Origin of the sequence: Klebsiella sp. B345 (assembly GCF_051131735.1) — a bacterium.
Classification (GTDB): Bacteria; Pseudomonadota; Gammaproteobacteria; order Enterobacterales; family Enterobacteriaceae; genus Klebsiella.
Genome location: NZ_CP180443.1, coordinates 2064575 through 2295260, shown reverse-complemented (window position 1 = coordinate 2295260; position 230686 = coordinate 2064575). Strand labels below are relative to the sequence as shown.

Sequence of the window (230686 nt, the reverse complement as noted above, 5' to 3'; positions counted from 1 at the left end):
TGGAAAGCAGCGTCATCCCGGTATTCTTGAGAATAAAACCAATGTCTTTATCGGCAATGGACGGCAGCTTCTCCACCACTTTGCTGAAGCCACGATGCATGTTCAGACCATGGTCGGCATCGCCAATCTCTTTATCGAGGCCGGTCAGAAAATCTTTCTCGCGGGTGAAGGTATCGCCGCAGCGATAGAGCCAGTTAACGATTTGCGTTCTGTTCAGTGACATGTCGTGCTCCTTAGTGGCCCCAGTTCAGTGCAGGGGTGTGTACGGGGGCGTCCCATAACGCCAGCGTCGCGTCATCGACTTTCAGTAGCGTGATGGAAAAGCCCACCATATCCAGCGACGTACAGTAGCTGCCGACGAGGCTACGGGCGATCGTGATACCGTGCTCCTCGCAGCGCGTTGTCAGGCGGTTGAATACGCCATATAGCTCTGACAGCGGGGTCGCGCCGAGGTTATTGACCAGGGCGATGACGCGGTCGCCTTTCTGCAACGCCTGTTTGCTTTGCTGAACGTCCTGCCAGCTGCCTTTAACGTGGTCCCACTGACGCAGGGTACGGCTGTAGGTCCCGTTTTCCAGCAGGGTGTCGAACATCTCATCCACGGTGCGATCGAGAGAGCTAAAGGCACGACGGTCGATGCCCGGTTCGCCATGAATACCAACCCCGAACTCCATCTCATTATCCTGGAGCTCAAACGACGGCTGCCCGGCGGCCGGCACGGTACAGGCGCCCAGCGCAATGCCGATGGAGTGGCCGTGGTTGTTGAGGCGGCGGCCCAGTTCAGCGCAGGCTTCCAGCGAATCGCCGCGTTCGGCGGCGGCACCGACCAGCTTCTCGATCAGCACGGTGTTGGCGACGCCACGGCGTCCGGCGGTGTAGAGGCTGTCTTTGACCGCCACGTCGTCATCGATCACCACGGTGGTCACCTTGACGCCGCTTTCATGTAGCAGCTCGGTGGCGGTCTCGAAATTGAGGATATCCCCGGTGTAGTTTTTGATGATCAGCAGTACGCCTTCACCGCCGTCGATATTCATGGCGCACTCGAACATTTTGTCCGGCGTCGGCGAGGTGAAAATCTCGCCCGGGCAGGCTCCGGAGAGCATCCCTTTGCCGATATAGCCGCAGTGCATCGGCTCGTGTCCGCTCCCGCCGCCGGAGAGCAGCGCGACTTTTCCGGCCACCGGCGCATCGGCGCGGGTGACGTATACCGGGTCCAGATGCAGCGTTAATTCAGGGTGGGCCTTGGCGAGGCCTTGTAATTGTTCACTCAGGACATCTTCGACACGGTTAATCAGTTTTTTCATTATTCATGCTCCGTCGACGTGATGCGATGCGGCCTCTCTGCGCACGGAGGCGGTCATCGTGTAGGGGTATCGCCTGGCGGGAACAACAACCGGCGATGTGATGATTCTGGCTGAGTTAACGGAAAAAAAAATGCCGCGAAAACGGGTTTCATTACGGAACATGATTATTAATTTTCGTTTCGTAATGGAACGTTTCTGCTAAGGAAATGCGAAAAATGCGAGCCAGGGCGACTTTTTCGCCCCGTGTTCCACGGCGGTGGATGGCGGTCGGGGAGACTTTTTCGGCGTTTTTTGGTCGGCTGAGGGGATCGCTATTCGTCGCTTGTCCCTGGTTTTATGGCGGTTGGTGGCTGAAGGGGCCGATCGGGATCGCAATCCCGGCGTTTCTTCGTCAGTCATGTTCCAATATGAAACATTAAAAATCGATCGCCGTTTCAGATCAGAACAAAATCGGCAAAAATTTTTTTGTTCGTCGCTCGCCCTACAGTGTTTGCATCGCTCCGGTCATGCTCCCGTTTGCGCCTTTCAGCGAAGGCTGAACGGGATGACGCCAGGGCACATCATGTAAAACATGCACTTATTTGAGGGTGAAAGGAATGCTAAACGTTATTCAATCTCCGGCCAAATATCTTCAGGGACCTGATGCATCCACGCTGTTTGGCCAGTATGCCAAAAACCTGGCGGACAGTTTTTTCGTGATTGCCGATGACTTCGTCATGAAGCTGGCGGGGGAGAAGGTGCTCAATGGCCTGCATAACCACGGACTCAGCTGCCATGCGGCACGCTTTAACGGCGAGTGCAGCCATGCGGAAATCAACCGCCTGATTGCTATTCTGCAACAGCACGGCTGTCGCGGTGTGGTCGGGATTGGCGGCGGGAAGACGCTCGATACTGCCAAAGCCATCGGCTTCTACCAGAAGCTGCCGGTGGTGGTGATCCCGACCATTGCTTCGACCGATGCGCCAACCAGCGCGCTGTCGGTGATTTACACTGAAGCCGGTGAGTTTGAGGAGTATCTGATCTACCCGAAAAACCCGGATATGGTGGTGATGGACACGGCGATTATCGCCAAAGCGCCGGTGCGTCTGCTGGTGGCGGGGATGGGCGATGCGCTTTCCACGTGGTTTGAAGCGAAGGCCTGTTTTGATGCCAGAGCGACCAGCATGGCCGGCGGTCAGTCCACGGCGGCAGCCTTGAGCCTGGCCCGCCTGTGCTATGATACGCTGCTGGCGGAAGGCGAAAAAGCGCGTCTGGCGGCCCAGGCTGGCGTCGTGACCGATGCGCTGGAGCGCATTGTAGAAGCCAACACCTACCTCAGCGGCATTGGCTTTGAAAGCAGCGGCCTGGCGGCGGCGCATGCCATCCACAACGGCTTCACCATTCTGGAAGAGTGCCATCATCTGTACCACGGCGAAAAAGTGGCCTTTGGTACCCTGGCTCAACTGGTGTTGCAGAACAGCCCGATGGAAGAGATTGAGACGGTGCTGGGCTTCTGCCAGAAAGTGGGGCTGCCGGTGACGCTGGCGCAGATGGGCGTGAAAGAGGGCATTGAAGGGAAAATTCAGGCGGTGGCGAAAGCGACCTGTGCGGAAGGTGAAACCATCCACAACATGCCTTTTGCCGTGGCGCCTGATAACGTCTATGCCGCGATTATGACGGCTGACCTGCTCGGTCAGCAGTGGCTGGCGCGTTAAGGTTACGCTGACGCATCGTCTGAATGTGAAAGACGTTTCTCCCCTCCGACAGTCTCTGCCGGAGGGGTTGTCTATTGGTTAACAGTGGAAAGGGACATGACGGCGCAGACTCAGGATTCCTCACAAACAGCATCTTCCGTAATCGGCCAGTCGTGGCATCGTTGCAGCCGGTTTATGCAGCGGGACACCTGGCAGGCGCCTCATCAGGCGCAGGGGCTGACGTTTGAATCGATCTGTCGGCGTAAAACCGCGCTGCTGACCATCGGCCAGGCTGCGCTGGAAGATGCCTGGGAATTTATGGACGGCCGCTCCTGCGCACTGTTTATTCTGGATGAGTCTGCCTGCATTCTCAGCCGCTGCGGTGAACCTCAGACGCTGGCGCAGCTGGAAGCGCTAGGGTTCCTCGACGGCAGCTATTGTGCCGAAAGCATTATCGGCAGCTGCGCGCTGTCGCTGGCCTCGATGCTGGGACAGCCGGTGAGAACCTCCGGCGATCAACATTTTAAACAGGCGCTGCACGGGTGGTCATTTAGTTCGACGCCGGTGTTTGATAACCACGGGCGCCTGTTTGGTTCTATTTCGCTGTGTTGCCTGAGCGAACAGCAGGCGGCTTCTGATTTGTCCCTGACCCTCGCGATTGCCCGGGAGGTGGGGAATTCACTGCTGACCGACAGCCTGCTCGCCGAATCTAATCGCCACCTCAATCAGATGTACGGCCTGCTGGAAAGCATGGACGACGGGGTGATGGCGTGGAATGAGCAGGGGGTGTTGCAGTTTATTAACGTCCAGGCCGCGAGGCTCCTGCACCTGGATGCGCAGGCCAGCCAGGGGAAAAATATTCACGACCTGGTGATGCTGCCGGCGTTGCTGCGTCGGGCTATTAAGCACGCTCGGGCGCTGAACCATGCGGAAGTGACGTTTGAGAGTCAGCATCAGTTTATCGACGCCGTCATTACCCTCAAGCCGATTGTCGAAGCGCAGGGCAACAGCTTTATTCTGCTGCTGCATCCGGTGGAGCAGCTGCGTCAGCTGATGACCAGCCAGTTGGGCAAAGTGAGCCATACGTTTGAGCAGATGTCTGCGGACGATCCGCAAACGCGGCGGCTGATACATTTTGGCCGGCAGGCCGCACGCGGCGCTTTCCCGGTTCTGCTGTGCGGCGAAGAGGGCGTCGGGAAAGAGCTGATCGCTCAGGCGATTCATAATGAAAGTGAACGGGCGGGCGGCCCGTATATTGCGGTTAACTGCCAGCTGTATGCCGACAACGTGCTGGGGCAGGATTTTATGGGCAGTGCGCCGACCGATGATCAAAACGGTCGTCTGAGCCGCCTGGAGCTGGCCAGCGGCGGGTCCTTATTCCTGGAAAAAATCGAGTACCTGGCGCCGGAACTGCAGTCTGTGCTGTTGCAGGTGATTAAGCAGGGGGTGTTAACCCGGCTTGATGCCCGTCGGCTGATCCCGGTGGATGTGAAAGTGATCGCCACCACCACCGTCGATCTCGCTAACCTGGTGGAACAGAACCGCTTTAGCCGCCAGCTCTACTATGCGTTGCACTCGTTTGAGATTGCCATTCCGCCGCTGCGGTCGCGACGCAGCAGTATTTCTGCGTTGGTGCATAATCGTCTGCGCAGCCTCGAGCGGCGCTTTTCGTCGCGCCTCAAAGTGGACGACGACGCTCTGGCGCAGCTGGTGAACTACTCCTGGCCGGGCAATGATTTTGAGCTCAACAGCATTATTGAAAATATCGCCATCAGCAGCGATAACGGCCATATCCGCTTGAACAACCTGCCGGAATATCTCTTCTCCGAGCGCCTGGGCAGCAGCGACAGCGCATCGCCGCTCTTACCCGCCAGCCTGACCTTCAGCGCCATCGAAAAAGAGGCGATTATTCATGCCGCCCGCGTTACCAGTGGCCGGGTGCAGGAGATGTCCAGCCTGCTCAATATTGGGCGCACAACATTGTGGCGCAAGATGAAGCAGTACGAGATCGACGCCAGCCAGTTTAAGCGCAAAAACCAGGACTCATCTGTGGGCTGAAGCCCGCGCGGCGCGCCAGTTAGTGCGCAAACGAGTGTCTTAAGTGCGCAGAAAACCACCATGCAAACGTTTGAATGAGGGCTGAATCAAATAAAGGCAACGTTCTCTTTGATATCCCGGCGAACTTGGGTCCATAGTATAAACATGTTCATCACATGGTTAATTTTAAGGATAAGAGCATGCCAACAGCGATAGATAAAGCATTAGATTTTATTGGTGGTATGAACACATCAGAACCGGCTCCGCCTTCAATGGATGAAAGCACAGCTAAAGGCATTTTAAAGTATTTGAATGAGTTAGGTGTTCCGGCAAGTGCCGACGACGTGATGGCGCGAGGTCAGCAGGAGGGATGGAACGCCGGGTTCACGGAAAAAGTGGCCGGATGGGCAGATAAGATCGCATCTGGTGACCGTCTCATTATTAAAAACCCTGAGTTCTTCTCTTCCTACATGCGGGAGCAGCTGCGGGAACTGGTGTGAGTTGAGCGTTTCAACCGCCCATTCATGACCGTGCTGTTCAGCGTATAAGGTATAAAAAAGGAGCGAACCGTTATTAACGGCGCTCCTTTTATTTTTACCTGTCTTCACTGCCAGCATGGTATTCCGTGGACAGCAACAGTCCTTTAATGGCCTGTTGGCGTGCGTTAACTGGTGTGGTGTAAGTGCGAAACGCTAAAAAGCACAAGGGCCGGCGATTTCTCGCCAGCCCTTGCGGTGTCTGGTGGCCCCTGCTGGACTTGAACCAGCGACCAAGCGATTATGAGTCGCCTGCTCTAACCACTGAGCTAAGGGGCCGTGGCGAGGGATTATAAAGTAACTGGCAAGCGCAATCCAGCGTAAAACGCACGGCTGCTGATTTTATAAACAATGCATTTTCAATCCTTTATAATCACCTTTTCGGTATTGAATGGGTGAAAAGATGATCAACGATATTCTGGCTCCGGACCTGCGGGTGGTCTTCTGCGGCATCAATCCCGGGAAGTCCTCTGCGCATACCGGTTTTCATTTTGCCCATCCGGGTAATCGCTTCTGGAAGGTGATTCACCAGGCCGGGTTTACCGACCGCCTGCTGGCACCGGAAGAGGAACAGCATCTGCTCGATACCGGCTGCGGTATCACGATGCTGGTGGAGCGTCCGACGGTGCAGGCCAGCGAAGTGGCGTTACAGGAGCTGCGCAGCGGCGGGCGGGAGCTGATCCTGAAAATGGAACAGTATCAGCCGCGTGCGCTGGCGATCCTCGGCAAACAGGCTTTTGAGAAAGCCTTTCAGGTGCGCGGCGCGCGCTGGGGAAAGCAGTCGGTGACTATCGGCGCGACGGAGGTGTGGGTATTGCCTAACCCCAGCGGATTGAACCGGGCGACGCTGGAGGCTCTGGTGGCGGCCTATCGTGAGCTGGAACAGGCGCTGACTGCGCGAGGTCGATAATCCACAGGTTGCGGGCGCGAACAACTGCGGCTCTTGCGGTAAATTGAAGGCAAAAAAAAGCTCCCCGCAGGGAGCTTTTTATGTCCAGCAACGATTAATCGTCGAGGAAGCTACGCAGTACTTCAGAACGGCTCGGGTGACGCAGCTTACGTAGCGCTTTCGCTTCGATCTGACGGATACGTTCGCGGGTAACGTCAAACTGTTTGCCGACTTCTTCCAGCGTGTGGTCGGTGTTCATATCGATACCGAAACGCATACGCAGAACTTTCGCTTCACGGGCGGTCAGGCCAGCCAGAACGTCGTGAGTGGCGGCGCGCAGGCTTTCCGTGGTCGCGGAATCCAGCGGCAGCTCGAGGGTGGTATCCTCGATGAAATCACCCAGATGCGAATCTTCATCGTCGCCGATCGGCGTTTCCATGGAGATAGGCTCTTTGGCAATTTTCAGCACTTTGCGAATTTTATCTTCCGGCATCAGCATGCGTTCAGCCAGCTCTTCCGGCGTCGGTTCACGACCCATTTCCTGCAGCATCTGGCGGGAGATACGGTTGAGCTTGTTGATGGTCTCAATCATATGCACCGGAATACGGATGGTGCGCGCCTGATCCGCGATAGAGCGGGTGATTGCCTGACGGATCCACCAGGTAGCATAAGTGGAAAACTTGTAGCCGCGACGATATTCGAACTTATCAACCGCCTTCATCAGACCGATGTTACCTTCCTGAATCAGATCCAGGAACTGCAGACCACGGTTGGTGTATTTCTTGGCGATAGAAATAACCAGACGTAAGTTTGCTTCAACCATCTCTTTCTTCGCACGGCGGGCTTTCGCTTCACCGATGGACATGCGACGGTTGATATCTTTAACCTGCTCGATGGTCAGGCCGGTTTCTTCTTCAATCTGCTGCAGTTTCATCAGGCCGCGCTGAACGTCTTCTTTCACGTCCTGCAGCTTTTCAGACCACGGCTTGTTCATGGCGACAGCGGCGTTGAACCAGGTTTCGCTGGTTTCGTTGCCGGTGAACAGCGTGATGAAGTTTTTCTTCGGCATTTTGCACTGTTCAACGCACAGTTTCATGATGATGCGTTCCTGAGTACGGACGCGATCCATCATGCTACGCATGCTGCCAACCAGGTAATCGAACTGTTTCGGTACCAGACGGAACTGTTTGAACACTTCAGACAGCTTGAGAATTTCTTCCTGCGCGGCGGCGTGGCTACGACCTTTTGCTTTAATGGTGTCGCGGGTCAGTTCGTACTGCGTACGCAGTTCAGCGAATTTCGCGCGTGCCAGCTCAGGGTCGATGCTGTTGTCGTCATCGCTGCTGTCGTCATCGTCGTCTTCATCTTCGTCTTCGTCGTCATCCATCTCTTCCTGAGACAGTTCAGACCCGACGTGCGTTGCCGTCGGTGCCAGATCTTCTTCAGCGTTAGGATCGACAAAGCCGGTGATCAGGTCAGACAGACGGGCTTCTTCCGCTTCAACGCGATCGTACTGCTCGAGCAGATAGGTGATGGCTTCCGGATATTCAGCAACGGAGCACTGAACCTGGTTAATCCCATCTTCAATACGTTTGGCGATGTCAATTTCGCCTTCACGCGTCAGCAGTTCAACGGTACCCATTTCGCGCATGTACATGCGCACCGGATCGGTTGTCCGTCCGATTTCAGATTCAACACTGGACAACACCTGCGCAGCTGCTTCTTCTGCATCTTCGTCTGTGTTGTTGCTGTTTTCAGCCAGCAGTAGATCATCGGCATCCGGTGCTTCTTCCATCACCTGAATGCCCATGTCATTGATCATTTGGATGATGTCTTCGATCTGATCGGAGTCGACGATATCTTCCGGCAGATGGTCATTGACCTCGGCATAGGTCAGATAGCCTTGCTCCTTACCACGTTGGACAAGAAGCTTCAGCTGTGACTGCGGGTTTTGCTCCATAAGACGGTATCCACACTTATTTCGTTTGATTGGTGTCGACAACAAACTGCCAACATTTAAAGCGAGGGCGTACTTATATTATTGCCGCTGCGCCTCAGCGCGGCTGTCGGGGGCTTCCCGAACGATATTCGGCACTTAAGCCGTGCAATTCATTTCTTTGCCAGTTCCTGACTGATGGTCCAGAGTTCCCGGCGTTCTTCACTGCTTAAACCGTGTGTGCGGTCACGAGCTATCAACTCTTCTTGCCGCAGTTCCAGCAGTGAATCAAACATATGGTTGAGCGAGTCGGTGAAGGTTTTTTCTGCGATATCTTTATCTGCTATATCGTCCCACATCGACAGTTTTTCAAGGGTGGCGGCCTCATTTGTGCCGCGATACTGCTCTAAAAGCTGCCCGGTCGTCAGACCTGGCTGAGATAAACAGGTTTTCACCAGTTCGCTGAACAAGCCCAGTCCCGGCATTTTGCGCTGATCCAGACCTTCTAAAGGTGGAACCAGCGGGGCGAGATCCGGGTTTTGCACCAGCAACCCTATAAGTATACGCATGGTCGTGCGTTTTAGCTGCGGCGCGGGACGCGGGGCGCCATTTTCTGTCTGTTTTGGCATTAAACGTTCAAGCTGGGCGTCATCTAAAATCCCTAACTTGTTGCCTAATTCCTGACGTAAATAAATGCGAAGCGTTTCGCCCGGCACCTGGGTTATCAGCGGCAGCGCCAGCGTACTGAGCTGCGCGCGCCCATCCGGGGTGCTTAAGTCGACCTGCGGCATCAGGCTGTTAAACAAAAACGTGGAGAGCGGCTGAGCCTGCTCCATCCGCGCTTCGAACGCCTCTTTACCCTCTTTACGCACCAGCGTATCCGGGTCTTCACCGTCAGGTAGAAACATAAAGCGTAGCTGACGACCGTCGGTCATGTACGGTAGCGCCGTTTCCAGCGCTCGCCAGGCGGCATCGCGGCCAGCCCGGTCGCCGTCGTAACAGCAGATGACCTGATTGGTCGCCCGGAACAAAAGCTGAATATGGTCAGCTGTGGTCGAGGTACCTAACGACGCAACCGCATAATTGATGCCGTACTGCGCCAGCGCCACAACGTCCATATAGCCTTCGACAACCAGCAGACGGGGTGGTTCGGCGTTATCCTGCTGTGCCTCATAAAGGCCATACAGCTGGCGACCTTTATGGAAAATATCGGTTTCCGGGGAGTTCAGGTATTTCGGCAGGGCATCGCCCAGCACGCGTCCACCAAAACCAATGACCCGGCCTCGCTTATCGCGGATGGGGAACATCACCCGTTCGCGGAAGCGGTCGTAACTGCGTCCCTTATCGTTCGTAACCAGCATGCCGGCATCGATAAGCGACTGGCGGTTTTCTTGATTGCCGCCAAACCGTTTTAAGACGTTATCCCAACCGGGCGGCGCGTAGCCAATCGCGAAGCGCGCAATGACCTCGCTGCTTAAACCGCGTTTTGCCAGATACTGGCGCGCAGGGTCGGCGGCGGGGTGTATCAGAGACTGTTGGTAAAACGCATTCAGACCGTCCATTAACTGATAGAGGCTTTGCCGTTGATGGCGCTCTATCTGACTCGGTCCGTTGCCTGCTTCATATGGCACTTCGAGGTTGTGCATGGCGGCAAGTTCTTCGACCGTTTCCACGAACTCGAGCTTGTCGTAGTTCATCAGGAAGTCGACGGCGTTGCCGTGCGCACCGCAACCAAAGCAGTGGTAAAACTGTTTTTCACCGTTGACGGTAAAAGAGGGGGTTTTTTCGTTATGGAAAGGACAGCACGCGTGGTAGTTCTTGCCCTGCTTTTTGAGCTTTACCCGCGCGTCGATAAGATCGACGATGTCGGTTCGAGCCAGCAGGTCATTGATAAATACGCGTGGAATTCGTCCAGCCATAGGCCCCGTAAACTATACACACGATCCTGTAGACGGCCTCAGCGTTGGCGCTGTGAACGTTCTTACCGGGTGCTGTGTATATGCTAATGCATAAACGAAAATAAGCCGCGCATTCCTTCCGGAAGCACGGCCTTACAACTACAACTCGGTCTGAATTGAGGGCTGTGCCCTCAACAGATTAGTACAGACGAGTGCGGCGTGCGTTTTCGCGAGCCAGTTTCTTCGCGTGACGTTTCACTGCAGAAGCTTTAGCGCGCTTACGTTCGGTAGTCGGTTTTTCATAGAACTCACGACGACGAACTTCCGCCAGAACACCTGCTTTTTCACAGGAACGCTTGAAGCGACGCAGAGCTACGTCGAACGGCTCGTTTTCACGTACTTTAATTACCGGCATGTGCCTCTCACCTTTATTAATTCGGTTTGCTGCTGGCATCAACGCCAGCTTATTTCAAAATGGTGCGGAATTTTACTGCAACTACTGCTGCTTTGTAAAGCACCGGCGCCCTTTTTGAAAGGACTTTTATAAGGGTGAGGAGTATACACGAGGCTTCTTCCTGGGGCGAACAAAGTTTTACCGTGACACGCTGAGGGTATACATCACCCGGCATTGGTCCTAAACTGCGCGGTATTAGAGTGAGGTAAAAAAGACATGCGTGTACTGGGTATTGAAACATCCTGCGATGAAACCGGCATCGCCATTTATGACGACGAAAAAGGGCTGCTAGCCAACCAACTGTATAGTCAGGTGAAATTACATGCTGACTACGGCGGCGTTGTGCCTGAGCTGGCTTCACGCGATCACGTGCGCAAGACCGTACCGCTGATCCAGGCAGCATTAAAAGAAGCCGGACTGACGGCAAAAGAGATTGATGCGGTAGCCTATACCGCTGGACCGGGTCTGGTTGGTGCGCTGCTGGTCGGCGCCACGGTCGGGCGTTCGCTGGCGTTTGCCTGGAACGTACCGGCCATCCCGGTACACCATATGGAAGGCCACCTGCTGGCACCGATGCTGGAAGATAATCCGCCGGATTATCCTTTTGTAGCGCTCTTGGTCTCCGGTGGTCATACCCAGTTGATCAGCGTTACCGGCATTGGCCAGTACACCCTGCTGGGTGAGTCTATCGATGATGCCGCAGGCGAAGCCTTCGATAAAACAGCGAAGCTGCTGGGACTGGATTATCCTGGCGGGCCGATGCTATCTAAAATGGCGGCGCAGGGCACCGAGGGACGATTTGTCTTCCCGCGTCCGATGACCGACCGCCCGGGGCTGGATTTTAGCTTCTCTGGCCTGAAAACCTTCGCAGCTAACACCATTCGCAATAATACAGACGACGAGCAGACCCGTGCCGATATCGCCCGGGCGTTTGAAGATGCGGTGGTGGATACGCTGATGATTAAGTGCAAGCGAGCGCTGGAGCAGACCGGCTTTAAACGCCTGGTGATGGCCGGCGGCGTGAGCGCGAACCGCACGCTGCGAGCGAAGCTGGCGCAGATGATGACCAAACGCGGCGGTGAAGTTTTCTATGCGCGTCCGGAATTTTGCACCGATAACGGCGCAATGATCGCCTATGCCGGGATGGTGCGTCTGCGCACCGGCGCGAAGCCTGACCTCGGGGTGACCGTACGCCCGCGCTGGCCGCTTGCTGAACTGCCTGCGGCGTAAGCCACTCACAGGCCGACGCTGCGTCGGCCTGTTTTCCTTCCCGCTTTCCTGCATTACTCCATACTTTTACACAGCGAGCAAATCGCACCCTGATGCTTGTGCGAGTGCATCACATCTGGACGTTCATACTCTTCATCACAGCTGAGACACTGGTAAACGGTGGTGGAAGCATTGCCCTGCGCGTCGTAGCGCGGCTCGCTGATACCGTCGTCGTGCTGCTTGATGTAGTAGCGGCCACCGGTAAGGATCCCCATCAGCGGGGTCATCACCAGCGCTACAACCAGGGCAATCAGCGGGGAGAACGGCGCCAGCGTGGCGCCCAGCAGGCCGAAGAAGGCGCAAATCGACAGGCCAGCGGCCAGAGCGAAAGAGACTACGCCGACCGGGTTGACGTTGTGAATCATCCCGCGGCGATATTCCGGTTGCGCCGGGGCGAGCTTCAGCAGGCCCTTATTCACGGTGATATCGGTGGCAACCACCACAACCCAGGCAATCGCAAAGTTTGAGTAGAAGCCGAGGATCCACGACAGGGCGCTGAACATATCGCCTTCCATCAGCGCCAGCGCAATCGCCAGATTGACGATCACGAAGATAATCCGTCCCGGATAGCGTTTGGTGGTCCGCGTCCAGGCGCTGGTCCACGCCAGCGAGCCGGAATAGGCGTTAGTGACGTTGATCTTAATCTGCGAAATCACCACCAGCACCACGGCCAGGGTCAGCGCCAGCCAGCCGGGCACCAGGTTATCAAAGACGCTGACGAACTGCTGTACCGGTTCGGTGTTGTGTACCGCCGGGAAGCGGGTCAGCAGATAGAAGCCGAGGAAGGCGCCGATGATCTGTTTAATCGCCCCTAATACTACCCAACCAGGCCCGGCGGAAAAGACCGCCAGCCACCAGCTTTTGCTGTTCTCCGCGGTTTTTGGCGGCATAAAGCGCAGATAATCGATCTGTTCGCCAATCTGCATAATCAGCGACAGGCACACGCCGGCACCGAGCATAATGGCGGTTAAGTCGACGTGCGCTGCGTTGTTTTTGCCGCTGAAGTTCATGAAACCGTCCACCAGCGCCGGGTCTTTGGCAATCAGCCAGGCCACCGGCACCACCATCAGCACTAACCACAGCGGCGTCGTCCAGACCTGCAGGCGGGTCAGCGCTTTCATACCGTAAATAACCAGCGGCAGGACCATCAGGGTGGCGATGAGATAGCCCATCCACAGTGGGATCCCAAGGCCAACCAGCAACCCCTGGGCCATGATCGAGCCTTCAAGGGCGAAAAAGATAAAGGTAAAACCGGCAAAGATAATGCTGGTGATCACCGAGCCAAAATAACCGAAGCCGGCGCTACGGGTGATGAGGTCGAGGTCGATGTTGTAGCGGGCGGCGGTAATAGCCAGCGGGATCCCGGTCAGAAAGATGACCAATGCCGCCAGCAAGATAGCGTAAATGGCGTTGGTGGTACCCCATGCCATGCCGATGCTGGCGCCGATAGAAAAGTCCGCCAGATAGGCGATGCCGCCCAGCGCGGTTACCGCGACGACGCCAGGTCCCCAGCGGCGGAAACTTAGCGGGGCGTAGCGAAGGGTATAATCTTCCAGGGTTTCCCGGGAGCCTGATGTATCGGTCTGTGCAGGCAACTCAGTTTTAATATCCAGTGATGACATCGTCATTCCTTAATGGTTAGGCATGACTATGATTAGCAAACCTTATGCCACATCCCGATATTGCATCGTGGCGCAGCGGCGGTGGGACTGGAGAGGCGGGTTAGCGTAAAGAGAGGGCAGGGCGTGCACCATGCGGGCGCAGGCGCGTCCGCATGGTGCAGAGGAGGATTATCGCAGCATGCCTTTGTCTTCGAGGAAGGCGATGATGTTGTTCAGCCCATCGCCGCTTTTCAGGTTGGTGAAGGTCCACGGGCGCTCGCCGCGCATGCGCATGGTGTCGCGCTCCATCACTTCCAACGACGCGCCCACATACGGTGCAAGGTCGGTTTTGTTGATTACCAGGAAGTCAGATTTGGTGATCCCTGGCCCACCTTTACGTGGGATTTTTTCGCCTTCCGCGACGTCGATAACGTAGATGGTCAGATCCGCCAGTTCAGGGCTAAAAGTGGCGCTCAGGTTGTCGCCGCCGCTCTCAACGAAGATCAGGTCGAGGTTGCCAAACTTTTCGCTCAGTGCTTCAACCGCAGCCAGGTTCATCGACGCGTCTTCACGGATCGCGGTATGCGGACAGCCGCCTGTTTCAACGCCGACGATGCGCTCCGGCTCCAGTGCGCCGGCTTCAGTGAGAATGCGCTGATCTTCTTTGGTGTAGATATCGTTAGTGACGACCGCCAGTTGATAGCTGTCACGCATCGCTTTACACAGCGCTTCCAGCAGGGCCGTTTTCCCGGAACCGACCGGGCCGCCGACGCCAACGCGCAGCGGGTGTTTGTAGTTGTTCATGCTGTCTCCTAGGAACGGAATAATCGGGAATACTGGGTTTCATGCCGTGCGGAAGCAATCGCCGCCAGCGGCGTAGACGAACCGATGGCGCTGTCCGGTGCCGCAAGGGCGCTGGCCATATCCGCCGCGTAGCGATCGCACAGGCGTAAAATCAGCTGTTGTGCCGCCTGCTGGCCGAAGGGGACCAGCTTAACGCCTGCCATCACCGCGCTTTCGATCCAGCTATAGCCAAGGCTCAGGGCCAGATCGGGAATGGCGATTTGCCAGCGCACGCCCAGCCAGGCCATGCCGGCGAGCTGGCTTTGCTGGCACAACGTGCGCCAGGGCTGTGGGCAATCCGGCTGCCAGTCAGCCAGCAGCCGGGTAAATGCTGCGCCGCGATTGCGCTCTTCCTCGCGCAGTTCGCGGGTTTCACGGCAGGCCAGCAGCCAGGCGGTCCAGCGCTGCGCGGACGGTAAATCATCCTGTTCGCAGGCGCGATACAGGCGGGCGAACAGCGGCAAATCGACGGTGAAGAAGCTCTGTTCCATCTGCTGTAGCTGCCAGCGTTCAAAGGCCGGGGTATCCGGCACCCAGCCCGCTTCCACGGCCCATTCCAGCCCTTGTGACCAGCTGTAGCCGCCGACCGGCAGGCTGCTGCTGGCCAGTTGCATCAGCCGCAGACGTTTTTCCGGCGTCGGCATTTAGTGGTTGTGCTCGTGATGGTGATGTTCGTGGTCATGACCGTGGCTATGACCATGGCTATGGCCGTGGCTTTCGCTGGCGTAGGCGCCTGCTTCCGGCTCAAACGGCAGTTGGGCAAACGTCACCGCCAGGCCAAACTGACGCAGCATATCGTCCAGCACGTGGTCGTGATGAAAACGCAGCTCGCCGGGCATGATTTGCAGTGGGACGTGGCGGTTGCCGAGGTGATAGCAGGCCTTCGCCAGCATGAACGGATCGTCGCAGTGCACCACCGATACCCCTTCATCGGCGGCGATCACTTCGACGAACTCGCTACCCTCTTCATTACTGAGCACATCGCCACCACGCAACAACAGCCCGCGCGGCAGCAGCAGGCCTGCGTCACGGCCATCGTTGAGGGTCACTTTGATACGGCTTTTTACCCGCACATCAATTGTCAACGTGACGCTGGCGGTCAGCGCCGCCGTGGGGGAATCAACTCGTTGGGTCAGATAGAGCATCCGGACTCCTTAAAACAGAAAATAACGTTGCGCCATCGGCAGAACCTCTGCCGGTTCGCTGGTAATCAACTCGCCGTCGATACGGACCTCATAGGTCTGGGCGTCGACGGTGATATTCGGCTGCAGACTGTTGTGGATCATATCGGCCTTCTGCACCGTCCGGCAGCCTTTGACCACCGCCGTCGCGCTGTGCAGATTCAGGCGTTGCGCCACGCCGCCGTCTACCGCCGCCTGCGGCAGGAAGGTGAGGCGGCAATGATGGCGGGCGCTGCCCAGGGCGCCGAACATCGGGCGATAGTGCACCGGCTGTGGTGTCGGGATCGAGGCGTTGATGTCGCCCATCGGCGCGATGGCAATCATGCCGCCTTTGATCACTGTCGCCGGCTTGACGCCGAAAAAGGCCGGTGACCACAGCACCAGGTCCGCCAGCTTCCCGACTTCCACCGATCCCACTTCGTGGGCGATACCGTGGGTCAGCGCCGGGTTAATGGTGTACTTGGCGATATAACGCTTCACACGGAAGTTGTCGTTATCGCCACGCTCTTGTGCCAGCGGCCCGCGCTGAACTTTCATCCGGTGCGCCACTTGCCAGGTGCGTAGCACTACTTCGCCCACGCGCCCCATCGCCTGCGAATCAGACGAGGTCAGCGAAAAGGCACCGAGGTCGTGCAGGACATCCTCTGCGGCAATGGTTTCCCGGCGTATACGCGATTCGGCAAAGGCAACATCTTCGGCGATATCCGGGTCGAGATGGTGGCAGACCATCAGCATATCGAGATGTTCGTCGATGGTATTGACGGTGTAGGGCAGCGTCGGGTTGGTAGAAGAAGGCAGAATATTGGGGTGCGCGCAGGCGGTGATGATATCCGGCGCATGGCCGCCGCCTGCCCCTTCGGTATGGAAGGTGTGGATGGTCCGTCCGCCAATCGCCGCCAGGGTATCCTCGACAAAGCCAGATTCATTGAGGGTGTCGCTGTGTAACGCCACCTGGATATCCATTTCGTCAGCCACGGTCAGCGCGCAGTTGATGGTCGCTGGCGTCGCGCCCCAGTCCTCATGGATCTTCAGGCCAATCACCCCGGCGGCGACCTGCTCGCGCAGCGCCTCCGGGTTGGAGCCATTACCTTTCCCCAGCAGGCCGATATTCACCGGCAGGCTGTCTGCCGCCTGCAGCATCCGTGAGATGTACCACGGGCCGGGAGTGCAGGTGGTGGCGTGGGTCCCGGCCGCCGGGCCGGTACCGCCGCCAACCATGGTGGTGACTCCGGAGACCAGCGCCTCTTCCGCCTGCTGCGGGCAGATCCAGTGAATATGGGTGTCCACGCCGCCTGCGGTGACGATCTTCCCTTCGGCGGCAATCACTTCGGTTGCGGCGCCGATCGGGATCGTCACGTTGGGCTGGATATCCGGGTTACCGGCTTTACCGATGGCGAAGATCCGCCCCGCTTTGACCCCGATGTCCGCCTTGATGATCCCCCAGTGGTCGATAATCAGGGCATTGGTCAGCACCAGATCGACGCACTCATCGGCCAGCATTTGTCCCTGGCCCATCCCGTCGCGGATCACTTTGCCGCCGCCGAATTTGACCTCTTCGCCATAGGTGGTGAGATCGTCTTCGACCTCTACCCACAGTTCGGTGTCCGCCAGCCGCACTTTGTCGCCGGTGGTGGGGCCAAACATATCAGCATAGGCCTGGCGTGAAATATCACTCATCGTGTGCCTCCAGATTGCCCATCACATCGCCACGAAAACCGTACACCGCGCGGCTACCGGCAAGCGCCACCAGGTCCACTTCACGCTTTTGCCCTGGTTCAAAACGGACCGCGGTACCGGCGGCAATATTCAGGCGATAGCCGGTGGCCTGCGCCCGGTCAAACTTCAGTGCCGGGTTAACTTCGGCAAAATGGTAATGCGACCCGACCTGAATCGGCCGGTCGCCATGATTTTCAACGATAACGCTGCGGGTGGCGCGACCCACGTTCAGGGCGATATGCCCCGGTTGCACCTTGTATTCACCTGGGATCATCGTGATACCTCAGATTATCGGGTTATGGACGGTGACCAGCTTTGAGCCGTCCGGGAAGGTGGCTTCGACCTGGATGTCGGGGATCATTTCGGGCACGCCCTCCATGACCTGTTCACGGCTTAACACATGACGGCCGGTTTCCATCAGCGTTGCCACGCTGGTACCGTCGCGCGCCCCTTCCATAATAAAGGCGCTGATCAGGGCCACGGCTTCCGGGTAGTTCAGCTTCAGGCCACGGGCCAGACGACGCTCGGCGACTAAGGCGGCGGTAAACAGCAACAGCTTGTCTTTTTCTCTGGGGGTCAGTTCCATAGCGTTCTCTTAGGTCAACCAGATTCGGGGGAGAACCGGGGATTTTCCGGTCAAATGCGGGCGCATAAACTGCCAGATATCACGCATTGCCCGCTGGCAAAGTAAGTTATCGTCACTTAAAAAACGTACCGTCAGCAGGCCGTCGGTCAGGGTGGCGCCGGCATAGTTCGCCAGCGGCGTCAGCCGATCGCGTACGCCCTCGAGCAGGGTTTCACTGGCGGGATAGAACAACAGGGTGCCTACCCACGGCTGTCCGGCTACGCTGGCCAGCCGTCCATCGGCCAGACTCAGGCGCTCAATTAACAGCGGGGAGTCCTCCATCCATACTTCAAGGCGGTTGTTGAGGCTGCCGTGGCTAAAGGCTTCGCCGATGACCGGACGGCCGAGGCACAGCAGATCCCAGGCCAGCAGCGTGCTGGTGGCGCTCAAGTGAAAAGCGGTGTGCAGCGTGGCCTGCGCGCCGGGAAAGAAAATCGCGTCCTGCGGTAGCCACTCCAGCGTGGCGTTTTCCGCCAGCTTCAGCGTTTGTTGCAGTCGGGCCTGTGCGCCGCTGCTGCGATAAAACTTGCTGGCGCCGGGCATGGTAATCAACGTGTGGCAGCCATTATCGAGCGTGGCGGTAATCGTCAGCTCATCACCGCCGACGATGCCGCCGGGAGGATGGAGCAAATAGAGATGGCAGGTATCTTCTTCCGGGTAAAAGGGACGCTGGACGGTAAGTGGACCGACATGGCGGGCGGAGGTCAGCACCGTTTTGCCGCTGCGATGGTGAAACTGAAGATCCAGCGTGGCCTGCCAGCCTTTTTTATGTTCTGGTAACACGGTGCTGTGCAATGTAGCGCCCCTGCAAAAATCAAGATAAAACAGCAGCGATGAGTATTGATCGGAGAGAAAGTATCGCGATCATATGAAAAGCTTATGAATGAAAAGTGGGAAAACAGCCGCCTGTGCGACGGCTGTTCAGAGTCAGGTTATGGCGCCTGATAATCCTCGGCGTCAATGTCGTAGCCTGAAGGCTCCCAGCGGATGACAAGCAGCGACAACAGGCCAATCAACGGCGCGGCGGCGATAACCCAGAATACCCGGGTATCCAGCGCCGCAACTAACAGCGGGAACAGGAACAGCGACAGGGTGGAGCTGCTGCGCATCAGGGTCTGGTTGAGGCCAACGCCGACGCCGCGTAACGAGGTTGGATAGCTCAGTGATGCAAAGGTCATGGTGTGGGCGCCGGGGCCAAAGCCCTGGCCAAACAGGAACAAGGCCAGCATGGCGACCGCCGCGATCCCTTCACCAACACCTTCCGGGCGGCCAACCAGCGCCAGGCCGAGCAGTGCCGTCAGCTGGCAGCTGTAACCGGCCAGCGACATCTTCCACGCGCCTAAGCGCGGGACCAGCCGCACGGCCAGCAGGCCACCGACGAACGCAAACAGCAGATTTAGCGCCAGCGAGATCAGAATGGTGGTCAGCATAGACTGGACAAAGAAGCTGGAAATAATGACCGGCAAGCCGAAAGCTACGGCGTTATAGGCAAATGAAGAGACCACCGACAGCAGCGTTGCCAGGGTGGTGCGCCGCAGGTAGACGCCCTGGAACAGACGTAAATAGTTACTCCACTGCGCCTTTTTCACCACAGGAGCGGGGTTATCCAGCGCCTCCTGTGCCACGTGGGCGTTGATGTTATACGCCTGGCGCAAAATGGAGGCTGCTTCGCGCAGGTTGCCCTGATTGGCGGCCCATACCGGGGATTCGCTCATGTAGCGGCTACGAATCGCGATGATCACCAGCGCGGGGACGGCACCGAAGCCGAGAATGATGCGCCATAACCAGTCGCTGTGGCTGTCCGGCAGTACGGCGTAGAAAAAGAGCACCAGCAGATACGAGATGCTGATGGCGGCATACCAGGTCGGACACCACATGGCGACGCTGGAGGCTTTGTTGCCCGGCCCTTTGAGCTTCGCGAACTCGCTGAGGAAGGCCATCGCCACCGGCAGGTCAATCCCGACTCCAAGGCCCATCACAAAGCGGGCGGCGGTCAGGACATATTCATTGGGCGCCAGCGCACAGGCGATAGCGGCCACCACAAAGAACAGCATGTCGGCCATAAAGACCCGATAGCGGCCGATTTTATCGGTCAGGTAACCCCCGATCAACGCGCCAACGATAGCCCCGAAGGTGATGGCGGATGCCACCATCCCGGTACCCGCCGGGGTCAGGTTGAACTCGCGGGTAATATCTTTCAGACCGAAGGCGAGGGAGCCAAGATCGTAGGCATCAAGGAAAATCCCGCCGAGGGCGATACCGATGACAATACGCGCATTGTTGCGCCCGCTGCTACCTTCATTGATTAACCGTGATACATCGGCGGCGCCGCGTATCCATTGGACTTCCCCGCCAGGCGAGCCGGCTGCTGCGACCGGAGCGGCATTAATTACGTCTGTCATAATGGTGTTCTGTAATGTCTGTTCAGGAGGATCAGAGTAAACAGCGCTACAGGCGGGAATAAATCACATTTGGTTATAAGACATAACTAACTGATTGTTGTGAAAGGATTATCTTCGGCGAGGTGGCGAATCAGGATGATTGGCGGTAAAACAGGGCAATTCTGTGAGATTGTCGGGGCTAACGCCACCCGGCAACGGTCGCCGGGAGCGAGATTATTTCTGCTCTGGCTTTTTTTTGTTCTTCTTCAGACGGCCCCAGATTTTGCTTTCCTGGCGGCGCCATAAACGCTGAATGTTGTCATGGTGGCGCAGCAGAATCAGGCACGAGAGCATCGATACCGGGAAGGTATATTGCGGTTTGAACCACCAGACATAGAAGGGGGCAATCAGCGCGCTGACGATAGCCCCGAGCGACGAGTAGCCGCTCAGCAGGATGGTCAGCAGCCAGGTGCCGGCCATAACGCCAGTCAGATCCCAGCCGATTGGTGCGATGGCACCGAAAGCGGTGGCGACACCTTTACCGCCGCGGAAATTGAAGAATACCGGCCAGATATGGCCTACGCAGGCCGCAATTGCGACCAGGCCCAGCCAGAACGGCGTCAGGCCGAGCGCCCAGGCACCCCAGACGGGAAGCATGCCTTTGAGCACGTCAAAAATAAGAACCGTTACGGCTGCTCCCTTGCCGCCAATTCGTAGTACGTTAGTCGCCCCTGGATTGCCGGAGCCGCTATCACGAGGATCGGGCAGGCCGGCGAGACGACACACCAGAATGGCGCTGGAAATTGAGCCGCAGAGGTAGGCAAGGATAACCAGTCCAGGCGCGATTGCACTCATCAGCTGTTCCATTTTGAAAATGTCATTTTGTCCCCTTTAGCCTTCGCGTCGCTGGCGCACCAATGGTTCTCGTTCAGACGAAGGCCGCCTGAAACGTCGAGCCAGACCGCGTGTACCGCCGCGGTGTTCCTGCAATGCGAATTATTTTGGGGATGTCTTTGCATCTGTGGATAATACGCATAATTCGCCGGAAGTGGTATCCGGTTTAGCCAAAAAGCAGGCAGGTCGTGATGGATATTGTATTTATAGAGCAACTTTCGGTAATCACCACTATCGGGGTTTATGACTGGGAACAGACCATTGAACAGAAACTGGTGTTCGATATCGAAATGGCCTGGGACAACCGTAAAGCGGCGAGCAGCGACGATGTCAGCGATTGTCTCAGCTACGCAGACATCAGCGAGCTGGTGGTGGGGCACGTTGAGGGAGGGCGCTTTGCGCTGGTCGAACGTGTAGCGGAAGAGATTGCCGATCTGCTGCTGGAAAAATTCCCGTCGCCGTGGGTACGGATCAAAGTCAGCAAGCCAGGTGCTGTGGCCAGAGCGACCAATGTCGGCGTGATTATAGAGCGCAGCCGGGCATAATCGAACATGGCCTTAATCTGAAATAAAACTTTTCAGGTCATATTGATTAAACAAAGGGTGTTTATACAGGTCATAGCTGGCGGTTATCGGGATACATTATTGTTATGGACTACAGGAGAGGACTCGAAATTTGAGCGGACTCCGTGTACGCTCCGATTTCCCGCGCCGTCCGTGTCCAAACTGGCCGCATCAATATCACCTGATGGAAGGGTTCAGCGTATCTGGTTTTTTCATTTTACTGTTAAAGGGTTTATGGGATGAGCGATATACACTCGCTGCTGGTGGCGGCAATATTGGGTGTGGTTGAAGGGTTGACGGAGTTTTTACCGGTTTCCAGTACCGGGCATATGATTATCGTGGGACACCTTCTGGGCTTTGAAGGTGATACCGCGAATACTTTTGAGGTGGTCATTCAGTTAGGTTCTATCCTGGCAGTTGTCGTGATGTTCTGGCGTCGCCTGTTCGGCTTGATCGGTATTCATTTCGGCAAACCGCCTGTACATGAAGGGCAGGGGAGCGGGCGCTTATCGCTGATTCATATTCTGTTGGGGATGATTCCGGCGGTGGTGCTGGGACTGGTCTTCCACGATATGATCAAATCGCTGTTTAACCCGATCAACGTGATGTATGCGCTGGTGGTGGGGGGCGTACTGCTGATCGTAGCAGAAGTGTTTAAACCGAAGCAACCGCGCGCCGTGGGCATTGATGATATGACCTATCGTCAGGCGTTTGCGATTGGCTGTTTCCAGTGTCTGGCGTTGTGGCCGGGCTTCTCCCGTTCAGGAGCGACCATTTCCGGTGGCATGCTGATGGGCGTTAGTCGCTATGCGGCGTCAGAGTTTTCTTTCCTGCTGGCCGTGCCGATGATGATGGGCGCCACCGTTCTGGATCTGTATAAGAGCATCGGCTTCCTCAGCGTGAGCGACATTCCGATGTTTGCCGTTGGGTTCATCATGGCGTTCATCGTGGCGCTGATCGCGATTAAAACCTTCCTGCAGTTGATTAAACGTATCTCGTTTATCCCGTTTGCCATCTACCGCTTTATCGTCGCGGCAGTGGTTTACGTTGTATTCTTCTAAGCACTAAGTACAGGGTAAACCTGGCCCTCAGTCTTGCGGCTGAGGGCAGCGTTGTTCCTTCCACTGCGCGACGGCCAGAACCCGGCGTCGCGTCAGTTCTTCACGAATCTCCGGTCCTTTAAGCCCCAGCGCGACCACCTCTTTGGTCGACACCGACTGGGCGACATTCCAGGCTTCAAGCAGCAAACGCCCCTGCGGGTAATCGCAGGCTTCAAACCCGGTGCGTCCGCGAACATCGGCCTCGCTGGTTAGCGCGATTTGCCTGACGCGCTGCGGCTTACGCCAGGCGTCGATATTGTCGAACAGCTTAACCAACGTTTTGGGCTGCAGGATCGGCAGGGTGTGGATCAGGTCGTGGAACTCGGCAACCAGCTTCGCCAGATCGCGAATATCGTTTGGCACACGTAGACGAGCGCAGAGTTGTTCAACCAGCTTAACGCCCGCCGGGCCGTGGCCGTGGTGGCGTGGCCAGAGTGCTTTCGGCGTCAGCCCTTTACCAAGGTCGTGGCACAGGGTCGCAAAACGCACGTCAACGTCCGGTGACAGCATTGCCGCCATCGTCAGGGTCATCAGGGTATGCAGACCGGTGTCGATTTCCGGGTGCCATTTCGCCGGAGCGGGTACGCCGTACAGCGCGTCGATCTCCGGGAACAGCACGCCGAGCGCATGGCAATCGCGTAGCGTCTGGAAAAAGACCTGAGGATTGCGGGTACTGAGGGCGTTTTCCGTCTCTTTCCAGACGCGTTCTGGCGTCAGGTGCGCCAGTTCGCCAGCGTCGGCCATCTCGCGCATCAGCGCCAGCGTTTCATCAGCAATGCGAAAACCGAGGTGGGCATAACGCGCCGCAAAGCGCGCGACACGCAAAACGCGCAACGGATCTTCACTGAATGCCGGAGATACGTGGCGCAGCAGGCGCAGGCGCAGGTCGGACTGACCGCCGTAGGGGTCGATAATCTGGCCGTCGGTATCCTGGGCCAGCGCATTGACCGTCAGGTCACGGCGCAGCAGATCCTGTTCGAGAGTGACATCAGGGGCGGCATAGCAGGTGAAGCCGGTGTAGCCCGAGCCGGATTTACGCTCGGTACGCGCCAGCGCGTACTCTTCCCGGCTTTGCGGATGCAGAAACACGGGAAAATCGCGGCCTACCTGCTGGTAGCCCGCGTCAAGCAGTTGCTCAGGCGTAGCGCCAACCACAACCCAATCTTTGTCTTTGACCGGTAGCCCTAATAACGCATCCCGAACCGCACCGCCGACCAAATAAATCTTCACGCCCTACTCTCCCGTATCTGCTTTGTGCAAGATGATACGTAAGTCTGGCAGAGAAGACGAATTAGTTCATCCACCGGTCTTTACGTTTACGGCTCGGGACCAGATGAGGCAGCACGAGGCCGAGCAGCAGGCCGATACCCAGCACACCACCGCCGTACATAAACCACTGCATAATAATGGTGCGCTGTTTGTCATCCAGCTGGAGATTGGCGGCATTGACCTTCTTCTGGGCGACAACCAGCTCATTTTTCAGCTTTTGGTTCTCGTCTTTCAGCGCGTTGATGACGTTATCGCTGCCTGCGACTTTTTTCTGCATGTCGGCAGTACGCTGGTTCCAGGTGGTATCGATGTTATTCAGCTTGTCGGTCAGGGTTTTCACCTGATTTTCCAGATCCGGCACGCGGGTACGCAGGCTGGGCTCGGTGCTCAGCTCTTTCAGCGGAATCCAGGCGGTACGGCCATTGCCGTCGCGGATCTGTGCATAATTGGTGCTGTCATTAGTTTGCAGCAGAGAGACTTCTTCCCCAGCGTTGATGGTGCCCTGAAGACGATAATTATCGCCAGGACCCGTACGAACCCAGGTGTTCAGTTCATCAGAAACATAGCGTTTTTCTTCTGCATGAACCGCCGTCGCGGCGCTAAGCGCCAGCACAACAAAAGTAATAAGGCGTAATTTTGGCATCAGGTCATCGTTAAGTCATAAAAAGGTGAACGATAGTAGTGGCATCGCCATAGCGACGCAAAGTTTTCTGCCACAATCGGAAACATCCAAAGGGTGGCCCGGCAAAATGCGCAATGTGCATTGCATGGCGAATCGCCGCAAAATACTATCTACTGACAAAAAATATCGGCATTAGTTCGCCGTATTTTCCCGGCAGAGCACAGAAGCGGAAGAATTCAGTCATGACTCAAGAAATCGAATTAAAATTTATCGTCTCCGACAATGGCGTAGAAGCATTGCGTCAGCACCTTAACACGCTCAATGCCCAACATACGCCTGCGGGCCAATTGCTCAATATTTATTATGAAACCGCGGATAACTGGCTGCGTCGCCATGATATGGGGCTGCGGGTTCGTGGCGACGGTGGTCGATACGAAATGACCCTGAAAATTGCCGGGCGAGTGGTGGGGGGGTTGCATCAGCGTCCGGAATACAACATTCCGCTGTACGGTCCCGAGCTGGCGCTAGAGCGTCTTCCTGCCGAAGTCTGGCCGCAAGGGGAGCTGCCTGCTGAACTTGTACAAGGCGTGCAGCCGCTGTTCAGCACCGATTTTGAACGTGAGAAATGGGTGGTCAGCGAAGGCGAAAGCCAGATTGAAATCGCCCTCGATCGTGGGGAAGTGAAGACCGCTGACCATCAGGAAACGATCGGCGAACTGGAGCTGGAGCTGCTCTCCGGCAAGACGGAAGATGTGCTGACGTTGGCTCGTCGGCTGCTGGAAACCGGCGTACTGCGCCAGGGAAGCCTGAGCAAAGCCGCCCGCGGCTACCATCTGGCGCAGGGCAACGCTGAACGCCCGGTCACGGCGTTCGGGATTGTGCAGGTCGCGCCAAAAGCCAGCGTTGAGCAGGGGCTGGAGGCGGCGCTGGAAAACGCGCTGGCGCACTGGCTCTATCATGATGAGGTCTGGAGCCGCGGCAATCCGGCGGCCAAAGTGGAAATTCTGCGCGCCATCGCGCGGGTCCGTCACGCGCTGGTGCTGTTTGGCGGAATTGTGCCGCGTAAGGCCACTGCCTCGCTGCGCGAAGCGCTCAACGTGGCAGAAGCGGCGCTGGTCGAGGCCGGGAAAGACCCATCTGCGGTGTTTGATATCGCGACGGTCGGCGCCAAACTCATGCTGACCGAATGGCTGGTGAACCACGGCTGGCGTGAATCATTAAATGAGAGCGCGCAGAAGAAAATCACCGGCTCGTTTAAACGCTTTGCCGATATCCAGCTATCGCGGGCCGCTGCCGAATTAAAAAGTGCGTTCCAGCACACGCTGGGGGACGATTATGAGGGCCAGTTGCCGCGTCTCACCCGTGACATCGACAGTATTCAGTTGCTGGCTGGCGCCTATGCTGACGCTGCTAGCGCCTGGCTGGAAAACTGGCTGGAAGTGCGTCGTGCCATAGAACACCGGGATCGCAGCGTCATCGATTATTTCCGCCGCCAGGCGCTGGCCGCAGAGCCATTCTGGCTGCATAGTGGCAAACGATAATTTCAGGCCAGGGAGACCCCTATAATGCCGCTTTCTTCGCAGTTACAGCAGCACTGGCAGACGGTTGTGGACCGTCTGCCAGCGGATTTTCCATTATCGACATTAAGCCCACAGGCGCAGTCGGTGATGGCGTTCAGCGATTTCGTCGAGCAAAGCCTGGTGGCCCAGCCGCAGTGGCTGGCGGAGCTGGAAAGCTCCCCGCCGAGCGCGGATGAGTGGCAACACTATGCCGACTGGCTACAGGCGGCACTGGCTGAGGTCAACGACGAAGCGGCGCTGATGCGCGAGCTGCGTCTGTTCCGCCGCCGTATTATGGTGCGTATCGCCTGGGCCCAGGCGCTGCTGTTGGTCAGCGAAGAGAGCAGTTTGCAGCAGCTAAGCGCCCTGGCGGAGACGTTAATCGTCGCCGCCCGCGACTGGCTGTATCGTGCCTGCTGCAAAGAGTGGGGGACGCCGTCGAATGCCCAAGGGAAACCTCAGCCGCTGCTGATTCTCGGGATGGGGAAACTGGGCGGCGGCGAGCTGAACTTCTCGTCGGATATCGACCTGATTTTTGCCTGGCCGGAGCACGGTGCCACCCTCGGCGGGCGTCGGGAGCTCGATAATGCCCAGTTCTTTACCCGCCTGGGACAGCGCCTGATTAAAGTGCTCGACCAGCCGACGCAGGATGGCTTTGTCTACCGCGTCGATATGCGCCTGCGTCCCTTTGGCGACAGCGGGCCGCTGGTGCTGAGCTTTGCCGCGCTGGAAGATTATTATCAGGAGCAGGGGCGCGACTGGGAGCGCTATGCGATGGTCAAAGCGCGGATCATGGGCGATAACGAAGGGACTTACGCCAACGAGCTGCGCGCCATGCTGCGGCCGTTTGTCTTCCGTCGCTATATCGACTTCAGCGTGATCCAATCGCTGCGTAATATGAAAGGGATGATTGCCCGTGAAGTCCGCCGCCGTGGGCTGAAGGACAATATTAAGCTCGGCGCCGGCGGCATCCGTGAAATCGAATTTATCGTCCAGGTCTTCCAGTTGATCCGCGGCGGACGCGAACCGGCGCTGCAGCTCCGGGCCTTGCTTCCGACACTGGCCGCCATCGAAGAGCTGCATTTGCTGCCGGAAGGCGACGCCACCCGGCTGCGCGAGGCCTATCTGTTCCTGCGACGCCTGGAAAACCTGCTGCAAAGTATCAATGACGAGCAGACGCAAACGCTGCCACAGGACGATCTCAACCGCGCCCGTCTGGCATGGGGGATGCAGGCTGATGACTGGGAGGTGCTTACTACGCGGTTGGCGGAAAAAATGGCCAACGTGCGTCAGGTCTTTAACGAGCTGATTGGCGATGACGAAGCTCAGTCACCGGATGAACAACTGGAAGAGTACTGGCGCGAGCTGTGGCAGGATGCGCTGGATGAAGATGACACCAGCCCGGCGCTGGCCCATCTCGAAGATAGCGATCGCCGCAGCGTGCTGGCGCTAATTGCCGATTTCCGCAAAGAGCTGGATAAGCGTACCATCGGCCCGCGCGGGCGTCAGGTGCTGGATCAGCTGATGCCGCATCTGCTCAGCGAAGTGTGTTCCCGCGCCGATGCGCCGGTACCGCTAGCGCGTATTACCCCGCTGTTGACTGGCATTGTCACCCGTACGACTTACCTTGAGCTGCTGAGTGAATTCCCCGGTGCACTGAAACACCTGATTAGCCTCTGTGCCGCCTCACCGATGGTGGCCAGCCAGTTGGCACGCCACCCGTTGCTGCTGGATGAGCTGCTGGATCCTCACACCCTCTATCAACCGACGGCTACCGATGCCTACCGCGATGAGCTGCGCCAGTATCTGCTGCGCGTGCCGGAAGAAGATGAGGAGCAACAGCTGGAAGCACTGCGCCAGTTTAAGCAGGCGCAATTGCTGCATATTGCCGCTGCCGATATCGCCGGAACGCTGCCGGTGATGAAAGTGAGCGATCACTTAACCTGGCTGGCTGAAGCGATGATTGATGCGGTGGTACAGCAGGCCTGGATGCAGATGGTGGCGCGTTATGGTCAGCCAACCCATCTGCATGACCGCCAGGGGCGCGGTTTTGCGGTTGTCGGCTACGGCAAACTGGGAGGCTGGGAGCTGGGTTACAGTTCTGACCTCGATCTGGTGTTCCTGCATGACTGCCCGGTTGAAGTGATGACCGATGGCGAGCGTGAAATCGATGGCCGCCAGTTCTATCTGCGCCTGGCCCAGCGCATTATGCACTTGTTCAGCACCCGCACATCGTCGGGCATTCTCTATGAAGTGGACGCTCGCTTACGCCCTTCCGGCGCTGCCGGCATGCTGGTTACCACCACCGATTCTTTCGCCGACTATCAAAAAAATGAGGCCTGGACCTGGGAGCATCAGGCGCTGGTGCGCGCTCGCGTGGTCTATGGTGACCCGGCGTTGCAGGAGCGGTTTGATACCATCCGTCGCGATATTCTCAGCACGCTGCGCGACGGGGCGACGCTGCAGACTGAAGTGCGGGAAATGCGCGAGAAGATGCGCGCCCACCTCGGGAATAAGCAGCGCGACCGCTTTGATATTAAGGCCGATGCCGGAGGCATTACCGACATTGAATTTATCACCCAGTATCTGGTCCTACGCTATGCGCATGAAAAACCGAAGCTGACGCGCTGGTCGGATAACGTGCGCATTCTGGAACTGCTGGCACAAAACGACATTATGGATGAAGGCGAAGCGCGGGCGTTGACCCATGCCTACACCACGCTACGTGATGCGCTGCATCATCTGGCCCTGCAGGAACTGCCGGGCAATGTCGCCCCTGATGCTTTTACCCATGAGCGCGAGCTGGTGAGCGCCAGCTGGCAGAAGTGGTTGATGGATTAACTAAAAAACCGGGTGTGCTATTATCGCGCGCAAAGTTTGCATCTCGCAGGAGAGAGTCATGAAAGTAACGCTGCCGGAGTTTGAACGTGCAGGAGTGTTGGTGGTTGGCGATGTGATGCTGGACCGCTACTGGTATGGTCCCACCAGCCGTATTTCCCCTGAAGCCCCGGTACCGGTGGTGAAAGTGGAAAATATTGAGGAACGTCCTGGCGGCGCAGCAAACGTGGCAATGAATATCGCCTCCCTCGGCGCGACCTCCCGTCTGGTCGGGCTCACCGGTATTGATGATGCTGCGCGGGCGCTGAGCAAAGCGCTGGCTGACGTCAATGTGAAGTGTGATTTCGTCTCCGTGCCGACGCACCCGACCATCACCAAGCTGCGCGTGCTGTCGCGCAACCAACAGCTGATCCGTCTTGATTTCGAAGAGGGTTTCTCCGGCGTTGACCCACAGCCGATGCATGAGCGCATTCAACAGGCGTTGGGCACCATCGGGGCGCTGGTGCTGTCTGACTATGCCAAAGGCGCGCTGACCAGCGTTCAGACCATGATTAAACTGGCACGCGATGCTGGCGTGCCGGTGCTGATCGATCCGAAAGGCACCGATTTTGAACGTTATCGCGGCGCGACGCTGTTGACGCCGAACCTGTCTGAATTTGAAGAGGTGGCGGGCAAATGCAAAGACGAAGCGGAGATTGTTGAACGTGGCCTGAAAATTATTGCTGATTTCGAGCTGTCCGCCTTGCTGGTGACCCGTTCTGAGCAGGGGATGACGCTGCTGCAGCCGGGCCGTCCGCCGTTGCATATGCCGACTCAGGCGCAGGAAGTGTATGACGTTACCGGTGCCGGTGACACGGTGATCGGCGTGCTGGCGGCAACGCTTGCTTCCGGCAACACCCTGGAAGAGGCCTGCTACTTCGCCAATGCCGCGGCGGGTGTGGTGGTCGGCAAACTGGGGACCTCCACCGTATCGCCTATCGAGCTGGAAAATGCGGTCCGCGGGCGTGCAGAGACCGGATTCGGCGTGATGAACGAAGACGAGCTGAAGCAGGCGGTAGCGGCGGCGCGTAAGCGCGGCGAGAAGGTGGTGATGACCAACGGCGTGTTTGACATTCTGCATGCCGGTCACGTGTCGTATCTGGCCAATGCGCGCAAGCTGGGCGATCGTTTGATAGTGGCGGTTAACAGCGATGCATCGACTAAACGTCTGAAGGGCGAGACCCGACCGGTTAACCCGCTGGAGCAGCGGATGATCGTGCTGGGCGCGCTGGAAGCCGTCGACTGGGTGGTCTCGTTTGAAGAGGATACTCCGCAGCGCCTGATCGCCGGAATCCTGCCGGACCTGCTGGTGAAAGGCGGTGATTATAAGCCGGATGAGATTGCCGGCAGCGAGGAAGTCTGGGCCAACGGCGGCGAGGTGCTGGTGCTCAACTTTGAAGATGGCTGCTCAACCACCAATATCATCAAGAAGATTCAGAAAGATAGCGGCAAGTAATGACTGACGTCGAAGTGCCGGTGAAACGGCCGACGGCGTAAGGATTAAGCCCGTTAATAAGGCCTGCGATCGCGAGATCGTGGGCTTTTTTTTATTTAATCATGAGAGAAATGATTCAGCGCAATAAATAAGCTAATCGGGCGCATTTTTCGTACAGAAAGCGGTAGCGTAAGTATAAATACTGAAGTCAGTAAAAGCATATGACCTAACAGAACACTCACGGTTGAAGGAGTATGCGGATGAATCATCACGAACTGTATTCAATGAACAACTTTGATTTTCTGGCGCTGAGTTTTGCCAGAATGCGCGCACAAGGCCATAGCGTGGATCTCCAGGCCATTGTCGGCAATATGGATGAGGAACATCGTGAATGGTTTTGTCAACGGTATGAACTCTACTGCCGTCAGGTCGATGAAGAGGTAGCATCGGAACTCGAACATTAAAACAATAACGGGCCGCAGCGGGCCCGTTATTTTTTACGGCTTCTCTTCGACGTCCGGGGCCGCCGCGCGGCTTTCCAGATCGCTGATACGCTGTTCCAGTAAAGCCAGTTTCTCGCGGGTGCGCAGCAGTACCTGAGTCTGTACATCAAACTCTTCGCGACCAACCAAATCCAGGCGGGTCAGCTGCGACTGGAGGACCTGGCGGATTTTTTTCTCCACATCGTCCCCAAGATCGCGCAGGCCTTTCGGCATTGACTCATGGACCTGGCGGGCGATTTGTTCAATTTTTTTCGGGTCAATCATGGTGGTTTCCTGCTCTGGTCGATTTGTCGCTTATTGTAGTGCGAACGGCGTGCGCTATAAACCAGAAATGTTTGAAGCTTATACGTTGCCGATGATAATCAATAGCGTTATAGTTACTTCGCTTATTCTCAGGGCGGGGCGAAATTCCCCACCGGCGGTAAATCAACCATGCGTTGAAAGCCCGCGAGCGCTTTCTGCGAAAGCAGAAAGGTCAGCAGATCCGGTGTAATTCCGGGGCCGACGGTTAGAGTCCGGATGGGAGAGAGTAACGGCTCAGCCGGATTGCGATCCGCTTGCGTTGACTTTTGCCGCTTAACCGGCACTCCTAAGACTGCCCTGATTCTGGTAACCATAATTTTAATGAGGTTTATTTACCATGAATCAGACGCTCCTTTCCTCTTTTGGTACCGCTTTTGAACGTGTGGAACACGCTTTGAATGCACTGCGTGAAGGCCGCGGTGTGATGGTGCTTGATGATGAAGACCGTGAAAACGAAGGCGACATGATTTTCGCCGCCGAAACCATGACCGTTGAGCAGATGGCGCTGACCATTCGTCACGGCAGCGGCATTGTCTGCCTGTGCCTGACCGACGAACGCCGCAAGCAGCTTGACCTGCCGATGATGGTGGAAAACAACACTAGCGCCTATGGCACCGGCTTTACCGTGACCATTGAAGCCGCTGAAGGCGTCACCACCGGCGTGTCCGCCGCTGACCGTGTGACCACCGTACGTGCGGCCATTGCCGACGGCGCCAAACCTTCCGACCTGAATCGTCCGGGCCACGTTTTCCCGCTGCGCGCGCAGCCGGGTGGCGTATTGACCCGTGGCGGTCATACTGAAGCGACCATCGATCTGGTGACCCTGGCGGGCTTCAAGCCGGCTGGCGTCCTGTGTGAACTGACAAACGACGATGGCTCCATGGCGCGTGCGCCAGAGTGCATTACCTTTGCTCAGAAGCACAATATGGCTGTTGTCACCATCGAAGACCTGGTGGCCTACCGTCGTGAGCATGAGCGTAAAGCCAGCTGATAACGACCGACGTCATCTCAAAGCCCACGCCAGCGTGGGCTTTGTTGTTTTAAGGTCAGCCTATTCCCATTGCCTGCAGGGCAACCAGACTTAATCCCATCACCGACATCCCGCACAGCACGCCATAGCTGGGGTTGCTCTGGGGATCGATCTCTTTTGCCAGCGGCATCAGCTCATCGACCGAGAGCGCCACCATAATGCCGGCAACGGCGGCCATAATGGCTCCCATGATCACCGGCGACACCAGACTGCCAAGAACCAGCCATGCCAGCACGCCGCCGAGGATTTCCGCCAGTCCGGAAAGCCCAGCCCAGAGCACGGCTTTCGAGCGCGAGCCGGTTGCGGCATACACCGGGCCGGCAACCGCCAGCCCCTCAGGAATATTATGTAACGCGACGGCCAGTGCGATGCCCATCCCCAGCTCGAGGTTATTGCTGGCGGTCACAAAGGTGGCGATCCCTTCCGGGAAGTTATGCAGGCTGATACCGAGGGTCAACAAAATCGCCGTACGGCGTAGATTACGCGGGCGTGCAATTCCGGGAGACATCAGGTCCTGCGGATGGGCGTGCGGCAGCAGATGGTCGAGTGCAAAGTAGCCCAGCAGGCCGATGACAAACATACCGTAGCCGAGCAGCGGCGACATCCCTTCGGCGCTCAGCGCTGCAGGTAACATCTCCATCAGTGAGATCAGCAACATGATCCCGGCAGCAAATCCAAGGGAGAATCCCAGCAGACGATTGGACGGTTTCTGACCCAGGACGCCAAAAACAGCACCGATGAACGTTGCGCTCCCGGCGAGTAGCGTCAATATTAAGGGTGACGACATCATTCCCCTCCTTTGATAATGATTATCATTAATAATATCGAGATTGTTCGGTAACGGCGAGAGGGTGAAGTGCCCCTTTACAGCGAATTACATTCAAATTTTCTGACGATCATCATCATGCTTATCTGAGTTATTCCTGACGCAAAAACGCGTAATGTGAAGGCATCACAATTCCTCTCTAGTTATTAAGGATATCACCATGTCCCGTACCCGAATGCCAGCGTTGTTTTTAGGCCACGGCAGCCCGATGAACGTGCTGGAAGACAATATTTATACCCGTACCTGGCGCCAGTTGGGCGACACATTACCGCGTCCAAAAGCGATCGTAGTGGTTTCTGCGCACTGGTTTACGCGTGGCACCGGGGTGACGGCCATGGAAACGCCGAAGACGATCCACGATTTTGGCGGCTTCCCGCAGGCGCTGTACGATACGCATTATCCAGCTCCTGGTTCCCCGGCGCTGGCGCAGCGCCTGGTTGAGCTGCTGGCGCCGGTTCCCGTCACGCTGGATAAAGAAGCCTGGGGCTTCGATCACGGTTCATGGGGTGTCCTGATTAAAATGTACCCCGATGCGGATATCCCGATGGTGCAGCTGAGTATCGACAGCACCAAACCGGCGGCCTGGCATCTGGAGATGGGACGCAAGCTGACGGCGCTGCGTGATGAAGGCATCATGTTGGTGGCGAGTGGTAACGTGGTCCATAACCTGAGAACAGCACGCTGGCACGGCGAGAACACGCCATACCCGTGGGCGGAGTCCTTTAACGATTACGTGAAAACCAACCTCAGCTGGAAAGGACCGGTGGCCGAACATCCGCTGGTGAACTATCTGGCGCATGAAGGTGGCTCGCTCTCAAACCCGACGGCGGAACACTTCCTGCCGCTGCTGTATGTGCTGGGCACCTGGGACGGCGAAGAGCCGATTTCTATCCCGGTAGACGGTATTGAGATGGGATCGCTGAGTATGCTGTCAGTGTTGATTGGGGCGTAACGGTGGCGGCAATAAATCACCCCGACAGGCATCTGCGCTGCCGGGGTGAGGCTTATTCGACGAAAATGTGCGGGTAAAAGCGCGACAGATCCTGAGTGATCAGCGCGCGATCCTCGCGCACGCCAATCCCGGCGGGCTGGTCGTTGATCAGCCAGCTGCCGATCAGCGTGTAGCTGTCGCCAAACTTTGGCAGCGGATAGAACTCCTGCACGATCGTACCTTCTTCACCGTACGGGCCTTCAACGGCCTCCAGCACTTTGCCGTTCTCGACGATCGACACGTTGGCGCCTTCGCGGGAGAAGATCGGTTTGATGACGTACTTCTCCATCTCCGGGTGCGCATCTTCGCTGAAGTAGGCCGCCAGCAGATTCGGGTGGTTAGGGAACATCTCCCACAGCAGCGGGAGCAGGGCTTTGTTGGAAATGATGCTCTTCCAGGCCGGTTCCAGCCAGCGTACGCCAGCATCTTCCAGCTTGGTGGAAAACATTTCGCGCAGCATGTATTCCCACGGGTAGAGCTTGAACAGATTGCCAATCACCTGATCCTGCAGGTCGGTAAACTGCCCTTTTTCTCCCAGGCCGATATCTTCGATATACAGAAACTCGGTGGCAACGCCGGCTTCCGCTGCGCAGTCCTGCAGATACTGGACGGTGCCGCGATCTTCTTCGGTATCGCGGCAGCAGGCCATATGCAGCAGCTGGAAGCCAAACTGCTCGCGCAGCTGGCCGAAACGCTCAATCAGCTTTTCCTGCAGGCTGTTGAACTGATCGCTGCCTTCTGGCAACTGCCCGGCGTTGATCTGATCTTCCAGCCAGATCCACTGAAAGAACGCGGCTTCATACAGTGAAGTCGGCGTATCGGCATTGTTCTCCAGCAGCTTCGGCGCACCGATACCGTCCCACGCCAGATCGAGACGCGAGTACAGTGACGGCTGGTTGGTTTTCCACGACTGGCGCACGAATCCCCAGGTATGTTTCGGGATACGGAATTTCGCCATCAGCTCATCGCTGGCGATGACTTTTTCCACGGCCTGCAGGCACATTTGATGCAGCTCGGCGGTGACCTCTTCGAGCGTTTCAACCTGGGCCAGCGTCAGTTTGTAATAGGCTTCTTCGCTCCAGTAGGGCTCGCCGTACATGGTATGAAAGTTAAAGCCGTATTCCGTCGCCTTTTCACGCCAGTCCGGGCGCTCCGTGATGCTGATTCTTTCCATGGTATTTAGCCGCCCATTGAGCGTTTAGTCGAGGTAGTGCCCGCAGCGCTACGCTGCATGGTGGATTGTTTTGCCACCGACTCACCAAACCCACCGCGCGTTACGGTGCTGGTGGTCGCCGGTTTTGGCGCCATTGCGGTCTTCGGTACGTTCATTGTCCGGCCCGGTTGCGCGGCGCCGTAGCTCTTACCACCGGCATCGGTATATTGACCGTAGGCCGGGCTGGCCGGGTTTTTCGAGCTGAACAGCGGTTGCTGTGCGCCCATACCGCCGCCCATCATTCGGCCCATCATGTAGCCGGCCATCAACGGCATCCAGAAGCTGCCGCTGCTTTGCGCCTGAGCCTGGTTTTCCGGTGCTACGCCCGCCTGAGCTGGCGTCTGCTGGCACTGGCCTTCACCGAATTCCGCGACGCAATCTTCACGCGTGGCGTATTTCGGCGCGGTACGTACCGCTTCCTGCTGCGCGTTGTTGAACGCGGTGGTGCACTCTGCGCTCTTGCCCGGGTTGGCGGTAGAGCAGTCATCGGCGTTTTGATACAGAGAAACCGTCTCGTCGGTTTTTTCACAACCGGCAAGCATAAATACGGCCGTAACGGCAAGGGCGACCGGCGTCAAATGACGTGCGCTCCAGCTTTTACGGAACGAGGCATGATTGATATTTTTTGTCCGTTTCATATTTGTCTTCCAGGACCCAGTGGTATGGCATTTTGTTAACGCTCAGGATAGAGGATGAGTGGTGGAAAATGAAGCGAATAGGGACGGAAAGGAGGGGAAAGCAGGGGATCTTTACGTTGTCTTACGTTTAGCGCTTCGCTTAGCTGAATTCGTTAAGCGAAGCGCTATCATACCGCGGCGATTACTGACGGAAAGGATTGGTGCCGCTGGTTTTTGTCGTGCGAGTGGTTGATGCCGGGGTCGCCGTCGGTGCCGCATTGCTGCTGTAACCGTCTGCGTTGGCATCCTGCTGCGGAGTTTCCGGCGCCACGCTGTCTGGCGATGTTGCTACCGGTTTGCCCAGCGTGTTGTTCAGTGCCACCAGGTCTTGCTCGTTCAGCGTACCGAGAGCAGACTTAATGTTCAGCTGGTTAATCAGGTAGTTATAACGCGCACTGGAGAGCTGTTGCTTCGCGTTATACAGCGTGGTGGTTGCATCCAACACGTCGACGATGGTACGCGTACCGACCGAATAACCTGCTTCCATCGCATCAAGGGAGCTCTGAGCAGAGACTACCGCCTGTTTATAGGCGTTGATGCTGCTGATCGAGGCATTGATGTTGTTAAAGGAAGAGCGAACGGTCTGTACGACGCTACGATGCGAGCTTTCCAGCTGTTCGCTGGCGCCAACAAAGTTGTACTGCGCCTGTTTGACCTGCGAGTTCACCATTCCGCCCTGATACAGCGGCAGCGAGAAGCTCAGGCCGACTTTGTTCTGCCCGGCGTCGTTGTCGTCATACTGGCTGTTGTGGGTTTTGGAGCCGCTGTAGGAGGTGTTGGATACCCCGGTCGATGCGGTCAAATCCAGCGTCGGCAGATGGCCGTCTTGCGCCTGGCGAATTTGTTCGCGCGCAAGATCCTGGTTCAGACGTGCCTGCAGCAGCGACAGGTTGCGGTTTTCCGCTTCCTTCAGCAGCGCGTTCACGGTCTGCGGCTTGTTGGTCTTAAAGCCGTCAACGTTCAGCGATGCCAGTTCCGGATAGTAGTTGCCGGTAACCTGACGCAGCGCTTCTACTGCGTTATCGAGGTCGTTACGCGCGGTGACTTCGTTAGCCAGCACAGAGTCGTACTGTGAACGGGCGTTCTGTACGTCGGTGATCGCGACCAGGCCCACGTTAAAGCGCTGGGTGGTTTGATCCAACTGACGATAGATAGCCTGTTTCTGCGCTTCGGTGTAGGACAGCGTATCAATCGCGCTCAGGACGTTAAAATAGGCCGTAGCGGTGTTCAGAATCAGCGTTTGCTGATCGGTCTGATAGGTCACATCCTGAATACCGGCTGCTTTTTCCTGCAGCGTCAGGGCACGCCATTTCGACATATCAAACAACGTTTGTGTTAACTGCAGCGAACCACTGGTGACATTAGAGTTCACGCCGTTGCTGTCGCGGTAGCCATTGGTATAGGTATAATCAGCACCCAAACCGAGCTGAGGCAGTAACGGGCTACGTGCTTCGTTGATCTTTTCGAATGCAGCATCACGATCGGCTGCTGATTTACGCAGGTCAGGGTTGCTGACGCGCGCCTGCTGATAAACCTGCATCAGGTTCTCTGCCTGGCTCATGGCGCTGAAGCCAGTCAGGCCAAGGCCGATGAGGATGGGGAGAAGTTTCTTCATTTGCATTCCTTGTTGTGAAGCATAAAGTGCAGCCCAAATTTTAAAGTTATCTGCTGATTGTATCGACTCTGCCGCGGTAAAAAGTTGGCGTTACGTGCCATCGGGCGGTAATTTGCACCAATCTAACATACAGACTGTAAAACGGTAGCCAAACGGCTTATAAATCCTTCATTTCGGATTCGCAGGACAGAGACAATGAGCAAGCCCAATCAGCAAGGAAATACCTTCTCTAAAAACGATGTAGAAATTATTGCACGCGAAACGCTTTATCGTGGTTTTTTTTCGCTGGATTTGTACCGTTTTCGCCATCGTCTTTTTAACGGCGAGATGAGCGGAGAGGTGACGCGCGAAATTTTTGAGCGCGGGCATGCCGCAGTCTTGCTACCCTTTGACCCGATACGTGATGAGGTTGTGCTGGTCGAGCAGATTCGCATCGCAGCGTATGATACCAGCAAAAGCCCGTGGTTGCTTGAGATGGTCGCCGGTATGATTGAAGAGGGCGAATCACCAGAAGATGTTGCCCGGCGTGAAGCGGTAGAAGAAGCCGGGCTGGAAGTCGGGCGGACAAAACCGGTGCTGAGCTATCTGGCCAGCCCTGGCGGCACCAGCGAAAGACTGTCGATTCTGGTCGGCGAAGTCGATGCGACGACAGCAAAAGGGATCCACGGCCTGGCGGAAGAAAACGAAGATATTCGGGTGCATGTGGTAAGCCGGGAACAGGCTTATCAGTGGGTAGAAGAGGGGAAAATAGACAACGCGGCCTCTGTCATCGCCTTGCAATGGCTGCAATTGCATTATCACCATTTACGTAACGAGTGGACAAAATGAAGCGTTATACACCTGACTTCCCGGAAATGATGCGCCTGTGCGAAACCAATTTTGCTCAGCTGCGCCGCCTGTTGCCTCGAACCGATACGGCTGGCGATGTCGCGGGTTATCAGGTGGGAAACGCGCAGTATCGACTCACTATCATCGAATCGACTCGCTACACTACATTAGTCACGATTGAACAGACGGCGCCAGCGGTAAGCTACTGGAGTTTACCGTCGATGACGGTGCGTCTTTATCATGATGCGATGGTGGCTGAAGTGTGTTCGACTCAGCAGATCTTTCGCTTCAAAGCAAAGTATGATTATCCTAATAAAAAGTTGCATCAACGCGACGAAAAGCATCAAATTAATCAGTTCCTGGCGGACTGGCTGAGATACTGTTTAGCACATGGAGCGATGGCGATTCCGGTTTGTTAGCGTCGTGAAACCTAAGGACACCATTTGGAAAGCCTGTTAAATCTGCCTCTGGCTGGTGAGACCAGAGTCAGGATATTACAAATTACTGATACTCACCTGTTTGCTGAAAAACATGAAACGCTGTTAGGCATCAATACCTGGGAAAGCTACCAGGCCGTGCTGGATGCCATCCATGCTTCACAGCGTGAATGCGATCTGATTGTGGCAACAGGCGATTTGGCGCAGGATCATTCAGCCGCGGCCTATCAGCACTTTGCTGAAGGTATCGCGAGTTTTGCCGTGCCCTGCGTCTGGCTACCGGGCAATCATGACTTCCAGCCAGCGATGTACAGCACCCTGCAGGAGTCCGGTATCTCTCCGGCTAAACGGGTTCTATTGGGCGAACACTGGCAGATATTGTTGCTGGATAGCCAGGTCTTCGGCGTGCCACACGGCGAACTGAGCGACTTTCAGCTGGAATGGCTGGAGCAGCGCCTGTCAGAAGAACCTGAGCGATACACGCTACTGTTGTTGCATCACCACCCACTTCCTTCGGGCTGCAGCTGGCTGGATCAACACAGCCTGCGCAACGCCGGTGCGCTGGACCGCGCACTGACCGCTTTTCCACGGGTGAAACATCTGCTCTGCGGCCATATTCATCAGGAACTGGATCTCAACTGGAACGGACGGCGGATGATGGCGACTCCATCAACCTGCGTACAGTTCAAGCCCCACTGCGCCAATTTTACGCTGGACACGATTTCCCCCGGCTGGCGCTGGTTGGATCTCCATGTCGATGGGACGTTGACCACCGAAGTCTGCCGCCTTAAGGGCGTGAAGTTTCACCCGGATATTGCTTCAGAAGGATACTGATGGCTACGCTCCTTTATCTGCACGGTTTTAACAGTTCACCGCGGTCGGCAAAAGCGACGGCGCTGAAGGAGTGGCTGGCGCAGACCTTTCCTGAAATAAACATGGTGGTGCCAGAACTGCCCGCCTATCCGGCCGAAGCCGCAGAGTTACTCGAGGCGATAGTGCTGGAACACGGTGGGGAACCGCTGGGGGTTGTCGGCTCTTCCCTCGGGGGCTACTACGCCACCTGGCTATCGCAGTGTTTTATGCTGCCAACCGTGGTGGTTAACCCGGCGGTACGCCCATTTGAACTGCTGAACAATTTCCTTGGCCTCAATGAGAATCCGTACACCGGGCAGCAATATGTGCTAGAGTCTCGCCATATTTACGATCTCAAAGTCATGCAAATCGACCCACTGGAAGCGCCCGATTTACTCTGGCTGCTGCAGCAAACGGGCGATGAGGTGCTTGATTACCGCCAGGCCGTTGCTTATTACGCTTTATGCCGGCAGACGGTCGAAGAGGGCGGCAACCACGCATTTGTCGGCTTTGAAGATCATTTCACTCAGATTATCGATTTTCTGGGTCTGCGTTAAGCAGCCCTGGATCACCTACGAATACACACCATGACGCAATCTTCATATAACGCTGATGCCATTGAGGTCCTCACCGGGCTTGAGCCGGTTCGCCGCCGTCCGGGGATGTACACTGACACAACACGTCCTAACCATCTCGGTCAGGAAGTTATTGATAACAGTGTGGATGAAGCACTGGCTGGCCACGCGAAACGCGTGGAGGTCATTCTTCATGCCGATCAATCGCTGGAAGTGATCGACGACGGGCGCGGAATGCCGGTTGATATCCATCCGGAAGAAGGGGTTCCGGCCGTTGAACTGATCCTCTGTCGGCTGCATGCGGGCGGCAAATTCTCCAATAAGAGCTACCAGTTTTCCGGTGGTTTGCATGGGGTGGGGATTTCGGTGGTCAACGCCTTGTCGAAACGCGTTGAAGTGAACGTGCGTCGTGATGGTCAGGTCTACAGCATTGCCTTCGAGAACGGCGATAAAGTCGAAGATCTCCACGTCACCGGCACCTGCGGCAAACGCAACACCGGGACCAGCGTGCATTTCTGGCCTGATGAAAGCTTCTTTGATAGCCCGCGTTTCTCCGTAACGCGCTTGACGCATGTGCTGAAAGCCAAAGCGGTACTCTGCCCGGGCGTTGAGATTGTGTTCCGCGACCAGGTCAATAACAGCGAGCAGCGCTGGTGTTACCAGGATGGCCTGACGGACTATCTGTGCGAAGCGGTGAACGGCCTGCCGTTGCTGCCGGAAAAACCGTTCGTTGGCAACTTCTCCGGGGAAACCGAAGCGGTAGACTGGGCGCTGCTGTGGCTGCCGGAAGGCGGCGAGCTGTTGACGGAAAGCTACGTCAACCTGATCCCAACCATGCAGGGTGGAACCCATGTGAACGGCCTGCGTCAGGGGCTGCTCGAAGCCATGCGTGAGTTCTGCGAATACCGCAATATTCTGCCGCGTGGCGTGAAGCTGTCGGCGGAAGATATCTGGGACCGCTGCGCCTACGTGCTGTCGGTGAAAATGCAGGATCCCCAGTTCGCCGGCCAGACCAAAGAACGTCTCTCTTCGCGCCAGTGCGCGGCTTTTGTCTCCGGCGTGGTGAAAGATGCCTTCAGCCTGTGGCTCAACCAAAACGTCCAGGCGGCAGAGCTGCTGGCCGAAATGGCCATTTCCAGCGCCCAGCGCCGGATGCGCGCGGCGAAAAAAGTGGTGCGTAAAAAGCTGACCAGCGGCCCTGCGCTGCCGGGTAAGCTGGCGGACTGTACCGCTCAGGATCTGAATCGTACCGAACTGTTCCTCGTCGAAGGGGATTCGGCAGGCGGTTCAGCCAAGCAGGCACGCGATCGTGAATACCAGGCGATCATGCCGCTGAAAGGCAAAATTCTGAATACCTGGGAAGTCTCTTCCGATGAGGTTCTGGCATCGCAGGAAGTCCACGATATTTCGGTGGCGATCGGTATCGATCCGGATAGCGACGATTTAAGCCAGCTGCGTTACGGCAAAATCTGCATCCTGGCGGATGCCGACTCCGATGGTTTGCACATTGCCACGCTGCTGTGCGCCCTGTTTGTGAAGCACTTCCGCACGCTGGTGAAACACGGTCATGTGCATGTTGCCTTGCCGCCGTTATACCGTATCGACCTCGGCAAAGAGGTGTACTACGCCTTGACCGAGGAAGAAAAAGCCGGAGTGCTGGAGCAGCTGAAACGCAAGAAGGGCAAACCTAACGTCCAGCGCTTTAAAGGGCTGGGTGAAATGAACCCGATGCAGCTGCGCGAAACCACGCTTGATCCGAATACCCGCCGCCTGGTGCAGCTTATTATCAGCGATGAAGATGAGCAGCAGACCACGGCGATGATGGATATGCTGTTAGCCAAGAAGCGTTCGGAAGATCGCCGTAACTGGCTGCAGGAGAAAGGGGATATGGCGGATCTGGAAGCCTGACCTGTTGCTTAAGCAGAACTGGCGCTGCCGCCAGTTCTGATTCACTTCTTTTTTCTTTTCCTGCGCGCTGGCTTAAATGCCGGACTGCAGAATACGGATGCTGGTTTCCAGCACGTCGCCTTTTACCGCTTCACCGTACGCTTTCATATGCGGCGTTTGCAGATGTGCTTCGAGATGGGCAACGCTTTCCCACTGTTCAACCATGACGATGGAATCCGGAGAGGTGCTCTGGAAACTGACGCCTGCGGCGTGGTCAACCAGCGGCGCATAGCCGTGGCAGCCTTCTTCCTGTAAAACCACAGGAACAAGTTTAGCGAACTGATCAAGCACCGCCTGACGATGGTGCTGGCCAGGGCGGGTGCGAATTTCTGCGATCACTGTCAACATGATTAACTCAACTCCTTCTGTATGTAGGTCTTTAGTTAACCAAAAATTTGCGCCAGATGCTTGCGATATTCTGCGATGTAATGCGGAACATCAGGCAGTTTAATCACATCGTTGGCGATAAACGTCGGCAGGGCGGTCATGCCGAGGAACTGGTTGGCTTTATGGAACGGCAGATAAACGCCATCAACGCCCACGCCATGGAAGAACTGGTCTTTATCGGTGAAGGCCTCCATCGGCGCGTTCCACGTCAGGGATAGCATGTACTGTTTGCCCTGGATTAAACCGCCGGAACCATATTTCTTGCTGGCGTCGGAGCGGGTACGTCCATCGCTGGCATACAGCGAGCTGTGGCCTTCGGTGAAGACATCATCAATGTATTTCTTCACGGTCCACGGCGCGCCCATCCACCAGCCCGGCATCTGCCAGATAACCACGTCCGCCCACAGGAAATTCTGCACTTCTTGTTTGACGTCGTAATCGCTATCGGCACGTACAATTTTAACATCATGCCCGGCGTCGCGCAGATAGCCATCCGCGACCTCGGTCATGGTGTCATTCAACTGGCCGTTGGAGTGGCCGAATTTTTTCGCGCCGTTGATAATCAGGATGTTGCTCATTTTTTATCCTTCAATGTTCGATTTTGTCATCAATTTTACCCCGTAGGGCGAAGCGGTAAAATGAGCAAAATGTGCAAAGTCTTTTGCTGTATTCGCAATAATAACGGCTACCAGCGTACCCGCGCCTCGAAACCGCCTTCGCGGACGGCGTTGAAATCCACCGTCATCTGATGCAGCGCGGCGATGCGGCGGACGATGGAGAGCCCCAGCCCGCTGCCGGGAGCATCCTGGCCCGGAGGACGATAGAAGCGTTCGCCGATGCGCGCCAGCGCCTCAGGGCTAATGCCCGGGCCGTTATCACGGACGGTAAACTGGCGTGCATCGAGGGTGATATCCACCAGGCTGCCGCGCGGACTGTAGCGCACCGCATTATCCAGCAGGTTACGCACCAGCAGGCTCAGCAGCAGCGGCTGCCCCTGGCGGGTGACATGGCTGGCGTGCAGATGCAGGCGCAGCTCAGTCCCGGCCTGCTGCGCAATGTGGTACATCTCCATTACCGACGATTGCAGCAGCTCATCCATGGCAAGGGTCTGCACGTCATCAAGCTGGGCCAGTGAATCCAGACGCGACAGCGTCAGGAGCTGGTCTACCAACCGGGTTGCACGGTCAATCCCTTCATGTAACTGCGCCAGCGCCCGGTCGCGCCCTTGCGGGTCATCCGTTGACAGCTGTGCGACTTCGGTCTGGACCTTCAGGGCCGCCAGTGGGCTGCGCAGTTCGTGTGCGGCATCGGAGGTAAACCGCCGCTCGCGCATCATGGTGTCATGGGTGCGGGTAAACAGCTGATTCAGCGCCTCGACCAGCGGCCTGACTTCGCTGTGCACCTTGTCGACGTCCAGCGACTCGGCTGAGTCTGGCGCACGCAGGCGCAGGGTGTGGGCCAGCCGTTTCAGCGGCGCCAGTTCGCGGCTTAACAGCACAATCAACAGCAGGAACATCAGCGGCAGCGCCACCAGCCACGGCGTCAGCTGCGAGGTGACGATATCCAGCGCCATCTCCCGGCGGTAGTCCCACTCCTGCCCGACGACAATGCGGTAGCGGCCATCGTGGGTGGTCAACTGGAGAAAGCGCCATTCGTCGTCATCGTTATTCAGATGGCCATCGCTGAACCCTTCCCGGCGGTTATTCCACGGGATATCCTGGCCGTTTTCGCCATCGTGCATGATGTTCTTGCCATCGGCGGTAAAAATTGCGAACGCCAGCGCATCATCATCAAGATGACCGTGTTTGACCTTCTTTTTGGCCCTGATCTGCGCAGGCAAGGTATGCAGTACGTCAAAATTGATGGTGCTCAGGCGGCGGGCAAACAGTAGCTGCTGGGTATCAAACAGCTTATCCAGCTTTTCCGTGGTTTGTTGCCAGGCAATAAAGCTGGCGATGCCCCAGGCGACGCTGGTCAACAGGAAAAAAAGCAGCGTCAGGCGCAGACGTAGGCTCAGGCGTTTCATGCATCACCGAGGGTATAGCCGATACCGTGCACGGTACGGATAAATTCGCTGCCGAGCTTACGCCGCAGGTGATGTACGTGTACTTCGACCGCGTTGCTGGAAACTTCGTCGTCCCAGTTATAAAGCTTCTCTTCAATCAGCTTACGCGGCAGGACGCGTCCGGCATTGCGCATCAGCAGTTCCAACAAGGCGAACTCCTTGGGTTTTAGTGGCAGGTTTTCGCCGTTCACCGTCGCCGTCAGACCACAGGGATCGAGCGTAACGCCTCCATGGCACAGTTGATTACTGCTCTGGCCGTGAGCGCGGCGGACCAGGGCTTCCAGGCGGGCGGCAACTTCAATCAGCGCAAAGGGTTTACACAGATAATCATCGGCGCCGAGACGCAGCCCTTCCACCCGCTGATTGAGCGCATCGCGGGCGGTGAGGATCAGCACTGGCTCATGATGACCCTGATTGCGCCACTCGCGCAGGATATCTAATCCGTCGATACCGGGGAGCGTCAGGTCGAGGATCACCGCATCGTAAGGGGCGGTATAGAGCGCGGTTTGTCCCGCTTCGCCGCGGGTAAACCAGTCAACGCTAAAGCCCATTTTTGCCAGCCCGGCCTTAATGCCATCACCGATGAGCTTATCGTCTTCCACCAGTAAAATGCGCATTGGTCACTCCTGTGGATATCATCAATACGCGCAGTAAACCGCGTTGCAACCGCCGCTGTACAGCAATAAAATTTCTTTTTACCGCTTAAGAAGTTGTTAAGTTTTGCCTGATGTAATCGTGACGATATAAACATAAAGGGAGAACCTATCATGAAGAAAATTGCTGCAATGACCGCTATCGTGGCCTTAATTTCCATGCCGGTACTGGCGGCGGAGCAGGGTGGTTTCAACGGACCTGCTGCCACGCAATCCAGCCAGACGTCAACGCAAAATGGCGGCTTCATTGGCCCCAACGGCAGCGTCACGACGGTAGAGAATGCCAGGTCTTTGCGCGATGACACCTGGGTTACCCTGCGCGGTAAAATCGTTCAGCGTATCTCCGACGATTTGTATAAATTCCAGGATGCTTCCGGAACCGTGAATGTGGATATCGATCATAAACGCTGGAATGGCCTGACCGTGACGCCGCAGGACACCGTTGAAATACAGGGAGAGGTCGATAAAGACTGGAACTCGGTGGAGATAGACGTCAAGCAAATCACGAAAGTCGCCCCTTAATCGCGACATCGCGCACCTGCGCTCGGGAATGATTCCCTCGCTCTGCCAGGATATTTAACTGCGGCTGAACGGATTCTCGCCAAAGAGAATCCTCAGCCGATCTCACGGCCTGTGACTCAGGGCGTGAGATCGGGTATTATCGCCAGTAGTTTTGCCGCCCGCACGGTCGGTACGCAGATTGAGGATTCACGATTAATGAGCGATATGGCAGAGCGCCTTGCGCTGCATGAATTTACGGAAAATGCCTACCTGAACTATTCCATGTACGTCATCATGGACAGGGCATTACCGTTTATTGGCGATGGTCTGAAGCCGGTCCAGCGTCGCATCGTTTATGCGATGTCCGAGCTGGGACTGAACGCCAGTGCTAAGTTCAAAAAGTCCGCCCGCACCGTTGGTGACGTGCTGGGTAAATATCACCCGCACGGCGATAGCGCCTGCTATGAAGCCATGGTGCTGATGGCGCAGCCGTTCTCCTATCGTTATCCGCTGGTGGATGGACAGGGGAACTGGGGTGCCCCGGACGATCCTAAATCCTTCGCTGCGATGCGTTATACCGAATCCCGTTTATCGAAGTATGCAGAACTGCTGCTAAGCGAACTGGGCCAGGGAACCGTCGACTGGGTGCCGAACTTTGACGGGACGATGCAGGAGCCGAAAATGCTGCCTGCGCGCCTGCCGAATATTTTGCTCAACGGCACCACCGGCATCGCCGTGGGGATGGCAACCGATATTCCTCCGCACAACCTGCGTGAAGTGGCGCAGGCGGCGATCACCCTGATCGAAAAGCCGCAGACCTCGCTTGACGAGCTGCTGGATATCGTCCACGGGCCGGACTACCCGACCGAAGCGGAGATCATTACTCCGCGTGCTGAAATCCGCAAAATCTACCAGAATGGTCGCGGTTCGGTGCGCATGCGTGCGGTATGGAAGAAAGAAGACGGCGCGGTGGTGATCAGCGCGCTGCCGCATCAGGTATCCGGTGCGCGTGTGCTGGAGCAAATCGCCGCCCAGATGCGCAATAAAAAGCTGCCGATGGTTGACGATCTGCGCGACGAATCGGATCACGAGAATCCGACCCGTCTGGTGATTGTCCCGCGCTCCAACCGCGTGGATATGGAGCAGGTGATGAATCACCTGTTCGCCACCACCGACCTCGAAAAAAGCTATCGCATTAACCTGAACATGATCGGCCTCGACAATCGCCCGGCGGTGAAAAACCTGCTGGAGATCCTGTCGGAGTGGCTGACCTTCCGTCGCGATACCGTGCGTCGTCGTCTGAGCTACCGTCTGGAAAAAGTGCTCAAGCGTCTGCATATCCTCGAAGGTTTGCTGGTCGCCTTCCTGAACATCGATGAAGTCATTGAAATTATCCGCCACGAGGATGAACCGAAGCCGGCGCTGATGTCACGCTTTGGCATCAGCGAAACCCAGGCGGAAGCGATCCTCGAGTTAAAACTGCGCCATCTCGCCAAACTGGAAGAGATGAAGATCCGCGGCGAACAGAACGAGCTGGAAAAAGAGCGCGATCAGCTGCAGGCGATCCTCGCGTCAGAACGCAAAATGAATAACCTGCTGAAGAAAGAGCTGCAGGCCGACGCCGACACCTTTGGCGACGATCGTCGTTCACCGCTGCGCGAGCGTGAAGAAGCGAAAGCGATGAGCGAGCACGACATGCTGCCGTCCGAGCCGGTGACCATCGTGCTGTCGCAAATGGGCTGGGTGCGTAGCGCCAAGGGCCATGACATCGACGCGCAGGGCCTGAGCTATAAAGCGGGTGACAGCTGGAAAGCCTCGTCGAAAGGCAAGAGCAACCAGCCGGTGGTGTTCATTGATACCACTGGACGAAGCTACGCCATCGATCCGATTACGCTGCCTTCGGCGCGCGGCCAGGGTGAGCCGATTACCGGTAAGCTGACGCTGCCGCCGGGCGCCAGCGTGGAACACATGCTGATGGAAAACGACGACCGTAAGTTGCTGATGGCTTCTGATGCCGGCTACGGTTTCGTCTGCACCTTCAACGACCTGGTCGCACGTAACCGTGCGGGCAAGGCGCTGATTACGCTGCCGGATAATGCCCGGGTAATGGCGCCGCTGGTCATTGAGGATGAGTCCGATATGCTGCTGGCGATAACCATGGCCGGACGCATGCTGATGTTCCCGGTCAGCGACCTGCCGCAACTGTCCAAAGGTAAAGGGAATAAGATTATCAATATCCCTTCGGCGGAAGCCGCCTCCGGGCAGGATGGTCTGGCGCACCTGTTTGTGCTGCCGCCGCAGAGCACGCTGACGATTCATGTCGGTAAACGTAAGATCAAACTTCGTCCGGAAGAGCTGCAAAAAGTCACCGGTGAACGCGGCCGTCGTGGCTCATTGATGCGCGGATTGCAGAAAATCGATCGCGTGGAGATTGATTCCCCGCGTCGCGCATCGGCAGGCGATAGCGAAGAGTAAGATGAGCATCTCCTGGCGCAAAACAGGAGATGCTAAAATTTGCCGCAAAATCGTTGTTTATTCAGGTGTTGCGATTAACAATAGGCGCAAAATCATTCAAGATACGCCGGGGCGCCCAGCACATGACCACGGCGCCCGCAATCTGCTAAACAACGAGTCAGTACCCTATACATTTGAGTCGTGTACCAGAGCGACGATGAGCGTGCCGGGCGTGTTGCGCACGTGGCGGTCCTGCGGGGCCGGATGATGTTGCCGTTCGCACGCATATACGCTGAAGATTGACGGGTATCATTCCAGGCGGTTTGGGTTTTAGAGGTAGCTATGCTATTTATTTTTCGACTAATTGTTGTTGTTATTTATTGTATCTTTGTGTGCATATTTGGCTGTATTTACTGTTTGTTCAGCCCACGGAATCCAAAACATGTTGCCACCTTCGGGCATCTGTTTGGCCGACTGTCCCCGGTATTTGGCCTGAAAGTAGAAACGCGCAAACCTGCCGATGCTGAGCAGTATGGTAATGCGATCTACATCGCTAACCATCAGAACAACTATGATATGGTGACGGCATCCAATATCGTGCAGCCGCCGACCGTGACCGTAGGTAAAAAGAGCCTGGTGTGGATCCCGTTCTTTGGCCTGCTTTACTGGTTGACGGGGAACCTGCTGATTGACCGAAATAACCGGGCGAAAGCGCACGGAACGATTTCGCAGGTCGTCGATACGTTTAAAAAACGCAACATCTCTTTCTGGATGTTCCCGGAAGGTACCCGTAGCCGTGGCCGTGGCCTGCTGCCGTTTAAAACCGGCGCTTTCCATGCGGCTGTCGCTGCTGGCGTGCCGATTATTCCGGTATGTGTTTCTAACACTTCGAATAAAATTAACCTCAATCGCCTGAACAATGGTCTGGTGATTGTTGAAATGCTGCCGCCGGTCGATACCAGCCAGTATGGCAAAGAGAACGTTCGTGCTCTGGCAACGCACTGTCGCGAGCTGATGGCCGCAAAAATTGAAGAGTTAGATCGTGAAGTTGCCGAGCGTGAAGCGGCGGCAAAGAAATAAAACAGGAACTGCCGCGATAACGCGTGCACGTGGCTAGCGGGAAACGAATTCCCCTTTTGATTTGTTTGTATTTCATGGAGTTAATATGTCATTCAGTCGGCGTCAGTTTATTAAGGCTTCAGGCGTAGCGCTATGCGCGGGAGCCGTGCCGCTGAACGCACATGCCGCCGGCCAACAGCCTGCTCTGCCGGTGCCGCCGCTGCTGGAGTCGCGCCGCGGCCAGCCGCTGTTTTTAACCCTGCAGCGGGCGCACTGGTCATTTACTCCCGGCACGCGTGCATCGGTCTGGGGAGTGAACGGTCGCTATCTTGGGCCGACAATCCGCGTGTGGAATGGTGATGACGTTAAGCTGATCTACAGCAACCGTCTGACGGAAAACGTCGCCATGACCGTTCGCGGCCTGCAGGTTCCTGGCCCGCTGATTGGCGGTGCGGCACGCATGATGTCGCCAAACGCCGATTGGGCGCCGGTGCTGCCGATTCGCCAGAGTGCTTCCACACTTTGGTATCAGGCGAACACCCCCAACCATATGGCCAAACAGGTCTACAACGGTCTTGCCGGGATGTGGCTGATAGAAGATGAGGTCAGCAAAAATCTCCCCGTGCCGAACCACTACGGCGTCGATGACTTCCCGGTGATCATTCAGGACAAGCGGCTGGATAACTTCGGTACGCCGGAATATAGCGAGCCGGGCAGCGGTGGTTTTGTTGGCGATACGCTGCTGGTGAACGGCGCGCAGAGTCCGTATGTCGAAGTATCACGCGGTTGGGTGCGACTGCGTCTGCTGAATGCCTCTAACTCCCGTCGTTATCAGCTGCAGATGAGCGATGGCCGGCTGATACATGTTATCTCTGGTGACCAGGGCTTTTTACCGGCCCCGGTATCGTTGAAGCAGCTGTCGCTGGCTCCCGGCGAGCGGCGCGAAATTCTGGTCGATATGACCAACGGCGATGAAGTGTCGATCACCTGCGGTGAAGCGGCCAGCATCGTTGACCGTATTCGGGGCTTCTTCGAACCTTCAAGCATCCTGATTTCCACCCTGTTATTAACGCTGCGCCCGACGGGCCTGCTGCCGCTGGTGACCGATAGCCTGCCGGTGCGCCTGCTGCCGACGGAGATTCTCACCGGGACACCGACCCGCACCCGCGATATCACGCTGGGCGACGATCCGGGTATTAACGGCAATCTGTGGGATCCGCAGCGCATTGATATTACCGCGCAGCAGGGAACATGGGAGCGCTGGACGGTGCGTGCCGATCGGCCGCAGTCGTTCCATATTGAAGGCGTGATGTTCCAGGTGCGCAACGTTAACGGTTCGGTTCCGTTCCCGGAAGATCGCGGCTGGAAAGATACCGTATGGATTGACGGGCAGGTGGAACTGCTGGTGTACTACGCGCAGCCTTCCTGGCCACACTTCCCGTTCCAGTACTTAAGCCAGACGCTAGAACTTGCCGACCGTGGATCCATCGGTCAGATCCTGGTAAATCCGGCACCGTAATGCCTCATACCCCAACCGCATCATGGTTGGGGTAAAAGAAAATCTCCCTTCATTTCTATCATCGATCCGGCTTATAATCGCCGGCCTTTGATTATTTTTTTATCATTTTTCCGGAAGCAATATGAGCGCAATATCCCTGATCCAACCGGATCGTGACCTTTTTTCCTGGCCGCAGTACTGGGCCGCCTGCTTTGGCCCCGCGCCGTTTTTACCAATGTCACGCGAAGAGATGGATCAACTTGGCTGGGATAGCTGCGACATTATTCTGGTAACCGGCGATGCCTATGTTGACCATCCGAGCTTCGGTATGGCTATCTGCGGGCGCATGCTGGAAGCGCAGGGGTTCCGCGTCGGGATTATTTCCCAGCCGGACTGGAACAATAAAAATGACTTTATGCGTTTGGGTAAACCGAATCTGTTCTTCGGCGTCACCGCCGGCAACATGGATTCGATGATCAACCGCTACACCGCCGACCGTAAACTGCGTCATGACGATGCCTACACCGCGGGCAACGTTGCCGGAAAACGCCCGGATCGCGCCACCCTGGTTTACACTCAGCGCTGCAAAGAGGCGTGGAAAGATGTCCCGGTGATCCTCGGCGGCATCGAAGCCAGCCTGCGCCGCGCCGCGCATTACGATTACTGGTCTGATACCGTACGCCGCTCGGTGCTGGTGGACTCGAAGGCCGATATGTTGATGTTCGGCAACGGCGAACGTCCGCTGGTTGAAGTGGCGCATCGTCTGGCCGCCGGTGAGCCGATTGGCCACATTCGCGACGTGCGCAACACCGCCATTATGGTCAAAGAGGCGCTGCCTGGCTGGAGCGGCGTGGACTCCACGCGTCTGGATACGCCGGGCAGAATCGACCCGATTCCGCACCCTTACGGCGAAGATCTGCCGTGCGCGGACAACAAAACCGTGGCGCCGCCGAAACAAGAAGCCAAACAGGTGACGGTTCAGCCGCCGCGCCCGAAACCATGGGAAAAGACCTACGTTCTGCTGCCTTCCTTCGAGAAGGTCAAAGGGGACAAGGTACTTTACGCCCATGCATCACGTATTCTGCATCATGAGACCAACCCTGGCTGTGCCCGTGCGCTGATGCAAAAGCACGGTGAGCGTTATATCTGGGTAAACCCACCGGCGATCCCGCTGTCGACGGAAGAGATGGATAGCGTGTTTGCACTACCATATAAGCGCGTTCCGCATCCGGTATATGGCAATGAACGCATCCCGGCTTACGACATGATCCGCTTCTCGATCAACATCATGCGCGGCTGTTTCGGTGGCTGTTCGTTCTGTTCGATCACCGAGCATGAAGGGCGCATTATTCAGAGCCGTTCCGAAGATTCGATCATTAACGAAATCGAAGCTATTCGCGACACGGTGCCGGGCTTTACCGGTATTATCTCCGATCTTGGTGGCCCGACGGCCAACATGTATATGCTGCGCTGCAAGTCGCCGCGTGCCGAGCAAACCTGCCGCCGCTTGTCCTGCGTCTATCCTGATATCTGCCCGCACATGGACACCAACCATGAGCCAACGATCAATCTGTATCGCCGCGCCCGCGATCTGAAAGGGATCAAAAAAATCCTGATCGCGTCAGGTGTGCGCTATGACATCGCCGTTGAGGATCCGCGTTATATCAAAGAGCTGGCGACCCACCACGTGGGCGGCTATCTGAAGATCGCGCCGGAACATACCGAAGAAGGCCCGCTGTCGAAAATGATGAAGCCGGGAATGGGGAGCTACGACCGCTTTAAAGAGCTGTTCGATACCTATTCGAAACAGGCGGGTAAAGAGCAGTACTTGATCCCGTACTTTATCTCCGCGCACCCGGGTACCCGCGACGAAGATATGGTGAACCTGGCGCTGTGGCTGAAGAAAAATCGTTTCCGTCTCGACCAGGTGCAGAACTTCTATCCGTCGCCGCTGGCCAACTCGACCACCATGTATTACACCGGCAAGAACCCGCTGGGTAAAATTGGCTATAAGAGTGAAGAGGTTGTGGTGCCGAAAGGGGACAAACAGCGCCGCCTGCATAAAGCCCTGCTGCGCTACCACGATCCGGCAAACTGGCCGCTGATTCGCCAGGCGCTGGAGACCATGGGCAAAAAACACCTGATTGGCTCACGCCGCGAGTGCCTGGTGCCGGCACCGACCCTCGATGAAATGCGTGAAGCACGCCGTCAGAACCGCCACACGCGCCCGGCGTTAACCAAACATACGCCAATTGTGCATCAGCGTTCGAACGGTGAGGCGACGGCGAAGAAGCCGGTAAAACGCGCTAAGATCGCCAGTCGCTAAGACGACGATATTGCCCGGCGGCGTGTTGCTTGCCGGGCAGACGATACCCTGAAAAAATTGAAAAAAAAGCCGGACTGGTATTCACGCCAGTCCGGCTTTTTACTTTTTATTTAGTCGGCAGACTTTTATCCGCCAAACTGATCCGGATCCGGGCCAAGACGCTTGTTCTGGTCCAGTTTTGCCATTTCACTCAGCTCGTCTTTATCGAGACGGAAGTCCCAGACGTTAAAGTTCTCAGCGATACGCGCCGGGGTCACGGATTTAGGAATGACCACCAGACCGTTGTCCAGATGCCAGCGAATGACGATTTGCGCCGGCGTTTTTCCGTACTTATCTGCCAGATGGTGGATGATTTTCTGATCAAACACCCCTTCACCGCCCTGTGCCAGCGGGCTCCAGGATTCAGTCTGGATCTTGTGGGTAGCGTTCCAGGAATGGAGCTGACGCTGTTGTAACAAGGGATGGAGTTCTACCTGATTGATCACCGGCGCAACACCGGTTTCATCGAGCAGCCGCTGCAGATGGTGGACCTGGAAATTACAGACGCCGATGCTCTTGATTAGCCCCTCTTGTTGCAACTCGATCAGGTTTTTCCAGGCGTCAACGTAGTGGTCTACGGCCGGAACGGGCCAGTGAATAAGGTACAAATCGACGTAGTCGAGCCGCAGTTTACGCAGGCTCTCCTGCAGTGCTTCACGCGGATGTTTTTGATCGTCATTCCACAATTTGGTGGTAATGAACAGCTCATCGCGTGGGACGCCTGCACTGCTTAACGCCGTGCCGACGCCGCTTTCATTCTGGTAGGCTGCGGCGGTATCAATGGAGCGATAACCGACTTCCAGCGCCTTATGAATGGCGGAGACGACTTCCTCGTTGCCTGCTTTCCACACGCCGAGACCCAACTGTGGCATCAGATTGCCGTCGTGCAGTTTTATAACGGTGGGATGTGTCATGCCTTCCTCCTGTTAATGAAACCTGGCGGTATTCATTCCGCCAGGGGGTAGCATTAAGTCTGGACGAAATAGCTCAAAACGGTAGTTAAACTCTTCTCCATCGCCGCGGATCGGGCGATGGAGAGGTGACGAACGCGGACGAACTTAGCGTGCAGCCTCGTAAATCCGGCGGCTGACGTCGAGGGTGATATCCTGATTTTCACCCAACTGAGTCATACCATGTTCTTCCAGTTTAGCCAGTAACGCCGGAATGGAACTCCCGTCCAGGCCATAATCAGAAAGACGGGTTGGGACGCCCATCTGTTCGAAGAACTGACGCGTCGCCGCGATAGCTGCATCGATGCGCTGGTCTTCAGAACCCTCGGTGATATTCCAGACGCGCGCGCCATATTGCAGCAGTTTGGCGCGTTTGGTATCGCGTTTTTCATTCCACAGCACCGGCAGCACGATGGCCAGAGTCTGCGCGTGGTCAAGGCCATGCATTGCCGTCAGTTCGTGTCCCAGCATATGGGTTGCCCAGTCCTGCGGCACGCCAGCGCCAATCAGGCCGTTTAATGCCTGGGTAGCGGCCCACATGATATTGGCACGCACATCGTAGTTTTCCGGCTCCTGCAGCGCTTTCGGGCCATCTTCAATCAGGGTCAGCAGAATGCCTTCGGCAAAGCGATCCTGAATTTTGCCATCAACCGGATAGGTGACGTACTGTTCAACGGTATGGACAAAGGCATCAACTACCCCGTTAGCCACCTGGCGCGGCGGCAGGGTGTAGGTGTAAACCGGGTCGAGGATCGCAAACACCGGCTGCACGTGAGAAGACATAAAGGCGCGTTTGTCGCCGGTGGTTTTACGGGAAACCACGGCACCTTTGTTAGATTCGGAACCGGTGGCTGGCAGCGTCAGCACGGAACCCATTGGGATCGCGCTTTTCACGTTGCTGCCGTAGGTTTCGAGGATTTCCCACGGGTCGACATTTTCGTCATAGTGCGCCGCAGCGGCGATAAACTTCGTGCCATCCAGTACCGAACCACCGCCAACGGCCAGCAGGAAGGTGACTTTTTGTTCGCGGGCGATTTTGACGGCGTTCATCAGGGTTTCATAGGAAGGGTTAGGCTCAATACCGCCAAACTCCAGCACGTCAAAACCATTCAGGGCGCTGAGCACCTGATCGAGCACGCCGGTTTTCTTCACGCTACCGCCGCCGTAGGTCACCAGAATGCGGGCATCCGCCGGGAGCTGATCGCGCAGGTTGTCGATGGCGCCTTTGCCAAACAGGATGCGGGTCGGAGTATGTAGATCGAAATTGTTCATTATGCGTGTCCTCAAAAAATAAAAACTGCCGACAGAGATAATGCCTCGGCCAGATGACGGTCATTGTGGTCCTGTCGCCTGTTCCTCTCAATGCACATTCCTGCCGTTGTCTTGCCCATTTCTCCATGGTGCTGGAGAAAAGGCAGGAATGTGCGCACAATGCAGTGGTGAGAAAACCGCTGGAGAGTCACCAAAAATGAACCGTGCCGAGATATGTCAGCTGCTGACTGATAAAGTTAATATGCTGAAAAATAAAGAAGAAATTCTCAATGCGCTACTGCCAGATATCCGTCTGTTGTACGGCACGCAGCCGGGCACCCGCACTCCGGTGATGTACCAGCCCGGCATCGTTTTTCTCTTTTCCGGCCATAAAATAGGTTACATCAATGAACGAACTTTTCGTTATGACACCAATGAATACCTGCTGCTGACCGTACCGCTGCCGTTTGAGTGCGAGACCTTCGCCACCCCGGAGGTGCCGCTGGCGGGGTTACGCCTGAATGTCGACATTCTGCAGCTGCAGGAGCTGCTGATGGATATCGGCGAAGATGAGCAGTTTCAGCCAGCGATGGCCTCAAGCGGCATCAACTCGGCGGCATTATCAGAGGAGATCCTCTGCGCGGCGGAGCGGCTGTTGGACGTGATGGAGCGCCCGCTGGATGCACGTATCCTCGGGAAACAGATTATCCGCGAGATGCTCTATTACGTGCTCACCGGGCCGTGCGGCGGCGCGCTGCTGGCGCTGGTGAGCCGGCAAACCCATTTCAGTTTGATTAGCCGGGTTCTGAAGCGCATCGAAAGTCAGTACACCGAAAACCTGAGCGTCGACCAGCTGGCGGCGGAAGCGAATATGAGCGTCTCGGCGTTTCACCATAATTTCAAATCGGTGACCAGCACCTCGCCGCTGCAATACCTGAAAAGCTATCGACTGCATAAAGCGCGGATGCTGATGATCCATGACGGCATGAAAGCCAGCGCCGCGGCGATGCGCGTGGGGTACGAAAGCGCGTCGCAGTTCAGCCGGGAGTTTAAGCGCTATTTTGGCATGACGCCGGGGGAAGACGCAGCGCGGATCCGCACGATTCAGGGGATTTAATTGTCACAACCGGGAAGGCGCAGGCGCGCGTCCTCCCGGCAGGAAAGGGGATTCAGGCGTTACAGAATTTCTTCTTAATAACCACAGCCAGGGTGCCGACCAGACCCGCGACCAGCAGCGCAATCGGCAGGATCATCAGGCAGGTCATGACCTGGTCTTCATGGCGTTTGACGAACGGGATCATGCTCAGCGCATAACCCAGACCGGTGACCACGCTCACCCACAGCAGCGCGCTCAGCCAGTTAAAGAACTGGAAACGGCGGTTTGAGAGCCCGGAAATCCCGGCCATTGTCGGGAGCAGGGTGCGCACGAACGCCAGAAAACGCCCGGCCAGCAGCGCCAGCAGGCCATGCTTATCAAACATGCAGGTCGCACGTTGATGATACTTTTGCGGCAGATGCGCCAGCCAGCCTTTCACGGTGGCGGTATTGCCCAGCCAGCGCCCTTGCAGATAGCTCAACCAGCAGCCGAGGCTGGCCGCCGCGGTGAGAATGGCAAGTGTCGGCACAAAGTCCATGACGCCTTTAGCAATGAGCGCCCCGGCGAGCAGCAGCAAGCTGTCCCCGGGTAAAAATGAAGCGGGTAGCAGACCGTTTTCCAGAAACAATGTCGTGAACATGACCAGATAAACAACGCCCACAACCTGGGGGTTTGCCAACGCGGCAAAATCATGTTGCCACAGGGCGGCGACAATCTCTTGAATGACAACCATGGACTTTCCTAAGTGGTACCGTATTTACGAGTAGTGTACTCCTGAAGAGCCCCGAACACCTTGATCTCGGGCGCAACAAAAGCGGCCGCCGATACAGAGCGTCCGCCATTATTGCCACTCACCGTCACTTTACACGATACGAGAGAAGCCTGCCGCTAAATCCGCCCGCAGATCGTCAACATTTTCTAATCCAATATGAAGGCGAATCAGCGTGCCGCTGAAATCGACTTCCGCTTCCGGGCGGATGGCGGCAATCTGCTCCGGCTGGTTCGCCAGAATCAACGATTCAAAGCCGCCCCAGGAGTAAGCCATGCTGAACAGGCTAAAGTTGTCAAGATAGGTTGACAGCTCGCTGTCGGTCAGGCGCTTGTTGAGGACAAAAGAGAACAGCCCGCTGCTGCCGGTGAAATCGCGTTTCCAGAACTCATGGCCCTTACTTCCCGGCAGTGCAGGGTGATTGACGCATGAGACCTGCGGATGTTGCGCCAGCCATTCGGCAATCTGCAGGCTGCTTTCGTGGTGCTGACGCAGGCGAACGCCTAGGGTGCGCAGGCCGCGGCTGGTCATATAGGCGGTATCCGCATCCACCATTTGCCCCATCAGGTAGGCATTCTCCCGCAGTTGATCCCAACAGCGCGCGTTGGATACCGCGGTGCCGACCATCGCATCGGAGTGGCCGATCAGGTACTTCGTCCCGGCCTGAATGGAGATATCAACGCCAAAATCCAGTGCCTTAAACAGCACGCCCGCCGCCCAGGTGTTGTCGATCATGATGATCGCCTCTGGTGCCACGCGGCGCACGGCGGCAACGATAGCCGGAACGTCATGAACTTCCATGGTGATAGAGCCGGGTGATTCCAGGAACACTACGCGGGTATTTGGCTGCACCTGAAGGGCGATATCCGCACCGACTAACGGGTCAAACCAACTGGTGGTGACGCCGAGCTTCGCAAGAATTTTGGTGCAAAAGTCCTGGCTTGGTTCGTACGCGGTGTTGGTCATCAGCACATGGTCGCCCTGTTCGACGAACGCCAGAATGGTATTAGCAACCGCCGCCGCCCCGCAGGGGAACAGCGCGCAGCCGGCACCGCCTTCCAGTTCACACATCGCTTCTTGTAGGGAGAAGTGGGTGAGGGTGCCACGACGGCCGTAAAACAGTTCGCCTTTTGCCCGATTGCGGGTGGCCTGCTTTTTGGCTTCAACGGTATCGAAAACCAGCGACGAGGCACGCTGAATCACGCTGTTGACCGAGCCCTGAGTATATTTTTTGCTGCGCCCGGCATTCACCAGCGCGGTATCAAGATGTTTGTCCGCCATGTTTTTATTACCTGCTTTTATACGTCTGGACGTCTAAACTAGCATGAATGGACAATCGTGTACTGATGAATGGTCGATACGGGTAAAAATATCGCGAAATCCGCTGATGGCCGCTTTTTTACTGCGTAAGCGCAAAGAATCTAAACGTGATTTGCTGCACAGTGTAAATACTAATGAGAACCACTATCAATTCGATGCTTTTTTGATATTATTGTGCTCAGATTTTGTGATTTACGTCCTGGAGATTCAGCGTGGGTAATAATTTGATGCAGGCGGACCTGTCCGTTTGGGGTATGTATCATCATGCCGATATTGTCGTTAAGGTAGTGATGATCGGCCTGATTCTGGCGTCGGTAGTCACATGGGCTATCTTTTTTGGCAAAGGGGCTGAAATTCTCTCCAGCAAACGCCGCCTCAAGCGTGAACAGCAACTGCTTGCTGACGCTCGCTCCCTCGACCAGGCCAGCGATATCGCAAATAATTTTCATCCGAAGAGCCTGAGCACGCAGCTTATCAACGAAGCACAGAACGAGCTGACGCTGTCCGAAGGTGTCGAAGATAACGAAGGCATTAAAGAACGTACCGGTTTCCGTCTTGAGCGCCGGGTGGCGTTCGTCGGCCGTTACATGGGCCGTGGTAACGGCTACCTGGCGACCATCGGCGCAATCTCGCCGTTCGTCGGCCTGTTCGGTACCGTCTGGGGCATCATGAACAGCTTTATCGGGATTGCACAAACCCAGACCACCAACCTGGCGGTCGTGGCTCCGGGTATCGCAGAAGCGTTGCTGGCAACGGCTATCGGCCTGTTTGCGGCTATTCCTGCCGTTGTTATCTATAACATTTTCGCCCGTATGATCGGCAGCTACAAAGCCTCTCTCGGCGACGTTGCCGCGCAGGTGCTGCTGCTGCAAAGCCGTGACCTTGACCTGAGCGCCAGCGGCGTTAAGCCGGTCCGTTCCGCGCAGAAATTACGAGTAGGTTGATGCCCCATGGCGATGCATTTTAACGAAAATCTTGATGATAACGGCGAGATGCATGACATCAACGTCACGCCGTTTATCGACGTTATGCTGGTGCTGCTGATCATCTTTATGGTGGCGGCACCGCTGGCCACCGTTGACGTGAAGGTTAACCTTCCAGCCTCTTCCAGTCAGCCGCAGCCGCGTCCGGAAAAACCGATTTATCTGTCGGTGAAAGCGGACAAAACCATGTTCCTCGGTAACGATCCTATTACGGAAGAGAGCATGATTAACGCGCTGAATGCCCTGACGGAAGGCAAGAAAGACACCACCGTTTTCTTCCGCGCCGATAAGACCGTGGACTACGAAACGATGATGAAAGTGATGGATACCCTGCACCAGGCGGGTTATCTGAAGATTGGTCTGGTGGGCGAAGAAACCGTCAAAGCGCAGTAACCCTCCCGATAACGCTTCTCAGGCTGGCCTTGTGCCAGCCTTTTTTATGCCTGACGCACGGTGCTTGTATTGCCATGGCGCCGACAGGTTACGATATAATGCCCCTCGTTTTTATTAACTTACAGGATCCTATGGAACGCTTTCTGGAAAATGCTATGTATGCCTCACGCTGGCTGCTGGCACCGATTTATTTTGGCCTGTCGCTCGGGCTGGTTGCGCTGTCGATCAAATTTTTTCAGGAGATATTCCACATCCTGCCGCATATCTTCAGCGTCGGTGAGTCGGACCTGATTCTGACGCTGCTATCGCTGGTCGATATGACGCTGGTGGGCGGCCTGCTGGTGATGGTGATGTTCTCCGGCTACGAAAACTTTGTCTCTCAGCTGGATATCAACGAAGGCAAGGAAAAGCTCAGCTGGCTGGGCAAAATGGACGCCACGTCGCTGAAAAACAAAGTGGCGGCGTCGATCGTTGCTATCTCGTCGATCCATCTGCTGCGGGTCTTTATGGATGCCAAAAACGTACCGGACAACAAACTGATGTGGTACGTCATTATCCATCTGACCTTTGTACTGTCGGCGTTTGTGATGGGCTATCTTGATCGTCTGACCAAGGATAAGCACTGATTGTCAGGCCCGGCGGCGCTCGACCGCCGGGCCAGTTTCTTATTGATCCGACGACGTTTGCCATAAATTGAGCTGCCCGTCGGCCACGTGCTGGTCAATCCGCGCCAGCTCTTCTGCACTGAAGGTCAGGTTTTGCAGCGCCTGAACGTTCTCCTCTAGCTGCTGAGCACGACTGGCGCCAATCAGAACCGAGGTCACCCGCGAGTCCTTCAGCAGCCAGCTGAGGGCCATCTGGGCCATACTCTGGCCACGGCTATTCGCCATCTCCTGCAATAACCGCAGGCTGTTGAGGTTGGCGTCGCTAAGCATATTTTCCGTCAGCCCACGCGCGCGTTTCCCTTCGTAGTACATCCGCGAGCCCTCCGGGATCTGCTGGAGATATTTGCCGGTCAGCAGACCCTGCGCCAGCGGCGTAAAGGCGATGCAGCCAACGCCATTCTCCTCCAGCGTATCCAACAGCCCGCTGGTGTCGACCCAACGGTTAAGCAGGTTGTAGGAGGGCTGGTGAATCAGCAGCGGAATCTTCCATTCGCGCAGCAGCGCCGCCATCTCCCGGGTGCGCTCCGGTGAATAGGAAGAGATCCCGACATACAACGCTTTACCGCTCTGTACCGCCTGCGCCAGCGCGGCGGCGGTCTCTTCCATCGGGGTGTTTTCATCGACGCGATGCGAATAGAAAATATCGACGTAATCCAGTCCCATTCGCTTCAGGCTCTGGTCGAGGCTGGAAAGCAGATATTTGCGTGAGCTGCCGTTGCCGTAAGGGCCGGGCCACATGGAATAGCCGGCTTTCGTCGCGATAATCAACTCATCGCGGTAGGCGGCGAAATCTTCGCGCAGCAGGCGGCCAAAGTTTTCTTCAGCGCTGCCGGGCGGCGGCCCGTAGTTGTTGGCCAGATCGAAGTGGGTGATCCCCAGATCGAACGCTTTGCGTAACAGAGCACGCTGGTCGTCCAGCGCGTGACCGTGACTGAAGTTGTGCCACAGTCCTAGCGACAGCAGGGGCAGCTGCAGACCGCTTTTGCCGCAGTAGCGGTACTGCATCTGGTCGTAGCGGGTAGGGGCGGCTAACCAGGACATGTTCTCTCCTCATGAATTAAAACGGTGTTTCTATTTTATCTGGTATGGCACTCTGGTGACGTTTGCTGGATCACAATGCGTAAGATTGCTGGCGACATAGTGAGCTTATGCTTTGCTTAATAGGGCTTCATTTCCGGAGAAAAGACGATGACGCGACTGACGGCGAAAGATTTTCCGCAAGAGTTACTGGAGTATTACGACTATTACGCGCACGGCAAAATCACCAAGCGGGAGTTTTTGCAGCGGGCCGGTAAATATGCCGTCGGCGGCATGACCGCGCTGGCGCTGTTTAATCTGCTGAAACCCAACTATGCGCTGGCAGAGCAGGTGCTGTTTACCGACCCGGATATTCATGCGGAATATATTCGCTATCCCTCTCCCGACGGCCACGGCGAGGTGCGCGCTTATCTGGTGGTGCCGACCACCGTGCCCGTGAAACCAGCATCGGTGATTGTGGTACATGAGAATCGCGGCCTGAATCCCTATATTGAGGATGTTGCCCGACGGGTGGCAAAAGCAGGCTATATCGCTCTGGCGCCGGATGGCCTGAGCTCCGTGGGGGGCTACCCCGGCAACGATGACGAAGGGCGCGAGCTGCAGAAAAAAGTCGATCCGCTAAAGCTGATGAACGATTTTTTTGCCGCCATCGCCTTTATGGAGAAGCATCCGCAGGCAAACGGCAAGGTGGGGATCACCGGTTTTTGCTACGGCGGCGGCGTCTGCAATGCGGCTGCCGTGGCCATCCCGGAGCTGGCTTGTGCGGTACCGTTTTATGGCCGTCAACCGCCGGTCGCGGATGTCGCGAAAATCCATGCGCCGCTGCTGCTGCACTACGCTGAGCTGGATAAATCTATTACCGACGGCTGGCCCGCCTATGAGCAGGCGCTGAAGGCGCACAATAAAGTGTTTGAGGCCTACGTCTATCCGCAGGCCAATCACGGTTTTCACAATGACTCTACGCCGCGCTACGACCGGGCTGCTGCCGAACTTGCCTGGCAGCGCACGCTGGCGTGGTTTGCCAAATATCTGAGCTAACTTTGCCGGAAAATTTGCGGAAATAGCGCTAACGCTCGCTCAAAAAATCGCTATATAATTTTGTATATAACGACTAAGAGCCTATCCCAGTAGGCGTAGATTGTTGCAGCCAGTTTGGCCACGGACAGCGCGGAACCACCGGAGCGTACACGCAGTACGTGAGGATGGTGAGCACTGCCCAGGGCCAAAATGGCAAATAAAATAGCCTAATGGGAAGGAGACAGCGATGGATAACCATTTCGGCAAAGGTTTAATGGCGGGGCTAAAAGCCTCTCAGGCGGAAAGCGCCAGCAATGCAGCTGGTTTTTGCGCGGATTATAAACGCGGGTTTGTTCTTGGTTATTCGCAGCGCATGTTTGAAAAAACCGGCGATCGCCAGCTTAGCGCCTGGGAAGCCGGGATCCTGACGCGTCGCTATGGACTCGACCGCAATATGGTGATGGACTTCTTCAAAGAGGGGCAATCCTGTACGGCGGTGCGTTACTTTATGGCGGGATATCGGCTGGAGAGTTAACTACCGAAGGCCACAGCCTTCGGTAGGCGTTTGGTTATGCCTGGCGTTTGTCTTCGGTCAGGGTATCGAAGTCGCTGGCATCATGGCGTTCATGCAGCTGCTCGTTTAGTGGGCCGTTGGTACGGTTAACGATGCGTCCGCGCTTCACTGCCGGGCGATTGCCGATATCCTGCGCCCAGCGCAGAACGTTTTTATAGCTGCCGGCATCGAGGAATTCCGCGGCGTTATAGGCACCACCGAGCACCACATTGCCATACCACGGCCAGATCGCCATATCGGCGATGGTGTACTCTTCCCCGGATACATAGCGGGTACGGGCCAGCTGTTTATCCAGCACATCGAGCTGACGTTTGGCTTCCATCGTGAAGCGGTCGATCGCGTACTCGATTTTCACCGGCGCATAATGATAGAAGTGACCAAAACCGCCGCCGAGGAACGGGGCTGCACCCTGTAGCCAGAATAGCCAGTTCAGCGTTTCGGTTCGCCCGGCGGGATCTTTTGGCAGGAAGAAACCAAACTTCTCGGCGAGATAGAGCAGGATACTACCGGATTCGAACACGCGGGTTGGCGGGGTGGTGGAATGGTCGCTCAGCGCCGGGATTTTTGAGTTAGGGTTCACCTCAACAAAACCGCTGGAGAACTGATCCCCTTCGCCGATGCGAATCAGCCATGCATCATATTCCGCACCGCTCACGCCCAGCGCCAGCAGCTCTTCCAGCAAAATCGTCACTTTCTGGCCGTTTGGCGTGCCCAGCGAGTACAGCTGTAGCGGATGTGTGCCTACCGGTAGCGTTTTTTCGTGGGTGGCACCGGAAACGGGACGGTTGATATTGGCGAATGCTCCACCGTTACCTTGTTTCCATTCCCACACTTTGGGTGGTTGGTAGTTATTCTCTGACATGATGACCTGCCTTTTTAGTGAGAGATTGAGGGAGTGTAGCAGGAGTTAGATGCCAGGTTTAACCGTGCGAGGCTTAGAGCCTGTCTTATCCGGCTCTAATTGCCCCGGCAAGCGCCGCTCACCGGGGAAACGGACGTGAGACTCAGGCCATAATCCGCGCGGCCCACACGCTAATATCGTCCCCACTGCCGAGGTCCGGCTGTACCAGACCGTTAACCATAAAGGTCGGCGAAACATGGATACCATTCTGCCGGGCATATTTGCAGTGCCATTTGATTTCCGTCTGTAGCTCAGGGCGGGCAAAGGCGGTGGACAGCAGTACCTGGCTGTAGCGTTCGATGCGCTGGACAATCTGCTGCGGCGTGGTGTCCATATTCGGCCCGCTGCAGTGGTCGGTAAATTCAAACTCTTCGCGATGGTCGGCGACTGCTCTTAGCACTCTGAGCGCCTGCTCTCTGCCGTGCGGCAGCGTCGATGCAGCAAGAATGCAACGCACGACCACGCCCGAGAACAGATGCCAGGGCTGGGACTGCAGACGAATTTTGATCGTCACATTATCGGCGCCGACTTCGTCCAGCAGGTCGTCCAGTTTCCTGAATGCCTTGACGGAATAGGGGCAGGTTGGCTCCAGGAATACCTCAAATGTCCGTGGACCGTGGCCCCAGACCAGCGGCTGAGCCTGCAGATGCGGTTGTGTGCTCATACTCAACTCCTGATGTTGTTCTGTTGTTCGTTGTTTTTTCCCTGAAAAACCCGGATTGTTATCAACGGCGTGCAACCTGAAGTATGACGGGGAGAGGTTATCAATAACGATATCACTTTTACCCGAGGGCGCAGGGTTATTTTCCCGTAGGGCACGATCGGTGAATCCAATGAGTGGTATTATCATCCCACCTCTGTCTGGTAAGTGCCTGCGGCAGGATAAGAAGAGGGAGTTTTGTTCCGCCAACTGCCCAGGCTGCATTAATTTGAGGTCAGGCTAATGAGCAAAGGATCGACAAGCAGTGATGCCCCTTTTGGTACATTGTTAGGCTACGCGCCGGGCGGCGTAGCAATCTATTCATCGAATTACAGCAGCTTAAATCCGCGAGACTATCCGGATGATGCGACGTTCCGCAGTTATATCGGTAGCGAGTATATGGGGCACAAATGGCAGTGCGTTGAATTCGCGCGTCGCTTTTTGTTCCTCACCTACGGCTTTGTCTTTACCGATGTCGGCATGGCCTATGAAATCTTCTCCCTGCGTTTCCTGCGCGAAGTGGTGAATGACAATATTCTGCCGCTCCAGGCCTTCGCCAACGGCTCTCGCCGCGCGCCGATGGTCGGATCGTTGCTGATCTGGCAAAAAGGCGGTGAGTTTAAACATACCGGCCACGTCGCGGTGATCACGCAGCTGGTGGGGAATAAGGTCAGAATCGCCGAGCAAAACGTCATCCACACGCCGCTGCCGCAGGGCCAGCAATGGACCCGTGAACTGACGCTGGAGGTGAAAAATGGCCTCTACACCATTAAAGACACCTTTGCCGATACCGAAATATTAGGCTGGATGATCCAGACCGCCGACACCGAGCACAGCCTGCCGCAGCCGGTGCTGCCGGGTGAAGCGATGGCTATCCGCGGCGCAAGACTGCCGAACAAAGGCCAGTTCCGCGGCCGCTGGCTGAACGAGAAAGACTCGTTGCAGAAAGCCTACGTCGCCGCCAACGGCCACGTCATTAATAAAGATCCCTACCAGTATTTCACCATCACCGAAAGCGCCGAGCAGGAGCTGATCAAGGCCACCAACGAGCTGCATTTGATGTACCTGCACGCCACGGATAAAGTGATGAAAGATGACAACCTGCTGGCGTTGTTTGATATCCCCAAAATCCTCTGGCCGCGTTTGCGCCTCTCGTGGCAGCGCCGTCGTCATCATATGATTACCGGCCGCATGGATTTCTGTATGGATGAGCGCGGGCTGAAGGTCTATGAGTACAACGCCGACTCCGCCTCCTGTCATACCGAAGGCGGGCTGATCCTTGAGCAGTGGCTGAAGCAGGGTTACTACGGTACCGGCCATAATCCGGCGGAAAATCTGCTTGATGAGCTGGCGGGGGCGTGGAAGCACAGCCGTGCTCGTCCGTTCGTGCACATCATGCAGGACAAGGATCTGGAAGAGAACTATCACGCCCAGTTTATCCAGCGTTCGCTGACTCAGGCGGGCTTTGAAAGCAAGATCCTGTTCGGCCTCGATGAACTGCACTGGGACGCCGCCGGGCAGCTGATCGACGGCGACGGACGGCTGGTGAACTGCGTCTGGAAAACCTGGGCCTGGGAAACCGCCATCGAACAGGTGCGCGAAGTGAGCGCCGATGAGTATGCCGCCGTACCGATCCGCACCGGGCATCCGCAAAATGAGGTGCGGCTGATCGACGTCCTGCTGCGTCCTGAAGTGCTGGTGTTTGAACCGCTGTGGACGGTTATCCCTGGCAACAAGGCGATTTTGCCGGTGCTGTGGTCGCTGTTCCCGAACCATCGCTATCTGCTGGACACGGACTTTGTGGTCAACGACGAGCTGGCGAAAACCGGTTATGCGGTCAAACCGATCTCCGGTCGTTGCGGTAATAACATCGACCTGATTGGCCCGAAAGACGAGGTGCTGGATAAAACCAGCGGGCAGTTTGTCGATCGTAAAAATATTTACCAGCAACTCTGGTGCCTGCCGAAGGTGGATGGTAAATACATTCAGGTATGTACGTTTACCGTGGGCGGCAATTACGGCGGGACCTGCCTGCGTGGCGATGATTCTCTGGTGGTCAAAAAAGAGAGTGATATCGAGCCGTTAATTGTGCTGAGCGACCACGATAACCGTTAACCTCACCCGGACTGAACGATACGTACGGAAGCCCCGGCCAGCATCGCACGGCCGGGGAATATGCAGTAAGAAACAGATAACACATCACAACAACAAGACAGAAAAGGAAAATAGTATGCACGATAGGCGACTCGCCGTTCGCGCGGGTGAACTCAAGCCCTCCGCCGTCCGCGAACTTCTCAAGCACAGTAAGCTCCCCGGCGTTATCTCGCTGGGCGGCGGCATTCCGGCTCCGGAACTTTTTGATACCGAAGGTCTGAATCTGGCGGTGCAGCAGGTGATGAGCGGGCGCTTCAACGATGCATTCCAGTATGGGCTGACCGAAGGTTACCCACCGCTGCGTCAGGCCGTGAGCGAACTGTGTCAGGCGCGTGGTGTTGCCTGCCAGGCCAGCCACGTCTACATCACCTCCGGTTCGCAGCAATCGCTGGATATCGTGGCCCGCACGCTGCTCGATCCGGGCGATGCAATCGTGGTGGAACGCCCGACCTATCTGGCGGCGCTGCAGGTATTCCAGCTGGCGCAGGCCAATATTCTCAGCGTGGATACCGACGATAACGGGATGCTGGTTGAGCAACTGGCCGATCTGCTGGCCACCACGCAGGTGAAAGCGGTCTATCTGGTGCCGACCTTCGGTAACCCAGGGGGAAAAACCCTGAGCGACGATCGCCGCCGCCGTCTGGTTGAGCTGGCGAAGCAGCACGATTTTGTCATCATCGAAGATGACCCCTACGGTGAAATCAGCTTTACCGATGAAGTCCGCCGTCCGCTGTATCAGCACGCGGTGGAACTGGGCTGTGAAGATCAGGTGGTCTACACCTCGACGTTCTCCAAAATCCTCGCGCCGGGGATGCGTATCGGCTGGATCGTCATGCCGGACTGGCTGGCGCACCAGACGGTGATCGTCAAGCAGGCGGCGGATCTGCATACCAATATGCTGTCGCAGGTGATCACCGCGGAATACCTGGCAATGAACCGGCTGGATAGCCAGATCGCGCTGATCCGTGAAGATTATCGTAAGAAGTGTGTGGCGCTGGCGGATGCGCTGGAATCGCGCCTCGGAGAGCACATCGAGTTCAGCCGACCCCAAGGCGGTATGTTCCTGTGGGCCCGATTCCGTTACCCGTTTGATACCATGACATGGTTGCAGAAAACGCTGGAAAACGGCGTGGTGTACGTCCCGGGTGAAGCGTTCTATCACGACAATCCGGACACCCGCACGCTGCGTCTGTCCTACTCTACGGTGTCGGAAGAAGGGCTGATGACTGCCGTCGAACGTCTGGCGAAGTCGCTGTAGATCTGAATAATTAACTCCGCGCCGCCGGGCGGCGCAGAGTTTTAATACGGTTTAATCGCTTTCGGCAATACGATCATCAAGCCAAATCAGCATTAATGAAGAGAGAAAGGCCACGGCAAGCGTGCCAATGAAGAGCCACATAAAAGAATCCCTCAGAGGTGTTTTATTATTTTTCTGCTGTTACCGGTGAGTGGGGGTTGGTGTTGCGCATGGTCACTTTAGTCGTATTCTGGGACGTCGCGAGGGTGAAGAAATCATCAGCATCAATATCAAAGTTCAGAACAATTTCCCGGTAATTCCCGCAGTGAATTAATTCCTTTGCTTCTTGCATACTACTGGCTGTTATTGTCGGCATCGTCTTATCTCGTATGAAAACTGGTTAGCAAAGTAAGAGCTTGTGCATATCAGATCAACTCTTTTTTGATAGCGGTGGGAAATATACTATTTCCTTATTATTTCAAAGGAAAATAGCCGGCGAGAGAAATGAGCGGGGCAAAACGTCATTTAACGCTCTGCCCCGGCGCGTTAAAAGGCGTAAGCCACGCTGAGATTTCCGCTGTAGCCGTGGCTGTCTCCGCCGCTGGCGATTTCCGCCTGACCACCAAGATTCAGGCTCAGTGCCCCGCGGGTGAGGCCAATATTGGCCCCGGCGTTGACAATATCGCGGCTATCATAGGCAGAGTGCTGCCACACCTCATAACGATAAACTTGTCCACCGGTGCTGACCGACGGGCCGCTGAAGAAGTGCTGGTAGCCGATATTGACCGCCGGCGAGAGCGTCCAGCTGCCGAGACTGTGCGGGTTAAAGGCGAGATTCACCCCGGCCAGCCCGCTGCTGCTGTTTTCACTCACGCTATCGACGTCCAGCGCCAGCTCGCTGCTACTTTCGTGGAAGGCATCCATGTGCAGATGGGTAAGCCGGGTACCGATGGAGGATTCCACGCTGACCGCCTCAAACGCGCTGACATAACCCAGGCGTAGCGTACCGCCCACCACCTGACCGTGGGTATCGCCGGAGGCGGTGCCTAACCCGCCATTCAGTCGACGGGTGCTGCTGTAATCGACCCAGCCAGCGTTAAGGTCAGCGGCGGCAAAGGGACCATGGGCAAGATCTTCAAACGCGTAACGCGTACCAATTCCTACCAGCGTGGTATTGGCATCGGCTTCCGCGTTGGCGCTGCTCAGCGAGCCCCAGCTATAGCCTACGGTACCGTAAGCGCTGAGCTGTGCGTTTACGCGTTGGGTATAGCCCAGCAACGTCCCGGTGGAGTGTTCATTGCTGCTGGCGGCACGGGCAGAACCGTCGGTCCCCAGATAGCCGTTCAGCGCGGTCAACCAGAGCTTACCTTCGCCATCCCGCAGCTGACGGCTGTCAGTATTCGGTGCCAGCGCCTTGTCCAGTCGCGAACCGCTGCGCAGCAGATAGCTGGCGGTATCGGCATAAATCTGCCCGCCAACCTGTGATTCCACACCCCCGAGCGTCCCGGCATCGATCGCCGATTGCAGGTAGTTGTTGTAAGCGGTGTAGTGGCCTGACAGCTCGCTATTTTGCAGCGCATTCAGCAGCGCTGCGCCCTGGGCGGCGTTGCCGCGCAGATCGCTCTGACCCGGCAGCTGCGCGTAGTGGACCATTTTGCCGCGTAGCACGTAAATGGTCTCCTGTGACAGCCCCAGCCCTTCCTTGAGGTAATTATCTACCGTGCCGTATTGCAGCGCGATCTCATCGAGACCGGCCTGCAGGTAGCTGGCATCGACGCCAAGCAGCGGCTCGTAAATCGCCGCCATCGCCGGTGGCATCGCCGCGAGGGTCGCCGCAATACGCTGGCGGGTATAATCATTGGTCGCCAGGTAGTTTTCCATGATGGTGGCGTTATCGACGCCGGCAATGCTCAGCAGCATCGCCGCGGTCCAGCCGGTCCGGTCCTTGCCGGCGGTGCAGTGGAACAAAGCGGCGCCATCGGCGCTGGCTAAATCGTTGAACAGGGTAGTGAACTGCGCGCGCATTCCCGCATCGCTGACGAACGAGACGTTAGCCTGCTGCATCATGGCTTTCGCGGCGGCAGCGCTGGTGACGGACACGCTGGTGATGTTGCTGCCGGAAGTGCCATTCCCGATGATGTCGATATTGGTATAGGTGGCGCCGTCCGGCAGCACGTCCGGGGCGCTGGCGATTTCGCTGGGGGTACGTAAGTCATAAACATCACTGATCCCCAGCGAACTGAGCGTCGCCTGGTCCGCGGCAGAGAGTGTCAGCGCGTTGGCACGATAAAACACTCCGGTGCGCATGGTGCCATCGTGGCTGGTGGTATAAATCGAGGTGGTCCCCGCGATATCGCGGAAATTATCAATGCTGGAAAGTAGTGGGGTATTAATCGGCGTAGCGTAAAGCGCACCTGAAAGGGTGCTGGCGACCAGAGACAAAGAAAAAGGAATATAGCGATTCACAATGAGCCTCAGTTATATATGGGTGAAACTGATTTTTTGTTGAGGCCTGGAAATATAGGTGTGAATTGTTACGGAATTATTTCTGTTCGGGTTTTTATGATTCGCAACAACCCGTTATGTGAAGTGTTCGGAATATTAAAAAACAAGATAGTGAGCTATTTTTTAATTTTTCGCTATTTTAAACGGGGGTCCTGGCGGCGGGAAAGCAGAATGTTGTTTTATCCAATCGTTAGCCAGCTAATCCTTCGTTGTTGCGGTTATTGCGGGGGAATGGCAGAGGCCGTCGTGGCCTCCACCGCAGGATCATAGCTGATATTGCCAGCCGAGCAGGATGCGCTTATCCGCCTCATCCAGATAGGTATTGTTATCCTGAACATAGGTCATCACTTTGACCGAGTTATGTTCCGTCAGGTTATAGCCGAGGCCGATACCCGCAAAGTAGCCTTTGTAATTATCGCCGGCATCGTTCTTCGAACCGTACGATCCTGCAAGAAAACCCAGCAGGCGCAGATTTTCGCTGAGCGGTTTCAGCGCGAATACCCCCAGGTAGCCGCTACTGCCGGTCACATTGGTGGATTCAAAACCGTTATCCGGCGACGGCATGCCGCTAAAACCTGGCTGCGAACAGGCTTTGTGTTTATCGGTATTACACGCCATGTGGTCGCCATCGTTATAGGTATACCCCGCCATCGGGAAGATCTGGAAGCCGGCCGGCTCGATGCCAAAGAAACTCAGAGGAATAAAGGTGCCGACGGAATAGTTGGTTTGCGATGAATCATCGGGAAACTCGTTTTTACCAAAGTTGAAATTCAAAATCCCAATCGGAAACAGCCATGAGCCACCGACGCGCCACTCTGACGCATCGCTATTGATCCGAACGTTCAGTTTCTTAACCTGATCGAAGGCCAGCGAGCCTGAGAATGAGACGTTGCTGTCGTTCATCTCATAGTTATCGGACCAGGAGACGCCGACTTTGGTGGTGACTTTAGTCGGATCGTCCGCTGATTTTTCCGCGTTGGTTTTAACTTCTCCCGCTTTGGCGAAAGGAACACCGGAAAACAGCCCGATGCACAGGGTTAAAAGGGGGAGGTATTTCATTTGCATTACTAATATCCAGGGTGACAATTGTCATGTCTTAATTAAACAACAACCAATAACTGTACAGGTTGCAGGGTATTTAAAGGCATGCATTTACATTTAATTTTGAATTTTACCGGCGGTACTAAATATATTAGTTATTCTTAACCGATGGCTGAGAAAATAAAAATACCAGCGGCAATAACAGAAAACATAAGAACATCATCAGGCGGAAATCCTGATAGTAAGCCAGCACCGTCGCCTGGCGCGTGACTTCGCCGTTGATGGCCAGCAGCCCCGGCAGATGATGAATATTGTAGGCGCCGGACTGCATATCATGTTGCAACGCCTTATTGAACGGGTTAATAAAGCCGGAGAAGGTCATGTGGTTACGCTGGATCTGCTGCGCCAGGTAGGTGGTCACCACCGAAATCCCGATACTACTGCCGATATTACGAATCAGCGAATACAGCGAGGTCCCTTCAGTACGGTACTGTGCGGGCAGCGTCGAGAAGGTCAGCGTGGAAAGCGGCACGAAGGTTAGCCCCATCCCAATCCCCTGGACCACGCCAGAGCTGATAATATCCCACGGGCTCATCCACATGGCGTAACGCGTCATCATCCACAGGGAAAGCGCCATAATCATAATGCCGACGCTAATCACGTAACGCATGTCGACCTTGCCCGCGATACGTCCGACCAGCATCATGCTCAACATGGTGCCGAACCCGCGTGGCGTCATCAGCAACCCGACGTCAATCACCGGATAGCCCATCATGCCTTGCAACAGCGGCGGCATCAGTGCCATCGTTGCCAGCAGGATCGTCCCCACCACGAAGCTAAACAGCAGGCCGACGACAAAGTTCTTATCGTGGAAAATCCCCGGGTCGATAAACGGCTTTTTGATGGTAAAGATGTGCACCACGAACAGATAGAGCGCCAGCGCCGCCAGTACCGCCTCGATGATGATTTCACCGCTGGCAAACCACTCTTTCGATTCGCCACGGTCAAGAAACAGCTGCAGACTGCCGATGGCGACGCTGAGGAAAAAGAACCCCAGCAGGTCAAACTTCCGCGTACGGTCGACGGGGGTTTCGCTAACGAAGGTGGTAATGCCCAGCCAGGCCAGGACGCCAAAAGGAATGTTGATATAAAACACCCACCGCCAGCTGTAATACTCGGTTAACCAGCCGCCCAACGCCGGGCCAAGGATCGGGCCGACCATTACCCCCATGCCCCACATGGCCATGGCGGAACCATGTTTCTCAGGCGGCCAGCTGTCGAGCATCACCGATTGCGACAGCGGCACCAGGCTGGCGCCAAATATCCCCTGCAATAAACGGAACAGCACGATCTGATTGAGCGTCTGCGCGGCACCGCATAGCATCGAGGCGACCGTAAAGCCAATCACCGCAATGACAAACAGCCGCTTACGCCCGATACGCGCGGAGATAAATCCGGTCAACGGCATGGCGATGGCCGCCGCGACGATGTAGGAGGTCAGTACCCACGAGGTTTGGTCCTGGGTGGCCCCCATGGCGCCCTGCATATGGGGCAGGGCAACGTTGGCGATAGTGGTATCCAGCGCCTGCATGATCGTCGCCAGCATCACCGAAAAGGTGATGAGCAGGCGACGGTCGACGGCGCTGTTTTTCGGCGGCGATGCCGCTATTACATCGGACACAACTCCCCCTTACGATGCGCGGTTGACGTCAGATCGGGTATCGATTTTGATCGCCGCGCTCAGGCCAGCACGAAGCTGCGGCTGCCGGGCGTCGGTTTGCAGACGAATACGAACCGGGACACGCTGGGTGACTTTCACCCAATTGCCGGTGGCGTTTTCGGCCGGGATCACCGAGTATTCCGCGCCGGTCGCTGGGCTAATGCTGCTCACTTTGCCATGCCAGGTCACCCCAGGGGCGTAATCGACATTAATTTCCGCTTGCTGGTTATTGCGGATATGCGCCAGATCTTTTTCCGTGAAATTCGCTTCGATATATAAGTTCTTATCGGAGACTAATAACATGGCGGTGGTACCGTTCTGCACATATTCGCCTTTCTGCAGCACTTTGGTAATGGTGCCGGAGGCCGGGGCATATTCCTGCACGTGCGACAGATTATTTTTGGCCGTATTTAACTCGGCCAGCGCCTTTTTATAACGCGGGTGTTGTTCAACCGGCATCGAAATATCGCCGCCAAAACTATCCGCGACTTCCTGCAGCTGTTTTTTAAGCATGTTGACTTCCAGCGCCATCAGCAGCGTTTTTTGATGCGCGCCGTCGAGATCCGAGGCGGAAACATAGCCAGGCCCGTTCAGACGATGCAGGCGGTCTTCCTCACGTTGGGCATACTGGTGCTGACTTTGCGACACCGCGATATTCGCCAGCTTGCTTTGGTATTGCGATTTGATGGTATTCAAATCGATAACGGTAGTATTCAGGTCGGACTCTGCCTGGGCGACAGCCAGCTGATAGGGCTTCGGATCGACGCTAAACAGCAGGTCGCCTTTATTAACGTGCTGGTTCTCTTTCACCGCGACATTTTCAACCCGGCCAGCGACTTCCGCGCTAATGCCGGTTTTATCCGCTTTGACGTACGCATTATCGGTTTCGACGTAACGACCGTTGGCTAAATAATACCAGCCACCCGCTACCAGCCCCAGAGCAGGCACAACCAGTAACAGCATGACACGCAGTTTTTTAATATTCATATTGTCGATCTCTTCATTAAACAGGCTCTAAATATCCTGATAGTGAGCGACCCAGGATGCCCGGTATGTGAATGTTAATGGCACGCGATGACATGCGATGTGAACCATCGGTGCCTTGCAGGGATAATGGATGAATGGCGAACGGCTACCGCAAGGTGTCGTTGATAACGGGTAATATAGTTAGCACGCTTATTATAAACTAAGCACCTCGTGCTATTAGCTGTTTAAAAATAAACGTCGGGCGCGGGGGAAATGACGGTGGAAATAGCGAGGAGCCCGCGGTGAAGCGGGCTCAGAGAAAAGTAGAAGAGGGGTTACAGCAGGCCGATCTCTCGGGCGGTGCGGTCGACGGCTTTTTTGGTCTTCTCAACCAGCTCATCCAGCTCGCTGTGGCTGGCGATAAGCGCCGGTGCCATAATCATGCGCCCCAGGGTAGAGCGGATAATCACCCCTTCTTCGAAGCCGATGGTCCGGCAGCGCCAGGCCAGATCGTTTTCATTGGCAAAGCGTTTGCGGGTCTGCTTATCTTCGGCGAACTGCAGGGCCGCGACGAGGCCCGCTCCCTGGATTTCACCGATCAGCGGGTGGTTGCCAAACACTTCGCGCAACGTCTTTTGCAAATAGGGACCGCTATCGTTACGTACCGTCGTCACCCACTGCTCATCACGTAGCGCTTTGAGGTTGGCGATGGCGACGGCGGCGGCCACCGGATGGCCGGAGTAGGTCAGTCCATGGGCGAACACGCCGCCTTTCTCGACCAGCACATCGGCCATGCGTTTGCTCAACACCAGGCCCCCCATCGGCACATAGCCGGAAGTGAGCCCTTTGGCAATGGAAAGGGTATCCGGTTCGAAGCCAAAGTACTGATGGGCGAACCACTCACCGGTTCGGCCAAAGCCGCCGATGACTTCGTCGGCACACAGCAGCACGTCATATTGCCGGCAAATGCGTTGAATCTCAGGCCAGTAGCTTTCCGGCGGAAACACCATTCCCCCGGCGCCCTGGAACGGCTCGGCAATAAAGCCGGCGACGTTCTCCGCCCCCAGCTCCAGAATTTTCTCTTCCAGCTGGCGGGCGCAGCGCAGCCCGAACTCCTGCGGCGTCAGGTCGCCGCCGTGCATATACCAGTAGGGTTCATCGATGTGGGCGACGTCGGGGATCATCCCGCCCATGGTATGCATCGCTTTCATGCCGCCGAGGGCGGTAGCGGCAAGGGTTGAGCCGTGATAACCATTCCAGCGGCCAATCATCACCTTTTTCTGCGGCTTATCGAGGATCTGCCAGTAGCGACGTACGGTGCGGATCAGCACTTCATTCGACTCGGAACCGGAGTTGGTGTAGATGGCATGGCTGTAGTGCCCGGGCAGCAGGCTGAACAGCAGTTCGGACAGCTCGATGACCGTGGGATGGGTGGTGTGAAAGAACATATTGTAATAGGGCAGTTTGGCGAACTGTGCCGCTGCGGCCTCCGCCAGATCCTGACGGCTGTAGCCCAACTGGGTACACCACAGTCCGGACATGCCATCGAGGTATTTGTTACCGTCGTTGTCCCACAGGTTCAGACGTTCACCGCGCACCATCACGCGAGCCCCTTCGGCATTCAGCGCTTTCTGGTCAAGGAAGGCATGGATATGGTGTGCGGCATCTGCGCTTTGATACTCGGTCGTAGAGCGCGTCGGGCGAACAGAATCGATCATTTTTTTCTCCTTTAAGCGGAATCAGCGCGCGGCAACGGCCGCTGCCTGCTAGCGAAACTGGAACCAGGTGGTTTTAAGTTGGGTGAATTTGTCGAAGGCGTGCAGTGACAGATCCCGACCAAAGCCTGACTGTTTATTGCCGCCAAATGGCACCGTGACATCCAGCGCATCGACGGTATTGACCGACACCGTTCCGGCGTTAAGACGCGCGGCCACGCGGTGCGCGCGGTGCAGGTCATCCGTCCAGACTGAGGCGGCGAGGGCGTAAATATGGTTGTTGGCCAGATGGACCGCCTGCTGCTCATCATCAAAAGGCAGGACCGCCAGCACCGGGCCGAAGATTTCCTCTTTCCACAGCGCCATCTCTTCGCTGACCGTTTCCAGCAAGGTGGGCTGCACGTAGTTGGCAATCCCGTCAATCTCAACCTGCTGGCCACCGGTGAGCACGTGAGCGCCCGCCTGTTCGGCACAACGGATAGCGTCGATCACCTTCTGCGCATGGGCAGCGCTGACCATCGCGCCCATTTTGGCCTCGGGATCGAGCGGGTGAGATGGCTCCCAGGCCTGCATTTTCACCTGCAGTCGGGCGATGAACTCAGCGTAGATCGCGCGTTCAACCAGCAGGCGCGAGTTGGCGGAGCAAACCTCGCCCTGGTTAAAGCAGATGCCAAACGCGGCTTTTTCGGCGGCCAGATCGAGATCCTGGCAGTCGGCAAAGATGATATTGGCGCTTTTACCACCGCACTCCAGCCACACCTGCTTCAGATTGGATTGCGCGGAATAGGCCATAAAGGCCTTACCGACGGCGGTCGAACCGGTAAAGGTGATCACGTCGATGTCGTGATGCAGCCCAAGCGCGGTGCCGGCTTCGGTACCGAGGCCGGTGACCACGTTCAGCACCCCGGGCGGCAGGCCCGCTTCGAGGGCCAGTTCGCCGAGGCGCAGCGCCGAGAACGGCGAGTTTTCGGACGGTTTCAGAATCACGCTGTTGCCGGCGGCCAGCGCAGGCCCCAGTTTCCAGCAGGCCAGGTCGAGCGGAAAGTTCCACGGGACGATGGCCGCCACGACGCCTACCGGCTCGCGAGTGAGGGTGGCCAGCGAACCTTTGCGGGTAGGGGCGACCTCGTCGTACATTTTGTCGATGCTCTCGGCGTACCAGGCGATGACGTGCGCGGCACCGGGAATATCAATATTCAGCGCATCGTTGACTGGTTTACCCATGCTGGCGCTCTCCAGCAGCGCCAGCTCTTCACGGTGTTCGAGGATCAGCGCGGAGAGCCTGAGCAGCACGGTTTTACGTTCCTGTGGCGACAGCCCGGACCAGACTCCAGCGTTAAAGCTATCGCGGGACGATTTCACCGCGAGATCAATATCTTCCGCCTGCAACGCCGTGACGTCTGCCAGTACGGTATTGGTCGCCGGGTTGATCGCCGGGCACACTGCACGACTGTGGGCGAAGCAGGGGCGGCCATCGACGATCGCGTGGCTGATAAAGCGTTGCTCCCGCAGTTTATGCTGCCAAAAGTTTCTGTCAGACATCCGACTCTCCCTTAATGTGTTGCTTGTTTGTTATTTATTTGTTGCTGTTAATTCATGATGCAGGAGGGGAGGACGACGAGAAAGGACTAAAAATCTAGGTAACCTCCATAAAAAACTGTGTTAGTCCCGCAGGCGGGAAAAATGCCGCCGATTCACGGGACGACGGTGACGGGGATGGTTGTCGCCATAATCGCCGTAAAATGTATTTAATGCATTGTATTTAATGGTTTTATTTTATTTTCCTTCAGCAAGATAATTATTGTCATCGGTGTGCTTTGGCAATATTTAATGTTGTCTTTAAGGCGATCAGATTACAAAAAAAAGAGTGATGGGCTCAATGTAAGGCAGGCTGGGCACCGCTCGATGAGCGTCGGCGCGCCATGGTTTACTGGCTGCCTGTTAATTTTTTGTAAAAATCAGACCCGTGTCGGATTGTTGATCTTTTTCCGCTGGCGGGGTTGCGGGGGCAGGGGAGCATCGTTTAATGCTAACGAGCTTATCTCTCTGAGAATAAAAAATAAGGTACCCCCTCATGCCCCACTTCACCCTGAAACAGCTGAAATACTTCGTGGCCGTTGTCGAAGCCGAGAGTATTGCGGAAGCCTCCCGACAGCTGCACATCGCGCAACCGTCCGTCTCCATTGCGGTAAAAACGCTGGAGGATATGTTTGAGCAGCAGTTTTTTATTCGCCATCACGCCCAGGGCGTGTCGATGACCCCCAGCGGGCAGCGCTTTTATGAGAAGGCCAAAGAACTGCTGCGCCTGGCACATCAGTTTGAGCAAAATTCGAAAGCGGATAACGAACTGGTCTCTGGCATTATTTCGCTTGGCTGTTTTGAAACGGCGGCGCCGCTCTATTTGCCCGCGCTGATTGCCGGATTTAAAAAAATTTATCCGGATATCACCATTAAGATTTACGACGGCGAGCAGCATGAAATCGCCCATGGTCTGCATCGCGGTCGCTTCGACCTGGCGTTTCTGTATGACCTGGAGCTGGATACCTCCATCCAGACGGAGAGCCTCAACGCCCCGCAGAAACCCTATGCTCTGCTGCCAGCGAACCATCCGCTGGCGCAGCGGGCGACGGTGAAGCTCGCCGATCTACATACCCTGCCGATGGTGCTGCTGGATGTGGTGCCGAGCCGCAACTATTTTATCAGTATCTTCAAAGACAAAGGTTACAACCCGCAGGTTGCCTACAGCTCGCCGTCGATTGAAATGGTGCGCTGTATGGTCGGCCAGGACCTGGGCTTTTCGGTGCTGGTGACCCGCCCGATATCGGACATGACCTATGATGGCCAGCGGGTGCGCTGCGTTGAGATTCAGGATGAGATGGCCAACTCCACGCTGGTCATGGCGCACTTGCGCAGCAGCGAACCAACCAAACCGACGCAGCTGTTTATGGAGTATTGCCGTCACGCGGTGCTTAGCCCGCCGGACGTCGAGGCAAAGGTAGCCTGATTCCGCCAAATAACAGACAGCCGTCTGATTATTTTAGGCAGGCGGCTTAAATATAAAAAAGCGAGGCTCTTAATATATTTTTTATTGGCTGACCGTTGGCGCATTATTTTTATTTGACGACTTTTATTGCGCGATTTCAGGCTAGATAACCTCCGTTTTTTTATGTTTATCCTGTCTATTCAATGTGCTGCGTTCTGCATCACTATTTTATTCTCAGGTTCTAAATTTATAATAATTTACCTGCTTGTTACGGTTTATTAACCTCGGTCCTGCGCAGTGGTTTATTCCTGGCGATTGAACACCATTCGAAGGACACATTTTATGACCGTAGAAAAAACAAATATTGATACGCTGATTGTGGGCGGGGGCCAGGCCGGTATTGCCATGAGCGAGCATCTGACAAAGCTTGGCATTTCACATCTGGTGATCGAGAAAAACCGCATTGCGGAAGCCTGGCGTACCGGGCGTTGGGACTCGCTGGTGGCGAATGGTCCGGCGTGGCATGACCGCTTTCCCGGCATGGAGTTTAAGGGGGGGGATCCCGACAGCTTCATTCCCAAGGAGGGCGTCGCGGAATACTTTGAAGATTACGTCAGGGAATTCGCGCTGCCGGTGCGTACCGGGGTGGAGGTCAAGAGCGCGGTACGCAACAGCGGGCGCCCAGGATTTACCATCGAAACCACCGACGGCGTGATTGAAGCGCAGCGTATTGTGGCGGCGACCGGGCCCTTTCAGAAACCGGTGATCCCGGCGATTGCGCCGAAAGAGAGCGAGATCCATCAGATCCACTCTGCCCGCTACTACAACCCCGAACAGCTGCCTGCTGGTGGGGTGCTGGTCGTCGGGGCGGGTTCCTCCGGGGTACAGATTGCTGACGAACTGCAACGCGCGGGCCGCCAGGTCTATTTATCCGTTGGCGCCCACGATCGCCCACCACGCGCTTACCGCGATCGGGATTTCTGCTGGTGGCTGGGAGTGTTGGGCATGTGGGATGCGCCTGCCAGCGCGCCGGGAAAAGAGCATGTCACCATAGCGGTAAGCGGCGCCCACGGCGGCCACACCGTCGATTTCCGCCAGCTGGCGCAGCGCGGCATCACCCTGGTGGGGCTCACCAAAGCTTTTGAAAACGGTACGGCTACCTTCCAGCCGGATCTGTGTGACAACATCCGTCGCGGAGATGAGAACTACCTGGCGTTGCTGGATGCTGCGGATCGCTACGTTGAGGCAAATGGCCTTGATCTGCCACCGGAGCCGCAGGCGCGCGAGTTTTTACCTGACCCGTCGTGTATGACGACACCGATTCTGTCGCTGAATCTCGCCGATGCCGGGATAACCACCATTATCTGGGCCACCGGCTATGCGGTGGATTACAGCTGGCTGAACGTCAACGCCTTCAATGAGCAGCGCCGCCCGCAGCATCAACGCGGTGTCTCCAGTGAACCAGGGATCTATTTCCTTGGATTGCCGTGGCTGTCACGCCGTGGCTCGACCTTTATCTGGGGCGTCTGGCATGACGCAAAACACATTGCGGACCATATCGCCACCCAACGCAAATACAGCCAGTACCAGTCCGCCGGTCAGCGCTGAACCTTCGCCCATTGAACAGGATAAACAAGATGCCAACACATACCCGTATTCGCATGTTTAACACCAAAGAGACCTACCCGAATCAGAGCCTGGATAACGATTTATGCCAGGCGGTTCGCGCCGGCAATACCGTTTATGTTCGTGGTCAGGTGGGGACCGATTTCTCCGGGAATCTGGTTGGGCTTGGCGATCCGCAGGCCCAGGCCGAGCAGGCGATGAAAAACGTTAAACAGCTGCTGGAAGAGGCCGGGAGCGAGCTGTCGCATATCGTGAAGACCACCACCTATATTATTGATCCGCGCTACCGCGAGCCGGTGTATCAGGAAGTGGGCAAGTGGCTGAAGGGGGTTTTCCCGATCTCCACCGGACTGGTGATTTCCGCGCTGGCTCAGCCGCAATGGCTGATGGAGATCGATGTGATTGCCGTGATCCCCGATGACTACGTGAAATAAGGAGCCACCATGACCTTTTCTATTGCTGCTTATTGCCCGGAGAGCGGGCAGTTTGGTATTGCCATTAGTTCTTCCAGTATTGCCGTCGGCGCGCGTTGCCCGTGGCTCCAGGCCGGCGTAGGGGCGGTGTCCAGTCAGAATATTACCCTCCCGGCGCTGGGGCAGATCGCCCTGGCCCAGCTGGAGCAGGGCGTTGAACCTGAGAAGGCGCTGCGCCGTGCGCTGGCAGAGGATGATTTCAGTCGCTATCGGCAAATTATCGCCATCGATGCTAACGGTAAGACCGCCTCGTTCAGCGGGGATAAAACCCTCGGAATTTACCATGTTGCTGAAGGGCAGAGCTGCATCGCGGGGGGCAATATGCTGGCCAGCCCGTCGGTTGTTGAGGCGATGGTGAGCGGATTCGAGCGTAGCGAAGGCGAAATGGCGATGCGGCTGATTGCCGCCCTGCAGGCCGGACTGGCCTGCGGCGGTGAGGCTGGCCCGGTACATTCTGCGGCAGTAAAAGTGGTGGACGACTATTCATGGCCGCTGGTCGACCTGCGGGTGGACTGGAGCGATGACGACCCCATCGGGGAACTTTCCACGCTCTGGCAGGCGTATGAACCGCAGATGCAGGCCTATATCACGCGCGCGCTCGACCCGCGGGAGGCCCCCAGTTACGGAGTTCCAGGCGATGAATAATCAGGCCACAACGATACTGGCAACGCTACTGGCTTTTGATACCACCAGTCGCGAATCTAATCTGGCAATGATCGACTACATAAACCGCTTTCTGAGCGGTTTTGGCATTGAATCCCGGCTGTTTTTTGATGAGGAGGGCAAAAAGGCGAATCTCTATGCTCGCCTGGGGCCCTCGGGGCCGGGGGGGGTGATGCTCTCCGGCCATACCGATGTGGTCCCGGTTGACGGGCAGCACTGGACGGTCCCACCTTTTGAACTGACCCTCCGCGACGGCTTGTGCTACGGCCGTGGCAGCAGCGATATGAAGGGCTTTATCGCCTGCGTTCTGGCCTCCGTGCCCGCGTTTCTCGCCCAGCCATTGACCATGCCGCTGCATCTCGCCTTCTCATATGATGAGGAGGTGGGCTGCCTCGGCGTCCGGAGCCTGGTCAATCATCTGAAAGCATCAGCGGAGAAGCCCGCACTGTGTATTATCGGCGAGCCCACCGGAATGCGTCCGGTATACGGTCATAAAGGCAAGTTAGCGATGCGCTGCCATATTCACGGCAAGGCCTGTCATTCGGCCTATGCCCCGGAAGGGGTGAATGCCATCGAGTATGCGGCGAAGCTGATAACCCGTTTAGGCGTGCTGGGTGAAAAGCTGGCGCTGCGCCAGGATGCGCGTTTCGACCCGCCGTACAGCACGGTGCAGGTGGGGCTGATCGGCGGCGGCGCGGCGCTGAATATCGTGCCTGAACGTTGCCAGTTCGATTTTGAAATTCGCCATTTGCCGGATGTCTCCCTCGACGAAACCCTTGCCGGGCTGCAGGCCTATGCTGAAGAAGAACTGGTGCCGGCGATGCGTGCGGTGGCGGAAGACGCCACCATTCGCTTTCATCCCCTCAGCCAGTACCCAGGCCTGTTGAGCGACCCGCAGTCGGCGTTTGCCGGTTGGCTGGCGCAGTGGGCGGGTAATGATGACTTTGCTACCGTCGCATTTGGTACCGAAGGCGGTCTGTTTGACGAGGCGGGCGTGGCGACGATGATCTGTGGACCGGGAAGTATGGAGCAGGGGCATAAGCCCGATGAGTTTATTGCCCTGACTCAACTGGAACAATGCCTGACAATGCTGGATAACCTGCGCCACTGGATGGCCGTATCCTGACGATGACGATGACGATGACGATGACGATAAAGCGCCCATTATTGGGCGCTTTTTTTTCCCTCTTTTTATCGTTTAGCGCGGGATATTTCCTCGTGCCATATTTTGCTGGTTGTGGGAAACCGTGGGCAAAAAAAACTCCGGAGGGTATCCGGAGTCAGGAATAAACACTGAGGGAATGTATTGCTTAAGCTTTCTCTTTAGCAAAAGCCATCTTCTTGACGGTCTTCGCTTTCGAGAGCGTGTAATAGACAGGAGAAACCACCAGCAGGCCAATAATCCAGGATAAATCAGCCCCGCCGAATGACAGCGCAATCGGTCCAGTATAAATCGCCGTTGACATAAACGGCACTTCCACCGCAATACCTAATAAATAACAGAAGATAGCGGTTGCATTAAAATAACCATAAACCCCACCGTCGCGTTTGAAGAACGATTCAACATCATATTCACCATGGGCCACCAGATAATAATCCACAAGGTTAATGGCGGTCCACGGCACCAGCACATACAGCAGCACGGTAATAAAGTTGGTATAGATTAATAAGAAGTTTTCCTGACCATAAATTGCCAGCGCGATTTCGAGGAGCATCGTCAGAATGGCGGTAATGATTCTGGCCCGCGCCATCGGCGACCAGCCATCAATAAAGGTCTGGCCGAGGGTCAGCGTACAGAGCACGCCGCAGTAGAGCATCATCGAGTTGGTGGCGGCGATCCCTAAGGCCAGAACCACAATCACCACCGCACCCATGCCGCCGGTGAGGTCGATAATGCCTTGAATAATATCATCATTACCAATGCAGGTGGCGACCAGTACCCCGAGGATCATCGGCAGATAAGAGCCTAAAATACAGCCAAAATAGCTGGCGTAAAACACGCTCTTGTCGTTGGTGCTGTAGGGCATATAGCGTGAGTAGTCAGAGACATACGGGGCGTAGGCCAGCTGCCACAGCGCGGCAATGGAGACGGCCCCGAGGAAGCCGACGCCGTTAAAGCCTCCGCGATCGAGAAAATCGACCGGCAGGCCGTGTACAAAGACGATCCATAAAAAGGTCGCCGCCAGCACAATCCCTGAAATCCACGACATGATTCTGGCGTAAGAGTGGATGATTTTATAACCAAAAATGGTGGCGAATAAGCTGAGCGCACCCACCACAATAATACCGATATCTGAGTTCATCGGTTTATAAATAGCATGCATCGACTGCCCGCCTAATACCAGGCTGGAGGCGGTAAAACCGATATACATTAAGACGACTATCGATACCACCAGCACGGAACCATAGGAGCCGAACTGACCTTTGGTTTGCACCATTTGCGGCACGCCCAGCTTTGGCCCCTGAGCAGAATGCAGCGCCATAAACAGGCCGCCAACCAGACTGCCGATAAGTAATGCAATCACTGACCAGAAAAAAGAAAGATGGAAAATAGTGACGGACATGGCACCGGTAATAACGGTGAGCAGCATGATATTAGAACCAAACCAAATGGTAAAAAGATCGCTGGGTTTACCGTGTCGCATATTAAGGGGAATAGGTCTTATGGTATTACTTTCAAGATTTTCAACAGGCACTGATTGATGTTTAGTCATGGGCTCTCTCATCACTGCGAGGCTAAGTCAGCGTTATACCCGTCATACTTCAAGTTGTATGGGCGTTGGCGTTACTCGTTCACCCCAGTCACTTACTTCAGTAAGTTCCCGGGGATTCTTTGCGTCGCCGCCTGCCTGCAACTCGAATTATTTAGGGTATAGATGGATATTCCAATGAGGAGTACAGCTAATCTACTCATCATAACATTTCGTTTACTATTGTCACAATCTAGCAGCATTTAAGAAATTATTAAAAATGTCTAACGTCGATATAAAAAAAATGCTTTACCTCTGTCCTGGCGCCTGATTCAACGGGGCGAATAAACCGGCAAAACCATTTTTTAGCGATTTCTGCTATGTAAGCGGAGATTTAATAATTAACTCGCTGGAAGGTTATTTTCAGGCAGATAAAACTCCGGCAGAGTGAAAACTGTCTGGAATGATTGGTTGCTCGCCACTGTATAAAAGGCCTGGTTATTTTGTGGGGAATTTGTGGAGGGGTATTTGTACAATAATTATTAAACACGAAGATTGTTATTTTTAATTAAATCAATGGGTTAATTTGTTAATGGAAAAGGTGGGATTGAGCCAGAAAGCGGCAGCGGAAATTAAGAATGCGAAGGCGCTCACACTCCGCGCTATTTAGTGAGAGTGTGCAGCGGATCAATATTTAAACATGTTCTGTTTAGCCTGGGGGGGTAAAAGCGGCCTGGCAGCCGGGAGCGTCCGGCCGGCAGTCGCTCCCGGTGATGGTGTGAATCAGTAGCCGACGGTGTAGATCCGCCCGGTCTGCACCCCTTCCACGCTACGGCGATAGGCCTGGGCGACGGTTGTGGCGGGAACGCTGTCGAAGCCGGGGAAAAAACTGTCATAGGCCGAGAGCGATTCCGTCAGTACAGTGGGGCTTATCAGGTTAATGCGGATCCCGCGCGGTAGTTCGCAGGCGGCGGCGCGGACAAACCCTTCCAGCCCGGCGTTCACCGTGGTGGCGTTGACGCCCTGGGCAATCGGTTCTTGAGCCACAATCCCGCTGACCAGGGTAATCGAGCCGCCGTCATTCAGGTAGTGTTGTCCGGTCAGCGCGAGACGGATTTGCCCCAGCAGCTTATCCTGCAAACCTTGATTGAAATCCTGGTCGGTCATGGTCGCCAGTGGGCCAAAGAACAGATTGCCGGTGGCCGAGACGATGGCATCGACCTGGCCGACGTTTTCAAACAACGCCTCGACGCTTGACTGCGAGGTGATATCAACCTGGAAATCGCCGTGGGTACGACCCACGCGAATCACGTCATGTTGGTGACTCAGTGCTTCACTGACCGCCTGTCCGATGGAACCGCTGGCTCCGATAACGATGATTTTCATGGCTGGCTCCTTATCTGTGGTGAGCCTCTATTCTTTAATGAAACAGGAATCGGATAAACTGGCTAAAAGTTAGATGATTACTAACCAGGGGTTTGCAATATGGATAAGCTGCGCGGCATGGAGATCTTTATCTCCGTCGTGGAATGCGGCAGTTTCACCGATGCAGCATCGCGGCTGGAGATGTCGGCGGTGATGGTCGGGAAATACGTCGCCAACATCGAGCGCCAGCTCGGCACCCGACTGCTTGAGCGTAATACCCGCCGTCAGAGCCTGACCGATGCCGGACGGGTCTATTATGAGGAAGCCCGGCGGGTCGTGGAACAGGTCGCCATTGCCGAACGTTCGGTCGAACGGTTGCGGCTGGCGCCCGCCGGGACGCTGCGCATTAGCGCGCCAACCTCTTTTGGCGCCTGCGCAATTGCGCCGCTTACCGCCGCTTTTTTACAGGCGTGGCCAGATGTGCGCATTGAACTGGACCTGACTAACCGAATGGTTGATCTGATAGATGAAGGCATCGATCTGGCGATCCGGATTGGTGAGATTCACCACAGCGATCTGGTGGCGAAATATCTGTGTCCTTACCGGATGGTGATTTGTGCCGCGCCTGATTATCTGGCTCGCTACGGTACGCCGGTGACCCCGGCGGATTTGGCCAGCCATTGCTGTCTGTCCCACACGGTATGGACCGCGCGCAACGAGTGGATATTGCCGGGCGAACAGGATGCGGTGCACTGGAAGCGCGAGGCCATTCTGCGTTGTAACGACGGGCACGGCCTGCGAATGGCGGCGATAGCCGGTGCCGGGCTGTTGCTCCAACCGGAAGTGCTGCTGAGCGAGGCGCTGGCCAGTGGCAAATTGGTTCGGGTACTGGAAGCATACACGCCTCAATCACGACCGGTTCATCTGCTCTGGCGCCAGGATTTGCGCCCGTTACCGAAGCTGACTCGCTTTGTGGAACACGTTCTGAATGGGGGATCGCACTATTTGTGAACTACTACCATACAACATGGTCTTAATGCTCGGTCTTCATACGTAAGTTCTACTGAAAGGAGGTAGTATGAGTTTATTGAGTTTTGTGAAAGAAGCGGGTGAGAAAATCTGGGATGCCGTCTCGGGCGGGGATAAGGAAAACAGAGCGGATAAGCTGAAAAAGCATATTGATGCGCTTAATCTCCCCGGAGCGGATAAGGTTAGTATCACCGTAGCCGAAGATGGCACCGCGACGGTGGTTGGCGATGTCGACTCGCAGGAAGATAAGGAAAAAATCATGGTAGCGGTCGGAAATGTCACCGGTATTGCCCAGGTCAGCGACAACGTTAACGTGGCGCTGAACAGCACGGAAAGCCGCTACTACACCGTGAAATCCGGCGATACGCTAAGTGCTATTGCTAAGACTGTGTATGGCTCCGCGAATGACTATCAGCGGATTTTTGAAGCCAACAAACCCATGTTAAAGCACCCCGACAAGATTTATCCGGGACAGGTGCTGATTATCCCGAATAAGTAAGGCGGGACAACGGGTGTTAATACGCAATTTATTGTTACGGAGTCGGTAATGGGACTACTTGATCAAATTGGCGGCCTGCTTGGCGGGCAGGTCGGTAAAGCGGAGCAGTTGCAGGCAATAATGACCTGGATTCAGCAACAGGGAGGAATTGAGGGGATCATCGAAAAATTCCGCAGCGGCGGCTTGGGGGAGATCGTTGAATCATGGCTCGGCCAGCAGAGTAATATTCCCGTGTCCAGCGACCAGGTCGCATCGATTTTCGGATCGTCTACACTACAGGAGCTTGGGGCAAAACTTGGGATCGACCCGCAAACGGCATCATCGTTGATTTCTGACTATCTGCCTAAAATCGTTGATGGCTTATCACCTAACGGCAAGGATTCTGCCCAGCAGGATCTGTTGTCTGAAGGCATGAACCTGCTTAAAGGTAAGCTTTTCGGTTAAGTGTCATCACGCGCAACTGCAGCATCTCCAGGCCCATAGACAAATCCACCCTATAGTTTGAGCATAGAGGGAGTCTATGGGCATATCACGTTTTACCCCTGAATGTAAGAAAGAAGCTGTCCGGCCAGGTTACCTGGCGGGGCTATTTCATCGCTGAAATATCTGTACGGCTCGGTGTGGGATCAGAAATCTGTCTACCGGAGTGCGGTCACTTCAATATGACAGGTTTTTATATTCACCATGAATATGGCATCCTTTCCGATTGAACCATTATATCAATATATATGGATGTGTTCTGGGCGGTTATAAATATATCCATGAGGGCCAGGGCACGCTATCAGGCTCCAGGTCTTTATCTATAGCAGTGGTTAAATGATTACCAAACAGTAAATATACAGAGGGCTATTCTGTCTCCTCAGTGTGTATTGTTTGTATAAATGAAAATAATGGAAAAATAATTTCAATAACTATTGAAAATTCCTCGTTATATTTTATCCCGGGTGAAATATTCGTTAATCACTAAAAAACCACCCAAACCGCACTCCTGAAAAAAAAGTGTGACTTCACTCATTGTTCCAACAAAACAGGTTGTCTGGTGGGTGAAAAACACACACAATAATCACACATTCGAACATGATCCGCATATGCGGACAAAAAGGAAAAAAACATGGCTGATTTTATCTACAACAACCCGGTCAGGTTACATGTCGGTCCAGGCAAATTTGGTCAACTCGGTACTGTTGCACAGCAGTACGGGAAGAAGGTGCTGCTGGTGGTATCTGACAGCACTAAACCTACCGGGCAACTGGAACGTGCCCAGCAGGCGCTCACAGCGGTCGGTATAACCTTCGCGGTGTATGACGAATTTATGCAAAACCCGCTTTCAACCTTGGTTGAAGCGGGGGCAAGACTGGCGAGGCAGGAAAACTGCGATCTAGTGATTGGTATCGGTGGCGGTAGCGCAATGGACATGGCGAAAGGCATTGCGTTTTGCGCCCTCAACGAAGGCAGTATCTGGGATTATGTGTTTGGCAAAAAAGTCGCCGAGCATGCGCTCCCGATTATTCTGGTGCCGACGACGGCCGGGACTGGTAGCGAAGCTAACCGTACTGCTGTATTTACCAATCCGGAAACTCATGACAAAAAAGGATTGGTTAACCCGTTGATTTATCCCGTGGCCTCTATTGTTGACCCGGAACTAATGCTGACCTTGCCAAAGCGTGTGATCGCTGGACCGGGTGCAGATGTTTTGTTCCACGCTCTGGAATCGTATATCTCGCGCAATGCTCATCCATTTAGCGAAATGCTGTCGCTGCGTGCCATTACCCTACTGGCGAAAAACTTGCCGCGCGTCTATGCCGACGTCACCGATCTGGCGGCATGGGAGCAGGTCACATTCGCCAGTACCTTGGCCGGTATGGCTATCGACTGCGCAGGTACCACGTTACCGCATGCGCTACAGCACCCGATGGGTGGCCTGTTGGATGTGGTTCACGCCGAAGGCATTGCCGCCGTCTATCCGGCCTTTATGGCATACACCTGGTCGGCCGCGCCGGAGAAATTCGCCGCTATTGCGGCAGCAATGGGTGTTGACACGCGTGGAATGAATACCGAAGAAGCGGCTTATAGCAGCGTTCAAGCGGTCACCGATTTCCTTAAATCTGTCAACATGCTGCCTTCACTCACTGAGCTGGGAGTGAAAGAGGAGCATTTCGACTGGATTATTAATAACGTACAAACCACGATGAAAGTGGTAATGGAAAATAACCCGCGGGTGCCTGACTCTCAGACATTACGCGATATTTTGCAACGCAGCCTGTAACTAATCCGGCAAGCCGCGAACGGAAAATATACTCGTCATACTTCAAGCTGCTTATGTATCGACTGTCATCGCTCATGCAATTTGAAGTATGACGGGTATAAAAAGGAGTGAATATGTTTGTTGTTATTGATTCAGGATCGTCTGCAACGCGTATTTATTTGCTGAAATTTGCAGAGGCCGGCATTGTTGATAAAGAGATGGTTTCCCAGGGGGTAAATTCAACCATTACCCATGGTAACAATGATGTATTACGAGAAGCCATCGTGAAAGGTGTCCAAAAATTACTGGAGAGGAACCGTAAATTTCAACAAGATATTACATTTATTATTGCCTCGGGGATGATTACTTCAAACCTCGGTTTGTATGAAATTCCTCATCGTATCGCGCCAGTGAGTATTGACGAACTGGCCCGACACACGGTGCAGTTCGCGAAAAACGAACTGCTGGCGCTGGATATTCCAGTGATGCTGATCCCTGGTATTAAAAACCAGACGATATCATCCTGGGAAAATCTGCGTGGCATTGACTTAATGCGCGGCGAAGAAACTCAGGCTGCGGGCGTGTTGCTGGGATACCAACCGCGTTTACCTTGTACCCTGATTGAATTAGGTTCAACCACCAAACTGATATCAATTAATGCGCAAGGACAGATCGCGGGCAGCATTACCTCATTGAGCGGCCAGGTTTATGCGGCAATTTTAAAACAGACGTTTGTCTCTTCCAGCGTCGACACTTCCTCTGAAGATACCGCTGCGGCAGAAATCGACCCCGTCATTGTTGATGCCGCCTGCCGCTCCGTGGCGGAAAGTGGATTACTGCGCACAATACTTATGACACGTTTTTTACAATTTTCATTCCCGACGACTGCAGCCCACCGGAAACTATTTCTGGAAAGCGCCATTGCGGGGGACGACGTCAAATTGTTCGCAGACGCACAGGTTCAGGGATTTCATTTCGACGGCGATATTTTTCTCATCGGTCACGCCAGCCGCTGTGAAATTTATCAGCACGTGATCCAGCAACAATTAGGTATTGATCATGCGTTGCGCATTATTTCCGACGAAGAGCAAATAGATATGTTGGCCATCACCGGTGCCAGCGCTATTGCCAGCATTCTTCGCACCCTACAGTGATAAGAAGAGCGAGAAAAGATATGTACATCATTACGATTGATACCGGCACCACCAACACCCGCGTGTGTGCCTGGCAGGGTGTGAGTCTGCTCGCAGAAGCGACCCGTCCTGTCGGCGTACGTGATACTGCGATTTCCGGCACTACCGGGATATTAATGAAGGGCGTCAGCGATGCCGTTCATGAGGCGCGCAGCAAGGCTAATATTCCTGCAGGTGAAAAAATTGTTTATCTCTCTGCAGGGATGATCACCTCAAATGTGGGACTGTGTGAAATTCCACATTTACTGGCCCCTGTTGGAGTGAATGAACTGGCGGACGGCATGGTCTGCGCGAGCTTGCCGGCGATTACCGATGAACCGATCTGGTTCGTTCCGGGTATCCGTAACCACCGTTCGGCAGTGACGCTGGAAAACGCCGATCTGATGGACATGATGCGCGGGGAAGAAACTGAGGCCATCGGTGCGCTGGAGAGCCTGAAGATTGCCGGCCCGGCGCTGATTATCTTGCCGGGGTCGCACTCTAAATTTGTCAAAATCGATGCTGATAATCGCATTGAAGGCTGCGTCACTACTATCGGCGGCGAACTGCTTGATGTCATTACCCGCCACACCATCCTTGCCAGTTCGCTTAATCTGCAGTTTGCCCAGGAGATCGACGCTCCGGCACTGCTGCAGGGCGCAAATCAGTGTTTGCAAACCGGGCTGTCACGTACCTGTTTCTCGATTCGCGTTCTGGATATGTTCAGTGAACTCACCTTGAATCAGAAAGCGAACGTACTTCTCGGTGCCGTGCTACAGGATGATTTACAAGCAGTCAAAAACAGTAAGGCCTTCACCGTAACACCGGATACCCATGTGGTTGTCTGCGGTAAAGATACTCTGAAATTTGCCTTTACTACCTTAATTGATAATGACCCATGGTTTAACGGGAAAATCACCGTGGCTCCGGCCAATCGTTCACTCTCTAGTGCAGGATTATTTGCAATGGCGCATCGCCGACAGATTATTTAAGACCTTAGTACCCTACACAAAACTAAAAAGGACTGCCTTATGAATACCATTGTTAATGAAAGCGCAGTAACTAAAAAAAGAGGGAGTAAACGCTGGTTTGTTGTTTTCCTCCTGTTAATTGGCGGTATTATTAATTATCTCGATCGAGCCAGCTTTTCTATCGCTGCGCCGGACATGATGAAAGATCTTAATTTATCGAATACCGATATTGGTTTATTAGGTTCGGTATTTGCGTTGGTGTACGCGCTATGCCAGTTACCTGCGGGGTTTCTGGTTGACCGTTTCGGGCCGAAGAAAGTTTACGGCTGGGCGGTAGCCCTGTGGAGTGGCGCGACTATGCTGACCGGTGCGTGCAGTAGTATGGTCACCCTGATTTTTGCTCGCGGCATACTGGGCGTGACGGAGGCACCATGTTGGCCGGGCGCGGCGAAGATTACCGCTTCATGGTTCCCGAAAAGCGAGCGGGCGCTGGCGACCGGTTTCTGGGATGCAGCATCCAAGTGGGGGCCTGCTATCGCTCCACCGATCCTGGTGGCGATTATCGTTCCGTTCGGTTGGCGTGCTCTGTTTTATATTGCCGGGGCGATTGGTTTAGTCTTCGTGGTGTTCTTTATCTTTGCTTACCATCAACCAGAAAAACATCCGAAGATTACCAAAGACGAGCTTGATTATATTAAAGAGGGCGGTGGTGGTACTGCTGAAAAACTCACCGGCGAGACAGAAAAGATTAGCTGGGGTGGTTTATTTAAATATCGTTGTATCTGGGGAATGATTTTAGGTTGGTTCTGCTATGTATGGATGATGAATATCTTTACCACTTTTCTACCGCTTTATTTAATGAAGACTCAGAATATTCAGTTTAAAGAATTAGGTATCTACGCCAGTATTCCGTATATCGGGGGCATTGTCGGGGCTATTGCCGGCGGATATGTCTCGAAATGGCTGGTAGATAAAAAAATCATTACTGAATCACTAAAAGCCAAACGCGTCACCATCAGTATTTCGGCGTTGTTAGCGGGGGTTGCGGTTATTGCGGTGCCAATGGTGGACAGCTTGCCTGCAACCCTGACTCTGTTAGTTATTGCCATGGCGCTGCTTTCAGCGCTATCTGCTACCGGTTGGGCATTGCCGGGTGATATTGCTCCGGCATCGATGGTGGCATCGGTGGGCAGTATCCAGAACTTCGGCGGTTACTTTGCCGGTTCATTATCACCATTGGTGACGGGGTTTATCGCTGATGTCACGGGTTCTTACACCCTGGCGTTTACCAGCGGCGGGATTATCGCAGCCTGCGCGGCATTGTGTTACTGGTTCATCGTCAAAGAGCCAGTGACTGTGAAAAATTGATCTTATCAGGGAGGTAACTCCCTGATTTTTCCCAACGAGGTTATCCATGATTAAGCATCGAGTGATTCGCGCTATTGAAGAGACCGGGATGATTGCCATCGTCCGTGGCGTCGCGCCTGAAGGGATTTTACCACTGGCTCGCGCGTTGTATGACGGCGGGATCCGGGTGATAGAAGTGACATGTAATACCACCCGGCATCTGGAAAGCATCAGTACGTTGAAGCAGGAGATGGGCGATAAAATGTTTGTCGGCGCAGGGACGGTAATCAATCCGGTTATGGCGCAGTTGGTACTGGATGCCGGCGCGGATTTTGTCCTGTCCCCTGATTTCAATCCGGACGTTGTCACTATGGTGCATGAGAAACAACGTCTGATGATCCCAGCGGTTATGACACCATCGGAGATTCTACAGGCGTGCCGTCTGGGAGTGGATTTGCTAAAGCTGTTCCCAGCGAATAGCCTGGGTGTGGATTATATGAAAGAAGTGCAGGGGCCACTCGATAACCTGTCCCTGATCCCGGTGGGTGGCATAACGTTGGAAAATACCCACGCGTTTGCCAAAGCTGGCGCATTTGCGGTGGGCGTAGGCAGTGCGCTGACGAATAAAGCGTGGATCTCGGGCGGCGACTGGACCGCCATCACCCGGCAGGCCGAAGCCTTTATTCAGGCCTTCCATGAAGGAAAACGGTGCTAATCGTCTCACGGAAAGCCACAGGTATGTGGCTTTTTTCCCTTGTCTGGTGGCTGTTTTCACTGCCGTTACCTCGTTATACTGCCCGCTTAAACAATGACAGTGAGGTAAGCCCGTGTCGGAAAAGTTTAATCGTTCAGTAGCCCGATCGCTGGAGATGCTGGAATTAGTGGCGGCAAGCAGAGATGGACTGACGATCACTGAAATCAGCAAGCAGCTTGGCATTCCGAAGAGCACCACGTTTGATATCCTCTACACCCTCCTTGATAAAGGCTATCTGGAACACGCCAATGAAAAGCTGAAGTCCTTCAAGCTGGGGGTAAAGTTGTTTCAGACCGGCGCGTGCTATCTTGAACAAACGCCTTTCCAGAATGTGGCGCATTCGGTACTTGAGCGACTTGCTGATGTGGCGGGAGAGACGGCTTTCCTGGCGTTACTTAACAATGACGAGTTGGTTTATTTCGATAAGGTTGAAAGCCCGAACTCCGTCAGGACGTCCGCACGTATTGGATCCGGTAATCCGTTGTATTGCACCGGTCTTGGTAAGGCAATCTTAGCCACTTTGCCGGATGACGAAGTCAGAGCGATTCTGGCGCGTACCGGTGGGTTAAAGTCGATTACGCCTTATACCTGTACCGACGAAGCGCAGTTTTTCTCTATTCTCAATCAGGCACGCCGACAAGGCTATGCCATTGACGATCGCGAACATAATGCCGAGGTATTCTGCCTGGCGGCGCCGGTTTACAATCTGCAAGGCAAAGTATATGCGGCGATTAGCGTCGCAAGTCTATATACCAAAATCAAACATCAGCCGGAGAAAATTACCACCCTGGGAGAAACGATTGCCAATGCGGCGCTGGAACTTTCTCAGCGTATCGGTTATCGGGGGACGCGTTTATACGCTGATTTCTAACAATCCATCGGCAGTGGCTGAGTGCGGCTATAGACGCTGGTAACGGGCAAGGTCCGTGGCGATATAGATTAGCGACTTCGGGAGCCGGGATACCGCCATCAGTGACCGATATGAGGTCACGATGGCCACACATATCGGCGCAGGAAAATCCATACTGCCCCCCTTCGCGTTGAGCCTCTTTTAAACTTACATTTGATATGGTGCAACAACGATTTTTGAGATAATAAAAAATCGCATCACGCCTAATCTATTGATATAATTGGAATTTTTTCTAAAATTTGAGATGTTGTTATTCACCCGTTGAGATAACTAAACATCATGGCTCAATTTAATCACTTTGAGCTCTCGCTTCTGAATCCCAGCTTTGATTCCCCTTTAGTCGACGCACTGACGGAACTGGAGTTACTCCGACACCTGCGGCTGGAAACCGATGTTCACCCTATCAGATCAGGTACTGGAAGAATGGTGCTTATATGTTCTTTTGGGGATCACCTCTGAGCAGAAGACAGTTGATCAACTGACAAACCACGCTTTCCTGAGTGAAAAGATCCTGTATCCAGCTATCAATTTTTCATTGGAGAGAGGGCTGATAAACCCACTGGAATCAAAGGTTCTGAAACGTTCTGTTGAGCTGGGAACCATAAAAGCTGGCGATCTACGCGCCGTTTTGCCAGCCCTGAAGCCAGCACAGGTGACTTATCAGCTTGGAAAGTTGATTGATCGGGGATTGCTTCAGCCAGTAGAAGAGGGGGCTCGTACCTATACGGCGAAGTTTTCCAACTCGTATCTGATTCGTGGGGTGATTAAGGTACTGAGGGAAGAGGGATTCATTCCTGATCTGTAATCTTAATGATGAGATGGCTACCCAGATTGATGACGTTCGATGGAGAGTCCGCATCGCAGAAAGCAAAAAACCAGCCCTTAGGCTGGTTTCTTTAAATAAGTGGTGCCGGACTCGGAATCATATCCACGATTAACATGTTGTTTGCTATTGGTTTTGTTGATATTTGTCGTAAACAGCGCCCCCATAAAAAAACGCTTTGTTTTTGTGATGGTTATCACGAAAAATTGCATAGTAGTTAGATTCTATCCGCAGTCCAAGAAACCCTTTCATTTAAACACGGTTTTACATTTTGCCTGCTCAGGTAGTAAGTGATTGTAGTGAAATCCTCCGTGCGTGGGAATTTTCTCCGCAGGGAATGTTTAGCTACTCATCTATCTTTTTAGGATTTTTAAGGCGGTAAATACTGTTCAACATATCAGGCGATGATAAGAATAGGATGGAATGGCACAATTCATTGAACTTGGCAGAATTTAATTGCATTGGAAAACAATATCCCATAAGTTTCATGGTATTGATAATCATAGATTTATTGGCATTGATTTAGTTAAACGTTTTGTCGCACATGGAACATACAAGGAGTCGGGATGCCAGAGGACGTAAAAAACATGCTTAGTACTATGGGGAAAAGAGTTGCCAAGCTTATTCCCTATGTCGTTTTGTTATCAGGAATAGTTGTTTGGAGCTATTTGAACAGTATAGGGCGAGTAGATATTTTTCCTGATATACTTTCGTTTAATGCTGGACTTATGTCGATTTTGGTTTCAGTTATGATATTTGCACTGGCAATTTCAATGACATTGATTGTACCCAGTTCTGTATTGATAGTTATTAAGTCAACCTATGAAAAAAACAGTCGTGCTGTAAGTGTATTATCGAAGCTACCCGCTGCATGTTTGTGTTTGTCCATACTTTATTTGGCTATGGTTTTTATCCCATTTATACCTGAGGTGGCGAAAATAACTAAGGGATATAAACCAGGGATAATACTAATAGTCTCAATTATTCTGTTTTTATCATTTTGCTTTGTCTTCCTGACGTTAATGAGAAATTTTAAATGGAATAAAGATGATGGTGCAATAAGTAATGCAGGGGTTTTTATCTGGCATACAATCATAAACTTGTTTGCAACTTTTTCTGCGACATTGTCAATTTCGATCCCGATCTCGTTCCTGATGCAGTCAAGTAAAGGGGAGAGTACTACTGCTGTCATATTTGCACTGTTATTTATGATTGCATTCTCTTTTCTTACGTTCTTTCCTTCAATTATTTATTTTTCTAGCATAGAAAAAACAAAATTCAGTATTGTTTCAGTTATTCATCAAATATCATTGGCAATTGTGGGTGTGGTTTTGGTAACGTTTTTATTCTTTCCTAATATATCAACAATATTTATATATTCATCACTCAATGCGATTGGCCTTGTTAGTAAAACGCCACATTTTTATCTCATTAACGGAGAGAAGTATAAACCTGCTATGTTTCATAAAACGTCGTGGGATACTCAGGTACTATCAGATATGGGAGAGCATTTCTACATTAAAGGTGTGAATGTATTTTCTGTGGAAAGCAAAAACCTAATTTGCCCTATGGCAGTAGTAAAAATCAGGGATGAGACATATGAGAGAGATTACGTATCTTTTGTTCCGTTTGCCGATAGTAAGAAAATTGCGGAATTAAAAAAATGACCAAGGACTGTCTGGTATTAGATGATGGTGATATTCAACAATGGGATACATTGTTTGATGATAATGGGAAAGTGAGGGAATGATATTTTTGCGATAAAATAATAAAGATTAGCTGCCGAGAACGCTGTGTGGAGTCAGGTCCACATATAACGGCGTGAAAACGGTAGCTTGTGTTGCTCATATAATATTGCTTCGCGACTCCGGCATTGAGCTTTAAGTTCATATACCGGATTATGTGTTTTTGAGATAATGCCAGGCGAAATAGTTTATTACCATATTAATTATATGGTTATTTTTTTGTATTTTTGAGATGTGGCCATGAGGAAGTTGAGATAATCAAACATCATGGATCAATACAATCTCTCAGAACCAGAGCTAATAGTACTGCTCCAGAACCTCCTCCAGCTTGTTCACCGCCGCCGCATATTTGGCCGGATTCTTATCCTTCAGTACCGCAAGATTACGCAGCTTCCAGCGAATGGCCGGTAGGTGTTGAATTTCAGGATAGCGATACAGCGACCAGTCAGGGGTATTTTGCTTATAACTGAGTAAGAACTGGCGATCCCGATCCGTAAGATGCGACTTCAACGCCTGTGGTAGTAAAGTCGTTACTGACAAAAGCGATCCCAGCGATGTTTCCTGTTGTGTCATCCCTGAAAATTCCTGCGCGTACAGCGTAGCGATCCGCGCTGTGTCCCAGTTTGGTGCCAACAGCTCGGCAATGGGTCGGGGATGGCCTGCCAGATAGCAAAGAAAACCGTCAAAGATCTCGCGCGTCAGCCCCGGTTTTTCCAGCATATTCAGCACGTCAAACAGATCGCGTGGATGCTGGCGGTCCAGTGCGGCGCAGATTTTACCGCCGTAAAGATCCGCCAACGAGACGACATTCATGGTGGTGAAGCCATACTCCATTTCCACCTGTTCACATACCGGCATTTCTACCGGAGGCAACAGCAGCCCGCGCCAGACCGGGCTGACCTCAATCTTTATCTGCGCATCAACGGTGTTAACAATAATACGCTTTTCATCCGCTTTATTCTCCTGCCGGATAGCCGTGATCCCCGGTCTGCCGTTCAGCGATTCCGTAATGCGCATCAAGGCATCATTGATGGCAGCCAGATCGCTCTCACGATCTGCAAAGGTCTTGTACGCCAGATCGATATCCACCGACAGGCGAGGGAAATCCTGCACAAACAAATTGATTGCCGTGCCGCCTTTCAGGGCGAAGCAGGGCTCCTTTGCCACATGCGGCAGGGCAGTCATTAAGAGTCTGACCTGCCGGGCATAACTATCACGCAGATCCATCTTCGGCTCCTTCCGGTTTAAATGCACGGGGAACGGTGATTTGATAATCCGGCTCCAGCCAGCCGCCGGGAACGATTTGCCGCTTTCCCGAGCCTGTTTCTATACCGCTTTGATCAAGATACTGAAAGTAAGGATGCTCATTGCGTTGGGCAAGGTAGAGCATTACCCGATTGGTTTTAACCGAATGACTGGCGCAGAGCAGAGCCTGTAATTTACGCGGGCTGAGAAGATTCATCCCCTGAAATAGAGCATCGGCATGTTCGAACGAGATCAACGAAGGAACGCCGCAGGCGATCTCATATGCGGCCAGCTCCAGGACACTGCCCGTTAACCGCCGGTCGCCGATATTAAGTTGTGTCGTGAATGGCGTTATATCGACGGTGAGGCCAGAGGTATACAGCGTGACAAACGTCGCGGATTGTTCAAAGGCGGCGAGCCATCCCGGCAGTTTGACGTAAGCCGGAAGCGCGAGCCAGATCTGCTGCCTGCCCGGTTCGGTATAGTGGGCGTGGCCCTGTAGCGCAAGGCTGGTCAGTCCCGACACACGAACAGGTTTTTCCCACTGCGTTTGCAGGCAGTAAACCGCATCCACCCAGTCCGGCTCACGACCCGTCCGGCAGTATACGCCGTGAGCGATCCGCCTGAGCCAGCCATTCTGAGCATAGAGGTAAGAGAGTTTACGATCTATGCCGTTGCGGGTAAGCCATGACTGGAGCAACACCTGACCGGGTAGAGTGTTTTGTATCAGCCAGTTTAGATAGTTTGGCAAATGTCGTCTCTTGATGGACAATGGTTGTAAATTTTAAACTAACATGGTTTTTAAAAGAAAGGAAGTACAAAGGGGAATAGATCTGTTCAGGTTTTTATAAGCACCTGATTGATCTTATCAGGTGCTTATAAAATTGTACAACAAGGAATATGTGTAGTCTTTATCTTATAATTCTGAACTATCATTGCTATTACTTTCTTCTATTATTATAGGATTCTTTAGCCTTCTTAAGATATCCTTCATGTTCCATTACTTTTTTAATAAATGCTTCAATTAGATCAATTGAGTAGTAATGATATTCTGGGTTGTCATTTTTATAATGATATTTGTTGTTACTGTTTTTCCATGAGTTCTTACAGATAACAGCGTCAAAGCAGTTTCTATTTATTACGAATTTATCTTCTTTATTTTTTGAAGAAAGACATTTGGACAATCTATCTTCACTATATCTGTCATGTAATCGGTCATTAATTTCTTTTATAGCATCTTTTTGTAGAAATGGGTGTGTTTGAGAGCGATCGACAGCTTGTTTGATAACCAGTGCCTTTTTTAGTCCCTCCATGCCTTCTTCTGCCTTAGCAAGAATGATCGAATTTCCATCCTCTGAGTCTTTTGCAAAAACAAGCTTTACATTTAACGGGATAGCAAATTCAATATCATCATTACTTTCCATGACAGTGTATAAAGATGATGTTAGGTTTAGTATATCATCAGCGATATTTCCATATGTCGATTTCATCATTGCAACAGGAGGTGATTTAAACTCGCCAACTAATGAAATCATACCTACATGAGAATTTTTCAAGAATGAGATTTCAGTAAATTCTTCAAAATGAGATGTGAAGTTTAAAACACCAGACTGGAATATTCTTGATACAATTCCCTGAACTTCCGGCATTAATAAATGAACTGCCTGATCTCTGAAGTAGGCAATTTGTTCAATGTTTTTCTAACCTTAGATTCACTTGAATAAACTTTGTCAAGACATTCCCTGAGTGAAATTGTTTCTTTAATTCCTTTTTATTTACACTTCTGAATATTGTTTTCTCTCCATCCTGTTCAATTATTCTTGCTTTAAGAAATTGTTCCCAAGCCGTACAGAAACACATTACGAAGGCATCCATTTTGTTTTCTAATGACGGCCTGTTGTATAGTTCTAACGCAAGTATCATATTATCTCTGGATTTTTTAATAACGCTTTTGCTAGTTTTGATTTACAATTATGCCCTAATGATATTATATGTTTACTCTGCGATAATTGTTTTGCAAATTCTATCACGGAAATATTTAATGCGTTTGATGCTTCGAATAAACTATTTCCGGTTTCGCTGATGAATTCAGAAAGTTGACCTTTCCCGTAGTAGGTTTTAAATGTTGCTGGCTTCCATCCCGTAGCTTTTAGAATATCAGACTCTTCAAATTTTTTATGATTTCTTTCTGCATCTTGTAGAAAAATATAAAGTGCAGAAATATTTTTATTTATTCTCATATATAATTCCTTTATATAAAAACAATCTCATCAAGATGTTATCCATTGAAAAATATTAACTATTACGCTCTGTTTTTATGTAAATAGTTAATTAACTTATTAAAACTAAATCCGATGCCTGATATATTAGGCTCTAGAATTATTGAGTCTACGATAGCAGAGCCTATTCCTTTTTTTATTTCTTTTGCTATTCTGAAATCAGAAAGATCTTTTTGAATTCAATGTCTGAAAATATTCTTTCAATTAAGGATATTACCTCAGTTGCGTTTGTACAAAATTTCTTTAATGGAATGAGTATTAGTTTTAGATCACCAGAATCGGACTCTTTATATAGCCCTCTACTTCCCTTATATCCAAAATTATTTTCTCTGAAATAAGATGGATGAGCATTGGTTATTAGAATAGCAGGAAGAATATCATCTCCTCTTTCATCATTTATTCTATGCCACGAAAACACTTCATTTTCGAAATGAGCTAATTCGGTTCCTTTTATCACTACGGCTCTGTTTTTTGCCGCTATACTTACCATCTTATCAAAATTCTCATTTATGGCCCTTGCCAATGGTTCGTGCCATCCATAGTCAAGTAAATATATTAAATAATCCCTATTGTTACTCTTGGGAATATTATCAAGTGAATGAACATGAAGCCCCATTTGTGAGTTCCTCCAAATTTATTCTATTTTTCAATATCATTGACTATCTATCTAATAACACTCAATGATTGTTTGACCATTCATTATAAGTTTTTAAAATTATCTCCGCAAAATCATCATCCACCGTATAAAAATAACATTCTGGGACATTAAGCACCTTAGCAAACGCACACATCATTTCAAACGTTGGACGGTGTATACCGCTTTCATACTGAGATATGCGTGATCGGGCCGTAGCTTCTTCAATACCAGCCAGTACACCTAACTTTTCTTGAGTGAGATTTGCCCGTAAACGAGCTGTTTTAAGACGAATAGGTAACATGGTGACACCATCAATAATGATATTGACAGCATGTTTAGCACTACTTTACAAACAGGTTGCTTAGACTTCCTGAACAATAGGGGGAGATAAATTATTTGTACTCATCAGAAATGGCCCTGATGTTTGAGATAAAGCTCCAGAACTATTTCAGCAAAATTATCGTTAACTGTGTAAAAGTAGCATTCCGGCACATTAAGTACCTTTGCGAATGAGCACATTATCTCAAACGTTGGGCGATGTATTCCCCCCTCATACTGAGATACGCGCGAACGCGCGGTTTCTTCCTCAATACCTGCAAGAACGCCCAATTTTTCCTGAGTTAGATGAGCACGTAGTCGGGCTGCTTTGAGACGGGCAGGAAGCATTCATTACACCATCAATGATCATACATTGACTTAATGTTTAGCATTACTTAACATCGTGGTTGTTTAGAATTTCTGAACAAAAAATATTTATTTGAATCTACAGAAAAAAGGATGATGGAGATGATTGATAAGGACTGGCACCCGGCAGATATCATCGCCGGGTTAAGAAAGAGAGGAACTTCACTGGCAGCCGTTTCCCGCAGATCAGGGCTGGCGTCCTCCACGCTGGCGAACGCGCTTACCCGCCACTGGCCTAAGGGTGAAAGGTTGATCGCCGAAGAGTTGGGTGTTGCGCCGGAGCAAATCTGGCCTTCCCGCTACCGCAAGCCTGAATACCGCTAAATCAAAACAGACTCTCCCGATCTTCTGCCAGCGTTTGCTGGCGGAAGGTCGGGAGAAGGCAAGCGAAGCGCGGCAGGTTGTCATTCATAAAATGACGAAAAAATCCACAAGCAACTCAATTTTCAGAAAAAAAGTTTCCCCTTTTCATCCGTGCCAACCGAGTGTAATCTTCTTCCTGCACTCCGCTGCTTCGGCAGCTCCCAAAGCTTCATGACCTGAAAGAAGCGCCTGATTCGTCAGGAGATGGTTGCCATTTTACCGGCAGGGCCTCTGCAAAAATGCCGGGCCGCAGATGCTGCGGCAGGGGTTGAGAGCTATACACGCTACATCCTTTCACTGCACCAGTTCGCTGGTTATGTTTCCATTCGACCGGAAATCTCACGATTTCCTGGCTCATCCGTACTTGCTGATTGTCAGCGCTTTTTATCTGCGCCAGATCTCTGGCCAATACTGCTCTGCGCCGGAAACGATCCGGTAAATCCTGCACTTGCTGCCACATCAGCGCCTTTTATTTTACGGGCTGCGGCCTGCAAAGACAGCAGACTTTGCTGCCGCGTGACCGTAAAACTGCACCAGAATTTGCGTTATCAGAGCGCAACGCTGAACCGGGCGTCACTTGAGTCCCGTAGCACGGGCGCAAGTGACGCCGTTCCACCACGCCGACGCAAGCCACGGTTTATCCGGCCTGCACCCTCAATCCCCCACACTGACACGCCGTTTTCAGGCCGTTGTCGGTTCAGAAAAGGAGAAAAAGATCGATACCGAGGGGGGCATGATGCCCCGGAGAATTTCCTGCTCACGCAGGCAGCCTGTACCGCGTACAGGCTGAAACTCCCTACACCTCAACAACCTGCCACCCCGGCGTGAAGGTATCGTTCTGGCGCAGCCACAAAGCATACGCCGGGGCCAGATTGTGCTTTTTATCGGGCTGCAAGGGGGAGTTATGGGAAAATTAGGCGGTGAAATGAAGGCGCTGGCCAAAAAAGCGGGCGGCAGTTTTAAAACGGTGGATGACCGAATTCATATTGTACAGCGGTTCAGCCGCCATTTACGCTCGCTGAATATCCAGATCCAGCGGGTGGAGCAGATCAAGGTTCGCCATATCGAATGCTATATTCAGGCGCGTCTGGCGCAGGAGATCGGCAAGCGAACACTGCAAAATGAAATGGCCGCGCTGCGTGCCGTACTGCAACAGGCCGGACGTAAGCAGGTGGCGGAACATGAGCGGCTGACCAATAAAGCATTAGGGCTCGCTGGCGCATCCCGTAACGGCACCAACCGGGCCATTACGCCGGAGCATTACCAGCAGGTGCTGGTAGCCGCCCGTGACAAAGATGCAGGGCTGGCGGCAACGCTGGAACTCTCAAGGCTGATGGGGTTGCGCTCGCAGGAGGCGGTACAGAGCGCGCAGTCGCTGAAAACGTGGAAACAGGCTATTGAACGCGGTGAGACGCGACTGACAGTAGTTTACGGCACCAAAGGCGGGCGGCCTCGTGAGACGGTCATTCTGGATGTTGGCGCAGTCCGCAAGGCGCTGGAGAATGCGTTAACTGTCGCAGGACAGCGTAACGGCAGGCTGATCGACAGACCCGACCTCAAATCGGCCATGAATTACTGGCACAAACGGGCGGTTACCGCCGGGCTGACTGGCGCATATTCCCCGCATTCATTGCGCTACGCCTGGGCGCAGGATGCGCTCCTCCATTATCTGGCGCAGGGATTCAGCGAAAAAGAAGCGCTGGCAATGACGGCGATGGGTTTGGGTCACGGCGACGGGCGTGGGCGGTATGTGGCGCAGGTCTACGGGCGTCAGGAAGAGGAATAATTTCCCGTTCTGGTGCAATCATGAAGCGGCTTGTGTGCAAAGGAAAAAGGTCGAAGGGTAAAGGCCCGCTAAGGGTAACAGCGCCAGACCGGAAAGGGCCAAAGGGCTGAAAAGGCCGGAGCTGGCGCAGATCGACGTTTATCCGGGGAGAGCTGGCGCAGCGAAATGGATTTTGGTGCTGGTGCAAAATAAAAAAGCAGATCCGCTGAGATCTGCTTTCCGGTGTGGCGCGTTAACAGATTCAGGCTGCCTCAATCCGCCGCTCATAGCGGTACGGCGGAATAAACTTCTGCCGACAGGCGTCGAGATAGTCTGACCACCACTGCATCATCTGCGTGCGCTCGTCGAGGTGCTCCGCCTTGTGGATATACGCGGCGCGGACGTTGTTACGTTCCTGATGGCTCATCTGCCGCTCCACGGCGTCTTTTGACCAGCGCCCGGACTCGATCAGCGCGCTACAGGCCATCGTGCGGAAGCCGTGACCGCAAATGTCCACCTTCGTGTCATAGCCCATCGTGCGCAGCGCCTTGTTAATGGTGTTTTCGCTCATCGGCTTGTGCGGATCGTGATCACCGGGAAACAGCAATTCGCTGTTGCCGGACAGCAGCTTTAGCTGTTTCAGCACCATGACCGCCTGTTTTGACAGCGGCACCAGATGCGGCGTTTTCATCTTTGCGCCGCGCTCTGAATAACGCACGCCGGGCGGGGATGGTCCACATTGCGCCATCCAGATCGATCTCCGTCCAGCGGGCAAAGCGCAGTTCGCTGGAGCGGATAAAAATCAGCAGGTTAAGCTGTACCGCCAGGCGGGTTAACAGCCTGCCGGAATAGCCCTCCAGTCGCTCCAGTAATTCTGGCATCTTTTCCAGCGACAGGGCAGGGTAGTGGTTTTTCGGCGGCGGCGCGATGGCACCTGTAAGATCGCTGGCCGGGTTGCTGGCGATCAGGCTCTCCTGCACCGCGTAGCGCATGATCGCCGTGGTGCGCTGCTGTATTCGCGCGGCGGTTTCCAGATTGCCTTTTCTCTCCGCCACTCGCAGCGGGATCAGCAGATCGGCGGTTTTCAGGTCGGCAACGGGGATTTTGCCAATCAGCGGGAAAACGTGAAGCTCCAGTGAGCGCAGGATCTTCGCCGCGTGATGCTCCGTCCAGCGGATATTGCCTGTCAGCCACTTACGGGCGACCTCCTCAAAGGTATTGCCGCTTTTCTTCGCCTGTTTCTCCTGTTGTTTTTTCAAGCCCAGATCGTCGCCTGCACTGAGTACGGCTCTGGCTTCCTCGCGCAGCTTACGCGCATTCGCCAGTGTCACGGTCGGGTAAGCGCCAAACGCCAGCTTCTTCTCCTTGCCGCCGAAGCGGTACTTGAGTTGCCAGAGTCTAGAGCCGTTGGGCTTTATGAGCAGGTAAAGACCCTGTGCGTCGCTGAGTTTGTAAGGTTTGTCGATAGGCTTGGCATTGCGGATGGCGGTATCGGTGAGTGGCATAGCGGGGGCTCCAGAGTTTATCGAACCAACAGGCCCCCAATTAAGCCCCAAAAACTCTGGATGTCAAAAAACCTGACGGAACTTTTCAGTACCATAAGGTTTCTTTAACTTAATGATTTTATAACGTTTCAGGACGTATAGGGACATCATGAAACTAAATTTTGGTGCCCGGACTCGGAATCGAACCAAGGACACGGGGATTTTCAATCCCCTGCTCTACCGACTGAGCTATCCGGGCAACGGGGCGCATTAAAACCGATTCGCCTCGCTGCGTCAACGAAATTTATTCAATTTGATGCAGACTGCACAATCTATCACCAGTTCGAATTAAAAGCACGCATCTTCAGGCGAAAAAGGCCGTCCAGGCCAGTGATATCGGCATTGCCAGCAGCAGGGCGGGCAGCATGTTCACCACTGCAAACATCTTAATTCCGCAGATTCGCAGGCCCGTTGCCAGCAGCAGCATTCCGCCGACGGCGGTAAAATCTGCCATCATCATCGGCGTCGTCAGCGGCATAATCAACGAGGCGCAGGCCGCCAGCGACAGCTGAATAAGCAGCATCGGCACACAAATCGCGGAAACGGCAAACCCGAGGGTGCAGGCGAAAATCGTGGCGGTGAAAAAGTCGAGAAAGGCCTTAGCGATAAGAATGCTGGCATCGCCGGTCATGCCCTCGCGCATGGCACCAAAAATCCCCGTGCCGCTGGCGCAAAACAGCACAATAATGGCGACGTAGCTCTGAATAAACGACGTATTTACCGGGGCCTTTGTTTTGCCTTTCGGCGTGAGCCATTGCTGGAGCTTGCTCACCAGGCTATTGACGCCTTTTTCCATGTTACAGGCTTCACCAAGCAGCGTTCCCACCAACGTCGACAGCACCATCACCGGCAGATTGGCACACTTGATCACCAGCAGAATACCAATCCCCAATGAGGCCAGACCAAAAATAGAGGTCATCGACGTGCGGATCCGCTCCGGTAGTCTCTGGCTCAATAGCGCACCGAGTATGCCGCCCAAAAGGACCGCGCCGGCGTTAATAAAAGGTCCTGTAACCACTTTCAAGCTCCTGTTCATCATCCCGATCACCGCGTTATTATGACCTGAAAGTGCGGCAAAGGCCTGCGAATATGCCTGCTCATCGCATACAGATTTCATCTTGCGCGGGTATGTCAAAGGTGACATTATTGCGCGAATTTTCTTCTCTTCAACCATGAGGCCGCTGGGATGCTAATACCGTCTTTAGATCGCCACTGCCGCAGCGCGCAGGTGCATCAGCTGCCTCATCTTGCTACGCTATCTTCTGATGACCTGCCACCCATGCGGTGACGGCAGCGCATGCTCACTGCAGGACAACAGTAAGAGCGGACCCGGTCTGTTTTTACTGATGTCGGGCGGTCGGAGCTGGGATCCAGTCAGACCCTGACAGTTCGTTGGGCAAGGCGTAAGCGCCTTGCCTGAAGCCTTTTACTCTCCCGAAACGGGTATTCGCGCTAATGAAATCCATGCACATTGCCGCCAGCCACGCGCTGGTTTCTCATCTTTCCACCCACCGCAGCGTGGTGGCGCTGGACAGTACTGATTTTACCGATGTGGCGGCAGTCGTCATTACCGAAGCGGACAGCCGCAGCGGCATCCTTACGCTGCTTAATCGCAGCGGTTTTAATCTGCCCGTCTATCTGCTGAGCGATGCCAGCCCGGCAAAGCCGCAGGGCGTGACCGCCGTCATCACCGGCAAAGAACAGGAGTGGCTCGAGCTGGAAGCCTCTGCCTGCAGCTACGAAGAACGCCTGCTGCCGCCGTTTTTCGACACCCTGACCCAGTACGTTGAAATGGATAACAGCACCTTTGCCTGCCCGGGACATCAGCATGGCGCTTTCTTTAAAAAGCACCCAGCCGGTCGTCAGTTCTTTGATTTCTTTGGCGAAAATGTGTTTCGTGCCGATATGTGCAACGCCGATGTTAAGCTCGGCGACCTGCTGATCCATGAAGGGTCGGCCAAGCACGCGCAGAAATTCGCAGCGAAGGTCTTCAACGCCGACAAAACCTATTTTGTCCTTAACGGCACCTCGGCGGCGAATAAAGTGGTGAGCAACGCTCTGCTGACGCGTGGCGACCTGGTGCTGTTTGACCGCAACAACCATAAATCCAACCACCATGGTGCGCTGATTCAGGCCGGGGCGACGCCGGTCTATCTCGAAGCCTCGCGCAACCCGTTTGGTTTTATCGGCGGTATCGACGACCACTGCTTTGACGAAAGCTACCTGCGTAAGCTGATTCAGGAAGTTGCGCCAGAGAAAGCCGATGCGCCGCGCCCGTTCCGCCTGGCGGTAATTCAGTTGGGCACCTACGACGGCACGGTCTACAACGCGCGTCAGGTCGTCGATAAGATCGGTGGCCTGTGCGATTACATCCTGTTTGATTCCGCCTGGGTAGGCTATGAACAATTTATCCCGATGATGGCGGACTGCTCACCGCTGCTGCTCGATCTGAATGAAAACGATCCGGGCATTTTCGTCACACAGTCGGTGCATAAGCAGCAGGCCGGGTTCTCGCAAACCTCGCAGATCCACAAGAAAGATAACCACCTGCGTGGCCAGGCGCGCTTTTGCCCGCACAAGCGGCTGAATAACGCCTTTATGCTGCACGCCTCTACCAGCCCGTTTTACCCACTCTTTGCAGCGCTGGACGTTAACGCCAAAATCCACGAAGGAGAGAGCGGCCGTCGCCTGTGGGCAGAGTGTGTGGCGCTGGGGATTGAAGCGCGTAAAGCGATTATCGCCCAATGCAAAATGATCCAGCCGTTTGTGCCGCCGCAGGTGGCAGGACGCCCGTGGCAGGACTATCCCACCGAAGAGATCGCGGCTGAACGCCATTTCTTCAGCTTTGAGCCGGGTGCCCGCTGGCACGGTTTTGAAGGCTACGCCCAGGATCAGTACTTCGTTGACCCTTGCAAGCTGCTGCTGACCACGCCGGGCATCGACGCTGAAAGCGGCGAATATACCGATTTTGGGATCCCGGCGACGATTCTGGCGCACTATCTGCGGGAGAACGGCATCGTGCCGGAGAAGTGCGATCTCAACTCGATACTGTTCCTGCTCACCCCGGCCGAAAGCGCCGAAAAGCTGGCTCAACTGGTGGCGATGCTGGCGCAGTTCGAGCAGCATATCGAAGCCGATACCCCTCTGGCCGACGTACTGCCGACCATCTATAACAAATATCCGGTTCGCTATCGCGACTATACCCTCCGTGAGCTGTGTCAGGAGATGCACGACCTGTACGTCAGCTTTGAGGTGAAAGACCTGCAAAAAGAGATGTTCCGCAAACACAGCTTCCCGCGTGTAGTCATGAACCCGCAGGATGCAAACCGCGAGTTTATCCGCGGTAACGTTGAGCTGGTGCGTTTGAGCGAGGCTGAAGGTCGCGTTGCTGCAGAAGGGGCGCTGCCGTACCCGCCGGGCGTGTTGTGCGTGGTACCGGGGGAAGTCTGGGGCGGCGCGGTGCTGCGCTACTTCCTGGCGCTGGAAGAGGGCGTCAATATGCTGCCCGGTTTCTCGCCCGAGCTGCAGGGGGTCTACAGTGAAACGGACTCTGATGGCATCAAGCGGCTATATGGTTACGTGCTGAAGGCTTAAAAAAACGCCCCGTCGGGAAGACGGGGCGCTGCATGTTGTTGCTTTCTGGTATCGCTACCCGGTGGCGCATTAATGTGCGATGGTAGCCTGCGCGCCTGCCGGTGCTCGTACGTGTTTGTACTTAAACAGGGCGATAAAGGCGACAGCCAGCACCAGTGAGTATGCCGCAAAGATCAGCCATACCGGCTGCCAGTCGGTGATACCGTTGGTGGTATACATTTCCACGACTTTCCCGCTCACCACGCCGCCGAGGATACAGCCGAATCCGTTGGTCATCATCAGGAACATCCCCTGGGCACTGGCACGGATTTCCGGGCGTACTTCTTTCTCGACAAACACCGAACCAGAAATGTTGAAGAAGTCGAAGGCGCAGCCGTAGACAATCATCGACAGCACCAGCAGCACGGTACCGAACGGCGTCGGGTCGCCATAGGCAAACAGACCGAAGCGCAGCATCCAGGCGAAGATACTGATGATCATCACATTCTTGATGCCGTAGCGGCTGAGGAAGAACGGGATGGTCAGAATGAACAGGGTTTCGGAGATCTGCGAGATCGACATCATCACCGACGCGTGTTCAACGATAAAGCTGCCGGAGAACAGCGGGTTGTTATCGAAGCTGTGCAGGAAGGTGTTCCCGAACATGTTGGTGATTTGCAGTTCAGCGCCTAATAGCATGGAGAAGATAAAGAAAATCGCCATGCGCTTGTTTTTGAACAGGGCAAAAGCGTCCAGGCCCAGCATGGTGCTCCAGCTCTGGTTTTTCTGCTGATTAGAGACCGGAATATGCGGCAGCGTCAGGGTGAACAGCGCAAGGACAATGGAAAGCGCTGCGCCGATATACAGCTGCATATGGCTCAGTTCAAAGCCGGCAAAGCTCACGCCCCACATGGCGATGATAAAGCCGATGGTGCCCCAGATACGGATCGGCGGGAAATCGGTCACGATATCCAGCCCGGCGGATTTCAACCGGTAGTAGGAGATGGTGTTGATCAAGCCCAGCGTTGGCATATAGGCCAGCGAGTTAAGCAGGATGACAAAGAACATTTCTCCCGGCGTAGTGACCTGGGCCGCCATAAACAGCGTACCGGCTCCCACCAGGTGACACAGCGCATACACCCACTTTGCGCTGACCCATTTATCCGCGACGATCCCAAGCAGCGTAGGCATCAGGACCGCTGCAATGCCGAGCGAACTGTACACGGCACCGATAGACGCACCATCGAACTTGAGCGTCACAAACATATAGGAGCCGAGTGTTGTCAGCCAACTACCCCACAGGCAGAACTGCAGAAACGACAAAATTTTAAGCTGCAGCTTAAGGTTCATGTTATTTTCCTCACAAAATGGCGGGGTTCTTGTTTTGTTAATTACATACAGGGTTGCTGTTTGATGTGATTCTATCAGTCCCGGTGGTTATGTTTTGTTACCTTCCGCAAAAAAATGCAATCCACATTAGCTTGCAGATTAAATTGTGATGCAAATAACATTTTCGTATGAAGTGCCGGCGAGGGCGATGGAATACCCGGCCCTTTCTGGTCTTGAAAGGGCGGGTGAGGGCGAGGCTTATTTCCGGCGGTAGGACTTCTGCGCGGTATTGACCTTATACAGGTAACGGCGAGACTCTGCGGACGGATGGCGGTTGGTGATGGTGGAGTAAACATCACCCGGCGTCATGCTGTTAATGATGTTAGCGGCCTGAACCTTATCGCTGGAGAAGATGCGCAGAACGCTACCCGCTCCCCCGTTATAGGCGGTGATCACCGCATACCGTCGCGAGGTCGGGTTATCGATGCCTGACAGATACACGTTATTCAGCATCGCCAGATAGGCGGTGCCGGTATCGATGTTATTTGCCGGGTCGAACAGATAGCTGCGGCTTGGCAGACCCGATTTACCCTGCGAACGATAGACGTCTTTCCCGGCGCTGTGCTGAACCACCTGCATCAGGCCAAGCGCATCAGCATGACTGACGGCGTAGGGGTTAAAGGACGATTCTGTCTGCATAATCGCCAGAATCAGCGACTCATCCACGCCATATTTCCGCGCCGACTGACGAACGTAGCCGATGTACTTATGCGCACGTTTGTCGAGGTGGTTGGGCACCAGATTAATGGTAATGCTGTAGATGATGCGCAGACCGTTGCTGCGACTTTTCAGTCGCGTCTGCAGCAGATAGTCAGCATAGCGCGACGCGCGCCACTCCCAGCGGATCGGATCGCCGTGGTTATCGACCACCTGGCCGTACAAGAACGGCTCTTTCGAGATCTGAATATCGTCAGCATCGGAGTAGAGATCGATGGAACCCGGATCGTCGCCCATCAGCAGGGTCTTGATGATCGTCTGGCGTAAACGGCCGGTCGGATCGGTACCTGCAATGGTCTCGACGGTAATGGTCCCCTCATCAAAGTTGATGTGGCTACGGGTCTGATACTGATCGGTGTATTTGACGTAGTCCTTCGGCCCGGCGAGCAGAACTTCTTTATAACCCCAAATATTTTCAATGTTATGGGCAAACTGCCCCATCAGAATATCGAAGCCGTTGGTGTCCTTGACCCAGGCTTCGTTATACCCGTCGCCCTTTTTAGTAGAGCTGGAACACGAAACGAGCAAAGGCGCGATGAGCGCTAGCGCTAAATATTTTTTCATCATTCCGGGAGTGTGCGTTGTGTTTGTTGTGCTTAAGGGTCATCTGACGACGACTATTTTTCTGGCGGCGTGTAGCCTTCAATGTGCACATCTTTCCCTTCAAACAGGAACTTGATCATCTCTTGTTCCAGCAGCTTGCGGTGTTCCACGTTCATCATGTTGAGCTTCTGCTCGTTGATTAACATGGTTTGCTTGTGCTGCCACTGCGCCCAGGCTTCTTTAGAAATTTCGTTATAGATACGTTTGCCTAGCTCGCCCGGATACAGCTGGAAATCCTGGCCATCTGCTTCACGCTGCAGGAAAGTACAAAAAATCGTTCTGCTCATTAGTGATCCTCTTTATTCGCCAGAAAACTATGCCAGTGCCCCGGCTTTTAGTTGTTGCAACAGGCGCTCGACGGGAGCGGCCAGTCCGACCGACGGCGGCTGCGCTAAGTTATACCAGAGTGCGTTGCCTTCATCCATGCATGAGCCGGATGAATCTACCTGAAGCCACATCGGGACGATATCCAGATGAAAATGGCTGAAAGTATGGCGGAACGCGGTCATCTGCGTCAGATTATCGGCCTTAATCTGCCGCTGAGCCAGCCATTCACGCAGTGCAGACTCCTCCTCAAACTGAGGAAAGCAGAATAATCCGCCCCATAATCCCACCGGCGGACGCTGAGCAAGGAACACTTCATTGCCGTGCTGCATCAGCAGCAAATAGCCGGTACGTTCCGGAATAATCTGTTTCGGTTTTTTGCCTGGATATTGCGCCCAGGAATGGTTTGCATAGGCAATGCAGCCATTATGCAACGGGCAAATTTCGCATTTAGGTTTCGATCGGGTGCAGACAATCGCCCCGAGATCCATCATCGCCTGGTTAAAACGCTCGACCCCGTTGGCTGGCGTGACCTCTTCGCTTATCTGCCACAGACGCTTCTCTACCTCTTTTTTCCCCGGCCAGCCGCTGACCGCGTAGCAGCGTGCCAGTACTCGCTTCACGTTACCATCCAGAATGGGGAAATGTTGGCCGAGAGAAAGCGATAAAATAGCGCCCGCCGTCGAGCGCCCGACGCCGGGCAGCGCGGCCACTTCGTCAAAGGTTTGTGGGAATTTACCGCCGTGTTGGTTGGCCACCTGCTGTGCGGCCTTATGTAAGTTACGCGCGCGGGCGTAATAGCCCAGCCCGGTCCACAGGTGCAGAACTTCATCCAACGGCGCTTCGGCCAGATCGGTAACCGTCGGGAAGCGCGCCATAAAGCGTTCAAAATAAGGGATAACCGTTGTGACCTGGGTTTGTTGCAACATCACTTCGGAGAGCCATACTTTGTAAGGCGTTTTGCCGATTTGCCACGGCAGGGTTTTACGGCCGTATTTGTCGTACCAGTCCAACACCTGGGTTGAAAATTGCGCGGCGAGAAAAGTCAAAGGTACAGCTCCGGAATCGCGAGAACAGGGTGGCAGATTGCAGCATAAGGGCGAGAGGCTGTAAACCCTTGCATCCGTCGGGTAACTTTGGATAATGCCCGTTTTCCGAACACTTTCACAAGCAGACTTAACTTTTATGAAAAACGACGTCATATCTCCGGAATTCGATGAAAACGGCCGCCCGCTGCGCCGCATTCGTAGCTTCGTCCGCCGCCAGGGGCGCCTGACTAAAGGGCAACAGCACGCGTTGGATAACATTTGGCCGGTGATGGGCGTTGAATTCAACGAAGCGCCGCTCGACTTCTCCGCGTTGTTTGGCCGCGAAGCGCCGGTGACCCTGGAAATCGGTTTCGGCATGGGCGCCTCGCTGGTGACCATGGCGAAGGCCAAGCCCGAGCAGAATTTCCTCGGTATTGAAGTCCACTCTCCTGGCGTCGGGGCATGTCTGGCCTCCGCAGAAGAAGAGGGTGTCCAGAACCTGCGCGTCATGTGTCATGATGCGGTGGAAGTGCTGCACACCATGATCCCGGATAACTCCCTGAATATGGTGCAGCTGTTTTTCCCTGACCCGTGGCATAAAGCGCGTCATAATAAACGCCGTATCGTCCAGGCACCTTTCGCTGAGCTGGTAAAAAGTAAGCTGAAGCTGGGCGGCGTCTTCCATATGGCGACCGACTGGGAAGCTTATGCAGAGCATATGCTGGAAGTGATGTCATCGCTTGATGGCTATCGTAACCAGTCGGAAAGCAACGATTACGTACCGCGCCCGGAATCACGTCCGGTAACCAAATTTGAACAGCGTGGTCATCGTCTTGGCCACGGCGTATGGGACTTAATGTTCGAGAGGGTAAAATAATGGCAAAAAATCGTAGCCGTCGTCTGCGTAAAAAAATGCATATCGATGAGTTTCAGGAGATCGGTTTTTCCGTTGCATGGCGTTTCCCGGAAGGGAGCACTGAAGATCATATCGACCAGACCGTGAACGATCTGATCGATGAAGTGATCGAGCCGAACAAGCTGGCGTTTGACGGCAGCGGCTACCTCTCCTGGGAAGGCCTGATCTGCATGCAGGAAATCGGCAAGTGTACGGAAGAGCATCAGGCTATCGTGCGCAAGTGGCTGGAAGATCGCCAGCTCGCCGATGTACGCACCAGCGAACTTTTTGACGTCTGGTGGGACTAAGTTTGACAAGGGTCGGCAATTGCCGACCCGTTTTGTCTTAAGGGAGCTTTATGATGCGCAAAACGCTGTTGGCGGTGGCATTGTCCGTTACCGCTCTGTCCGCGCATGCGGACTACCAGTGTAGCGTCACGCCGCGTGACGATGTGATCCTCAGTCCGCAAAAAGTACAGGTTAAAGGGGAGAACGGCGATCTGGTGATAATGCCGGACGGCAACCTCACCTGGAACGGAAAGTCGTATGCCCTGACTGCGGCCCAGCGCGAGCAGGCACAAGATTATCAGGCCGGTTTGCGCAGCAGCCTGCCGTGGATTGATGAAGGCGCACGCACCAGAGTCGAAAAAGGGCGTCAGGCGTTGGATAAAATCATCACCGAGCAGGTGGGCGCCAGCAGCAGCATGCATGGCCGCCTGACCAAACTCGACGCGCAGCTTAAAACCCAGATGAACCGGATTATCGAACATCGTAGCGACGGTCTGACCTTCCACTATAAAGCGATCGATCAGGTGCGGGCCGACGGCCAACAGCTGGTGAACCAGGCGATGGGCGGCATCCTGCAGGACAGCATTAACGAGATGGGTGCCAAAGCGGTGCTGAAAGGCGGCGGGAACCCGTTACAGGGGATCCTCGGCAGTCTCGGCGGCCTGCAAACGGCGATTCAGGAAGAGTGGAAAAACCAGGAAGCGGATTTCCAGAAGTTTGGTAAAGACGTGTGCAGCCGGGTGGTCTCCCTGGAAGACAGCCGCAAGGCGCTGGTGAGTACCCTGAAATAACATCTTCGCGGAGTGCCCCGGCCTGTGCCGGGACACACTGCATTCAGTTCACTCAGGCACGCCCGTGGGAAACACGAGAACGGCGGGCCAGAGAGTCAATAATCACCGCAATCGCCAGTACGCAGCCGGTAATGATATAGCGCAGCGACGACGGCAGATTCAATAACGTCAGACCATTCGAGATCGCCTGTATCACAATGATCCCCAGCAGTGCGGACCAGGCGCTACCGCGTCCGCCGAACAGGCTGGTGCCGCCGATGACCGCGGCGGCAATCGCGTTCAGGTTCACATCGCCGGTCCCCGCCTGCTGGCTGGCGGAGGCGAGACGAGACGCCGCCAGAATCCCGCCGAAGGTCGCCAGGGTGGTACAGAGCATAAAGGCGCTGACGTAGATGGCCCGCACGTTGATCCCCGAGCGGCGAGCGGCCTCACGGTTGCCGCCGACGGCAAACATCGAACGCCCCCACTGGGTACGCTTGAGCGCATAGTTGAGTATCATCACAAACGCCACGAACAGGCCGAAAATCCACGGCACGCCACGCCCAAGGTTAAGATAGAACACGGCGGCTTCAAAAATCACCGTCAACACTATGGCGCGTAGCAATAGCGAGCCGACGGCTTCCGTCGAGAGATTCGCCGCCAGACGGCGGGTTCGCGTTTTGAGGCCAAAAACCACCATCGCCAGTCCGGGCAACAGCGCCATCAGGTGGGAGAACCAGCCGGGCATCACCATCAATTGCCCGAAACGCACCAGCGGTGAGGCGTAGGGCAGGTTGATACTGCCGCTGGGACCGAGGATATACAGCTGCAGGCCGAGCAGCGCCAGCAGGCCTGCGAGCGTCGCCACGAAGCTCGGCATCCCGACGCGGGTATACAGCAGGGCGTAAATAAGGCCGACGCCGAGGCCGCACAGCAGCGCGACGGCAATCGCTGCGGACACCGGCCAACCGGCATTCACCCACAGTACGCCGACTATTGCCGAGGCGAGGCCGCTCATGGAACCGACGGAGAGGTCGATCTCTCCGAGCATCAGCACGCAGACGATACCCAGCGAAATAAAGCCCACGGTGGCGCAGTCAAACAGCAGGTTGACCAGGTTATTGGGGGCGATAAACACCGGGTTAAGATAAGTGAATACCAATGAGATCACGATCAGGCCGGCGATGACCGGCGCGGTGCCGAGATCGCCGGTCCTGATGCGATTGATTTGCGCACGAACCACGCCGAACAGGCCATCGTTGTGGCGGACGCGCTCATCGCTACGATCCAGGGCAGGGCGAGATTCTATCTTGCTGTTCATAACGTTAACTCACTTCAGCAGAACGTAACTGTGATTTCCGCTCGACACGGCGTGACACGGCATTCTCGGTCGCACCGGTAATCGCCGCCACCAGATCCTGGTTTGATGCATCGGGGGTGAAAATGCCTTTGTTGCGCCCCAGTCGCAGGACCACAATCCGGTCGGCAACCGCGCGCACGTCTTCCATGTTGTGGCTGATAATAATGACCCCAAGCCCACGCTCTCGAACGCGCTCAATCAGGTTCAGCACCTCTGCGGTCTGCGCGACGCCGAGCGCGGCGGTGGGCTCATCGAGCATGATGATTTTGGGGTTCATCAGCAGAGAACGCGCAATCGCCACGGTCTGGCGTTGGCCGCCGGAGAGCGAAGCGATCGGCTCGCGCACCGACGGGATCCTGGCCGCCAGCTCCTGCAGCAGGGTCCACGCCCGGACCTCCATCGCGACTTCATCAAGCTGGAAAGGCGAGATCTCGTGGCCTAAAAACAGGTTGGCCACCACATCGAGATTTTCGCACAGCGCTAAATCCTGAAAGACCGTGGCAATGCCGTATTCCAGCGCTTTGCCAGGGCTGTCGAGGGTGATGATGTTACCGTCGAACTCAATGGTCCCGGCGGTGGGCTGGTGTACGCCGGCGAGGATTTTCACCAGCGTTGATTTACCTGCGCCGTTATCGCCGACCAGCGCGACCACTTCTCCGGCGTGGACTTCCAGCTCGATATCGGTCAATGCGCTGACCGCACCGAAGTGTTTCGAGACCTGACTCAGTTTCAAAATGGGTTGCCTGGTGCTGGCGACATGGTCTGGTTTTGGTGTGTGTTCGTGCGACTGTGCTTGCAACATAAAAGAGACCTCAATCATGGCGAAACTACGCCCGCCGCAGAAGGCGGGCGCAGGGACATCACTGTTTCTCGATACCTAATTTCTGGCAGGCTGCGGCGTAGTCGCCGCTGCAAACCTGAGCGTAGGTCTGGATCTTTTTATCGAAGATTTCCGCTTTGATATTTTTTGCTGTGATCACCGCCGGGGTAAACAGCTGTGAAGGTGTGTTGTACAGCGTGGTGCTCGCCTGTGGTTTCTTACCCTGGATTAACTCCACGGCCACTTTTGCCGCGGCGGCGGCAACGATTTCTGACGGTTTGGAAATGGTGTTGTACTGGTCACCGGCAATAATGAGCTGCAGTGCGGCGATGGTCGCGTCGTTACCGGTGACCGGCGGGACAGGCTGAACGCCGGCGGCTTTGAAGGCGGCAATCGCGCCACCGCCGGTGCCGTCATTGGCGGCAACCACGCCTTTAATCTTGTCGCCAAAGCGGGTTATCTGCCCGGCAGCCCACTCCTGCGCTTTCGGCGGCGCCCACTCCGGGGTATCAAACTCGGCCAGCGTAGCGTAGCCCGATTCTTTCAGCCCGCGATGAATACCATCGCGGATCAGCCCCGCGGCGGCATCGGTCGGCGAGCCGTTAATCTGCAGAACCCCGGCTCCTTTCGGCACACCGCTCTCTTTCAGATGGTTGACCAGTGATTGGGAAATGGCGTAGCCGATACCTTCGTTATCAAAAGAGACGTAAAAATCCGCCGGTTTACCGGGGATTGGTCGGTCATAGGCGATCACTTTCACATCCTGCGCCTGGGCATTTTCTACCAGAGCGGCGGCGGCAGAAGAGTCAACCGGGTCGAGTACGATAATCTTCGCCCCCTGAGCAATGACCGAGTTGAACTGCTGCTGTTGCAGCGTCGCGCTGGCGTTGGCGTTTTGATAAATGACCTTACAGTCCGCGCACAGCTTGCTCATTTCGGCTTTGAAGCCCGGGAAATCATGCTGCTCATAACGCGTGGAGGCCTGATCGGGCATTAAAAAGGCCACGGTAGCGGATTCTGCAGCCTGTGCCGAGGCGGCCAGGCTGCCGGAGATTGTTGCGAGTGCGATAAAAATATTACGGTAATTCATTGTATTACCCTCTTTTTTATAGGCGTGTTCCCGCCGGACTTCAGCCGACGACACTCAGACTTTTTTAATAAGAGTTACCAATAATTCACATGTAGGATACTTCGGCTTCACATTTGCTCAACCGATGAAGCAGGATTACCATTGCCTAAAAAAGGAGTCAAGAAATGGAAAAATGTCGATGCAGATCTGTGACTGGTCGCAAATAATTGAACAAAAAACCAGCAGGGAATTTGACCGAAACGCGGGCGAAAAAAACGGTGGGGTGAGGGCGAAAAGGGGGCAAAAAAATGGGCGGTAGAGAACCGCCCGAGGGATTACGCTTCGCTGAGGAACAGCTCCAGCAGCGAGTTTAAAAACAGCTTACCGTGCTCGGTTATCTGCCAGTATTGCGCATCTTCGGTCAGATAGCCCTGGGCGAGGGCGGCCTCGATTTGCGGACGGATCGTGCTTTCATCCAGGCCGGTATAGCGGCTGAACTCATCGCGTGGCGCCGCTTCCAGCAGACGAAAGCGGTTCATAAAGAACTCGAACGGCTTATCGCAGGCCTCCACATCATGCTGGCGTTCGAGGTAACGACCCTCCATGTAACCGCGCGGGTGGCGGGTTTTCGCCGTGCGCAGAATTCGCCCGTCCGGGAAGGTGATTTTGCCGTGCGCGCCGCAACCGATGCCAAGGTAGTCACCAAAGCGCCAGTAGTTCAGGTTGTGCTGACACTGGTAGCCAGGTTTGGCGTAGGCCGAGGTTTCATATTGCTGGTAGCCCGCAGCGCTCAGCAGAGCATGGCCCTGCTCGTAGATGTCCCACAGCGCGTCGTCATCCGGCAGCACCGGCGGACGGGAGCCGAACAGCGTATTTGGCTCAATGGTCAGCTGATACCAGGAGAGATGCGGCGGATTGAGTTCGATGGCCTGGCGTAGATCGTCCAGCGCCTCTTCCAGTGACTGATCCGGCAGGCCGTGCATCAGGTCGAGGTTAAAACTGCGCAGCCCGAGGCCGCGGGCCAGATGCGCCGCACGTTTGGCCTCGTCAGGGCCGTGAATACGGCCAAGGCGCTGCAGCTTAGGTTCACTAAAACTTTGTACCCCGATGGAGATGCGATTGACCCCTGCGCGCTGATACTCAACGAAGCGATCGGCCTCCACGGTGCCAGGGTTGGCCTCCATGGTGATCTCCGCATCGGCGGCCAGCGGCAGGCAGGCGCGTACACCATCCAGCAGGGTTTGCATTGCCGGGCCAGAAAGCAGGCTCGGCGTACCACCGCCGATGAAAATAGTGCCGATTTCACGACCCTGGGCGTAGGCGGCATCGGCCCGCAGGTCGCTCAGCAGATGCTGCACGTAATCGTCGTGCGGCACCTCGCCTTTCAGCGCGTGCGAGTTGAAGTCGCAGTACGGGCATTTCTGCACGCACCAGGGAATATGAATATACAGGCTCAGAGGCGGCAAATTAGCCATTACGTAATGCTTCCAGTAACAGTTTCAACGCGCGTCCACGGTGGGAGATCGCGCTTTTTTCTTCACGGCTGAGTTCCGCTGCGGTTTTACCCTCAGACGGTACAAAGAAGATCGGGTCGTAGCCGAAGCCACCCTGGCCTGCTGCCTGACGGGTAATCACGCCCGGCCAGCTGCCGTGGCAGACGATCGGTGTCGGGTCAGCCGCATGGCGCAGATAGACCAGCACGCAGTGGAACTGCGCCTGGCGTTTGTCATCCGGAACGTTCTGCAGGGCATCCAGCAGCTTTTCCAGATTCTGCTGGTCGCTGGCGTCTTCACCGCTGTAACGTGCCGAATAGATCCCCGGCGCGCCGCCCAGGGCATCGACCGCAATACCGGAGTCGTCAGCAATCGCCGGTAAGCCGGTGACCTGAGCGGCATGGCGGGCTTTCAGAATCGCGTTTTCGATAAAGGTCAGCCCGGTTTCCTCGGCGGAATCCACGCCCAGCTCGGTTTGAGCGACGATATCCAGACCAAAATCTTCCAGCAGCGAGGCCAGCTCGCGGACCTTCCCGGCATTACCGGTGGCGAGAACAACTTTTTGCATCATTAATCCTGTTTATTCTGTCAGCGCCGCGACCGCGGTCGGGATCTGTTGCGGGTTGATGATTTTTATCTGTTTGTGGCGGCCAAGTTCCCCTTTTTCAAGAAGTACCTGGCTTTTTGCGACACGAAACTGTTTGGCGAGGAATTTAACCAGATGGGCGTTAGCCTGGCCATCAACGGGTGGTGCGGTAATGGCGACTTTGAGTTCGTCGCCATGTAACCCAACAATGCTATCACGGCTGGCCTTGGGCTGAATATACAGCCGCAACACCAGCCCGTCAGCGCAGAGTTCGACGGCACTCATAGCGCCATCCATAACCCCGGAAGCAGAACGTTGCCGGTTGCCTGCAGCAGTTCAGCGACGCCCATATTGACCACGTACAGCAGCAGAACCAGTACCATCGGCGAGAAGTCGATTCCGCCCATCGACGGCAACATTTTGCGAATCGGGCGCAGCAGCGGGTCAGCCAGCTGCATCAACACAAACTCAACCGGGCTGCGGCCCTGGCTTACCCAGCTCATGATCGCCATCAGCAGCAGCACCCAGAAAATCAGCAGGCCGATGGTTTTGAGCAGAATCAGCAGCGCGGAGATCCAGATTATCGGCTGGAAGGTGACCACCATAAACAGCACGATGGCTTTCACCACGCAGAGAATAAATGCGATCAGCAGCGATGAGCTGTCGATGGGACCCATAGCCGGGATAATGCGGCGCAGCGGCCCGACGACAGGTTGGGTGACCTTAACGATAAACTGCGAAAAAGGATTGTAAAAGTCGCAGCGTGCCCACTGCATCCAGACGCGTAGCAACATGATCATTGTGTAAAGCTCAATGACGGTTGCCAGCAGGAAAGTCAACGTCTTCATGGCGTTCCTCAGATTCCTTAATTATTGCTATAGTCGCGCGCACCGAAAATTGCGGTACCGATGCGCACCATGGTGCTTCCCGCCGCGATTGCGGCTTCCATATCGTCCGACATGCCCAGAGATAATGTATCGACCGTAGGGTATTGCGTTTTCAATCGCGCAAATGCTACCGCCATTTGTTGGGCCACGGCAAACTGCCTTACATATTCTGACTCTGGTGCCGGAATTGCCATCAGCCCGCGTAGCTGCAGGTTTGGCAGGGCGGCAATCTCTGCTGCCAGGGCATCCAGCGCGTCCGGAAGAATGCCAGATTTGCTCTGCTCGTCGCTAATATTTATTTGAATCAATACGTTCAGCGGCGGCAGGTGCGAAGGGCGCTGTTCACTTAATCGCGTGGCGATTTTCAGACGATCGACGGTGTGGCACCAGTCAAAATGTTCTGCTACCAGACGACTTTTGTTGGACTGTAATGGCCCAATAAAGTGCCATTGCAGATGGCTGGCGCCGGCCTGCTGGAAGTGGCGAATTTTCTCCACTCCTTCCTGAACATAGTTTTCACCAAAAGCCACCTGGCCTGCTGCCATCGCCTCTTCAATCGCGCTCGCAGGTTTTGTTTTACTCACTGCAAGCAACATCACTTCTGCTGGATCGCGGCCGCAACGTGCGGCAGCGTCTGAGATTTTGTCCCGGACCTGTGCCAGGTTATGCGCAATATCGTTCATATTCCGAGGATGAGTTATGGAGCTGGAAGAAATTGTGGCCCTTAGTGTAAAGCATAACGTCTCCGATCTACACCTGTGCAATGCGTCACCACCCCGCTGGCGGCGACAGGGAAAACTGGAACCAGCGCCATTTCACACGCCAGATATCGTGCAACTGCTTCATGAGCGGCTCAACGATAAGCAGCTCGCGCACTGGCAGGCCAACGGACAGGTCGACTTTGCCTTAACGCTGGCCAGCGGACCGCGGCTGCGAGCCAGTGCTTTTTGCCATACGCGTGGCGTATCGCTGGCGTTGCGCCTGCTGCCGGAAAGTTGCCCTCAGCTCCCCACGCTCCGGGTCCCGGACGCGATAACGGAGCTGCTGAATGAAGAGAGCGGTTTGATTCTGGTGACCGGCGCCACCGGCAGCGGGAAGTCCACCACCCTGGCGGCGATGGTCCATCATCTTAATCAGCAGCGTGATGGCCATATTCTGACCCTCGAAGATCCGGTGGAGTTTATACACCGCAGCGAGCGCTGCCTGGTTCAACAACGTGAAATTGGGCGCGACTGTCCTTCCTTTACCTCTGCCCTGAGGGTAGCGTTGCGCCAGGACCCCGACGTTATTTTGCTGGGGGAGCTGCGCGACAGCGAAACCATCCGTCTGGCATTGACCGCCGCAGAGACCGGCCATCTGGTGATGGCGACGCTGCATACCCGTGGTGCGGCTCAGGCCGTCGAGCGCCTGGTTGATGTTTTTCCTGCACAGGAGAAAGAGCAGGTCCGCAGCCAGCTGGCGGGAAGTCTATGTGCCGTTCTTGCCCAGAAATTGTTACCTACTGTGTCAGGCGACAGAATTGCGCTATACGAGCTTTTGGTGAATACCCAGGCGGTGGCAAATTTGATCCGTGAAGGGAAAACCCACCAACTGCCTGGGGTGATGCAAACCGGGCAGCAGGCCGGAATGCAGACTTTTACGCAAAGTTTTCAACAGCGTGTGGCATTCGGTCTGTTATAAGCGTTGATATATTATTCAGTTGTCATGCCAGTTGGGTGTTATCGCAATGTTTTATTAATGTTTGTGGTTATTGCAGATGAATATTAATCAGCGTAAATGACCAGGCTAAATGAATGACGAAGGTCAGGCCTGTAGTGCATTGTTCTCTCATATTTAAGAAAAAAATAAGATTATCTTTTGACACTTTTCGTAGGTTCGACTTATGCTGTTTGTGGGAATAGGACTTTTCCCATGAAATATTGTTTTAATTTGTAAATTTATTAATTTTTTGTAATTTTAAGTTTAATTAACTTAACCGCCATGATGGTGGGTAGCTTGCTAAGGAGAGTTTTAAGTGATTAATTTATCAGGTAATTATTCTGGTTCTCGTCAGGTTGTATTTATTACTCATCCGTCAATTCAGAGTAAGGCATTTGCCTCGTATCTGACGGATTCATTGTCGGTTATGGTGACGATTCATAATATCAATAAGCCGCTGACTCAGCGTTTGCCGAAAGAGGCTGTAATATTGTTTGATATTGCCGTGTCGAATAAAAAGCTGAATGGCCTGTGGCGAGATATTATTCGATCATATGCTGACAGCCCGCGTTTGTTGATTATCAACAGCGCGCAAAAATATGAACTCTATGAGATGGCGCAGTGGCCGGCACTGTACGGCGTCTTCCGCCATGACGATGATGAATCGCGCTTAATTGAGGGCGTTAAGGCCGTACTAAATGGCGAACAGACGGCTGAATTGAGCGTGATGCACCCGGCGATGTATGCCGCGGATCATGCATCGATCCCTGCGGAAAGCTCGCCGCTGACCGAGCGTGAGTGCGAAATTCTGAATGAGTTACGCTGTGGCGCCACCAATATGGATATTGCCCGGGCATTGTTCATCAGCGAAAACACCGTACGTACTCATCTGTACAACGTTTTCCGTAAGCTGAGCGTGAAAAACCGTACCCAGGCAGTCAGCTGGGCAAATGAACATTTGCGTCACTAAGGTAATAGAACGGACAAAGTAAGCGATGGCGCCATGCGATGTGCATAAGAAGGCGCCATCCGCCTTGTGGGGTGACTCAGAAACCTTGCTCGAAGTAGCTTTCGAGAATAATCACCGCAGAGGCTGAATCAATACTGCCTTTGTTCAGGGCGCGGAACCCGCCGTGCTCGAATAGCCCGGCACGGGCTTCCACGGTGCTCAGGCGCTCGTCGTGTAAGGTGATTTTCACCCCAAAACGGCCATGAATTTTATTGGCAAAATTACGTGCCCGCGCGGTCAGTGGCTGCTCGGTGCCGTCCATATTCAGCGGCAGCCCAACGATAACGGCTTCTGGTTGCCACTCTTTAAGCAGCTTTTCGATCAGGTTCCAGTCCGGTTTGCCGTCCTGTGCTTTCAGGGCCGGAAGAGGGCGGGCAGTCCCGGTAATTCGCTGGCCGACGGCGACGCCGATGCTTTTGGTGCCGAAATCAAAACCCAGTAATGTTCCGCTCATCATGCGTGCCCCGCGACGCCAGACATCGTCACAATATCGATACCAATCAGCTTAGCCGCGTCGCGCCAGCGGTCGGCAATCGGGGTTTTAAACAAAATATTCTGATCCGCCGGGGCCGTCAGCCAGGCATTATCCAGAATCTCCTGCTCCAGCTGTCCTTTCTCCCAGGAGGAATACCCGAGGGCGACCAGCACGTTGTCTGGCTGCTTATCCGTACCGAGTGTTTCCAGCACGTCACGGGAAGTGGTAATTACCGTGTTATCGGAAATGCGAATGCTGGAGGAAAAATCAGACGGTGGTGAGTGCAGAATAAAACCGCGGTCTTCTGCTAGAGGGCCACCAAGCATCACCGGTTTATCCAGACGAATATCCGGGTTACGCGGCTCGGCGACAATCTTTAACTTCTCCAGAATTCCGTCAATCTGCAGGTTTTCCAGCGGCTTATTGATGATAATCCCCATGGCGCCATCCTCGTTATATTCGCAGATATAAACCACGGAGCGGCGGAACATAGGATCCTGAAGAGCAGGCATGGCAATCAGAAAGTGATGCTGTAAATTCATTGTCAGAGGTTCTGTTCCTGGTTCAAAAAGCAGCATCCAGTATGCGGGTAAACCCTGGACCTGTCGATTCAACTTTATCTTTCAGCCGACAGATGCGTTGATTTCCTCGCTCGAACCGGTCACATAGTAAACTATGCTCCCGGTCTCTCGCTGCGTCATCGCCTTCCTGTCAGCTGAAATCTTTCGTTGAATCTAGCTAAAGATGCGTAGATTGTTTCGCCTGGACCGGTCACATAGTGGACGATGTCCTGGATTCTCATGAGGGGCGCTCTGCCCCTTTGCGCAGGCTATTCAGCCTGCGGCGTGAACCCGCTTATTTGCCGAGACGCTTTTCGATAGCGTCCATCAGCATACCGGTGATGGAGATCGGGAAGGCGGCTTCGATTTCACGCACGCAGGTCGGGCTGGTCACGTTAATTTCCGTCAGGCGATCGCCGATGATATCCAGGCCAACAAAAATCAAACCTTTGGCCTTCAGCGTCGGGCCGACACGGCGGGCAATAGCCCAGTCGCTCTCGCTTAACGGACGCGCTTCACCGCGACCGCCGGCGGCCAGGTTGCCGCGGGTTTCACCGCCCTGAGGGATACGCGCCAGGCAGTAAGGAACCGGCTCACCGTCGACAACCAGCACGCGCTTATCGCCATCTTTGATAGCCGGCAGATAGTTCTGCGCCATGCAATAACGGCTACCCAGCTCCGTCAGCGTTTCCGCAATCACCGGCAGGTTAGGATCGCCCTCTTTCACGCGGAAAATGGAGGTGCCGCCCATCCCGTCTAGCGGTTTAAGAATAATGTCACCGTGTTTCTCCCAGAAGGCTTTCAACTGGGCCTTATTACGGGTGACCAGGGTTTCCGGCGTCAGGTCGGCGAACCAGGCGGTAAACAGCTTCTCGTTACAATCGCGCAGGCTCTGTGGCTTGTTGACGATCAGCGTACCTTTATCTTCGGCGCGCTCCAGAATGTAGGTGGCATAAATAAACTCGGTATCGAACGGCGGATCCTTACGCATCAGAATCACGTCGAGGTCCGCCAGCGGCAGATCCTGCTCGCCGGTGAAGTCGTACCACTTATCGTAATTCTGCTCCACGCTCAGCGTACGCGTGCGTGCGCGCGCTTCACCGTTGATTAAGTACAGGTCGTTCATCTCCATATAATGGAGTTCATAGCCGCGACGCTGCGCTTCCAGCAACATGGCGAAGCTGGTGTCTTTCTTGATGTTGATAGTTGCGATGGGGTCCATCACGATGCCGAGCTTGATCATTGTTATTCTCCGTTAACGCTTCAACCTAAGTCGCCAAAACGCACCTGCAGGGCGGTGATGGCAGTGAGCGCAGTTGTCTCTGTACGCAGAACGCGCGGTCCCAACAGAATATCAGTAAACTGGTAGCGAGCGGTCATCGCGATCTCTTCCGCCGACAGACCGCCTTCCGGCCCAATCAGCAAACGAACGCGCTCGACCGGCAGCGGCAGCGTGTTAATACTGGCGCTGGCACGCGGGTGCAGGTTGAGCTTCAGGCTATCATCCTGCTCGGCACACCAGGCTTCCAGCTGCATCGCCGGGCGAATCTCCGGCACCACGTTGCGACCGCTCTGCTCACAGGCGGCAATGGCAATTTTTTGCCATTGTTGGATCTTTTTCTGCAAACGTTCGGCATCCAGTTTAACGCCGCAGCGTTCGGAAAACAGTGGCGTTATGAGGCTTACACCGAGTTCAATCGATTTTTGAATGGTGAATTCCATCTTTTCGCCGCGCGACATCACCTGGCCGAGGTGGATATGCAGCGGTGACTCACGGTCGTCGGTCTCAGCGCTGAGTACCTCAACCAACACGTTTTTTTTGCCCGCTTCAGCGATTACCGCGTTGAACACCTGATTACTGCCGTCAAAAAGCTGAATCTCCTGGCCTTTACCCATACGTAATACGCGGCCAACGTGGTTGGCGGCATCATCAGAAAGGGCGATTTGGCTACCTACCGTAATAGGCTCCGGGTGGTGGATGCGAGGGATGCGCATGCTTGATATTCCGTTCTACGCGCAGGCCCACCGTTGCCGAAAGGCCGGAGGATGAACCTGCAAATTAACAATTGTCGCTAGTGTAGGTTAGCTCTTTTGCGCCTGGCAAGCTTGCTGGACATATGGATTGTGGTTGCCCTGAATTTTAGCGATACGTTCGTCGCGTTCGCACTCCCAGGAGGTCACCGGATACATCTTATCCCAGGCGGTAAACAGCTGGGTTTGCTGACGTGAGAGAGTCAGCTGATAGGTATCACGCATATAGAAGTAGGTGCGGGCGATAGCACCGCGAGCGCGGGCTGGTGGCTCGGCGACTTTGTCTTTGAAATCGACTTTCATGGTGCACTGGCCGTACTGGCCTTCGCCGCCGTTCCATTGACCATACATAAAGTTTGCGCGATCGCCGTTTACCTCACCGACCGCCGGTTGCAGGTTGTGCATATCGCTTTCTATTTTGCGATACACCGGGTCTTTGGCGCAATTTTTACGCCCGCCATCCTGCCAGCACTGGCGCTGATGGCCAAACTGCCACGCGGGGACAACGTGCTCCCACTCTACCCGGCTGGCGCGGTTTTCATTTTTACGCACTTTATAACCGCAAGACTCCAGATCGATAACGCCTTTTTTCCCCTGCCAGTTAATTTTACAGCCGCAGTAAAAATCACCGGGCGCGTCGGCATTCACTTTCACACCGGCGGTTTTGGCCTGAGAAAAACTGTTGATTCCTTCGGCCGCAACCTGGCCACTGAACGCCGCGGTCAATAACGCCGCGGCAATAACATCAATACGGGACATCGTAAACTCCGTGTCAAAACGAGCCCGCAACGTAGCGAATACGATTGTCAGATGCAATCAGCCAGATCAGAAAATTTCCAGTTATACCCGATATTTACTCTTCAGCGACCAGCAGATCGCCGCAGCGCACGCAGCGGTAAGTCGCCTCGCCCCGTACCACACGATTGTGGCGGCGAACGGTGAGCTGATGCTGCTGGCACTGACAGCGATAGGGGAAGGTGTTCTGGCGAACGGAGTCGAGTTCGAATCGATGGGTGCGTTTGGCTTCGACGCCCAGTACGCTTTCCATCATCCATTTCCACTCTTTCCCGTGTGGCGCCACGCGGCCGAAGTGTTTCCACGTCAGCAAATGCGCCAGCTCATGAGGCACTACCTCGTCAATAAAGTCCTGTTGGTTTTCCAGTAGCAGCACCGGGTTGAGGCGAATTTCGTTTTTTTCCAGCCAGGCGGTGCCGGCGGAGGTTCCGCGCTGCTGATAGACCAGCGTTGGTTCTGGGTACTGGCGGCCCAGTTTGAGGTTCGCCTGGGCAAGTTTTTCCCGCAGGCTGCGCATGACGGCCTGTTGAATGGCGATGGGGATGCGGGGTGTTTTCATAGCGCCAGAGGATAGTGCGCTGTGACGGGGAGAGCAAGGGAAAGACGCTTCCTCCCGGCGTAGGGAGGAAGCGTAGAAGGTTAGTTGCGAGCGCCGATTTCGCGCAGCTTACGGCCGCTCATCAGGTTACGTTCGATGTGCTCCAGCGAAACGCTTTTGGTTTCCGGGATAAGCCACAGTGTCACGAAAATAAACAGCACGTTCAGACCACCGTAAACCCAGAAGGTGTTCGCGCTGCCCAGCGAATTAAGCATGGTCAGGAAGGTCGCACCGACGATCATATTGGCAATCCAGTTGGTCGCCGTTGAACAGGTGATACCGAAATCGCGGCCTTTAAGCGGCTGAATTTCAGAGCACAGCACCCAGATCAGCGGACCGGCGCTCATGGCGAAGCCAACGATAAACATCAGCAGCATCAACACGGAGAAGTACTGTGCAGCCGCAGAGTGGATCCCGATGTGCATCATTGAGCCCAGCACGCCCATACCGACGGCCATCACGATAAAGCCGAGGATCAGCGTTGGCTTACGGCCCCAGCGGTCAACCAGTCCGATGGCGATAAAGGTCGCCAGCACGTTGGTCAGACCGACGATCACGGTCCCCCACATCTGCTCGGTGGTGTTCGCATAGCCTGCCAGTTCAAAAATTTTCGGCGCGTAATACATGATGACGTTCATGCCGGTGAACTGTTGCATCACCTGCAGCAGAACACCAAGGAACACCGCGCGACGGAAGTTACTGTTTTCTTTAAATAACGCCCAGCCAGACTGTTTGATCTTCAGGCTTTCACGGATTTCATCCAGCTCGCGTTTGGCTTCGGCGCTGGTATCACGCAGACGCAACAGTACGCGTTCGGCATCCACGAAACGGCGTTTGGCGGCAAACCAGCGCGGGCTGTCCGGCAGGAAAATCACGCCAACCAGCAGCAGAATCGCCGGGATGATAATAACGCCCAGCATCCAGCGCCATGCGCCGCTGTAGCTGAAGGCGGTGTCCGACAGGTAGGCGCCAAGGATCCCGATGGTGATCATCAACTGATACATCGAAATCATACTGCCGCGGATTTTTTCCGGGGCGATTTCAGACAGGTACAGCGGTGCGGTATACGAGGCGACACCAACCGCCAGGCCAAGCAGCACGCGGGAAATAAGCAGGACTTCCACGTTCGGCGCTGCCGCTGAGAACAGCGAACCGGCAACGAACAGGATAGCGCCGATCATCAGGCTTTTTTTACGGCCGAGGCGGAAGGAGAGCCAGCCGCTGCCCACGGCACCGACGGCGGCACCGAACATCATGGAACTCACTACCCATTCCTGAGTGTGAGCGCTTATCTGGAACTCGTTGGCAATAAAAGGTAAGGCACCCGCAATGACACCGATATCGAGACCGAAAAGCAGGCCTGCCAGCGCGGCGAGGAAACAGACAAAGAACGTCATCGTTTTGTTCGAGCGCCCTTGTTTTTTGTTGTCAGGCATAACGCCCTCCAGTTGAGTTATTGATTCTGTCGGTGGTTAGAGTAGGGGAGTCGATGGCAAAAAAATGTGATAGTAATCACGACTGTGTAAACGGTTACACTAGAGTAAAGAAATGTAATCTGTTAAATATTATTAAATTCAAATAGATATGCGATTATAAAGCTGGCTTAAAAAGCGATAATCAGACAATGCTGAAACATTATGCAACATAGTGAAAGGTTGTTTCATTAATCGATAGTCGCGGTTAAAGAGTGGCGTTTATGCTCATGTAATCGCTTTCATTTAGTGGCCAAAGGGAAATTAGCGTAGCGGCAGAAAACGGCACAGGGAGCTGGAAAGGCGAGGAAAGGGGGCAATAAAAAGGCCAGCACGAGGCTGGCCTTTTCAGTAGCAAAGCGGCGGGATTATTTCAGACCGGCAGCTTCACGCAGCAGTGCGGCTTTGTCGGTTTTTTCCCATGGGAAATGTTCGCGACCAAAGTGACCGTATGCGGCGGTTTCTTTGTAGATCGGGTGCAGCAGGTCCAGCATCTGGATCAGGCCGTATGGACGCAGGTCGAAGAATTCACGCACCAGCAGAGTCAGCTGCTCAGAGGCGATTTTCTCGGTACCGAAGGTCTCTACCATGATGGACGTTGGTTCAGCCACGCCGATGGCGTAGGAAACCTGAATCTCACAACGGTCAGCCAGGCCAGCAGCAACGATGTTTTTCGCCACATAACGGGCTGCGTATGCCGCGGAACGGTCAACTTTAGATGGATCTTTACCGGAGAACGCACCGCCGCCGTGACGAGCCATGCCGCCGTAGGTATCTACGATAATTTTACGACCGGTCAGACCGCAGTCGCCCATCGGGCCGCCGATAACAAAGCGTCCGGTTGGGTTAATGAAGAATTTGGTGGCGCTGCTCAGCCATTCGGTCGGCAGAACTGGCTTGATGATCTCTTCCATCACCGCTTCCTGCAGTGATTTCTGATCGATATCTTCGGCGTGCTGAGTCGACAGAACAACCGCGTCGATGCCGACGATTTTGCCGTCATCGTACTGGAAGGTCACCTGGCTTTTCGCATCCGGGCGCAGCCACGGCAGGGTTCCGTTTTTACGCACTTCAGCCTGACGCTGCACCAGGCGGTGCGCATAGGTGATCGGCGCTGGCATCAGCACGTCGGTTTCGTTGGTGGCATAGCCAAACATCAGGCCCTGGTCACCGGCGCCTTGTTCCAGCGGATCGGCACGGTCAACGCCCTGGTTGATGTCCGGAGACTGTTTGCCGATGGCGCTCAGTACAGCACAGGAATTGGCATCAAAGCCCATATCGGAATGCACATAGCCAATTTCACGAACCGTGTTACGGGTGATCTCTTCGATATCAACCCATGCGCTGGTGGTGATTTCACCACCCACCAGCACCATGCCAGTTTTGACATAAGTTTCACATGCGACGCGCGCTTTCGGATCCTGCTCGAGGATCGCATCTAACACTGCATCGGAGATTTGGTCAGCAATTTTGTCTGGATGCCCTTCTGATACGGACTCGGACGTAAATAGGTGTTTTGCCATGTTTTATTTTACCTGTGGAGTATTCGTGTAGCTCATACTGTTGTGTGGATTAGCTTTGGCGGATGATTCTACCAAAACTTGCAGGTAGTGACACGAGCAGTCTGAGTGTTAATCAGTATAGACGGATTAACTTCTGGATGGCTATTTTAGGTCAGATCTTAATCCCATTTCCAGCCTTTTTTGATGTGCTTCGCATTTGTGAAAAAAGGCAGGTGGCAATTTTTCCTGCCAATCATCGGCATGCGCATATTTTTATTTTGCTTTTTACCCCGCTTCTCGGTATAAAACGCCGCGCGCGGCTCATTAAAAAAGCGCACGAAAAGCATCTCGTGACGCCACTTCCAGCCGGGTTAAGCAGTCTGTATATACAGAACTCTGCGACGACGTCTTCCCACGTTGTTGTGGTATGTCTAGCTTTGGCTTGTCGCTGGCCCGTTTCGGGGCAGTGTGGAGGTGATACCAGATAATGAACCCACGTTTTTCACTTGATTCGTCGCGTCGTTCTGTCGCGCGTCAATTACCCGCAATCAGCATCTCTCTCATGCAAACCAGCCGATGTTCTTCCCGTCTCGGCGCTTCTCAGGATTCCAGGGCCGGCAGGCTATCTGAAAACTGAACAAGGGCTCTCTTGCTATCGCTATCGCAAGGGTTTTCTCGTGGTTTCTCCGGACTGTCATATAAGGTTCGGGTATGTGTTTTACTATGATATGAATAAGAAACCGGTCGCGCAGTCGCATAGCCAGCACTATCTGCTGGGGTTTAGGACTGTTCATGGGTTGTTATCGCGTCTTTGGACTGCGATAGTAGTTGACTGTTTTATACCCGTTGTCGGTCGTGCCGTCGGGCAACCTGCCTGCGCCACAACGCCGCCAGGGTATACACTTTTTAGAGAATTCGAGGTTCGCGATGTCTGACGACATGTCTTTAGTTTCGCCTTCGTCAGCAGGCGAACACGGTGTACTACGTTCCATGCAGGAGGTTGCGATGAGCTCCCAGGAAGCCAGCAAAATGCTACGTACTTACAATATTGCCTGGTGGGGTAATAACTACTACGACGTTAACGAACTGGGCCATATCAGCGTTTGCCCGGATCCTGACGTCCCGGAAGCCCGCGTCGACCTTGCTGAATTAGTCAAAGCACGCGAAGCGCAGGGGCAGCGCCTGCCGGCACTGTTCTGCTTCCCACAGATTTTGCAGCACCGCCTGCGTTCGATTAACGCCGCCTTTAAGCGCGCGCGTGAATCCTATGGCTATAACGGCGACTACTTCCTGGTTTACCCGATCAAGGTCAACCAGCATCGCCGCGTTATTGAGTCGCTGATCCACTCCGGCGAGCCGCTGGGACTGGAAGCCGGTTCCAAAGCGGAGCTAATGGCGGTACTGGCCCACGCGGGGATGACCCGTAGCGTGATCGTCTGTAACGGTTATAAAGACCGTGAATACATCCGCCTGGCGCTGGTGGGTGAAAAGATGGGCCACAAGGTCTATCTGGTCATCGAAAAAATGTCGGAAATCGCGATCGTGCTGGAAGAAGCTGCGCGCCTGAACGTCGTTCCGCGCCTGGGTGTGCGCGCACGTCTGGCATCGCAGGGTTCCGGTAAATGGCAGTCTTCCGGCGGTGAAAAATCGAAGTTCGGCCTGGCTGCTACTCAGGTATTGCAGCTGGTTGAGATTCTGCGGGCTGCGGGGCACCTGGAAAGCCTGCAGCTGCTGCACTTCCACCTCGGCTCGCAGATGGCCAACATTCGCGATATCGCCACCGGCGTGCGCGAGTCGGCTCGTTTCTACGTCGAGCTGCATAAGCTGGGCGTGAATATTCAGTGCTTTGACGTCGGCGGCGGCCTCGGCGTCGACTATGAAGGGACCCGTTCGCAGTCCGACTGCTCGGTGAACTACGGCCTGAACGAATATGCCAACAACATTATCTGGGCGATTGGCGATGCCTGTGAAGAGAACGGTCTGCCGCACCCGACGGTGATTACCGAATCCGGGCGTGCGGTGACGGCGCACCACACCGTGCTGGTCTCCAACATCATTGGTGTTGAGCGCAACGAATACACCGAAGCGACCCCGCCGGCGCAGGACGCGGCGCGTCCGCTGCAAAGCATGTGGGAAACCTGGCAGGAGATGCACGAGACCGGCAACCGTCGCTCGCTGCGTGAATGGCTGCACGACAGTCAGATGGATCTGCATGATATTCACATCGGCTACTCGTCCGGCACCTTTAACCTGCAGGAACGCGCCTGGGCAGAGCAGCTGTATCTGAACATGTGCCATGAGGTCCAGAAGCAGCTCGACCCGAGCAACCGTGCGCATCGTCCGATTATCGACGAGCTGCAGGAACGTATGGCGGATAAAATTTACGTCAACTTCTCGCTGTTCCAGTCGATGCCGGATGCCTGGGGTATCGATCAGCTGTTCCCGGTAATGCCGCTGGAAGGGCTGAACATGGTTCCTGAACGCCGTGCGGTGCTGCTGGATATCACCTGCGACTCCGATGGCGCCATTGACCACTATGTGGATGGCGACGGCATTGCCACCACCATGCCGATGCCGGAATACGATCCTGAGAACCCGCCGATGCTGGGCTTCTTCATGGTCGGTGCGTATCAGGAAATCCTCGGCAACATGCACAACCTGTTCGGTGATACCGAAGCGGTAGACGTGTTTGTGTTCCCTGACGGCAGCGTCGAAGTGGAGCTGTCTGACGAAGGGGATACCGTGGCGGATATGCTGCAATATGTGCAGCTGGATCCCAACACCCTGCTGACCCAGTTCCGCGACCAGGTGAAAAACTCCGGTCTGGACGAGGCGCTACAGGTGCAGTTCCTCGAAGAGTTCGAAGCCGGTCTTTACGGGTACACCTACCTGGAAGACGAATAATGTTTTACGGGCCCTCTCTGCTGTCAGGGGAGGGCACCCGGTCACACTACTGTGATGCCGACTTGAACCCGTACGCATTAACGGCGATAATTCGCACTAACAAGCAGTCCCCTATTCAAACCCTTCCTCGTCGGGCCTAACGACGCGGAGGGGTTTTTTTATATCTGTCATCGACGGTAAAAAGAGGTCATTCTCATGAGCACCTTAGGTCATCAATACGATAATTCCCTGGTATCTAACGCGTTTGGTTTTCTGCGTCTGCCGCTGAACTTCCAGCCGTACGACAGCAACGCCGACTGGGTGATCACCGGCGTTCCTTTTGATGCGGCAACCTCCGGTCGTGCGGGCGGACGTCACGGTCCTGCGGCGATCCGTCAGGTGTCTACCAACCTCGCCTGGGAAGGCAGCCGCTTCCCGTGGAACTTCGACATGCGTGAACGTCTGAACGTGGTTGACTGCGGCGATCTGGTTTACGCCTTTGGCGATGCGCGCGACATGAGCGAACGTTTACAGGCCCATGCGGAAAAACTGCTGGCAGCCGGTAAACGGATGCTCTCTTTCGGCGGCGACCACTTTGTCACCCTGCCGCTGCTGCGTGCTCACGCGAAGCACTTTGGCAAAATGGCGCTGGTGCACTTTGATGCACATACCGACACCTACGCTAACGGCTGTGAATTCGACCACGGCACCATGTTCTTCACCGCGCCGAAAGAAGGCCTGATCGACCCGAATCACTCGGTGCAGATCGGCATTCGTACCGAGTTCGACAAAGATAACGGCTTTACCGTGCTCGACGCTTGTCAGGTTAACGATCGTTCCGTTGACGACATCATCGCGCAGGTGAAACAGATCGTTGGCGACATGCCGGTGTATCTGACGTTTGATATTGACGCGCTGGATCCGGCGTTTGCTCCGGGAACCGGTACGCCGGTGATCGGTGGGCTGACCTCCGACCGCGCGATCAAACTGGTGCGCGGTCTGAAGGATCTGAACATCGTCGGAATGGACGTGGTGGAAGTTGCGCCGTCTTACGATCAGTCCGAGATCACTGCTCTGGCCGCGGCGACGCTGGCGCTGGAGATGCTGTACATTCAGGCGGCGAAAAAAGGCGAATAAGCCTATCCCCGTCATACTTCAAGTTGCATGTGCGTTGGCAATACTCGGCCCATCCTTGGGCCTCGCCCTACGGGCGCTGCGAGCAGCGTTCAAATTCGTTCCTGACGAATTTGTCCTCGCTCACCCCAGTCACTTACTTGAGTAAGCTCCTGGGGATTCTCTGCGTCGCCGCCTTCCTGCAACTCGAATTATTTAGGGTATAGATGCGTTTACTGCTGCTGCGCGACGCATGCGCAGCAGCAATATCCCTCCGGCAAGCAGCGTTATCACCTGCGAGGCCACCAGCACCGAAAAACCTGAGCTCACCGATCCTACCGACTTCATCACCATCCCCATCAGCAGCGGAATAAACGCCGCACAGAGATTACCAATCCCATTAATAATGCCATAGGCACTGCCCACCGCCTGTGGCGATGCATGATGCTGGACCACCGCCGGGATCGCCGCGCCCTGCAGTCCCCAGAAGATGTTGGCCGACAGCATAAACAGCGCCAGCATGGCCGGCTGCTGGCTGAGCATCAGCGCCAGCACCGATCCGGCGGTGAGAAAGCCGCCAACCACAAACAGCAGCGGCGCCTGCTCCGGGCGCATCTTATCGAGCAGCACACCACCGAGAAATTTCGAACCGAGGCTGAGCAAAAAAGGGATCGCGGCCAGAAATCCGGTTGCCTGAAGGGAGAAGTGATGCTCATCGCGCAGCCAGGCTGGCAGCCAGGCGCTGCTGCCCCACAGGTAGCTGAGGGTGGCTATCTAGACCAGCAGGATCCAGCCGAGCAGCGGCGTACGCCATGCCAACAGAAAGGTCTGGCGAAAACCGGGGCTGGCGGCGTTCGCTCGGGCTACCGGGGCAGGTAAAAAACGCCATACCACGCCGCCACCGAGCACCAGGTTCAGTAGCGCCAGGCTGTAAAACGATCCCGTCCATCCCTGGTGTTCCACCAAAAAGGTGATCAGCGGGAAGCCCAGTGCCAGCCCCAAAGAGACGCCCAGAGCGGTGACGGCATTCGGTTTGCCGATGGCCTCGGCGGCAAAGTTATCGCTGATAAAGCGCGTTTTAAGTGAAAACAGCGGGCCTTCCGCTATCCCGAGGATCAGCCGGGCGATCAACATCCCCATCAGCGAACCCAGCAGCGGCGAGATGGCGCAAACCAGCGCCCACAGGACAATACTGCCTAATAACCCCTGGCGGTAATTAAGTTTACTTTCTATCACCGGTGTTAATAACAATGCTGAAAATCCATAACCCAGCAGAAAGCCGGTCATCAGCATTCCTTGTAACATTCTGTTATCATTTAACTGAAAGTGGGCGGCAAAATCAGGATTGAGAATCATCACCGAGATATTTACCCGGTCCACGTAAGAAATGATTATTAGCACCAGAAGTGCGATTGTTCCCTGCCATCTTGCGGTCATTATTATTCTTCTCTCTTGATCAACGATAAGCGATATGGTTATTTTAAATCTCAGTGATAGTTACGTGATGAAAGTGATTCATAGGTGAAACTCATTGTTTTAATTAAATAAATAATTGATTTGTTTCACCGGTGAAACTTTGTCACTCGCCCTATTTATTATTTTTAATGGTCATTTTGAAAATAAGTCAATCATCATTTTCGAAAATATCATCAACCGATTAAATTATTTGTACCTGCCGCTTTAAATATCACAATTTCATATTACAGCGATTTTTCGTGATCAATTGCACACTTAGCTCATTAAATAGCGTTTAGTTAACAAATCCTTCACATTGCCGCTTGACGAAATGTTGAACGCTTTTATATTGACCGTATTAAATAAGAAACAGAGTTTCATATATGAAACAAGGGCCTGGAGGATCGTGATGAGCTGGATAGGCGTATGTGACGCAGAGCAAGTACAGGAAGATTTCCCTTTTAGCGGCAACATCGACGGTAAAGAGATCGGTATTTATCTGATTGAGGGTGAGTACTACGCGCTGGAGGACGTCTGTCCCCATGCCTATGCGCTGTTAAGCCAGGGTTTTGTGGAAGATGGCAAGGTCGAATGCCCGCTGCATGAAGCGGTATTCGACGTCAAAACCGGCCAGTGTCTGCATGGTCCGGGGGGCCGTAACCTCAATCGTTACCCGGTGCGGGTATTCGACAATCAGATCCAGATTACGTTTATCGAGGAGAGTGTGGCATGAGCGAAACCCTGAACTTCAACCCGGCGCTGCCGGAAAGCCGCCAGTTTACGCCGCCCGCAGAAGGCGGGAACGGCAACATTCATAAGCCGGGCGACTATCACAACCTTATCTGGCAAACCCGCAGCCGCGTCCCGGAAAACTGGGAGCTGCAGCTTATCGCCACCCTCGAAACGCTGTTCGAGCAGGGCGCTGAAAGCCTGAGCCAGCTGGTCAATGGGCTGAACGCGCTGAAAATGCACGACCAGCAGGGTGAACCCTGGAGCGAGGCTAGCTTCCAGGCCTTTTTACAGGTCAACGGATACTGAGGATACGGCGATGACGACAACGGTACAGAACTATCTCGATAAAGGGTTACGCGGCCTGTGGTATCCGGTGCTGGCAAGCTGGGAAGTGCAATCCGCTCCGGTGGGGATTACCCGTCTTGGCGAACAAATTGTGGTGTGGCGTAACAAAGATGGTCAGCTGCAGGCGCTGGAAGACCGCTGCCCACATCGTGGCGCCCGCCTGTCGATGGGCTGGAACCTCGGCGATCGAATTGCCTGCTGGTATCACGGTGTCGAAGTGGCCGGCAACGGCGAAGTGAAAGATGTGCCGGCAGTCGATAAGTGTCCGCTGGTGGGTCAGCAGTGCGTACGCAGCTACAACGTCCAGGAAGCGCACGGGGCGATATTCCTGTGGTTTGGCGCCACCGCCGACCAGCAGCCCGAAGAACTGAGCTTCCCACAGGAGCTGGCCGACAGCGATAAGTACAGTAACTTCCTCTGTACCGCGGCCTGGAAATGCAACTATCAGTACGCGCTGGAAAACGTGATGGACCCGATGCACGGCACCTATCTGCACTCCTCATCGCACTCGATGGCGGAAGGTGAACGCAAAGCCGAGATGGTGCTCCAGCCAACGAAAACCGGTTTTATCTTTGAGAAGAAAGGCCAAAGCGGCGTCAACTTTGACTGGGTAGAGCTGGGTAACAGCGGCGCCTACTGGATGCGCCTGTCGATCCCATACAAAAAGCGCTTTGGGCCGGGGGGACACTTCTGGATCGTCGGCATGGTGGTGCCGGAAGATAATGACAACTGCCGGGTCTTTTTCTGGCGTATTCGCGGCGTGCAGGGCTGGCAGCGCGATCTGTGGCGCTTTATGTACCGCAACCGCCTGGAAAAACTGCACTGGGAAGTACTGGAACAGGATCGCGTGGTGCTCGAGAGCCTGGCGCCGAACGCCCGCGATCACGAATACCTCTATCAGCATGATGTCGGTCTTTCCCGCCTGCGCCGGATGATGCAAAAAGCGGCGAAAGAGCAGTTGGCCGCCCGTGAAGCGCCACAGGGAGCCGCCTGATGAATGGCCTGTTAACCGGCAAGCGCATTGTGGTTACCGGCGCGGCGCGTGGACTGGGTTTTCATTTTGCTCAGGCCTGCGCCGAACAGGGGGCTGAGGTCGTGATGTGCGACATCCTGCAGGGCGAGCTGGCGGAAAGCGCCCATCGTCTGCGCGAGCAGGGCTACCGTATCGAATCGCAGACCATCGATCTGGCCGATGCCCTGGCAATTACGCAGGCATTTCAGGCGATCGGCGAGCGGGGAAAGATCGACGGTCTGGTGAATAACGCGGCGATGGCCACCGGCGTCGGCGGCAAAGATATGATCGACTACGATCCCGATCTGTGGGATCGGGTGATGTCGGTGAACGTCAAAGGCACCTGGCTGGTGACCCGGGCGGCGGTGCCGCTGCTGCGGGAAGGTGCGGGGATCGTAAATGTCGCCTCCGACACCGCGCTGTGGGGCGCGCCACGGTTGATGGCCTACGTTGCCAGCAAAGGCGCGGTGATTGCCATGACCCGTTCGATGGCTCGTGAGCTGGGCGAAAAGCGCATTCGTATCAACGCGATTGCCCCAGGGCTGACCCGGGTTGAAGCCACGGAATATGTCCCGGCAGAACGCCATCAGCTCTATGAAAACGGGCGCGCCCTGAGCGGCGCCCAGCAGCCAGAAGATGTTACCGGCAGCGTGGTGTGGTTGTTGAGCGACCTGTCGCGGTTTGTCACCGGGCAGCTGATTCCGGTCAACGGTGGATTTGTTTTTAACTAATGAGGCGAAGCGGTATGGAAAACGATCAGGAAGTGAAATACCTGGTGCCGGGACTGGAGCGGGGATTACAGCTGCTGCTGGCATTTGGCGAACAACATCGCGATCTGACCTTTGCCGAGCTGCATCGGCTGGTGGATATGCCGAAAGCGACCGCCTATCGCGTGGTGCAGACGCTGGAGTACATGGGGTTTCTGGAACGCAACTCGCGCACCAATACCTTCTCGCTGGGGATGAATGTCCTGCGCCTTGGTTTTGAATATATTGCTTCGCTGGACGTGGCGCAGGTCGGCCAGCCGGTGATTGAGCAGCTGCGTGATACCAGTCAATGCAGCAGCCACCTGGCGATCCGCGACGGACGAGACATCATTTATATCGCCCGCGTCAGCGCCGCCGGTTCGCGTATCAATCAGGTGAGCATCGGCACCCGTCTGCCGGTTCATTGCACCTCGCTTGGCCGCATGCTACTGACCGATATCTCACGTCATGACTTTGAACAGTTGTTTCCTGACGAGCGCCTGCCGGGCAACGTGCCGGGGCAAATTCATGACCGCGAAGCGCTATGGCAGATGGTGCAGCAGGACAAAGCGCGCGGCTACGTGATTGGCGAATCCTTCTATCGTCACGGTATCTCCTCCATCGTCTACCCGGTCTACGATCGCAGCGGGCGGGTGGCGGCGGTGGTCAGTATCCTGGTGCCGTCGGATGAGGTCCCGCAAAGCGATCGCGAACGGCTGCAAAACGACGTCAGCATGGCGGCGGACAAAATCTCTGGATTTTTAGGGCACCTGTCACAGGCCAGCTAAATCAATTGTTTAACGGCAGGCGCTTGAATGCGTCGGGCATGTTTTACGCCCAAACCAGGGCGACTGAACGGTAAAGAGGCAACGAACGATGAGTGTAACCGGAATTGAAAAGCTGGAATTTGGCGTTGATGACCTGACCCACAGCGCCAAATTTATGCGTGATTTTGGCCTGAAGGGCGATGCCAGCGGCCAGCGTTTTACCACCCTGAGCGGCGCGCGGGTAGAACTCAACCCGATTGATAGCCCGGACCTGCCTGCGGCTTTTGAAGCAGGCAACACCTTGCGCCGGATGACCTGGGCGGTGGCGGATCGGGCGGCGTTGGATGCACTGCGACCAAAGCTGGCGCAGCAGCCGGCGTTTCGTGAGGTTGACGGCGCCCTCGAGTGCCAGGATCCGAACGGCATGACGCTGCGCGTGCAGGTCACGCAACAAACCGCGGTGGAGCTCAACGTCGAGGCGATCAACCAGTGGGGCGATATCCGCCGCATTGACACTCCCAGCCCAGTCTACGATCGCGCACAGCCGATCAACGTCGGCCATGTGGTGTTCTTTGTTGAAGAGCTGGCGGCGGTTGAGAGCTTCTATCGTGACGTGCTGGGGTTCCAGGTCTCAGACCGCTATATCAACCGTGCGGTATTCCTGCGCTGCGGCGCACGCGGCGGTCATCACAACCTCTTTTTATTACAGCTTCCTAACCGCAAGCGTGGCCTGAACCATGTGGCCTTTACCGTGCGCGATATTCACGAAGTGATCGGCGGCGGCATTGCGATGAACAAAAACGCGTGGAGCACCTTTATTGGTCCAGGCCGTCACCCGGTCTCTTCTGCCTATTTCTGGTACGTCAACAGCCCGACCGGCGGGGCGTTTGAGTACTACACCAACGATGATTTCCTGACGGAGAAGTGGCAGCCGCGCGAACTTGAACACTCGCTGGTCTCCTTTACCGAATGGGCGGTTGAAGGGGGAATCGATCACGATACCCGCCGTCAGCAGAAAAAGCCGGAGGCGGTATGACCGCGCGGATCGTGATTATCGGCGGCGGCCAGGCGGGCGGCTGGGCGGCAAAAACCCTGCGTGATGAAGGCTTTGACGGCGAGATTTGCGTGGTGGCCGAAGAGGCGTGGGATTTCTACGAGCGCCCGCCGCTGTCAAAAGCGGCGTTGCTGGAGGCCGACGCGCCGCTGCCGCGACTGTTCAGTGAAGAGGCGCAGCAGGCGCTGAATCTCAGCTGGTACCGCCCGCTGCGCGCCGACGCCATCGACCGTGAAGACAAGACGGTGCGCCTGAGCAACGGAGAATCGCTGGGCTACGACACGCTGCTGATCGCCACCGGCGGCCGGGCGCGTCTGCCGGGTGACGCCTGGGAGCAGCATCCTCAGGTGTACACCTTGCGCCACTGGCAGGATGCCCAGCGCCTGAAGCAACGGCTGGCTAGCACCTCGCGGCTGGCGATTGTCGGCGGCGGCTGGATAGGGCTGGAGATTGCCGCATCGGCACGGAAAAGCGGCGTGGCGGTGACCCTGTTTGAACAGCAACCGTTGCTGTGTATGCGCTCGGTAAGCGCGGATGTATCGCAGGAGCTTGAGCGCCTTCATCGCGAGCAGGGCGTTGACATTCGAAGCGGCTGCGGGGCGCTGGAGCTGGAAGATGACCGCGGTCTTCCGGTGATCCACTGCGACGGACAACGTGAAACCTTTGATGCGGTGGTGGTGGGGATCGGCGTGGATCTTAACCTCGAGCTGGCGCAGAAGGCGGGACTGACGGTGGATCGCGGGATCGTCGTCAACGCGCAGGGGCAAACGTCCGATCCGGCGATCTTCGCGGCCGGCGACGTCGCCCGGCACCACCAGTACGGCATATGTATTCAGTCGTGGGCCTTCGCGCAGAATCAGGCTGTGGCCACTGCCAAAGCGATGATCGATCCGCAGGCGGCCGGTTACGACGACGCGCCGTGGCTGTGGTCGGATCAATACGCCTGCAATATTCAGATCCTCGGTATCCCGCAGCCCGGCTGCCGGACGGTGGTACGCCGGGAACCGCGAGGACCGCTGTTCTTCTCGCTTGATGCCAACGGTCGCCTGACTCAGTTGGTGGCGTTTAACGACGCGCGCACCGTCAAGCTGGCAAAACGCTGGATGGCTGCGGGGCGGGATCTGTCCGCCGTACCGCTCGATGACCTGACCTTTTCGCTGATGTCGCTGCGATAAGACACGCGCACCCTTAAGGGGGAGAGATGACCACATTAGAGACAAACGCCGCGCCGGTTGAGGCAAGCGGTGAGGGCGTCTGCACGCCTGAAAAAGCCGTCCGCTGGGCAATTCCGTTGTCGCTGCTGGCCTGCGTGCTGCTGGCATTCTTCGACAAAATCAGCATCGCCGCGCTGTTTTCCGATAGCCATTTCCAGCAGGCGATGGGGATGGAGTTTGACACCACGCGGCTCGGCATCCTGATGAGCGCCTTTTTGCTGAGCTACGGCTTTTCCTCGGTGCTGCTCAGCGGCCTGGGCGACCGTATTGCGCCGCTGCGTCTGCTGACCGGCATGATGGTGGTGTGGTGCATCTTAATGGTGATGATGGGCTTTACGCATAACTACACCGCCATGGTCACGCTGCGCATCCTGCTGGGGATCGCCGAAGGGCCGTTATTCCCGCTGGCGTTCGCCGTTGTTCGCCATTCTTTCCCGCAGCGGCTACAGGCGAGGGCCACGATGCTGTGGCTGCTCGGCACGCCGATCGGGGCGGCGATTGGTTTTCCGCTCTCTATTTGGCTGCTGAACACTTTTGGCTGGCAGAGCACCTTCTTCGTGATGGCGATGCTGACGCTGCCGGTGCTGATCTTTGTGCGCATTGGTCTGCGTGGGGTTCAGCTGGAGAGCAAAACGACCACGGAGAAAGTGTCGCAGGAGGCCCGGCGCGCCGCCCGCCGCGAGCTGTTCGTCAGCCCGCACTTCTGGATGATTTGCGTCTTTAACATCGCCTTCCTGGCCTATCTGTGGGGCATTAACGGCTGGTTGCCAGGCTATCTGGTTAAAGGCAAGGGTATTCATCTGGAGCATGCCGGCTGGCTGTCGTCGATGCCGTTTATCGCCATGCTGCTGGGCGAAGTGATTGGCGCCTGGCTCTCCGATCGTCTCGATAAACGTGCTGCCGCCTGCTTTATTTCGCTAGCCGGGGCGGCGGTTGGTCTGGCAGCGGTGATGCATTCCCACACCCCGCTGACGGTAATTGCGGCTATGAGTTTTAGCACCTTTATGTGGGGCACCGGCGCTCCCAACATTTTCGCCCTGCTGGCTAAGGCGACCCATCCGCGGGTCAGCGCCACCGCCGGGGGCATTTTCAACGGGCTGGGAAACTTTGCCGGTGCCTTGTCGCCGGCGGTGATGGGGGCGCTCATCGCCTTCACTCACAGCATGGATTCCGGATTGATTTTTCTGGCGGTGATGGCGGCGGTGGGCTGCGTCCTGTTACTGCCGCTGCTGAGACGTTACTGAGGATAAAACGATGACTGATTCAACCGTAACTGCAAAACAGGGTATCAAACCTGAACATCTGACGATGGAAGAGTGGGTGGAGTCGCGTATCGCGCGCTTTGAGGGGCGGAAATACGACTGGAACGCGTTGAAGTTCCAGGCCGATTTTGACCCGAAATATCGCCGTGCCCAGATGCGCTATATCGGCACCGGCGCCACCGGCGTCGCCAATGATACCAATACCGTCGCGGCAGAGAACTTCACCTTCTCCACCATGGTGCTGCCCGCGAAATGTGAAGGGCCGCTGCACCTGCACGACGACGTGGAGGAGGTGTTCTTCATGCTCAAAGGGCAGATCACGCTGATGATTCAGGATGGCGATAGCTATACCGAAACCGTACTGCGCGAGCGCGACCTGATTTCCGTCCCGGCGGGGATCTATCGTGGGCTGTTTAACCACGGTGAAGAGGAGGCGCTGATGTGCGTAATGCTGGGGACGAAGAAGCCGAATATCCCGACCTACCCGGAAGATCATCCGCTGTCGAAAGTGAAGCGTAATTAAGGAGGCGCTATGACGGGTTTTCGTGAACAGGGGCAGGGCACGCCATTGATGTTGTTGCACGGCATCAGTTCCGGCGCGGCCTCCTGGCATAAACAGATGGCGCTGTCCGGCTACCGCGTGCTGGCCTGGGATATGCCCGGTTATGGCGAAAGCCCGATGCTGCCGGTTGAGCGGGCCGATGCCGGCGATTATGCCGACGCGCTGGCACAGCTGCTGGACCGCGTCGGCATTGCGCAGACGGTGCTGGTGGGGCACTCCCTCGGCGCGCTGGTAGCCAGCGCCTTTGCGGCGAAGTATCCGCAACGCGTGCGGTATCTGGTGTTAGCCGATGCTGCACAAGGCTACGGTCAGGCAGAGACGCAACAACGGGAAAAGGTCTGGCACAGCCGCCAGCAGCTTATCGCCCAGGGCGCAGAGGTCATCGCGGCCACCCGGGCTGCGAAGCTGCTGCACCCCGGCGCCAGGGCGAGCGATATCGCCACCGTGGCCGCCGGCATGCGCACGCTGCGTAGCGAAGGCTACCTTGCGGCGGCGTGGATGCTGGCGCACGACAATATTCACCGCTGGCTTGGCGACTATCGCGGCCGGTTTGAAGTGTGGTGCGGCGAACAGGACGCGATCACTCAGCCCGAACTGGTTCAGGGGCTGGCGCTGCGCTACGGCATGTCGTACACCGCCATCCCGCAGGCGGGACATGCCAGCTATCTCGATAATGAAACCTTTTTTAATCAACAGCTTTTACGAGTAGGGGAAGAGGTGCGCGATGAATGCACAAATTGAAGGACGTGTTGCGGTCGTCACCGGAGGCTCGTCAGGGATCGGCTTTGAAACGCTGCGTCTGCTGCTGGGAGAAGGGGCGAATGTCGCCTTCTGCGGCCGCAATCCTGACCGCCTCGCCAGCGCCCATGCGGCGCTGCAAAACGAATATCCCGGCGCAGAGGTGTTCTCTTACTGCTGCGACGTGCTTAAAGAAGAAGAGGTTCAGGCGTTTGCCGCTGCGGTGGCTAAGCGCTTTGGCGGAACGGATATGTTGATCAACAACGCCGGGCAGGGCTATGTGGCACATTTTGCCGATACCCCGCGTGAGGCGTGGCTGCACGAAGCCGAGCTGAAACTGTTTGGCGTCATTAACCCGGTGAACGCCTTCCTGCCGCAGCTGGAGCAATCGGATATCGCCTCGATTACCTGCGTCAACTCGCTGCTGGCGCTGCAGCCGGAAGAGCACATGATTGCCACCTCCGCCGCTCGCGCGGCGCTGCTCAATATGACCCTGACGCTCTCAAAAGACCTGGTGGGAAAAGGGATCCGTGTGAACTCGATTTTGCTGGGCATGGTGGAGTCCGGGCAGTGGCAGCGGCGTTTTGAAAACCGCGCCGATAAGTGCCAGAGCTGGCCCGAGTGGACGGCGGATATCGCCCGTCAACGGGGGATCCCAATGGCGCGTCTCGGCAAGCCGCAGGAACCCGCGCAGGCGCTGTTGTTCCTGGCCTCGCCGCTGGCGTCGTTTACCACTGGTGCTGCGCTGGATGTCTCCGGCGGTTTTTGCCGCCACCTGTAATGAAGGAGTCATCATGAAAAAAATCATGCTCATTGGTTACGGTGCGATGGCGCAGGCGGTGATTGCCCGTCTGCCGGCAGAAGTGACGTTAGGCTGGATTGTCGCCCGTGAACCGCACCATGCGGCGATCCGCGCCCGCTTCGGCGCTGCGGTGACGGTGCTCGATGACCCGCAGGACTGTACCGAAACCCCGGACCTGGTGCTGGAGTGCGCCAGCCAGCAGGCGGTTGCGCAATTTGGCGAAGCGATTCTGGCACGCGGCTGGCACCTGGCGGTGATTTCCACCGGCGCTCTCGCTGATAGCGCTCTGGAGCAGCGTTTGCAGCAGGCGGGCGGGCGCCTCAGCCTGTTGTCCGGTGCGGTGGCGGGTATCGACGGGCTGGCGGCGGCGAAAGAGGGGGGCCTGGAGCGGGTGACCTATCAATCGCGCAAAAGCCCGGCCAGCTGGCGGGGCAGCTATGCAGAAATGCTGATTGACCTGAATGCGGTCAACGAAGCGACCATTTTTTTCGAGGGCAGCGCCCGTGAAGCGGCCCGCCTGTTTCCGGCGAATGCCAACGTCGCGGCCACCGTGGCGCTGGGCGGCATCGGGATGGATGACACCCGCGTGCAGCTGATGGTTGACCCGGTTACGCAACGCAATACCCATACGCTACATGTTGAAGGGCTGTTCGGCGAATTTCGCCTCGAACTGAGCGGTTTACCGCTTGCCGATAACCCCAAAACATCCACCCTGGCGGCACTGAGCGCGGTCCGCGCCTGCCGCGAACTGGCGCAACGCTGAGAGGCTGCGATGGATGACTTAACGATTTTTATCGGCGGCCACTGGCGCCACGGTACCGGCAATCTGATGCACAGCTACTTTCCGGCCGACGGTTCGGTGAATGCCAGCCTGCATGCGGCCAGCCTCGAAGATCTCGACGAGGCGATCGCCTGTGCCGATCGCGCCTGGCAGGATCCGGCCTGGCGCAACATGCTGGCGCACCAGCGGGCAAAGATCCTGCATAAGGTGGCGGATCTGATCGAATCACGTGTGGATGGGTTGGCGCAGATGCAAAGTCGCGATAACGGCAAACCGCTGGCGGAAACGCGGGGACTGGTGATGAGCGCGGCGGGATGCGCCCGATATTTTGCCGCCGCCTGCGAACTGCTGGAAGGGGAACTGCCGACGCCGCGGCACAACGATCTGCTGACCCTGAGCCGTTACGAGCCGCTGGGCGTGGTGGCGGCGATCACGCCGTGGAACTCGCCGATCGCCAGCGAGATGCAAAAAGTGGCCCCGGCTATTGCTGCCGGTAACGCGGTGATCCTCAAACCGGCGGAGGCTACGCCGCTGATGGCGCTGGAGCTGGCGCGGATCTTCGAACAGGCCGGCCTGCCCGCCGGACTGCTGAGCGTCCTGCCGGGGAAAGGCTCGGTGATTGGCGACGCGCTGGCCCGCCATCCGCGAGTACGCAAGATTTCGTTTACCGGCGGTACCCGTACCGGGCGTCATCTGGCGCACGTGGCGGCAGACAAGCTGATCCCGGCATCGCTGGAACTGGGCGGGAAGTCGCCCACCATCGTGCTGGAAGATGCCGATATTGACCAGGCGGCGCGCGGCATCTGTTACGGCATTTTCAGCTCTGGCGGCCAGGCCTGCATCGCCGGTTCACGGCTGTTTGTTGATGAAAAAGTCTACCCGCAGCTGATGACGCGCCTGCTGGAGCTGACGCGTGGGCTGCGGATCGGCCATCCGTTTAATGCAGATACCCACGTCGGACCGCTGATTAATCAACCGCATCGCGACAGCGTGCTGGCCTACGTCGAACTGGCGAAACGCGAAGGCGGTCGGGTGCTGTGCGGCGGCGAGATCCCGGCGGATCCGGCACTGGCGGCGGGCAGCTACTTCCAGCCGACGATCGTCGAAGGGCTGAACAACAGCGCGCGCGTGTGCCAGGAAGAGATCTTCGGTCCGGTGCTGATCGCGATGCCGTTTAGCGATGAAGAGCAGCTGATCCGCGAGGCCAATGATTCGGTCTATGGCCTGGCGGCAGGGATCTGGACCCGGGACAGCGGGCGCGCTCTGCGTTTAAGCGATCGCCTGGATGCCGGGACGGTGTGGATCAACACCTACAAAGTTTTCTCCATTTCGACCCCGTTTGGGGGCTTTAAAGAGAGCGGCCTGGGCCGCGAAAAAGGCATTCAGGGGCTGAAAGCCTGGATGCAACAAAAGAGCATTTATCTGGCGACGGGTAATAGCGTGAATCACTGGTGCGATTGAGAGAAGGGTGAGCAATGAGCGAAATGATAACCGTCGGCGAAGCCATCGCCAGAACGCTGGAGCAGTATAACGTTGAGGCTGTTTACGGCGTCATCTCTATTCATAACCTGCCGGTGGCCGATGCGATTGGCCAACGCGGCAAGATCCGCTTTGTCCCGGCGCGCGGCGAAGCCGGCTCGGTCACCATGGCGGATGCCCACGGTCGTTTCTCCGGCCTTGGGGTCGCGCTGACCAGTACCGGCGCCGGAGCGGGCAATGCGGTTGGCGCGCTGGTTGAGGCGATGAACGCCTGTACGCCGCTGCTGCATCTGACCGGCCAGGTAGAGAAAACCTGGCTGGATGCGGATACCGGTTTTATCCACGAAACCCGCGATCAGCTGACCTTCCTGAAGGCCAGCTCTAAACGCGCGTATCGTATCAGTAACGCCAACCAGGCCATTGCGATTTTGCATAAGGCCATCCAGGAGGCGCAGACACCACCGTGCGGCCCGGTTTCGGTCGAGATCCCGATTGATATTCAGGGCGCGAAAATACCGCAGTCGCTGGTGACCGCGCCGCTGAGCGCCGCGCCGGTGGCGTCCGTTGATCCGGCCACGGTAGATGCCCTGTGGGCGCAGCTGAAGCAGGCTAAACAGCCGTTGCTGTGGCTGGGCGGCGGTGCCATCGCCAGCGGTGAAGCGGTAAAGGCGCTGGCGGATGCGGGGATCACCGTGATTTCCAGCACCCACGGGCGCGGTATCCTGCCGGACAGCCATCGTGCCAGCCTGCGCGCGTTCCATAACTCGCCTTCCGTTGAGGCGCTGATGGCGCAATGTGATTTTACCCTGGTGGCGGGCTCGCGCTTGCGCAGCAACGAAACTCGCTCCTGGACGCTGGAGCTGCCGTCTCCGCGGGTACAGATTGATATCGACCCGGCGGCGGCCAGCCGTAACTATCTGATGGATAACACCGTGACGGCCGACTGCAGCGTGATGCTGAGCGCGCTGGCGGCAAAAGCGCGGGGGCGTGAGTGGGGCAGTGCGCAGTGGGATGGGCAAATAAAAGCGGCACTGGTTCTGGCAGAGCAGGGGCTACGCGAGCAGTGCGGCGCCTATGCACAACTGAACGATGCTATTGCGCAGGCGTTGCCTGACGACGGTATTCTGGTTCGCGACATTACCGTTTCCGGCAGCCTGTGGGGCAGTCGTCTGTTCCGCGCCCTTGGCCCGATGATGAATGTGCATTCGCTGGCCGGGGCCATTGGGATGGGGCTGCCGATGGCTATCGGGACCGCTATCGCCAACCCGCAGCGTAAGATTGTCGGCCTGGTGGGCGATGGTGGCCTGAGCCTGAACCTGGGCGAGCTGGCGACACTGGCGCAGGAAAAAGCCAACGTGACCTTGATTATCATGAACGATGGCGGCTATGGCGTGATGCGCGGTATTCAGGACAAATATTTCGGCGGCCGCCAGTATTACAACGAGCTGCATACGCCGGACTTCACGCTGCTGGCGCAGGCCATCGGTCTGCAGGCGTGGAGCGTTGAGCGGGCGGAGGATTTCCGCGCGGTGATGACCGAAGCGCTGGCGATGCCGGGGCCGTCGGTGGTTGAGGTCAGAATGGGCAGCATTGGCGCGCTGCGTTTTGCAGGGCCGCCGCAGAAGTCGCTGTACTAAGTCGTCGACTAAGTTATGTCCCCCTCGCGGTGTCGCCGCGAGGGGGACAGGGCTTATTTAATACCGTCCGCCTTCATACGATCGCGGATATGCTGAGCTCGTTCTTCGGAGGCCGGGTGATCGTCAAACATTGAGCTTTGACGACCGGCCTCCAGTTTGGCCAGCTTCTCGAAGCTGGTGGCCAGCCCCGTCGGGTTAATGCCACGTTTACGCAGCAGATCGTAGGAGTAGTCATCGGCTTCTGACTCCTGACGCTGGGAGAACTGCGAGTTCACCAGTTTTTCGCCGAGATCGCCGAGCTGAGATTGTGACAGGCTGCCAACGACACCGCCGGCAGACGCGGCAGCGGCGCGAACGGCGTTGGTGCCGAGAGCGACCTGCATACCTTTCTTCACGTGGCCGAGGGCGACGTGGCCCATTTCATGGCCGATCACGGCTTCGACTTCGTTATCGTTCATGATATCCATCAGGCCGCTATACACGCGGATACAGCCGTTAGCCATAGCAAAGGCGTTAACATCTTTGGTTTCATAGACTTTGTAATTCACCGGCTGGCCGTTGATGTTGTCACCCAGCGCCGCGGCGATTTTACTCAGGCGCTGGCTGTACTGACTGCTGGCGGGAGAAATAGTAGCTTTCGCATCCATCTCTTTGCAGGCCTGATCGCTTAAGGCTTTTACCTGGGCATCGCTCAGCGAATAAGCCTGAAAAGCTTCTGCGCCGGAGCTGAGAAGAGCGTTGGAGTCCATGTTCTGACATCCGCTAAGGGTTGCGGCAATCCCAAGGGCAAGAATAGTTGAGCGAATTTTCATTTTTATCTTCCACAATCGTTCGATGATCTGTCTGCAAATGACGACGATAAGCCAGTCGCATCCTGCACAAATTATAAAGACTATTGCGCAACAGTGGTGAGAGGATTCCGGGGCAGCACAACGTGTTCCGGAGATTTCTTAAACCACAAAAGGATGCTCCATGTACATGCTTTGTCGCTTGGGTTACATTGTTGTCACTTTTTTCTGGCATAGCCCAAAATGCGCTCTCGTCAAGCCGTTAAGGGTATGACCTTCAACAGTCCGAACTGGAGTCAAAATGTCCTCACGTAAAGAGCTTGCTAACGCTATTCGTGCGCTGAGCATGGATGCTGTACAGAAAGCCAAATCCGGCCACCCGGGTGCCCCGATGGGTATGGCTGACATTGCCGAAGTCCTGTGGCGTGATTTCCTGAACCATAACCCACAGAATCCGTCCTGGGCCGATCGTGACCGCTTTGTGCTGTCCAATGGCCATGGCTCCATGCTGATCTACAGCCTGTTGCACCTCACCGGTTACGACCTGCCGATCGAAGAGCTGAAAAACTTCCGTCAGCTGCACTCTAAAACCCCGGGTCACCCGGAAGTGGGCTACACCGCGGGTGTAGAAACCACCACCGGTCCGCTGGGCCAGGGTATTGCTAACGCCGTAGGTATGGCTATCGCAGAAAAAACGCTGGCGGCGCAGTTCAACCGTCCGGGCCACGACATCGTTGACCACTTCACCTACGCCTTTATGGGCGACGGCTGCATGATGGAAGGGATCTCTCACGAGGTTTGCTCCCTGGCCGGTACCCTGAAACTGGGTAAACTGGTGGCGTTCTATGACGACAACGGTATCTCCATCGACGGTCACGTTGAAGGCTGGTTCACTGATGATACTGCCAAACGCTTTGAAGCCTACGGCTGGCACGTTGTGCGTGGCGTAGACGGTCACGATGCCGATGCCATCAAACGCGCAGTAGAAGAAGCGCGTGCGGTCACTGACAAACCGTCCCTGCTGATGTGCAAAACCATCATCGGTTTCGGTTCCCCGAACAAAGCCGGTACTCACGACTCCCACGGCGCACCGCTGGGCGACGCAGAAATTGCGCTGACCCGTGACGCGCTGGGCTGGCATCACCCGGCCTTCGAAATCCCGTCTGACATCTATGCGCAGTGGGATGCGAAAGAAGCCGGCCAGGCTAAAGAAGCCTCCTGGAATGAGAAGTTCGCAGCTTATGCGAAAGCCTTCCCGCAGGAAGCGGCTGAATTCACCCGTCGTATGAAAGGTGACATGCCGTCTGACTTCGATGCGAAAGCTAATGAATTCATCGCTAAACTGCAGGCTAATCCGTCCAAGATTGCCAGCCGTAAAGCGTCTCAGAATGCGATCGAAGCGTTCGGCCCGCTGTTGCCAGAGTTCCTCGGCGGCTCCGCTGACCTGGCGCCATCTAACCTGACTATCTGGTCTGGTTCGAAAGCGATTAACGAAGATACCGCCGGTAACTACATCCATTACGGTGTGCGCGAGTTCGGTATGACCGCAATCGCTAACGGTATCTCCCTGCACGGCGGTTTCCTGCCGTACACCTCGACCTTCCTGATGTTCGTCGAATATGCCCGTAACGCGGTGCGTATGGCGGCATTGATGAAGCAGCGTCAGGTGATGGTTTACACCCACGACTCTATCGGTCTGGGCGAAGATGGCCCGACTCACCAGCCGGTTGAGCAGGTTGCTTCCCTGCGCGTGACGCCGAACATGTCCACATGGCGTCCGTGTGACCAGGTTGAATCTGCGGTAGCGTGGAAATACGGTGTAGAGCGTCATGATGGCCCGACCGCGCTGATTCTGTCTCGTCAGAACCTGGCGCAGCAGGATCGTACCGAGCAGCAGCTGAAAGACATCGCTCGCGGTGGCTACGTGCTGAAAGATTGCGCAGGTCAGCCTGAGCTTATCTTCATTGCGACCGGTTCGGAAGTTGAGCTGGCGGTTGCCGCCTGGGACAAACTGACTGCTGAAGGCGTGAAAGCGCGCGTGGTTTCCATGCCGTCCACCGACGCATTCGACAAGCAGGATGCGGCTTACCGTGAATCCGTGCTGCCGAAAGCTGTTTCTGCGCGCGTGGCCATTGAAGCCGGTATCGCTGACTACTGGTTCAAATACGTCGGCCTGAACGGCGCTATCGTCGGTATGACCACCTTCGGTGAGTCTGCGCCGGCAGAGCTGCTGTTCGAAGAGTTTGGCTTCACCGTGGAAAACGTGGTCGCTAAAGCGAAAGCGCTGCTGTAGTCGTCCGGCTCCCGGTTATCCGGGGTCTAACGTCAGAAAAAACCGGGAATTTTCCCGGTTTTTTTTATTTTCGTTATTCCCAAAAGCCGTCTGAGAATGGCATATTATTCCAACAAAAATGTGACGAATGTCAGATAACTCACTTCTTCCACTGGACAGCCATTCCTTTTATTCCTTGTTTCGCTTATTCTAGCTGAAGCGTTTCAGTCGTATAAATGTTCGACAATTAATCAATCAGTCGCAGTTTGCGACGGGTAAGGTTTCCCTTAAGGCGCGGCTGGATTACTCTGTCAGCCATCTCAAATCAGGGACAACCTTGCAGGAGACCTATGACCATACGCATCGCGATTAATGGCTTCGGTCGCATAGGACGCAACGTGGTTCGCGCGTTATACGAATCCGGGCGTCGTGCGGAAATTACCGTGGTGGCTATCAACGAACTGGCGGACGCCGCAGGCATCGCGCATTTGTTGAAATATGACACCAGCCATGGGCGCTTTGCCTGGGATGTTCGCCAGGAGCGAGAGCAGCTGTTTGTCGGCGATGATGCCATCCGCCTGCTGCACGAACCTTCAATTACGGCGCTGCCCTGGCAGGAACTGGCGGTTGATATCGTTCTGGATTGTACCGGCGTGTATGGCAGCCGTGAACATGGCGAAGCCCATCTTCAGGCTGGGGCAAAGAAAGTGCTCTTTTCCCATCCCGGTGCCAGCGATCTCGACGCGACCGTGGTATTTGGCGTGAACCACGAAGAGCTACGTGCCGAGCACCGTATTGTCTCTAACGCCTCCTGCACCACCAACTGCATTATCCCGGTCATAAAGCTGTTAGATGATGCCTACGGCATAGAGTCAGGAACGGTAACGACAATTCACTCCGCGATGCACGATCAGCAGGTGATCGATGCTTATCATCCGGACCTGCGGCGTACGCGTGCGGCGAGCCAGTCAATCATTCCGGTTGATACCAAATTGTCCGCGGGGATTACGCGAATTTTCCCGCAGTTTAATGACCGTTTTGAGGCGATTGCGGTCCGCGTTCCGACGATTAATGTGACGGCGATCGACCTGAGCGTCACGGTGAGAAATCCCGTAAAAGCCAGTGAAGTCAACCAGTTGTTGCAAAAAGCAGCACAAGGTGCATTTCATGGTATAGTTGACTATACGGAATTGCCGTTGGTCTCGATAGATTTTAACCACGACCCGCACAGCGCCATCGTTGATGGCACGCAAACCCGGGTGAGTGGTGCCCATCTGATCAAAACACTGGTCTGGTGCGATAATGAATGGGGCTTTGCTAACCGGATGCTCGACACGACGTTAGCGATGGCCGTTATTGGTTTCAGGTGAGACATCCCTGCGCAAAATCGTTCGCGATAGCGCGTATGGCGTCTGCAAAACTTTAAGAATCATTGAGAGGATTCACCATGTCTGTAATTAAGATGACCGATCTGGATCTGGCTGGTAAACGCGTTTTCATCCGTGCCGATCTGAACGTACCAGTTAAAGACGGGAAAGTAACCAGCGACGCGCGTATCCGTGCTTCTCTGCCGACCATTGAGCTGGCTCTGAAACAGGGTGCTAAAGTGATGGTCACTTCTCACCTGGGTCGTCCGACCGAAGGCGAGTACAACGAAGAATTCTCTCTGCTGCCGGTTGTTAATTACCTGAAAGACAAACTGTCTAACCCGGTACGTCTGGTTAAAGATTACCTGGATGGCGTTGAAGTTGCCGCGGGTGAACTGGTGGTTCTGGAAAACGTTCGCTTTAACAAAGGCGAGAAGAAAGACGACGAAGCACTGTCCAAAAAATACGCGGCACTGTGTGACGTGTTCGTGATGGATGCATTCGGTACTGCACACCGTGCGCAGGCGTCTACCCACGGTATCGGTAAATTCGCCGACGTCGCTTGTGCAGGCCCGCTGCTGGCTGCTGAGCTTGATGCGCTGGGTAAAGCCCTGAAAGAACCTGCTCGTCCGATGGTTGCTATCGTTGGTGGTTCTAAAGTTTCTACCAAACTGACCGTGCTGGACTCTCTGTCCAAAATCGCTGACCAGCTGATCGTTGGCGGCGGTATCGCTAACACCTTCGTTGCAGCCCAGGGCCACAACGTCGGTAAATCCCTGTATGAAGCAGACCTGGTTGATGAAGCTAAGCGCCTGCTGACCACCTGTGATATCCCGGTCCCGACAGACGTTCGCGTGGCAACTGAGTTCTCCGAAACCGCCACCGCAACCCTGAAATCTGTTAACGACATCAAAGATGAAGAGCAGATTCTGGACCTGGGCGACGTTTCTGCACAGAAACTGGCTGATATCCTGAAAAACGCTAAAACTATTCTGTGGAATGGTCCGGTTGGCGTATTCGAATTCCCGAACTTCCGTAAAGGTACCGAAATCGTGGCTAACGCGATTGCTGACAGCGAAGGTTTCTCCATCGCAGGCGGCGGCGACACCCTGGCAGCGATCGACCTGTTCGGTATTTCGGACAAAATCTCCTACATCTCCACCGGCGGCGGCGCATTCCTCGAATTCGTGGAAGGCAAAGTACTGCCAGCTGTAGCGATGCTTGAAGAGCGCGCTAAGAAGTAAGTTTGATCAGGCGGGACATTCCCGCCTGTTTTACAAATAAAATTCAATTTGTTGCTCTAAATCGTTAGTGTTGCCGGAAGCGGGCAACAACGCGCACGTCGGGGACGGACGTCACCGGGGAACGCGAGGTCAGCCTGAGGACTGCCACACGAATGATGGCGAGCATAAACGGCCGAAGATACAGGACTACGTAACATGTCTAAAATTTTTGATTTCGTAAAACCTGGCGTGATCACTGGTGATGACGTTCAGAAAGTGTTCCAGGTAGCTAAAGAAAACAACTTTGCTCTGCCAGCGGTTAACTGTGTGGGTACTGACTCCATCAACGCCGTTCTGGAAGCAGCTGCAAAAGCTAAATCTCCGGTTATCGTTCAGTTCTCTAACGGCGGCGCTGCGTTCATCGCAGGTAAAGGCGTGAAAACTGACGTTCCGCAGGGCGCTGCAATCCTGGGTGCTATCTCTGGCGCACATCACGTTCACCAGATGGCTGAACATTACGGCGTGCCGGTTATTCTGCATACCGACCACTGTGCGAAGAAACTGCTGCCGTGGATCGACGGCCTGCTGGACGCGGGTGAAAAACACTACGCTGCTACCGGCAAACCGCTGTTCTCTTCTCATATGATCGACCTGTCTGAAGAGACTCTGCACGAAAACATCGAAATCTGCTCTAAATATCTGGCGCGCATGGCCAAAATGGACATGACTCTGGAAATCGAACTGGGTTGCACCGGTGGCGAAGAAGACGGCGTGGACAACAGCCACATGGACGCTTCTGCACTGTACACTCAGCCGGAAGACGTTGATTACGCGTACACTGAACTGAGCAAAATCAGCCCGCGTTTCACCATCGCTGCTTCCTTCGGTAACGTACACGGCGTGTACAAGCCGGGTAACGTAGTTCTGACCCCGACTATCCTGCGCGATTCTCAGGAATATGTTTCTAAGAAACATAACCTGCCGCACAACAGCCTGAACTTCGTCTTCCACGGCGGTTCCGGTTCTTCTGCTCAGGAAATCAAAGATTCCGTCAGCTACGGCGTTATCAAAATGAACATCGATACCGATACCCAATGGGCAACCTGGGACGGTATCCTGCAGTACTACAAAACTAACGAAGCTTACCTGCAGGGCCAGCTGGGCAACCCGAAAGGCGAAGACCAGCCGAACAAGAAATACTACGATCCGCGCGTCTGGCTGCGCGCTGCACAGGCGTCCATGGTGACTCGTCTGGAGCAGGCCTTTAAAGAACTGAACGCGATCGACGTTCTGTAAGAACATTCTGTTTCTTGCCCAAAAGCCCGCACTGTTGCGGGCTTTTTTACGTCTGAACCCAGTGCTTGGTCGCGGAAAATTGTGATCAACTTGGCAAAATATGCCCTTATTGTTTACCCTTAGTTAACCTGATGACTGCAGGTTTGGTTATTTATTTCCCCTATGGGTATTCATAAGGAATGTTAAATGGAAGATTTGAACGTTGGCGATAGCCTACACAACGCCAGCTCGTGGCTGGTGAGCAATCAGGAACTGCTGCTGAGCTATGCCGTCAATATCGTCGCTGCCATCGCGATTATCATTGTCGGGATGATCGTCGCGCGGGTGGTATCGAACACGGTTAACCGCCTGATGCTGGCGCGTAAGATTGATGCGACCGTTGCCGATTTTCTGTCTGCGCTCGTGCGCTATGCCGTTATCGCCTTTACCTTGATCGCCGCACTGGGCCGCGTCGGCGTGCAGACGGCGTCGGTGATCGCCGTCCTCGGTGCCGCTGGTTTGGCCGTGGGTCTGGCGCTGCAAGGCTCCTTGTCTAACCTTGCTGCTGGCGTACTGCTGGTGATGTTCCGTCCGTTCCGCGCCGGTGAATATGTCGATCTCGGTGGCGTGGCCGGTACCGTACTGAACGTGCAGATTTTCTCAACAACCATGCGCACTGCCGATGGCAAAATTGTGGTGATCCCGAACGGCAAAATTATCGCCGGCAATATCATTAACTTTTCCCGCGAGCCGGTGCGCCGCAACGAATTCATCATCGGCGTATCCTACGATGCTGACATTGATAAGGTGAAGCAGCTGCTCACCAATATCATTGAATCGGAAGATCGCATCCTTAAGGATCGTGAAATGACCGTGCGCCTGAATGAACTGGGGGCATCCTCAGTGAACTATGTAGTGCGTGTCTGGAGCAAGAGCAGCGACCTGCAAAGCGTTTACTGGGACGTGCTGGAGCGTATTAAGCGTGATTTTGACGCGAATGGCATCAGCTTCCCGTACCCGCAAATGGATGTCCATGTCGTTCGTCCGCAGGAGCAGGCAGAGTAATTCGCCGCCGATATGACTGGCCTGCTCATCTGTGATCGGTTCGCTTGATCGAATAAAGGCAGGCGTAAAAAGGGTTCATGTTATTCATGAGCCCTTTTTTATTAACATCATCATTAGTTATATTTATTAATGATTAAAATTATCAATTTCCGCTAATGATTTTTACGCGTTATATTCCCCTGCATTAACGACCTAATCGGAAAAGAACACCATGTTATCGTATTACTTTCAGGGGCTTGTCCTGGGGGCAGCTATGATTTTGCCGCTTGGCCCGCAAAACGCCTTTGTGATGAATCAGGGCATTCGTCGGCAGTATCATGTGATGATTGCGCTGTTGTGCGCGCTCAGCGATCTGCTGCTGATTTGTGCCGGTATTTTTGGCGGCAGCGCATTGCTGATGCAGTCGCCGTGGCTGTTGGCGCTGGTGACCTGGGGCGGTGTGGCGTTTCTGTTGTGGTACGGTTTCGGCGCATTGAAAACGGCGATGAGCAACAATCTGGAACTGGCCAGCGCGGAAGTGATGAAGCAGGGGCGCTGGAAAATTATTGTCACCATGCTGGCGGTGACGTGGCTGAATCCGCACGTCTATCTCGACACCTTTGTGGTGCTGGGGAGCCTGGGCGGGCAGCTTGCCGTGGAGCCGAAACGTTGGTTTGCCTTAGGGACGATTAGCGCCTCCTTTATCTGGTTCTTAAGCCTGGCGCTGTTGGCGGCCTGGCTGGCGCCACGCTTACGTACCGCGCGTGCGCAGAGAATCATCAATGTGCTGGTGGGTGTCGTGATGTGGTTTATCGCCTTTCAGCTGGCAAAAGAGGGGCTTGTGCATCTCCAGGCGTTAGTGAACTAAGTGTTGTCCGATGGACTTTCGTCGCGTACGCGTTAAGCTTGCAGACATGCGCCCGTAAATGGGCGACTCATGTGTAAGATGGAGAAACGACAGTGAAGTTAAAACTCATGGCCCTGGCGGCAGCAATCGGATTCAGCGCAATGGCAGTGCAGGCAAATGAATTGCCGAATGGACCGCACATTGTCACTTCAGGCACCGCCAGCGTGGCGGCGGTTCCGGATATCGCCACTCTGGCGATCGAAGTTAACGTCGCAGCGAAAGACGCGGCCTCGGCGAAGAAACAGGCCGACGATCGCGTGGCGCAGTATCTCTCTTTCCTGGAAAAGAACGGCATCGCTAAAAAAGATATTAACTCTGCGAATTTGCGCACCCAGCCGGATTACGACTACCAGAACGGCAAAAGTATTCTGAAAGGCTACCGTGCGGTGCGCAGCGTTGAAGTGACGTTGCGTCAGTTGGACAAGCTGAACGGGCTGCTGGATGGCGCACTGAAAGCGGGGCTGAATGAAGTTCGCTCCGTCTCTTTAGGCGTTGCGCAACCGGATGCTTACAAAGATAAAGCCCGTAAAGCAGCGATTGATGACGCCGTACATCAGGCGCAAGAGCTGGCATCAGGCTTCCACAGCAAGCTGGGGCCAATCTATAGCGTTCGCTATCATGTCTCGAACTATCAGCCGAGCCCGATGGTGCGCATGATGAAGGCTGCTGATGCGGCGCCGGTCTCCGCCCAGGAAACCTATGAGCAGGCGACGATTCAGTTTGACGATCAGGTTGATGTGGTGTTTGAACTGCAGCCGGCTCAGGCCGCAGCGCCAGCTGCTCCGGCGAAGACGCCTGAAGCCGCACAGTAATCCATAAATTAAAAAGCCACTTCTCTGAAGTGGCTTTTTTTATGCGCGCCGTTTAGTCCTGACGCAATACCTTGTGGCCGTAATCGATTAGTGCATCGGTCACCCGACGCATCATCCGGCTCTCCGGCGCAAAACGGTGCCAGTAGAGCATTCGACGCTGAAACAGTCCCGGCGTTAAATCGATCAGCTCGCCGCTGTTAAGCTCTTTTTCAATCTGCAGATGCGGGATCATACAGCAGGTAGTGCCCTGGCGGGCGAGTTGTACAAAAGCTTCTGACGAGTTGACGATATGGCAAGGGACGCTGCCCGGCGGCAAATCGAAGTTCTGTTGCAGAAATGCCTGATGCATATCATCCAGATGATCGAAGGCGACAACCGGCGCTTTCAGCAGCGCTGAGCGGGTGACGCCATTCGGGAAATAGCGTTGCGCAAACTGTTTTGACGCGACAAACAGGTAGTCCAGCGCGCCCAGTTGATCCACCAGGCAGCTTGGCAGCGCCTGTGGCTGAATACTCACCGCGCCGACCACTTCGCCGCGTCGTAGCCGCTCCTGGGTGCGGGTTTCATCCTCGACCTGCAGGTTGAGGCGAATAGGGGAATCGGAAAGGACACTCGACAGCGCCGGCAGCAGCCAGGTTGCCAGGCTGTCGGCGTTAACGGCCAACGACAGCAGCAGCGGCGTTGAACCGGTCTGCTCATCGCCCAGCCACTCTTCTTCCAGCAGCTCAACCTGGCGCAGCAGGGCCAGCAATTTTTGACCCTGCTCGGTGGGACGCGGCGGTACCGTACGGACCAGCAGCGGCTGCCCGAACATATTTTCCAGCTGTTTTATACGCTGAGAGACGGCGGACTGTGTAATGCATAGCTTCTGCGCGGCGCGCTCAAACCCACGTTCTCTAATCACCGCATCCAGCGCTTGTAGTGTTCTGTAGTCCGGTCGTTTCATTGCTCAGGCGTACCCCCATAACTTTTCGTTAACTTGCACTATGACATAAATTTGTTTTTGATGAAGACGAAAAATGGTCTGCTCAGTTGTGTGAGCCTGTCACAGGGACAATGCCCCCCGTGGTGTTCTATAATGCGCCACAGGTATTCACATCTCGGACCATAATCATGACGCAAGATGAACTGAAAAAAGCAGTAGGCTGGGCGGCATTGCAATATGTACAACCGGGCACCATCGTGGGTGTCGGTACGGGCTCCACGGCGGCACATTTTATTGATGCGCTGGGCACCATGAAAGGGCAGATTGAAGGTGCGGTATCCAGCTCTGATGCCTCTACTGAAAAACTGAAAAGCCTTGGTATTCCGGTTTTCGATCTCAACAGCGTGGACCGTCTGGGGATTTACGTCGACGGCGCCGATGAGATTAACGGCCATATGCAGATGATTAAGGGCGGTGGCGCGGCGTTAACCCGCGAGAAGATTATCGCTTCGGTGGCAGACAAATTTATCTGTATTGCAGACGCCTCCAAGCAGGTGGATATTCTGGGGACCTTCCCGCTGCCGGTTGAAGTGATTCCGATGGCGCGCAGCGCCGTCGCGCGTGAGCTGGTGAAGCTGGGCGGTCGTCCGGAGTACCGTCAGGGTGTGATCACGGATAACGGTAACGTCATTCTGGATGTGTTCGGCCTGGAAATCCTTGACGCTATCGCCCTGGAAAACGCCATTAACGGTATTCCAGGCGTCGTTACCGTCGGGCTGTTCGCCAACCGTGGGGCTGATGTGGCGCTGATCGGTACCGCCGATGGTGTGAAAACCATCGTAAAATAATATTATTGAGGGGGTGAATCCGCTCCCTCGCAAATATTTTTTCTCCTGGCTGAATTTGGTGACTTCTGTCACATTTATGCAACCGGCCTCAGTAACAATCTACCTTTCCTTCTCTTTCTGGTGTTTTGTCCTGTCATTTCCCTCTGTGTGATATTTCTTCAGGTCGCCTACGCAAACGTTCATATTGCCGCGATAGTTTTTTTTGATATGTTGCTGGGAAGAACTTTCGTTCAGCACGACATCAGATAAGACAAATACAGGACGGGGAAATGGCTAAGGTATCACTGGAAAAAGACAAGATTAAGTTTCTGCTGGTTGAAGGCGTACACCAAAAAGCGGTGGAAAACCTTCGTGCAGCAGGCTACACCAATATCGAATTTCACAAAGGCGCGCTGGACAGCGAAGAGCTGAAAGCGTCGATCCGTGATGCCCATTTCATCGGCCTGCGTTCCCGTACTCATCTGACTGAAGAGATCTTCGCCGCAGCGGAAAAACTGGTGGCGGTCGGCTGTTTCTGTATCGGCACCAACCAGGTTGACCTGAACGCGGCAGCAAAACGCGGGATCCCGGTATTCAACGCGCCGTTCTCAAACACCCGTTCCGTTGCGGAGCTGGTGATTGGCGAACTGCTGCTGATGCTACGCGGTGTACCGGAAGCCAATGCCAAAGCCCACCGTGGCGTGTGGAACAAGCTGGCTGTTGGCAGCTTCGAAGCGCGTGGTAAAAAACTGGGGATTATTGGTTACGGCCATATCGGTACCCAACTGGGTATTCTGGCTGAGTCGCTGGGGATGCACGTCTATTTCTATGATATTGAAAGCAAACTGCCGCTGGGTAACGCCACTCAGGTACAGCATCTCTCTGACCTGCTGAACATGAGCGATGTAGTGAGCCTGCATGTGCCGGAAAATGCCTCCACCAAAAATATGATGGGCGCGGAAGAACTGGCGCTGATGAAACCAGGTGCGCTGCTGATTAACGCTTCACGCGGCACCGTGGTAGATATCCCGGCACTGTGCGATGCGCTGTCACGTAAGCACCTGGCTGGCGCGGCGATTGATGTATTCCCGACTGAACCGGCAACCAACAGCGATCCGTTTACCTCCCCACTGTGCGAGTTTGATAACGTGATCCTGACGCCGCACATTGGCGGCTCGACGCAGGAAGCGCAGGAGAACATCGGCCTGGAAGTGGCGGGCAAGCTGGCGAAGTATTCTGACAACGGTTCGACACTCTCTGCGGTCAACTTCCCAGAGGTTTCTCTGCCGTTGCACGGCGGTCGTCGTTTGCTGCACATTCACGAAAACCGTCCAGGCGTGCTGACCGCAATTAACCAGATCTTTGCAGCTCAAAGCATCAACATCGCGGCACAGTATCTGCAAACCACACCGCAGATGGGCTATGTGGTTATCGACATTGAAGCGGAAGAAGATGTGGCGCAACACGCGCTGCAGGCGATGAAGGCCATTCCGGGCACCATCCGCGCGCGTCTGCTGTTCTGATTAACCTTTGAAAAGGATCCCTGCGGGGATCCCTTTAATTTATGCATACTTCTCAGTTGAATGTGGGCGCCTTTCTCCTGCTGCTGATCCTGGCATGGACGGGGTTCGGCACACACGACAGTCTGACCTGGCTGATGGAAGTCACGCCGGTGATTATCATCGTGCCGTTACTGCTGGCGACGCGATCGCGTTACCCTCTCACGCCGCTCCTGTATACGCTTATCTTCTTTCACGCCATTATTTTGATGGTGGGTGGGATGTACACCTATGCAAAAGTGCCGATTGGTTTTGATGTGCAGGCGTGGCTGAATTTGAGCCGCAACCCGTACGATAAGCTAGGCCACTTTTTCCAGGGGCTGGTACCGGCGCTGGCGGCGCGGGAGATTTTGATCCGTGGCGGCTATGTACGCGGGCGCAAGATGCTGTCGTTCCTGGTGTGTTGTATCGCGCTGGCGATCAGCGCCACCTATGAGTTGATTGAATGGTGGGCGGCACTGGCGATGGGGCAGGGGGCGGATGATTTTCTCGGCACCCAGGGCGACCCGTGGGACACCCAGTCAGATATGTTCTGTGCGTTGTTGGGGGCGCTGACAACCGTCTTCTTGCTGCACGGCTGGCATGACCGTCAGCTGAAAAAGCCCGGTAACCTATAGTTTACGGCCACTGCCACAGCGTTGAGGGGGTAATCACTGCCGGTAGCGGAATATCCCAGTGCGCTGTTGGCAGTGCGTCTACCTGCTGGCAATCGTGGGCGTAGCCAACGGGGTGCAGATGATACGCCTGCCAGTTCTGTAATGTGCGGTCGTAGAAGCCGCCTCCCATTCCTAACCGCTGTCCGGCAGTGTCAAAGGCAACCAGCGGAACCATCAGCACGTCGAGCTGGCTTAGCGGCAGGACGTCGCGCACATCAAGTTTAGGCTCGTCGATTTTCAGCCGGTTTCTGACCAGCTCGCTGTGCGGGTGATAGTGCAAAAACAGCAGGTTTCCCGGACTAAAAGGGTGGAGCACCGGAAGATAGACTCGTTTGCCGGTGCGCCACAACTGGTCGATCAGCGGACGGGTATCCAGCTCGCCATCAAAGGATAAGAACAGCGCCACGTTTTGCGCCAGAACCACGGGCGGGTAGGACATCATGCGCTCGGCGCCCTGCAGGGCAAACTGGGCCTGTTGTTCGGGCGTCAACGCGCGGCGACGCTGGCGAATTTGTTGACGGATCTGCTGTCGGGTTGCTTGCGTGTCGGAAAGTTGGGTCATGTTAAGCCACCTGCGTTGGCACGAGCGCAGTATGCGCGAATGGCCAGGGATGCGTGTTGGCGTAGTGTAATACACAAGGTGATAAAAACCGAAGGTGACGCAACAAGGGGAACGAACAGAAAAGAAGGGAATCTCCGAGATGCCGCCGCAGGCTGTAACCCTTGAACCCTTGGTTCAAGGTGAATGCGTCGTCACAGTTTTAAGGCTTCTCGGACGGACCGAGCATGCTCACCAACCGTGGAGCGCCACATTCTTGTGGTATGAAATATCGGCTCAGGGGACTGGCCCGCTTGCAAACATCTCAGAGAAATTTTGTTCTGGTACTTACTCTAACACAGTTAATTGCAAAGTGTTATTCAAACTTGGGCCCGGTTCTTTCGCTTATGCGACCTTGCTCAAGCAACGCTTGTTCGATGGTCTGCTGAAGCATCCGAATACGCTGTTCCATACTGGAGGCGTAATCGCGGGTTTTCGCTTTTTCCTGAGTCAACTCATAGCTGATGTTCAACGCGGCGATGAAGACCAGCTGCTCAGTATTTGTGACTCTAGTGCGTTCTTTTAAATCTTGCAACCGCTGATTCAGGTCATCAGCTGCCTGACTCAAAGCATCCCTTTGTTCAGGCGGGCAATTCACACGAAGTGAACGGCCAAAAATTTGGAGATCGACGGGTTGTGCAGACATGCCACCTTCCTGCTGATTGACTGCGCGGCCTTCACGCCCGTGCCGGGCTGCGAAGGGGCGACACTATAGCTACCCTGGTGCGAAGGTACAAGCCCCATTCTGGTTCACCAGGGTCCAAAGTGGTAGCATACCATGAATATTCCTCCCAATGATGACGAATGCGCATGTCTATACAGAACGAAATGCCTGGCTACCGCGCGGTAGACCAGTTACTGAACCAACAGGGTGTGGGCTTAACCCCTGCCGAAATGCACGGTTTGATCAGCGGGATCCTGTGCGGCGGCAACAAAGACAGCAGCTGGCAGCCGCTGGTGCACGATCTGACCAACGAAGGCCTGGCCTTTGGTCACGAACTGGCCGAGTCTCTGCGTAGCATGCACTCGCAGACCAGCGATTCTCTGGAAGATGACGGCTTCTTATTCCAGCTTTATCTGCCGGAAGGCGATGACGTGAGCGTGTTTGAACGCGCGGATGCGCTGGCCGGTTGGGTTAACCACTTCCTGCTGGGTCTTGGCGTAACGCAACCAAAACTGGATAAAGTCAAAGACGAAGCCGGAGAGGCCATCGACGACCTGCGCAATATTGCGCAACTCGGTTACGATGAAGACGAAGACCAGGAAGAGCTGGAAATGTCGCTGGAAGAGATTATTGAGTACGTGCGCGTCGCCGCGCTGCTGTGCCACGAAACCTTCTCGCGCCAGCAGCCAACCGCACCGGAAGTTCGCAAGCCAACATTACACTAACAATAATTTGTTGAGGGGGCGTCATGACACAGCAGGAATTTCTTTCTCGTCGCCAGGCTCTGTTGGCGCAGATGCAGCCAGGCAGCGCGGCGCTGATTTTTGCCGCACCGGAAGCGGTACGTAGCGCAGATTCAGAATATCCCTACCGGCAGAACAGCGATTTTTGGTACTTCACGGGATTTAATGAGCCGGAAGCCCTGCTGGTGTTGATTAAAAGCGACGACACCCACAACCATAGCGTGCTGTTTAACCGCGTCCGCGATTTAACCGCCGAGATCTGGTTCGGTCGCCGTCTTGGGCAGGATGCGGCACCGGCGAAGCTGGGTGTCGATCGCGCCCTCGCATTTAGCGAAATTAATCAGCAGTTGTTCCAGTTGCTCAACGGCCTTGACGCTATCTACTTTGCGCAGGGCGAATACGACTACGCAGACAAAATCGTCTTCAACGCGCTCGATAAACTGCGCAAAGGCTCGCGCCAGAATCTGCAGGCACCGGGCGCGGTGGTTGACTGGCGGCCGATGGTGCATGAAATGCGCCTGTTTAAATCAACGGAAGAGCTGGAGGTTATGCGTCGTGCCGGTGAGATATCCGCGCTGGCCCATACCCGCGCGATGCAGCAGTGCCGCCCGGGGATGTTTGAATACCAGCTGGAAGGGGAAATTCTGCATGAATTTACCCGCCACGGTGCACGCTTCCCGTCCTACAACACCATCGTTGGCGGGGGCGAAAACGGCTGTATTCTTCACTACACCGAAAACGAATCCGAGCTGCGCGATGGTGATCTGGTTCTGATTGACGCCGGCTGCGAATATCGTGGCTATGCCGGGGACATCACCCGTACGTTCCCGGTGAATGGCAAATTCAGCCCGGCACAGCGCGAGATTTACGATATCGTCCTCGAATCGCTCGACACGGCACTGACGCTTTTCCGTCCCGGCACCTCGATTCAACAGGTGAACCAGCAGGTGGTGCGCATCATGATCAGCGGCCTGGTGCGCCTCGGGATCCTGAAAGGCGAAGTGGACGAGCTGATGGCGAACAACGCCCATCGACCTTACTTCATGCATGGCCTGAGCCATTGGCTGGGGCTGGATGTCCATGATGTGGGTTTCTACGATGTTGAACGTTCGCGTCTTCTTGAGCCGGGTATGGTGCTGACCGTTGAGCCGGGTCTCTACATTGCCGCCGATGCTGATGTCCCGCCGCAGTACCGCGGCATTGGGGTGCGCATTGAAGACGATATCGTGATTACCGCTGACGGTAACGAAAACCTGACCGCAGGCGTGGTGAAAAACGCCGATGATATCGAGGCGCTGATGGCGGCGGCCCGGCAGTCATGAGCGTACTGATCGTTGGCGGTGGGATGACCGGCGCGACGCTGGCGCTGGCGATTTCTCGCCTGACCAGAGGGAATCTTGCGGTTCATCTGGTGGAGGCCGCACAGCCGGATTCGTCGCAACACCCTGGCTTTGACGCCCGCGCCATTGCGCTGGCGGCCGGCACCTGTCAGCAACTGGCACGCGTTGGTATCTGGCAGGGGATTGCCAATTGCGCGACGCCGATTCAGCGAGTCCACGTCAGCGATCGTGGGCATGCGGGCTTCGTCACGCTTGATGCGCAGGATTACAACCTGGCCGCGCTGGGTCAGGTTGTCGAGCTCCACGATATTGGCCAGCGCCTGTTTGCGCAACTGCGCGACGCTCCGGGGATCATACTGCACTGTCCGGCGAAAGTTGAAGGCGTCAGCCGATGGGAGGATGGCGTTAGTATCACGCTGGACAGCGGTCAGACGATTACCGGTCAACTGCTGGTGGCTGCCGACGGCTCGCGTTCCACACTGGGTGCACGCTGCGGCATGAGCTGGCAGCAACAGCCCTATGAACAACTGGCGGTGATTGCTAACGTCAGTACCGCCTTGCCCCATGAAGGGCGGGCGTTTGAACGCTTTACCGAGCATGGCCCTCTGGCGATGCTCCCTATGTCGCAGGGCCGCTGTTCACTGGTATGGTGTCACCCACAATCACAGCGTGATGCGGTGCTGAGCTGGTCCGACGCGGAGTTTTGCGAACGGCTGCAGCAGGCATTCGGCTGGCGGTTGGGACGCATCACCCATGTCGGAACGCGTAGCGTGTATCCCCTGGCGCTGACCACCGCGACACACCCGGTTGCGCATCGTCTGGCGCTGGTCGGCAACGCGGCGCAGACCTTGCACCCAATTGCCGGTCAGGGTTTTAACCTGGGCCTGCGGGATGTCATGAGTCTGGCGGAACTGCTGGCGCAGGCCAGCACGAACGGCCAGGATCCTGGTCAGTATTCGCTACTGTGCGATTACCAGGCGCGGCGGGCGGATGACAAAGCCGCCACGATCGGTGTGACCGATGGTCTGGTGCATTTGTTTGCTAATCGTTGGGCGCCGCTGGTGGCGGGGCGCAACGCGGGTCTGATGGCCATGGAATTATTTACCCCGGCGCGTGATGCGCTGGCGCAGCGTACCCTCGGTTGGGTTCCCCGTTAAGGAGTTGAACGTGCAAAGTGTTGATGTTGCCATTGTTGGCGGAGGCATGGTGGGGTTGGCGGTCGCCTGTGGTTTACAGGGGAGCGGGCTGCGGGTTGCGGTGCTGGAACAATCTGAGCCACAGCCGCTGAATGCCGACGCGCCGCCGGCGCTGCGGGTTTCGGCCATTAACGCTGCCAGTGAAAAACTGCTCAGCAAGCTGGATGTCTGGCCGGCAATCCTCGCCCAGCGCGCCAGCTGTTATCACGGCATGGAAGTGTGGGATAAAGACAGCTTCGGCCGTATTTGCTTTGACGATCGCAGCATGGGCTTTAGCCATCTGGGTCACATTATTGAAAACGCCATTGTCCATCATGCCTTATGGCAGAAAGCCCAGCGCTGTGCTGATGTGACGCTGCTGGCGCCGGCGCAGTTGCAACAGGTGGCGTGGGGCGAAAACGAGGCCTTCCTGAGCCTGCAGGATGGGTCGATGCTGACAGCCCGACTGGTGGTGGGTGCCGATGGCGCGAACTCCTGGTTGCGCAACAAGGCGGATATCCCGCTGACCTTCTGGGACTACCGCCATCATGCGCTGGTGGCCACGATCCGCACCGAAGAGCCCCATCAGGCGATTGCCCGCCAGGCGTTCCACGGCGAAGGCATTCTGGCCTTTCTGCCGTTAAGCGACCCGCACCTGTGCTCTATTGTCTGGTCGCTGTCGCCGCAGGAAGCGCAACGAATGCAACAGGCGGATGACGCGGCCTTTAATCAGGCACTGAATATCGCTTTCGATAATCGTCTGGGACTGTGCCACGTGGAAAGCGAGCGTCAGGTATTCCCGCTGACCGGTCGCTACGCCCGGCAGTTTGCCGCCCATCGTCTCGCGCTGGTTGGCGACGCCGCCCACACCATCCACCCGCTGGCCGGGCAGGGGGTTAACCTGGGCTTTATGGATGCTGCAGAGCTGATTGATGAACTCCGGCGACTGCACGCGCAGGGCAAAGATTTTGGTCAGCATCTGTATCTGCGCCGCTATGAGCGCAGCCGCAAGCACAGCGCCGCGATGATGCTGGCAGGGATGCAGGGCTTTCGTGAAATGTTCTCCGGCAGCAACCCGGCGAAGAAACTGCTGCGCGATATCGGCCTCAAACTGGCGGACACCTTGCCGGGTGTCAAACCGCAGCTTATTCGTCAGGCGATGGGCCTGAACGATCTCCCCAACTGGTTACGTTAAGTCCGTCACACTTCTCTTTCCCGGCCCCCGCGCCGGGTTTTCCCTTCTCATTTGAAATAAACTAATCTCACCCATTTTTTCGCATTAGTTTTATTAATGCCTCTCATTTTTAGCCATGGAAAATAGGTCCGTTTTTTCGCATAAAATACCATCATGCTCGGCGTTATTAGTCGTTGATGTTAATTTTATGTGGCATAAATCGCTTTTTTCCAGTCAATAACTCTGTAGTCTTTCTGGCGAATTTTAGTCATAAGCTAATGTGATGTCCTGATTTAGCTTATGGTTTAGCGCCGGGTTCAGTGGTAAGTTCAGGCAAAAGAGAACGTTTGCGTCGGTGTCTGATAACGGCACCGGCGGTCGATTTGATCGTGTGAAATCGCCCAGACAATCTCGCTCAACTCGTAGCTGCTTGCGTTTTACTCGATGAGGAAAAAATGGCTCAACAGACTCCGTTGTATGAACAACACACGCTGTGCGGCGCTCGCATGGTGGACTTCCATGGCTGGATGATGCCGCTGCATTACGGTTCCCAGATTGATGAGCACCATGTGGTGCGCAGCGATGCCGGAATGTTCGATGTATCACACATGACCATCGTTGACTTCCACGGCAGCCGTATTCGGGAGTTCTTACGCTATTTGCTGGCTAACGATGTGGCGAAGCTCACGGTCCCCGGCAAAGCGCTCTATAGCGGCATGCTTACCGCTTCCGCCGGCGTCATCGATGACCTGATTGTCTATTTCCTCTCTGAAGATTATTTCCGCCTCGTTGTTAACTCCGCCACCCGTGAAAAAGACCTCGCCTGGATCACCCAGCAGGCTGAGCCGTATGGCCTTGAAATGACCGTCCGCGACGATCTTTCCCTGATTGCCGTACAGGGGCCGCAGGCGAAAGAGAAGGCCGCGACCCTGTTCACCGAGGCTCAGCGTCAGGCCGTGGCCGGGATGAAACCCTTCTTTGGTGTGCAGGCTGGCGATCTGTTTATTGCAACCACCGGTTACACCGGTGAAGCCGGGTACGAAATTGCGCTGCCAAATGAACAGGCGGCCGATTTCTGGCGTGGCCTGCTGGACGCTGGCGTGAAGCCTTGCGGCCTGGGCGCGCGCGATACCTTACGCCTGGAAGCCGGGATGAACCTGTATGGTCAGGAGATGGACGAAAGCATCTCTCCACTGGCCGCCAATATGGGCTGGACCATTGCCTGGGAACCGGCAGACCGTGCGTTCATCGGCCGTGAAGCGTTGGAGCTGCAGCGTGAAAAAGGTACCGAGCAGCTGGTGGGCCTGGTGATGACCGAGAAAGGCGTACTGCGCGGTGGACTGCCGGTACGCTTTAGCGATGCCGAGGGCAATCAGAAAGAAGGTATTATTACCAGTGGCACCTTCTCCCCGACGCTGGGCTACAGTATCGCGCTGGCGCGCGTACCGGCCGGTATCGGCGAAACGGCCATCGTGCAGATTCGCAACCGCGAAATGCCGGTCAAGGTCACTAAACCTGTTTTTGTACGCAACGGCAAAGCCGTAGTGTGATTCCCCCTTTTTGGAGATCAATTGATGAGCAACGTACCAGCAGAACTGAAATACAGTAAAGAACACGAATGGCTGCGCAAAGAAGCTGACGGCACCTACACCGTTGGGATCACCGAACATGCTCAGGAACTGCTTGGCGATATGGTCTTCGTTGACCTGCCGGACGTCGGTGCAACCGTTGAAGCGGGTGACGACTGCGCGGTAGCCGAGTCGGTAAAAGCGGCATCGGATATTTATGCCCCGGTAAGCGGTGAGATTGTGGCTGTTAACGAAGCGCTGAACGACTCTCCGGAGCTGGTGAACAGCGACCCGTACGCTGAAGGCTGGATCTTTAAAATCAAGGCCAGCGATGAAGCGCAGGTTGCGGCGTTGCTGGATGCGGCGGCTTACGCTGCGCTGCTGGAAAACGAATAACCGCGTTGCCCCTTTCACGCCGCGGCGCCAGGCGCCGGCGGCGTGAATGATTTTTGCCTGTTCAGATAAGTAAAGACACATACGATTCACTGCACGTTTCAGGAACCATCGCTCATGACTCAGACTTTAGGTCAGCTTGAAAACCGCGGCGCCTTTATTGAACGTCACATCGGCCCGGATGCTCAGCAACAGCAAGAGATGCTGCAAACCGTCGGCGCCGACTCGCTTAACGCCCTGATTGGCCAGATTGTGCCACAGGATATTCAGCTGGCGACACCACCGCAGGTGGGTGACGCGACTACCGAATTTGCCGCGCTGGCGGAACTGAAGGCGGTAGCCGGTCGTAACAAGCGCTTCAAGTCTTACATCGGCATGGGTTACACCGCCGTGCAGCTGCCACCGGTTATTCAGCGCAATATGCTGGAAAACCCGGGCTGGTACACCGCCTATACGCCGTATCAGCCGGAAGTCTCCCAGGGTCGTCTGGAGTCGCTGCTTAACTTCCAGCAGGTGACCCTCGATCTGACTGGTCTGGATATTGCCTCCGCATCCCTGCTCGATGAAGCAACCGCCGGGGCAGAAGCGATGGCGATGGCCAAACGCGTCAGCAAACTGAAAAATGCCAACCGTTTCTTCGTGGCTGCGGATATTCACCCGCAGACCCTGGACGTGGTTCGCACCCGTGCTGAAACTTTCGGCTTTGACGTTATCGTCGATGATGCCGAAAAAGCCCTGGACCATCAGGACGTGTTTGGCGTACTGCTGCAGCAGGTTGGCACCACCGGTGAAATTCACGACTACAGCCAACTTATTGCCGAGCTGAAAGCACGCAAAGTCGTGGTCAGCGTCGCGGCGGACTTTATGACGCTGGTTCTGCTGACCGCTCCGGGCAAGCAGGGTGCCGACATCGTCTTCGGTTCCGCCCAGCGTTTCGGCGTACCGATGGGCTACGGCGGCCCGCACGCGGCCTTCTTCGCCGCAAAAGATGAATTCAAACGCTCTATGCCTGGCCGTATCATCGGCGTATCGAAAGATGCCGCGGGCAATACCGCGCTGCGTATGGCGATGCAGACTCGTGAGCAGCATATCCGCCGCGAGAAAGCGAACTCCAATATCTGTACTTCCCAGGTGCTGCTGGCCAACATCGCCAGCCTGTACGCGGTGTTCCACGGGCCAGTGGGCCTGAAGCGTATCGCCAGCCGCATCCATCGTCTGACGGATATCCTCGCCGACGGGCTGCAGAAAAAAGGGCTGAAGCTGCGTCATGCGCACTACTTCGACACCCTGTGCGTAGAAGTGGCCGACAAAGCCGCGGTGCTGGCACGTGCTGAAGCGCTGGAAATTAACCTGCGCAGCGATATTCACAACGCGGTCGGCATTACCCTTGATGAAGCGACCACCCGCGAAGATCTCGTGAACCTGTTCCGCGCTATTATCGGCGACAACCACGGTCTGGATATCGATACGCTGGATAAAGATGTGGCGCTCGACAGCCGTTCTATCCAGGAAAGCATGCTACGTGATGATGCGATCCTGACGCACCCGGTGTTTAATCGCTACCATAGCGAAACCGAGATGATGCGCTATATGCACTCGCTGGAGCGTAAAGATCTGGCGCTGAATCAGGCGATGATCCCGCTGGGTTCCTGCACCATGAAGCTCAACGCTGCGGCAGAAATGATCCCGATCACCTGGCCGGAATTCGCCGAGCTGCACCCGTTCTGCCCGGCAGAACAGGCCGAAGGCTATCATCAGATGATCGCCCAGCTCTCCGACTGGCTGGTTAAACTGACCGGCTACGACGCCGTCTGCATGCAGCCGAACTCCGGTGCACAGGGCGAGTATGCGGGCCTGCTGGCGATCCGCCACTACCACGAGAGCCGCAATGAAGGCCATCGTGATATCTGCCTGATCCCAAGCTCTGCACACGGCACCAACCCGGCATCGGCACAGATGGCCGGCATGCAGGTCGTGGTGGTGGCCTGTGATAAAAACGGCAACATTGACCTTGCGGATCTGCGCCTTAAGGCGGAGCAGGCGGGCGAGAACCTCTCCTGCATCATGGTCACTTACCCGTCAACGCACGGCGTGTACGAAGAGACTATCCGCGAAGTGTGCGAAATCGTGCATCAGTTCGGCGGCCAGGTTTATCTCGACGGCGCCAACATGAATGCTCAGGTGGGCATCACCTCGCCGGGCTTTATCGGCGCGGACGTGTCGCACCTTAACCTGCATAAAACCTTCTGCATTCCGCACGGTGGCGGCGGCCCGGGTATGGGACCGATTGGCGTCAAAGCGCACCTGGCACCGTTTGTTCCGGGCCACAGCGTGGTGCAGATCGAAGGCATGCTGACCCGTCAGGGCGCGGTATCTGCCGCACCGTTCGGCAGCGCATCTATTCTGCCAATCAGCTGGATGTACATCCGCATGATGGGCGCAGAAGGGCTGAAGCAGGCGAGCCAGGTGGCTATCCTCAACGCCAACTACATCGCGACCCGTCTGAAAGAGGCGTTCCCGGTGCTCTATACCGGTCGCGACGGCCGTGTGGCGCACGAATGTATTCTTGATATTCGTCCGCTGAAAGAAGAGACCGGCATCAGTGAACTGGATATCGCCAAGCGTCTGATCGACTTTGGCTTCCATGCGCCGACCATGTCCTTCCCGGTCGCCGGAACCCTGATGGTTGAGCCGACCGAATCGGAAAGCAAAGTGGAGCTGGACCGCTTCATTGACGCGATGCTGGCGATCCGTGGTGAAATCGACCGTGTGAAAGCGGGTGAATGGCCGCTGGAAGACAACCCGCTGGTGAACGCGCCGCATACTCAGGGCGAGCTGGTGGCTGAATGGCTGCACCCGTATACCCGTGAGCTGGCGGTATTCCCAGCAGGTCTGGATAACAAATACTGGCCGACGGTGAAGCGTCTGGACGATGTCTACGGTGACCGCAACCTGTTCTGCTCCTGCGTCCCGATGAGCGAATACCAGTAATTAGCTGACTGGACTATCTTTTAAAGGCGCTTCGGCGCCTTTATTTTTGGGAGAGTCATATGGCTTTAGCACTGATTACCGGCGCCAGCCGGGGAATTGGCAGGGCGACCGCACTGCTGCTGGCGCAGGAAGGCTATACCGTGGTGGTGAATTATCACCGCAATATTAATGCCGCGATGGCGGTAGTGAATGAGATTGTCATTCTGGGCGGCAAAGCCGTGGCGCTACCTGCGGATATCAGCGATGAAGCCCAGGTCATGGCGATGTTTGACAGTATCGATAAGCTGGATGAACCGTTGGCCGCCCTGGTCAACAATGCGGGGATCTTGTTTACCCAGAGCACCATTGAAAACCTGACCGCCGAGCGGATTAATCAGGTGCTGAGCACCAATGTCACTGGTTATTTCCTCTGTTGTCGCGAGGCGGTGAAGCGGATGTCATTCAGGCATGACGGTAAAGGCGGGGCGATCGTCAACGTCTCGTCGGCGGCATCACGGTTGGGGGCGGCAGGTGAATATGTGGATTATGCCGCGTCGAAAGGCGCCGTGGATACGTTGACCACCGGGCTGGCGCTGGAAGTGGCAGCGCAGGGCATTCGCGTAAACGGCGTACGCCCTGGCTTTATCTATACCGAGATGCACGCCAGCGGCGGTGAGCCGGGGCGGGTGGATCGGGTAAAAGCCGCGCTACCGATGCAACGCGGCGGTCAGCCCGAGGAAGTCGCGCAGGCTATCGCCTGGCTGCTGAGCGACAAAGCTTCCTACGTGACCGGTAGTTTCCTCGAACTGGCCGGCGGCAAATAACCGGCACACCACTTATAACCCCGGCTAAGCGTAGCGCAAGCCGGAGGCTATGACGCCAGCCACAACCGTAGGCGCATTCCCCAACTGCTGGTCCAGCCGGTGGTGACCGACTTCACTTCGCCACCGGAGATAACGATCAGCGTCGGCGTCACCTGAACATCCCATTGCCGGGAAAGCTGGCCCTGGGAGTCGTTCACCGTCGGCAGCTCCAGCTTTTTCTGCGCCAGCCAGCGCGTCAGGGTAGCATCGTCCCCGGAGCGCAGCGCCACCGACATGACGTTTTCCCCGCGGCTCGCCAGAGACTGGATCGACGGCGTGGTGTAGCGACAGACCCCGCACCAGGTCGCCCAGACGTAGAGCAGCAGCGGACGCTGTTGGCTCATGGCGGCCAGATCGACCGCCTTGCCATCCAGAGTCTGTAATGGCGTGCTGGTAAAGTTCTGCGGCAGCGCGGGCTGGCGCAGATAATCCATACCGGCGATGAGCGCCGCAGCCAGCAGCAGCAGAATAACCAGCTCGCGCAGCCAGCGGCGTAATTTACTGACCATCGGCTTTTGCCAGCTGCGTTTTCACCAGCTCCTCCAGATCGTCATAGGGAATGGCGCCGGCCACCATCTGATCGCCGATGATTGTCGCCGGGGTGCCCTGAATATTCAGCACCTGCGACAAAATCAGGTTCATCTTGAGGGGATCCATAGTTTGGTCATCAATCTTTACGCCGTCTGTTGCCGTTTTCTGGCGGGCGGCAAGAATGCTGGCATCATCGTGGTAACCTTTTTTCGCCATCAGACGCTGGTGCAGCGGCCAGAATTTATCCGGCTGCTGGCGCCACGTAGAGAGTGCGGCTTTGGCGGCGTTGACCGAGCTCTGGCCTTTAAACGGCAGCAGCTTCACGATCAGCAGCACGTCAGGATTCTCGCGAACGATCTTCTCCAGCTGCGGATCGAACTGCTTGCAGTAGGGGCAGTTGTAATCGGTAAACGACACGATCGTCAGACGCGGGTTTTTGGCACCAAGCCGCGGACTGTCGGGGTCGTTGAACAGCAGTTTTGCCAGCTGGTCGTCGGCGGATGAGTCGGGTTGCTCAGCCGGGGCGGCCAGGCTGAAGGTGGACAGACACAGCAGAAGCAAGGTGGTGATGATTCTCATGATTATTGACCTTTCGCATCAGACAGGGTGGTGAGAAGTTCGTCGCGATTTAACAGCGGAGGCAGCACGTGGCCCTGCGGTAATCCCGGTCCGTAGATTTGATTAAAAGGAACGGCGGCACTGCCGCGGGTGGTCAGGAAACGGCTGATGGTTTCCGATGGACGGCTCCAGTCGCCGCGCAGGGCGACCACGTCCGGTTCCGCCAGGGCACGCTGGACATCGTCACGCAGCAGCACGTTGTATTTATTAGCTTTACAGGTCACGCACCAGTCGGCGGTGACATCGATAAACACCCGCTGATGGTTGGCCAGCGCGTCGATAATCGCCTGCTCACTGAGGGGTTGCCAGTTGATACGGTCGCGGCGCGACGCCTGACTATCAGGCTGGAAAAACAGCGTGAAGGCCCCGGCGACAGCAAGCGCCAGCACGCCGGCCCACAGCGCCGTACGCCAGCGGTAGCGCCAGAGAATTGCCAGCAGCAGCGCCAGCGTCAGCAGCACGACCAGCACAATAACCGGCATCTGACCGAGATGCACCGTCAGCAGGCTCATCAGCCACAGCGATGAGCCCAGCATCATCAACCCGAGCACCACGCGCAGGATGTTCATCCAGCGTCCAGGGCGTGGCAGGTGTCGGGCAAGCCCCGGCCAGGCGGCGACCAGCAGCCACGGCAGGCTCATGCCTATCCCCATGGCGAAGAAAATCCCCCACAGCAGCGGCAGCGGCGCCACCAGTGCGACTGAGACGGCGGTGCCGAGAAACGGTGCGGTGCAGGGGGTTGCCAGCAGCGTCGCAAATGCTCCCTGCCAGAAATGGCCCATCAGCCCATGGCCGCCGCGAGTGGCCAGAAAGGTGCTGGTGCCGGAGGAAAGGCGGATCTCAAACAGGCCCAGCAAGCTGGCGCTGAACAGCACCATCACCAGCGCCATCACGCCAATAAACCACGGGTTCTGGAACTGAATTCCCCAGCCCAGCGCCTGGTTGCCCAGGCGCAGCAGGGTCATCATCAGCGCCAGCGCCAGAAATGACACCACGATCCCGCAGACCGAGGCCATGAACTGTCGGCGTACCACGCCGCGTTCTTGCCCGCCGCTCTGCACCAGCGACCCGAGCTTCATGGCCAGCACCGGCAGCACGCAGGGCATCACGTTGAGGATCAGGCCACCTGCCAGCGCCATCAGCAACACCCACCATAACGACGGTGCCGCGATCGGTGTGCCTGGGTCAATGGTCAGCGCGCTTTCCTGCGCCAGCCCGTTGTCGGCAAGGACCAACGACAGGCGTTTGCCGCTCAGGTTGGGCGCTGCTTCACCCCAGCCATCGCTGACCGGGATCTGCGCGATAAGCGTATCGTCTTTTAGCGAGAACGTCGGTTTGCCAAAGTCGACATCATCCATACTGTCGATAAACAGCGCGGGCTGCTGCCAGCCCGCGTCGCGCACCGCCTTTACCGTCAGTTTTCCATCGCTATAGGCTGAGGTCAGCTGCGACGTCAGGCCATCCGGTCGTGGCAGCGTACCCAGCGCCCGGGTGAAATCGTAGCCAAAGTCGTCTCCCTGTGAGGCGCTCATCTCCAGTGAGAAGGGGTAGTCGGTGAGAATACAGACGTTGCTGCAGGTAGATAGCGTCAGCACGCCGCTCAGAGTCTGCGGCAGCGGGCCGCGGATCGCCAGCGGAAAGCTGACGCGGTCGTGGTAGCCCTGGGTGGATATGCCCGCGACGTCAAAGCGCTGCGGGGTTGGCCAGTGCCAGGTAACATCCAGCGGCGTATTCCAGACGATGGCGGGCGCGATGCCGCCTTCGCCGGGCGAACGCCAGTAGGTTTTCCAGCCTTTTTCCAGCTTCACATCCAGCAGCAGGCGGGCGGTATCGCTGTTTTCGCTCTGGGCGCGCAGCCGGACGCTGGCGTGTTGATTATCGGCGGTGCGTAACCAGCCGCTGTCGGCAGCCTGACTGACGGGCAGCCATAGCCAAAGCAGGCAGACCAGCAGTCGCCTGAGTACCATAAACATAAATTTTCTCCATAAATGATTAATTAACCTGAGTGTTCAGGAAATTGCTCATTCACGGAAAACGCACAATCGCAGATGCACCCGTAGCCGGGGAGGGGAGATAACGCGGGGAGGCCAGAGACGCTCGATGCGGGGCGGGATTGCCGCCAGCAGCGTCAGCAACAGCGCGACAGCCAGTAAGGCACCTTCGAACAGCACCGGCGGTGACGCCAGCAGAGATTTCGCGCTCAGCTCGCAGGGCGTGACCGGCGCTTCCGCCGTTTCTGGTCCCTGTTGGGCTGATTGCGTCACAGCTGTGGCATTCATGACAAGCGCGTGCAGCCCGGCCATACGCTGCGCGGTGCATACCAGCACCACCAGACAGGCAAGGGCTACAAGAAGAATGGCTTTTCGCTGTCGCTTAATCATTATCGCCTCAATAATTCACGAGGCTTATCTTATCGGGCGAGCAGGTTTTAGCAATGTTAAAGCTGTAAAGAAGTGTCTGTAAGCGCGGGGGAATTTCCTCTCCCGTTATGGGGAGAGGAAACGTGCGAGGGACAATCAGAGCTTTTCGCCGTTGCTGGCGATGACGTCTTTGTACCAGTTGAAGCTTTTCTTGCGCGAACGGGACATGTCGCCGGTGCCGTCGTCATGTTTGTTGACGTAGATAAAGCCGTAGCGCTTGCTGTACTGCCCGGTGGTGAAGGAAACGCAATCGATGCAGCCCCACGGGGTGTAGCCCATCAGATCGACGCCATCATAGGTGACCGCTTTGATCATCTCTTCCACGTGGGCGCGCAGATAGTCGATACGGTAGTCGTCGTTGATGCTGCCGTCTGCTTCGACTTTGTCGTAAGCGCCAAAACCGTTTTCCACGATAAACAGCGGTTTCTGGTAGCGTTCATACAGCTCGCACAGCGCATAGCGCAGGCCAACCGGATCAATCTGCCAGCCCCAGTCGGACGCTTTCACGTGCGGATTCGGCACGCTGCCTTCAAAGCCAGAGATCGCATCGCCGCTGCCGCCTTCCGCTTTGACCGCGTTGGTCATGTAGTAGCTGAAGCCGAGATAATCGCAGGTCCCTTCACGCAGGATCTGCTCATCGCCTGCTTCCATCACGATGTTGAAGCCGCGGCGTTCCCATTCGTTAAGGACGTAGGTCGGGTAGTAGCCGCGCAACTGTACGTCGGTAAAGACGTAGCGTTCACGCATCGATTCCTGTGCGAACATCACATCTTCAGGTTTACAGGAGAATGGATAGAGCGCCACCATCGCCAGCATGCAGCCAACCTGCATTTGCGGGTTGATGCGCCGTGCCGCCTTCACCGCCAGGGCGCTGGCAACGAACTGGTGATGCAGCACCTGGTACATGGTCTCTTCCGGGTTTTCATGTTCGGTATAGACCACGCCGGAGCAGCAATAGCCGAACAACGGCGCGCGCCAGTTACGCTGGTTGTTGATCTCGTTAAAGGTCATCCAGTATTTCACTTTGTGCTTATAGCGCTCGAACACGACTTCGGCGAAACGCACAAAGAAATCGACCACTTTACGGTTGGTCCAGCCACCGTACTGCTGCACCAGGTGCAGCGGCATTTCAAAGTGGGAGAGGGTGATAACCGGCTCGATGTTGTATTTCAGCAGCTCATCAAACATGTCGTCATAGAACTTCAGCCCCTCTTCGTTGGGCTGGGTTTCATCACCCAGTGGGAAGATGCGGGTCCAGGCGATGGAGGTACGAAAACACTTGAAGCCCATTTCGGCAAACAGTTTGATGTCTTCTTTGTAGCGACCGTGGAAGTCGATGGCTTCGTGGTTCGGGTAGTATTTCCCGGCTTCCACTTCATGGGTGATTTCGCGCGGAACGCCGTGAGCGCCGCCGGTCAGTACGTCACAAATGCTCGGGCCTTTGCCGTCTTTATTCCAGCCGCCTTCCACCTGGTGCGCCGCTACCGCGCCGCCCCATAAAAAGTCTTTCGGTAAAGTGATTTTTTTCATCTTTGCTGATCTCATCAAATAGCATCTGATTTTGAGTCTAACAAAGGGAATATAAATGTCACGATATAACAATTTCCGCTATGTGGAATATGTTACATCGAAAAAACAGGGTGTTATTTTCAGGCCAGTTTGCGCGCTAATTTACGTCCGAGGGATTCCAGAATATATATGACTGGTATTTGGGTGGTAATATCGTACACGCCGCCGATACGGGTTTGCGGCACGTGCCAGGAGAGATTGAAGTCTGCAAGCTTGGCCAGTCGCGAGTGTTCATGACTGGTGACCGACATCACCTTGCAGTTGTGCAGGCTGAACTGGCTGGCGAAGCGCAGGATCTCTTCGGTTTCCCCGGAAACGGACAGGACGATCGCCAGCGCGTTACGGGCCATATCGTTGGTTACCGGGAAATAAGGATCGTCGATATGGTTGCTGAATTTTCCGACGTTAGAAAAAAACCGTGCGCCATATTTTGCGAGGGCGCCGGAGGTGCCGGCACCAACAAATATAATTCGCTCTGAGGCCAGAATAATATCGACGGCGCGGTCGAGTAAATCATCAAATTCATCATTATTGACGCTTTTAAAAAAGCTCATGATTTCGCTGGCGCCGATATTTGCCTGTTGAGGCTGGTTCTGCTCGAGATATAATTTAAAGCGTACGCGAAACTCCGAGTATCCTTCACACTGCAGTTTGCGGCAAAAGCGCAGGACGGTGGTCGTGGAGACGCCGGAGGCTTCTGCCAGCTCGCGAATGGTCATGTACATCACCTTGTCACGATTTTTGATGACGTAGTGGTAGACCATCATCTCAAGATTATTGAGACTGGCAATCGCCGCGTGGGAGAACATGCTCACAGTAACAACTCACAATTCATAATGACCAGGAGGGAATTATATCATGCAGCCGAATGACATAACTTTTTTTCAACGCTTTCAGGACGACATCCTTGCCGGGCGGAAAACGATCACCATCCGCGATGCAGCCGAATCGCATTTTAAAACCGGGGATGTGCTGAGGGTTGGTCGCTATGAAGATGACGGCTATTTTTGTACGATTCAGGTGGTGGCAACCTCGACGGTTACGCTCGATACGCTGACAGAACGCCACGCGCAACAGGAGAATATGACGCTGTCGCAGCTGCGCCAGGTGATCGGCGAGATCTACCCTGATGATGACCAGTTTTATGTTATTGAATTTCAAAAGCTTTGATAAAACAGCGAACGACTGTTAGGTGAAAATTTAATTTAACTTTATGATTTTATTGAGTTCACAAAAATTCATCTATTTATTTTAGCTAACAGGTGTTCACTGGAATCATTCTCAGTTACCCTAGGTGTGCATTGAAAGCGTTCTTGTTTTCGGAGTCAAATATGGTTCGCAAGCCATTAATCACACAGGGTTATTCTTTGGCAGAGGAAATTGCCAACAGTATCAGCCATGGAATCGGGCTGGTGTTCGGTATCGTCGGTCTGGTGCTCCTGCTGGTTCAGGCGATAGACAGCAACGCCAGCGCCACGGCAATTACCAGCTACAGCCTGTATGGCGGCAGCATGATCATGCTGTTTCTCGCGTCCACGCTCTATCACGCGATCCCTCACCAGCGGGCTAAGCAGTGGCTGAAAAAATTCGACCACTGCGCTATCTATCTGCTGATTGCCGGGACCTATACCCCTTTTTTGCTGGTGGGGCTCAATTCGCCGCTCTCGCGGGGCCTGATGATCGTCATCTGGAGCCTGGCGCTGCTGGGGATTTTGTTTAAGCTCACCATCGCGCATCGCTTCAAGATCCTTTCGCTGGTGACCTATCTGACGATGGGCTGGCTGTCATTAATCGTGGTGTATCAGCTGGCGATCAAGCTGGCGGCGGGCGGCGTCACGCTGCTGGCGGTGGGCGGGGTCGTCTATTCGCTGGGGGTTATCTTCTACGTCTGCAAGCGCATCCCTTATAACCATGCTATCTGGCACGGCTTTGTGCTGGGCGGCAGCGTCTGTCATTTCCTGGCGATCTATTTATACGTCGGCCAGGTGTGACGAAAACGCCGCGCCATCGGGAGATCCCCGGCGGCGCGGCGGTTATCGTAACGGCTTAACTCTCTTCTAACGAGTACGGCAGCGGAACGATGCTTAAGGTGCCGGCATCATCGCGCACGCGGAACACGCTGTCCGGCTCCATATCGTTATTCATCACTACCTGCACCAGCAGATGGCCATCATCCAGCTGAACGGCGGCCAGCACGGTGCCGGTCCGTCGCCAGTTATCGCCCATCTTCAGCTCAAGGTCTTCCCCGGCTTGTGGCACGCGGCTGGCTTTACCCGCCAGATACCACAGCGCACGCTTGTTGGCGCCGCGGAATTTAGCCCGCGCGACCATCTCTTGCCCGGTGTAGCAGCCTTTTTTAAAGCTGATGCCGCCCAGCGCCTGCAGGTTAGTGGCTTGCGGAATGAACTGCGCGCTGTTGGCGCTGTCAATGACCGGCAGACCCGCTTCGATATTCAACGCCAGCCACTGCTGGCTGTTGTTCAACTGGGCATCGCTGCGCAGCGCATCAGTGATGCGGGTGGCGGTTGCGACATCGGTCACCAGCAGGAAACGCTCTGCCGGATGTTCAAACCACAGCAGACTGGTGGCACCGTCGGTCACCAGCGGTTTATCGCTGTCTGGCAGTTCGCTAAACAGCGGCGCCAGCGCGGCGCGGGCCTGGAAACCGGCAACGCCCAGCAGGACGTGTTCATCGTCGGCAGCAATGACAACTTTGGAGAATACCGCGTATTTTTTCAGTTCGGTCAGCTGCGCGTCGCGCAGGCTGCGGCGTTCGATCCAGGCATAACCGCCCTGGCGATGGAAGACTCGCAGGTTGCTCCACATCTTGCCCTTAGCATCACAGTGCGCGGCAAGCAGGTGCCGATCGTCGGTCAGCGCGCTGACATCGGCGGTAATCTGTCCCTGAAGATACTTCTCGGCATCCTGACCAGTTATCGTCGACAGCGCCCAGTCATCCAGCGTCATCAGCGTTAACGGCAGACGGGCGGAAGCGGAAGGCTGGCGCGGGGGAAAAGGTGTAAAAGCCATAGTCATGTCCTGAATAGCTTAACGCAGAGTGAGTCACTAATGGTAAAAGAGCTATGGTGCAATGCAAGCGCTTTTGGCAGGCGATTTGTGCCCTGATGAGCTAAACGAACAGGCAACGAAGGTAGATAAAACCATGGTTATTTTATGGTTTTTTGCGAGTGGCGTTCTCTGTTTGCGATATTGCTGTAAAGTAAGTGCAAAAAACGGGTTAAACTAACCTACTAATAACATTCATCAGGCGGCATCCCGCTAACCTGAAGAATGCACTGTGTATCTTTATGCTGGAAGGACAACATGGACATTACTAATAAAGCCCGTATCCACTGGGCATGCCGCCGGGGTATGCGCGAACTCGATATCTCTATCATGCCGTTTTTTGAGTATGAGTACGATACGCTCAGTGATGACGACAAGCTGCTGTTCATTCGTCTGTTAGAAAACGATGATCCGGATCTGTTCAACTGGCTGATGAACCATGGCGAACCGGCGGATGCGCAACTGCAACGGATGGTAAAATTAATCCAGACTCGGAATCGGGAACGTGGTCCTGTGGCAATCTGATTTACGCATCTCCTGGCGTTCGCAGTGGTTTTCACTGCTACTTCACGGCATTGTGGCGGCAATAGTGCTGCTCATGCCCTGGCCGCTGAGCTACACACCGCTATGGCTGTTACTGCTGTCGCTGGTGGTGTTTGACTGTGTTCGCAGCCAGCGGCGGATCCACGCCTGTCGGGGAGAAATAAAACTGCTGACCGATTCGCGTCTGCGCTGGCAAAAAGCGGAATGGGAGATCGTCGGTACGCCCTGGGTGATTAACAGCGGTATGTTGCTGCGCCTGCGGGATAGCGAAACGCGCCGCAGCCAGCATTTGTGGGTTGCGGCGGACAGTATGGACGCAAAAGAGTGGCGCGATTTGCGCCGGTTGGTGTTACAAAAACCGGCGCAGGACTAAGAGCAATCAGGCGAACTGCTCAGCCATTTCGCCGAGGATTTGCTCGCACCAGTTCTGCAGGCGATCGTCGCTCATCTCATACTGGTTCGTTTCATCAAGCGCCAGGCCGACGAACAGCTGGCCATCGGCGATAATCGGTTTCTGGCTGGTGAATTCGTACCCTTCCGTCGGCCAGTAACCGATAAACTTCACCCCTTTGGTGCTCAGCTTATCGTGCAGCATGCCCAGCGCGTCGAGGAACCATTCGCCGTAGCCCAACTGGTCGCCCATGCCGTACATCGCCACAATTTTATCCTGCAGATCCAGGGTGTCTAATTGTTGCCAGATAGCGTCCCAGTCTTCCTGAATCTCACCGAAGTCCCATGTCGGAATGCCGAGGATCAGCACGTCATATTCTGTCATCAGGGCAGGGGAATCATCTTTCAGGTTGTGCAGCGTCACCAGTTCCGGGCCGATGATATCGCGAATCTTCTCCGCTGCCATCTCGGTGTAGCAGGTGCTGGAGCCGTAAAAAAGACCTATGTTCATGGGGTAAACATCTCAATTCATGCTGTGACTTTGCGCCTAGTTTATCAGAAAGGCGCCGTCGGCCGCATACTTAAGGTTGCATGTTCAGCGTCTGAGAACACCGCGCTGCCGTTTTTGCCCAGCAGGGCATCTAATTTGGGTATACTGGAGCCGTTTTAACGAGCAAAGAGGCCGATGTGGAACAGGATCTTGCACGAATCGAACAGTTTCTCGATGCGCTGTGGCTAGAGCGTAATCTTGCAGAAAATACGCTCAGCGCCTACCGACGGGATCTGACCATGGTGGTGGAATGGCTGCACCATCGCGCGTTGACCTTGGTAAGCGTCAGCGGTGAGGATCTGCAGGCGCTGCTGGCCGAAAGGCAGACGGGAGGCTATAAAGCCACCAGCACCGCGCGTTTGTTGAGCGCCGTGCGCCGTTTCTTTCAGCATCTGTATCGGGAAAAAGTACGCCCGGACGATCCCAGCGCATTGCTGGCGTCGCCGAAGCTGCCGCAGCGACTACCGAAAGACCTGAGTGAAGCCCAGGTCGATCGTCTGCTGCAGGCGCCGCTGGTTGAACAGCCCTTAGAGTTACGCGATAAGGCGATGCTGGAGGTGCTGTACGCCACCGGCCTGCGCGTGTCGGAGCTGGTTGGCCTGACGATGAGCGATATCAGCCTGCGTCAGGGGGTGCTGCGGGTGGTCGGTAAAGGGAATAAAGAGCGGCTGGTTCCGCTGGGCGAAGAGGCGGTGCTGTGGGTGGAGAACTACCTGGAGTACGGGCGCCCCTGGCTGCTCAACGGCGTGGCTTCCGATGTGCTTTTCCCCAGCCAGCGCGCGCAGCAGATGACGCGGCAGACTTTCTGGCATCGGATTAAGCACTATGCCGTACTGGCGGGCATCGATAGCGCGAAGCTTTCGCCGCACGTGTTACGCCATGCGTTTGCCACGCACTTACTGAACCACGGCGCGGATTTGCGCGTGGTACAGATGCTATTAGGACATAGCGATCTCTCTACGACGCAGATCTACACCCACGTGGCGACCGAGCGTCTGAGACAACTTCATCAACAGCATCACCCGCGGGCGTGAGTGCTGACTAAAAAGGACGATGTATGAAAAACGGTTTATTGATGTTCACTCTGCTGGCGGCAACGCTGTCCGGGGCCGCGCATGCTGACACGGCGGCCATCAAACAGTCATTGGCCAAGCTGGGTGTGCAGAGCACGGATATTCAGCCTTCCCCGGTTACCGGGATGAGCACCGTGCTGACCGACAGCGGCGTACTGTACGTGACCGATGACGGCAAACATGTCATCCAGGGGCCGATGTACGACGTCAGCGGTGCGCAGCCGCTTAACGTCACCAATGCGTTGCTGGTAGGCAAGCTGAACGCGTTGGAAAAAGAGATGATCATCTATAAAGCGCCGCAGGAAAAACACGTGATCACCGTGTTCACCGATATCACCTGCGGCTACTGCCACAAGCTGCACGAAGAGATGAGCGACTATAACGCGTTGGGGATCACCGTGCGTTATCTGGCCTTCCCGCGTCAGGGGCTGCAAAGCCAGGCGGAGCAGGATATGAAAGCGATCTGGTGCGCGAAAGATCGCAACAAAGCGCTGGATGACGCCATGGCCGGCAAAGGCGTACAGGCCGCGAGCTGCAACGTTGATATCAGCAAGCACTACACGCTTGGCGTGCAGTTTGGCGTGAACGGGACACCGGCGATGGTGTTGAGCAACGGCTACGTGCTGCCGGGTTATCAGGGGCCGAAAGAGCTGAAAGCCTTCCTTGATGAGCATCAAAAACAGACAAGCGGTAAATAACTCGCGTGAAACCACAGATACAACTACGCCGCCGCGAGGCGGTTGACGGGGCTGATTTACCAGCGGACCTGCCACCACTGCTGCAGCGTCTGTACAGCAGCCGCGGTGTGCTGCGCGCCCAGGAGCTGGAGCGCGGCGTCAAAGGCATGCTGCCATGGACGCAGCTGAACGGCATCGAGCGCGCGGTGGAGATGCTTTACAGCGCTTTCCAGCAAGAGTTGCATATCGTCGTGGTCGGCGATTTTGACGCCGATGGCGCCACCAGTACCGCACTGAGCGTGCTGGCGCTGCGTGCGCTGGGCTACAGCAATGTCTCCTATCTGGTCCCGAACCGTTTTGAAGATGGCTACGGGCTAAGTCCTGAAGTTGTCGATCAGGCCCATGCGCGCGGTGCGCAGATGATCATGACAGTCGATAACGGGATTTCATCGCATGCCGGCGTCGATCACGCACACGCGTTGGGGATCCCGGTGGTGGTGACCGATCACCACCTGCCGGGCGATACATTACCGGCGGCGGAAGCCATCGTGAACCCCAATCTGCGCGACTGCGAGTTCCCGTCGAAATCGTTAGCTGGCGTGGGTGTGGCGTTCTACCTTATGCTGGCACTGCGCACCTTCCTGCGTGATAAAAACTGGTTTGAAACCCGCGGAATTGCCGCCCCTAATCTGGCTGAACTGTTGGACCTGGTGGCCCTGGGAACGGTAGCGGACGTGGTGCCGCTGGATGCCAATAACCGGATCCTGACCTGGCAGGGGCTGAGCCGTATTCGGGCGGGCAAGTGCCGTCCGGGGATCAAAGCGCTGCTGGAGATCGCCAACCGCGATCCGCAAAAGCTGGCTGCCAGCGATCTGGGCTTTGCCCTGGGACCGCGGCTGAACGCGGCGGGCAGGCTGGATGATATGTCGGTCGGCGTGGCGCTGCTGCTGTGCGACAACGTCGGCGAGGCGCGGATGCTGGCCAACGAGCTGGATGCGTTAAACCAGACCCGTAAAGAGATTGAGCAGGGCATGCAGGTCGAGGCGCTGACGCTGTGCGAGCAGCTTGAGCGCAGCGGCGATACTCTGCCCGGCGGGCTGGCGATGTATCACCCGCAGTGGCATCAGGGAGTGGTCGGCATTCTGGCGTCGCGTATTAAAGAGCGTTTTCATCGTCCGGTGATTGCCTTCGCGCCAACCGGCGACGGGTTGTTAAAAGGGTCCGGTCGCTCCATTCAGGGGCTGCACATGCGCGATGCGCTTGAGCGTCTTGATACCCTCAACCCAGGGCTTATCCTGAAATTTGGCGGCCACGCCATGGCGGCGGGGCTGTCGCTGGAAGAGGCGCGCTTTGCCGAGTTTCAGAAGTGCTTCGGCGATCTGGTCACCGAGTGGTTGGATCCGGCGTTGTTACAGGGTGAAGTGGTGTCCGACGGCCCGCTGGAGGCAGCGGAGATGAGCATGGAAGTGGCCCATATGCTGCGTGAAGCCGGCCCCTGGGGCCAGATGTTCCCGGAGCCGCTGTTTGACGGCCGTTTCCGCCTGCTGCAACAGCGGCTGGTGGGCGAGCGTCATCTGAAGGTGATGGTCGAACCGGTCGGCGGCGGCCCGCTGCTGGACGGTATTGCCTTCAACGTTGATACTTCGATGTGGCCGGATAACGGCGTGCGCGAAGTGACGCTGGCCTATAAGCTCGATATTAATGAGTTCCGTGGTAATCGCAGCCTGCAGCTTATCATCGACCATCTCTGGCCGGTCTGACGAAAAAGCCGCCAATAAAGAGGCGCACTGAAGGGCGAAGTGTCTATAAAAGAGAGCGGGGATCCGGTACAATTCCGCTCTTATCACCGCATTTTGACGAATCCATTAAAAGAAAATCGACCATGTTTGAAATAAATCCGGTAAAAAACCGCATTCAGGACCTCACGGAGCGCTCTGACGTTCTCAGGGGGTATCTTTGACTACGATGCTAAGAAAGAGCGTCTGGAAGAAGTAAACGCCGAGCTGGAACAGCCGGACGTGTGGAACGAACCCGAGCGCGCACAGGCGCTGGGGAAAGAGCGTTCTTCACTGGAAGCCATCGTTGAGACGCTGGACCAGATGTCCCAGGGGCTGGAAGATGTCTCCGGGCTGCTGGAACTGGCCGTTGAAGCCGACGACGAAGAGACCTTCAACGAAGCCGTTGCTGAACTGGACGTGCTTGAAGAGAAACTGGCGCAGCTTGAGTTCCGCCGTATGTTCTCCGGCGAATACGACAGCGCTGACTGCTACCTCGATATTCAGGCCGGTTCCGGCGGGACTGAAGCCCAGGACTGGGCCAGCATGCTGACGCGTATGTATCTGCGTTGGGCTGAAGCGCGCGGTTTTAAAACCGAGATTATCGAAGAGTCTGAAGGTGAAGTCGCGGGTATTAAATCTGTGACCATTAAGATTATCGGCGATTACGCCTACGGTTGGCTGAGAACGGAAACCGGCGTTCACCGCCTGGTGCGTAAGAGCCCGTTTGATTCTGGCGGCCGTCGCCATACCTCGTTCAGTTCCGCGTTTGTCTATCCGGAAGTGGATGACGACATTGATATCGAGATCAACCCGGCAGACCTGCGTATTGACGTTTACCGCGCTTCAGGTGCGGGTGGTCAGCACGTTAACCGTACGGAATCCGCGGTGCGTATTACCCACATTCCAAGCGGATTAGTGACGCAGTGCCAGAACGACCGTTCACAGCACAAGAACAAAGACCAGGCCATGAAGCAAATGAAAGCCAAGCTTTATGAACTGGAAATGCAGAAGAAAAATGCCGAGAAGCAGGCGATGGAAGATACCAAATCGGACATCGGCTGGGGCAGCCAGATCCGCTCTTATGTGCTGGATGACTCCCGCATTAAAGATCTGCGCACCGGGGTGGAAACCCGCAATACTCAGGCCGTGCTCGACGGCAGCCTGGATCAATTTATCGAAGCAAGTTTGAAAGCAGGGTTATGAGGAACCAACATGTCTGAACAACAAGCACAGGGCGCTGACGCGGCAATTGACCTTAATAATGAACTGAAAAGCCGTCGTGAAAAGCTGGCTGCGCTGCGTGAGCAGGGTATCCCGTTCCCGAACGATTTCCGTCGTGACCATACCTCTGACCAACTGCACGCTGACTTCGATGCGAAAGAAAACGAAGAGCTGGAAGCGCTGAACGTTGAAGTCTCCGTTGCTGGCCGCATGATGACCCGTCGTATTATGGGTAAAGCGTCCTTCGTGACCCTGCAGGACGTTGGCGGCCGTATCCAGCTGTACGTGGCGCGTGACGATCTGGCAGAAGGCGTCTACAACGAGCAATTCAAAAAATGGGACCTCGGTGACATCATCGCCGCGCGCGGTAAGCTGTTCAAAACCAAAACCGGTGAGCTTTCGATCCACTGCACCGAACTGCGTCTGCTGACCAAAGCCCTGCGCCCGCTGCCGGACAAATTCCACGGCCTGCAGGATCAGGAAGCCCGCTATCGTCAGCGTTATCTGGACCTGATCTCCAACGACGAATCGCGCAAAACCTTCAAAATTCGCTCCCAGATTCTGGCCGGTATCCGCCAGTTCATGGTTGGCCGCGACTTTATGGAAGTGGAAACCCCGATGATGCAGGTGATCCCTGGCGGCGCTTCTGCCCGTCCGTTCATCACCCATCACAACGCGCTGGATATGGACATGTACCTGCGTATCGCGCCGGAGCTGTACCTGAAACGTCTGGTGGTTGGCGGCTTTGAACGTGTGTTCGAAATCAACCGTAACTTCCGTAACGAAGGGATCTCCGTTCGCCACAACCCAGAGTTCACCATGATGGAACTCTACATGGCGTATGCGGACTATAAAGATCTGATCGAGCTGACCGAATCCCTGTTCCGTACTCTGGCACAGGATATTCTGGGCAACACCGCGGTGCCTTATGGCGATCAGACTTTCGATTTCGGTAAGCCGTTTGAAAAACTGACCATGCGTGAAGCTATCAAGAAATACCGTCCGGAAACCGAGATGGCGGATCTGGATAACTTCGATTCTGCCAAAGCTATCGCACAGGCCATTGGTCTGCACGTTGAGAAGAGCTGGGGTCTGGGTCGTATCGTGACCGAGATCTTTGAAGAAGTGGCGGAAGCGCACCTTATTCAGCCGACCTTCATCACCGAATACCCGGCAGAAGTTTCTCCGCTGGCACGTCGTAATGACGAGAACCCGGAAATCACCGACCGCTTTGAATTCTTCATCGGCGGGCGTGAAATCGGTAACGGCTTTAGCGAGCTGAACGATGCCGAAGACCAGGCGCAGCGCTTCCAGGACCAGGTGAATGCGAAAGCTGCCGGTGATGACGAAGCGATGTTCTACGACGAAGACTACGTGACCGCGCTGGAACACGGTCTGCCGCCGACGGCTGGTCTGGGTATTGGTATCGACCGTATGGTGATGCTGTTCACCAACAGCCACACTATCCGCGATGTGATCCTGTTCCCGGCCATGCGCCCGGTGAAATAAGACCGACCGCGATAAACATAACCCCGGCCATCGATGCCGGGGTTTTTTTTGGTCTTGATATCTGGGGGAATGCGTTCCCGCTAGTGGATCATCGCAAGCGCGTGGCGTAGTTGCACAGCGCCTGGCGAGCGTCCAGGTCAGCCGCTTCAAGAACCATCCACGGGCTGAAGGCCCACGGCGTTAAGGCGAGCCCCTGCAGCAGATCGTCAAGGCTGCACCACTGATAGTCCATCACCTCATCAGCATGGGGAGCGAGTGGGCTGGTGGTCGTGGCGGCATAAACCGGGCAGACTTCGTTTTCGACAATCCCGTTTGGGGCAACCGCGCGGTAGCGGAACGCCGGGTGCACCGGCGTAATGTCGGTGATGCTGACGCCCAGCTCAAAATGGCTGCGTCGTTGGACGGCCTGTTCAAACGTTTCGCCCTCCTGCGGATGGCCGCAGACCGAGTTGGTCCAGACGCCTGGCCAGGCCTTCTTGCTCAGCGAGCGACGCGTCACCAGTAGCTGCCCTTGTTGATCAAACAGCCAGCAGGAAAAGGCGAGGTGCAAAGGGGTGTTGAGGGTGTGGGCAGCATACTTTTCCTGCATGCCAACCGGCTTATCTTGCTCATCGAGCAAAATGACGTGTTCCCCGGTCATGACAACTCCTGAAAGTAAAAAACAACTGGCATAAACGTGCCGGGTTATGCAATCAGGCACAGGGTAGCCGATAACGGCACGAAAGGCATTATCTAAACAAGCGGCAGGCAGGTGGTCGGCGCAGCGAGGAAACCGGGCATCACAGGCGTAGCGATTGGGGTTCTGCCTGTGGGCTGGTATGATAGTCATCCGTAATGATGAGATGAGAGCTGTGTTAAGTGCAGGACGCCTGATGAGAAAACGCTTTTTTATCAATATGATGTTGGTTTTTAGCCTGGTAATTGCCGGGTGTTCCAGTTCATCTGATTCCGGTTCCGTCTATACCGTGAAACGCGGTGATACGCTGTATCGTATCTCCCGGACGACTGGCACCAGCATCAAAGATCTGGCCCGACTGAACAATATCTCTCCGCCGTATACCATTGAGGTTGGGCAGCGTCTGAAGCTGAACCCGGCTACTGGAACCAGTGCTACGAAGAGCCGCTCGTCCGCGAAGAGCAGTACACGGACTGCCGCGAACAAGCCGCCTGCGGCTTTACCACCAGTTTCCTGGCCGCCGGTGGGGCAACGCTGCTGGCGCTGGCCGACCAGCGGGAAAGTCATCCTGCCTTATTCTTCGAGCGATGGCGGGAATAAAGGCATCGATATTGCCGGGACGCGCGGGCAGCCGGTTTACGCCTCCGGGGCCGGTAAAGTGGTGTATGTTGGTAACCAGCTACGCGGTTACGGTAATCTGATCATGATTAAGCACAATGAAGATTACATTAGCGCCTATGCCCATAACGATAAGCTGATGGTCAATAACGGCCAGAGCGTGAAGATAGGGCAGCAAATTGCCACGATGGGCAGTACCGATGCTGACTCCGTGCGCCTGCACTTCCAGATCCGCTATCGGGCAACGGCTATCGATCCGCTGCGCTATTTGCCGCCGCAGGGCAGTAAACCTAAGTGCTAACCGGTTATTTTATCAGCAGTTAGTGTGGTTAAGTCTTGTAAGACGGTGCGTAAGGTCTATAATGGCCTACGCACCTCAAAGCGGGCGTAGTTCAATGGTAGAACGAGAGCTTCCCAAGCTCTATACGAGGGTTCGATTCCCTTCGCCCGCTCCAGTTTCTTCTTTTGTCGTCATTCCTGATCACCATCTGCGTTATCTTCTTATCTTCTTATCTTCTTATCTTCTTATCTTCTTATCTTCTTATCTTCTTATCTTCTTATCTTCTTATCTTCTTATCTTCTTATCTTCTTATCTTCTTATCTGCTGTAATGCTATTCACTCGGCCCTATAACACGCACGTTGTTACGCACATTCGCGAACCACTCTTCAACTAACACATCATTGTTCAGCTTTTCTACCATCACATTAATACTATACGACCGCGTTCAGTTGACATCGATATTGGTGGCACCGAACGGGAATAATCGCGTATCCAGCCATGTGCGGCAGTATTCACGTACTGTCAGAACCATAAGAAAATATCCAAATCTGAATATCTCAGCAGTACCTAATCTCTAGCTAACCTGTCGTAGAGGTTCTGGTACGGTATTTAAACTGCTTTTATATGTGGTTTATAAAGGGTTTTAGTTGGTTTTATTACAGTGTTGCAACATATAACTTATTGATATTTATGTATTTTATGTGATTTAAGTTGGTTTTTTTAGTTTTGATTTTTGTTGGTTTTTTTATGTGATTCTGTTTTCGGATTTTAATATTTATGTGTTGAAATATAGGTGAGTATATTCATGGGCAGGTTGCATGTCATTTCAGATAATAGCTATTTTCTGATGGGGATAAGTCATTCCCCTTATCATCAATGGTTCTCATCCGTGCAAATAACGAATACGGGAACGACAATTAATGATGAACTCGTTGAACGTATTTCTGATGCGTATGATCATATTACTGTAGTCAATGTTGCATGTGGCAATATGCGCCGTGAATTACTCAATATGTTAGGTCGTTTAGGCAAAAAAGTGTTGGTGATGGCAAACTTTAAAATATCACAGACATATCCTTTACTTCCTTTGATAATCAGCAAAAAAGTGACCGCGGAAGCATTGCTTAGGCAGGCTTTTAAGCTGGTGACGTATAAAATCGATCCGGCGACGCTTTCATTAGTTAATAGCCCGGACTATCCAGTCATCTTTCTGATGGGGAGAGGGGTAAAAATCAAGATGATTTCATCAATTATGAATTTATGTGAGAAGAAAATCTATGTATCAGCCAACCGCCTGGTTGAAAAAACCGGTTTGCGGGGAAAGGATAAAATAAATATCATGTTATGCTGTGATCTATTAAGAATGTTTAAAGCCTATAGTAAATATAATAGCCGCCGAGTTTTAATGGTTTAGTGGCTATGATTTATCATTTTTTTATTTTTTCCTGATAATAGTGATGTCAGCAAGGTGCTAAAAGCTGGGCTTAAAGTTTCATGCAATAAAATAGTGGTGTTCTGAAAAAACTGATAAGGTATGAGCCGGAGGGCATTTTCTTAATATTCAGGTATAACTGGGTATCGGTTTTAGTAAAGAACTGCGGGAAATGTTTTTCCATAAGATCATCAGCTGTGTTATCCACGGGGATTTTGGTTATATTGTAGCTCTTTGCGATGTAATTGTCGGCAGATATATGCTCGTAATTAAAATAAATACTCCGACTGATGATGGTCTCTATCCCGTCATTATTCAATTTTCCGTTGATTAACACGGCGCCATGATTCTTATTCAGAATAAAATGGTAGAAGGCGACGACGCTAGTAGACCCATGAAACAGGCTGTGCTTTGCGCTGCAGTTTATGGACTCTTCAGCATGTGCAGACCATACACCAGACATTGATAAAAGAAGGAGTGCAAAGCTAAAAAAACGCGTCATGACAGGCTGTCCAAAAAGGTAAAAGACTCACAGGTCATGGGTTCTGTGGTCGTGCAAGAAAAAACAGTTAATCTTGGCGTGGTTGGAGAATGTGAAATATAGAATTTTCTGCCGCTTTCACAGTTGAGATTTTTCTTCTGTAAGTAGTTAACGATCAATTCGTTATCCGTATTTTCTTTATTGAATAAATAGCATGCGGGATAGTTTTCAATACTGTGATAATCCCCTTCAATGCTGTCTTTATGTTGCCAGCGGGTGGTTGCAACATAAACAATAGTGATAAGCATGGCGATCGCTAGTGCAACCATCATGAATAAACGACTTTTTTTCTTTGCCGAAGAGACACGCGCCGGTTGACTGAGCGGTGGCGCCTGTTCTGCGCCTGTGACTACACTCTCGTCAGCGGTTGAGGCAATGCTGATATCAGCGTCAATTCTGACACCTTGTCCTCGTACCGTATTGATGAGCGGTTTATCATATCCGAGGTCTTTAAAATTCTTTCTTAAATCAGTAAGGCATTGATAATAGGTAGCTTGTGATACGGTTTTATAGGCATCGTCCTCTACCCATCCCACTGAGATGAGTTCTTTCTGGGAGACAATGAACCCTTGTTTATCAATCAAATGTTCAAGGCAGCGAGCACCAGTACTAAATATGATGATGGATTTACCGTTGCGTAACGAAGATAGTTTTTTCTCTGCAGGAAAGAAAACTATCTCATTGTCGATTATCATTCCAGGCATGGTGGCGTAGTGATTCTATAAATGTATTTAATAAAGATATCAGATGTTTCCTAAGGCTGCAAAAATAAAAATAATGTCTTGGCGGGCTTTTGATTACAAAATATTTGTTTTTGAGGTTTAGATGTTATTAATGATGGCGTATTTGTGAAGTGATTGAATTACGCTTATAGGGAATGTGTTATGGTATCTAATAATAAAACGATAGCCCTGTTATTTGTAATGTTTATAACCATGTTCAGGTCAATCTAATAATCCCACATCCTCAGCGCGACGCACATTCACCGCACGGCGCTGTCCCCAAAGGCTCTGATGGACAAGTGCAGGCTGGAATCGCGGGTAGAGTAAACTTGCGGCTGCCTATAGTGGGCAGCAGATATTAACCCACAGGAGCCTCTATGAATTTCAGCCATATGCGTATTGCCAGACCGGTCAGTGACATTGAGCACGCCTACGAGATGTACAGCCAGGGGTTGGGGCTAGAGCGGATTGCTGATTTCGCCGACCATGACGGCTTCAGTGGAATCATGCTGGGCCACGCGACGCTGCACTGGCATCTGGAATTCACTACCTGTCATCGACACCCGGTGCAGCCTGGCCCGACGGATGAGGATTTACTGGTGCTCTATTACCCCGATAAGCCCGACTGGGAACACGCGTGCGTCCGGATGGCGGCGGCCGGCTTCTGTGCGGTACCGGCGTTTAACCCATACTGGGATATGAACGGGAAAACATTTGTCGATGATGACGGTTACCGGGTGGTGTTGCAGAACCGGGGCTGGGAATAGCCGCTATAGTACGCTCATGCCGCGAGATAACGGCCAGATGCCATGCAATTTGTCAGGGTGTTTGTTATTCTGCTCTGCGTTGGAATATTCATGAGATGGATTGATGGGATCGTTAATTATTATCGCCTGCGTTATTTTCTTTTTATACACAGGCGTGAAATTTCTGGCCGGCATTATCTATAAAGCCGATCCAACCGCGCTTAAGTCAGATCGCGATGCCTGGGGTAGAAAACCGGGTGAAGGCCCTCGGTACATTTACCCGACTCGTTCCACAGCAGATGAAGACGATAGGGAGGCTAAGGGCCTGTTTCAGGCGATCATAAGGCGACAACAAGAGAAGGAAAGGGAACAAGCAAAGCGTACTTCGCAGACGTTTTACAACTCCAGAGAGTGGCGCGCGCTTCGATATCAGGCGCTCAAAAAATATGGTGGTGCGTGCAGCGCCTGTGGGCGTTCGGCAGCAAAACATGGGGTCGTTATCCATGTTGACCATATTAAACCTCGTAGCAAATACCCGCATCTGGCGCTACGCCTGGATAATCTTCAGTTGTTATGCCATGAGTGTAATCTGGCTAAAGGTAACCGCGACGAAATTAAATGGCGCTAGCCGCCATCATCCCCCGGCAAAGCAAGAACACGACTTATCGATGCTTCTCTGCATCATGATGACCAACCCGTTATTTCCCCTACTTTTTATCGCGTTATCCTGCGATCCTGCTCGTGACATTAATAGGATTATTAATTCACGTAACCTATTGTTTAAAATCAAATAATTGACTATTTTATTTTCATTTGAGATGTCAATCATATTTTGGCTTTGGCCAACTTAAAATCTATAAAAGTAGACGTTTGTCGAGTTTTCATCTAAAAGAATGGGGTGAGGGGCTAGACAAAACCAGACTCTGGTTATCAAATAGTTAAAAAACATTACACCTCATGTTAATTGCTGGCTGGATGTATAAATGGTCAACATGTTTTCTGCGGCATCTTCGTGCTGCGGCGCACCTTATCTGGAGAAGTTATGCATTCCTCTGTGAATAAAAATGAAAGCCGGACCTTCTTTGGTCATCCTTACCCGCTGGGTTCGTTATTTTTTACTGAAATGTGGGAGCGCTTCTCGTTTTACGGGATTCGCCCATTATTAATCCTGTTTATGGCCGCTACCGTGTATGACGGCGGAATGGGGCTGGCGCGTGAGAACGCCTCGGCGATCGTCGGTATCTTTGCCGGTAGTATGTACCTGGCAGCCTTGCCGGGCGGCTGGCTGGCGGATAACTGGCTGGGCCAGCAGAAAGCGGTCTGGTATGGATCGATTCTGATCGCGCTGGGCCACCTGTCGATCGCCCTGTCTGCCTTTATGGGCAACAATCTGTTCTTTATCGGGCTGATGTTCATCGTGCTGGGGTCGGGTCTGTTTAAGACCTGTATTTCGGTGATGGTGGGCACGCTGTACAAGAAAGGTGATGCCCGTCGTGACGGTGGGTTCTCGCTGTTCTATATGGGCATCAACATGGGGTCGTTTATCGCACCGTTGATCTCCGGCTGGCTGATCAAATCGCACGGTTGGCACTGGGGCTTTGGCATTGGTGGCCTTGGGATGCTGGTCGCGTTGGTTATCTTCCGCGTCTTTGCGGTACCGGCAATGAAACGCTATGACAGCGAAGTGGGTCTCGATTCGACCTGGAACAGCCCGGTGGCGAAGAAAAATGGCGTTGGTGCCTGGCTGCTGGCGCTGGCAGTGGGTGCGGCGGTGATCATCACGCTGATTGCTCAGGGAGCAATCGTGGTGAACCCGGTCGCGGTCGCCAGCATGCTGGTGTACGTAATTGCCGCTTCGGTTGCGCTGTATTTTATCTATCTGTTTATGTTTGCCGGACTTAGCCGCAAAGAGCGCGCGCGCCTGCTGGTATGCTTTATTCTGCTGGTTTCTGCCGCCTTCTTCTGGTCGGCATTTGAACAGAAGCCAACTTCATTTAACCTGTTTGCCAATGACTACACCAACCGCATGATCGGTGACTTTGAGATCCCGGCGGTCTGGTTCCAGTCTGTCAACGCGCTGTTTATCATTCTGCTGGCGCCGGTCTTCAGCTGGGCGTGGCCGGCAATGGCGCGTAAAGGCGTCCGTCCGAGCAGCATCACTAAATTCGTTATCGGTATTCTCTGCGCGGCCGCAGGCTTTGGTCTGATGATGCTGGCGGCACAGCATGTACTGAGCAACGACGGGGCGGGCGTATCGCCGTTCTGGCTGGTCGGCAGTATTCTGATGCTGACCCTCGGTGAACTGTGCCTGAGCCCGATTGGCCTGGCGACCATGACGCTGCTGGCACCGGAAAGAATGCGTGGCCAGATGATGGGGCTGTGGTTCTGCGCCAGCGCGCTGGGCAACCTCGCGGCGGGCCTGATTGGCGGTCACGTCAAGGCGGACCAGCTGGATATGCTGCCGGATCTCTTCGCCCGCTGCTCGATTGCGCTGCTTATCTGCGCCGCCGTGCTCTGCGTGCTGATCGTACCGGTGCGTCGTATGCTGGAAAACACCCGCAACGACAGTGCTCAAAAGTCGGTCTCCAACGCCTGACAGTAGCAGAAAAACGATGTACAGCGGGCCGTCTGATTAAGACGGCCCGCTTTGAACATTAACGATAAACAATCCCGCCATCGATCAGGATCGACTGACCGGTAATATAGTCAGAATCCGGGCCTGCCAGATACGAGACCAGGCTTGCCACATCGTCCGGCGTTTCAGCGCGACCCAGCGCAATACCTTCAACATATTTTTTATAGGTCTCACCGACCGGCGCACCGGTAATGTCGGAGAAACGTTTGTCGATTTCGGTCCACATGCCGGTACCGACAATCCCCGGGCAGTAGGCGTTCACGGTGATCCCGCGGCTGGCATACTCTTTCGCTGCCGCCTGGGTCAGAGCGCGAACGGCAAATTTGGTGGCTGAATAGATCCCCAACAGTGCGAAACCGTCATGTCCGGCAATCGAGCAGGCGTTGATAATTTTGCCGTTCTGCTTGCGGTCGATAAATTTTTTCGCCGCGGCCTGGATGCCCCATAACGTTCCCTGAACGTTGATGCGCATGATCTGATCGACCTCGTCAGGCGTGACGTCGGCGATCGCCTGTACCTGCGCAATCCCCGCGTTGTTGACGATAATATCAAAGCCGCCCAGGACCTTTTCTGCCTGGTCAACGGCGGCATACACCTGACTGCGGTCAGCAATATTAGCCACGAAAGTCGCGGCCTTACGACCCAGAGCCTCAATCTCTGCGGCAACCGCCGCAATCCCTTCCGGTTTCACGTCGACAAGCATCACCGACGCACCTTCTTTGGCCAGACGTAAAGCAATACCGCGGCCAATGCCCTGACCGGCGCCGGTCACTAAAGCAACTTTATTTTCGATAGCCATTTCTGTACTCACCTTGTACTGATTAAGAGATGATGAATGCCGGATGGGAAAAGCTGGCCGCGCGAAGAGGCTGGCCTGACATACCGCCCATCGGTGGCAGAGGATAAAACTACTTTATAGGTATGGATAAACATGGCCTACCCCCCGGTTGGGGGGGATAATGGCCGATGTACGGAATGAAGAGGTCATGGCGCTATGGAATTGTTACCCTTGACGGAAGACGCATTGAGCGGGTTTGTGCATCAGGAGCCATTCCGCCTTGCGCGCACCTTACCGCTGATTGCGACGCGTTTTACACCGCCGCGATCGCCGGGGACGTTGCAGCCACGTGAGCGCCTTATCCAGCGTCTCGATGCCGCCCTTACCAGCACCCTCACGCTGGTATGCGCTCCCGCCGGGTTTGGTAAAACCACTCTGTTGGCCCAGTGGTACCAGCATCGGCAGCACCAGGGCGATGCACTTGCCTGGCTGAGCATCGACGACGATGACAGCACGCCCCTGTTGCTGATGCGTTACCTGCAAGAGGCGCTGCGGCCGCTGTGGCAGCCGGAGAATACGCTGGCGGATAATGCCCCAGCGGACGATTTCCGCCTGTTTCTCGCCGGGCTTGTCAACCAGCTGCACCGCCGTCAGGCACCGCTGTTCCTGATCCTTGATGACTACCAGAATATTACTCACCCGGACATTCACGAGGGGCTGAACTGGCTGCTGAACCATGCGCCGCCGTCTCTGCATGTGATTATTGCCAGCCGCAGCCAGCCGCCCCTGGCGTTGAGCCGCCTGCATATGGAGGATCGGCTGGTGGAGATTGATGATCATGCGCTTCGGTTTAACGCCGCTGAGGCCAGGATCTATTTTTCAACCGCGATCTCGCCGGCTCCCGAACGGCAGGATATCCCCCAGCTGATTGCCCGCACGGAGGGCTGGGTTGCCGGAATGAAAATGGCCGCCTTAGCGAACGGTAGCGCCCATTCCAGCCTCTCCGGAGGCAAACTTAATACCGCCTCCCGTGCCCTCTCTCGCTATCTGGAGGAGGTTATCTTTGCGCCACTGCCCGCCGAGGTGTTGGCCTTTCTTCTGCGAACCTCCATGCTCAATCGCCTGCACCCGTCGCTGTGCGATGCCGTGACCGGGCAACGCAATGGGGAAGCGATGCTGGCGTGGATCGCGCAGCACAATCTGTTTCTGTCCGCTCTGGATGCGGACGGCTTCTGGTTCCGCTACCACCCGCTGATGCGCGAAGCGCTGCTGTATCGCCTGCGCCATAGCGCGGAGGTGGATATTCGCGAGCTGCATGAGCATGCCAGTAACTGGTTTGCCAGCCAGCAGCTGTGGGCGGAGGCGATTCGCCACGCGCTGGCCGCCGGAAAAGCGGGGGCCGGGCATGCGGAAGTGGGGGCACAATCGCTGGCGGAAGAGGGCGACATTGAGACCATGGTGCGCTGGATCCGCTATCTGCCGGCTAACCTGGATCCTTCGCGAATCGAACTGCAAACCAACCTCGCGTGGGCGTTAGCGCACCGCTTTCGTTTTCACGATGCCCGTCAACTGCTGGACACCATTGAGCCACTGGCCGCCGCCAACCGCAGCGAGATAGCCCACAGTTCATGGATCAAAATCCGCGTCGTGCGGGCCATCTGCGAAGCGTTTGCCGATAATATCGCGCAGAGCATTGCGATCGTCGAACCGCTGCTGCATGAGGTGCCCTGCGGCGATATCTGGGTGGATGGTCTGGTGTGCAATATTCTCAGCTACTGCCACCTGGCGAACGCCCGCCCGCAGCAGGCGCTGGATGTTCAGCAACGGGTATCGGGCGTGCGGGTGACGAATCGTAATCTGTTTGTGGAGGTGTACCGGGCGTTTGTCATGGCCCAGGGGTATTTACGCCAGGGCAACCTGGCTGAAGCTCAGCGGCAGGCGGCGCGGGCGCTACAGTATGCCGAACAGCAGACCGGTGCCCATTCCAGCAGCGGTGCAACGCTGGCGCCGATCCTCGCCGAAATTGCCTGGGAACAGGGGGAAGTGCAGTCCATCGCGACGCTGCTGATGTTCCGTCTGGAGATGATCGATGACTTCTGCCCGCCAGATGGTTTTAGTCGCTGCTACATCGTGCTGGCGAGGCTGGCGCGGTTCAACGGCCAGATGGATGAAATGACATCGCTGCTGCTGCATGCCGAAGGTCTGGCGGTTCAGCGTGGATGGCTGCGGGCGCAGGCACCCCTACTGGCTGAGCGTATTTGCAATGCGCTTCACGCGGGCGATCGCGCGGCGGCCAACGGTTTGCTGCTTCGTCTGCAGCAGCTGGCCCTCGGGGGAGAGGCGGGGAACAATGATATTGTGACTGCCTGTTTGACCTTAAGCCACTGCCGGATACTGATTTCCTCCGGAAAACCGCTGGTAGCGGCCCACCAGCTCGAGACACTCGCCGATGAGCAGGAGCGTGACGGCGAGTGGCTGTTTGCCGTGCGCCTGCGGCTGATTCAGGCCGCTGCGCTATGGCGTGCCGGGGAGCAGGAGCGGGCGATTGCCGTGGGGATCCCTGCGCTGCGCCGCGCCTTTCAGCAGAAGCTGTGGCGTAGCCTGCTGGACGGCGGGGAAGAGATGGCCGCATTGCTGATGGCTATCCAGCAACGCGGTGGTCAGGGCGAGGCCTTTAGCGGTGAGCTGGCGCTGCGCCTTGCCGCATTTAGCGAGGCCGGGATCCTAACGCCCGCAGCCCGCCAGGCGCCAGCGAATCTTCGACTGACCGAGCGAGAGCTGCAAACGCTGGGGCTGATCGCCGAGGGCTACTCCAATAAAGAGATCGCCCGCGCCTTAGGGATCACGGCGGAAACCGTGAAATGGCATCTCAAGCAGTTGTACGAAAAGCTTCAGGTGAATGGCCGGATTCAGGCGGTTAATCAGGCGCGAGAATGGCAGCTATTTGCCTGACATCTGCGGCTCCAGCGCCGGTCCGCGATAATCCCCACCCAGCGCCTTGATCAACGTAATGTCACTGCTCAACTGCTGTGCCTGGAAATCCAGCAATAACAATTGCTCGGCGATGACGGGCCGACGCGCCTCCTGGGCCGCATAGCGGCTGACCAGCCCTCGCTGATAGTGCGCGCTGGCGCTCTGCGCCGTCGCCAGGCTGGCGGTGACCTTCAGCTTCTGCAGCGCTACCTGTTGATTCAGGTCGTTCAGCTCGCTGGAGCCGATCGCCACATCGCGCACGGCATCCAGTACCGCCTGGTTGTACTGCTTAATCAGGATGTTACTGGCGGTACGCACCGACTGCAGATTGGCATTCAGGCGACCGCCGTCGAAGACCGGCAGATACAGTCCCGGCAGCAGGTTGATCTGCTGGAATGAGGATTTAAACAGATCGCCGACGCTCAGCGCGTTATATCCCCAGAAGGCCTTGATATCAAAGTGCGGGTAAAATGCTGCCTTGGCTGCGTCGACCTGGCTTAACGACGCGGTGACATAGCCGCGCAGCGCCTGCAGATCCGGGCGTCGTGCCAGCAGTTCAAAGGAGAGCGAATCCGGAAGCGTTTCCTGAAGTGCCGGCAGCGCCACCGGGTGGATCTCCGGCATGGAATGCGCATCGGCGCCGATCAGCGCCCGCAGCGTTTCCCGGTAGCGGGTCAACATCCCATTGGCGCTCACCACCTGCTGCTGCGCTGCCAGCAGTTCGGCCTGGGCATTGGCGATATCCACGCTATCCTCAACGCCGCGCTGGGTGCGGTGTTCATGTGCCTGCACCGAAAGGCGGGCAATCGTCTCCAACTGGTTGAGCAGCGTGATTTTCTGGAAGGTTGCCTGCATCGCAAAGTACAGTTGCGCCACGCTGCTGGCGAGATCCAGCTCGATCCCAGCAGTTTCCGCCTGACGAGCATTTTTCTCGCCGATGGCGGCGGCAACGTGGGCGCGGTCGGCACCCCATAAATCGATATTCAGTGTCGCGCCGACGCCGACGGTATTCAGGGTGTACCACGGGCCGTTTTTATCGACCGGCAGGGAGTAAGAGTAGGGCCAGGTAAACTGTTTATCGGTCACCCGTAACCGGTTCTGCGCCGCGACGGCGGTGGCCTGCAGGCCCATCGCCGATTGCGCCAGTTCCACGGTGGATTGCGACTGGGCGATGCGCAGGCGAGCGGCCTGCATCGTTGGGGAGTTTTGCAACGCCCGGTTGACCAGCATGTTGAGCTGGGCATCGTGATAGCCCTCCCACCATCGGGCGGCGGGCCAGCCGCTGTTGGCGAGGTGAATCACCTGGGCGAGTTCTGCCTGCTGTGGGTTGATGATTTTCATCTCGCCGGGATCGTCCTGGATTAACGCGCATCCGGGGAGTAGCGCCAGTGCCAGAGCGAGGGGGCAATAACGCAGCAAGCGGGCTACGGGGTCCATTTTTATCATGACTTGTCTGCCTGTCGTGCAAGCGTTGAAGAAGGGGACGACCAGTCGGGTAAGGTCGTCAGCAGCGCCACCAGCGGCGGGCCAAAGGGATTGTGGCTACCCGGTTGGCACTGCCCGGGTAACGTCGGCGCAGGGCTCTGTTGCTCGATACCACAGGCGTAAGCGTCGAGATGGCTGGCGCAGCGGTGCAGGAAATTATCCCCAGGTGTCGCGTACAGCCGGTAGCCTTCGCTGAGTCTTACGATCTCCTGGGCCTCAAGCCAGGCCGCCTTGACCGGCCACGACTTCGCCTGCGGATACGGGTGTGCCCAGGCGTTGAGCGGCTCTGTCGCTACCCGATGGGTCAGGGTTTCCACGGCGCTGAGTGAGTCGAACAGTGGTACCAGTTTGACTTCGTCATCGCGGGCGCGCAGGTACGTCGCCATCTGCCGGTAGAGCCGGGCCAGACGGGATTTTAGCTGCGGGGCTTCGCTATCCGGCCACAGGTAGAGATGGACTATCGATGAGACCAGCACGCCGAGCACGATGCCAATCACGCGGTCACGTAGCTCAGTCAAATTGGTCAACGGCCCAAACCAACTGAGAAACGCCAGCGAAAACGTAAAGCCAATCTGGATCCCGGCGTAGGCAATGCGCTCCGAACCCGCCGCGATCCACGCCGACAGCGCCATCACCGGCAGGGTCATCGCCAGCAGGCCGACAAGGGACTCGGTATGCGGCTGAACATAGACAATCATCAGCAACGCTAGCAAGGTCGCCAGCAGGGCACCAACGATCCGCAGCCAGGTTTTCTGCAGGGTGGCGCCGAGTCCTGGTTGGGCGACAATCACGCAGCTGAGCATAATGGTGTGGATGCCCTGCCAGTCGGTGGCGGTATAAAAAACGTAGCACAGCAACGTTGCCAGCAGCGTTTTGAGCGCGAAGTGCAGATAGGCCGGGTTCGACCAGGCATCGGGCAGCAAAAGGGGGGCTTTCTCCGTTTCCCCGGCCGGGAGTGGGATCGTCTCTCCGCGCGCTAGTCTGGTTAGCGTGGTGGCCATCTCCTGCAAAATCACGCGGTTTGCCGTCTCCGGCGCTGAGATCTCCGGCGGGGTGTCGGGCAGTGTGCTGACGTCCAGGTGCTGTGCCAGCCTCAGCAACTGAGCGGAAAGCTGCTGACGGGCGATAGCATGGTCCTCACCCGGTTGCAGCAATGCGGTCAGATGATAGCAGTGGATGGTAGCGGCCATCAGGGATTGCCAGGCCTGCGGGTCGGCGGCAATCTCGGGGCTGGAGCGGCTCGCCTGGTGATACAGGGATTGCAGCCGGGCGAACTGCCCGGCGATGTCGGTAAAGGTGAGGGCATCCTGGGGACTGCCCTTTTGTGCCACCCGCGCGGCCACCTGACGCAGCAGCACCACGATCTGTGCTTTGAACTGGTAACCGGGCAGCGCCTGCTGAAAACAGGCGTTAACCAATAAGGTGACCACGATGGCGAGGTTAATGACCACCCACAGCCACAGCAGCAACCGCACCAGAATCTCGCTCTGGCTAGTCATCGACGGGAAGGTCTGGGCGTAGATCACCACCAGCGCCACCACGAAGAAGGCCAGACCCAGTTTGCCCAGCACCCGCATCAGATAGATCGCGCAGAAAAACAGGCCCACCGAGATAACGAGGCGGATCAGCGGGTAATCGTAGGTCCATTTGATGATCAGCAGCACGCAGCCCAGCGCAACGCTGACGGTCAGGAAAAAGACCACGCTCACCAGTTTTATCATCAGCACGTTGGGCTGACTGACGTAAAACACCACGATCAGCGCCACGGCTAAAAAGGGAATTTGCAGGGTCATAAACAGGGCGATGAGCACCGCGCAGCTGAGCGTCAGGCGCAGGGTATAGTTTGCCCGCCCCGGTTGATCGGCCAGTTCCCGCTTCAGAAACGTCCAGACATGCTGCATCTTGCGCCCCTATCGCGGCTGAAGAACGGCGCTGGCGGAGGCGCCCATGCGGAAGAGTTCAGGGTCCGGATCCTTAACGGCGATTTTGACCGGGAAACGCTGCGAGACGTGAACCCAGTTGATGCTCTTTTGAATGATCGGCAGCCCCTCAATGACGCTGCCGCCTTCGGGCAGCACGCCGGAGCCGACGGAGTCGACCACGCCGGAGAACGATTTATCATGATTGGTCATGATGGTGACCCTGGCCGGCACGCCAGTGCGGACGTTTTTAAGGTCAGTTTCGCGGAAGTTAGCGATGACATACCAGCGATCGTCATCCATCAGGGTAAACACCGGTTTTAACGCCGAGGCGTACTGACCCACGGTGGTTTTCAGCGCCACTACCACGCCGTTAAAGGGGGCGCGAACTTCGGTAAATTCAAGATGCAGTTCCGCCAGCGCGATCTGCGCCAGGATCCCCGCCCGCTGGGCGACCATCGCATCAACGCCGGTCACCGCGGCGGCGGCCTGTTTGGCCTGCAACAGCGTGGCCTCCAGTTCGGCCCGGGCGGCTTTTTCAGCGGTTCGCGCCTGGTCAAGATCCTCCTGTGATGCAAAACCTTGAGGCACCAGCGGTTCAAGACGAGTGCGCGACGAGGTGGTCTGCTTCACCAGCGCTTTCGCGCGCTCCACGGCAGCGGCCACCGACTGGGCGTTGTACTCCTGGGCCTTAATCGTGCGCTGGGTGAGCATGATTTGCGCGTCCAGCGTCGTCAGGCGGGCCCGGGCATCTTCCAGCATGGCCTGATACGGGCGCGGGTCGAGGCGAAACAGCAGATCGCCTTTCTTCACCCGCTGGTTGTCGCGGATCGGCATCTCGACAATACGCCCGCTGACCTCCGGCACCACGTCGATGGTGTCGGTATAGACATAGGCATCGTTGGTTGCGGGTGAAGTCTGGAGCTGCCAGATAACCACCATGAGCGCGACGATCGCCGCGAGAACGAGGGTCAGCAACGGCCATTTTTTGCGTAATACGCTGGGGCTGGATTTTGTCATAGGGGCTTAGTACACAACTTAGTACACAAAGAACAGGAACCACAGGATCGTGGCGAACAGGAACATCAGGGCCAGGTAGCTGAATATCAGCGGCGAAAATCTCGCCTGCCAGCCCTGGCGAACGATCAGGATATGACAGGGAATGAGTAAAAACAGGCCGCCTAATAAACAGAAAAACCAGCCGGGGAAGGCCGCACCGAATACCGGAATTGCTGGCGATAATGAACAGCCGGAGAGAAAAACAGACTGGAATAATAGGGCCAGACGCGCCGGTTTTATTTGATGATTCAAAGGAGAGGTCCTGAATACTCACACTCATTGTGAAATGAGTTTAATCGCCATTTTGCAGAAATAATAGTGCCGCAGCGCTTCTCTCTGATTATTGAGGGGGCTTTCGAGGCTATGCCAGAATTAGACCTGTAATGAGAGGATGATAAACTAATCATTTATTTTGCATCAATGCGTTAAGTCTTAACGATATATACATTACGGATTCGCCATTTCCCGATAGCGGGGGCGGTTTGGCAGGGCTATGCTTAGCACCTGAACAATAAAAAAATAATGAGGCAATGTCATGGATAAGGAACTACTGGAAGCGGGCTATCGGGCCTATACCGGAGAGAAGATAGATGTCTACTTCAACACGGACATCTGTCAGCACTCGGGAAACTGCGTACGCGGCAGTGCAAAGCTCTTTAACCTCAAGCGTAAGCCGTGGATCATCCCGGATGAAGTGGATGTCGCCACCGTCGTACGGGTGATCGATACCTGCCCGAGCGGTGCCCTGAAATATTGCCATAAATAAGTGAGGAAATAGTGGAGATACTGGAAGGTCATAACAAGTTTTATGTCAATGATGCAGCGGGAAATCAGGTGGCCGAAATTGTTTTTGTCCCCACCGGCGAGCATCTCAGCATTATTGAACATACCGACGTGGACGAGAGCCTGAAAGGCCAGGGCGTAGGCAAACAGCTGGTGGCGAAGGTGGTGGAAAAAATGCGCGGCGAGCAGCGAAAAATTATCCCGCTGTGCCCGTTTGCCAAACATGAGTTTGATAACACCCGCGAGTACGACGATATCCGTGCCTGAAATAAAAGCACCGGCTTAAACCGGTGCTGTTATTTTGTGTGACCCGAACCGTAACGACCGGGAATCAGGTGGTGCCCTCATTTTCCAGCCTCTGCCTTTTACGCAGATGTGGGAAAATTGTCATCCAGATGGCGACCACCACCAGGGTTCCAATTCCGCCAAGTGCCGCTGCCGGTACGGCGCCCATCCACGCGGCTAACAGACCTGATTCAAACTCCCCAAGTTGGTTTGAGGTATTGATGAAGATGGCATTTACCGCGTTCACGCGACCGCGCATATCATCCGGCGTATCCAACTGCACCAGTGCGCCGCGAATGACCATGCTCACCATATCGAACCCGCCCAGTGCGGCTAGCGCCAGCAGCGAAAGCCACAGCCGTTCAGAAAGCGCAAACACCAGCGTAGCCAGGCCAAAGCCGGCCACGGAGGCGAACATGATCAGGCCAACGTTTTTCTCCAGCTTGTGGCGGCTGAGCCAGACGCCCACCAGCAGCGCGCCGACCGATGGCGCTCCGCGCAGCATCCCCAGACCCCAGGGGCCAGTATGCAAAATATCCTGCGCGAAGATGGGTAACAGCGCGGTCGCCCCGCCGAGGAGAACGGCAAACAGATCGAGCGAGATCACGCCCAGGACATCTTTTCGCTCGCGGATAAAATGCACGCCGGCAAACAGGTTGGTGAGATTCATGGGTAAGCGAGCTTGCGGCGGCCGCTCGTAGCGCAGTCGGCTAACCAGCACAATAGAGAACAAATAGAACAACGCCGATACGCCATACACCACTTCCGGGCCCGCCACATACAGCAGGCCGCCAAGCGTTGGGCCGATAATCACCGCCGCCTGTCCGCCGACGGAACTGGCCGCCATCGCCCGTGCAAGGATCGGCGGCGGCACCAGCGCCGGCAGCATTGAGGTGATGGCCGGCCACTCCAGCGCTTTTGCCACCGAGATTAAAAAGACCAGCCCCCAAATTTCAATCTTGTCTGCCCAGTGCAGCAGCGTCAGCGCAACCAGCCCGAGTAATGCAACCCACTCAATGAATTGACCAAGTAGCACAATCCGCCGGCGATCGAACTGATCCGCGAGGTGCCCGGCAGGGAGTGCCAGCAGGACGGAGGGTAAGAATTGCATCAGGCCGATCATCCCGAGCGCCATCGCGCTGTGGGTGATGGCATAAATTTGCCAGCTAACGGCAACCGAAAACATTTGAAAACCAAACGATGAACAGGTGCGCGCCAGCCAAAAGGTGACGAACGGCCTGTGCCGCAGCAGTGAATCTTGCGCCGCGGATACCTGTGAACCCATAGTCTTATCCCATTAAAAGCCCATATTCCGGCCGGCATCGTGGTACTGGCCTGGTGAAAAGTCCGTCAGGAACTTTCGTTTTTTATCGTCTGACAAGGTGCGATATCTTGTTCATTCAGGCAATGGCAAGGTGTGCGTTTCGCGTAAATAAGTCTCTGCCGCAGCCACGCTGATGGAAAATACTCGTGTGCTATAGTTTTAGGCTTATCTGCGGATGAGCACGCGTTTAGCCACCACGTCAGGACAGGAAAATCCCTTTGCCTCAACGCCAGAGACAGACGACGCGTCGGACTGCATTTTTGGCAGATACCGTTGCGCTGCTCCTTTTTTTCACAACAACCGGCATCATTAATGAACGCCTGATTGCTGGTATGACGTGGGAGCAGGTTTTCCATGCCCGCCTTTTGGGGGCGGCGCTGATGGTTCCGGTCGCCAGACCTTACGGCGTGTGGCGAGACTGGGTGATGAGGCGTGCCGGTGAGAGCCGAATATCTACGCTGTTTTGGGATAGCGTGGCGCTTGTCAGTTTTCAGGTTCCCATTTATGCATTAATCATTGCTTTCAGTGGGGCCTCGGGAAGCGGATTGCTTCGAGGTACGCTCGGTGCTGCCCTGATGATGCTTTTGCTGGGACGCCCTTACGGCGCGTTTCTAAACTGGGTTCGCAAGTTATTTGGCTTACCTCCGGGAGGAAGTAAGCCGATGTCGTTGGACAGTTGACTGGTCAGGCGACCTTTTTCTTCCCAGAATTTCCCCTCCCGAGGGGATCGTAAATCGCGCCATGTAGCCGCCTCACCATTAAGGCATTCGGCCTCTATGCGGAGCTACCCCGCAATGCTGGTGGGAAACCGCCCTGCGGAAAAGCGCTGGATAAGGTCCGTCAGATTATCGCCTGTTACCGGCGGTGAGATCAGGTAGCCCTGAAAACGATCGATGCCCTGGGCCTTCAGAATATTGAATTTTTCCAGGCTATCGACCCCTTCGGCAATGCAGCGACTGCCCGAGAGCTGGCAGTAATAGATCAGGCTTTTGATCAACGCCAGGGCGTGCGGGTCACGCGCCAGATCGTTGATAATGCTGATATCCAGCTTGTACTCATTAAAGCGCACGGTTCGAACCGGAAACATCACGCTGCTTTGTGAAAAGCAATCGTCGAGCATGATACAAAAGCCCAGCTGCTGTAAGCGGGCGATATTCTCGCCCGTTTTTCCATGGCGGCTGAGATCGATGGTTTCGGCAAATTCCAGTACCAACCTTTTGCCCCACTGTGGTTCATGTAACTGCTGACGCGCTGCCTCCATCATGCGGACAATATTGCCATTGTTGGCGATGACCGGCGGGATGTTCACCGCGAAGTAAAACTCACCCGCGTGCTGATTAATGTTCTGTACCGCCTCCTGTAAGACAAAAGCGGTGAGCAACAGCCAGGCATATTCCGAGCGGATCTGCGGCAAAAACTCCCCCGGCAGCAGCACTTCACCATGGCGCCGCCAGCGTGACAGAACTTCGATGCCCTGCAGCATTAAACGTGCATCGGTGATGGGCTGGAATACCGGAAAAATGTGTCGGCAGTGAATCGCATGAACAAACTCACGCTCGAACGCAGAAAGCGCGGCGACACCGCCCGCTTTCTGTCCTTTGCTCTGGCTGCCGGGAAAGCGGCTCGCCAGATGTGGATGATGTTCCACCATCTTTTTCAGTCCTGAACTTCGCTGGGTGTAGAGGGTTTTGTGGCTAAGCCCCCGCCGTTGTGCCTGACTATTGATGCTATCTCCCTGCAGCCAGTCCAGCGCGGTTGTCAACTCCGGTTTACTGATGCCGCAGGTCGGCGCGCCGCCGGTCGCCATCTCCCGCGCCGCCTGCTGTTCCAGCAGAGGGTAGTCCAGTCGAGGGGGATGGCTGAGTAGTTCTGCCAGTTGCCGGCAGGGTAAATCGGCGGCGGCGGCCTGCACCGCGGCCAGGTAACGCGCCTTGCCGACCTGATGCAACAGCGTATGCCACAACCAGTTTGCCGGACTGCGGCTGAGGATCAGCATCGGTAGCGCCACGGCGCGATGTTTCAGGAGCTGCGCCGCCTGACGCAAGGTCAGCAGCAGCCAGAACGGATCGTCGGGTAAGAAAACCACCACCCGCCTGACGCTGACCCTCTCGGGAATAAGCCGCGCCTCATGGCGCTGGGGAAACAACCGACGGGGCTGGCGCAGGCTGCCGTCGTCCATCAACGCGGACAGCCCCTCGGCGGCGATAGTGCAGGGCGAGAGAATATAGTCCACCGGCGGGGAGACCTGCGCCACGCTGCCGCTATTGATAGACAAATGTCACCCCAATAATGGACTGCACGTTGCCCGCCGTGACCTGGCCGCTGGTGCGCGCGTAGGTCGCGGTTAACCCCAGATTGACCGCGGAGGTTCCGACGGTACCCAAAGACACCGTGCTGTTCGCCGGAACAACGCTGCCGTTGCGGGTCATCTGTACGCCAATGCCCTGGGCGGGTGAGGCCGATGCGGTATTGCTGAAAATGGAGTTCGCCGCATCGGCGGTGGTGCCGGAGAGGTAATAGCCGAGATTCTGATTCTGCGCGCAGTACACCGTGACCGGCACCGCCATCGATCCGGGGTAATCCGGCAGCGTCACCGTCACGTCGCGGGCAGAGACATCGCAGCCGCCGGTGGGCACCACCACATCGTTGTTGGCGTAGATATTCCACACGAACTGATAGGAGTCGCCGTTGTAGTTATTGGTCTGGTGCAGAATCAGCACCGCGATCAGCGAACCGGAGGTAATCGCCACGCCGCCGGCGGTGCTTATTGGCGTCAGATAGAGCACGGTTGGCCACGGTTTATCGGTGGTGGAATCATAGATAACCCGGGCGGTTTCCGTGGTGGTCGGGAACGGGTAGGAGGTACCGTTATATTTTACCGTACCGGAAAAGCTCGACAGCACTCCGCCATAAGCAGAGCCTCGCTGTAGGGTTACGTAATCGGTAATAGTCTGCGGATAGTCGTTGTGGCAGAAAATTTGTGATGACAGATCGACCACCAGGTTTTGCCCGACGTTGACCGCCGGCGTCAGGTTGACGTAGACGTTGGCGCTGCCGCCGCCGATGGGGATTGTTGCCCCGGTCGCAGTTTTGCAAGCGAAGGACCAGGCATTGATTGACCAGCCCAACAGCAGCAACGTGGTGAACAGGGTTATGACTTTTTTCATCAACTTACTCTCCTGACTCAGGCGTAGGTGTAGGTGACACTGATCACCGCCTGAATGGTTCCCTGGGTGGCGCCGCCGTTGACCGTCAGGGCTCTGACCTGCAACGGGAAACGGGCGGACTGGGTGGTGTCATCAACCTGTACTGATTTGGTGGCGCCATTGTTGAGGGTGGTGCCCCCGTCATCCTGCAATTCCAACTGGATATTGCCCGCGGTCCCCTGGTTCTTGTAATACCCGGTGGCGTCCGCCGTGCCGCTAAAGCTGGCGGTGACTCTGGAAGTGCCCACCGGGCAGTTGCTCAGGTCGAGCGCCACGCTATGCCATGCCGAAGCGGCACCGGCAGACACCAGGCTAAAGGTATACAGATCGCCAAGTTCTACGGTGGCCTGGGTGGTCGATACCGTGCAGGGTTTGGCGACCACTTTGCCGTTCACGGTGATGGTGATGTCGGCCGCCTGCAGTGGGGAGACGGCCAGTGCCAGCACGCTGGCCAGCAGCCATCCTCGGGGAGTCCATTTCATCTCAACCTCCGGTTACTGAAATTCCAGCGTAAATGTCGCTGTGGCGTTGACGTGCCCGGCAGTGACCGGGACCTGGGTTGCCATCAGGCGTGCGTAAAAGTTCAGGGTGTTGGTCTGCCCTGGCGTCAGGGTGGTCCAGGCGATCGCCGTCGAGGCGGCGTTGAGCGGCAACATCGTCTGGTTGGTGTCGAGGATTTGGATCCCCATACCCGCCGCCGCAGAGGCGCCGCTATCCAGCTTTAACAAACTGGTATTGCTGGTATCTGCCACGCCGGTGAACCCCACCTTGACGGCGGTCACCGAGCTGCCGCACGGCGACAGCACGATGCGAAACGGTACCACCGGCGTGGTCGCGCCGATGGCGTTGAACTGCTTCGCGGCGTTATCCATCAGGTCAACGGTAAAATCTTTCGATTCTCCCGCCACCGCACAGGCGTTATCCCGGACGTAGCCGTTGATGGTAATGGTGCTGTCGGCGGCGAACGCGTGGGGGAGGGTAAAAGACAGCATTGCCCCCAGCAGATACAGTGATTTAGTCATCATCATTCTTCCTTAGCGGCAGACCGCGGAGAGCTGGCTCAGGGCCTGCAGCTGGCTCTCAGGCGGCAGGCGGTACTCGGCCACGCAGCTGGCGTCGGCGCCTTCACCCCATTTCACCTGTACTTTTCCGGCCAGCGGCATACCGCTCAGGTAGACCTGGCCGTTATCGGCCACGATGCTGCCGCTCTGGTTATCCACCGAGGTCACCATGGCGCCGAAAGGCACCGGCTTGCCGTTGCGGCTCAGCGTCATCAGCAGCTTCATCCCAACGTGGGCTTTAAATTCGGCGCGCACGATGGCGCCATGGGTCGGCACCACGCTGACCACCGCGTCATCGAGGTCGACGTTGTCGGCCAGGGTGTTGGTGTCCAGCGCTACCCGGTTCTCACGGTATTCGGTGGCGTAAGGCAGCACCGCATAGCCTCGCCAATCGGTGCGCACCCCGGTCTGGTTTTCCACTTTCACGTTGTCCGCTCCCGGCGCTTTAATCAGCACCACCGTGTCGTTCAGCGGCTGGCTTAAGGTGACGCCGTTGCGATGGGCAAGCACGCCGCCGCTTACGCCGTAATACAGTTGCTTCAGGCCATCGCTGTGGCTGTACCCGACGTTGGCGTTGCCGTAACCGCCGCGGTAGTTCAGCGCGGCATAGCCGGTGGCGCCGCTGTCGCCGTTGCCGCCGCCGGTATACCCGGTCTGCATGCTGTAGCTGAGGTTGTTGTCCTCCAGCAGCGTGCCGTACAGGCCGGCCAGGTTGGTCATCCGGCCATCAAGATCGTGCGACATGCTGTAGCTGGCGCTGGCATGGCGCCACACGGAGGTGTTGTCGGAGCGCATCCAGTGGCTGAACGGAATGTTAACGTTGACCGCCAGCATCTGATCGCGCCCGTCCTGCCAGGCGTTTTTGGTGACGCTGTAGCTCAGGGTCCAGTTAATATCGTTGACCGCCGCATTGAGTCCGGCCTGCAGCTGCTCGTCGGCTTTGCCGGTACCCCAATAACTCTGGTGGCTGCCGCTCAGGTAGAGCGTGGCGGTACGTCCGAGTTGCTGAGTCAGGCTGACCTGCACTTTGCCGCGTTTGCTGTAGGCAAGGTTGTAGTAATCGGTGTACTTAGGCTTCACCTGGATAACGCCATCCTGGGTCTCCACGTCATAGCCGCTCATCCGGTTGTAGGTGGTATCGGCAAAGCTAAAATAGCCGCGCGTGGAGTAGCGATATCCGACCAACTGAATGTTGGTGCCCACGTCGGTGAGCGATTTGTTATAGAGGAAGCGCAGCGATTGCCCCTGGTGTTCGCTGTCGTCGGGCAGTTTGGCATTGGCCTGGGTGACGTCCAGCGACACGGCGCCGAGTTCGCCCATATTTTTCCCCACCCCAAGGTTAAACGCCCGGTAGCGGTCCGCCAGCTGGGTCCCGCCGTACAGCGTCCATCCTGCCGGCAAGCCGTGGAGCAGCGTGCCCTGGAAGAATTTCGGTTTTTCCTGCTGATCGTTGCCGCTGCGGTACTCCCCGGCGGTCAGGGCGAAGCGCGTATGGCCCTCACGCTGCAGCACCGGCACCGTAGACCAGGGAACGGAGAAGACCTGAAGGCTGCCATCGGCCTCTTTCACCGTGACCTGCAGATCGCCCCCGTTGCCGGCGGCATAGAGATCGTTAATGGTGAATGGTCCAGGCGGCACGGTGCTCTGGTAAATCTCATAGCCGTTCTGGCGAATGGAGACCTGGGCGGTGCCGCGGGCAATACCGTGGATCACCGGGGCAAAGCCCTTTTGGCTGTCCGGCAGCATATTGTCGTCCGAGGCCAGCTGTGCCCCGCGAAAGTTAATGCCGTCAAAAACGTCGCCGTTGGTGTAGCTGTCGCCCATCGTCAGGCGCGAGCGCAGAGGAACAATGTCCCGCTCAAGCCAGCTGTTTACGTGCTGCCATTTATTCTCATTGCTCGCAGAACTGCCGCCGCTGCTGTAGCTCCAGGTGGTGTTGTCCCGCAGGCGCCAGGCGCCGAGGTTCAGACCACTTTGCAGGTTCAGATAGGCGTACTGGCTGCTGCCGCCGGTGGAGTTGCGCACGTTGTTACCGGTGAAGTTGTAATTCAGCAGCCCGGCAGTGATCCCGTCATCCCACAGTTCCGGTGGGATATAGCCGCGCGCGCGGTTGCCCATAAACGCCTGCGGAACGGTCAGGTACAGACGTTGGGAGCCGACGTCAAAACGGCTGGTGGCATCCTTGATTAGCTCCGCCATCGGCACGCAGGCATCGGCGGCCAGGGTGTTCATCCCGGTCACGGCGGCGGTGTTGACCCCCATGCTGGCAAGCTGTCCGCGGGTCAGGCAGGGGGCGAGGCCGTGCTGGTTCTCCGCGCGATTAAATGTGACATCGCGGGTGGTCATAAAACCATTATTCAGATAGATATCGACGCGATAGGTGCCCGGTGGCACCTCCTGTCCCTGTTCGAATCCCGACAGGTCCGCCACGGCGGCAGGATCGTCGGCGAGAAAACGCGGGTTAAAGTAGAGTTCCGCCTGCGCGGAAAAAGCTGGCAGGGCCAGCAAAAGGGCAATAGGGAACCGGGCAAATAGGCGAACCGACCCAGGGGCACCCTGCCGCGTACGCTGGATGCCCAAACGGTCCAGTCCATATTTCAGATGTGACATAGTCCCTCCGGTCCGTAGTCGCCCGGCTGTCAGTTCTTATTATCATTCAGGGGAGAACGCTGGTTTCCCCGGAGTTATTGCAGTGCGCCCTTCATCCGTGGGGTCAGTGCGCCATAGTCGTTGATGGTCCGGTAGGTGATATCGCGACCCGCATCGGCCGGGATTTTTACCGAAGCTTCACCCATCGGCGGGACCAGCGCGTTTTCCAGCACCCGCGTACCGGCATTGAGCTCGGTGACCGTCAGGTAGTAAGGCGTCGGGTTAATTAGCGTGAGGGTGGTGGCGCTGCGGCGAAACGTCAGTTTCTCCGGGGCCTGGTCAGGCGACAGCGTCAGTTTTGCCGGGCGATAGTAGAGCTTGATGCGGCTAATAATCGCCAACTGCAGCGTGTTATCGCTGAGCTTTGATTTATCCATCGAAGGGATGGCTTTGACGTTCATCCAGAACAGGCTTTCCCGATCTTTCGGCAGCTTGTCGTTGGTGGCGTCAATAATGCGTAACGTGTTCTCTTTTTTACCCTGCATGGCGAACAGCGGCGGGGTTATCACAAACTGCCCGTCTTTTTGCCCCTCGGCATTTTCGACCCATGACTGAATCAGATAGGTGCTGCTGTCATCATTATTTGTCACCGCCAGCTGGACCTGTTTCTGTCCGGCCGGATAGATCACCCGGGTTGCCCCCAGCGCGACGCCAGCTTCGGTTTGTGCGGTGAAACCTGCTGTGGCGATCATCAATAAGCTCGCCAGCAGATAGCGCGTCATCCCCAGTGTTTTTCTCACGTTTTCCCCTTTTATACTCACCGTTGTTTCCTGCATCCGGTATGCCCGCCGGTTATTTACTGATAGGTCAAAGAGAACCAGGCCTGAGCGTTGGCGGCTCCGCCGGTAACCTGATGGCCGGTCGCGCGATATTTCGCGACAAAATGAAGCGTTGTGGGTCCGACATACAGTCGTGACCAGGCGCTGGCCGGTGCGTTAAGCGGAATCAGACGATCTTCTTTATCAAACAGCGCAATACCGATTCCGGTGGCGATGCCGGGGCCTTCACCCACCGAAAGCACGTCTGGATTTTTACCGTCGGCCACGCCGTGAAAAGCGACACCGACCCGTTGGCTGACGGCGGTGCTGCACTCCTGAAGATGGATATCGAAAGGCACAGGGTCGGTATCTTCCCCGACAGAATGAAGGCGATTGCTGCTGATCTGCCCCATATTGACCGTCAACTGCTGGTCCCCTGCTTCAACCCGGCAGGATTCCGCAATGATGATTCCCTGAAAGCGCATGTTTCCGCCAGGGAGCGTGACGTTCCAGTGGTTTCCTGCCACGGCGAGTGGCGGCAGCAGCAGTAGCAACAGTGCTGATTTCATTCCTGGCATCGCTATCACTCCAGTCCTGTTGTAGATAACGGGCCATCCTGGCCCGAACCGCATCCTTGCCTGATGAGTGAATTACTCGTATTGCACTTTGAAGGTAGCGTCTGCGTTAGCAGTACCGGCAGTTGCTGCACCGGTTGCGTAGTAGCGTGCCTGGAAAGGAATGATGTTGGTACCGTCGTTCAGGGTGGTTGCTGCACCGAAGGTAGCACCATCCAGAGCCAGCGGAGTACCCGTGCTGTCGAGGATCTGTACACCCACGTTAGTTGCGCCGCCGGCTGCGGAGTTCTGCAGTGCCAGTACGGTGGTGTTGGTGCTGTCTACAGCCGTCCCGGAGAAGGCAACGGAAGCTTTGGTCGCTACGGTGGTGTCGCAATCATCCAGTTGGATGTTGAAACCTACCGCTGAGCTGGTGCTCCCCGCTGTAGCGAGTCTGGCTGAACGGACCTGGCCCAGTTGAACGGTCTGATCGATAGAGCCGGCATCTACGGCACAGGCAGCGTTAACCACTTCCCCTTTGAAATGCACTGTACCGCCGTTAACCGTAGTGGTATCAGCCAGAGCCGCTGCAGAGCTCAGGGACAGGGCTGACAGAACAACGATTGCCAGTGTTTTGATTTTCATGGTGTTTTCCTTTAAACAAAGTCGATATTACGAACCGAAATTGGCAGTCGTAGCGCCTTCCAGGCATTCCATATATCAGCCGAATGGTTCGACTGCCGGCTCTGCACAGTTTTTCCCCAACTGATGAGTCAATTGGGGCCATTTTGACTCATTGAAATAAAATGCTTTCTTATGTCTTTGATGGTTATGTGATTAGTTATTAATTTTGGTTTTTGTATTTTGGTGGTGTTATCGGCTGTTTTTTGGTGGAGGGGAGAGCGGGAAAATCGGCGGAGTCAGAAAGGATGATACGGCAGATCGGCGGAATGGATGAGTGAATAAGTAAAATCTATTAGAGATAAAATGTGATGATAATCAGTCAGATAATATTAATTTATTAGAATTAATGTACTTGTTAGTTGCAAAAGTTTGCAAAACATTTTTATGATATAAACAGTTTGGCCCCAATTGACTTGTTCACGTCAAAAAATAGCCTTAATTATCAACTTGTTAAGTTACTTCTTTTGTTCATAAGATTTTTCTTCCAACAGATTATTTCTTTCCCATAATCCGGCAAATCGCGCGGCATTGCTGGCGGTGTAGCGAACCGTGTGTCGAATATTGCGATGACCCAGATAATCCTGAATCAAACGCGTATCGGTACCTCTTTCCGCAAGTTCATACCCACAGGCGTGTCGCAACATATGCGGATGGGTTTGGGTCGCGGTGCCCGCGTGCTCGCCGGCGCTGCGAATAATCCGATAGGCTTGCTGGCGGGAGAGTTGGGTTCCTCGGCGTGAAATAAAGATCGCACTGGTTTTCTGCGCGGCTTTCCAGCCGGCACGTACCTGACTCCAGCGTTCAATCGCTTCCAGTTCGTCAAATCGCAGGGGGTGAATGGTCGAAAATCCATTTTTCAGCCGGCGGACATTGATCCGTCCCTCAGTAAGATCCAGATCCCGATAGTGCAGGTCGAGAAGCTCACTGATACGCATACCATGGCGGAACGCCAGCAGTATCAGACAATAGTCCCGCTCTCCGGTGGGACCCTGCTGGGCAGCCAGCATCATCGCCTGAACTTCTTTGGCGGTAAGAAAACGACGTCGATTCACAATACATTGCTCCTGAAATTGATGAACGAAGGCGCCGCCCTGAAAGAAATCAGGGCGGCTAAAAAATAATCCGCAATGTTAAAGGTGTATTCAAAAAAACAAATGCTCACATTACATTTACACATAGTTAAAATATCGCCAGGCGATAATTCTTATTTTTATGGATTTTAGGTCATATCACAATAGCGCCAGGCGTAGTGAATGCCAGGTTCATAAAATTACAGGAGAAAAAGTTATGAGCGGCGAGGATTTAAACGGAAAATATAATGCTGAATGGTTTAATCCGACAATAAATAACGAATTGAAGTCCTGATTATTTACAAGGATATCACCCGTCGGTCTATTATGAATGAAGTCAGAACTTGCGGGAACAATAATCTTAATTAACGCATGGTTAATATTTACTAATGTTTTCAGTAACAGTTGTTCATTTTAACGCCATCCATGGCGTCAGATTCTGAACTCCGTTGCTGATACGGCTATCAACTCAAGAGACTGTTGCGCTGTTTTTCTTTCTTATTGTCCCAGATGCCGTAAAAACGCCCGGCGTTACTGGCGGTATACCAGACGGTATGACGGATATTACGATGCCCGAGGTAATCCTGAATAAGGCGGGTATCGATACCCATATTCGCCAGCGCAAAGCCACATGAATGACGGAGCATGTGGGGATGAATTTCAATGGTTAATCCGGCATTATCTCCGGCATTCGAAATAATCTGGTAAAACTGTTGGCGGGAAAGTGGATTTCCTTTGCGGGATAAAAATAGCCATTCGCTGTCAGCATCCGGATACGACTTGCGAATATCTAACCAGGTTTTTAGCGCCTGAATTTCTTTATTCAGCAATGGGTGGGTTGTGGAAAAACCTTTTTTGAGTCGGCGGATATAAATACATTTTGAACGTAAATCAATATCAGAAATTTGTAGGCGGCAAATTTCACTGGCGCGAAAACCATGAATAAAGCAGAGTAATGTCAGACAATAGTTACGTGCAGCGTGGACTCCGCTATTTGCTGCTTTGAGGAGCGACTCGATCTCGTTTTGAGTCAGGAAGTTCCTTTTCTTGATTTCAGCAGTACTCTTCATGTTATTCCCTTTTAATTGCAGGCATTCATTCCGTGTGGTCTTCGTTGCCAGGCCAGTGCGTTGATCAGTAGGTGTTGTTGAACATTTATTTTTCGTCATAGCGCGATATGCTTTTATAACGGATAAAAGTTCCTCAGCATATATCATGCTGAACCGGGGACTCAGAATGCGGGCTGGTTTTAAACATGAAGCCTCTCCCTCAGTTGCGGGGAAATAACCGCATGTAATATAGTGATATAGCGTCTTTTGTTAATAAATATTAATATTCGGGGAGGGTTCCATATTCTGCTCATCCTACATTCCTTCTGGTTATGCACTCCTGGAATACGGAGGCGCAGGGGGGGGCGGCCCACTGAATATTGCATAAAGTACGTCGCAGTATGGCAAAAACGATATGCCAGACCGAGTAGTATTCACTGCATGACGATAACCGTGATTAAACCATACTGCAAAATTATGTCGGAGAATAGCAATAATAAACCGGAGGTATGTATTCCCGAGCGATATATGACTTAATTGTTGAAGTACATCACGCTGGAATCAGGTACTTTTGGGAGAGAGGATTGCCGGCTTTTCTCGTTTTACTGGAGTGTTTTGAGTGATGCCGACAGGTGGCGATGGCAATACAATATTGTTTAATATCAAATTGTTGTTGATGCATTGTAAGTTTTTTAAGAATTATTGAGGGTGTTTTTATTGTATTTTTAGCAAGCGTGGTTCAGGGGGAAGACGCGGGGGTGAATATCTTCTGGCTTTCGTCGGGCGGCGTCAAATACCATGCTGTCGGCGTGAATAGTTTCCTGCGCGATTATCCCGGCCAGCCATCGCGCGGAAATAAAAAGTCACTGAACGTAACCTATAGTAACGTATTTGTTGGAAGCTATCGCTTGCTGAGTGGGGATTCTGTTTAAAGTATGTAAATCTTAACCTGGGTAATAGCAGGCGTGTTTGCCACGCCTGCTGTTTTTGTCAGCGGATTACCACTTCTCGTCGCGGGCATCCTGACGACCGTCGCGGCGATTCTCGCGTTTGTCCTGGCGGCAGCCGGCATTGCTTTTGTTGTTGTCCCGGACGCATTGCTGCTTGGTATCGCGTCCTTCTTCGCGAGAATCCTGGCGGGTATTTCGTGCGTCCTGGCGGTTATCGCTGCGGTAAGTCGCATGGGCTGATAGCGCTGGCAGCAACAGGGCTGCAGTGATCAGAGGAATAATGAGCTTTTTCATATGAATTGCCTTTCTGATAAATCTAACGTTCCAATATATAAAATAGAGTAAGGTGCCATTGTGGCGTGGAACTATTTATTAGGTTCAGCAAAAAATGCCGGCTTACCTATTGTTTTGTTTAAAATTAAATTAGAGAACAGGGGTGTTGAATGGGCAACATCCTTGTTGCGCAGGCCATAATGCCGGGGGATTTTACAGAGCCGGCTGCCGCTGTGGGCGCACGGTGGGTTGACGAATACTGAACAGCGCGACCAGCGCCAGTAATGCAAAGGCCAGTAACATCAAGGCTACCGGGACGTAGCTATCCCACTTGATTAAGAACGCCACCGCCAGCATCGGGCTAATCCCTCCGGAGATAACGGCGCCAATTTCATGACCGAGCGCCAGGCCGGTATAGCGCACTTCCACCGGAAACAGCTCCACCATCATGCACGGCTGGGCGGCAATCATCGCCCCGTGACACACCGGTAGCGCCAACAGCATCGCCAGCAAAATCGCCGGGAAGCTGTGCATTTGCAGGAGCCAGAAGAATGGAAATGCCACCAGGGCCATACCAATTACGCCGATGTAATAGAGCGCTTTTCTGCCGATACGATCCGACAACCAACCCCAGGCGAGGATGGTGACGATTTCCACCGCCATAGCGATGGTGACCGCGGCAATCACCAGCCGGGTCTCAATGCCGATATGTTTGCAATAGACCACTGAGAAGGTGAAAAAGATATACACCGCACCGTTTTCCGCCAGCCGTAAACCGATGGCCTGCAAAATGGCTTTTGGGTGATTTTTGAAGGCGCTGAGTACCGGTAATTGCGCTTCTTCATGCTGCTCTTTGCGGGCGACGAATTCGGCGTTCTCCTCAATATTGCGCCGGATATAGACCCCGACCAGAAAGATAAACAAGCTCAGCAGGAACGGGATACGCCACGCCCAGGCCAGCACATCTTCCTGGGGCAGTAGCTGAACCAGATAAAACGCCAGCGACGAAAGGACAAAGCCGCCGGAAACGCCCACCTGACTCCAGGCGGTGTAATAGCCCTTTTGATGTTCCGGCGCATTCTCGCTCAGCATCAGTACGCCGCCACCCCATTCGCCGCCGGAGGCCACGCCCTGAACGAAACGCAGGGTGATCAGGGCGATAGGGGCCAGCACACCGATGTGTTCATAGGTTGGCAGAAGGCCTATCAAAAAGGTGCTGGCCCCCATCAACGTCAGGGTGATGATCAGGGTCATTTTGCGACTGTATTTATCGCCGAGATGACCGAATGCGATACCGCCCAGCGGCCTGGCAATAAAACCAATGGCAAACCCCGAAAAGGCCAGGAAGGCGCCGAGCAGCGGGTCATCGGTGGCCGGGAAGAACAGCGGCCCGAACACCAGCGCCGCCGCCGTGCCGTAGAGAAAAAAGTCGTACCACTCAAGAGAGTTACCCAGAAAAGAACCGATAATCAATTTGCGCATTGATTGGGGCTTGCTTACCGGCGTATCGCTCGCAGTTCCAGACATCACATGTACTCCAGTGCAGGTGAAAAGAGGGCGCCGACGAGTCGGCACCTTGACGCCACCCAAAGGCGATGGGGGCGTAATGCGATAGGGTATTTTTGAGCCTGATGGACAGGCTCTTATTCGTTGTTATGTAAACACTTAGCGGTACGGTTGCGCGCTGAGAGTATGGAACTGGCGGTTGAACCACACCAGTCCGTCGCCGGCCTGGTTGTGACGGATCTGCCGGACCTCACAGTAAAACACGCTGTGGCTGCCCACTTCATGGCTGGTGGCGATCGTGCAGTCGACATTAGCGACCGCAGACGCCAGCACCGGTGAACCGGTTTCCAGCGCCAGCCACTGGTCATGCAAAAAACGCTCCTCCGATCGCAGCTGACTATTGGCGAAAACGCCGGAGAGGTCCTGATGCTGAGCGGAGAGCACGTTCACACACAGCACGCCGTTCTCTTTAAACTTGCTATGGGCGAACGAGGAGCGATTCATACAGACCAGCAGCGTGGGCGGTGAATCGGTGACGCTGCACACGGCCGAGGCGGTAAAACCAAAGCGGCCCGCTGGACCATCGGTAGTGATGATGGTGATGGCGCTGCCCAGCTGCGCCATGGCATTACGGAAATCTGATGTCAGGTTCATAGCGGTATCCGTTATTTCAGTTTGACGTATTCGAAGCTTTCGATAACCAGACGGGGAGTTCTGGCGCGCGAACAGCACAGCAGGATCTGATCGTTATCTTCGCGTTCTTCATCGGTTAAGTATTCGTCGCGGTGGTCCGGGACACCGCTACACACGTTGGCAAGGCAGGTGCCGCAAACGCCCTGTTCACAGGAGACTTTGACCTTGATCCCCGCCTTCTGCAGCGCGGCGACGATGGTTTCGTTCTCCTCGACGGTGACGGTTAAGCCCAGCTCCGGGACATCCACTTCAAAGCAGTCGCCGCCGGTTTCGACCTCACGGTTGAAGTACTCCTGATGCAGACGTTCCGGAGAGTAGCCGCAGCCGCGCGCGGCGTCGGATATCCAGTCCATAAACCCTTCCGGGCCACAGACGTAAACATGGGCAGCTGCATGGTGCGGCGCCAGCACGTCCTCAGGGCGGATCTTGTGTCCTTCGTCACTGATATGCAGATGGACATGTTGGCTAAAGTGGCAATCCGCCAGCTCGTGCAAAAAAGCCATTCCCTCACGGCTGTGCCCGCAGTAATGCACCTCGAAGGGCTTGCCGGCGCGGAATAAGGCATCCGCCATGGCCAGCATCGGCGTAATACCGATCCCGCCACCGATCAGCAGGCTGTGGCTGGCGCCCATCTCCAGCGGAAACAGATTGCGCGGAGGGCTAATCGCCACCGTGGCGCCGACCTGCAGCAGATGCGCCGCCAGCGATCCGCCGCGCGAAGCCCGATCCTTGAGGATGCCCAGACGGTACTGCTCCGGGTGATGCGGGCTGCTGCACAGCGAATACTGACGGACGATCTCCTCGCCGAGGTGGAGATCGATATGCGCTCCGGCGCTAAAGGCGGGCAGGGCGGTTCCGTCCAGCGAGGCCAGCGTCAGAACGACCACCTCGGTTCCCTGAATTTCGCGTTCTACGACGCGTACGGTCAGTGTTTCAGCCATCTTTCTTCTCCACCCTGCAAGGGCTTAACGCATATAGATGCCGCCGTTGATATCCCAGGTCGCCCCGGTGATAAAGGTGGCGGAGGGGGCGGCCAGCAGCTCTACCGCACGGGCGACCAGCAGCGGATCGCCCAGGCGTTTCATCGGGATCATCTCCAGCAGCGCCGGCATTTTTTCTTCCGGTACAGCCGCCCGCACCGACGGGAGATCCAGCGGGCCAGGAGCGATGGCGTTGACGCTGACGCCGGCTGCGCTCAGCGCACGGGCGAACACTTTGGTCAGGGTCAGAATGCCGCCTTTCGACGCCGCGTAGTGGGCGCCGGAAGCGGTACCGCCGTTTTGTCCCGCCAGCGAGGCGAGGTTGATAATGCAGCCCTGCTGACGCTCGTTAAAATAGCGGCCAACGGTCTGGCAGCCGAGAAACGTGCCCCGCAGGTTGGTGCTGGTAACGCGATCGAATTCCTCAACGGTGATCTCCATGATCGGCGTGGTCAGGGTGAGCGCGGCGTTATTCACCAGCACATCCAGCGCGCCAAAGTGGTGGCACACCTGATCCAGCGCGGCCTGGAATTGTTCGGCCTCGCGGATATCCAGCGCCAGCGGCAGCAGACGCTGCTGGTCGGCATCGATCTGCCGGGCGCTCTGGCGCGCGGCGTCGAGAGAGATATCGGCCATGGCGACCTGATAGCCCTGCTCCCAGAGATGGCGGCTGATGACTAATCCAAGGCCGTTGGCCGCTCCGGTCACTAATACGGTTCTGTTCATTGCGGCCTCACAGGATGTAGCCAATGCTATGCAGATAGTCGTCGCCGTTAATCAGCCGGACGACCTTCTGCGCAATAAGGAAGCTCTCTCCCTGCGGCACCAGGGTGTAGCTCAGGTCGGCAACGTAGTGTTGCTCGTTGCCTTTACGGTACTCATAGAGAAACTGGGCGCAGCGGATCTCAACCTGTTCGCTACTCTGTGCCACCAGGCGATGGCGGCCGGTCATGCGAATGGTGCGCGCCCGTGGCGTCGTGGAGATCGACTCGCCGCTGTACAGACGATGGACGCGCTTTTCGCGCATCGCGTGGTTGTCATAGGCGTAATTCAGCGCATTGGCGAAATCGGTGGTCTGCTGGTCGACGGGGATGATGTACATCCCCTGCGGCTGCCACAACGTCAGCCATTCGCGAAACTCGCCCTGGTCGAGCAGGTCCGCTTCTAGGTTAATAAAGTGGATGGCGGCCGTTAAGGTAGATTGTGCGTTCATTTTTGCCCCCGGCTTTCGGCAGTCATGTACTTTTTCCATTGCTGATAGGCGGCACGCATGCCGGTTTCGGCGCTGACGTCGCTACGCAGACCGTCGGCGGTGCGGGTCTCTCCCGGTAGACCGCGGTTGAGCATGATCCACAGATCGTTGCCCGCGCCGCCGCCGCGCTGAACGCGCTCCCAGGCTTCTGAGTCGTCCGGCGTGCCAAAGCCCATCGGTCCCTGGAAGTGTTCGTGCATCCGCAGACGCGCCTGATTGGCGATCGCCGGGCCATCTTTCATGGTCAGCACCACGTGGTGGATTTCGGTTTCCTGTACCGACACGGGTTGCAGTACGCGGAAGAACGCCATCGAGCAGGCTACGTTAGGGAACAGGTTCAGGTTAAAGCCGCTACCGCCTACCGCGCGGACGATGCGACGTACCTGCAGTTCTTCATGACCTTCTTCGCGCAGCGCCTGCGCAAGTTCAAGGAAACGATCCGGCACCGGCGCATCGAGGTTCTCTTCGAGGTCAATCAGTTCCGGGATCATCACCATTACGCTGTGTCCGTTGCCGAGGTCTTCGACAAAGCCTTTTCCGTCGACGAAGTTGAGCATCTCTTCGGTCTGCTTATCGACCGAACTGAGGAACGACTTATGCACGATGGGGAAGTGATAGCCGTCGGTGGTATTTTCCAACTGGATTTTCCAGTTGCCGGGGAAGCGGAAGCGGTGGGCGGTGGTAGCCTGCAGCGCATAGCCCGCCCCTTGTTTCATAAACAGATCCATCCATTTCATGGCCGGGCCGAGGAAATCCGTCAGCGGTTCGATCTCATGGTCGAAGGTGGCGAAGATCATCCCCGCGTAGCTTTCGGTACGCAGACGCACCATCCCGAGCTGGTCTTTTTCCAGGGTATCGCCGTAGCTTTCCGGGTGCGGCACGCCGCGCAGGGCGCCGTCGAGGCCGTAGCCCCAACCGTGATACGGGCAGACGAAGCTGTTGGTTTTTCCGCTGCGGTGTTCGCAGACGGTAGCGGCGCGGTGGCGGCAGCGGTTAAGCAGGACGTTGATATTGCCTTTGCGGTCGCGCACCACGATGACCGGCTGGGTGCCGACCATAGACGATTTAAAGCTGCCGGTGTCCGGGACCTCACTCTCATGCGCCACCCACACCCAGGTGTGGTTAAAAATCTTCTCAATCTCCAGGGCGAAAATATCGCCAGAGGTGTACAGCGAGGTATGCACCCGGTCTGACTGCACCAGGGAGGCTAACGTGGCGGCGCAGTAGCCGCTCTCAATATTCTTTACTGGAATACATTCAGACATTGCTCAATCTCCTGAGGCTCCGTGATGGTTCTGCGGGCGGGCGGCCCACGAAATCATTCCGGAGACTGCATTGCATTAGGTACGGGTAAATCCGCCTGCGAGTGCCAGTAATCCACCGGGCGACTCAATAAATTACGGGTGGTGAAATGGTCGATCAGCCAGCGGTCGCCGGTTTTTTTAAAGCGGATGACCAGTTCAGCGCTGTTGAGATGCGACCCGCCGGCGCGGAAGGTGGAAACCTGCAACATTTTCCAGCGCCCGATGGCCTCTTTCTCCGCGAAAATATCAATATATTCTGACGTTAAATAATGAACGTTAATGGCGAAATGAGACGGTTCACTAATATATTTGGCCATCATTCTGGCTATATTCTGACGTCCACAATAACGCCCTAGTTTTATTTGGTATAAACTGCCGATACCTTCCCAAATAGCCGCTTCGCTAAATAAATCAGCAATGTCATTAGCGATATCCGGATGGGATAAATCGTCACATAAATGCATATACTGGCTCATCAGATTACGGATCTGGTTGGCGGCTTCGAGTTTATCCAGACGCTGCAGCAGTTTATCGTTATTCATTTGTCAGGCCTGGATAATTAATTCACGCCCGGTGCGGGCCTCGACTTTGCAATATTTCCATAGCCGGTCCGGTCCGCCGCCAACCTGCACGCTGCGGAACAGATTGCAGGCGGCGGTGACGGCGTCAAAATCGCGGGCGTCGGCGAGGACATAGGTGGTCCACGGCCAGCCGGTAGACGGCCCGACCATTACCCGATCGTCATCCATATTACCGATGACCTGGATACCGTCGGTGTTTTCAATCCCTATCATCATTTCACCAAACGCGGACCAGACCTGCTTGCCGACCTCCGGGGTGGCATCGAAAAAGTTCTGATTTACGCCAATACAAAATAGAACACGGATCATCGTCATACTCCTTAAAGGGTTATAAATAGCCGGGCAGCGGCGAGTGGCCGAAGAACATATTTCCGGCATTGATGTAAGTGAGTTCGCCCATAAAGGCATGTTGGGTGATCACCATCGAATCGCGGGCATAGCGCTGCAGCGGGCTACGCATGGCGACGCCTGGCATGCCGGCCAGCTTCAGCGCGCGGGTGGTCACGGAAGACGCGACGCGGGTGATATGCGTCGATGACAGCCGCAGGGCGTTGATCATCTCCTCGGCAGGGGTATCACCGCGTAAAATAGCCTGCCAGACATCATCGATGGCATCGTAGAACCAGCAGCGGGCCGAGCGCAGCTCCGCTTCACAATGGGCGATTTCCATCTGTGCGAACTGACGGTCGGCCAGGCACGGAGCGCCGGTGACCGAACTCTGGCGCTCGGCGATGGCATAGATCTCACTGAGCGCGGCCCGGGCGATGCCCAGCGCCACCACCGAGAGCACCTGCGTTGCCAGCGACAGGACCGGGTAGCGGTAAAGTGCGCCGTCCAGATTGAGTTCGCCGCCGCGAATAAAGGTCCACTCTTCCGGGACAAATGCCTCTTTGAGCACCACGTCGTGGCTGCCGGTGCCTGCCAGACCGACGGTATTCCATACCGGGTCGATGGTGAAGCGGTCGGCAGGAAGCACCGCGATACGCGGCAGCGGACGGGCAGAGCCGTCATCCGGCAGGATGCCCACGCCGATAAGCTCTGCGCCGGTGCAGCCGCTGGCGAAGCTCCAGCGGCCGCTGACCTGGAATCCACCGTCCTGAGCGATGGCTTTTTGCGGAGGGAAAATCCCGCCGGCAAAAACCACATCCGGACCATGACGATAAATTTCATCCAGCGTGCTTAAGGGCAGGCCGCCGAGATAAAAAGGGTTCATGCCAAAGCTGGCGACCCAACCGGCGGAGCCGTCGGCGCTGGCGATGGTTTCAATCAACTGGCAAAATTCGGCGGGGGATATTTCATCGCCACCATATTGTGCCGGGACTAATGCACGATAAACGCCAATCTTTTTAAAACGCGCAATAATATCGGCAGAGATATATCGCTGTTGTTCAAATTCCTCGCTGCGCGATTTTAATTCGCCGAGTAATTCGGTTAATTCACTATTTGTTGCGTGCAGGGTCTTTTCCGCACGCAGCGATGCCGACGGGTTTAACATATGACTTAGCCCCTTCCAGTTAAAGAGAGTGAATTGTTTTTATTATTATTAGTTTGCGAGTCTGATTATTGTAAATTTGCCATTAACGTTTCGGCAAAATAGAGTAAATCGAATTCTTTATTTTTCCGGCCGACGATTTGCAAGGCCACCGGGCGTTGATTTATTTCTCCGATGGGGAGCGTCAGTGCCGGATGACCGCTGAGATTAAACGGACGCACCAGCCGGGTCAGGTTCACCACGTTCAGCGGGTCGGCGGCTTCGGCCAGCGTCGGCGGGAAGGCTGGCAGGGTCGGCAGTAAAATCACCGGCGTGCGGGCCAGTTGGGCATCAACGGCCTGGCTGAAGGCCCGGCGCACATCTTCTGCGGCCTGACGCTGGGCCGGGCTAACGTCCGCACCCGCGCGGATGCGCACGGCCACATCCTGGGCCAGCAGCGGGGAGTCAACGATGCTATGAAACGCCTGCCAGTTCTCCTGGCTGATGATCGTCAGACCGGCCTGGTGGG

220 protein-coding genes, 3 tRNA genes, 1 other RNA gene, 6 pseudogenes and 1 riboswitch (2 of these 231 cut by a window edge) are annotated in these 230686 nt (G+C 55.4%); of the genes and pseudogenes, 111 read left to right on the top strand and 119 right to left on the bottom strand.

The window, feature by feature from the left end:
- On the bottom strand, positions 1–223 hold the beginning of the coding sequence (dhaL, locus tag ACMYSO_RS10730) for a dihydroxyacetone kinase subunit DhaL (RefSeq protein ID WP_123756401.1). The gene continues 410 nt to the left of window position 1, outside the view; 223 of the gene's 633 nt are visible here — the first part of the coding sequence; its start codon is at positions 221–223; its stop codon lies off the left edge, out of view.
- A gap of 10 nt (positions 224–233) precedes the next feature.
- The gene (dhaK, locus tag ACMYSO_RS10725) at positions 234–1304 is read right to left on the bottom strand and encodes a dihydroxyacetone kinase subunit DhaK (RefSeq protein ID WP_434670481.1); all 1071 of its coding nucleotides are present in this window, start codon (positions 1302–1304) and stop codon (positions 234–236) included.
- Between the two features lie 596 nt (positions 1305–1900).
- Between dhaK and ACMYSO_RS10720 the strand changes: the two genes are divergently transcribed.
- The 3 genes from ACMYSO_RS10720 (at position 1901) to ACMYSO_RS10710 (ending at position 5514) form a co-directional block, all read left to right on the top strand.
- Complete coding sequence (locus ACMYSO_RS10720) at positions 1901–2998, top strand: glycerol dehydrogenase (protein ID WP_434670480.1); 1098 nt, start codon at positions 1901–1903, stop codon at positions 2996–2998.
- A gap of 96 nt (positions 2999–3094) precedes the next feature.
- Complete coding sequence (gene dhaR, locus ACMYSO_RS10715) at positions 3095–5035, top strand: dihydroxyacetone kinase operon transcriptional regulator DhaR (protein WP_434670479.1); 1941 nt, start codon at positions 3095–3097, stop codon at positions 5033–5035.
- Positions 5036–5214: 179 nt separating this feature from the next.
- Positions 5215–5514: a DUF1889 family protein gene (locus tag ACMYSO_RS10710; protein ID WP_217426887.1), complete on the top strand. Its 300-nt coding sequence runs from the start codon at positions 5215–5217 to the stop codon at positions 5512–5514.
- 239 nt (positions 5515–5753) lie between these two features.
- On the opposite strand, the gene ACMYSO_RS10705 is transcribed toward ACMYSO_RS10710, so the two are convergent.
- A tRNA-Ile gene (locus ACMYSO_RS10705) sits at positions 5754–5829 on the bottom strand.
- Positions 5830–5953: 124 nt separating this feature from the next.
- On the opposite strand from ACMYSO_RS10705, the gene mug reads away from it, so the two are divergent.
- A complete protein-coding gene (gene mug, locus ACMYSO_RS10700; RefSeq protein ID WP_434670478.1) occupies positions 5954–6460 on the top strand; it encodes a G/U mismatch-specific DNA glycosylase in 507 nt (168 codons plus the stop codon).
- A 94-nt stretch (positions 6461–6554) separates the two neighbouring features.
- Here mug and rpoD read toward each other — a convergent pair whose 3' ends face one another.
- The 3 genes from rpoD to rpsU all read right to left on the bottom strand — a co-directional run bounded on the left by rpoD (position 6555) and on the right by rpsU (position 10688).
- On the bottom strand, positions 6555–8399 hold the full coding sequence (gene rpoD / locus ACMYSO_RS10695; protein ID WP_434670476.1) for an RNA polymerase sigma factor RpoD: 1845 nt from the start codon (positions 8397–8399) through the stop codon (positions 6555–6557).
- A 149-nt stretch (positions 8400–8548) separates the two neighbouring features.
- The gene (gene dnaG, locus ACMYSO_RS10690; protein ID WP_434670475.1) at positions 8549–10294 is read right to left on the bottom strand and encodes a DNA primase; all 1746 of its coding nucleotides are present in this window, start codon (positions 10292–10294) and stop codon (positions 8549–8551) included.
- Positions 10295–10472: 178 nt separating this feature from the next.
- The gene (rpsU, locus tag ACMYSO_RS10685; RefSeq protein ID WP_001144069.1) at positions 10473–10688 is read right to left on the bottom strand and encodes a 30S ribosomal protein S21; all 216 of its coding nucleotides are present in this window, start codon (positions 10686–10688) and stop codon (positions 10473–10475) included.
- 255 nt (positions 10689–10943) lie between these two features.
- Here rpsU and tsaD point away from each other — a divergent pair, with 255 nt between their 5' ends.
- Positions 10944–11957 (top strand): tRNA (adenosine(37)-N6)-threonylcarbamoyltransferase complex transferase subunit TsaD, encoded by a 1014-nt coding sequence (gene tsaD, locus ACMYSO_RS10680; RefSeq protein WP_434670473.1) that lies wholly within the window; start codon positions 10944–10946, stop codon positions 11955–11957.
- Positions 11958–12010: 53 nt separating this feature from the next.
- On the opposite strand, the gene ACMYSO_RS10675 is transcribed toward tsaD, so the two are convergent.
- The 8 genes from ACMYSO_RS10675 to ACMYSO_RS10640 all read right to left on the bottom strand — a co-directional run bounded on the left by ACMYSO_RS10675 (position 12011) and on the right by ACMYSO_RS10640 (position 18757).
- Complete coding sequence (locus tag ACMYSO_RS10675) at positions 12011–13618, bottom strand: purine-cytosine permease family protein (RefSeq protein WP_434583028.1); 1608 nt, start codon at positions 13616–13618, stop codon at positions 12011–12013.
- A 168-nt stretch (positions 13619–13786) separates the two neighbouring features.
- A complete protein-coding gene (gene ureG / locus ACMYSO_RS10670) occupies positions 13787–14401 on the bottom strand; it encodes an urease accessory protein UreG (protein WP_154144093.1) in 615 nt (204 codons plus the stop codon).
- Positions 14402–14409: 8 nt separating this feature from the next.
- Positions 14410–15084 carry an urease accessory protein UreF gene (locus ACMYSO_RS10665; protein WP_434670471.1) on the bottom strand — a complete coding sequence of 225 codons (675 nt, stop codon included), beginning with the start codon at positions 15082–15084 and terminating at the stop codon, positions 14410–14412.
- Positions 15085–15585, bottom strand: coding sequence for an urease accessory protein UreE (ureE, locus tag ACMYSO_RS10660; protein WP_434670470.1), 501 nt, complete (start codon positions 15583–15585; stop codon positions 15085–15087).
- 9 nt (positions 15586–15594) lie between these two features.
- Positions 15595–17298 carry an urease subunit alpha gene (gene ureC, locus ACMYSO_RS10655; protein ID WP_434670469.1) on the bottom strand — a complete coding sequence of 568 codons (1704 nt, stop codon included), beginning with the start codon at positions 17296–17298 and terminating at the stop codon, positions 15595–15597.
- Positions 17291–17611: an urease subunit beta gene (locus ACMYSO_RS10650; RefSeq protein ID WP_434670468.1), complete on the bottom strand. Its 321-nt coding sequence runs from the start codon at positions 17609–17611 to the stop codon at positions 17291–17293. Before ACMYSO_RS10650 ends, ureC begins: the two co-directional genes overlap by 8 nt.
- Positions 17612–17620: 9 nt before the next feature.
- Entirely contained in the window at positions 17621–17923 is a 303-nt protein-coding gene (locus ACMYSO_RS10645) for an urease subunit gamma (RefSeq protein WP_123756423.1), read from the bottom strand.
- A gap of 9 nt (positions 17924–17932) precedes the next feature.
- The gene (locus tag ACMYSO_RS10640; protein ID WP_434670467.1) at positions 17933–18757 is read right to left on the bottom strand and encodes an urease accessory protein UreD; all 825 of its coding nucleotides are present in this window, start codon (positions 18755–18757) and stop codon (positions 17933–17935) included.
- On the opposite strand from ACMYSO_RS10640, the pseudogene ACMYSO_RS10635 reads away from it, so the two are divergent.
- A pseudogene (locus tag ACMYSO_RS10635) lies at positions 18747–18831 on the top strand (short-chain dehydrogenase); the annotation flags it as partial. The gene ACMYSO_RS10640 and the pseudogene ACMYSO_RS10635 sit on opposite strands and share 11 nt — an antisense overlap.
- A gap of 63 nt (positions 18832–18894) precedes the next feature.
- Here the strand turns inward: ACMYSO_RS10635 and ACMYSO_RS10630 are convergent.
- Positions 18895–20364 (bottom strand): MFS transporter, encoded by a 1470-nt coding sequence (locus tag ACMYSO_RS10630; protein WP_434670465.1) that lies wholly within the window; start codon positions 20362–20364, stop codon positions 18895–18897.
- Positions 20365–20577: 213 nt separating this feature from the next.
- The gene (gene plsY / locus ACMYSO_RS10625) at positions 20578–21198 is read right to left on the bottom strand and encodes a glycerol-3-phosphate 1-O-acyltransferase PlsY (protein ID WP_434583034.1); all 621 of its coding nucleotides are present in this window, start codon (positions 21196–21198) and stop codon (positions 20578–20580) included.
- Between the two features lie 230 nt (positions 21199–21428).
- On the opposite strand from plsY, the gene folB reads away from it, so the two are divergent.
- Together folB and bacA are read left to right on the top strand one after the other, a co-directional pair.
- Complete coding sequence (gene folB / locus ACMYSO_RS10620) at positions 21429–21782, top strand: bifunctional dihydroneopterin aldolase/7,8-dihydroneopterin epimerase (protein ID WP_434670464.1); 354 nt, start codon at positions 21429–21431, stop codon at positions 21780–21782.
- 257 nt (positions 21783–22039) lie between these two features.
- On the top strand, positions 22040–22861 hold the full coding sequence (bacA, locus tag ACMYSO_RS10615) for an undecaprenyl-diphosphate phosphatase (protein ID WP_434670463.1): 822 nt from the start codon (positions 22040–22042) through the stop codon (positions 22859–22861).
- Positions 22862–22888: 27 nt separating this feature from the next.
- On the opposite strand, the gene ACMYSO_RS10610 is transcribed toward bacA, so the two are convergent.
- Positions 22889–24130, bottom strand: coding sequence for a multifunctional CCA addition/repair protein (locus ACMYSO_RS10610; protein ID WP_434670462.1), 1242 nt, complete (start codon positions 24128–24130; stop codon positions 22889–22891).
- A 61-nt stretch (positions 24131–24191) separates the two neighbouring features.
- Positions 24192–24812 carry a TIGR04211 family SH3 domain-containing protein gene (locus ACMYSO_RS10605; RefSeq protein WP_123756429.1) on the bottom strand — a complete coding sequence of 207 codons (621 nt, stop codon included), beginning with the start codon at positions 24810–24812 and terminating at the stop codon, positions 24192–24194.
- A 221-nt stretch (positions 24813–25033) separates the two neighbouring features.
- Here ACMYSO_RS10605 and ACMYSO_RS10600 point away from each other — a divergent pair, with 221 nt between their 5' ends.
- From ACMYSO_RS10600 to glgS, 4 genes are all read left to right on the top strand, one after another.
- A complete protein-coding gene (locus tag ACMYSO_RS10600) occupies positions 25034–26332 on the top strand; it encodes an inorganic triphosphatase (RefSeq protein WP_434670460.1) in 1299 nt (432 codons plus the stop codon).
- A 21-nt stretch (positions 26333–26353) separates the two neighbouring features.
- Entirely contained in the window at positions 26354–29191 is a 2838-nt protein-coding gene (gene glnE / locus ACMYSO_RS10595) for a bifunctional [glutamate--ammonia ligase]-adenylyl-L-tyrosine phosphorylase/[glutamate--ammonia-ligase] adenylyltransferase (RefSeq protein ID WP_434670787.1), read from the top strand.
- 58 nt (positions 29192–29249) lie between these two features.
- On the top strand, positions 29250–30683 hold the full coding sequence (gene hldE / locus ACMYSO_RS10590; protein ID WP_434670458.1) for a bifunctional D-glycero-beta-D-manno-heptose-7-phosphate kinase/D-glycero-beta-D-manno-heptose 1-phosphate adenylyltransferase HldE: 1434 nt from the start codon (positions 29250–29252) through the stop codon (positions 30681–30683).
- 239 nt (positions 30684–30922) lie between these two features.
- Entirely contained in the window at positions 30923–31126 is a 204-nt protein-coding gene (glgS, locus tag ACMYSO_RS10585; protein ID WP_434583040.1) for a cell surface composition regulator GlgS, read from the top strand.
- A gap of 33 nt (positions 31127–31159) precedes the next feature.
- Here glgS and ubiK read toward each other — a convergent pair whose 3' ends face one another.
- Positions 31160–31429 carry a ubiquinone biosynthesis accessory factor UbiK gene (ubiK, locus tag ACMYSO_RS10580; protein ID WP_434670456.1) on the bottom strand — a complete coding sequence of 90 codons (270 nt, stop codon included), beginning with the start codon at positions 31427–31429 and terminating at the stop codon, positions 31160–31162.
- A 120-nt stretch (positions 31430–31549) separates the two neighbouring features.
- A riboswitch (FMN riboswitch) is annotated at positions 31550–31700 on the top strand.
- 105 nt (positions 31701–31805) lie between these two features.
- On the opposite strand from ubiK, the gene ribB reads away from it, so the two are divergent.
- Complete coding sequence (gene ribB, locus ACMYSO_RS10575) at positions 31806–32459, top strand: 3,4-dihydroxy-2-butanone-4-phosphate synthase (protein ID WP_434583043.1); 654 nt, start codon at positions 31806–31808, stop codon at positions 32457–32459.
- Positions 32460–32514: 55 nt separating this feature from the next.
- On the opposite strand, the gene zupT is transcribed toward ribB, so the two are convergent.
- Positions 32515–33285 (bottom strand): zinc transporter ZupT, encoded by a 771-nt coding sequence (gene zupT, locus ACMYSO_RS10570; RefSeq protein WP_434670786.1) that lies wholly within the window; start codon positions 33283–33285, stop codon positions 32515–32517.
- A gap of 199 nt (positions 33286–33484) precedes the next feature.
- Between zupT and ygiD the strand changes: the two genes are divergently transcribed.
- Positions 33485–34276 (top strand): 4,5-DOPA dioxygenase extradiol, encoded by a 792-nt coding sequence (gene ygiD, locus ACMYSO_RS10565; protein ID WP_123756437.1) that lies wholly within the window; start codon positions 33485–33487, stop codon positions 34274–34276.
- A 52-nt stretch (positions 34277–34328) separates the two neighbouring features.
- Here ygiD and ACMYSO_RS10560 read toward each other — a convergent pair whose 3' ends face one another.
- The 3 genes from ACMYSO_RS10560 to tolC all read right to left on the bottom strand — a co-directional run bounded on the left by ACMYSO_RS10560 (position 34329) and on the right by tolC (position 37820).
- On the bottom strand, positions 34329–35489 hold the full coding sequence (locus ACMYSO_RS10560; protein ID WP_434583045.1) for a glutathionylspermidine synthase family protein: 1161 nt from the start codon (positions 35487–35489) through the stop codon (positions 34329–34331).
- Between the two features lie 5 nt (positions 35490–35494).
- The gene (locus ACMYSO_RS10555; protein ID WP_123756439.1) at positions 35495–36166 is read right to left on the bottom strand and encodes a DUF1190 family protein; all 672 of its coding nucleotides are present in this window, start codon (positions 36164–36166) and stop codon (positions 35495–35497) included.
- Positions 36167–36347: 181 nt separating this feature from the next.
- Positions 36348–37820, bottom strand: coding sequence for an outer membrane channel protein TolC (gene tolC, locus ACMYSO_RS10550; protein WP_434670454.1), 1473 nt, complete (start codon positions 37818–37820; stop codon positions 36348–36350).
- 195 nt (positions 37821–38015) lie between these two features.
- On the opposite strand from tolC, the gene nudF reads away from it, so the two are divergent.
- The 5 genes from nudF to parE are packed head-to-tail and all read left to right on the top strand — an operon-like array spanning position 38016 to position 42420.
- Positions 38016–38648 carry an ADP-ribose diphosphatase gene (nudF, locus tag ACMYSO_RS10545; protein WP_187042374.1) on the top strand — a complete coding sequence of 211 codons (633 nt, stop codon included), beginning with the start codon at positions 38016–38018 and terminating at the stop codon, positions 38646–38648.
- Entirely contained in the window at positions 38645–39067 is a 423-nt protein-coding gene (locus ACMYSO_RS10540) for a DUF1249 family protein (RefSeq protein WP_123756442.1), read from the top strand. Before nudF ends, ACMYSO_RS10540 begins: the two co-directional genes overlap by 4 nt.
- A gap of 24 nt (positions 39068–39091) precedes the next feature.
- Complete coding sequence (gene cpdA / locus ACMYSO_RS10535) at positions 39092–39919, top strand: 3',5'-cyclic-AMP phosphodiesterase (RefSeq protein ID WP_434670453.1); 828 nt, start codon at positions 39092–39094, stop codon at positions 39917–39919.
- Complete coding sequence (yqiA, locus tag ACMYSO_RS10530; RefSeq protein WP_123756444.1) at positions 39919–40494, top strand: esterase YqiA; 576 nt, start codon at positions 39919–39921, stop codon at positions 40492–40494. The genes cpdA and yqiA overlap by 1 nt, the downstream gene beginning before the upstream one ends.
- 30 nt (positions 40495–40524) lie before the next feature.
- Positions 40525–42420 (top strand): DNA topoisomerase IV subunit B, encoded by a 1896-nt coding sequence (gene parE, locus ACMYSO_RS10525; protein ID WP_123756445.1) that lies wholly within the window; start codon positions 40525–40527, stop codon positions 42418–42420.
- 72 nt (positions 42421–42492) lie between these two features.
- Here parE and ACMYSO_RS10520 read toward each other — a convergent pair whose 3' ends face one another.
- The 4 genes from ACMYSO_RS10520 to qseB form a co-directional block, all read right to left on the bottom strand.
- Positions 42493–42807, bottom strand: coding sequence for a putative quinol monooxygenase (locus tag ACMYSO_RS10520; RefSeq protein WP_434583049.1), 315 nt, complete (start codon positions 42805–42807; stop codon positions 42493–42495).
- A 35-nt stretch (positions 42808–42842) separates the two neighbouring features.
- Positions 42843–43424, bottom strand: coding sequence for an NAD(P)H-dependent oxidoreductase (locus ACMYSO_RS10515; RefSeq protein WP_434583050.1), 582 nt, complete (start codon positions 43422–43424; stop codon positions 42843–42845).
- 107 nt (positions 43425–43531) lie between these two features.
- Positions 43532–44872 carry a quorum sensing histidine kinase QseC gene (gene qseC / locus ACMYSO_RS10510; RefSeq protein WP_434670452.1) on the bottom strand — a complete coding sequence of 447 codons (1341 nt, stop codon included), beginning with the start codon at positions 44870–44872 and terminating at the stop codon, positions 43532–43534.
- Entirely contained in the window at positions 44869–45528 is a 660-nt protein-coding gene (gene qseB, locus ACMYSO_RS10505; protein ID WP_434670451.1) for a quorum sensing response regulator transcription factor QseB, read from the bottom strand. The genes qseC and qseB overlap by 4 nt, the downstream gene beginning before the upstream one ends.
- Positions 45529–45678: 150 nt before the next feature.
- On the opposite strand from qseB, the gene ACMYSO_RS10500 reads away from it, so the two are divergent.
- The 5 genes and pseudogenes from ACMYSO_RS10500 to ACMYSO_RS10480 all read left to right on the top strand — a co-directional run.
- Positions 45679–46086: a YgiW/YdeI family stress tolerance OB fold protein gene (locus ACMYSO_RS10500; RefSeq protein ID WP_434670450.1), complete on the top strand. Its 408-nt coding sequence runs from the start codon at positions 45679–45681 to the stop codon at positions 46084–46086.
- A gap of 195 nt (positions 46087–46281) precedes the next feature.
- Positions 46282–48540: a DNA topoisomerase IV subunit A gene (parC, locus tag ACMYSO_RS10495; RefSeq protein WP_434587117.1), complete on the top strand. Its 2259-nt coding sequence runs from the start codon at positions 46282–46284 to the stop codon at positions 48538–48540.
- A gap of 321 nt (positions 48541–48861) precedes the next feature.
- A complete protein-coding gene (plsC, locus tag ACMYSO_RS10490; protein ID WP_434670449.1) occupies positions 48862–49599 on the top strand; it encodes a 1-acylglycerol-3-phosphate O-acyltransferase in 738 nt (245 codons plus the stop codon).
- An 85-nt stretch (positions 49600–49684) separates the two neighbouring features.
- Positions 49685–51097 (top strand): cell division protein FtsP, encoded by a 1413-nt coding sequence (ftsP, locus tag ACMYSO_RS10485; protein WP_434670448.1) that lies wholly within the window; start codon positions 49685–49687, stop codon positions 51095–51097.
- A 6-nt stretch (positions 51098–51103) separates the two neighbouring features.
- A pseudogene (locus ACMYSO_RS10480) lies at positions 51104–53369 on the top strand (YgiQ family radical SAM protein); the annotation flags it as partial.
- Between the two features lie 158 nt (positions 53370–53527).
- Here ACMYSO_RS10480 and dkgA read toward each other — a convergent pair.
- Both dkgA and yqhD read right to left on the bottom strand, forming a co-directional pair.
- On the bottom strand, positions 53528–54355 hold the full coding sequence (dkgA, locus tag ACMYSO_RS10475) for a 2,5-didehydrogluconate reductase DkgA (RefSeq protein WP_434670446.1): 828 nt from the start codon (positions 54353–54355) through the stop codon (positions 53528–53530).
- A 144-nt stretch (positions 54356–54499) separates the two neighbouring features.
- On the bottom strand, positions 54500–55663 hold the full coding sequence (gene yqhD / locus ACMYSO_RS10470; RefSeq protein ID WP_434670444.1) for an alcohol dehydrogenase: 1164 nt from the start codon (positions 55661–55663) through the stop codon (positions 54500–54502).
- Between the two features lie 196 nt (positions 55664–55859).
- Here yqhD and ACMYSO_RS10465 point away from each other — a divergent pair, with 196 nt between their 5' ends.
- Positions 55860–56759, top strand: coding sequence for an AraC family transcriptional regulator (locus tag ACMYSO_RS10465; RefSeq protein ID WP_434670442.1), 900 nt, complete (start codon positions 55860–55862; stop codon positions 56757–56759).
- Between the two features lie 52 nt (positions 56760–56811).
- Here the strand turns inward: ACMYSO_RS10465 and yghB are convergent, their stop codons facing one another.
- Both yghB and metC read right to left on the bottom strand, forming a co-directional pair.
- A complete protein-coding gene (gene yghB, locus ACMYSO_RS10460; RefSeq protein WP_174509495.1) occupies positions 56812–57471 on the bottom strand; it encodes a DedA family general envelope maintenance protein YghB in 660 nt (219 codons plus the stop codon).
- 129 nt (positions 57472–57600) lie between these two features.
- A complete protein-coding gene (gene metC / locus ACMYSO_RS10455) occupies positions 57601–58788 on the bottom strand; it encodes a cystathionine beta-lyase (RefSeq protein ID WP_434670441.1) in 1188 nt (395 codons plus the stop codon).
- Between the two features lie 251 nt (positions 58789–59039).
- Between metC and exbB the strand changes: the two genes are divergently transcribed.
- The 3 genes from exbB (at position 59040) to ACMYSO_RS10440 (ending at position 60829) form a co-directional block, all read left to right on the top strand.
- Positions 59040–59771 carry a tol-pal system-associated acyl-CoA thioesterase gene (exbB, locus tag ACMYSO_RS10450; protein WP_434583065.1) on the top strand — a complete coding sequence of 244 codons (732 nt, stop codon included), beginning with the start codon at positions 59040–59042 and terminating at the stop codon, positions 59769–59771.
- A gap of 6 nt (positions 59772–59777) precedes the next feature.
- Positions 59778–60203 carry a TonB system transport protein ExbD gene (exbD, locus tag ACMYSO_RS10445; protein ID WP_434583066.1) on the top strand — a complete coding sequence of 142 codons (426 nt, stop codon included), beginning with the start codon at positions 59778–59780 and terminating at the stop codon, positions 60201–60203.
- A gap of 131 nt (positions 60204–60334) precedes the next feature.
- Positions 60335–60829, top strand: coding sequence for a TIGR00645 family protein (locus ACMYSO_RS10440; RefSeq protein WP_123756466.1), 495 nt, complete (start codon positions 60335–60337; stop codon positions 60827–60829).
- A 39-nt stretch (positions 60830–60868) separates the two neighbouring features.
- Here the strand turns inward: ACMYSO_RS10440 and mgrA are convergent, their stop codons facing one another.
- Positions 60869–61909: an L-glyceraldehyde 3-phosphate reductase gene (gene mgrA / locus ACMYSO_RS10435; protein ID WP_434583067.1), complete on the bottom strand. Its 1041-nt coding sequence runs from the start codon at positions 61907–61909 to the stop codon at positions 60869–60871.
- Between the two features lie 147 nt (positions 61910–62056).
- Here mgrA and yghX point away from each other — a divergent pair, with 147 nt between their 5' ends.
- Positions 62057–62944: a YghX family hydrolase gene (gene yghX / locus ACMYSO_RS10430; protein WP_434670439.1), complete on the top strand. Its 888-nt coding sequence runs from the start codon at positions 62057–62059 to the stop codon at positions 62942–62944.
- Between the two features lie 226 nt (positions 62945–63170).
- Positions 63171–63458 (top strand): DUF2623 family protein, encoded by a 288-nt coding sequence (locus ACMYSO_RS10425; protein ID WP_434583069.1) that lies wholly within the window; start codon positions 63171–63173, stop codon positions 63456–63458.
- Between the two features lie 34 nt (positions 63459–63492).
- On the opposite strand, the gene yghU is transcribed toward ACMYSO_RS10425, so the two are convergent.
- Both yghU and ACMYSO_RS10415 read right to left on the bottom strand, forming a co-directional pair.
- Positions 63493–64359 carry a glutathione-dependent disulfide-bond oxidoreductase gene (gene yghU / locus ACMYSO_RS10420; protein WP_434583070.1) on the bottom strand — a complete coding sequence of 289 codons (867 nt, stop codon included), beginning with the start codon at positions 64357–64359 and terminating at the stop codon, positions 63493–63495.
- 142 nt (positions 64360–64501) lie between these two features.
- Positions 64502–65062 carry a DsbA family protein gene (locus ACMYSO_RS10415; protein WP_434583071.1) on the bottom strand — a complete coding sequence of 187 codons (561 nt, stop codon included), beginning with the start codon at positions 65060–65062 and terminating at the stop codon, positions 64502–64504.
- 279 nt (positions 65063–65341) lie between these two features.
- Between ACMYSO_RS10415 and gss the strand changes: the two genes are divergently transcribed.
- Positions 65342–67213 carry a bifunctional glutathionylspermidine amidase/synthase gene (gss, locus tag ACMYSO_RS10410; protein WP_434670438.1) on the top strand — a complete coding sequence of 624 codons (1872 nt, stop codon included), beginning with the start codon at positions 65342–65344 and terminating at the stop codon, positions 67211–67213.
- 115 nt (positions 67214–67328) lie between these two features.
- Complete coding sequence (locus ACMYSO_RS10405; RefSeq protein ID WP_434670436.1) at positions 67329–68510, top strand: PLP-dependent aminotransferase family protein; 1182 nt, start codon at positions 67329–67331, stop codon at positions 68508–68510.
- Positions 68511–68676: 166 nt separating this feature from the next.
- Here the strand turns inward: ACMYSO_RS10405 and ACMYSO_RS10400 are convergent, their stop codons facing one another.
- The 7 genes from ACMYSO_RS10400 to ACMYSO_RS10370 form a co-directional block, all read right to left on the bottom strand.
- Positions 68677–68865 (bottom strand): hypothetical protein, encoded by a 189-nt coding sequence (locus ACMYSO_RS10400; RefSeq protein ID WP_174509499.1) that lies wholly within the window; start codon positions 68863–68865, stop codon positions 68677–68679.
- Between the two features lie 170 nt (positions 68866–69035).
- Positions 69036–70955 carry a tyrosine-protein phosphatase gene (locus ACMYSO_RS10395; protein WP_434670434.1) on the bottom strand — a complete coding sequence of 640 codons (1920 nt, stop codon included), beginning with the start codon at positions 70953–70955 and terminating at the stop codon, positions 69036–69038.
- A 303-nt stretch (positions 70956–71258) separates the two neighbouring features.
- Complete coding sequence (locus ACMYSO_RS10390) at positions 71259–72059, bottom strand: hypothetical protein (protein ID WP_434670433.1); 801 nt, start codon at positions 72057–72059, stop codon at positions 71259–71261.
- A 127-nt stretch (positions 72060–72186) separates the two neighbouring features.
- A complete protein-coding gene (locus ACMYSO_RS10385) occupies positions 72187–73716 on the bottom strand; it encodes a DHA2 family efflux MFS transporter permease subunit (RefSeq protein WP_434670432.1) in 1530 nt (509 codons plus the stop codon).
- 9 nt (positions 73717–73725) lie between these two features.
- A complete protein-coding gene (locus ACMYSO_RS10380; RefSeq protein WP_434670431.1) occupies positions 73726–74742 on the bottom strand; it encodes an HlyD family secretion protein in 1017 nt (338 codons plus the stop codon).
- 314 nt (positions 74743–75056) lie between these two features.
- On the bottom strand, positions 75057–76439 hold the full coding sequence (locus ACMYSO_RS10375; RefSeq protein WP_434670430.1) for an aspartate aminotransferase family protein: 1383 nt from the start codon (positions 76437–76439) through the stop codon (positions 75057–75059).
- 48 nt (positions 76440–76487) lie between these two features.
- Entirely contained in the window at positions 76488–77978 is a 1491-nt protein-coding gene (locus tag ACMYSO_RS10370) for an aldehyde dehydrogenase (RefSeq protein ID WP_434670429.1), read from the bottom strand.
- A 532-nt stretch (positions 77979–78510) separates the two neighbouring features.
- On the opposite strand from ACMYSO_RS10370, the gene ACMYSO_RS10365 reads away from it, so the two are divergent.
- From ACMYSO_RS10365 to argE, 5 genes are all read left to right on the top strand, one after another.
- The gene (locus ACMYSO_RS10365; RefSeq protein ID WP_434670427.1) at positions 78511–79440 is read left to right on the top strand and encodes a LysR substrate-binding domain-containing protein; all 930 of its coding nucleotides are present in this window, start codon (positions 78511–78513) and stop codon (positions 79438–79440) included.
- Between the two features lie 321 nt (positions 79441–79761).
- Positions 79762–81027: a flavin-containing monooxygenase gene (locus ACMYSO_RS10360; RefSeq protein WP_434670425.1), complete on the top strand. Its 1266-nt coding sequence runs from the start codon at positions 79762–79764 to the stop codon at positions 81025–81027.
- A 29-nt stretch (positions 81028–81056) separates the two neighbouring features.
- Entirely contained in the window at positions 81057–81479 is a 423-nt protein-coding gene (locus ACMYSO_RS10355; RefSeq protein ID WP_123756482.1) for a RidA family protein, read from the top strand.
- Positions 81480–81488: 9 nt separating this feature from the next.
- Positions 81489–82163 carry a DUF1028 domain-containing protein gene (locus tag ACMYSO_RS10350; RefSeq protein WP_434670423.1) on the top strand — a complete coding sequence of 225 codons (675 nt, stop codon included), beginning with the start codon at positions 81489–81491 and terminating at the stop codon, positions 82161–82163.
- On the top strand, positions 82156–83307 hold the full coding sequence (gene argE, locus ACMYSO_RS10345; protein ID WP_434670421.1) for an acetylornithine deacetylase: 1152 nt from the start codon (positions 82156–82158) through the stop codon (positions 83305–83307). The genes ACMYSO_RS10350 and argE overlap by 8 nt, the downstream gene beginning before the upstream one ends.
- A gap of 184 nt (positions 83308–83491) precedes the next feature.
- Here argE and ACMYSO_RS10340 read toward each other — a convergent pair whose 3' ends face one another.
- Together ACMYSO_RS10340 and ACMYSO_RS10335 are read right to left on the bottom strand one after the other, a co-directional pair.
- Positions 83492–84895 carry a purine-cytosine permease family protein gene (locus ACMYSO_RS10340; protein WP_434670420.1) on the bottom strand — a complete coding sequence of 468 codons (1404 nt, stop codon included), beginning with the start codon at positions 84893–84895 and terminating at the stop codon, positions 83492–83494.
- A gap of 759 nt (positions 84896–85654) precedes the next feature.
- Positions 85655–86257, bottom strand: a complete 603-nt coding sequence (locus tag ACMYSO_RS10335) for a short chain dehydrogenase (protein ID WP_434670419.1) — start codon at positions 86255–86257, stop codon at positions 85655–85657.
- Positions 86258–86356: 99 nt separating this feature from the next.
- Between ACMYSO_RS10335 and ACMYSO_RS10330 the strand changes: the two genes are divergently transcribed.
- From ACMYSO_RS10330 to ACMYSO_RS10280, 11 genes and pseudogenes are all read left to right on the top strand, one after another.
- Positions 86357–87247, top strand: a complete 891-nt coding sequence (locus ACMYSO_RS10330) for a LysR substrate-binding domain-containing protein (protein WP_434670418.1) — start codon at positions 86357–86359, stop codon at positions 87245–87247.
- Positions 87248–87314: 67 nt separating this feature from the next.
- Complete coding sequence (lysM, locus tag ACMYSO_RS10325; protein WP_434670416.1) at positions 87315–87764, top strand: peptidoglycan-binding protein LysM; 450 nt, start codon at positions 87315–87317, stop codon at positions 87762–87764.
- 48 nt (positions 87765–87812) lie between these two features.
- Complete coding sequence (locus ACMYSO_RS10320) at positions 87813–88208, top strand: YidB family protein (protein WP_434670415.1); 396 nt, start codon at positions 87813–87815, stop codon at positions 88206–88208.
- A 667-nt stretch (positions 88209–88875) separates the two neighbouring features.
- Positions 88876–90030, top strand: coding sequence for an iron-containing alcohol dehydrogenase (locus tag ACMYSO_RS10315; RefSeq protein WP_434670414.1), 1155 nt, complete (start codon positions 88876–88878; stop codon positions 90028–90030).
- Between the two features lie 113 nt (positions 90031–90143).
- Positions 90144–91163 carry a 2-dehydro-3-deoxygalactonokinase gene (locus tag ACMYSO_RS10310; RefSeq protein ID WP_434670412.1) on the top strand — a complete coding sequence of 340 codons (1020 nt, stop codon included), beginning with the start codon at positions 90144–90146 and terminating at the stop codon, positions 91161–91163.
- A gap of 20 nt (positions 91164–91183) precedes the next feature.
- Positions 91184–92173 (top strand): 2-dehydro-3-deoxygalactonokinase, encoded by a 990-nt coding sequence (locus ACMYSO_RS10305; protein WP_434670411.1) that lies wholly within the window; start codon positions 91184–91186, stop codon positions 92171–92173.
- A gap of 39 nt (positions 92174–92212) precedes the next feature.
- The gene (locus ACMYSO_RS10300) at positions 92213–93520 is read left to right on the top strand and encodes an MFS transporter (protein WP_434670410.1); all 1308 of its coding nucleotides are present in this window, start codon (positions 92213–92215) and stop codon (positions 93518–93520) included.
- Between the two features lie 46 nt (positions 93521–93566).
- Positions 93567–94214, top strand: a complete 648-nt coding sequence (locus tag ACMYSO_RS10295; protein ID WP_434670409.1) for a bifunctional 4-hydroxy-2-oxoglutarate aldolase/2-dehydro-3-deoxy-phosphogluconate aldolase — start codon at positions 93567–93569, stop codon at positions 94212–94214.
- A gap of 112 nt (positions 94215–94326) precedes the next feature.
- Positions 94327–95124 (top strand): IclR family transcriptional regulator, encoded by a 798-nt coding sequence (locus ACMYSO_RS10290; RefSeq protein ID WP_434670408.1) that lies wholly within the window; start codon positions 94327–94329, stop codon positions 95122–95124.
- 454 nt (positions 95125–95578) lie between these two features.
- Positions 95579–95968: pseudogene (locus ACMYSO_RS10285) on the top strand (Fic family protein); the annotation flags it as partial.
- A 584-nt stretch (positions 95969–96552) separates the two neighbouring features.
- Positions 96553–97653, top strand: coding sequence for a hypothetical protein (locus tag ACMYSO_RS10280; protein ID WP_434670407.1), 1101 nt, complete (start codon positions 96553–96555; stop codon positions 97651–97653).
- A gap of 375 nt (positions 97654–98028) precedes the next feature.
- Here ACMYSO_RS10280 and ACMYSO_RS10275 read toward each other — a convergent pair whose 3' ends face one another.
- The 8 genes from ACMYSO_RS10275 to ACMYSO_RS10240 form a co-directional block, all read right to left on the bottom strand.
- The gene (locus ACMYSO_RS10275; RefSeq protein WP_434670405.1) at positions 98029–98958 is read right to left on the bottom strand and encodes a nucleotidyl transferase AbiEii/AbiGii toxin family protein; all 930 of its coding nucleotides are present in this window, start codon (positions 98956–98958) and stop codon (positions 98029–98031) included.
- A complete protein-coding gene (locus ACMYSO_RS10270; RefSeq protein WP_434670404.1) occupies positions 98945–99727 on the bottom strand; it encodes a type IV toxin-antitoxin system AbiEi family antitoxin domain-containing protein in 783 nt (260 codons plus the stop codon). Before ACMYSO_RS10270 ends, ACMYSO_RS10275 begins: the two co-directional genes overlap by 14 nt.
- A 190-nt stretch (positions 99728–99917) precedes the next feature.
- Positions 99918–100625, bottom strand: a complete 708-nt coding sequence (locus ACMYSO_RS10265) for a hypothetical protein (protein ID WP_434670403.1) — start codon at positions 100623–100625, stop codon at positions 99918–99920.
- 40 nt (positions 100626–100665) lie between these two features.
- Entirely contained in the window at positions 100666–100899 is a 234-nt protein-coding gene (locus tag ACMYSO_RS10260; RefSeq protein WP_434670402.1) for a DUF3644 domain-containing protein, read from the bottom strand.
- The gene (locus ACMYSO_RS10255; RefSeq protein WP_434670400.1) at positions 100896–101216 is read right to left on the bottom strand and encodes a hypothetical protein; all 321 of its coding nucleotides are present in this window, start codon (positions 101214–101216) and stop codon (positions 100896–100898) included. The genes ACMYSO_RS10260 and ACMYSO_RS10255 overlap by 4 nt, the downstream gene beginning before the upstream one ends.
- 187 nt (positions 101217–101403) lie before the next feature.
- Positions 101404–101871 (bottom strand): hypothetical protein, encoded by a 468-nt coding sequence (locus ACMYSO_RS10250; RefSeq protein ID WP_434670399.1) that lies wholly within the window; start codon positions 101869–101871, stop codon positions 101404–101406.
- A 61-nt stretch (positions 101872–101932) separates the two neighbouring features.
- Entirely contained in the window at positions 101933–102193 is a 261-nt protein-coding gene (locus ACMYSO_RS10245; RefSeq protein WP_434670397.1) for a helix-turn-helix domain-containing protein, read from the bottom strand.
- A gap of 104 nt (positions 102194–102297) precedes the next feature.
- Positions 102298–102558, bottom strand: a complete 261-nt coding sequence (locus ACMYSO_RS10240) for a helix-turn-helix domain-containing protein (protein ID WP_434670396.1) — start codon at positions 102556–102558, stop codon at positions 102298–102300.
- Positions 102559–102678: 120 nt separating this feature from the next.
- Here ACMYSO_RS10240 and ACMYSO_RS10235 point away from each other — a divergent pair, with 120 nt between their 5' ends.
- Positions 102679–102900 carry a helix-turn-helix domain-containing protein gene (locus ACMYSO_RS10235; RefSeq protein ID WP_434670395.1) on the top strand — a complete coding sequence of 74 codons (222 nt, stop codon included), beginning with the start codon at positions 102679–102681 and terminating at the stop codon, positions 102898–102900.
- 208 nt (positions 102901–103108) lie between these two features.
- On the opposite strand, the gene ACMYSO_RS10230 is transcribed toward ACMYSO_RS10235, so the two are convergent.
- Complete coding sequence (locus tag ACMYSO_RS10230; protein ID WP_434670393.1) at positions 103109–103399, bottom strand: hypothetical protein; 291 nt, start codon at positions 103397–103399, stop codon at positions 103109–103111.
- Between the two features lie 444 nt (positions 103400–103843).
- Here ACMYSO_RS10230 and ACMYSO_RS10225 point away from each other — a divergent pair, with 444 nt between their 5' ends.
- The gene (locus ACMYSO_RS10225; RefSeq protein WP_434670392.1) at positions 103844–104725 is read left to right on the top strand and encodes an integrase domain-containing protein; all 882 of its coding nucleotides are present in this window, start codon (positions 103844–103846) and stop codon (positions 104723–104725) included.
- A gap of 241 nt (positions 104726–104966) precedes the next feature.
- On the opposite strand, the pseudogene ACMYSO_RS10220 reads toward ACMYSO_RS10225, so the two are convergent.
- The 3 genes and pseudogenes from ACMYSO_RS10220 to ACMYSO_RS10210 all read right to left on the bottom strand — a co-directional run bounded on the left by ACMYSO_RS10220 (position 104967) and on the right by ACMYSO_RS10210 (position 107266).
- Positions 104967–106209 (bottom strand): annotated as a pseudogene (locus ACMYSO_RS10220) (tyrosine-type recombinase/integrase).
- 162 nt (positions 106210–106371) lie between these two features.
- A tRNA-Phe gene (locus ACMYSO_RS10215) sits at positions 106372–106447 on the bottom strand.
- A 105-nt stretch (positions 106448–106552) separates the two neighbouring features.
- Positions 106553–107266 carry a DUF554 domain-containing protein gene (locus tag ACMYSO_RS10210; protein WP_434670390.1) on the bottom strand — a complete coding sequence of 238 codons (714 nt, stop codon included), beginning with the start codon at positions 107264–107266 and terminating at the stop codon, positions 106553–106555.
- A gap of 437 nt (positions 107267–107703) precedes the next feature.
- Here ACMYSO_RS10210 and ACMYSO_RS10205 point away from each other — a divergent pair, with 437 nt between their 5' ends.
- Positions 107704–109842, top strand: a complete 2139-nt coding sequence (locus ACMYSO_RS10205; protein ID WP_434670389.1) for an ornithine decarboxylase — start codon at positions 107704–107706, stop codon at positions 109840–109842.
- A gap of 69 nt (positions 109843–109911) precedes the next feature.
- On the opposite strand, the gene ACMYSO_RS10200 is transcribed toward ACMYSO_RS10205, so the two are convergent.
- The 4 genes from ACMYSO_RS10200 to mutY all read right to left on the bottom strand — a co-directional run bounded on the left by ACMYSO_RS10200 (position 109912) and on the right by mutY (position 113903).
- A complete protein-coding gene (locus ACMYSO_RS10200) occupies positions 109912–111171 on the bottom strand; it encodes a nucleoside permease (protein WP_434670388.1) in 1260 nt (419 codons plus the stop codon).
- Positions 111172–111408: 237 nt separating this feature from the next.
- Positions 111409–112494, bottom strand: a complete 1086-nt coding sequence (gene mltC / locus ACMYSO_RS10195) for a membrane-bound lytic murein transglycosylase MltC (RefSeq protein ID WP_434670387.1) — start codon at positions 112492–112494, stop codon at positions 111409–111411.
- A gap of 50 nt (positions 112495–112544) precedes the next feature.
- Positions 112545–112817 (bottom strand): oxidative damage protection protein, encoded by a 273-nt coding sequence (locus ACMYSO_RS10190; RefSeq protein WP_123756494.1) that lies wholly within the window; start codon positions 112815–112817, stop codon positions 112545–112547.
- A gap of 27 nt (positions 112818–112844) precedes the next feature.
- Positions 112845–113903, bottom strand: a complete 1059-nt coding sequence (gene mutY, locus ACMYSO_RS10185) for an A/G-specific adenine glycosylase (protein ID WP_434670385.1) — start codon at positions 113901–113903, stop codon at positions 112845–112847.
- A gap of 136 nt (positions 113904–114039) precedes the next feature.
- Here mutY and trmB point away from each other — a divergent pair, with 136 nt between their 5' ends.
- The 3 genes from trmB to ACMYSO_RS10170 are packed head-to-tail and all read left to right on the top strand — an operon-like array spanning position 114040 to position 115855.
- The gene (gene trmB, locus ACMYSO_RS10180; RefSeq protein ID WP_434583095.1) at positions 114040–114759 is read left to right on the top strand and encodes a tRNA (guanosine(46)-N7)-methyltransferase TrmB; all 720 of its coding nucleotides are present in this window, start codon (positions 114040–114042) and stop codon (positions 114757–114759) included.
- On the top strand, positions 114759–115085 hold the full coding sequence (locus ACMYSO_RS10175) for a YggL family protein (RefSeq protein ID WP_434670384.1): 327 nt from the start codon (positions 114759–114761) through the stop codon (positions 115083–115085). The genes trmB and ACMYSO_RS10175 overlap by 1 nt, the downstream gene beginning before the upstream one ends.
- A 50-nt stretch (positions 115086–115135) precedes the next feature.
- Positions 115136–115855: a DUF2884 domain-containing protein gene (locus tag ACMYSO_RS10170; protein WP_434583098.1), complete on the top strand. Its 720-nt coding sequence runs from the start codon at positions 115136–115138 to the stop codon at positions 115853–115855.
- Between the two features lie 52 nt (positions 115856–115907).
- Here the strand turns inward: ACMYSO_RS10170 and ACMYSO_RS10165 are convergent, their stop codons facing one another.
- The 8 genes from ACMYSO_RS10165 to ACMYSO_RS10130 all read right to left on the bottom strand — a co-directional run bounded on the left by ACMYSO_RS10165 (position 115908) and on the right by ACMYSO_RS10130 (position 122732).
- Positions 115908–117155 (bottom strand): sugar ABC transporter permease, encoded by a 1248-nt coding sequence (locus ACMYSO_RS10165; RefSeq protein ID WP_434670383.1) that lies wholly within the window; start codon positions 117153–117155, stop codon positions 115908–115910.
- A 4-nt stretch (positions 117156–117159) separates the two neighbouring features.
- Complete coding sequence (locus tag ACMYSO_RS10160; protein WP_434670382.1) at positions 117160–117996, bottom strand: ATP-binding cassette domain-containing protein; 837 nt, start codon at positions 117994–117996, stop codon at positions 117160–117162.
- A gap of 58 nt (positions 117997–118054) precedes the next feature.
- The gene (locus ACMYSO_RS10155) at positions 118055–119104 is read right to left on the bottom strand and encodes an ABC transporter substrate-binding protein (protein WP_434583101.1); all 1050 of its coding nucleotides are present in this window, start codon (positions 119102–119104) and stop codon (positions 118055–118057) included.
- Between the two features lie 314 nt (positions 119105–119418).
- Positions 119419–120558 carry a radical SAM family heme chaperone HemW gene (gene hemW, locus ACMYSO_RS10150; protein WP_434670381.1) on the bottom strand — a complete coding sequence of 380 codons (1140 nt, stop codon included), beginning with the start codon at positions 120556–120558 and terminating at the stop codon, positions 119419–119421.
- On the bottom strand, positions 120551–121144 hold the full coding sequence (locus tag ACMYSO_RS10145) for an XTP/dITP diphosphatase (RefSeq protein ID WP_434670785.1): 594 nt from the start codon (positions 121142–121144) through the stop codon (positions 120551–120553). Before ACMYSO_RS10145 ends, hemW begins: the two co-directional genes overlap by 8 nt.
- Before the next feature lie 12 nt (positions 121145–121156).
- On the bottom strand, positions 121157–121447 hold the full coding sequence (gene yggU, locus ACMYSO_RS10140; RefSeq protein WP_123756503.1) for a DUF167 family protein YggU: 291 nt from the start codon (positions 121445–121447) through the stop codon (positions 121157–121159).
- The gene (locus ACMYSO_RS10135) at positions 121444–122010 is read right to left on the bottom strand and encodes a YggT family protein (protein ID WP_123756504.1); all 567 of its coding nucleotides are present in this window, start codon (positions 122008–122010) and stop codon (positions 121444–121446) included. The genes yggU and ACMYSO_RS10135 overlap by 4 nt, the downstream gene beginning before the upstream one ends.
- Before the next feature lie 17 nt (positions 122011–122027).
- Entirely contained in the window at positions 122028–122732 is a 705-nt protein-coding gene (locus ACMYSO_RS10130) for a YggS family pyridoxal phosphate-dependent enzyme (protein ID WP_174509520.1), read from the bottom strand.
- Positions 122733–122748: 16 nt separating this feature from the next.
- Here ACMYSO_RS10130 and ACMYSO_RS10125 point away from each other — a divergent pair, with 16 nt between their 5' ends.
- Positions 122749–123729 carry a type IV pilus twitching motility protein PilT gene (locus ACMYSO_RS10125; protein ID WP_434670380.1) on the top strand — a complete coding sequence of 327 codons (981 nt, stop codon included), beginning with the start codon at positions 122749–122751 and terminating at the stop codon, positions 123727–123729.
- A 334-nt stretch (positions 123730–124063) separates the two neighbouring features.
- Positions 124064–124717 carry a LuxR C-terminal-related transcriptional regulator gene (locus ACMYSO_RS10120; protein ID WP_434583105.1) on the top strand — a complete coding sequence of 218 codons (654 nt, stop codon included), beginning with the start codon at positions 124064–124066 and terminating at the stop codon, positions 124715–124717.
- 76 nt (positions 124718–124793) lie between these two features.
- On the opposite strand, the gene ruvX is transcribed toward ACMYSO_RS10120, so the two are convergent.
- The 9 genes from ruvX to ACMYSO_RS10075 all read right to left on the bottom strand — a co-directional run bounded on the left by ruvX (position 124794) and on the right by ACMYSO_RS10075 (position 132536).
- Positions 124794–125210, bottom strand: a complete 417-nt coding sequence (gene ruvX / locus ACMYSO_RS10115) for a Holliday junction resolvase RuvX (RefSeq protein WP_123756508.1) — start codon at positions 125208–125210, stop codon at positions 124794–124796.
- Positions 125210–125773 (bottom strand): YqgE/AlgH family protein, encoded by a 564-nt coding sequence (locus ACMYSO_RS10110; protein ID WP_123756509.1) that lies wholly within the window; start codon positions 125771–125773, stop codon positions 125210–125212. The genes ruvX and ACMYSO_RS10110 overlap by 1 nt, the downstream gene beginning before the upstream one ends.
- 313 nt (positions 125774–126086) lie before the next feature.
- On the bottom strand, positions 126087–127034 hold the full coding sequence (gene gshB / locus ACMYSO_RS10105) for a glutathione synthase (RefSeq protein WP_434670379.1): 948 nt from the start codon (positions 127032–127034) through the stop codon (positions 126087–126089).
- 20 nt (positions 127035–127054) lie between these two features.
- Positions 127055–127786 (bottom strand): 16S rRNA (uracil(1498)-N(3))-methyltransferase, encoded by a 732-nt coding sequence (gene rsmE / locus ACMYSO_RS10100; protein WP_434583107.1) that lies wholly within the window; start codon positions 127784–127786, stop codon positions 127055–127057.
- 87 nt (positions 127787–127873) lie between these two features.
- Positions 127874–128581: a deoxyribonuclease I gene (gene endA / locus ACMYSO_RS10095; RefSeq protein ID WP_434670378.1), complete on the bottom strand. Its 708-nt coding sequence runs from the start codon at positions 128579–128581 to the stop codon at positions 127874–127876.
- 94 nt (positions 128582–128675) lie between these two features.
- Positions 128676–129176: a SprT family zinc-dependent metalloprotease gene (locus ACMYSO_RS10090; protein WP_434583110.1), complete on the bottom strand. Its 501-nt coding sequence runs from the start codon at positions 129174–129176 to the stop codon at positions 128676–128678.
- Between the two features lie 80 nt (positions 129177–129256).
- Positions 129257–130651 carry a sugar porter family MFS transporter gene (locus ACMYSO_RS10085; RefSeq protein ID WP_434583111.1) on the bottom strand — a complete coding sequence of 465 codons (1395 nt, stop codon included), beginning with the start codon at positions 130649–130651 and terminating at the stop codon, positions 129257–129259.
- A gap of 404 nt (positions 130652–131055) precedes the next feature.
- Entirely contained in the window at positions 131056–132210 is a 1155-nt protein-coding gene (gene metK / locus ACMYSO_RS10080) for a methionine adenosyltransferase (protein ID WP_041147193.1), read from the bottom strand.
- 158 nt (positions 132211–132368) lie between these two features.
- Positions 132369–132536 (bottom strand): hypothetical protein, encoded by a 168-nt coding sequence (locus tag ACMYSO_RS10075; protein WP_434670377.1) that lies wholly within the window; start codon positions 132534–132536, stop codon positions 132369–132371.
- 140 nt (positions 132537–132676) lie between these two features.
- Between ACMYSO_RS10075 and ACMYSO_RS10070 the strand changes: the two genes are divergently transcribed.
- From ACMYSO_RS10070 to speB, 4 genes and pseudogenes are all read left to right on the top strand, one after another.
- A complete protein-coding gene (locus tag ACMYSO_RS10070) occupies positions 132677–132826 on the top strand; it encodes a hypothetical protein (RefSeq protein WP_419144743.1) in 150 nt (49 codons plus the stop codon).
- Positions 132827–132917: 91 nt separating this feature from the next.
- Positions 132918–133028 (top strand): annotated as a pseudogene (gene yqgB / locus ACMYSO_RS10065) (acid stress response protein YqgB); the annotation flags it as partial.
- An 88-nt stretch (positions 133029–133116) separates the two neighbouring features.
- Positions 133117–135093 (top strand): biosynthetic arginine decarboxylase, encoded by a 1977-nt coding sequence (gene speA / locus ACMYSO_RS10060; protein ID WP_123756515.1) that lies wholly within the window; start codon positions 133117–133119, stop codon positions 135091–135093.
- A gap of 195 nt (positions 135094–135288) precedes the next feature.
- Positions 135289–136209: an agmatinase gene (speB, locus tag ACMYSO_RS10055; protein ID WP_123756516.1), complete on the top strand. Its 921-nt coding sequence runs from the start codon at positions 135289–135291 to the stop codon at positions 136207–136209.
- 192 nt (positions 136210–136401) lie between these two features.
- On the opposite strand, the pseudogene ACMYSO_RS10050 reads toward speB, so the two are convergent.
- Positions 136402–137622 (bottom strand): annotated as a pseudogene (locus ACMYSO_RS10050) (MFS transporter).
- 427 nt (positions 137623–138049) lie between these two features.
- On the opposite strand from ACMYSO_RS10050, the gene ACMYSO_RS10045 reads away from it, so the two are divergent.
- The 14 genes from ACMYSO_RS10045 to ACMYSO_RS09980 all read left to right on the top strand — a co-directional run bounded on the left by ACMYSO_RS10045 (position 138050) and on the right by ACMYSO_RS09980 (position 150771).
- Positions 138050–138373, top strand: coding sequence for a Rieske (2Fe-2S) protein (locus ACMYSO_RS10045; RefSeq protein WP_123756518.1), 324 nt, complete (start codon positions 138050–138052; stop codon positions 138371–138373).
- A complete protein-coding gene (locus tag ACMYSO_RS10040; RefSeq protein ID WP_123756519.1) occupies positions 138370–138678 on the top strand; it encodes a recombinase-like helix-turn-helix domain-containing protein in 309 nt (102 codons plus the stop codon). The genes ACMYSO_RS10045 and ACMYSO_RS10040 overlap by 4 nt, the downstream gene beginning before the upstream one ends.
- Positions 138679–138688: 10 nt before the next feature.
- Positions 138689–139711, top strand: a complete 1023-nt coding sequence (locus ACMYSO_RS10035; protein WP_434583121.1) for a Rieske 2Fe-2S domain-containing protein — start codon at positions 138689–138691, stop codon at positions 139709–139711.
- Positions 139711–140460 (top strand): SDR family oxidoreductase, encoded by a 750-nt coding sequence (locus ACMYSO_RS10030; RefSeq protein WP_434670376.1) that lies wholly within the window; start codon positions 139711–139713, stop codon positions 140458–140460. The genes ACMYSO_RS10035 and ACMYSO_RS10030 overlap by 1 nt, the downstream gene beginning before the upstream one ends.
- A 14-nt stretch (positions 140461–140474) precedes the next feature.
- A complete protein-coding gene (locus ACMYSO_RS10025) occupies positions 140475–141263 on the top strand; it encodes an IclR family transcriptional regulator (RefSeq protein WP_434670375.1) in 789 nt (262 codons plus the stop codon).
- Between the two features lie 88 nt (positions 141264–141351).
- Positions 141352–142278: a VOC family protein gene (locus ACMYSO_RS10020; RefSeq protein WP_174510430.1), complete on the top strand. Its 927-nt coding sequence runs from the start codon at positions 141352–141354 to the stop codon at positions 142276–142278.
- Positions 142275–143471 (top strand): NAD(P)/FAD-dependent oxidoreductase, encoded by a 1197-nt coding sequence (locus ACMYSO_RS10015; RefSeq protein ID WP_434670373.1) that lies wholly within the window; start codon positions 142275–142277, stop codon positions 143469–143471. Before ACMYSO_RS10020 ends, ACMYSO_RS10015 begins: the two co-directional genes overlap by 4 nt.
- Before the next feature lie 26 nt (positions 143472–143497).
- A complete protein-coding gene (locus tag ACMYSO_RS10010) occupies positions 143498–144754 on the top strand; it encodes an MFS transporter (protein ID WP_434670372.1) in 1257 nt (418 codons plus the stop codon).
- 10 nt (positions 144755–144764) lie between these two features.
- On the top strand, positions 144765–145295 hold the full coding sequence (locus tag ACMYSO_RS10005) for a cupin domain-containing protein (protein ID WP_123756526.1): 531 nt from the start codon (positions 144765–144767) through the stop codon (positions 145293–145295).
- Between the two features lie 9 nt (positions 145296–145304).
- Positions 145305–146075 carry an alpha/beta fold hydrolase gene (locus tag ACMYSO_RS10000; RefSeq protein WP_434670371.1) on the top strand — a complete coding sequence of 257 codons (771 nt, stop codon included), beginning with the start codon at positions 145305–145307 and terminating at the stop codon, positions 146073–146075.
- Positions 146059–146853 (top strand): SDR family oxidoreductase, encoded by a 795-nt coding sequence (locus tag ACMYSO_RS09995; RefSeq protein WP_434670370.1) that lies wholly within the window; start codon positions 146059–146061, stop codon positions 146851–146853. The genes ACMYSO_RS10000 and ACMYSO_RS09995 overlap by 17 nt, the downstream gene beginning before the upstream one ends.
- Before the next feature lie 13 nt (positions 146854–146866).
- Positions 146867–147637, top strand: coding sequence for an aspartate dehydrogenase (locus ACMYSO_RS09990; protein WP_434583130.1), 771 nt, complete (start codon positions 146867–146869; stop codon positions 147635–147637).
- Positions 147638–147646: 9 nt separating this feature from the next.
- Positions 147647–149116 (top strand): aldehyde dehydrogenase, encoded by a 1470-nt coding sequence (locus ACMYSO_RS09985; protein ID WP_434670369.1) that lies wholly within the window; start codon positions 147647–147649, stop codon positions 149114–149116.
- A 14-nt stretch (positions 149117–149130) separates the two neighbouring features.
- Positions 149131–150771: a thiamine pyrophosphate-binding protein gene (locus ACMYSO_RS09980; protein WP_434670368.1), complete on the top strand. Its 1641-nt coding sequence runs from the start codon at positions 149131–149133 to the stop codon at positions 150769–150771.
- Positions 150772–150824: 53 nt separating this feature from the next.
- Here the strand turns inward: ACMYSO_RS09980 and ACMYSO_RS09975 are convergent, their stop codons facing one another.
- Positions 150825–151583, bottom strand: coding sequence for a M48 family metallopeptidase (locus tag ACMYSO_RS09975; protein WP_434670367.1), 759 nt, complete (start codon positions 151581–151583; stop codon positions 150825–150827).
- A 277-nt stretch (positions 151584–151860) separates the two neighbouring features.
- On the opposite strand from ACMYSO_RS09975, the gene tkt reads away from it, so the two are divergent.
- The 7 genes from tkt (at position 151861) to ACMYSO_RS09940 (ending at position 160459) form a co-directional block, all read left to right on the top strand.
- The gene (gene tkt / locus ACMYSO_RS09970) at positions 151861–153852 is read left to right on the top strand and encodes a transketolase (RefSeq protein WP_123756533.1); all 1992 of its coding nucleotides are present in this window, start codon (positions 151861–151863) and stop codon (positions 153850–153852) included.
- A gap of 329 nt (positions 153853–154181) precedes the next feature.
- Positions 154182–155201, top strand: a complete 1020-nt coding sequence (gene epd, locus ACMYSO_RS09965; protein ID WP_434670366.1) for an erythrose-4-phosphate dehydrogenase — start codon at positions 154182–154184, stop codon at positions 155199–155201.
- Between the two features lie 77 nt (positions 155202–155278).
- On the top strand, positions 155279–156442 hold the full coding sequence (gene pgk, locus ACMYSO_RS09960) for a phosphoglycerate kinase (protein WP_434583136.1): 1164 nt from the start codon (positions 155279–155281) through the stop codon (positions 156440–156442).
- A 195-nt stretch (positions 156443–156637) separates the two neighbouring features.
- Positions 156638–157717, top strand: a complete 1080-nt coding sequence (gene fbaA / locus ACMYSO_RS09955) for a class II fructose-bisphosphate aldolase (RefSeq protein WP_123756536.1) — start codon at positions 156638–156640, stop codon at positions 157715–157717.
- Positions 157718–157903: 186 nt separating this feature from the next.
- Positions 157904–158761 (top strand): small-conductance mechanosensitive channel MscS, encoded by an 858-nt coding sequence (mscS, locus tag ACMYSO_RS09950; RefSeq protein ID WP_434670365.1) that lies wholly within the window; start codon positions 157904–157906, stop codon positions 158759–158761.
- Between the two features lie 211 nt (positions 158762–158972).
- Entirely contained in the window at positions 158973–159608 is a 636-nt protein-coding gene (gene argO, locus ACMYSO_RS09945) for an arginine exporter ArgO (RefSeq protein ID WP_434670364.1), read from the top strand.
- Positions 159609–159700: 92 nt separating this feature from the next.
- The gene (locus ACMYSO_RS09940) at positions 159701–160459 is read left to right on the top strand and encodes an oxidative stress defense protein (RefSeq protein ID WP_434670363.1); all 759 of its coding nucleotides are present in this window, start codon (positions 159701–159703) and stop codon (positions 160457–160459) included.
- A 52-nt stretch (positions 160460–160511) separates the two neighbouring features.
- On the opposite strand, the gene argP is transcribed toward ACMYSO_RS09940, so the two are convergent.
- The gene (argP, locus tag ACMYSO_RS09935; RefSeq protein ID WP_434583140.1) at positions 160512–161405 is read right to left on the bottom strand and encodes a DNA-binding transcriptional regulator ArgP; all 894 of its coding nucleotides are present in this window, start codon (positions 161403–161405) and stop codon (positions 160512–160514) included.
- A gap of 167 nt (positions 161406–161572) precedes the next feature.
- On the opposite strand from argP, the gene rpiA reads away from it, so the two are divergent.
- From rpiA to ACMYSO_RS09920, 3 genes are all read left to right on the top strand, one after another.
- Entirely contained in the window at positions 161573–162232 is a 660-nt protein-coding gene (rpiA, locus tag ACMYSO_RS09930) for a ribose-5-phosphate isomerase RpiA (protein ID WP_123756541.1), read from the top strand.
- A gap of 269 nt (positions 162233–162501) precedes the next feature.
- Positions 162502–163734, top strand: a complete 1233-nt coding sequence (gene serA, locus ACMYSO_RS09925; protein ID WP_434670362.1) for a phosphoglycerate dehydrogenase — start codon at positions 162502–162504, stop codon at positions 163732–163734.
- A 41-nt stretch (positions 163735–163775) separates the two neighbouring features.
- Positions 163776–164387, top strand: a complete 612-nt coding sequence (locus ACMYSO_RS09920) for a DUF2238 domain-containing protein (protein WP_434583141.1) — start codon at positions 163776–163778, stop codon at positions 164385–164387.
- A gap of 1 nt (position 164388) precedes the next feature.
- On the opposite strand, the gene ACMYSO_RS09915 is transcribed toward ACMYSO_RS09920, so the two are convergent.
- The 3 genes from ACMYSO_RS09915 to zapA form a co-directional block, all read right to left on the bottom strand.
- Entirely contained in the window at positions 164389–164988 is a 600-nt protein-coding gene (locus tag ACMYSO_RS09915; protein ID WP_434670361.1) for a 5-formyltetrahydrofolate cyclo-ligase, read from the bottom strand.
- Positions 164989–165115: 127 nt separating this feature from the next.
- A non-coding RNA gene (gene ssrS, locus ACMYSO_RS09910) (6S RNA) lies at positions 165116–165299 on the bottom strand.
- Between the two features lie 41 nt (positions 165300–165340).
- Positions 165341–165670 carry a cell division protein ZapA gene (gene zapA, locus ACMYSO_RS09905; RefSeq protein WP_041147162.1) on the bottom strand — a complete coding sequence of 110 codons (330 nt, stop codon included), beginning with the start codon at positions 165668–165670 and terminating at the stop codon, positions 165341–165343.
- A gap of 164 nt (positions 165671–165834) precedes the next feature.
- Between zapA and ACMYSO_RS09900 the strand changes: the two genes are divergently transcribed.
- The 8 genes from ACMYSO_RS09900 (at position 165835) to ACMYSO_RS09865 (ending at position 175875) form a co-directional block, all read left to right on the top strand.
- Positions 165835–166413, top strand: a complete 579-nt coding sequence (locus tag ACMYSO_RS09900; protein ID WP_434583143.1) for a YecA family protein — start codon at positions 165835–165837, stop codon at positions 166411–166413.
- A gap of 23 nt (positions 166414–166436) precedes the next feature.
- Complete coding sequence (gene pepP / locus ACMYSO_RS09895) at positions 166437–167753, top strand: Xaa-Pro aminopeptidase (RefSeq protein WP_434670359.1); 1317 nt, start codon at positions 166437–166439, stop codon at positions 167751–167753.
- Positions 167750–168928: a 2-octaprenyl-6-methoxyphenyl hydroxylase gene (gene ubiH, locus ACMYSO_RS09890; RefSeq protein ID WP_434670357.1), complete on the top strand. Its 1179-nt coding sequence runs from the start codon at positions 167750–167752 to the stop codon at positions 168926–168928. The genes pepP and ubiH overlap by 4 nt, the downstream gene beginning before the upstream one ends.
- 10 nt (positions 168929–168938) lie before the next feature.
- Positions 168939–170141 carry an FAD-dependent 2-octaprenylphenol hydroxylase gene (ubiI, locus tag ACMYSO_RS09885; RefSeq protein ID WP_434670356.1) on the top strand — a complete coding sequence of 401 codons (1203 nt, stop codon included), beginning with the start codon at positions 168939–168941 and terminating at the stop codon, positions 170139–170141.
- A gap of 434 nt (positions 170142–170575) precedes the next feature.
- The gene (gene gcvT, locus ACMYSO_RS09880; RefSeq protein ID WP_434670355.1) at positions 170576–171670 is read left to right on the top strand and encodes a glycine cleavage system aminomethyltransferase GcvT; all 1095 of its coding nucleotides are present in this window, start codon (positions 170576–170578) and stop codon (positions 171668–171670) included.
- 24 nt (positions 171671–171694) lie between these two features.
- Positions 171695–172084 (top strand): glycine cleavage system protein GcvH, encoded by a 390-nt coding sequence (gene gcvH, locus ACMYSO_RS09875; RefSeq protein ID WP_434583149.1) that lies wholly within the window; start codon positions 171695–171697, stop codon positions 172082–172084.
- A 114-nt stretch (positions 172085–172198) separates the two neighbouring features.
- Entirely contained in the window at positions 172199–175072 is a 2874-nt protein-coding gene (gcvP, locus tag ACMYSO_RS09870; RefSeq protein WP_434670354.1) for an aminomethyl-transferring glycine dehydrogenase, read from the top strand.
- Between the two features lie 59 nt (positions 175073–175131).
- On the top strand, positions 175132–175875 hold the full coding sequence (locus ACMYSO_RS09865) for an SDR family oxidoreductase (protein ID WP_434670353.1): 744 nt from the start codon (positions 175132–175134) through the stop codon (positions 175873–175875).
- Between the two features lie 47 nt (positions 175876–175922).
- Here the strand turns inward: ACMYSO_RS09865 and ACMYSO_RS09860 are convergent, their stop codons facing one another.
- The 6 genes from ACMYSO_RS09860 to ACMYSO_RS09835 all read right to left on the bottom strand — a co-directional run bounded on the left by ACMYSO_RS09860 (position 175923) and on the right by ACMYSO_RS09835 (position 181861).
- Entirely contained in the window at positions 175923–176423 is a 501-nt protein-coding gene (locus ACMYSO_RS09860) for a protein disulfide oxidoreductase (RefSeq protein WP_434670351.1), read from the bottom strand.
- On the bottom strand, positions 176413–177024 hold the full coding sequence (locus ACMYSO_RS09855; protein WP_434670349.1) for a DsbA family protein: 612 nt from the start codon (positions 177022–177024) through the stop codon (positions 176413–176415). Before ACMYSO_RS09855 ends, ACMYSO_RS09860 begins: the two co-directional genes overlap by 11 nt.
- 2 nt (positions 177025–177026) lie before the next feature.
- Entirely contained in the window at positions 177027–179036 is a 2010-nt protein-coding gene (locus ACMYSO_RS09850) for a protein-disulfide reductase DsbD family protein (protein WP_434670348.1), read from the bottom strand.
- A gap of 48 nt (positions 179037–179084) precedes the next feature.
- A complete protein-coding gene (locus ACMYSO_RS09845) occupies positions 179085–179444 on the bottom strand; it encodes a copper resistance protein (RefSeq protein ID WP_434670347.1) in 360 nt (119 codons plus the stop codon).
- A 135-nt stretch (positions 179445–179579) separates the two neighbouring features.
- A complete protein-coding gene (locus tag ACMYSO_RS09840; protein ID WP_434670346.1) occupies positions 179580–181013 on the bottom strand; it encodes a 6-phospho-beta-glucosidase in 1434 nt (477 codons plus the stop codon).
- Positions 181014–181132: 119 nt separating this feature from the next.
- On the bottom strand, positions 181133–181861 hold the full coding sequence (locus ACMYSO_RS09835) for a MurR/RpiR family transcriptional regulator (RefSeq protein WP_434670784.1): 729 nt from the start codon (positions 181859–181861) through the stop codon (positions 181133–181135).
- Between the two features lie 49 nt (positions 181862–181910).
- Between ACMYSO_RS09835 and yqfB the strand changes: the two genes are divergently transcribed.
- Positions 181911–182222: a N(4)-acetylcytidine aminohydrolase gene (yqfB, locus tag ACMYSO_RS09830; protein WP_434670345.1), complete on the top strand. Its 312-nt coding sequence runs from the start codon at positions 181911–181913 to the stop codon at positions 182220–182222.
- 161 nt (positions 182223–182383) lie between these two features.
- Positions 182384–183043 (top strand): PAQR family membrane homeostasis protein TrhA, encoded by a 660-nt coding sequence (trhA, locus tag ACMYSO_RS09825; RefSeq protein ID WP_123756936.1) that lies wholly within the window; start codon positions 182384–182386, stop codon positions 183041–183043.
- Positions 183044–183098: 55 nt separating this feature from the next.
- Here trhA and ygfZ read toward each other — a convergent pair whose 3' ends face one another.
- Positions 183099–184082: a tRNA-modifying protein YgfZ gene (ygfZ, locus tag ACMYSO_RS09820; protein ID WP_434670343.1), complete on the bottom strand. Its 984-nt coding sequence runs from the start codon at positions 184080–184082 to the stop codon at positions 183099–183101.
- 294 nt (positions 184083–184376) lie between these two features.
- Here ygfZ and sdhE point away from each other — a divergent pair, with 294 nt between their 5' ends.
- On the top strand, positions 184377–184643 hold the full coding sequence (gene sdhE, locus ACMYSO_RS09815) for an FAD assembly factor SdhE (RefSeq protein WP_123756560.1): 267 nt from the start codon (positions 184377–184379) through the stop codon (positions 184641–184643).
- Positions 184624–185034 carry a protein YgfX gene (locus ACMYSO_RS09810; protein ID WP_434670342.1) on the top strand — a complete coding sequence of 137 codons (411 nt, stop codon included), beginning with the start codon at positions 184624–184626 and terminating at the stop codon, positions 185032–185034. The genes sdhE and ACMYSO_RS09810 overlap by 20 nt, the downstream gene beginning before the upstream one ends.
- A gap of 6 nt (positions 185035–185040) precedes the next feature.
- Here the strand turns inward: ACMYSO_RS09810 and fldB are convergent, their stop codons facing one another.
- A complete protein-coding gene (gene fldB, locus ACMYSO_RS09805) occupies positions 185041–185562 on the bottom strand; it encodes a flavodoxin FldB (protein WP_434583159.1) in 522 nt (173 codons plus the stop codon).
- A 176-nt stretch (positions 185563–185738) separates the two neighbouring features.
- Between fldB and xerD the strand changes: the two genes are divergently transcribed.
- The 5 genes from xerD (at position 185739) to lysS (ending at position 191859) form a co-directional block, all read left to right on the top strand.
- On the top strand, positions 185739–186635 hold the full coding sequence (xerD, locus tag ACMYSO_RS09800; protein ID WP_434670340.1) for a site-specific tyrosine recombinase XerD: 897 nt from the start codon (positions 185739–185741) through the stop codon (positions 186633–186635).
- 23 nt (positions 186636–186658) lie between these two features.
- The gene (gene dsbC, locus ACMYSO_RS09795) at positions 186659–187372 is read left to right on the top strand and encodes a bifunctional protein-disulfide isomerase/oxidoreductase DsbC (RefSeq protein ID WP_123756564.1); all 714 of its coding nucleotides are present in this window, start codon (positions 186659–186661) and stop codon (positions 187370–187372) included.
- Positions 187373–187377: 5 nt separating this feature from the next.
- Positions 187378–189111: a single-stranded-DNA-specific exonuclease RecJ gene (gene recJ / locus ACMYSO_RS09790; RefSeq protein WP_434583161.1), complete on the top strand. Its 1734-nt coding sequence runs from the start codon at positions 187378–187380 to the stop codon at positions 189109–189111.
- 122 nt (positions 189112–189233) lie between these two features.
- Positions 189234–190332 (top strand): peptide chain release factor 2 gene (gene prfB / locus ACMYSO_RS09785; protein WP_123756566.1). Its coding sequence is split into 2 segments (ribosomal slippage): positions 189234–189308 and positions 189310–190332, totalling 1098 coding nucleotides; the frame shifts between segments, so codons are not numbered across the junction.
- Positions 190333–190341: 9 nt separating this feature from the next.
- Entirely contained in the window at positions 190342–191859 is a 1518-nt protein-coding gene (gene lysS, locus ACMYSO_RS09780) for a lysine--tRNA ligase (protein ID WP_123756567.1), read from the top strand.
- 88 nt (positions 191860–191947) lie between these two features.
- On the opposite strand, the gene idi is transcribed toward lysS, so the two are convergent.
- Positions 191948–192499, bottom strand: coding sequence for an isopentenyl-diphosphate Delta-isomerase (idi, locus tag ACMYSO_RS09775; protein WP_434670339.1), 552 nt, complete (start codon positions 192497–192499; stop codon positions 191948–191950).
- A 232-nt stretch (positions 192500–192731) separates the two neighbouring features.
- Between idi and actS the strand changes: the two genes are divergently transcribed.
- The 3 genes from actS to ACMYSO_RS09760 all read left to right on the top strand — a co-directional run bounded on the left by actS (position 192732) and on the right by ACMYSO_RS09760 (position 194848).
- Entirely contained in the window at positions 192732–193454 is a 723-nt protein-coding gene (gene actS / locus ACMYSO_RS09770) for an amidase activator ActS (RefSeq protein WP_434670338.1), read from the top strand.
- An 80-nt stretch (positions 193455–193534) separates the two neighbouring features.
- A tRNA-Gly gene (locus ACMYSO_RS09765) sits at positions 193535–193608 on the top strand.
- A gap of 631 nt (positions 193609–194239) precedes the next feature.
- Entirely contained in the window at positions 194240–194848 is a 609-nt protein-coding gene (locus tag ACMYSO_RS09760) for a hypothetical protein (protein WP_434670336.1), read from the top strand.
- A 516-nt stretch (positions 194849–195364) separates the two neighbouring features.
- Here the strand turns inward: ACMYSO_RS09760 and ACMYSO_RS09755 are convergent.
- A complete protein-coding gene (locus tag ACMYSO_RS09755) occupies positions 195365–196102 on the bottom strand; it encodes a winged helix-turn-helix domain-containing protein (RefSeq protein WP_434670335.1) in 738 nt (245 codons plus the stop codon).
- A 404-nt stretch (positions 196103–196506) separates the two neighbouring features.
- Between ACMYSO_RS09755 and ACMYSO_RS09750 the strand changes: the two genes are divergently transcribed.
- The 3 genes from ACMYSO_RS09750 (at position 196507) to ACMYSO_RS09740 (ending at position 199471) form a co-directional block, all read left to right on the top strand.
- The gene (locus ACMYSO_RS09750) at positions 196507–196896 is read left to right on the top strand and encodes a VOC family protein (RefSeq protein WP_434670334.1); all 390 of its coding nucleotides are present in this window, start codon (positions 196507–196509) and stop codon (positions 196894–196896) included.
- Positions 196897–196999: 103 nt separating this feature from the next.
- Positions 197000–197503: an HNH endonuclease gene (locus ACMYSO_RS09745; protein WP_434670333.1), complete on the top strand. Its 504-nt coding sequence runs from the start codon at positions 197000–197002 to the stop codon at positions 197501–197503.
- A gap of 414 nt (positions 197504–197917) precedes the next feature.
- Positions 197918–199471: a peptide MFS transporter gene (locus ACMYSO_RS09740; protein ID WP_434670331.1), complete on the top strand. Its 1554-nt coding sequence runs from the start codon at positions 197918–197920 to the stop codon at positions 199469–199471.
- Between the two features lie 58 nt (positions 199472–199529).
- Here the strand turns inward: ACMYSO_RS09740 and ACMYSO_RS09735 are convergent, their stop codons facing one another.
- The gene (locus ACMYSO_RS09735; protein WP_434583172.1) at positions 199530–200309 is read right to left on the bottom strand and encodes an acetoin reductase; all 780 of its coding nucleotides are present in this window, start codon (positions 200307–200309) and stop codon (positions 199530–199532) included.
- 195 nt (positions 200310–200504) lie between these two features.
- On the opposite strand from ACMYSO_RS09735, the gene ACMYSO_RS09730 reads away from it, so the two are divergent.
- Entirely contained in the window at positions 200505–203240 is a 2736-nt protein-coding gene (locus ACMYSO_RS09730; protein ID WP_434670330.1) for a LuxR C-terminal-related transcriptional regulator, read from the top strand.
- On the opposite strand, the gene ACMYSO_RS09725 is transcribed toward ACMYSO_RS09730, so the two are convergent.
- Genes ACMYSO_RS09725 through ACMYSO_RS09710 form a run of 4 tightly spaced genes read right to left on the bottom strand, consistent with a single transcriptional unit; the run spans position 203229 to position 207976 of the window.
- Positions 203229–204698 (bottom strand): MdtP family multidrug efflux transporter outer membrane subunit, encoded by a 1470-nt coding sequence (locus tag ACMYSO_RS09725; protein WP_434670783.1) that lies wholly within the window; start codon positions 204696–204698, stop codon positions 203229–203231. The genes ACMYSO_RS09730 and ACMYSO_RS09725 overlap by 12 nt on opposite strands.
- 5 nt (positions 204699–204703) lie before the next feature.
- Positions 204704–206647, bottom strand: coding sequence for an FUSC family protein (locus ACMYSO_RS09720; protein WP_434670329.1), 1944 nt, complete (start codon positions 206645–206647; stop codon positions 204704–204706).
- A gap of 9 nt (positions 206648–206656) precedes the next feature.
- Complete coding sequence (gene mdtN / locus ACMYSO_RS09715; RefSeq protein WP_434670328.1) at positions 206657–207685, bottom strand: multidrug transporter subunit MdtN; 1029 nt, start codon at positions 207683–207685, stop codon at positions 206657–206659.
- Positions 207686–207703: 18 nt separating this feature from the next.
- On the bottom strand, positions 207704–207976 hold the full coding sequence (locus ACMYSO_RS09710; protein WP_434670327.1) for a YtcA family lipoprotein: 273 nt from the start codon (positions 207974–207976) through the stop codon (positions 207704–207706).
- A 283-nt stretch (positions 207977–208259) separates the two neighbouring features.
- Between ACMYSO_RS09710 and yjdI the strand changes: the two genes are divergently transcribed.
- Both yjdI and ACMYSO_RS09700 read left to right on the top strand, forming a co-directional pair.
- Positions 208260–208490: a 4Fe-4S mono-cluster protein YjdI gene (gene yjdI, locus ACMYSO_RS09705; protein WP_434583177.1), complete on the top strand. Its 231-nt coding sequence runs from the start codon at positions 208260–208262 to the stop codon at positions 208488–208490.
- Between the two features lie 11 nt (positions 208491–208501).
- Positions 208502–208774: a GNAT family N-acetyltransferase gene (locus ACMYSO_RS09700; RefSeq protein ID WP_004867312.1), complete on the top strand. Its 273-nt coding sequence runs from the start codon at positions 208502–208504 to the stop codon at positions 208772–208774.
- A gap of 64 nt (positions 208775–208838) precedes the next feature.
- On the opposite strand, the gene ACMYSO_RS09695 is transcribed toward ACMYSO_RS09700, so the two are convergent.
- Entirely contained in the window at positions 208839–210077 is a 1239-nt protein-coding gene (locus ACMYSO_RS09695; protein ID WP_434670325.1) for an MFS transporter, read from the bottom strand.
- A gap of 299 nt (positions 210078–210376) precedes the next feature.
- On the opposite strand from ACMYSO_RS09695, the gene alaE reads away from it, so the two are divergent.
- Positions 210377–210796, top strand: a complete 420-nt coding sequence (alaE, locus tag ACMYSO_RS09690; protein WP_434670324.1) for an L-alanine exporter AlaE — start codon at positions 210377–210379, stop codon at positions 210794–210796.
- A 104-nt stretch (positions 210797–210900) separates the two neighbouring features.
- Here the strand turns inward: alaE and ACMYSO_RS09685 are convergent, their stop codons facing one another.
- The 21 genes from ACMYSO_RS09685 to ACMYSO_RS09585 all read right to left on the bottom strand — a co-directional run.
- A complete protein-coding gene (locus ACMYSO_RS09685) occupies positions 210901–212349 on the bottom strand; it encodes an EAL domain-containing protein (RefSeq protein ID WP_434670782.1) in 1449 nt (482 codons plus the stop codon).
- A 28-nt stretch (positions 212350–212377) separates the two neighbouring features.
- Positions 212378–213283 (bottom strand): fimbrial protein, encoded by a 906-nt coding sequence (locus tag ACMYSO_RS09680; RefSeq protein ID WP_434670323.1) that lies wholly within the window; start codon positions 213281–213283, stop codon positions 212378–212380.
- Positions 213284–213300: 17 nt separating this feature from the next.
- Positions 213301–213804: a fimbrial protein gene (locus ACMYSO_RS09675; protein ID WP_434670322.1), complete on the bottom strand. Its 504-nt coding sequence runs from the start codon at positions 213802–213804 to the stop codon at positions 213301–213303.
- Between the two features lie 12 nt (positions 213805–213816).
- Entirely contained in the window at positions 213817–214347 is a 531-nt protein-coding gene (locus ACMYSO_RS09670; protein ID WP_187043082.1) for a fimbrial protein, read from the bottom strand.
- 9 nt (positions 214348–214356) lie between these two features.
- A complete protein-coding gene (locus ACMYSO_RS09665) occupies positions 214357–216993 on the bottom strand; it encodes a fimbrial biogenesis usher protein (protein WP_434670321.1) in 2637 nt (878 codons plus the stop codon).
- Positions 216994–217067: 74 nt separating this feature from the next.
- Positions 217068–217772, bottom strand: a complete 705-nt coding sequence (locus ACMYSO_RS09660) for a fimbria/pilus periplasmic chaperone (RefSeq protein WP_434583184.1) — start codon at positions 217770–217772, stop codon at positions 217068–217070.
- A 56-nt stretch (positions 217773–217828) separates the two neighbouring features.
- The gene (locus ACMYSO_RS09655; protein ID WP_434583186.1) at positions 217829–218368 is read right to left on the bottom strand and encodes a fimbrial protein; all 540 of its coding nucleotides are present in this window, start codon (positions 218366–218368) and stop codon (positions 217829–217831) included.
- Positions 218369–218440: 72 nt separating this feature from the next.
- Positions 218441–218989, bottom strand: a complete 549-nt coding sequence (gene fimA / locus ACMYSO_RS09650; RefSeq protein ID WP_123756604.1) for a type 1 fimbrial major subunit FimA — start codon at positions 218987–218989, stop codon at positions 218441–218443.
- 494 nt (positions 218990–219483) lie between these two features.
- Positions 219484–220080 (bottom strand): type 1 fimbria switch DNA invertase FimE, encoded by a 597-nt coding sequence (fimE, locus tag ACMYSO_RS09645; RefSeq protein ID WP_434670319.1) that lies wholly within the window; start codon positions 220078–220080, stop codon positions 219484–219486.
- 482 nt (positions 220081–220562) lie between these two features.
- Entirely contained in the window at positions 220563–221168 is a 606-nt protein-coding gene (locus ACMYSO_RS09640; RefSeq protein WP_434670318.1) for a tyrosine-type DNA invertase, read from the bottom strand.
- 977 nt (positions 221169–222145) lie between these two features.
- Positions 222146–222391 (bottom strand): hypothetical protein, encoded by a 246-nt coding sequence (locus ACMYSO_RS09635; RefSeq protein ID WP_434670317.1) that lies wholly within the window; start codon positions 222389–222391, stop codon positions 222146–222148.
- Between the two features lie 192 nt (positions 222392–222583).
- Positions 222584–223852, bottom strand: coding sequence for an MFS transporter (locus tag ACMYSO_RS09630; protein ID WP_434670781.1), 1269 nt, complete (start codon positions 223850–223852; stop codon positions 222584–222586).
- A gap of 183 nt (positions 223853–224035) precedes the next feature.
- Positions 224036–224530 carry a flavin reductase gene (locus ACMYSO_RS09625; protein WP_135717221.1) on the bottom strand — a complete coding sequence of 165 codons (495 nt, stop codon included), beginning with the start codon at positions 224528–224530 and terminating at the stop codon, positions 224036–224038.
- Positions 224531–224541: 11 nt separating this feature from the next.
- On the bottom strand, positions 224542–225510 hold the full coding sequence (locus tag ACMYSO_RS09620) for a PDR/VanB family oxidoreductase (RefSeq protein WP_434583193.1): 969 nt from the start codon (positions 225508–225510) through the stop codon (positions 224542–224544).
- A 24-nt stretch (positions 225511–225534) separates the two neighbouring features.
- Entirely contained in the window at positions 225535–226275 is a 741-nt protein-coding gene (locus ACMYSO_RS09615; protein WP_434670315.1) for an SDR family NAD(P)-dependent oxidoreductase, read from the bottom strand.
- A gap of 7 nt (positions 226276–226282) precedes the next feature.
- Positions 226283–226762 (bottom strand): aromatic-ring-hydroxylating dioxygenase subunit beta, encoded by a 480-nt coding sequence (locus ACMYSO_RS09610; RefSeq protein WP_087846528.1) that lies wholly within the window; start codon positions 226760–226762, stop codon positions 226283–226285.
- Positions 226759–228066, bottom strand: a complete 1308-nt coding sequence (locus ACMYSO_RS09605) for an aromatic ring-hydroxylating oxygenase subunit alpha (RefSeq protein ID WP_087846530.1) — start codon at positions 228064–228066, stop codon at positions 226759–226761. The genes ACMYSO_RS09610 and ACMYSO_RS09605 overlap by 4 nt, the downstream gene beginning before the upstream one ends.
- 53 nt (positions 228067–228119) lie before the next feature.
- A complete protein-coding gene (locus ACMYSO_RS09600) occupies positions 228120–228647 on the bottom strand; it encodes a nuclear transport factor 2 family protein (RefSeq protein WP_434670313.1) in 528 nt (175 codons plus the stop codon).
- 3 nt (positions 228648–228650) lie between these two features.
- Positions 228651–228995 (bottom strand): IacB protein, encoded by a 345-nt coding sequence (locus ACMYSO_RS09595; RefSeq protein WP_434670312.1) that lies wholly within the window; start codon positions 228993–228995, stop codon positions 228651–228653.
- Positions 228996–229014: 19 nt separating this feature from the next.
- The gene (locus tag ACMYSO_RS09590) at positions 229015–230181 is read right to left on the bottom strand and encodes an acyl-CoA dehydrogenase family protein (RefSeq protein ID WP_434670311.1); all 1167 of its coding nucleotides are present in this window, start codon (positions 230179–230181) and stop codon (positions 229015–229017) included.
- 65 nt (positions 230182–230246) lie between these two features.
- Positions 230247–230686, bottom strand: partial view of an amidase gene (locus ACMYSO_RS09585; protein ID WP_434670310.1) — the end only. It continues 703 nt past the right edge of the window; the window shows 440 of its 1143 coding nt (coding positions 704–1143); its start codon lies off the right edge, out of view — the gene reads right to left on this strand; the stop codon is at positions 230247–230249.

Coding starts and splice junctions, on each gene's coding strand:
- dhaK (WP_434670481.1), bottom strand. CDS start 1,304: ATGAAAAAACTGATTAACCGTGTCGAAGATGTCCTGAGTGAACAATTA.
- ACMYSO_RS10720 (WP_434670480.1), top strand. CDS start 1,901: ATGCTAAACGTTATTCAATCTCCGGCCAAATATCTTCAGGGACCTGAT.
- dhaR (WP_434670479.1), top strand. CDS start 3,095: ATGACGGCGCAGACTCAGGATTCCTCACAAACAGCATCTTCCGTAATC.
- ACMYSO_RS10710 (WP_217426887.1), top strand. CDS start 5,215: ATGCCAACAGCGATAGATAAAGCATTAGATTTTATTGGTGGTATGAAC.
- mug (WP_434670478.1), top strand. CDS start 5,954: ATGATCAACGATATTCTGGCTCCGGACCTGCGGGTGGTCTTCTGCGGC.
- rpoD (WP_434670476.1), bottom strand. CDS start 8,399: ATGGAGCAAAACCCGCAGTCACAGCTGAAGCTTCTTGTCCAACGTGGT.
- dnaG (WP_434670475.1), bottom strand. CDS start 10,294: ATGGCTGGACGAATTCCACGCGTATTTATCAATGACCTGCTGGCTCGA.
- rpsU (WP_001144069.1), bottom strand. CDS start 10,688: ATGCCGGTAATTAAAGTACGTGAAAACGAGCCGTTCGACGTAGCTCTG.
- tsaD (WP_434670473.1), top strand. CDS start 10,944: ATGCGTGTACTGGGTATTGAAACATCCTGCGATGAAACCGGCATCGCC.
- ACMYSO_RS10675 (WP_434583028.1), bottom strand. CDS start 13,618: ATGTCATCACTGGATATTAAAACTGAGTTGCCTGCACAGACCGATACA.
- ureG (WP_154144093.1), bottom strand. CDS start 14,401: ATGAACAACTACAAACACCCGCTGCGCGTTGGCGTCGGCGGCCCGGTC.
- ACMYSO_RS10665 (WP_434670471.1), bottom strand. CDS start 15,084: ATGCCGACGCCGGAAAAACGTCTGCGGCTGATGCAACTGGCCAGCAGC.
- ureE (WP_434670470.1), bottom strand. CDS start 15,585: ATGCTCTATCTGACCCAACGAGTTGATTCCCCCACGGCGGCGCTGACC.
- ureC (WP_434670469.1), bottom strand. CDS start 17,298: ATGAGTGATATTTCACGCCAGGCCTATGCTGATATGTTTGGCCCCACC.
- ACMYSO_RS10650 (WP_434670468.1), bottom strand. CDS start 17,611: ATGATCCCAGGTGAATACAAGGTGCAACCGGGGCATATCGCCCTGAAC.
- ACMYSO_RS10645 (WP_123756423.1), bottom strand. CDS start 17,923: ATGGAACTGACCCCCAGAGAAAAAGACAAGCTGTTGCTGTTTACCGCC.
- ACMYSO_RS10630 (WP_434670465.1), bottom strand. CDS start 20,364: ATGACAGACGTAATTAATGCCGCTCCGGTCGCAGCAGCCGGCTCGCCT.
- plsY (WP_434583034.1), bottom strand. CDS start 21,198: ATGAGTGCAATCGCGCCTGGACTGGTTATCCTTGCCTACCTCTGCGGC.
- folB (WP_434670464.1), top strand. CDS start 21,429: ATGGATATTGTATTTATAGAGCAACTTTCGGTAATCACCACTATCGGG.
- bacA (WP_434670463.1), top strand. CDS start 22,040: ATGAGCGATATACACTCGCTGCTGGTGGCGGCAATATTGGGTGTGGTT.
- ACMYSO_RS10605 (WP_123756429.1), bottom strand. CDS start 24,812: ATGCCAAAATTACGCCTTATTACTTTTGTTGTGCTGGCGCTTAGCGCC.
- ACMYSO_RS10600 (WP_434670460.1), top strand. CDS start 25,034: ATGACTCAAGAAATCGAATTAAAATTTATCGTCTCCGACAATGGCGTA.
- hldE (WP_434670458.1), top strand. CDS start 29,250: ATGAAAGTAACGCTGCCGGAGTTTGAACGTGCAGGAGTGTTGGTGGTT.
- glgS (WP_434583040.1), top strand. CDS start 30,923: ATGAATCATCACGAACTGTATTCAATGAACAACTTTGATTTTCTGGCG.
- ubiK (WP_434670456.1), bottom strand. CDS start 31,429: ATGATTGACCCGAAAAAAATTGAACAAATCGCCCGCCAGGTCCATGAG.
- ribB (WP_434583043.1), top strand. CDS start 31,806: ATGAATCAGACGCTCCTTTCCTCTTTTGGTACCGCTTTTGAACGTGTG.
- zupT (WP_434670786.1), bottom strand. CDS start 33,285: ATGTCGTCACCCTTAATATTGACGCTACTCGCCGGGAGCGCAACGTTC.
- ygiD (WP_123756437.1), top strand. CDS start 33,485: ATGTCCCGTACCCGAATGCCAGCGTTGTTTTTAGGCCACGGCAGCCCG.
- ACMYSO_RS10560 (WP_434583045.1), bottom strand. CDS start 35,489: ATGGAAAGAATCAGCATCACGGAGCGCCCGGACTGGCGTGAAAAGGCG.
- ACMYSO_RS10555 (WP_123756439.1), bottom strand. CDS start 36,166: ATGAAACGGACAAAAAATATCAATCATGCCTCGTTCCGTAAAAGCTGG.
- tolC (WP_434670454.1), bottom strand. CDS start 37,820: ATGAAGAAACTTCTCCCCATCCTCATCGGCCTTGGCCTGACTGGCTTC.
- nudF (WP_187042374.1), top strand. CDS start 38,016: ATGAGCAAGCCCAATCAGCAAGGAAATACCTTCTCTAAAAACGATGTA.
- ACMYSO_RS10540 (WP_123756442.1), top strand. CDS start 38,645: ATGAAGCGTTATACACCTGACTTCCCGGAAATGATGCGCCTGTGCGAA.
- yqiA (WP_123756444.1), top strand. CDS start 39,919: ATGGCTACGCTCCTTTATCTGCACGGTTTTAACAGTTCACCGCGGTCG.
- parE (WP_123756445.1), top strand. CDS start 40,525: ATGACGCAATCTTCATATAACGCTGATGCCATTGAGGTCCTCACCGGG.
- ACMYSO_RS10520 (WP_434583049.1), bottom strand. CDS start 42,807: ATGTTGACAGTGATCGCAGAAATTCGCACCCGCCCTGGCCAGCACCAT.
- ACMYSO_RS10515 (WP_434583050.1), bottom strand. CDS start 43,424: ATGAGCAACATCCTGATTATCAACGGCGCGAAAAAATTCGGCCACTCC.
- qseC (WP_434670452.1), bottom strand. CDS start 44,872: ATGAAACGCCTGAGCCTACGTCTGCGCCTGACGCTGCTTTTTTTCCTG.
- qseB (WP_434670451.1), bottom strand. CDS start 45,528: ATGCGCATTTTACTGGTGGAAGACGATAAGCTCATCGGTGATGGCATT.
- ACMYSO_RS10500 (WP_434670450.1), top strand. CDS start 45,679: ATGAAGAAAATTGCTGCAATGACCGCTATCGTGGCCTTAATTTCCATG.
- parC (WP_434587117.1), top strand. CDS start 46,282: ATGAGCGATATGGCAGAGCGCCTTGCGCTGCATGAATTTACGGAAAAT.
- plsC (WP_434670449.1), top strand. CDS start 48,862: ATGCTATTTATTTTTCGACTAATTGTTGTTGTTATTTATTGTATCTTT.
- ftsP (WP_434670448.1), top strand. CDS start 49,685: ATGTCATTCAGTCGGCGTCAGTTTATTAAGGCTTCAGGCGTAGCGCTA.
- dkgA (WP_434670446.1), bottom strand. CDS start 54,355: ATGACACATCCCACCGTTATAAAACTGCACGACGGCAATCTGATGCCA.
- yqhD (WP_434670444.1), bottom strand. CDS start 55,663: ATGAACAATTTCGATCTACATACTCCGACCCGCATCCTGTTTGGCAAA.
- ACMYSO_RS10465 (WP_434670442.1), top strand. CDS start 55,860: ATGAACCGTGCCGAGATATGTCAGCTGCTGACTGATAAAGTTAATATG.
- yghB (WP_174509495.1), bottom strand. CDS start 57,471: ATGGTTGTCATTCAAGAGATTGTCGCCGCCCTGTGGCAACATGATTTT.
- metC (WP_434670441.1), bottom strand. CDS start 58,788: ATGGCGGACAAACATCTTGATACCGCGCTGGTGAATGCCGGGCGCAGC.
- exbD (WP_434583066.1), top strand. CDS start 59,778: ATGGCGATGCATTTTAACGAAAATCTTGATGATAACGGCGAGATGCAT.
- ACMYSO_RS10440 (WP_123756466.1), top strand. CDS start 60,335: ATGGAACGCTTTCTGGAAAATGCTATGTATGCCTCACGCTGGCTGCTG.
- mgrA (WP_434583067.1), bottom strand. CDS start 61,909: ATGTCCTGGTTAGCCGCCCCTACCCGCTACGACCAGATGCAGTACCGC.
- yghX (WP_434670439.1), top strand. CDS start 62,057: ATGACGCGACTGACGGCGAAAGATTTTCCGCAAGAGTTACTGGAGTAT.
- ACMYSO_RS10425 (WP_434583069.1), top strand. CDS start 63,171: ATGGATAACCATTTCGGCAAAGGTTTAATGGCGGGGCTAAAAGCCTCT.
- yghU (WP_434583070.1), bottom strand. CDS start 64,359: ATGTCAGAGAATAACTACCAACCACCCAAAGTGTGGGAATGGAAACAA.
- ACMYSO_RS10415 (WP_434583071.1), bottom strand. CDS start 65,062: ATGAGCACACAACCGCATCTGCAGGCTCAGCCGCTGGTCTGGGGCCAC.
- gss (WP_434670438.1), top strand. CDS start 65,342: ATGAGCAAAGGATCGACAAGCAGTGATGCCCCTTTTGGTACATTGTTA.
- ACMYSO_RS10405 (WP_434670436.1), top strand. CDS start 67,329: ATGCACGATAGGCGACTCGCCGTTCGCGCGGGTGAACTCAAGCCCTCC.
- ACMYSO_RS10400 (WP_174509499.1), bottom strand. CDS start 68,865: ATGCCGACAATAACAGCCAGTAGTATGCAAGAAGCAAAGGAATTAATT.
- ACMYSO_RS10390 (WP_434670433.1), bottom strand. CDS start 72,059: ATGCAAATGAAATACCTCCCCCTTTTAACCCTGTGCATCGGGCTGTTT.
- ACMYSO_RS10380 (WP_434670431.1), bottom strand. CDS start 74,742: ATGAATATTAAAAAACTGCGTGTCATGCTGTTACTGGTTGTGCCTGCT.
- ACMYSO_RS10375 (WP_434670430.1), bottom strand. CDS start 76,439: ATGATCGATTCTGTTCGCCCGACGCGCTCTACGACCGAGTATCAAAGC.
- ACMYSO_RS10370 (WP_434670429.1), bottom strand. CDS start 77,978: ATGTCTGACAGAAACTTTTGGCAGCATAAACTGCGGGAGCAACGCTTT.
- ACMYSO_RS10365 (WP_434670427.1), top strand. CDS start 78,511: ATGCCCCACTTCACCCTGAAACAGCTGAAATACTTCGTGGCCGTTGTC.
- ACMYSO_RS10360 (WP_434670425.1), top strand. CDS start 79,762: ATGACCGTAGAAAAAACAAATATTGATACGCTGATTGTGGGCGGGGGC.
- ACMYSO_RS10355 (WP_123756482.1), top strand. CDS start 81,057: ATGCCAACACATACCCGTATTCGCATGTTTAACACCAAAGAGACCTAC.
- ACMYSO_RS10350 (WP_434670423.1), top strand. CDS start 81,489: ATGACCTTTTCTATTGCTGCTTATTGCCCGGAGAGCGGGCAGTTTGGT.
- argE (WP_434670421.1), top strand. CDS start 82,156: ATGAATAATCAGGCCACAACGATACTGGCAACGCTACTGGCTTTTGAT.
- ACMYSO_RS10340 (WP_434670420.1), bottom strand. CDS start 84,895: ATGACTAAACATCAATCAGTGCCTGTTGAAAATCTTGAAAGTAATACC.
- ACMYSO_RS10335 (WP_434670419.1), bottom strand. CDS start 86,257: ATGAAAATCATCGTTATCGGAGCCAGCGGTTCCATCGGACAGGCGGTC.
- ACMYSO_RS10330 (WP_434670418.1), top strand. CDS start 86,357: ATGGATAAGCTGCGCGGCATGGAGATCTTTATCTCCGTCGTGGAATGC.
- lysM (WP_434670416.1), top strand. CDS start 87,315: ATGAGTTTATTGAGTTTTGTGAAAGAAGCGGGTGAGAAAATCTGGGAT.
- ACMYSO_RS10320 (WP_434670415.1), top strand. CDS start 87,813: ATGGGACTACTTGATCAAATTGGCGGCCTGCTTGGCGGGCAGGTCGGT.
- ACMYSO_RS10315 (WP_434670414.1), top strand. CDS start 88,876: ATGGCTGATTTTATCTACAACAACCCGGTCAGGTTACATGTCGGTCCA.
- ACMYSO_RS10310 (WP_434670412.1), top strand. CDS start 90,144: ATGTTTGTTGTTATTGATTCAGGATCGTCTGCAACGCGTATTTATTTG.
- ACMYSO_RS10305 (WP_434670411.1), top strand. CDS start 91,184: ATGTACATCATTACGATTGATACCGGCACCACCAACACCCGCGTGTGT.
- ACMYSO_RS10300 (WP_434670410.1), top strand. CDS start 92,213: ATGAATACCATTGTTAATGAAAGCGCAGTAACTAAAAAAAGAGGGAGT.
- ACMYSO_RS10295 (WP_434670409.1), top strand. CDS start 93,567: ATGATTAAGCATCGAGTGATTCGCGCTATTGAAGAGACCGGGATGATT.
- ACMYSO_RS10280 (WP_434670407.1), top strand. CDS start 96,553: ATGCCAGAGGACGTAAAAAACATGCTTAGTACTATGGGGAAAAGAGTT.
- ACMYSO_RS10275 (WP_434670405.1), bottom strand. CDS start 98,958: ATGGATCTGCGTGATAGTTATGCCCGGCAGGTCAGACTCTTAATGACT.
- ACMYSO_RS10265 (WP_434670403.1), bottom strand. CDS start 100,625: ATGCCGGAAGTTCAGGGAATTGTATCAAGAATATTCCAGTCTGGTGTT.
- ACMYSO_RS10260 (WP_434670402.1), bottom strand. CDS start 100,899: ATGATACTTGCGTTAGAACTATACAACAGGCCGTCATTAGAAAACAAA.
- ACMYSO_RS10255 (WP_434670400.1), bottom strand. CDS start 101,216: ATGAGAATAAATAAAAATATTTCTGCACTTTATATTTTTCTACAAGAT.
- ACMYSO_RS10250 (WP_434670399.1), bottom strand. CDS start 101,871: ATGGGGCTTCATGTTCATTCACTTGATAATATTCCCAAGAGTAACAAT.
- ACMYSO_RS10245 (WP_434670397.1), bottom strand. CDS start 102,193: ATGTTACCTATTCGTCTTAAAACAGCTCGTTTACGGGCAAATCTCACT.
- ACMYSO_RS10240 (WP_434670396.1), bottom strand. CDS start 102,558: ATGCTTCCTGCCCGTCTCAAAGCAGCCCGACTACGTGCTCATCTAACT.
- ACMYSO_RS10235 (WP_434670395.1), top strand. CDS start 102,679: ATGATTGATAAGGACTGGCACCCGGCAGATATCATCGCCGGGTTAAGA.
- ACMYSO_RS10230 (WP_434670393.1), bottom strand. CDS start 103,399: ATGTGGCAGCAAGTGCAGGATTTACCGGATCGTTTCCGGCGCAGAGCA.
- ACMYSO_RS10225 (WP_434670392.1), top strand. CDS start 103,844: ATGGGAAAATTAGGCGGTGAAATGAAGGCGCTGGCCAAAAAAGCGGGC.
- ACMYSO_RS10205 (WP_434670389.1), top strand. CDS start 107,704: ATGAAATCCATGCACATTGCCGCCAGCCACGCGCTGGTTTCTCATCTT.
- ACMYSO_RS10200 (WP_434670388.1), bottom strand. CDS start 111,171: ATGAACCTTAAGCTGCAGCTTAAAATTTTGTCGTTTCTGCAGTTCTGC.
- mltC (WP_434670387.1), bottom strand. CDS start 112,494: ATGATGAAAAAATATTTAGCGCTAGCGCTCATCGCGCCTTTGCTCGTT.
- ACMYSO_RS10190 (WP_123756494.1), bottom strand. CDS start 112,817: ATGAGCAGAACGATTTTTTGTACTTTCCTGCAGCGTGAAGCAGATGGC.
- trmB (WP_434583095.1), top strand. CDS start 114,040: ATGAAAAACGACGTCATATCTCCGGAATTCGATGAAAACGGCCGCCCG.
- ACMYSO_RS10175 (WP_434670384.1), top strand. CDS start 114,759: ATGGCAAAAAATCGTAGCCGTCGTCTGCGTAAAAAAATGCATATCGAT.
- ACMYSO_RS10170 (WP_434583098.1), top strand. CDS start 115,136: ATGATGCGCAAAACGCTGTTGGCGGTGGCATTGTCCGTTACCGCTCTG.
- ACMYSO_RS10165 (WP_434670383.1), bottom strand. CDS start 117,155: ATGAACAGCAAGATAGAATCTCGCCCTGCCCTGGATCGTAGCGATGAG.
- ACMYSO_RS10160 (WP_434670382.1), bottom strand. CDS start 117,996: ATGTTGCAAGCACAGTCGCACGAACACACACCAAAACCAGACCATGTC.
- ACMYSO_RS10155 (WP_434583101.1), bottom strand. CDS start 119,104: ATGAATTACCGTAATATTTTTATCGCACTCGCAACAATCTCCGGCAGC.
- hemW (WP_434670381.1), bottom strand. CDS start 120,558: ATGGCTAATTTGCCGCCTCTGAGCCTGTATATTCATATTCCCTGGTGC.
- ACMYSO_RS10145 (WP_434670785.1), bottom strand. CDS start 121,144: ATGCAAAAAGTTGTTCTCGCCACCGGTAATGCCGGGAAGGTCCGCGAG.
- yggU (WP_123756503.1), bottom strand. CDS start 121,447: ATGAGTGCCGTCGAACTCTGCGCTGACGGGCTGGTGTTGCGGCTGTAT.
- ACMYSO_RS10135 (WP_123756504.1), bottom strand. CDS start 122,010: ATGAAGACGTTGACTTTCCTGCTGGCAACCGTCATTGAGCTTTACACA.
- ACMYSO_RS10130 (WP_174509520.1), bottom strand. CDS start 122,732: ATGAACGATATTGCGCATAACCTGGCACAGGTCCGGGACAAAATCTCA.
- ACMYSO_RS10125 (WP_434670380.1), top strand. CDS start 122,749: ATGGAGCTGGAAGAAATTGTGGCCCTTAGTGTAAAGCATAACGTCTCC.
- ruvX (WP_123756508.1), bottom strand. CDS start 125,210: ATGAGCGGAACATTACTGGGTTTTGATTTCGGCACCAAAAGCATCGGC.
- ACMYSO_RS10110 (WP_123756509.1), bottom strand. CDS start 125,773: ATGAATTTACAGCATCACTTTCTGATTGCCATGCCTGCTCTTCAGGAT.
- gshB (WP_434670379.1), bottom strand. CDS start 127,034: ATGATCAAGCTCGGCATCGTGATGGACCCCATCGCAACTATCAACATC.
- rsmE (WP_434583107.1), bottom strand. CDS start 127,786: ATGCGCATCCCTCGCATCCACCACCCGGAGCCTATTACGGTAGGTAGC.
- endA (WP_434670378.1), bottom strand. CDS start 128,581: ATGTCCCGTATTGATGTTATTGCCGCGGCGTTATTGACCGCGGCGTTC.
- ACMYSO_RS10090 (WP_434583110.1), bottom strand. CDS start 129,176: ATGAAAACACCCCGCATCCCCATCGCCATTCAACAGGCCGTCATGCGC.
- ACMYSO_RS10085 (WP_434583111.1), bottom strand. CDS start 130,651: ATGCCTGACAACAAAAAACAAGGGCGCTCGAACAAAACGATGACGTTC.
- metK (WP_041147193.1), bottom strand. CDS start 132,210: ATGGCAAAACACCTATTTACGTCCGAGTCCGTATCAGAAGGGCATCCA.
- ACMYSO_RS10075 (WP_434670377.1), bottom strand. CDS start 132,536: ATGCTTTTCGTGCGCTTTTTTAATGAGCCGCGCGCGGCGTTTTATACC.
- ACMYSO_RS10070 (WP_419144743.1), top strand. CDS start 132,677: ATGAACCCACGTTTTTCACTTGATTCGTCGCGTCGTTCTGTCGCGCGT.
- speA (WP_123756515.1), top strand. CDS start 133,117: ATGTCTGACGACATGTCTTTAGTTTCGCCTTCGTCAGCAGGCGAACAC.
- speB (WP_123756516.1), top strand. CDS start 135,289: ATGAGCACCTTAGGTCATCAATACGATAATTCCCTGGTATCTAACGCG.
- ACMYSO_RS10045 (WP_123756518.1), top strand. CDS start 138,050: ATGAGCTGGATAGGCGTATGTGACGCAGAGCAAGTACAGGAAGATTTC.
- ACMYSO_RS10040 (WP_123756519.1), top strand. CDS start 138,370: ATGAGCGAAACCCTGAACTTCAACCCGGCGCTGCCGGAAAGCCGCCAG.
- ACMYSO_RS10035 (WP_434583121.1), top strand. CDS start 138,689: ATGACGACAACGGTACAGAACTATCTCGATAAAGGGTTACGCGGCCTG.
- ACMYSO_RS10030 (WP_434670376.1), top strand. CDS start 139,711: ATGAATGGCCTGTTAACCGGCAAGCGCATTGTGGTTACCGGCGCGGCG.
- ACMYSO_RS10025 (WP_434670375.1), top strand. CDS start 140,475: ATGGAAAACGATCAGGAAGTGAAATACCTGGTGCCGGGACTGGAGCGG.
- ACMYSO_RS10020 (WP_174510430.1), top strand. CDS start 141,352: ATGAGTGTAACCGGAATTGAAAAGCTGGAATTTGGCGTTGATGACCTG.
- ACMYSO_RS10015 (WP_434670373.1), top strand. CDS start 142,275: ATGACCGCGCGGATCGTGATTATCGGCGGCGGCCAGGCGGGCGGCTGG.
- ACMYSO_RS10010 (WP_434670372.1), top strand. CDS start 143,498: ATGACCACATTAGAGACAAACGCCGCGCCGGTTGAGGCAAGCGGTGAG.
- ACMYSO_RS10005 (WP_123756526.1), top strand. CDS start 144,765: ATGACTGATTCAACCGTAACTGCAAAACAGGGTATCAAACCTGAACAT.
- ACMYSO_RS10000 (WP_434670371.1), top strand. CDS start 145,305: ATGACGGGTTTTCGTGAACAGGGGCAGGGCACGCCATTGATGTTGTTG.
- ACMYSO_RS09995 (WP_434670370.1), top strand. CDS start 146,059: ATGAATGCACAAATTGAAGGACGTGTTGCGGTCGTCACCGGAGGCTCG.
- ACMYSO_RS09990 (WP_434583130.1), top strand. CDS start 146,867: ATGAAAAAAATCATGCTCATTGGTTACGGTGCGATGGCGCAGGCGGTG.
- ACMYSO_RS09985 (WP_434670369.1), top strand. CDS start 147,647: ATGGATGACTTAACGATTTTTATCGGCGGCCACTGGCGCCACGGTACC.
- ACMYSO_RS09980 (WP_434670368.1), top strand. CDS start 149,131: ATGAGCGAAATGATAACCGTCGGCGAAGCCATCGCCAGAACGCTGGAG.
- ACMYSO_RS09975 (WP_434670367.1), bottom strand. CDS start 151,583: ATGAAAATTCGCTCAACTATTCTTGCCCTTGGGATTGCCGCAACCCTT.
- tkt (WP_123756533.1), top strand. CDS start 151,861: ATGTCCTCACGTAAAGAGCTTGCTAACGCTATTCGTGCGCTGAGCATG.
- epd (WP_434670366.1), top strand. CDS start 154,182: ATGACCATACGCATCGCGATTAATGGCTTCGGTCGCATAGGACGCAAC.
- pgk (WP_434583136.1), top strand. CDS start 155,279: ATGTCTGTAATTAAGATGACCGATCTGGATCTGGCTGGTAAACGCGTT.
- fbaA (WP_123756536.1), top strand. CDS start 156,638: ATGTCTAAAATTTTTGATTTCGTAAAACCTGGCGTGATCACTGGTGAT.
- mscS (WP_434670365.1), top strand. CDS start 157,904: ATGGAAGATTTGAACGTTGGCGATAGCCTACACAACGCCAGCTCGTGG.
- argO (WP_434670364.1), top strand. CDS start 158,973: ATGTTATCGTATTACTTTCAGGGGCTTGTCCTGGGGGCAGCTATGATT.
- argP (WP_434583140.1), bottom strand. CDS start 161,405: ATGAAACGACCGGACTACAGAACACTACAAGCGCTGGATGCGGTGATT.
- rpiA (WP_123756541.1), top strand. CDS start 161,573: ATGACGCAAGATGAACTGAAAAAAGCAGTAGGCTGGGCGGCATTGCAA.
- serA (WP_434670362.1), top strand. CDS start 162,502: ATGGCTAAGGTATCACTGGAAAAAGACAAGATTAAGTTTCTGCTGGTT.
- ACMYSO_RS09920 (WP_434583141.1), top strand. CDS start 163,776: ATGCATACTTCTCAGTTGAATGTGGGCGCCTTTCTCCTGCTGCTGATC.
- ACMYSO_RS09915 (WP_434670361.1), bottom strand. CDS start 164,988: ATGACCCAACTTTCCGACACGCAAGCAACCCGACAGCAGATCCGTCAA.
- zapA (WP_041147162.1), bottom strand. CDS start 165,670: ATGTCTGCACAACCCGTCGATCTCCAAATTTTTGGCCGTTCACTTCGT.
- ACMYSO_RS09900 (WP_434583143.1), top strand. CDS start 165,835: ATGTCTATACAGAACGAAATGCCTGGCTACCGCGCGGTAGACCAGTTA.
- pepP (WP_434670359.1), top strand. CDS start 166,437: ATGACACAGCAGGAATTTCTTTCTCGTCGCCAGGCTCTGTTGGCGCAG.
- ubiH (WP_434670357.1), top strand. CDS start 167,750: ATGAGCGTACTGATCGTTGGCGGTGGGATGACCGGCGCGACGCTGGCG.
- gcvT (WP_434670355.1), top strand. CDS start 170,576: ATGGCTCAACAGACTCCGTTGTATGAACAACACACGCTGTGCGGCGCT.
- gcvH (WP_434583149.1), top strand. CDS start 171,695: ATGAGCAACGTACCAGCAGAACTGAAATACAGTAAAGAACACGAATGG.
- gcvP (WP_434670354.1), top strand. CDS start 172,199: ATGACTCAGACTTTAGGTCAGCTTGAAAACCGCGGCGCCTTTATTGAA.
- ACMYSO_RS09865 (WP_434670353.1), top strand. CDS start 175,132: ATGGCTTTAGCACTGATTACCGGCGCCAGCCGGGGAATTGGCAGGGCG.
- ACMYSO_RS09860 (WP_434670351.1), bottom strand. CDS start 176,423: ATGGTCAGTAAATTACGCCGCTGGCTGCGCGAGCTGGTTATTCTGCTG.
- ACMYSO_RS09855 (WP_434670349.1), bottom strand. CDS start 177,024: ATGAGAATCATCACCACCTTGCTTCTGCTGTGTCTGTCCACCTTCAGC.
- ACMYSO_RS09850 (WP_434670348.1), bottom strand. CDS start 179,036: ATGTTTATGGTACTCAGGCGACTGCTGGTCTGCCTGCTTTGGCTATGG.
- ACMYSO_RS09845 (WP_434670347.1), bottom strand. CDS start 179,444: ATGATTAAGCGACAGCGAAAAGCCATTCTTCTTGTAGCCCTTGCCTGT.
- ACMYSO_RS09840 (WP_434670346.1), bottom strand. CDS start 181,013: ATGAAAAAAATCACTTTACCGAAAGACTTTTTATGGGGCGGCGCGGTA.
- ACMYSO_RS09835 (WP_434670784.1), bottom strand. CDS start 181,861: ATGTTCTCCCACGCGGCGATTGCCAGTCTCAATAATCTTGAGATGATG.
- yqfB (WP_434670345.1), top strand. CDS start 181,911: ATGCAGCCGAATGACATAACTTTTTTTCAACGCTTTCAGGACGACATC.
- trhA (WP_123756936.1), top strand. CDS start 182,384: ATGGTTCGCAAGCCATTAATCACACAGGGTTATTCTTTGGCAGAGGAA.
- ygfZ (WP_434670343.1), bottom strand. CDS start 184,082: ATGGCTTTTACACCTTTTCCCCCGCGCCAGCCTTCCGCTTCCGCCCGT.
- sdhE (WP_123756560.1), top strand. CDS start 184,377: ATGGACATTACTAATAAAGCCCGTATCCACTGGGCATGCCGCCGGGGT.
- fldB (WP_434583159.1), bottom strand. CDS start 185,562: ATGAACATAGGTCTTTTTTACGGCTCCAGCACCTGCTACACCGAGATG.
- dsbC (WP_123756564.1), top strand. CDS start 186,659: ATGAAAAACGGTTTATTGATGTTCACTCTGCTGGCGGCAACGCTGTCC.
- lysS (WP_123756567.1), top strand. CDS start 190,342: ATGTCTGAACAACAAGCACAGGGCGCTGACGCGGCAATTGACCTTAAT.
- idi (WP_434670339.1), bottom strand. CDS start 192,499: ATGACCGGGGAACACGTCATTTTGCTCGATGAGCAAGATAAGCCGGTT.
- actS (WP_434670338.1), top strand. CDS start 192,732: ATGAGAAAACGCTTTTTTATCAATATGATGTTGGTTTTTAGCCTGGTA.
- ACMYSO_RS09760 (WP_434670336.1), top strand. CDS start 194,240: ATGGGCAGGTTGCATGTCATTTCAGATAATAGCTATTTTCTGATGGGG.
- ACMYSO_RS09755 (WP_434670335.1), bottom strand. CDS start 196,102: ATGATAATCGACAATGAGATAGTTTTCTTTCCTGCAGAGAAAAAACTA.
- ACMYSO_RS09750 (WP_434670334.1), top strand. CDS start 196,507: ATGAATTTCAGCCATATGCGTATTGCCAGACCGGTCAGTGACATTGAG.
- ACMYSO_RS09745 (WP_434670333.1), top strand. CDS start 197,000: ATGGGATCGTTAATTATTATCGCCTGCGTTATTTTCTTTTTATACACA.
- ACMYSO_RS09740 (WP_434670331.1), top strand. CDS start 197,918: ATGCATTCCTCTGTGAATAAAAATGAAAGCCGGACCTTCTTTGGTCAT.
- ACMYSO_RS09735 (WP_434583172.1), bottom strand. CDS start 200,309: ATGGCTATCGAAAATAAAGTTGCTTTAGTGACCGGCGCCGGTCAGGGC.
- ACMYSO_RS09730 (WP_434670330.1), top strand. CDS start 200,505: ATGGAATTGTTACCCTTGACGGAAGACGCATTGAGCGGGTTTGTGCAT.
- ACMYSO_RS09725 (WP_434670783.1), bottom strand. CDS start 204,698: ATGGACCCCGTAGCCCGCTTGCTGCGTTATTGCCCCCTCGCTCTGGCA.
- ACMYSO_RS09720 (WP_434670329.1), bottom strand. CDS start 206,647: ATGCAGCATGTCTGGACGTTTCTGAAGCGGGAACTGGCCGATCAACCG.
- mdtN (WP_434670328.1), bottom strand. CDS start 207,685: ATGACAAAATCCAGCCCCAGCGTATTACGCAAAAAATGGCCGTTGCTG.
- yjdI (WP_434583177.1), top strand. CDS start 208,260: ATGGATAAGGAACTACTGGAAGCGGGCTATCGGGCCTATACCGGAGAG.
- ACMYSO_RS09695 (WP_434670325.1), bottom strand. CDS start 210,077: ATGGGTTCACAGGTATCCGCGGCGCAAGATTCACTGCTGCGGCACAGG.
- ACMYSO_RS09680 (WP_434670323.1), bottom strand. CDS start 213,283: ATGAAAAAAGTCATAACCCTGTTCACCACGTTGCTGCTGTTGGGCTGG.
- ACMYSO_RS09675 (WP_434670322.1), bottom strand. CDS start 213,804: ATGAAATGGACTCCCCGAGGATGGCTGCTGGCCAGCGTGCTGGCACTG.
- ACMYSO_RS09670 (WP_187043082.1), bottom strand. CDS start 214,347: ATGATGACTAAATCACTGTATCTGCTGGGGGCAATGCTGTCTTTTACC.
- ACMYSO_RS09665 (WP_434670321.1), bottom strand. CDS start 216,993: ATGTCACATCTGAAATATGGACTGGACCGTTTGGGCATCCAGCGTACG.
- ACMYSO_RS09655 (WP_434583186.1), bottom strand. CDS start 218,368: ATGCCAGGAATGAAATCAGCACTGTTGCTACTGCTGCTGCCGCCACTC.
- fimA (WP_123756604.1), bottom strand. CDS start 218,989: ATGAAAATCAAAACACTGGCAATCGTTGTTCTGTCAGCCCTGTCCCTG.
- ACMYSO_RS09640 (WP_434670318.1), bottom strand. CDS start 221,168: ATGAAGAGTACTGCTGAAATCAAGAAAAGGAACTTCCTGACTCAAAAC.
- ACMYSO_RS09635 (WP_434670317.1), bottom strand. CDS start 222,391: ATGAAAAAGCTCATTATTCCTCTGATCACTGCAGCCCTGTTGCTGCCA.
- ACMYSO_RS09630 (WP_434670781.1), bottom strand. CDS start 223,852: ATGCGCAAATTGATTATCGGTTCTTTTCTGGGTAACTCTCTTGAGTGG.
- ACMYSO_RS09625 (WP_135717221.1), bottom strand. CDS start 224,530: ATGAACCTGACATCAGATTTCCGTAATGCCATGGCGCAGCTGGGCAGC.
- ACMYSO_RS09620 (WP_434583193.1), bottom strand. CDS start 225,510: ATGGCTGAAACACTGACCGTACGCGTCGTAGAACGCGAAATTCAGGGA.
- ACMYSO_RS09615 (WP_434670315.1), bottom strand. CDS start 226,275: ATGAACAGAACCGTATTAGTGACCGGAGCGGCCAACGGCCTTGGATTA.
- ACMYSO_RS09610 (WP_087846528.1), bottom strand. CDS start 226,762: ATGAACGCACAATCTACCTTAACGGCCGCCATCCACTTTATTAACCTA.
- ACMYSO_RS09605 (WP_087846530.1), bottom strand. CDS start 228,066: ATGTCTGAATGTATTCCAGTAAAGAATATTGAGAGCGGCTACTGCGCC.
- ACMYSO_RS09600 (WP_434670313.1), bottom strand. CDS start 228,647: ATGAATAACGATAAACTGCTGCAGCGTCTGGATAAACTCGAAGCCGCC.
- ACMYSO_RS09595 (WP_434670312.1), bottom strand. CDS start 228,995: ATGATCCGTGTTCTATTTTGTATTGGCGTAAATCAGAACTTTTTCGAT.
- ACMYSO_RS09590 (WP_434670311.1), bottom strand. CDS start 230,181: ATGTTAAACCCGTCGGCATCGCTGCGTGCGGAAAAGACCCTGCACGCA.